Origin of the sequence: Capnocytophaga genosp. AHN8471 (assembly GCF_016806945.1) — a bacterium.
Classification (GTDB): Bacteria; Bacteroidota; Bacteroidia; order Flavobacteriales; family Flavobacteriaceae; genus Capnocytophaga; species Capnocytophaga periodontitidis.
Map to the genome: position 1 here is coordinate 1 of NZ_JAESPJ010000026.1, position 199,076 is coordinate 199,076.

The window sequence follows — 199,076 nt, forward strand, 5'->3', positions numbered from 1 at the left end:
AGCTCCTCCGTCCATTACCTGATAGGGTGGATTTCCTATAATAGCGTCTATAACAAGTTTTTCTTATATTGTAACCACTATAATATAAAATTCAAACAATATGGTTACAACCTTTGAAACTGCTCTCAAAGAGAGCCAAATGGCAGAAAATACCATCACTGCCTACCTATATGCTGTAAACGATTTCTACGGTAAGTACAAATCTCTCAGCAAGAAAAACCTTTTGCTCTACAAAACATACCTTATCGAGCATTTTAAACCTAAAACGGTGAACTTGCGCATTCAGGCTCTTAATAAGTTTTTGGAACATATCGGTAAGCCTAAACTTCGACTTAAATCAGTAAAGGTGCAGCAACGCACCTATTTAGAAAATGTGATCAGTCAGGCTGATTACCTCTTTTTAAAAGAACAACTCCGAAAAGAAGAAAACCCAATGTGGTATTTTGTAGTGCGATTTTTGGCAGCTACCGGCGCAAGGGTAAGCGAACTTATCCAAATAAAAGTAGAACACGTAAAAATCGGCTATTTCGATCTATACACTAAAGGAGGTAAAGTCCGCCGCCTATTCATCCCACTTCAGTTACGCGAGGAAACTATAAAATGGCTCACAAAAGAGCAAAAAACTTCGGGCTACCTATTTCTCAACCGCTTGGGAGAACGTATTACTACACGAGGTATTGCCCAAAAACTCAAACTTTTTGCTGAAAGATATGGTCTCAATTCTAAAGTCGTCTACCCACATTCATTCAGACATAGATACGCTAAAAACTTCTTGGAAGCCTTTAACGACATCTCTCTCCTTGCCGACCTTATGGGGCACGAAAGTATTGAAACTACTCGTATTTACCTCAGACGAACAGCCTCAGAACAGCAGGCTATTGTAGATAAGATTATTACTTGGTAGTGAAATATCCATCGCGCAAATTTGCTAATTTACAAATTTGCTAATTGCCAAATTATTTGTACCTTTGCCCCTTGTAAATATTTTAATTGTTAATTATCAATTGTTCATTCAATGAAAATATCCTATAACTGGTTAAAACAATATTTGAAGTTAGACTTGCCTGCTGAAGATACAGCAGTAATTCTTACTGATTTAGGTTTAGAAGTAGAAGGTATTGAACACTTCGAAAGTGTAAAAGGCGCTCTCAAAGGCGTAGTCGTAGGTCACGTGCTTGAGTGCGAAAAGCACCCTAATGCCGATAAACTCAAAATCACTAAAGTAGATGTAGGCGGCGACACTCCTCTACAAATCGTTTGTGGCGCTCCTAACGTCGCCCAAGGGCAAAAAGTACTCGTAGCAACCATAGGCACTGTATTATACGATAAAGACGACAAACCTTTTGAAATTAAAAAAGGAAAAATCCGCGGTGAAGAAAGCTTTGGAATGATTTGCGCTGAAGACGAACTCGGATTAGGCGAAAGTCACGACGGTATTATGGTGCTCGATGATAAATATGAAGTAGGAACTCCTGCAAGTAAAGTATTTGAGGTAGAAACTGATGAAGTTTTTGAAATCGGTCTTACCCCTAACCGCGCCGATGCAATGAGCCACTACGGTGTAGCGCGCGACTTGCGTGCAGGTTTGATTCAAAGAGGTACTTCCTTAGAGCTTATTACCCCTTCAGTAACCAAATTCCACATCGATAACCGCTCAATAAAAATGGATATAGAGGTACAGAACAAAAAACTCGTGCCTCGCTACACAGGCGTAACTATCAGCAATGTACGCGTTGGTGAATCGCCTATGTGGTTGCAAAATAAACTGAAAGCCATTGGTATTACCCCTAAAAACAACGTAGTCGATGCTACTAATTACGTATTACACGGAATGGGGCAACCTCTCCACGCTTTCGATGCCGACCATATTATCGGACGTAAAATAGTAGTAAAAAATGCCGAAGAAGGCACCAAATTTAAAACCCTCGATGGAGTAGAACGCACCCTCAGCGCCGAAGATTTGATGATTTGTGATGCCGAAAAACCTTTGTGCATAGCAGGGGTATTAGGTGGTGAAAATTCTGGTGTTACGCCATTTACACGCAATATTTTCTTAGAAAGTGCTTATTTCAATCCCGTTTCAGTACGTAAAACCGCTAAACGCCACGCAATTAATACCGATGCCTCTTATCGATTTGAACGTGGTATCAATATCGAAGATTGCAAGTATGCACTGATGTATGCTGCTGTACTAATTGAAAATATTGCTGGTGGTGTCATCTCTTCCGATGTGATAGATTTTTACCCTAAAAAACAAGAAGATTTTCAGGTATTCCTCGCCTTTGAGAATGTCGATAAACTCATCGGTCAGAAAATCTCTCGCGACACCATTAAGTCCATTCTTCACTCCCTTGATATCAAAGTCAATTCACTCACCGAACGCGGTTTAGGACTCTTAGTGCCTTCCTACCGTGTAGATGTACAACGCGAAGCCGATGTGATTGAGGAAATCCTCCGTATCTATGGCTACAACAATATCGATATCAGCGAAAAAGTGAACGCTACAATGGCACATTCTGATAAGTATGCCGACCATAATATACAGAATGTAGTAGCCGAACAATTAGTCGCTCAAGGATTTTTGGAAATTATGACCAATAGCCTTATTTCCGAAAAAGAAATCACTACTTATACCGAGAATCCTCAGCAAGCCGTAAAACTCCTCAATCCGCTCAGCAGTGATTTAGGATATATGCGCAAAAATCTCGTGTTCTCTGGTTTAGAAGTAATAGCCTACAACAACAACCGCAAGCGCTCCGATTTGAAATTGTTTGAGTTTGGTAAAAACTATCACTATATCAATGGTAATTATACTGAAGATAAGCATTTAGCGCTCTATCTTACAGGTAATACCCAACCCGAAAACTGGGGAAGTCCAGCACAAAAAGTCTCGTTCTTCCAACTCAAAGGAGTCGTAGAATCTCTTTTTGAACGTCTCGGATTAAAAGAAATAGTTACCTTGCCATTAGAAGCTAATGAAGTTGTATACAGTGAAGGTTTCCGTTGGCAAATAGGGGAGACCCTTTTAGGAACTATAGGCGTTGTAAAAACCAAAGTACTCAAAGAGTTTGGAATCAAGCAAGAAGTACTCGTCGCCGATTTGAATTGGGAAGTGATTGTAGCACAAGTACAAGGGCATAAAGTAGTCTATAAAGAAATACCTAAATACCCCGAAGTACGCCGTGATTTAGCTCTCTTGCTCGACGATAAAGTAACTTTCGCCGACCTCTATAAAGTAGCATATACAACTGAAAAAGACCTCTTGCAACGCGTGAACCTTTTCGATGTATATCAAGGCGATAAACTCCCCGAAGGCAAAAAGAGTTATGCTCTTAGTTTCGTCCTTCAAGACGACAACAAAACCCTTACCGATAAACAAATCGATAAAACGATGCAACGCCTACAAGATGCTTTTGAAAAGCAATTCGGCGCAGCAATTCGTTAAAAATTAAAAAACCTATATACTTTGCCAAAGTTACCAGCCTATACGGCTCGTATCTTTGGCAAAGTTTTTTATCCTCCCAGCTCCCACCATCGCCCGTGCGGCTCGCACCTCCCACCGCTCCCATAACTCTTACTTTTCCCCACCACTCTCGCCTTCGCAGTTTGCTAATTCACTAATTATTCCTACCTTTGCACTTTGTAGAGAGTATATAGTAGTAAAAGTTATAGTAATCCTTAATCCTAACATCTAATATTATGGCAAGAGAAATACAACCCACCCCCGTGCTCGAAGGGCAAGATGCAATTGATTTTTTAATAAAATTAGAAACCTACCCTCAATATCTAAAAGAAAAAGGCATTGTGCTTAGTCGTAAAAAAATGGAGGAAAGTGCAAAATTTTTAAAATCTATTTTTAAAGAAAAACCAACAAATAATGAATAAAGAAAATACGATAGAAGAATTGTCTTTTTCATTACTCACAGAAGAACATATTATTAAGACCTTTGATTGTGAAGATGAAGATTTGAATGATTTCCTATTCAAGGAAGCAATACCTTACCAAAAGCAGATGCTTGCTACTACTTTTATTGTAGAAAATAGTGAACGAACTTTAGGATTTTACAGTCTACTAAATGATAGTATGCAAATTAAAGAAGAATTATTCTCCTCTAAAAGTCAGTATAAAAAATTTGTAGGAGGATTACTGCCACATCTCAAACGACATTTGAAGAATATTCCATCTCTAAAAATAGGACGTTTAGGAGTGGATAAAACTTATAAAGGAAAGGGATTAGGAAGAATACTTCTCGAGGGGATTATTGCTAATTGCATAGCTCTCAATAAAAAACAAGCCTGCCGATTGATAACAGTTGATGCTTACCGACAGGCATTTCCTTTCTATGAAAGATTTGGCTTTCAATATATCTCCAATAATGATGAAAATGAAGAGGTACGACAAATGTTCCTCGACTTGATGACAATTTCTAACGACTAACCCCCTAAACACTAAAAAAATGTCAGAAGAATTAAAAGAACAACGCTCTAATAATTTTATAGAAAATATCATTGAGGAAGACCTCGCTGCAGGTTTCCCCGCCAACGCTTTGCGCTTTCGCTTCCCTCCAGAACCTAATGGCTACTTGCACCTCGGTCACGCGAGCTCTATCTGCCTCAACTTCGGATTGGGTTTGCGCTACAACGCACCTGTAAATTTGCGCTTCGACGACACCAACCCTTCTAAAGAAGAACAAGAATATGTAGATGCAATTCGTCGTGATGTAGAGTGGCTCGGATTCAAATGGGATAAAGAATGCTATGCTTCCGACTATTTCCAAGAGCTTTACGACTGGGCGGTAATGCTCATCAAACAAGGAAAAGCTTATGTCGATAAACAAACCTCCGAAGAAATTGCTGCTCAAAAAGGTACCCCTACTACAGCAGGAACCGAGAGCCCCTATCGCAATACCTCTCCTGAGGAAAACCTCGCCCTTTTTGAACGTATGAAAAACGGTGAGTTCGAAAATGGTACCTATGTACTCCGCGCCAAAATAGATATGGCATCGCCTAATATGTTAATGCGCGACCCTATCATCTACCGTATTATGAACGCTTCTCACCACCGCACAGGCGACAAATGGCATATCTACCCTATGTACGACTGGGCTCACGGCGAAAGCGACTACCTCGAACAAATATCACACTCCCTTTGTACATTGGAATTCTTACCACACAGAGAGTTGTACGATTGGTTTTTAGATCAAGTATACGACAACACTCGTACCCGACCTAAACAACGTGAGTTTGCCCGCCGCAACCTCAGTCACACCATTGTAAGTAAGCGAAAACTCTTACAATTGGTAACCGAAAATTATGTGGCTGGATGGGATGACCCTCGTATGCCTACTATCTCAGGTTTGCGCCGACGTGGATATACCCCCGAAGCCATTCGCAAATTCGCTGATACCATTGGTATTGCCAAACGCGAAAACCTCATCGATGTATCGCTATTGGAATTCTGCGTGCGCGAAGACCTCAATAAAAAAGCTAACCGCGTAATGGCAGTACTCGACCCCGTGAAGGTAGTGATTACCAATTATCCTGAGGGACAAGAAGAATGGCTTGACGCCGAAAATAACCCCGAGGTTACCCCTATGACTTTCCGTAAAGTGCCTTTTAGTCGTGAAATCTATATCGAGCGCGACGACTTCCGCGAAGAAGCCGATAAAAAGTATTTTCGATTGAAATTAGGAGGTGAAGTACGCCTTAAAAATGCTTATATCATCAAAGCTGAAAGCGTAGTGAAAGACGCTCAAGGAAATATTACCGAAATTCATTGTACTTACGACCCCGAAAGCCGCAGCGGTAGTGGTACTGAAGCCAGTATGCGCAAGGTAAAAGGTACATTGCATTGGGTATCAGTAGCTCACGCGGTAGAAGCCGAAGCGCGCCTCTACGACCGTCTATTTACTGTTCCAGAACCCGATCGCCAAGAAGATAGTTTCTTAAACTACATCAACCCCGATTCTCTAAAGGTAGTAACTGCTTACGTAGAGCCAAGTCTCAAAACTGCTCAAGCAGGCGACACAGTACAGTTCCAACGTTTGGGCTATTTCAGTGTAGACCCCGATACTACCCCCGAAAAATTGGTATTCAACAAAACCGTAGGATTAAAAGATACTTGGGAAAAAATAAAAAATGAATAACCCTAAAACCCCATCCCATTTGTTAGCCTCATCCGACTCGTCTGACTTGTCTGCCTTGTCTGACAACTCTGCTTTGTCCGACTTGTCCCAATAGTTTAACAAAATTAATAAACCACTTTAAAAATGACAACTTTTTTGAAACAAAAAGGAGGATATAAGAAATTACGTGTTTATCAAGTATCTGTGATTATTTATGACATAACCTTTTATTTTGTGCAGCACTTTCTTAAAAAAGGAGACCGCACCATTGACCAAATGTTGCAAGCAGCACGTTCTGGGAAACAGAATATTGCGGAAGGAAGTCAAGCAGCTACCACTTCTGTATCACTCTCATTCAACAAGCAACTTATATGCTTAGACATTTAATAGAAAAACAACAAGAAATGTTTTTACAGCAAGGAGGTATAAGAGAACAAATGTCTTTCGCAAGAAGTAAAAATAAGTATCACAATGAAAAATTTGATTAATCTATAATTAATTCATACCTTTGTCCCTTTTTAAAAAGTATATTAAAAACCGTAATAATGAACAGACAGGAAATAATAGACCTTACTACCCGTATTTTTGTAGATGAATTTGAAGTAGATGGTAGCGTGATTGCTCCCGAGGCTAACTTCCGCGAATCTTTAGGATTAGATAGCCTCGACTACGTAGATTTGGTGGTGATGATTGAACAAGAATTCGGTGTGAAATTGGGTGAAGCCGATTTCAAACCTATCGTAACCTTCAACGACTTTTACACTACCTTAGAAAATAAAGTGAATGCACACTAACGACGAAGGTAAAACCAAATGGCAAGGAAAATCTAAAGGTACCGTACTCGGTTATAGTATCTTTGTATGGCTGATGAAGCACTTGGGTATTTATGCTGCTTATATACTATTAATATTTGTGGCATTCTACTACTTTTTGTTTGAGTGGCGCTCCAATGGCTATATGTATTACTATTTCCGCCATCGCTTGGGATATAATCCCCTCAAAACTGTCGTTTGCCTATACCTCAATTACTTTACTTTTGGACAAACTATTATTGATAAAATCGCTATTTTAGCAGGACTCGAAGATAAATTTACTTATGAGTTCGATGGTGTCGAAAATTTGTATAAACTCCTCGACCAGCAGCAAAGTGGCGTGCTCATTTCCGCACATATCGGTAACTTTGAAATAGCCGAACCTTTTTTTAGGAAAATAGACCTCAATTTGCAAATCAGTACGGTAACCACCGATATGGAACACTCCGTAATCAAAGAGTATTTGGAGTCAATTTCTAAAAATAAACCCTCGAACCAATTTATCTATGTGAAAGAAGATATGTCGCATATCTTCAAAATCAACGATGCTATTGGCGACAACAAGATAGTGTGTTTCACGGGAGACCGATATTTTGAGGGCGTGCGTTCGCTCAAAGGAACGTTGTTGGGCGCAGAAGCTACCTTCCCCGCAGGTCCTTTTTTTATAGCTTCCCGCTTGAAAGTGCCCGTGCTCTTCGTCTATGTGATGAAAGAAAGTAGGTTGCATTACCACCTATATGCCCAAGTAGCTGAGGTGAAAGGGCGCGATGCTCAAGCATTGCTGGATGCCTATACCGAAAATATGGAGCAGATGCTCAAAAAGTACCCACTACAATGGTTTAACTATTTCAACTTTTGGGATGAACAATGAAACGCGTATTAGTAGTATATTATACCCAATCGGGGCAACTCAAAGAGATTATCGATAGTGTACTATCCCCACTCACGGAGGTAACTATTGACTTTTTGCCTATTGATACAGCTACTCCTTTCCCCTTCCCGTGGACGGACGATACATTCTTTGACGCCTTTCCCGAGTCGTATTTGCAAATCCCCCAACCTCTACAACCTTTTAACCTCCCTCATACCGATTACGATTTAGTGATTTTAGGCTACCAAGTGTGGTATCTCTCGCCTTCTATCCCATTTAATTCCTTTTTGCAACACCCCGAAGCTAAAAAGCTCCTCAGTGGCAAACCTGTCATTACCATTTCAGGCACTCGCAATATGTGGGTAATGGCGCACCAGAAAGTAAAAAAACTCTTAACCGACTGTGGGGCGCACTTAGTGGGCAATATCGCCCTTACCGATAGACACCACAATCATATCAGCGTGATTACCATTGTACAGTGGCTCTTTTCGGGCGACAAGAACAAACGCTATCTCGGTGTGTTCCCCAAAGCAGGTGTCGCCGATAAAGACATACAGAGCGCAAGTGTATATGGTACGCTCATTGCCCAACATCTACAAGCAGGTAATTACAACGGACTACAACAAGCTATAGTAGCTAAAGGCGGCGTGCATTACAAGCGTTTTCTCCTTTCGGCAGAGAAGAAAGGCAACCGCCTTTTCGGCATTTGGGCAAAGATGATTTACGGCAGTAAGAAGCGTAAATTCCTGCTGAAATGCTTCCGTATCTATTTGTATATCGCTATTTGGGTGCTAATGCCCATAGTGTGGTTGCTATACTGGCTCACCTACCCATTATTCTTTTGGAAAGTAGAGAGCGACAAGAAAAAATTCACAATTGATAATTGATAATTAAAGGATATAAAAAATATAGAATTTGAACAACAGTCTCTTACCTGTTACTTCTTACCTATTATCTGAATAAGCCTTTTACCTGAATAATATGAACGTTTATATAACAAAAGCAAGTAAATATTTACCTAACAATCCCATTGGCAACGAGCAAATGGAGACTTTCTTAGGTCTCATAAACCAAAATGCCTCTAAAGCACGACGCCTCGTGCTCCGCAACAATGGTATTCTCACCCGTTACTATGCTCTCGATGAGCAAGGTAACCCTACTCATAACAATGCCCAGCTTACGGCTTTGGCAGTACAAAACCTATTGGACGGCGAAGTGCCTTGGGATACTATCGAGGTGCTCTCTTGCGGTACCTCTACCCCCGATGTGCTCTTACCCTCACACACTGCTATGGTACACGGCATTTTGGGCGGACACTCAGTAGAACTGAATGCCTCTTCAGGGGTGTGTAACTCAGGAATGAACGCACTCAAATTTGGGTACTTATCAGTAAAGGCAGGCAATAGTGCCAATGCAGTATGCACGGGCTCTGAACGTGTATCGGCGTGGTTGCGTGCCGATAAATACGAAAACGAAGTACAACTCTTAGCCGAGTTGGAAGCTCACCCAGCCATTGCCTTTAAAAAAGATTTCTTGCGCTTTATGCTCTCCGATGGGGCAGGGGCTTTTCTGTTAGAAAACAAACCGCGTGAAGGCGCTTTGCAAATAGAGTGGATGGACGCCTATTCGTATGCTCATGAGCTCGAAGCGTGTATGTATGCCGGTGGCGACAAGCTCCCTGATGGCAACCTCAAAGGTTGGAGCGAATACCCTGCCGAAGCGTGGCTTAGTGAATCTATTTTTGCTATCAAGCAAGATGTGAAGCTGCTCAATGAGAATATTTTGCTAAAAGGCGCTGAAAGTATGCGTGCTACCTTAGATAAACACCAACTATCAGCAGATGATATTACCTATTTCTTGCCTCATATCTCGTCTTGTTATTTCAAAGAACGCTTGTATGAAGCTCTCAAAACAGTAGGTATCGACCTTCCGTTAGAACGTTGGTTTATCAATCTACCCGAAGTAGGCAATGTAGGCTCTGCTTCCGCTTATTTGATGTTAGAAGCCCTGATGCACTCAGGCAAACTCAAAACGGGCGATACGGTATTGCTATCAGTGCCCGAGAGCGGTAGATTCTCCTATTCTTATGCTTTCTTGAGAGTAGTATAGCCCCCGTTCCCCCGAAGGGGGACAATCCTTAATTGCGTCATACACTTTGCTAAGGTTGAATAGAACAACTTATGAAATTACCAATTACAGATAAAAACAAAATTCTCACCCTTATACCCCAGCGCACTCCCATTGTAATGGTAGATGCTTTTTGGGAGTATACCCCCACCACAGGAGTGGCAGGACTCACCATTGCCCCTAATAACCTCTTTGTACAGCAAGGGATATTCTTAGAAAGCGGACTCATAGAGCATATTGCTCAAAGCATTGCCTTACACAAAGGCTATTACTACTATCTCAACGGAAAACCTGCTCCTATGGGGTATATAGGAGCGATTAAAAATATAGAAATACAATCACTACCCAAAGTAGGCGATACGCTTAAAACACACATCACCATTCTCCAAGAGTTTATGGAGGTGACCCTCGTAACAATGCAAACCTTTATAGGTGATACCCTCATCGCTCAAGGCGAAATGAAAACCGTACTCGCTCCAAATTCCTAACCCTTAATACCTGACACCTGAATATGAACATCTCTATCCATAAATATCTCCCTCACCACCCACCGATGCAAATGGTAGATACCATTACCGACATCAGTAATACGCACGTAGTTACCGAATTTACGGTAACTGATAGCTGTATTTTTGTAGAAAATGGAATGTTTGCCGAAGTAGGGCTCATCGAAAATATGGCACAAACTTGTTCGGCAATTGTGGGACAGTTTCTCTTTGGTATAGAAGATACGTCAAACTATGTGATAGGCTACATCAGTGCGATTAAGAAGTTGGAAATCTTTACTTTGCCTAAGATACAAGAAGTTGTGCGCACCGAAGCCGAATTGCTTTCTCGTTTTGATAGTGATGAGTATTACCTCTGTGCAATGCGCTGTAATGCCTTTGCCGATGGGGTGCATCTGGCAACAGCCGAATTAAACTTAGTGATTAAAAACTTAACGGAATGAAAGAATCTGAACTACCTCAGGAAAAAGGTGCCTTGCGCGACCTTACGGAATTGTGCTATGTAACCGATGATGAAGGGAATTATACCACCCGCCTCAGTTCAGGATGGGAAGTGAAAAATGTAGCTTTAGAAGTCTCTTTAGGCAGGTTGCAAGAGCAGATTGATGAAGCTAAAGAAGATGCCATAGCAGGACGCAAAAGTTCCATAGTCTATTATATGCTTCTCAACCGTATGGATTGGGCTGTCCTCGCCGATGCTATGCACCGCTGGCAATGGGTTATCAAGCGTCACGCCAAACCTTCGGTATTCAAAAAACTATCGGCTAAAACACTACAACAATACGCTGAGGTATTTGGTATCACAGTGGAAGAACTCACACATTTTAGCTGAGCAAATAGTCACCTATGTGTTTCTTTAAAATGCGTTGTATATAGGTTTTAAGTTCACTCTCTACGCTAGGTTTAGAGGCAATAAGTGCAATTTGAGGTTCAAAAAAGGTGTCATCTACTATTTTTTCTCCTTCTTCATCGGGGAAAAGGGCAAACAATCCATTAATTTTCTTGTAACGGTCCCCACTGATACCTGTGCGGGCGATGTATTTCTTCTCTAATGATGGTAAATGCAAGAATTTCACATTTTTCAACACCGAATATTTAGCATCAAAAAGGTAATAGAAGGTTTCTTCCGCCTTTTTGTCTATAATTTCTATAATAAAATCGGGGTGGTAGTACTCTTCAGGGCTTACACAATCGATACGGCGTAGCAAAGTACTGTGGTAATTGCTACTTTCTGGGTAATATTTGTGCTCATAGAAGAGATTTACCGCAAAGAAATCGTTTGTAAACTCCATTTTCTCAACAATAGGCTCGTCTTTTCGCAATGCCACCTTCACATTGAAGAAGGCTATTTTGAGGCTCGAACGCAACGCATCTATCAGCTGGAAGAGGTTGTACAATTCGTAAAGCTTGCTCAACTTACTGATGTTGAACAGCTTGAAATATCCCGTGATATCGAGTTTGTAGTCGTTGAGTTTGCGTATTAGCTCGTAGGCGCGTTTGTAGTGCGGTCGCTGAATGAATATAGAGGTGAGCACAGGGCGCTCGGCTTTGGGGGTTACCTCTGGAAAAATGCGACGGTAACTCTGCTCCAATTTCTTCACTTGTTGTTCTACCTTGCTAATTTCTTCAAACAGACGGATGAAAGGCAAGCGTTTCAGGTCTTTGAAATCTACAAAATGCTCTTCAGGCTCTTCAGTGTCCGACCAATTAGTAACTGTAGATTTCAGTTCGATGTCGCGTTTGAGGGAGCGGAGTTTTTTCAGTATCACAAAAAAGATACCCATCACCACTTGGTTCTCATAAGTATTACAGTCGCGGGTTTCCACTTCGGTATGGATGTTATCGATCATTCCGTAGTGGTTGCCGAGTTGTACCGCTTTGTGATGCCCTTTAAAAGCATCATCGAACTGCACTTCGTCTAAATTGTTGATAATCCACTGTACAGTGTTAGCACTCACTTTGTTAGAATTGAAAGGCAAGACGGTAGTTTTCTTTCTCAGTACGAAATGAGGTTGCTTTTCAAAGTAAGGTAACAGTTTTTCGAATACCGTTACAAAGTGAGTTATCAAAGTGATGAATTTGTTCATCTGCCCCACTTCGTTAGGCTTGTTCTTTACTTCTACACTGTTTTTGGAGTAGAACACATCAAAAAGGCGGTCTTCTTTTTGCCATAAATAGGTGAAGAGTCCTTCTATTTCCGAAAGTCTCAACTTACTGATACGCACATTGAAGGGGTATGTTTTTCCGCCTATTGAGAGTTGAGTACCCCCAAAATAATCCTCAAAATAGCGTTGGGGCATCAGTACGATTTTTGTTCTATCCAAGCGCAAATACTCTGAGGGCAAGGGAGTGCCTTCGATATTAGGATTCAGGTCGTCGTTGTTTTCGGGGAAGAAAACCATTTCGTAAACCCCCAATTCCTGCACGTTGTACACACCGTCCTCCAAGAGTACTTCACGGCGTTCGTCGTTTTGTATTTCGTAAACTCTAAGCATACGACAAGGTGAGGAAATAGCTGTAGTTACCTCCTAAAATTTCGTTGTTTTCGCCTATTTCAATCATTTTATCCAATATCTTTTCCGATATTTTCATCTTGTTCTCGTTCAGCAATTGCGAAAGTCGGTCGATATAAACTTTAAGGTTTTCTCCTTGTACGTTGATCATCGGCAAGAGGCGTTGTGCAATGCAATAGTCTAAGAGTACATACTCGTTGAGTCCAGCGATGTGTTTTGCCATACTGCAATACTTTTTGATACCCATTTCCACGCGATAGCTGATAGGCAAGCGCAGTTTTTTGAATAGTTCTTTAATTTCTCGAAATACTTTGTCGTTCTCGTCGTCGCTAAAGCTAATCACTTCTTTATCATTCTTTTGGAAATCGAGAAGGTGGAAAAACTCAATACATTTTTGGAACGAAATGCGCAAGGTTTCTACTTCTTCTTTGGTGATAAAGTGAACGCTTTGGTTGAGTTCGGGTAGCTGGATAATGTTTGTTCTATCGATTACACGCGGTGAAAGTGGTTCGGTGGTATAATCGTAGTTGATAGTAGCGATGAAGCGGAGGTTGTTCGCGTACTTGAGCGTGTGGTTGTTACCCAACTGGATAGAGAGGTAGTCGCCTTCTTGAGCGATGGTATCGGTAAGGTTATAGAAGTTTGACCAATAGTGCTCTATAGGGCTGAGGTTGGCTTCGTCTAAGATGATGAAAGCCAAAGGAGCGCTGAAGAACGAGTGTTGTTCTACCTCGTAGTTGAGTTGCTCCAAGAGTTCGTATACGCCGGTGGGAGCAGAGTGGAACTTATCGGTAAGCGGGTTTTGAAAGCCGATAAGGTCTTTAGGTGATGACCAGCCACGGCTCACCGATACTTCGGTAACGCGCTCTTGGGGGGCTAATATTTGGGTGAGCAAGCGCGCCAAACTCGTTTTTCCTGTACCAGGTAAGCCCGCTAAAATGGTGAGTGTATTTTGGTGTATAGCGATGAGCAGGTTGTCGATGAAATGCGTTTCGAAAGCACGTCCGTTTTTAGAGAGAATTTCCTTTATTTTATCTCTGAAAGCGGCATAAGTATCGAAAGCATCGGTGATACTGAAGTCGGCAAAGGTTCTTTGTTGTGTTTCCTCGTAGAGAGAGAGGTTGCGACCGCTCAAAAAGTCGAAATACTTTTTGTGTTTGAAGAGGTTGACGAGTTCCTGCTGGGCGTCGCGTTGAGCGTGTTTGTTCTCGAGCAACAATTTATCAACAAAAGCCGTTAAATCGTCTTTTTCTTTGCGCAAAGCTATTAATTGTTGAGAAATTTGCTGGGTTTCGCTTTCAATTTCGGCAGCGAGATTGGCTTTTTTCTCGGTAAGAGCTTTTACTTCCTGTTCTAAGGCGATTTTTTCTTTGGCGAACTTCTCTTCTTTAATTTTAGTGAGGTTTTCGAGCTCGTTTTGAGTGTCGTCTACCTTTTCTTGTAGTTCTTGCAGGCGTTTTTCCTGACTGCTCACTTGGCTTTTCAGTTCTCTTTCGCGCTCGGTGAGGTTTTCGATAATCTCGTTTAAGCGTACTTTTTCGGGGAATATTTCACTGATTTTATAGTCGCTAATAAGTTTTTCATTAGCTTTTTCCAAGATGTCGTACACGCGGCGGTTTTCCTTGAGGTAAGTTTCAATGGCTTTGTTTTGGCGCATTGTTTCGATGAGGTCGAGCATTTCTTGCTGTTTGCGTTTGTTGAGCAAGGCAGGGTTATGCTTGATGCGTTCGGCAAAGTCGTTGAGTATTTCCTTGTCGTCTTTAAAGTCTATTTCCTTGATAAATTCAAACTTACTAAAGCCGATGATATGTACTTTTCGGGTAAACCCAAAATTCTGAAATTCTATATAACTATTGTCGGTAATTTGGTATTCGCCAAAAGGATATTCTTTTTTGAAGTATTTTTGTACAGAAAAGGTATTGTCTTCATCTTGACTTGCAATGATAAAGGGTCCAACGATTTTTTCTTCGGTTTCTATAAAAAGAGGCTGACTGTAGCGCGCATATACATCGGAAATGAGGGAAGTAAAGGGGGTTTTTACCTTTATTTTAGCTTGAGATTCTAATATTTCACCTTCTAAAATTTCTATAATTTCCTCTTTAGAAGTAAAATTGAGGTTGTTAGCGAAAGTTTTGCATTTAGGATATTTATCGTCGTCGTAATTGGTAGCGACGATAGTACCGTACGAAATTTTTAGGATTTGGTACAAGTTATCGAATCTATCAAAACTTTGTTCAGGTTTGAAGTGGTTGATAGGCACCTGAATTTTATCCATATCATATCGGTCGATATTTTCTACTTTTCCCGCTCTTTTATCTACATATAACAATGGGCGCACCGATTTATCGGGGTTGTCCTCATCTTTGATTACCAAGATATAGTTCTCGTTGCTATATCTCAAATTTGGATTTTCTTTATAACTAAAATCACCTTTAATATCTTCTATTTTCATATTACTATTTGTTAATTTGCCGCAAAGATAAAAATAATTTGCCAATTTGCCAATTTAGCCCCGTTCCCCCGAAGGGGGACAAGCCGGTACGAACCGCACGGGTGATTGCTAATTTTCTAATTTACTAATTTGTTAATTGTTAATTGTTAATTGATTTTTTATGCGTTATACTTTCCTTTTTTCCATATTTCAATAGAGTTGATGATATTTTGCCAAAGGATATAACAACCTGGGCCTACGGTAGAAAGCGGATGCAGGTAAGTGGCTGCTATCCAGATAGCAAAGGCGGTGTTCTTCTGTCCTAAGGCTTGTCCTGCCTCTATCGAAGAGTTGAAAAAATTACCTATACGCCACCCTATAGCGTATTGTAATAAGCACAATGCCAAGCCTAAAAAGCCTATGAGCAACAGAAATAATACGCTTGTTTCCGCGTGAAAAATGTTCTTTAGTGTAGTGCCGGTAACGATCATCAGTGAGCAACCCCATAGATAAAAAGATAGGTCGGGGATATGGATGAGCCATTGGTGAAAGCGGTGGAGTAGGGGGAGGGTTTTGGTGAGCAATGCCAATAGCATCGGTACGACTAATACGAGGCATACTTTCTGCATTATCAGCGAAAAAGCACTCCAAAAGGTCATTTGAGAAGCGGGTTCTATCAGCGGGAAACACACAGGTATGAGTAGTGCGCAAAGCAAGTTGGATACAAAAGTATAAGTAGTCATCTGCTCTAAATTACCACCGAGTTTGAGAGTTACTACCGCTGCTGCTGCCGCACAAGGGCTTATAATACACGCCAATACGCTTTCCAAGAGTATCAGTTCTTTACCGTGGATGCCAAAGGAGAGAATTGCCCCCGTGATACTTCCTACCAAAACACACTGCACTGCTATCATCCACCAATGCCAAGGTACAAGTGCTAACCTCTTGAAATCGACCTTGCAAAAGGTTACGTACAAAATGAGGAACATAAAAAGCGGCAAAATAGCATCGAATATGGGAGCAAGCCATTGTGAAGCCCCCTCTAATGCTGATACGTAATAAAATGCCAAATATGCTACTGCTCCTATACCCATTGAAAGGGGGAGCGTCCAGTTTTTTATAAATTGAAGAATGTTAGACATTGTAATTAAAAAGACAGGTTATATTCGTCTGTCACTTTGAAATGCTTATGAGAAAAATAGGCTTTTAGTAAAAGATAGTTGTCAATACTCAATTTGATGTGCAACACTCTGTTTGTTCTTGAGGTGTAAATCTGCATACGAGGGTGTATTCTATCAGAATCTTTCCCTCTTCTCACTTTTTCGAGGAAAAAATGGATATGGTGAATGGAATTTAAATCGATAGTTTGGGTAAGTTCTTCTTTATAAAAAATGGAAAGAGCCTCGTTTTTTATCTCTATGGCATAGAAAGTATTATGAGTGTTTTTTATAAGATCTTCGCCAAAAAGCACTATAATAAATATTAAAACAACAATTCCTATAAGTAAATAGAAATATTTGGCTACCCCTTCTCTATGCTCATTTATAATTTGGTCACTTATTAGCCAGAACATCATTATATAAAAAACTACAATCGACAGAAATTTTATCCATTGAAAGGTTTTGTCTTTCAGTGCTTTTACCTTGATGGTAGGAGGTAATTCACCTCTTGTATATTGGCTGTATCGCATACGCTTATCCATCACCCATCTGTAAAAAAAGCTATATAGCCCTATTAAGACTGCTAAAGGGAGGATAGGGATAATAATCTCGTCTATAAGCTCCTTGCTAAGGGTAAAGTTTCTGGCTAACCATAGAAGTTCTAACAGATAGAAACACAAAAATACAATTAGGATTATACGTCCTATTTTCAAAAACTTTTCGCCGAAAAGCTGTTCCTTTTTCTGTCCTTTTTTAGAGAGTTTTTTTGTTAGCAGATTCATATTTTACTTGTAATAATAATACCAATTTCCGTTCCACTCCTTGTCGCAATCTTCCTGAGAGGCAAAAGTACAATCCTTTATACCTTCCTCAGGATATTGTTGCTCACGCAATAGTTTTTGGTGATACTCGTTTATCTTTTGCAGTAAGCCTGTTTCCTTTGCTTTGCTCAGTTCCTCTTCTGTTTTAAAGATGTAAGACACAAAGTAATCTTGCGGGGCTATATAAGCTCCGAAATCCACAGAAGCGTATAATTCTTGAAAAGTTGCCTTTACCTCTTCTTGTGTTTGGGCAATGATATTTTTCCATATTTTGCTCATAATTTATTCTAATAACCACTGTTCATCGGTAAAACCTTTGCGGTAAGCCTTGCCGTGCACATCAATCACAGCGTGCCATTCTTGGCAGGTTTCTAAGGGAATTTCAGCAACTAAGGGCATACACTCTTCGCGTAGGGCTTTATAGGTTTGTGCGGTAGAAAGGTTCAGGCGGTTCAAAAGTCGTATAGCGTACTGGTCGGCTATGAACACCTTTCGCTCAAAAATGTACAACAACATTGCATCGGCAGTTTCTTCGCCTACACCTTTGATAGAGAGCAGTTCCTTGCGAAGCTCCTCGGTAGGGATAGCTTGAAACTTCTGTAAGGAAGCTCCGTGCGACACGTACCATTCCATCAGGGCTTTGATGTAAGTGCTTTTTTGCTTGTAGAAGCCTGCCGGACGTATATATTCCTGTAAAGTGTTCAGTTCCATAGCGTGTAAAGCCTCTACCGATAAGTTACCCTCTAAGTTAGCAAGGGCTTTTTCGGTATTCTCTTGGGTGGTTTGCTGAATGAGAATCATCGATATCCAGTCGGTAATGCGATTGGGGTCATTCCACCAATGTTGCTTGCCGTAATGGGCTAATAATTTATTGAAAACTTTGATTTTTTGAGACATAAAAGCTAATGCCTAAGGTGTTTTATGAGTTATTGTAATTACACAAAGATATTTCTTTTAAACCTCTGTCAAAAAGAGAGGTCAAACAAAGGTTGCCTGTGATATTTTGGAGTTTGTGTTTTGTCATTCCTTTAGGTAAGAAAATATTACCATATTCGCGTGTAGTGAGCGAAAAGACTTTTTGATTGCCCTTCCATTCATCGGTTTTAAAAATAGGTGTTAGTATCACATATTCTGAGTCCGTAAAACAGCCATTAACACCGTGTTTTTTATGATCGGTATGCAAATTGTCCGATTCAATAACTTTCTCGATGACCTTCCCTTCGGCAGAGATTTGTGCGAGCGCATAATAATCCATTCCCCATTTATTGACCGATGAAGCGCTTTCACCCGGAATGAAGGCGTAGATTTTTTTATCCGATATTTTAAGACTGTCTATTTTTGGGGTGTCGGCGGTTCTGTTGTCACGATGTGTAAATGCTTTTTTATCTATGTAAGAAAAGGATTTCCATTTGGCAGTTTTTGCTACCTCATCAAATTCTAAAAGGGCAAAACATCTTGCATTGCCGTAATAAACTTCATTTTCAAAGCAAACGGGAATTATTTGGCTATCCGATATATTTTGAAAATACCGCTGTTCTGCCTTCTCTGGTACAATGTTATATCTGAGTAATGATTTATTTTTTATCGGAATGAGTGCTGGTGACGAATGTACCTCTGAGTAATACCGCACTTCTTTTGCCGAAATGATGATGGCAAACCCTTCTTTATATCTGAAGAGCACAGGATAATCTCTGTTTGACATTGGGTTGTATTCAATAGGAATCTTTTTGATGCCTTCGGTTGAAAGGACAAGGACGTAATATTTATGCCAATCGGTATGATCGGAAGTTAGGATTATGGCAGTGCCATCGGGTAGTAAAGTTGAAGCATAAACAAATGAGAATTCATTGTCAAATTCCCATTTTCTCAAAAGTGTTAGTTTAAAATCGCTCATATCCTTTTCTTTTTTGCTGACAATTTACTTGGCAAAAGTAGTAAATAATTTTCTAATTAGAAAATTAGAAAATTGACTAAATTATTATTATCTTTGTGGCTTAAAAATCACATAGTATGGAATTGGAAGTAGGTAAAAACTATCGCATAAAAAATGATATTTTCAGCTTTAAAGCGGGTGAAGTTTGGTCGTTAGTAGATGAGGGATACCAAGTGTACTTCGGCGAACACAATTTTGTATTCGTTAATGCCGAGAAAAATTGTCACTTTATGGTATTACGAAATACTTCCGATGAAGATATGGAAATAGGATGCCATTTGGATAGGTATTTTGAGGAAATAGAAGAGGATGATAATAATTTCATACCTTTGTCCTTAGATAAAAAGGACACTATGAAAATCTTAGTAATAGGCATAGGCGTTATAGGCTCTATTTACGGCTATGTGTTTTCTAAAGCAGGACACACAGTAACACATTACCTTAGAAAAGACAGTAAAAAGAATAACATACACACTTTAAACGTTCATATCTTGGACGGACGTGGACACAAGAAAGGACTTTCGTATACCGACAGCTATTCTATTGGGCACGCCACAGAAAAAGAGTATGATTTTATCTTTATTGCGGTACCTTCTGGAAAATTGGCAAGTGTAATAGAAGAACTCAATAGAGAGCATATTACAGGAACACTGCTCATTGCTTGTGGTATTTGGGAAGATAAGAATTATCTGGAAAAACTCTTAGGCAATCGTCCTTATGTATTGGGTTATCCCGTAGCAGGAGGCAACTTAGAAGGTGAGACCCTCAATGCTTGTCTGTTTGACCATTTTATGCTGGAGAGCAAAGCAAAAACTACTATCGATAATTATGATGATTTAGTAAAGCTATTTAGCGATTGCAACATAGTCTTAGAACACCCTTACGATATGCTCGAATGGATATGGTTACATCTGGCTATTAATGCGGGAGTTATTTCGGTAGCAAGTACTACAATGGAAAATTATAGCAATAATGCACAAACTACTGAGGCAGCCGAGAAGCTAATGCAGTCTGCCAAACTACTGAAGCAAGCCGTAAAATCGATACGTGAAACGGTGAAGATAGTAGCCTCACGAGGGGTGGTACTAAAACACTACAACAACGAGTTACTACCTTACAAATTGCCTACTTTTCTTTCAGCACCTTTGATGAAAAGAATGTTTGCCAACAATATCCTCACCCAAAAAATAATGACCCTCCACAACAATCTCCCCGACTTATTATATATATGCAAGTGCGTGTATGAAGAAGGTAAGAAAAAAGGTATAGAAGCACCTTTGTTCTATAAAAATTGCAGCAAGTTACCAATCTAATGGAAAATTAGCAAATAAAATGAAAAGACTACTCCCTTTATTATTAGTCCTTTGGGGTCAAAATATACTATGGGCACAAAGGGGCGTGCTTCTTAGAACGCAAAGCGAAAGCTATGCCATAGACAATGAAACCGATTCACTACTCCCCGACAGAAAGGATAGCCTTGAATACTATACCTTTTTGCGCTTCAACCGTAGAAAGGATACTTTATTTGTCCATCAAAAAGATACCCCAAAGGATATAGCGCAAAAAGATGCCTTTTCCTACTTCCTCACTACGAAAAAAATAGATGCCGATAAGCTACAACTACTTATAGGCGATAGAAATTACACCCATACACTTTTATTTTACGTTGAAAGTCCCAATATCATACGTGTAAATAGAGATAGTTATGTACTCAGTGATGAATACAACCACTTTCTAAAGAAGAAAATATTCAAAAAGAGGGATATTGCGACTATTTTAGATTTTTTAGACGACCAATTCGGGGATTATTTTATAGATACGGAAGTATTTATGATAAGCACTAAGGACAAATACAAAAAGAACTTAAAGATGAATGGAGGCACTGTCCTCAACGAAGCTGATGCCACTGTTTATAGTACTTTATATGCAGCATACGATGATAAAGGTCTTCAGATGTTAGGAAGAGTAGATACTAACGAACCCCAATTACCTTTTTCACTTGACAAGAAAAGAAAATATATAGACGCCGATAAGCTCATTTTTGAAATAGAGGAACAAACTCCCAAAAACAACGCCACTTATACCCAAGAAATCTATTTCTCAGGCGAAAAAATTATTACAAAAGGGAAACATACCCAATACGGACTTAATATTACTACGTTTTATACGAAAACTATAGAGAAAATAAAAAATGAAAAATGCGGTTATATACATACATGGTAAGGGCGGAAATGCAGCAGAAGCTAATCACTATAGAAAGTTTTTTAGTGATGAATATGAAGTAATAGGGTTTGACTATAAATCAGAATTTCCTTGGGAAGCCAAAGAAGAATTTCCAAAATTCTTTGACTTCATAGCCTCACAGTATAGCAGTGTCGTCTTAATAGCCAATAGTATAGGAACTTATTATGCTATGTTGTCGTTGGCAGATAAATCTATTAAAAAAGCTATGTTTGTCTCGCCAATCGTAGATATGGAGCACATCATTTTAAATATGATGATCCTCTCCAAAGTATCAGAGAAAACACTATATGAAGAAAAAGTAATCAAAACCTCTTTTGGAGAAACTTTATCTTGGGAATATCTTTCTTATGTTAGAACTCATCCAATAACTTGGAATGTACCTACAAATATTCTTTATGCTGAGAATGATACGATAACTTCTTTCGAAACAATAACGAATTTTGCAAATAGCATTGGGGCAACTCTAACCATTATGAATGATGGCGAACATTGGTTTCATACAGAAGAGCAAATAATCTTTTTGGACAATTGGTTTAAGAAGTTTGTATAACGCATTTCAAATGCCACTGGTTAGGAAATAAAAATCCCCGCTCATAGTATTCTCTACGAGCGGGGAAATATTATTTTTGTTGGTTAGATAACCTGAGGGCTTCTGTCCAAAAAGCGTCTTCTTCGTCTATGTGTTCAGAGAATAACCAAACCTCTTGTATTTTGTCGTTCTCTACCCGATAGAGATCAATACCTCTCATTCGCATACTTTTGTCAAAAGCAAAGACCTCAAAAGCGACGGCAGCAGCTACCAAAGGGTCGTTTTCGGTGATATAATCAATTTGGTCAATAGCAAAAGTGCCTCCACTGAGCTGTGCCATTCTTCCTAAATGAGAGAATACAGCCTCTTTACCTTTGTAACTACCGGAAAGAGCCCCTTTCCCTGGTTGGTGCCATACTAAGTCATCAGCTAATAAACTGCCTACTTTCTCAAAATCTCCTTTAGCTAAGGAGACATAAAACTGATGTACAATTTCTGTTTTTGTCATTTTTATATGAATTTTTTTTTGTTATTTCACCGCAAAATTATACCTTTGTATCCAAGCACACAAGTACTTACGAGAAAGTAAGCACCTTACAAAAAAGTTAGAATTACTCAGTATCAAATAGAAAAAATATTGCGATGAACGAAAAAAATATTAACAAAGACTGTCCTGTATGGCGAACAATGCAAATAATGGGAAGCAAATGGGCAATGCTTATACTGTTTCATCTCAGTCAGCGCACACATCGTTATGGGGAACTAAAGCGTGCCATTCCACAAGTGAGTGAAAAAGTACTTAATGAAGAACTAAAAACGCTCTGCACTCATCAATTAGTAGCAAAAGTGAGTTATCCAGAAGTACCCCCGCGAGTGGAGTATTCCCTTACCGATTTAGGTAAAGAAGCCTTACCTATCATAGAAGCGATTATCCGTTTTGGAAATGACCACTTGAAGAATAACTAATAAAAAACCTCCCCACTCGTAGCATTTCCTACCAGTAGGGAGGGTGTTTTTTATCCTAATTTGCGTGTTATTTCAGCGAAGAAAGAAATGCTAACAATCGCTGGGCTTGCGCTTTGGCTTTTGCTTCTATATCCTCTTTGGTATAACCTGCATTTACTGATGTTCCGTGAAAATATAGAGGCTCTACATACTTCATCTGCGCATAATAAGCCGTTTGCGCTAAGTTCTTGCAAAACTCGTATACTTTGAAATGGTGTTCTCCCAAAGTGTGATATTCACTTTCGGGTGCCCCAACGGTAAAACTTGGGATAAAATATTTCCCTTTGAGCTTATCTCCTTGTGAACCATAAGCAAACTGATACGTGAAAACCTCATCAAACCAATGCTTGAGTATCGCTGGCATATTATACCAATAAAAAGGATATTGAAAGATAACCTCTTGATGCTTGAGTAAGGCTTCTTGCTCTGCTTTTACATCTATTTGAAAGGTAGGGTATAGCGCTGATAAATTTCTGATTTCAAAATCTATGTCGCTACGAGAAAGCTCCTCTATGATAGCCTTATTGGCTATCGATTGGTCAAAATGGGGGTGTGCTAAAATTACTAATGCCATATTGAAATTATTTTTTAATTTTGTCGCAAAATTATAGTACAACTTTCAATCTGGCAATAACTATCTAAATAGATACTTTATAATTTCAACTATTATGGAAACAAAAATAGAGTGTACTGCCCCCAGCGTTCGCTTAGGAGAAAAAACCTATCCTTGCACCATTGCCGTAGCGATGGATTTGATAGGAGGAAAATGGAAAGCCGTGATTTTGTATCACCTTAAAGAAGGTGAAAAGCGATTTAGCGAACTGAAAAAAGACCTCTATTCGGTAACCGAAACTACGCTGAGTATCCAGCTAAAACAATTGGAAAACGATGAGCTTATTTCTAAAGTTGTCTATGGTAAGAAGCCTCCTTTGGTGGCTATCTATTCACTCACCGACTTAGGGAAATCTTTTTTGCCTATACTCGATGCCCTTACCCAATGGGGAAATAAAATTGTGCTTGAAAAAGGAACTTTCCTAACGGAATAAAACACAATTATTAATTTCCAAATTTTCTAATTTTCTAATTGCTCAATTATTCTCCGCTTTTTCCTTCAAAGCATTCACTCCATTAATACCCAAACAAAAACCTATATAAAGGATAGCAAGGAGCAAAACGATTCTGTTAATTCGTCAAAAGTTTGTGCAGTTGAGCGTTGAACGAGGGCTGTTCGGTTGCCAAAATACTGAAAAATTCATCGTCGAAAGCCTCGACCTTAGCGACGGCTTGCGCGATGAGTTCGGCACCTTTATCGGTGATAGCAACTACTTTGGCGCGGGTGTCGGTCTTGTGTTCTTCCCTTGTGATGAGGTCTTTGCTCTGCAAAGTGCGCACCACTTGCGAGGTAGTCATTGGGTCTATCTTGGTGAAATTTGCCAAAGATACCTGCGTGATTTCCTTTCCTTGTTGGGCGAACCACTGGGCACTCGCCAAGAGTACAAACTGGGGGTGTGTAAGGTCGAAAGGTTGCAACACTTTTTTGATTCCGCGTTGCCATAACATACTTACCTGCCAAAGTAAAAGCCCTGAGCTTTCTTCGGCTTTCAAATTAAAAATTGAGGGCTGAGAGGTCATTGTGTAACATTTTAGAGGCTATGAGTTTAAAATCGTTTTCGGATATTTCCAAAATACCAAAGCGAAAAGGATATCCCCACGCCTTTTTGTTGGGGATAAAGTCCAATAGCTCGATAAGGTCGGCTATAGGCGTTTCTTCGCAGTCTACAAAAGTAATATTTCTCCTAAACGGACAGAAATTTTCACTCATCTGAAAGGCATAGACTTCCTCGTCTTTCACTCTGCCAATAGCCGTGAAGGATTGGCATTTGTCTTCTTTTCCAAAATAGCGTTTGGAAGAGTAATAGAGAATACCGTCTCCCTCTTTCATACGTTTCAAAGGCTGTGCCTTGCCGTGGCAGGCTTGGGCAAATCCTCCCGCAACGCCCATTTGTACGTGGTCGCGACTTGCCACTACAATCCAATATTTGATAGGTCTGTTTTTCATTTATAAATGGAATAAAAACCGTGTGACACACTGCCACACGGCAATTTTTATCAATTGCAAACTTAGTTTAATTCTTTGATTTGCGCAACCAATCGAGTGGCGTGCTCTTTGGCTCTTTGTTGCAAGGTGGTAAGTGCTTCTTTGGGCATTACCTCTGGAATGTACTTCATTCCGTAAGAGATTACAGGCTCTTGGAATAGCAATTTGCAATGATTGGCAGTTTGGCGGTGAATATTGAGGAAATCGGTAAACGGATAGTTCTGTGCGCCACCGTGTTGGTAAGCCTCTTCAGGTGCTCCGGTAGTGAAAGAAAGGATGAGTTTCTTGCCCATCAGCTTGTTGTCGCCATAAGCAAAGCCGTGTGAAAATACGTTGTCTAACCATTTTTTTAGCAAGGCGGGAAGCGAATACCAATTCACGGGGAATTGCCATACTATTATATCTGCTTTTACAAGTTTAGCTTGTTCGGCAGTTACATCAATTTGATAGTTAGGGTAAAGGGCTTGCAAGTTACTTACTTCAGCCTCAGGGAGCAAGCGTTTTACTTCTTCTAAAATAGCCTTATTGGCGTTGGACGTCTCCATAGAAGGATGCCCGTTGATAATTAAAACATTCATATATAATTTAAATTTACTTCTTTATTCGGGCGCAAAGGTAATATGTTTCTATATAATAAGCAAACTTATTATATATTATTTTATAAATATTTTTTTAAGGTGTAGGTATTACTACGAGTTGGGGATATAAAAAATCCCCGCTAGTAGATTTTTCTTTCAGCAGGGATTTTCATTTTTATTCAGGTGCGGAATAGGTTACGATATCTATCCCGATGCCATTGGGGTCTATAATAGCAAAATGGCGGTCGCCCCAAGGCTCTTCGCGAAGCGCTATGGCAATGGGTACGCCCTGCTCTTTTAACTTGTAGTAATAGTCGTCTACATTCTCTACTTCAATGGTGAGGTATACGCCCTGTTGGGTAAAAGGTTTTTGGAAGAGAGGCTGTTGCGAAGGGTGATTAGGCAACAAAAAACTGATTTCTGCCTCGTGATTAGGGGTGTGCAACAGCAAATAAAAGTCGTTTTCGAAAGTAACACCAAATTGCAATACTTGGGTGTAGAAAACTTTGCTCTCGGCTAATTTCTCGGTGATAATACCTGCGTTTAATTTCATTCTGATAATGTATTTGTTATTCGGGGGCAAAAGTACCGCAAGCGCAGGGAATACGATTGTAAAAAACGGACATTTTTCAGCCTAACACCTTACTCGGCGTATCGCCATAGAATGTTTTAAACGATTTGATAAAGTGGGCTTGGTCGTAATAAGTGTCTAAAAAGGAATGGTTGTGATAGGCTTTTGCGCTTAGTATATGCTGAAAACGCACAATATTGCTAAAAGTTTTAGGACTATCGCCTATGTAGTAGTCGAAAAGGCGGCGCAACTGTCGGGGGCTGATACCGGTATCTAACTCACTGATGTGTATGCTGCCTTTGCTCTGTAATATCTGAAAAAGTGCCGAGAAAAAGCGTTTGTCCATCTGCAAAGGGCGTTGTGATAGGTGACGGAGAAAATAGTTGTCTAAGCATTGTGCAATGTCAGGTAATGAAAGAGGAGCTTCCAATTGTTCGGCTATAAAAGTAGCCAAAGCAGGAACTACCTCGCGCAAGGGGATTTCTTGTGCGCTGATTTCAAAAGCATCCTGACCAAAAAGAAGCGGAAAAGCACTGGGCAGAAAGCGAACTCCCACATAGTGAAAGGCACCCGTTATGGGAAACTCTACATACGTATTGCAATAGCCCATAACGGAACTCATCTGCGGGGCGTTACAGTTGAAAAATAGGTCTATACAACCATCGGCAACTACTCGGTAACAAAAAGGTGTGTTACGCGGAGGTGATTTCAGTTCCCAATAGCAATAGATAAACGAGTGCAAAGCCTCACACGGAAGAAACTCGGTATAGGTAACCTCTTTTTCTTCTGCAGGAATAACGGATTGCATAGGGTGATAATAGGAGCGAAGTGATAACACGTTGTTTGCTATTGATGAAGGGCAAAGATAGAAATAATTAGCCAATTGGCAAATGTGTTAATTATTATAAAAATCCCCGCTGGTAGGCAAAGCCTACCAGCGGGGATTTTTATAATTTTACTAGGTTTATAGATATTTTCCTGTAATACTATTGGCATTATTCTTTACTGATTGAGGGGTGCCTTGTGCTACGATTCTTCCGCCTGCGGCACCGCCACCGGGACCCATATCGATAATATAATGAGCATTGCGAATGACGTCTAAATCGTGTTCAATCACTATCACGGTAGCTCCTAAGCTAAGGAGGCTCTGAAAAACACCGAGCAGCACACGTACATCTTGCGGGTGTAGCCCTATGGTGGGTTCATCAAATACGAAAACGGTATCGCTCTGTCCTTTACCCATTTCGCTGGCTAACTTAAGGCGTTGGGCTTCTCCGCCTGAAAGCCCTGGGGTATCTTCGCCAAGCGACAAATAGCCTAATCCTAACTGTTGTAACACTTGTAGTTTTTGATTTACTAACTTCAAATCGGTAGTTACCTCTATTACTTGGTCTATACTCATACTCATCAGCTGGGGTAGACTGTATTTTTCGCCATTCTTGGCGGTGCGAAATACTTTATAGGCTTCGCGCTTGTACCTGCTCCCTTTGCAATCAGGGCACACAATATCAACATCGGGGAGGAACTGCACATCTAAGGATATTTGCCCTGTGCCGTCGCAGGTAGGGCAACGGAGGTCGCCTGTATTGTAGGAGAAGTCGCCTGCCTTATAGCCGCACTGTTTGGCATCGAGGGTTTTGGCGTAAATCTTACGGAGTTCGTCGTGAATACCGGCATAGGTAGCTACCGTAGAGCGAACATTGATACCTATAGGGGTAGCATCGATGAGCTTTACCTGACGAATACCTTCTGCTTTTACCGATTTGATGTGCTGAGGTAATTTCTTCCCCATAGCGTTTGCCTCTAAAGCGGGAATTAGGCTCTCTAACACTAAAGTAGTTTTGCCTGAGCCCGAAACCCCTGTAACTACTGTAAGTCTCCCCTTTGGAAATTCGACTTCTAAAGGGTGTACGGTGTGTATAGCATCGGTAGAGAGGTGTATGTTTCCCATAGAAAAGAGTTCGTTTTTTGGGAGTTCTGCTGGCAGTTTGCTCTCTTGCGATAAGTAAGGTGCTATTACCGATTCCTTATTTTGTGTTATTTCATCTACCGTTCCTTGTGCGATGACGGTTCCGCCATTAGTCCCTGCGCCTTTGCCCATTTCTACAATCTCATCGGCGTGAGTAAGTACTTGGGTATCGTGGTCTACCAATATCACCGAATTGCCGTCGGCTATGAGGTCGTCCATCACCCCTGTTAAGCCTTTGAGGTTGTGAGGGTGTAGCCCGATAGAGGGTTCGTCTAACACATAGAGCACCCCAGTAGTGCGGTTGCGTACAGCGCGTGCAAGCTGTACGCGCTGGCGTTCGCCAGTGGAAAGGGTAGCTGCTGCACGGTCTAAGGAGAGGTATCCCAAGCCTAAATCGATGAGGCGGTGGGCGGTATCGGTAAAGGCTTCGCAGATGTTTTTAGCCATTGGGCGCATAGCTTCTTCTAATGAATCGGGGACGCCTGCTACCCAAACCATTAACTCATCGAGCGTCATAGCCGTAGCTTGGTCTAAGCCAATGCCCCTAAGGCGTGGGGCACGTGCCGCTGGAGAAAGCCTTGTGCCGCGGCAGTCGTGGCAAACGTCTTCTTTTAGGAACTTCTCGAGGCGTTTCATTCCGCTATCGTCTTTTACCTTAGCCAAAGCGTTTTGTACGCTATACACAGCACTGTAGTAAGTAAAATCCATTTCGGCAGTTTGTCCTGTTTTGGGGTTTAGGTAGAATATATGTTTCTTTTCAGCAGGCCCGTGGTAGACTATTTCTTTTTCTTCGGGGGTTAAATCCTTGAAAGGCACATCGGTACGCACGCCCATTTCGCGGCATACATCTTTCATAAGTGACCACATCAGGGTGCCCCATACCACTACTGCTCCTTCGTCGATAGTGAGGTTTTGATCGGGGACTAACTTGCTTTCGTCTACCGTTCTGACGGTTCCTATTCCGCCACAGGTAGGGCAAGCCCCACGACTGTTGAAAGCTAAATCTTCAGCCCCAGGTCCGTAGAAATGTTCGTGGCACTCGGGGCAGGTGATTTCTTGCATAGCTGCTACAGCAAACGAAGGTTTTACATAGTGTCCGTTAGGGCAACAGTGATTGGCAAGCCTTGAGAACATCAGGCGGAGGCTGTTGAGCAATTCGGTCATTGTGCCGAAAGTACTGCGGATACCAGGTACCGTAGGGCGCTGGTGCAGTGCTAAGGAGGCTGGCACGTAGCGCACGTCGTCTACCTCAGCGCGTTCGGCTTGCGTCATTCGTCGTCTTGTGTAGGTAGAAAGCGATTCTAAGTATCTTCGTGAGCCTTCGGCATAGAGAACTCCTAAGGCAAGAGATGATTTGCCAGAGCCCGATACGCCTGCAATCCCTACAATCTTATTGAGGGGTATATCGACGTCTATATTCCTGAGGTTATGTATTTTAGCCCCTCGAACTTCAATATTTTTGGGGCGTTTAGGTTTTTCTTTTTTCATAGTTGTCATTATTTTACTAATTTGTTTTTCTGTGAAGAAGCTACTAAATCATACGATTGTTTTACATAAGCCTTGATTTTATCATCGGGCATATCTTCATTGAAACGGATCCCCACCCAATACTTTTTGCTTAGGTTAAAAGGGTCTTCTACTGCCTGATAATTTGCTTTGAGTTGTTCTATCTCATCGGGGTTGCATTTGAGCGTGCATTTGTCAAACTTATTGATATCAAAGAAGCAAAACATCTTTGTACCCACATAAAAAACTAAGATTGAATCAGCATTTTTAAAGAACCCCGAAAAGGGCATTTTCTCATACGTATCAGGCAGGGATAGGCAAAAGTCTCTAAATTCTTCTATATTCATAGTGTGAGCCCCACGGACAGTTTAGGGTTTATAATTGACATTAGTTTTTTTAAGGTCTCACTTGAAAAGTTCTAAAGCGATATGTGCGCAAGCCTCGGCATCGGCTAAGGCGTGGTGATGTTGCTTGAGATCAAAACCAAAATAAGCGGATACGGTGTTTAGCTTGTGATTCGCAAGCTGAGGGAGGCTCTTGCGTGCTGCCCTTAAAGTACAAAAGAAAGGATTGGTGTGTTGCGGTAGCTCGTAATAAGCTAATACAGCCCGCAAACAGCCTTCATCAAACATACTATTGTGAGCAACGAGAGGTAAATCTTTTATTTTTGGCAATATTTCTGCCCATACTTCGGGGAAGAGTGATGCATTTTCGGTGTCGCGCTGCGAAATACCGTGTATTTGGGTGTTAAAATAACTATAAAAGTTTGGTGCAGGTTTAATCAGTTGATAATAAGTGTCAATAATCTCATTATTTTCTACAAAAACAAGTCCGATACTGCAGACACTGCTGCGGTATTGGTTGGCGGTTTCAAAGTCTAAAGCTGCGAAAGTGTTCATTTTATTCAGGTAACAAGTAAAGACAGTGTTATATTGAACTCACGTTATTTAAGTTGTTTTTTCATCCATTGACTTACCTCAGTGGCGGGGATATCTTCTTGGTTAGAGAAAACGTGATCGGCTTTTGAGATGATTGCTAATTCGGCATTTTTGTAGAAATACAAAAGATATTCACTATACGAGTAGGGTACTGCTCTATCACCTGTTCCGTGAATGATTTTTACCTTTCCTTTGTAACGCTTAGCGGCTTCAAAAGGCTTTATGCGTTGCCCTGAAAGAATATACTCTTTGCCTACGGTAATTTTGCCTGAGAAGAGGCTCACCTTATCGGGTACATTTAGAGGGTCGAAAGTAGTGCCAAAAAAAGCCCCTTGTAGCATATTATCGTGAATGATAACTGCTGGAGCTAGCATTGCTACTGCCTTGATTTTGCTCTTGCCGAGTTCTGAACTGAGCAGTATAGAAATCAGTCCTCCTTGCGAATGACCATAGATGCCTATTTTACTCACAAAAGGCAGTTGTTCAACATACTGAACAATACGGCGCGCATCTTCTAATTCGTTATCGAGGCTCATTTTCTCGAAGTCGCCATCGCTTTTCCCGTGCCCGTTGAAGTCGAAGCGTACAGAAGCAATGCCTTCTTTAGCAAGGGTTTCGGCTATAGTAATGTTTATTTTCTCGTTGATATTTCCAGTAAAACCGTGAAACATAATCACCACGGGGATTTTCTTTTGGTTAAAATTGTCGGGAGTAGTAAGCACCCCTCGGAGTTTGCCTACCGCACCTTGTATTTCTATGGGTTCAGTTTTGGCATTAGCCCAAAAAAACGTCGTTAAGAACAATAAAGTCAATACTTTTTTCATCTTATCTGATATTTAGTGTTTATTATTTTACGGGGACTATATAGTTATCCATTTGAAATGACTCTGTGATAAATAATGAGAGTTCAACGTAAGTAATTGTTTAAAAATCAGCAAAGTATTTTAATCTTCCACAAAACCAGCGAGTTGGCGCTGCTGGGTAATGTGGAAGATAAATTTTTACGAAATTGACAATTTTACGTTTACTAATTTTGAAGACTACTTTTTCAATCGTTTGAAAACAAAGCGGGTGATAAAAAGCCCTGTAGAATCGTCTTTACCTGAATTACTTTCTACACCACTGGTAACAAAGGCGAGCTCCCATCCTTCTTCACTCATTGCATTGAGTTTGGAAGCGATAAGGGCATCGTTGGCAGCGATATTCTGAAAGCGAATCCCTCCGAGGTTAAAGAAGTTTAGCAACTTGGTTTCGTCAAAACCTTTGACACGAATCTCATCACGGTCGCTTTTGTTACGTTCATCCCCGTCTTCGGAGCGGGTGGTGGTAAAATCTTTGTAATTGCGCTCATCGTTAGTTGAGATCAAACGAGAACGACCGATTCCATAAGGTACGACCGATTCTACAGCAGTTACGACTTTAAATTCGTATGTTTGAGCTGTAGCTACAAAGCCCACAAGGGCTAAACAGAATAAAAAAATCTTTTTCATTGGATTTGTATTTGATGATTTAGGGGCAAAGATACGAAAATAATTAGCAAATTAGTTAATGTGATAATTAACTTCTTCTTACTTAAAAAGTTTCAAAGTCTAAGGTTATGAAAGTATTCATTTGTTCAGGTAAAGGAAAATATAGCAGAGTTTTTACAGGTTAATTTTTAGAGGATTGCTTGATTTTATCGAGTTTTATTCCTAACCAAATGGCTACCCCTAAGGTTTGTATACCACAGGAATATAAGAATGCTTCTCGTATTTCATATAAATGATGTCTATCAATCCATTTACCATCTTCTAAAAAACTGAAAACTATGGCGCCTATATTTACAGAAATAAAGGTGAGTACAAAAAATAGAAGAACACCTATTATTGCGTTTTTAGAAGTGAGTTTTATGTACTTTTCTATGATTTTAGCTATTAAGAAAGAGGGAATTACTCCTGCAAGTAGGGGGATAAAGATAATCCCTATAATTGAATCGGCGGCATCTGTTCCTCCATAGATTATTCCTAATATATATACTGAAATAACAACAATTATAGTCTCTATTATAATTGCTTTGCAAAATAATGAAGAGGTATGAGGCATAATTTTAATGACGAATGACGAATGATGAGTGCAAAAGTAGTGAATAATTTGCTAATTTCCAAATTTGTTAATTACTTCATACGCTCTGCCAATAGGGATTTCGGTATCCCCTATATACACAAATTGGTGGGTGTAGGAAGTAATGTGTTGTATATTCACTACATAACTCTTATTAACGCGTACAAATACCGAATCGGGGAGCTGGCTGTGTATGTTTTTGAGATTAATCCACGTGATGTAGCGGTCGGTGAAGGTGTGGATAATCACGTAATCTTTCAATGCTTCTATATATAGGATATCGTTATGAGGGATACGGTAATTGCGTCTGTTGGCGCGGATACTGATGTATTGCGTATCGGTAGCTTCAAAGTCGGTTTTCTGCTGAGTGAGCAATTGGTGGTAACTTTCGGCTTTGGCAACGGCTTTTTTGAAGCGCTCAGGGGTGATGGGTTTCACTAAATAGTCGAGAGCATCTACTTCATAACTGTCTAAGGCATATTGGCTGTAGGCGGTAGTAAATATTACCAAAGTTTGTTCGGGTAAGGTTTTAGCGAACTCCAAGCCGTTTACACCAGGCATCTCTATATCCAAAAAGAGTAGGTGTACTTCGTTCTTTTTCAGAAAGTCGGCAACACCTACTGCATTTTTGAAAGTACCAACTACCTTCAAGTTGCTGTATTGCCTGATGAGGCGCTCCATACCGATACGGGCTAAGGGTTCATCGTCTATTATCAAACAATTCATAGTTGTAGAGCTAAGGTTACTATATATTCTTGTGGTAAACGCTCTTGTGACAAGCTAAAACGATCGCCATAGAGCAGTTCTAACCGCCGGCGGAGGTTAGTTAATCCTATACCGCTGAATTTTTGTTGAGGATTAGGTTGCAAAGGTACGGAATTGCGTACTGAAAAGTGTAGAAGTCCTTCTTTTTCCTCACATTTCATATAAATATAAGTAGGGGAGAGACTGTCAACACTGTGTTTTACGGCATTTTCAGCTAAGATAAGCAGTATATTAGGAGGCAGTTGTATACCTTGTATATTCTTTTCGTTGTAGGTAATCTCATAAGTAAAATCATCACGGCGCATTGCTTCCAAAGAGAGAAAATCGGAGAGAAAACGCAATTCAGAAGAGAGGAAAACTCGTTCTTCGTGTGATTGGTAGAGTAAATGTCGCAAGAAATCGGATAATTTTGTGAGGGTGTACGAAGCTTTTTCGGGGTCGATATACAACAATGTGTTGATACTATTGAGCATATTGAACAAAAAGTGTGGTTGTATCTGGCTACGGAGGGCTTGTAGCTCACTTTTGGCAGCTTGTTGTTCTAATTCTTGCATCTTTTCGGTGCTTTTTATCCACAATTGGAATATTTTTATGAGTGTGGATAGCATTATAAAGGGCAATAAACTCAATAATGAAAAGATAAATAGGGTAGGAATGGGCAGTGCCATTGCTTTTTTTAGGTCTTCACTGATAATATACTCTCTCCATATAACGGCATTTAGGTAGTAGGTAATCACTTGACAGATGAAAAGTATCCCTATAAGGCTAAAGGTGTAAGTAACAAGCTTTCCCCTAAACAAAAAGCGCGGAATAAGCACATAGATATTTAGGTAAAAAGCTACTGTGATAATCATACATCTCTCTATCCAATCCAAGTGGTCAACAAAGCCTTCGTACGCTCCCCATTCTTTAGTGATTAGGAAAAACAATAGTAATGATACACAAGCAGTTATATGCCTATAGATGCGATATCTATCGGCAATAAGAAACTGTAAGAAGAGATTGTTTTTTAGAAATATATAGGGATTTTCGTTCATAGTTTCTATTTGGTAAAGTCATACCTTTTTAGGTTTTTGAAGCCTATTATTAGTTTCCTCCGATTGTAATCCCTGCCGAAAGGTAAAAAGCAGGGTTAAACTGACTGGAGCGAGAAGTGCCATCTTCATTTTTAGCTTCAGAGGCGAACATTGCACTGAGTTTGCGCTCTCTATAACGCCCTGAGCGGATAAAACTTCCCCCTACAGTAAGTGGAATACTCACGTGTTTACCTATCTTGAACTCAGGTTGCAAACCTACAATAAAAGTCTGCTGACTGAATATTTCCTTTTCTCCATTGCGCCTGAGGTAAGCGGAATATCCTCCCATATTAGCTATTAATTTAAAGTCGAGGTTTTCGCGGTAGTTATACCCTAAGGCAACTTTTAGCCCATCGATACTCCCTACTTCAATAGTAAATTTATCGCTAAAAGCACCATTGTATTTAAAATAAAATGCAGGGAACACCATAGGGTAACCGAAACTATTGTTCAGCGCTACCCCACCTCCTATTTCGATATTAGGTCGACAGTGCCATACAAGTATAAAAGCACCATTGGCTACTACATTTTCACCTATGTGAATAGACGAAAGACGATTTTCGGGGGTATAGCTTCCTGCACCGAGTGCCATAAGCATAGACCAACGTGTTTTTAAAGGGCGGAGATGAATAGCGCTCACACCGAGGTTCATTACCTCTGAAGGTAGTTCTTTTCCGATAGGAAAGTTGTGATTGTTCATCTTTACAAAAGTGCCGTTAAGCCCTACACCCCATACGGTAGGTCGTTGGTAAAGGTCTTCATCCTCAGGGGCTTGCATAGAGAGGGGAACCATTGCTCCCACAGAGTAAATCATAGCCGAACCATCGCCTATATTGCTGTCGCTTACTGCATCGTAGAACTTGGAATTGCTTATATACTCTGCTTTTACACTGATTTGCGCTGAAACACTTACTACAAAGAGCAGTGCTATAAAAGTTATTATCTCTTTCACTATAATAAAGATTTAAGTATTACAGTGGCAAAAGTACAGAAAAAAAGATTGTTAGAAGAAAAAGAGTTGTTTTTCTATACCAAAAGCGGGAATTACTATACTAATAATACACATTGTCAAAGCCCTTAGGCTTTGGCAAAGTTAATGAAATATTATTGTTCATATCACCATCACTAAGGTACCAATGGCGATAAGTGCAATGCCTATTAATGATTTGAGAGTAAAGGCTTCGTGTAAGAAGCAAACAGCTAAGATAAACGTAAGGACAATACTAATCTTATCTACAGCTACTACTTTAGAAACGACTCCCATTTGTAAGGCTTTGTAATAACATAACCACGAAAACCCAGTTGCAAGTCCTGAGAGGATTAGAAAGAGCCAACTTTTCTTGCTGATGTGTGCTAAACCACAGCCCTGTTGGGTAAGGAAGACCATTACCCACGCTAAAGCGACTACCACTAAGGTTCTAATGGCTGTAGCGAGATTAGAATTGACACCCTCAATCCCTATTTTGGCAAGAATAGAAGTAAGAGCGGCAAATACAGCTGATAATAGTGCGTAAATGAGCCACATAATATTGATTTATCATTTATTGTTGATCTCTATCAAAAGATTTTATCAAGAGTAAAAGTATGTATACCCTTATTCGCAGTAGCAACTTCTTTACGCATTCTCTGAGCAAGAACAGCTGTTGGCATAGGGCGGTAACGCTTGAAGAGTCCTATTTTGTTGAGGAGAACAATCATTTTGAGACCCAATTGCTCTCCTTTTCTATCCGACCCTTTTCGCACTAATACTGAGGGTTGGAAAATGAGCAAGCGCGAGAAACCAAGTGCTTTCACAGCGTCCTCTAACTGTCCTTTCATACGGTTGTAGAACATTTTAGACTGTGCATTTGCCATTGCTGCCGAGACGAGTACAAAGGTAGGTACCCCATTAGCTTTACACTGCTGGGCAAAGGCGTACTGATAGTCGTAATCCACGCGCCATTGGGCTTCTTTACTACCTGCAACGGCTAAGGTAGTACCCAAACAAGAGAAAGCTACATCGCCATGCAACAAATCTGCCCACGCCTCAGGGGTATCGAAATTGACCTCGTGAGCGTGTAACTTGGGGTGGGAGAGGGCTAAAGGTTTGCGCACGAAGCAATGCACCTCGCTATAAGTGTCGTCGGTTAAAAGTTGTGTTACTAAATCTTTTCCAGTAGCGCCTGTAGCGCCCATACAACTCACGAGCTTTATGTGTTTGCGTTTAGCTGCAAGAATAAGGTTCAGCTTAGGGGTAATACTATCGATACAGTCGATAACATAATCGAAGTTGGGCGTTACGATTTCCCAAGCGCGCTCAGGGGTGAGAAATTCGTGAATGACGGTGAGTTTCAGCTCGGGGTTGATATCCAAAAGACGTGCTCTCATCACTTCGGTTTTGGCTTGCCCTATCGTAGAATGAAGGGCGGGCAACTGGCGGTTGATATTAGAGAGGGAAACGGTATCAGCATCGACAATAGTGAGAGCTCCTACGCCTGCACGAGTTACAAATTCGGCAGCATAAGAGCCTACGCCCCCTAAGCCTGCAATGAGGATATGGGCATTTTGCAGAGTGGTAATACCTTGTTGTTTAATTAAAAGCTCTGTACGTTCTAACCAATGATTATTCATATTAAAAAAAGCCCCATCGCAAAGGAAGGGGCTTATAATTCGCTTTTATAGTGCCGATAACAGTGCTTGTCTGCAAGGACACTTTCTACGTTGCAAAGGTAGAAAATATTTTTAATCTTGCAATGAAATTTTCATTTTTTCTCTTACTATTTTTGTAATAGCTTCATTTTCAATATAATTTGAGACAAGACTTTTTATACTTTTTCTCAAATCTTCTGCTCTATTTTTTGAAATAACACTCAAAAAGTAATGTATTACTTTTATGATAGCATTCAGAGAGTTCCTTTCTTCTTGTGCAATAGGACAAACTTTACTTGATTTAATGGGAAAATAAGTATTAAGATCAAACAGAACTCTAGTATGAGAGCAAATGTTTCGAATATAAACAATCGCTCTAAAGTAATTATCAAATATTTCAATGTTCTTTATACCATAGTAGTCAGCTATTTCTTCTTTAATAACATTGTCTTTCAACGCCTTAAATATTTTATAGATACTTCCTAAAGTCATAAACTCCAAAGTTTTCCAAGCAGGAGCATATTTATCATTAGTGTATTTTTTATGATGCCTTGAAATTACTTTATTTTGTTGCTTAAAGGACTCAGTATAATATTTAGGTAATTTACGAATAAACTCCTTTTTCATAATTTTAGGATCTGCAAACCAAACAGGTTTATCTTTATAAGAAGAAGACACAATATAGATTATCTGAGTTCGTAGATTAATCTCTATTCTACTCAACACCTTAATTAACAGGTGCCTAAAATCCATGTCTAAATAATACAAATCCATAATTGTTGAAAATTGAGTATTTTCAGCAAAAATATGATTTTTGCTATTCTCTTGAAAATAGAACCAATAAAATCCTAAGCGATAATAGCCCACATCTCTGAGAATTTCCTTCGCTTTTTCTTCATTGTCAAAATGCATACCTCTTGTTTTGAGAATAGCAATTTGCTCCTCAATAGTTTTTACTTCTTTTCCCATAATGGTGTTTTTTTTCTGTTTTTTTGTTTGAAAAACTCCTCCTTTTTTTGTAATATAGAGGAGTCCTTTCCTTTTTTTATTAAAACTTGCCTGCATTGCGTCCAAATCCTTTTTAGAATTGAAAAGTTCGATAGATACATTATGCGAATCAAGATAATGCTTGATAAAACTGAGACTAGCAGATAGGTCTAAACTTTTTGTTTTAAATTTCATAAAATGTTTTTTTATTTGGGTGCAAAGTTACAGAATAAAAAGCTTTTTTAACCAGGTTTAAAAATAAGTTATCAACAGAGTTATCAACTATGGGTGTTTATTGATCATTATAATTGAAGTCAAAAAAAACTTATCTGATATAAAAATAGAGCAAACATACAAAATTAATTTAGGGAAAAAGAGCCCCTTAGAAGTAAAAGAAAAACAAAGAATAGCAAAATAATATAACTAAATTATTTAATAATGAAGAGATTAATAACTTTGCCAAAGTTTCAAACTTTGGCAAAGTGTAGCGACGCAAATGCGATTTAAATCTTCTTTACTCTTCTTTCGTGGCGACCGCCTTCAAAAGGGGTGTTGAGAAAGGTATTGGCTATTTCTACGGCTTGCTCAATGGCGGTAAAGCGGGCGGGAATGCTCAGCACATTGGCATTGTTATGGGCACGGGCAAGAGCAAAGAGCTCTTTTGTCCAGCAAACTGCACAGCGGATGTGAGGGTGCTTATTGGCGGTCATTGCAATGCCGTTACCACTACCGCAAATCACAATACCAAGGTCGGCTTTGTTTTCTTCTAAGGCTTTGGCTACGGCGTGACCAAAATCGGGGTAGTCTACACTTTCAGAGGTATCGGTGCCGTAGTTGAGTACTTCTATTCCTTTACTTTCCAAAAAAGCTACAATGGCTTTTTTATAATCGACTCCTGCGTGGTCAATGGCTATTTTCATTTTAGTTTTTTATTTAAGAGATTTATTAAGTTGCAAATATACGAAAAAAATATTTTACAAAGGATGGAGATTTCTATTTACTCCTTAAACATTCTGTAAGCACAGATAAAGGCAAATACTGAAAGTGTGCAGAGCAACATAAAAGTATACCAACTACCTTTTGCTGTACCTTCAGCAAGTGCGAAGTTGGTTTGCGCTGAAGCCACTAAGGAGGCTGCTATAGAAGTGCCTACTGCTCCTGCTAACTGTTGTAAAGTGTTGACCACTGCATTGCCATCGGCAGAGAGGGAGGTAGGAAGCTTGGCTAATCCGTAGGTAAGAGTATTTCCTACCACAAAACCTTGTCCGATGGTAAAACACACATAAAACCCGATGAACATTGCTGTGGTAAGTGTCTTGCCAAAGACAGTAAATAAGGCTAAAGCTATGATAAGCAATATACTACCTATAAGTATAGGCTTTTTTGCCCCAAAAGTATCTAACAATTTACCACTGATAGGAGCTAAAAAAGCTCCTACTAAGCAACCTGGGAAGAGCAAGAATCCAGCAACAGAAGCCGTTGTTCCCAATGTGATTTGAGCGTAATTGGGTATTAAATAACCTAATGCTAACACGTTGAATTGGCAAACTAAAATTACGGCTATACTAAGCACAAACCTGCGGTGGGAGAATACGGATAAGTGTATAAGAGGTTGCGGTGTCTGTGCCGAACGGTATACAAAGGTATATAAGGTTAAAGCTGAAATACCTAAAAGTGATAACACTACAATACTTGTCCACCCGTGAGAGGAGGCTTTTTCGGTGGCTAAGATAAAGGAGGTAAAGCTGAAGACTATGAGTAGGTAATCAAAAGTGTTGAATTTGGTTTTCTCAGTAGGAATATCATTATGTTTTAGAAGGAAGAAACCTAATGCTAACGAGAAAAAGAGTAAGGGTAAAAGTACTAAAAAAATAACTCGCCAGCCATATGCATCAATAATATAGCCACCAAGAACAGGGCCTACAGCTGGAGCCATTGCCGAAATGAGAGAGGCGATACCCATACAGAGCCCTAATTTACTTTTAGGAGCACGGTCTAAAATGATATTGAACATCAGAGGGAGGGCTATGCCTGTACCTACGCCTTGTAACACACGCCCTAAGAGCAATATCCAGAAGGTGGGAGCAAAATAGCATAATAAGGTAGCCAAAATAAACAAGCTTATCGCACTGAGAAAGAGAGTGCGCATTGAAATGTTGTGTTTTAAAAAAGACGATACGGGAATGGTGAGAGCCAACACAAGCAGATAGCCCGTAGTGAGCCATTGCACAGTAGAGGTATTGATATGGAATTCCTTCATCAGGGTAGGGAAAGTAACATTCATAGCTGTTTCGCTTACAATACCTGCGAAAGACATAATGCCTGTTGCTAAGATAATTCCTAAGAGTGCTGGACTAATTTTTTCGGTGTTCATTACAAGCTTATTTAATAGCGTTATAAAAGTATGGTATTTCTACCTTTAAATAAATTCAATTAGTGTCGTCGGTTAAAAGTTGTGTTACTAAATCTTTTCCAGTAGCGCCTGTAGCGCCGATGATAAGGGCTTTCATTTTTAGGTAAGAGATAAGAGTTAAGAAATAATTTGTTGTGCTGTATAGGTTGCAAAGATACAAAAAAATACTCATCGGTTATGAATGAAAAGTATTTTTTACTATTTTTGTCGCCTCATAATTAATGAACTATGGTACAATACTTCTCTTACTTATTGCTTTTGATGGTGGCTATTATGCTGCTTATAATGCTGGCTAACCGACTTAAAGTGGCTTACCCTATTCTGTTGGTTTTAGGAGGTTTAGCGATTAGTCTTATCCCTAATATACCTACCATTACACTCAACCCCGATTTGGTGCTCATCATTTTCTTGCCGCCACTTTTATATGCTGATGTTTTCTCGATATCGCTAAAAGAGATGTGGAAATGGCGACGCATTATCTTTAGTTTTGCTTTTATCGTAGTGTTTATTACAGCGGCTGCGGTGGCGTGGGTGGCTAATATGGTATTTCCAGGATTTTCATTAGCCTTAGGGTTTCTTTTAGGAGGAGTGATAGGCTCTACCGATGCCGTGAGTGCTTCAGCGATTATGAATTTTGTGAAGGTACCTAAACGTATTTCAACGATAATAGAAAGCGAGAGTTTGCTGAACGATGCCTCTTCACTGATTTTATTTAGATTTGCAGCTTTAGTAGTTACTACCGGTCAGCTGGTGTGGACGGATATAGCATTGAATTTCCTTTGGGTAGTTGTTGCTGGGTCACTTATAGGCTTGGCTATCGCTTGGGTGATGAGCAAAATGTATAAATATCTCCCTACTGATGCTAATATGGATGTTATCCTCTCACTTATAGCACCTTATATAATGTATATTGTAGCAAACGAAGTGGGTGCTTCGGGGGTGTTGGCAGTAGTGGCAGGCAGTATATATATGTCACTGCATCTTACTAATATTTTTGCTACCTCCACACGTAACAAAGGGGTTGCGGTATGGGGTGTTTTAGGTTTTATACTCAATGGTCTTGCCTTTATGTTGATAGGTCTTGCCTTGCCTGAAGTGCTTGAGGGTATAGAAGCCGAAGGAATGAGTCTTGCCACTGCTACCAACTACGGACTGCTCATCACAGGGGTAGTGGTAGGGGTGCGACTGCTATCATCTTATGGGGCAGTACTCATTACCCAAATAATGAAACGCTTTATCACCGTTGCCGATGAGCGTAATCCTGGAGCTCGGGTGCCTTTGGTATTAGGTTGGGCAGGAATGCGCGGGGTGCTTTCATTAGCGGTAGCACTTTCTATTCCTCTAACTTTAGAGAATGGCGAGCCTTTTCCGCATCGCAGCCTTATTCTCTACATTACTTTTATAGTGATATTGGCAACCCTACTTGTACAAGGACTTAGTTTGCCGGCGCTTATCCGATGGGCAAAATTTCCTGATTATAAAGACCATATTCCTGAAGCCGAAGCTGAGAGCCTTATTCGGAAATCTTTAGCGCAAGCTGCTTTAGATTATATGCAAAAGCATTACAAAGAAGGAATAACTGATAGTTTTCTATTACAGAATCAGAAAGATATATGGCAATACCAACTCGATATGCCTAAATGCAATACTACCCCTGAAGTGCGAAAGAAATACGTTGCTATTTTGCATCATCAGCGAGAAATATTACAACAACTGAATAAGAACCCACGTATTGATGAGGAGCAAATACGCAATTTCCACCGACAGTTGAATTTAGAAGAAGAAAAATGGGAAGTATGGGAAGGGTGAATTATAGGAATGTTTTTTGAATATCATTATTCGTATTTTTCTATATCAGCATTAGGATTATACAATCCGATAAGGCTTGCAAAGTAAGGATAAACACTATTATACACCTCAAATTTGGTAGTTTCGGGCGATTGAATTTCTACCAAAAAGCCATTTCTCAATATTCCTCCCGCGTTTTGATAATCTTTATCAGTGCTTTCCATATAAAATAAGTTGTTATTTTGTCGCAAAAAAGTGTATTTTTGCGACAAAACTAATACCTAAAACCTGACACCTGAACTCTATACTTTCTTCAAAAAAAGAATCTTCTATATCGCTTACCACTACTACAAAGTTATTGATACATATTAAGTTGGTAATTCATCGGTTGTAACCGATGAATTACAAGAGTATTTTGAGGGTATCAGCTAAGGCAAGTTTATCTTCTTGAGTTCGCCAGCAGGGGTGAGCAATAGTGCCTCTTTATTTTTATATTTATCAGGGCGATTTATACTCATTTTTATTTCATAGACTACTTGTATCATAGGTTCTACGATAATAGGGTTGAGCACCACATCAAAATCTCGGTTAGCAATAGGTCGGTAATACTGAGTAGTAGACTTGTTGGCTTGCACGACATTGCCTGCTCGCTTGCCTTGTAAGGATGCACTACTATAGGCTTCGTAGCTACTATATTGTTCAGTAGGGGAAATGTACAAAAAACCATCAACAACCTTCTTTTCAGCGGAGGCAAAGCTTTCCCCAAGGGTAGTTTCATAGGCCTTTTGTTTTTCAGCAAAGGCAGATTTTACCTTGTCCTTCAGTTCTTTTTTTACCGTCTCTAACTGGCTACTGTAGTAGTCCATACGTACAAGGTCGTAAATCTCGTTATTAGCCAGTAGAGTGATTAACTCATTGAGTCGGGAGGCTTCATTGATTTTGATATGTAGGTTTTGCTTGAGTTCAAAGCCTATAGGTACTTCATTGTAGGTGCGCTTGCTAAAGACTTTCTTCTCGGTCTCGTATTCGTACATAGGCACAAAGGAGATCATATCTACAAAAGCCTCCATATTCTTAGCCTTTAGGGCAGAGAGCACAGGCGAAAGACGCTGACTCATTAGGGAGGTAGCCTCTTCAGCACTCTTGCCTACCTGTACCACACTGAAGATCGCCACAAAAGCATCGGCTTTGATATTAGCCAGTCCCTTGGCTGAGACTACCATTTCGTAATTGGTAGGGAAATCAAGAGAATAGTCGTTGTTATTCAAGCTATTTCGGCCTCTGTTTTGGTAATTGAGGTTTCCTGAGGCCTGCCCAAAACCGAGCATTGTGCTCACAAGGGCTACGGAGAAAAAGAGATGTTTCATATTATTTTTTATTTAATATTTAGCGGTATAATAGCTCCTACTGAAAAGCGGAATTTACCCGTGTCAAAAGGATAGTTGTCACTCATTTTACCCCAAGGGAATGCGTAGCCTGCTTTTACGTAGAAAATAAAAATTTGGATGCCTGCTTCGGGGGCGAAGTAATAAGGGGAGAAATTCAGTTGAGGACGTAACATTAGCACAGGGATATCTATAAAACCACTGTGAGAGTCATCAGCTCTGATCCACGCCGAAATTTGTGCTTCGGGGATAGCGACTAATCCGTTTTCCGAACGGAAGTTGCCCGCAAGTCCCACTGATAGTGCCAACTTATTGCTGTCATAACAGTTGAGATGCACTCCTAACTGTCCGTAACTACTACCTTGTTTGAGGTAACTCATATCTATAATCAGGGTTTTGTCTTTCGAGGTTTGCGCTACAGCAGGGAGTGTTGTCCATACACATACCAGTAAAAAAAGTTTTTTCATTTTAATTATTGTATTTTTCAAGTATGTTGCTCACTATCAAAGCTACCAAATAAGCTATCAACAAACACATATCCCCTACAATTGCCAGAGGAAACAAAAGGATTGTCCTCAGCGTACTCCCAAAGGTTTTTTGGCGTTTCTCTAAAAGGTGTAGGGTAATGAATATGTTCAAATTCATAGTGTATTATGTGTTTTCACTAATCCTTCTTCACATCCATACGGTAGCTGCGGTGGCAGGCTACACAGTTGCCGAGTAGGGCAGTTACTTGTTGTTGTGTAACTTTAGGGTCGAAGTTCTTTTCGGCGCTATTGGCAATGCTATCGAATTTAGCGTGCGTATCGAAACCTATAGTTTTGAATCCCATAGGGATAGAAGCTATGAGTCCTGCAGGAGCGTGATGTGCTACCGAACCTCCTGAACTGCGTGCTGCTTCCACTATCAGTGAGGAATCGTTTTGCTCAATTCCCATATTGATTTGATGTAAGGTTTCTACAAAATTGCGCATTTCGCTCATCACAAAATCACGGTTCGGCTGACTTACCACTATACTTATACGTGAGTCACCTTCAATTACTTGGGTATTTCCTACAAATAATTTGCGTACCAATACTACATTGGCAGCGAGAGATAGCACCAAAAGAGCTATAAAACTCATCTTTTTCATATGTCTATTAATAAAATAATTGATGTTAGTTACTTATATAAGAGTTTTTATTGTTCTATATATTTAGTATGTTATGCCATATATGAACGGATTTTAGAGACAAATTATACGATTATTTTTTTGAAAAAAGAAGGGGCTATTCCATTCAGGCGTTTGAAGAAGCGAATAAAATTGGAAGAATTTTCAAAGCCGAGAGTATAGGCAATTTTACTCACGGAGTCATCAGTGTAGGTAAGTAGACGCTTAGCTTCGAGAGAAAGCCGCTCGTTGATGAGAGCCAAAGGTGTTTGTTGTATGAGCTCGTTGGTACAGTTAGTGAGGTTTTTAGTGGAGATATGTAACAGCTTGGCATACTCTTTTACGGTGTGTAGTGTTTTGAAATGCTGTTCTACTGCTTCACAAAAACGTATAAAAAGCAGATGTTTGGGGTCGTTTATTGAGAGTTGTTTTCGGTCTTCTTTAAGGAAAAAGCGTTGTATTTTGATGAGTAGGAGATGCAATAAGTTTTTTAAATAATCAGTGTGAGCAAAGGCTTCAGAGTTTTCTAATTCTTCCTGCATCTTATCTATAAGCTGATGCCATTTAGGCACTTCCTCAGGAGCTAATGATAGATAAGGCTTTTGCGAAAAAGTATCGAAGATGTTATGTTTTAAGAAGATGTCAAGTGTATCAACTTCATCGGCTAAGAAAATTTTGTTGAAGTGAATAACAAAACCTTCATAAGGCTGGTTGTCGAAGGCGTGTATTTGTCCTTTACCAATAAAAAAGAGTTGATGAGGGCTTACCTCGTATTCTTTGAAATCTACATAGTGTGTGCCCTTACCTTTAGCAAACCATATGATTTGGTAAAAGTTATGTGTATGTGCCTTTTGGGTATAAGTAGTGTTCTTTTCAAGGTACTCATTTAGAGGAACGAGCTCAAGTTGTAAGGCAGTAGGGGTGTCTTTGTGTGGGCTATATTTTTCCATTTGTCTATAATATAGTTTAGCTATTTTTGCAAAGAGTTATCAATTTGTTAAGTCAATTGGCGAATGAGATAACATACTGACAGTACCTGAAGAAAGAGATTCATCCCCGTACCTTCAAGCGTTTCGTCAGTGAAAATATTCATTTGTTATTATATAATAGGCAAAGGTAATAAAAAAATAATATAGTAACAAATAAATTAATTAACAAATAAAAACAATAGTAGCTATAAGTGCTTATTTTTATTAGCAGATTAACAAATTTGTCAGATAATCTTTTTTGACCTCTATATTGCCTGCGAAGGTTGCCCCACTGATATTAAAAGGAGTTGTAATGAGGTGCAGGCCGTTTTTAGAAGGGACTACACTCACCAGCTTTTCTTCTCCATAGGGTTTACTTCTGCTAATTGCTTTCGTATGGTAGCTATCATTGTCTATAGCTTGCTTATTTCATCTATATGTATAATCCAATTCTTACCCATCTTTTTTATAGAGGTCTTCTCCTTCTTTTATCTGATATAACTTTATGATATGAGCGTACTTGTGTAGCTCTGCAATATCCTTCTTGCTGGTTCGTTTTTCACTTGTAAAAGGCGTGTGTTTATGAGCTTGGCAAGTATATCGGAATTATCGGTGTGCATATAACCTACCTGAAATTGAGAGGATAAAGATAGTAATAATTAGCAAATTAGCAAATTTTAATTTGTAGTGAGTCCGCCATCTACAGCAAGCACAGTGCCTGTAATCCACGAAGCATTGTCGCTGGCTAAGAATACACAAGCTTTAGCTATATCTTCAGGCGTGCCAATGTGTTGTAAAGGGTAAATTTCCTTTACCATAGTCTCAAAAGCCGCTTGTTTTTCGGGGGTGAGAGCTTGCAAATTGCGGTTGAATTGCGGGGTAGAAATACTCCCAGGGGCAATGGCATTTACGCGTACGCCCAAATGTCCCACTTCAAAAGCTAAAGCCTTGGTAAAAGAGTTTAACGCTCCTTTAGTAGCCGAATAGACGGTAGTTGCGCGGTTAGGAAGCATTCGGTGCGCAAAATACGACGAGATATTAATGACATTCCCCTTGCTTTTCACCAAAGCAGGTAACAGACCTTGGGTAAGGAAATAAGGCGCTTTTACATTGAGGTTGAAGTGGGCATCGTATAAGGTGCTGTCCACTTGCTCAAAAGGTACGAACTTGCCCAAACCAGCGTTGTTTACTAAAATATCTACCGTAGATAGCAGTTGCTCAATGTCTTTCACTACCTCAGCTACTGTCTCTGTTTTTGATAAATCAGCAGAGAGGGTGTGTACTTGCACGCCAAACTCATTTAGTAGCGCTTGTTGGGCTTTTTGTAGTTTCTCAGGGTCTTTGCCTATGAGCAATAGATTTGCGCCCTCACGGGCAAAGGCTTTGGCTATTCCTAAACCAATACCATCACTTCCGCCGGTAATTACGGCATTCTTGTTGTTTAAGTTTTTCATTTTAATATTTGTTTATTGATTTTACATTTTCTTCTTTTATACCATTTTACTAAGGAAACATAAAGTACTGCCTGAGGAAATGATATTGCGTATTTAGTCCCCAATCATTCCAAAGATTAAACTTATCGCTTGTAATAAAGCTGTTTACCAAGCAAAGCGGTGTTGCTATAAAAAAGACAAATTGTAGAGTTTGTTTAAGTTCTGTATTCATTTGTTAATTATCTTCTTTGATTGTAGATTATTTACAAAACGCAAAGGTAAAGTATTTATTTGTATATTTGCAACTTATTTCGTAATTTATTTACAATTTATGGCAAAAAAAGTACAAAAAGAACTCTTGTTAGACTTTGATTTTCTGCGAAAATTGGTAGTGGGTATAGGGGAAGTATCGCAAATCACTGGAATCCCTACCCGACAAATACGCTATTGGGAAGAGAAAGGGATTATCACCAGTTTGACAGAAGAAGAAGGAAAAAATCGCAGGTATGATTACCTGAATATCAAAAAAATACTCCTCATCAAAGAACTCCTTGATGAGGGGTACACGTTAGATGCTTCGGTAGAGAAAGTAAAGAAGCGTATGGCGATGATAGAGGAAACGCTCTCCAAGATGAGTCAATTAGTTACAATCTAAAAATATCCTCAGTCGATACATTGAGTTCAGGAAATTTAACTGATTGAACCATATCGCCTTCTACAATAGGAGGGAGGGCGCGGTATTTGCCCTCTTCAAGAACAAACTGCGTGATTTCCTTGTCGATAGGGCGGACTACCCAATATTCCATAACTCCCGATTCTTCATACAATTCATACTTATTGCGCATTTCCTTTTTAGTGTTGCCAGGTGATAGTATTTCAATAATTAGGTCAGGGGCTCCTAAGCAACGTTTGTCGTTCTCTAACTTTTTAGGGTCGCACACCACGCAGAGGTCGGGTTGTACTACACTGTCCTCCAAGCCATTTTTGTTTTTGAGTACCACATCAAAAGGAGCTGCAAAAAGCTGACAGGTTTTTCCTTTGAAATAATGATAGAGCTCGCCCGTTAAATTTCTTGCTATTTTTTGATGTGAAATAGCAGGAGCAGGGCTCATTCTGAAAATTTTTCCTTTGAGAATTTCCAACCTTTCTTTTATTTCCCAAAGTACATAATCCGCATACGTATATACCCCATTTGCGAGGTCTAACTGATTGATATTGGTGATTACTGTACTCATAAATAACTAATTTTAAACAATTATCAAGGGCAAAGATATAAAATAATAAGCAAATTGCTAATTCACTAATTTTACTTCTGATAAAACCGCACCCAATCTACGTACATTCTTACGGGTTTGGTGAAAGGTTTTACTTCACCTACCCAACTACCACCTAATTGCATATCGATGCGCAACATATAGGGGCGGTTGAAAGGAAATTGCCCTTCACTCTCTTTCTCGGGTACGCGCGCATAACTGAAAGTTTGCTTGCCGTTTACATAAAAACGCACCTCATCGGTGTCGAGTTCTACGGCATAGATGTTGTAATCATCGGGGTTGATAGGGGCAGTAGTGGTGCTTGGGGGAGTACGCTTAGATTTGTCTTTTTTGCCCGCTTGGGTGTAAGTGGAGTGTACTGTATGGTGTACAAAAGGCTCGTAGTTGAGTCGTTCTACAATATCTATCTCACCCCCCGTAGGCCAAGGGGCATCGGGTACCATCCACAGGGAAGGCCAAGCACCTTGATGAGCTTCGAGCTTGCAACGGATTTCTAAACGTCCATTTTGAAAATATTTCTTTCCTTGGGTAGTTACCCCTCCCGTAATGTAAGGCGTTTTGTGCTTGGTAGGGTCAGTTCTGGGCTTGCCCAAGAGGATAAGGTTGCCATCCTTTATCTCAAACAGACTGGGGTCGTGATTCATCGTTTTGCACCAGTCGGCAGTGGAAGTAGGGCATCCCCATATTTTAGACCATATACCGGTAGCGAAAATATCATCGCGGTTGAAATCGTCTTCCCAAACTAATTTCCATTCCTCTTTTTCTTTGGAAGAGGTGTCATCTTCTTTTTGTTCTTGAGAGCAACCTACAATGGTGCTCCAAATGCATAAAATAATAAAAGTTTTTCTCATAATATTGTATTGTTTTTAAGTTATTCTAAATGCAAAGGTAGTGATAATTCGATAATTAGCAAATTAGTAAATTGGCGAATTTGCATATTAGGCAATTATGTATTACCTTTGCGACATTAAAATTTAATAATATAATTATGAGAAAAGTACTTTTAATGGGAGTGTTAGCTTCCTTTATGTTAGCGGGTTGTGGTACAGCTAAATCACCAGAGATGAAACGCTTGGAAAAACAACAACAAGCCTTGAAACTCAATACTGAGCTCAACGAATTGCAAATGAAACTCACACAAGAGCAAACCAATAATCAGTCGTTGCAAACTGAGGCTGCACAGGCTAATGAAGAAGCTACTGATCGCACGGATGCTTTTAGTGATGCGAGTTCGGCTTCAGCAAGTGCTAAAAAAGCGAACAAAGCTGAAAAGGCTTTGCGCAAAGCTAGTAAAGCTAATAAGCAATTAGCAAAAAGTAATCGTCGTATTGAGAAATTGCAAAAAGACATCACTAAATTGGAAGAAAAGATAACTAAACTAAATGCTGAAGTAGAATTTAGCAAATAGATGCAAGTTAGATGTTTTATTAAAAAATCCTTGTATGGTATTACCACACAAGGATTTTTATTTATTGCTTGTCGTGCTACGATCTAATTACCATATTGTAGTATCATCTCTACAAAAGCAGGGTCTCGGCGAGAAGAGAAGAGCGGTTGCTTGGTATCAAGAGCTTGAATTTTTGCCATATCCTCTTGGGATAGTTGGAAGTCAAATACATTAAGGTTTTGCTCCATACGCTCTTTACGCACCGACTTAGGAATACAAATAATATCGCGTTGTAATAGATAGCGCAAAGCTACTTGGGCAGCAGTTTTGTGATACTTTTCACCAATGGCATTGAGCGTAGGATTGGCAAAGAAATCGTTTCTACCTTCGGCAAAAGGTCCCCACGACATCAGCTTGGTATCGTATTTCTTCATTAGCTCTTGGAGGTCTTGCTGTTGGTAGAATACGTGTGTTTCCATTTGGTTTATAGCAGGTTTTATCTCGCAGTGGTATGCCAAATCAAGGTATCTATCGGCATAGAAGTTGCTCACCCCAATAGCGCGCACTTTGCCCTCTTTGTAGGCTTCTTCCATAGCGCGATAAGAGCCGTAATAATCGCCAAAAGGTTGGTGAACGAGTAGCAAATCAATATAATCGGTTTGGAGTTTATGCAAAGAGGTCTCGATAGAGGCTTTAGCTTTTTCATAGCCTGCATTGCTTATCCACACTTTGGTAACGATAAAGAACTCTTTACGGTCGATACCACTTTTCTTAATAGCATTGCCTACGCCCTCTTCATTTTTGTAGATTTGGGCTGTGTCAATCATTCGGTAGCCTACCGAAATAGCATCGCTTACGCAACGTTCACATTCTTCGGGGTCTACTTGGAATACTCCATAACCCAATAGGGGCATTTGTACCCCATTGTTTAATAGGATGTTTTTCATTTGTAATTCTTATTTTGTTAATTGAGTATATTCTTTTTCACTTACAGGTTCTTTCCATTCGGTTTTAGCTTTTTGCACATCCATTATAGCCAAATGAGCAAACCAACTTTGAGCGGTAGCTCCGTGCCAGTGTTTTACCCCTGCAGGCACTACTACCACATCGCCTTTTTGCAGCAGTTGGGCAGGCTTGCCCCACTCTTGATACCAACCTGTCCCTTCGGTAGCCAAGAGTATTTGTTCGGCACTATGCACGTGCCAATCGTTACGACAAGAGGGCTCAAAAGTAACATTGGCAACCAATATGTTATTTTTCTTATCAGGGGCAACCAATACATTCAAATAGCTTTTACCAGAAAAGTGTTTGCTGTTTTCGGGGGAATTAGGCTCGCCAAGGGCAAAGATATATCCTGCATTGCCATGGCTTGGGTCGGCAGCTATTTCATTAGCATAGACTTCTTTAGCAGCAAGGAAAGCTCCCCACGCCTTAGGCCATCCTGCATAGAAGGCAATATGGGTAATCATCTCGGCTATTTCGTCTTTGCTGATGCCGTTTTTCTTGCCCTCGGTAAGGTGCGACTTAATAGTAAAATCAGGCGCTCCACTCCCTATTAGGGTAGCGATGGTTACCATACTGCGATCACGAGGAGAAAGTTCCCCTTCACGACTCCACACTTGCCCAAAAAGAACATCATCATTGAGTTCAGCGAATTTAGGTGCAAAATCGCCGAGGCGGTCTCGTCCAGCAGTTTGTTTTTTAGCTTCTTTTTTCATTGTATTTTGTTGTTTTACTTGGGCACTCATCGCTACTGTTAAGAGTACCATTGCAAAGGTGATAATTTTTTTCATACAATTCTAATTTGCTAATTTCTTACTTTCTAACCATTTGTAGATATGTTCAAAAACTTTTTGGTTATTGAGGTCTTGAAACATAAAGTGGGTATTGCCAGTGATGCCTGCCTTTGGCAAATCGATAACTTTGCAGTCACCTCCGTTGGCATTGATCACTTCGGCAAATTTGTAAGCCAATTCGCGTACACCACTCCAGAAGTTTTGAGCGGGTAGCTCGGCAGTCTTATCGAAATCAGGAATATTGTCACCAAAATAGATAACGATAGGTCGCTTAGTGAGGGTGAGAAACTGTTCTTTAGGTACACCAAAACCTTCTACAGGGAAAGAAGTATTTTCTTTGGTAATTGTAGGAACTTCACCTTCGGGGAAGGGGAAAGTGCCTGGCTCAATGGCTACAACAGCTGTTACTTTTGGGGTTTGCATCGCAACATTCCAACCGATAATGCCACCTTGTGAGTGCGTGATAAAGATACCGTCACCTCCTTTCTCGAAAGTAGCGACTAAAGCCTCCGTTACTTTTGGAATATCAAACTCACCTATGTTAGGAGTCATTTGTTGGAAAAACTTATGTAGCGTTTCTTCTCCTTGGGGGAATTTAGAATTGCTGAAAAGTTTAGGATAATATCCCATACGGAATTGGGTAAACCACGCTTGGTCTAAAGTAGGGGTGGTTACTGTAGCTTCTACTGAGGGTTGCCCTGCTGCCCCACGGCGAGGTTGGTCGATAAGGTAAGTAGCATAGCCTTTGCGGAGGAACATAGGGGCAAACCCTTCGCGCCCATCGGGGGTGTTCATCCAGCCCACACGCGACTGACCGAAACCGTGCAGGAAGTATACGCGGTGATTGTTGTAGGGCTGAGGTACTTGGTAGAAGATATTGGCATAATCGGCGTGAAGCGTTTGTCCGGCGGGGTTGTACTGACCTTTAATGGGGTCGAAAGTACCATCAGTTCTCAGCACAGTACCTCCTGCGGTGAAGAAACCTTGTTCTTTAATAGCAAGCACAGAACTTTCACTTTCATTTTGAGAAGCTGTCTTGCATTCTTGGTTGCAGTTGCAGCCTACTAAGGCAATCGCTGTGGCGAGGGTTGTAAAAATTCTTTTCATTTTGCTATTATTTAGAATATTGATTAAAAAATGTAATGATTTTAGGAATGATAACTGATAGATAGGCTTCTTTGTCGTACATATCGAAATGCCGAGCCTTAGGAACAACAAAAAATTCCTTACTATTAGTATCAGCATTGTTATACATCAATTCTGCTCCTTGACGAGTGAAAGCGTTTTCGCCTGCTATTACCAAGAAAGGTGTATGTAGTTTTTTTACTTCTTCGGCAGGAAAGAATTTGCGCCAAGAAAGCTCAGACCAAGACGCAAACGGCAACCAATTAGGAGCAGCTCCTCGTTTGCTGTTGTAGTAATACTCAGCTCCTTCAGAACCTTCTTCGATGAGATTTACACGTGTAACAATACCTTTTTCTTCATACAGTTTCTTTTCAGCGAGCAACTGTGCTTCACTCTTGCCATTAGGGGCACCTAAGTGGATCAATTCAAAAGGATTGACTACTGCAATAGCTTTCAATGGAGACGATTTAGCCAAGGTAACAGCGTAAGGTAAATACACTCCTGAACCACAGATGCCTACAGCAAAGATTTTGTTTTTATCTACATTGGGATATTTTGCTATAAAAGCCACTGCGCTATTGATGTCGGTAGCTTTTATAGTAGGGTCTTCATAAGCGCGAGGTTGTCCTTCACTAGAACCAAAATAAGAATAATCATACACCATTGTAACAAACCCTTTTTCAGCTAAAAGTTGTGCGTAAAGACTGGCGGTTTGTTCTTTAGTACCTCCCATAGGTCCTTGTACTACTACCGCAGGTAGATGGTCGCTTTTCTTCATTTTTATGGGAGTATAAATCACTCCTGCTAATTGAAAACCAGAAGTCTGGTTTTTGAATACTACCGGAGTAATATTTACCGTTTCGGTAGGAGGTTGAGCTATAACCTCATTTTCTTGTGCCAATGCCCCTGTGCTTACCAAAGATAAACATATCGGAGTTAAAACACTTTTAAAGGAATTATTCTTTTTCATAATTGTATTTTTTTTGATGACAAATATACAAATACTTTTAATTATTTCAGTTTTTCGGAGAGTTTTTGTGCTTGTGATTGATTGTTAGCCATTCCTTCATAGCTAAAACCATACATTTCACAAAAACGTTTTATAGTGTATTCTCCGTCATTAATCATAAACTCGGAAAGACTTAAACCTTGATATAAAAAAAAGAGTTTACGAGGAGCAAACGAATTTGGGGCAATAGTCCCGTAAAAACGCTCTAACAAGGTGCGTACGATGCTACTTATATTGTGCCAATATACAGGAGACCCAAGCACAATGATATCGGCATTTCTAATTTTCGTCAATACTTCATCGAATTGGTCGCCCGAGAGAGTCTGTCCGTAATGATTGACTCTATACTCCACTAGATTAAGTGTTTCGTATGTTTTTCCTTTGAGTAATGTTTGTGCTAACTGAGCCGTATTGCCGTTAGGGTTTGGGCTTCCGTTGATAAAAAGAATCTTTTGGGTATTCTTCTTGTTGTTCATTTCTTTGTCTTTGTTTTGGCAACTTGCCGTTCCTATTAAAGTAAAAAAAGCAAGTGCAAGTGTTAATAATTTGCTTTTATTCATCTTTTTTCTTTTTTTGTCGTCAGTATTCTTGACGACTGATTAATTATTTATTACAAATTCTTTTTAAAAAACTCTGTGAGTTTCTTTACCGCTTGGGTTACGTAGGGTTCTTTCCAATAGGTTTGGATATGGGTGGCTCCTTCAAGCAGATAGAGTTCTTTAGGTTGTGCATTGACGGCTTTAGCAAAGGCATCTTCGGTCATATCACGAGTGTCGGCTTTACTACCGGCAAGCATTAAGAGCGGTTGGTTGATAAGCTCTATTTGGTCGGTAGCATCAAAGCGCATCAAGTCCAGAAGACTGCTTTGGGTGTAACGGAAGGTGCTGTTTGGGTGGGCGTGGGTTTCAAGATAATATTCATAACCTTCGCGATAGAGTTCAAAAGGCATTTTAGCAACCTCTTCTTTGCTCATTTTAGGCATATTGCCCACATAACGCACTTCACCACCACGAGCTTCTTCTTCGCGGGCTTCAGAAGCCTCTTTAAGTCGTTGTTGGATAGTAGCTACTTGCGAGTTTTTAAAACCATTACGGCGCACCAATCCTGTGTTGAACATACTCAATGTTGCTACAGCTTTAAATCGCTTATCGGTTTTTGCTGCATTGAGTGTATAGCCTCCTCCGCCACAGATACCGAGTATCCCGATACGATTGGCATCTACCCCAGCGTAGGTACTGATAAAATCGGCAGCAGCGTGAAGGTCGGCAGTACGGCTGGAGGGAGTATCTACATTACGAGGGGTACCTCCACTGGCTCCTTGATAAGCAGCATCGGGAACTATCACAATATAACCTTGCTTTGCCAAAAACTCGGCATACAAACCTGCGACTTGTTCTTTTACGCCACCGTTAGGGTGGGCTACCACTATAGCAGGATATTTTTTAGTTTTGTCATATCCCGCAGGTGTATAGACATTAGCTGCAATGCTAATACCATCATTGCGGGTATATTGTACGGGGTGCATTTGTTGTGCTGATAGGTTCATAATAGTCGTAAGAGTTAAAAGGTTTATTGTCTTTTTCATTTCTATATGTTTTTATTATTTGTTCATTAACTAATTACAAGGCAAAGATACAGCGGATTTGCCAAAAGATTGTTACACAAAAGTCGGTAGTTTTTACAAATTTTTCTAAGTTCTTATTTTATGTATTGTTGCCAGAACGCTACAGCCAAATCTAACCAACCTTCAGCATCGGTGCCATTGCCTAAACCAAATCCGTGCGAAGCAGTTTGGTAGCGATGAAAGGCTACGGGTACACCTACACGTTTGAGGTTCTCGGCGCGACGTTGCATACCATCAGCAGAGGCAATGCCATCATTAGAAGCTACTGCGAGAAAAGTAGGTGGAAAATCTTTGCTGTAAAGACTTTGCCCTGTATAGATAATCACAGCAGTAGCAGGTTGGGGCAAGTGGGCGTTAGTAAATTTCTTAACTCCATAGTAGGCAATATTGCCCACCATACGTGCGCCTGCCGAGCCTCCCCAAAGAGAATAATCTTCTGTTGAGACGCCTAACGTTTTAGAATTTTGCAGTACATAAGCGATAGCTTGGGCTAAATCTTCGGTGGCGTACTGCTCACTGCCAATGCGGTAGCGTATCACAAAGGCATTGTAACCCAGTTCGCTAATGCGTTTAGCCAGAGGAAAGCCTTCGTGCAAAGAACCTATGTATGAGAAACCACCTCCAGGGCATATTATAGCAAACGGAGCCCCTTGTTTGCCACGAAAAAAGAAGAGTCCTGTGTTTTGCTTGCGAGGATCTTGTTTTTTCTCATTGTCAGTATAAATGTTATAGAAGATAGTTTGCCCTTTATCCACTTCATCAATAAGATGGTTTACAGCGTTGAGTACTACATTGGGGTGCACATTGCTGTGGTAGGGCATAGTACGGGCTATTTGTGAAAGCGGTAGGGTGTAGTAGTTGCTATTCTCATCAAAGGGCAAAAGCAGTTCGCCATAGCCTGTAAAGGCTTTATGATAGATGAGGTCTTGTACGGTATGTGCAACTGTAAGGTGTTCGCTTGTAGTTGTCGAAGCTTGAGGATTGTTAGGCATAAGGTCTTTATTTTGAGCACAGCTTGTAAAGCTAAGAGTTAAGAGAATTAGTGGTGATATGAGATTTTTCATAAGGCTTATTTTTTATAGTTTCTCCAAATTTTTTAAGTATTTTAGGGGTGCAAGCACTCCAAAATTCCCAATCGTGTCCACCTTCACGTAAGATATAATCGTGAGGGTAATTTGCAGCAGTGAGTTGCTGATGGAGGCGTTGGTTTTCACGCGTAAAGAAGTCACGTGTGCCCAATTCAAGGGTGACAGGAGGCAATTCGTTTTGTGGATATTGCTGTATCACCTCATAAATATTGCGTACACCATAGCCTTCGATAACAGAACTCATTGCATAGATATAGCTAAACATATCACGATGAGTAATGCCATAATATAGGGCTCCATAGCCTCCCATCGAGAAGCCTCCTATCATTCGGCTTTGGCGTTCCCCTTTGATATGAAAACGTTTTTCTACTTGTGGAAGAAACTCTTGAAAAAAGTAGCTTTCGTAGCGAATAGAGCGTCCTGCTACATTGTCTAAATACATCCACGTATTGCCATCGGGGGTGATGATAACTGCTTCGGGCATAATGCCATCGGCAATAGCCTTATCGGCTTGTTCTTGGAGTTTATCGTACACAAACCAATCGTTTTGGTTGCCACCATAGCCGTGCAATAGGTATAGTACAGGGTATGTTTTCTCATTGCTGTAACCAGCTGGTAGATAAACCGTGTAATACATATCTCTGCCTACTATTTCGCTTTTTATTACTTGGTCGTGTAGCACAGTGCTTCCATTACTGTTAGTTTGTATAGGTTCGGGGGTATTGGTAACAGTGGGGGTACCTTCTGTTTTAGAGCAAGAAAAAAGTGTAATACTCATCAAGATAAGGATAGGTAAATTCATATTCTTTTAATTTTTATTGTTTGACGAGGCAAAGGTACTGCGGTATTTTGAACAGATTGTTACACAAAAGTCGGTAGTTTTTACAAATTTTTCTATCTTTGTCGCATTATGAGTATGAGTAACGAAAATATCATTATTGAAGACAGCCTTCACCGCTTAGGTAGTGAGGAGTTGCGACATTGTATAGCCCACGTGCTATGCGAGGCGGGTAGTTATGTTTTTAAGTACAACGGAGAAAATTTTGTGCTCGAAGCCGGACAAACGATGATTATTCCTTATCAGCAGTTTATAGAGGCCGTTGTGCCCTCACCCTACTTGCAAGCTACTTGTATCTACCTCACCCCTAAATATGTTGAATACTGTACCCCGCGTAGCAATTATGGCATACGAGGGGCGTTGGCACTATTTGCTAACCCTATTATGCCCCTCACCGAAAAGCAGTTTGCCCAACTGCAATACGATTTTCAGCAAATAAAACGCCGACTGACCGATACCACTCACGCTTTTCAAGAGGAAGTGCTACACAGTGCGGTACAAATGCTTATTTTAGATTATTTTGATATTCATACCTCGCTGTTTGGGAAGCAGAAAATAACCTTTCAGGACAACGATCTTATGGTGCGTTTTATGGCATTGTTAGAACAAGAAGAGTATGTGCAACATCGCGAAGTGGGCTATTATGCCGATAAGCTCTTTGTCTCGCCCAAGCACCTATCGGAAGTGAGCAAGCAGGTAAGCGGGCGCAATGCCCTCTTTTGGATTAACCGCTTTACTACCATACATATACGCAAGATATTACAACAAAAAACACACTCTATCACCGAGCTTACCGACCTTTTTGGTTTTTCTTCCACCGCCTATTTCTCTCGCTTTGTACAACAACATTTAGGGGTAAGTCCGAGTGAATTTTATCAGTAATAATAAACTCCCCGTGATGCGAGCCACATAGGCTGTAACCACAGGGATTTTTATTTATTGCTTGTCGTGCTACGACCTAATTACCATATTGTAGTATCATCTCTACAAAAGCAGGGTCTCGGTGAGAAGCGAAGAGTGTTTGCTGGGTGTCGAGAGCGGCTATTTGGCTCATATCCTCTGCTGAGAGTTGAAAGTCAAATACATTAAGGTTTTGTTCCATACGCTCTTTGCGCACCGACTTAGGAATGCAGATAATATCGCGTTGCAAGAGATAGCGCAAAGCTACTTGGGCAGCACTTTTGTGATACTTTTCACCAATAGCATTGAGAGTAGGATTGGCAAAGAAATCGTTTTTACCTTCGGCAAAAGGTCCCCACGACATTAGCTTGGTATCGTATTTCTTCATTAGTTCTTGGAGGTCTTGCTGTTGGTAGAATACGTGTGTTTCCATTTGGTTTACAGCAGGTTTTATCTCGCAGTGGTATGCCAAATCGAGGTATCTATCGGCATAGAAGTTGCTGACGCCAATAGCGCGCACTTTGCCCTCTTTGTAGGCTTCTTCCATAGCGCGATAAGAGCCGTAATAATCGCCAAAAGGTTGGTGAACGAGTAGCAAATCGATATAATCAGTTTGTAGTTTGCGCAAAGAGGTTTCGATAGAGGCTTTTGCCTTTTCGTAGCCTGCATTGCTTATCCACACTTTGGTAACGATAAAGAACTCTTTGCGGGGGATACCACTTTTCTTAATAGCGTTGCCTACGCCTTCTTCATTTTTGTAGATTTGGGCAGTGTCAATCATTCGGTAGCCTACTGCAATAGCATCGCTTACGCAACGCTCACATTCTTCGGGGTTTACTTGGTATACACCGTAACCCAATAGGGGCATTTGTACCCCGTTGTTTAATTGGATGTTTTTCATTTGTAATTCTTATTTTTAGTTTTTTGACCTTGCAAAGATAAACAAATTTGTCAAATAATTATTACAGAGGAGTTGGTAGTTTTTGCTAATTTTTTTCCTCAATAAAGTTAGGTAGAACTCAACAAAACTGCATTATCCAAATGAAAACTTTAATATCACACTAAATAAAGCTAATTCGTTAGAAAATAAAAATCCCCTTGCAAATAGAGAATGCAAGGGGAGAAAAATAAAAACTATTTGTTACCTAATCCTTTAACAATAAGTCCGCCTACAAAAGCTAAGGCAGCAGCTATTGCACTTGTAACAACTTTTTTAACTTTTTCATCTTTAATGAGGTTTTCAGCAGTTTTTTTTCCATCTTGAAAACCACGTCCGTATTGTCCTCTACTCATAATGTAAAAGATTTTAAGTTAATACCTACTGTCTGTTGCAGGCTTTTCGGTTTCCGCCTTTGCATTGTGTAAAGACAATAAAAAAACGTGAGCCATTCCTCCTTACTTTCTTGCAGAAGCCCGACCAAAGGCTATGTAGCAAAGTAAAAGGAATGCCCACGTTTGAACGTAGGCATTTCCACTTTAACTTTCCTGCTACTAAAATATTGGTCGTTTTCTGCAAGAGGAAAATTGTAAGCGAAACGCTATATGTCGTTTTTTATGTTATATCTTTTAAATGCTGTTTAAATGAGTTCTTAAATTCATTGCAAAGGTAATGAATTCTTTGTAATATGCAAGGGGTGAGAAATAAAATCGTTAAAAAAATACTATTCAACCTTTATGATTTGTCTATGATCATTAATCCACATAACTATATTAAGATAATCAGTAGAAGTTTGATATCTATCCAAACTTACTGTACCATAAACAATTGCGTGGCAACCATTGGGATAATCTTTAATAAGAGAATATTCCTTACTTACTAACTTTATTGCAATTGTTTTCTCTTTACCTTCATCTACTATTTCTTCACCATACAAGAAAAGAGAAGGTTTATTCTTATCTCCTATGTGGTAAATATCCCCTTCAATACAGATAGGATAGCCTTTGTGGATGATTTTTAAGATACCCCCATATTGTTTAAAAGCAAAATAAAAATCTTTCCATTTGACTTGCTCTTTTCCAAAATATAATACAAATTGAGATAAATCGGCATTACTTTCCAAATCATCTCTTAAACGTAATACATCTCTTATCGTTTTTAGATAATTGTTATAGTATTTGTTGTCAGCATATATGCCCTTGCTATATCTGTCATAAGATAGTGTGTTGTTATTGGTTTTCGTACTTTTTTTGTTATAAGGATTTTTTAAACTCAAAATATATTTACCTTTTTCAATGGGTAAACACTGTGATTCAGCTACAATTTCCTTTATTCTATTTGAAATATTGTATGGGCAATCTTCTTTATGAACTGAGGTTTTACTGTCTCTGAAGAAAGCTGAGACGATAGAAGAATTGTCTTTACCAGAGCTTCTTGTATGTGTTTCAACAAAAGAGAGTTTCGCTCCACAAGAACATCTAACTTCTTTTCTGTCGTTACATTTTTTAAACATTTCTTCATACTCACGAGGAGTAACAAGTTCATTTTTTTCAACAAGTAATGCTTTTCTAATCTTCATAATATTTTTACATTTAAAATTATTGGCAAAAGTATGGGCTTTTTGCTTATTGGCAAAATAAAAGTTCTGACATTTTTTAGGGTTGCCCTAAGTGATTTTTCTTTATTGCGTGTCGTGCTACGACTCGTACTACGACCTTATTGCTTCAATTATATTATCTACTTGTAGTTTTTCGAGGATATTTTGGCGGTGGCGGTTTACGGTATGTATGCTGATGTTCAGTTTTTCGGAGATTTCTTTGCTGAACATTCCTTCTTTGGCAAGGGCGAGTATCTCTCTCTCGCGCGGGGTGAGTAGTGCATCGGTAGCACTTTCGATAACAAAAGGTACAATCTCATCGGTAAGACAGTTTTTTATCTGAAAACGGACAGAAGTATTGGCTGATTGCTCGGGAGCAAGGTCTATCATACCCATAGCCAAAAAATTATCGTCTTTGAATGCCAATAGGCGCGTTTGGTAAATCATTCGTATATACTTCCCTTTTTCTAATACTCTCAACTCATAGATGTATTTGTAAGTGAGCTTTTCTTCTTCGGGGAGTGTATCCAAAAACTCCCATACTTTTTTATCAATTCGTCTTACCACTTCTAAATCATCGGGGTGTACTAACTTCTCGATGTCGAGCTCTTGAGGCGTATCAATATTCTCTACATATTCGGTTACATAATAGTAACGACCGAATCTATCTAACAGAAAAACAGCAAAACTACCTGCTTCTTCTAAGATTTTTAAGTGTGGAATGTATTCCTGTGCTATTTCCTCTATGCTTTTATCGGTTGTCATCTTCAAAATGGTTATTTTTCAGTATTGTGCAGTTATGCGCACCAGCGTAATTTTGCGCCAAAGATAATTAAATATTTTTAAAAGATGAAACATCAATCACGAACCATTAGGAATTTATGTATTTTTATTCTCGTAGCCCTCAGTTGTGGCTGGGTGGGCGTATGGGTGGATGCTCTTACGGGTGAAACGACAGGCGATTTTAGCGATACTAGCAATGGTACTAGCGGAATGGGTATTTTTATAGTGGCTCCGCTGCTTACCTGGCTTGTGTTGCGCGCTTTTATGGGCGATGGTTGGCGCGATGCAGGATTGCGTCCGCTTATTGAGAAAAACCTGCGTTGGTATGGGGTGGCAACCCTTATTTACCCTGCGGTGATTGCCGTTACCCTGCTTATAGGGGAGCTTTTGGGCTGGCTGGATGTACAAATCCGGTGGACGGACTATCTTGCGGGCTTTGGTATTTTTGTAGTAGCCGAATTTGTAAAGAATTTCTTTGAAGAATCGGCGTGGCGGGGGTATCTTACGGCTCGTTTGCTCAGTTTGCATATTAAAGACGTGTGGCTCTATCTCATTGTGGGGGTAGTGTGGTGCTCGTGGCATTGGCCTTACTTTTTCTACTTCATAAAACCCGAACAGCTATTTGCTGTATTCCCTTACGATAAGGTTACTTTTTGTATAATGGCATTGGTGTGCTGCACCTCGTGGACGGTGATGTATACCGAACTTTTCCGCCTTACAAAGTCGATATGGCCTGGGGTGTGGATGCACGCTATTGAGGATACTGTCATTAACAGTTTGATATACGATAAGCATATTCTCATTGAAGCAGGTAGAGAGATACTCATTTCGCCCGTTTCGGGGATTATTCCTTGTCTGCTGTACCTTGGCGTAGGTTTATGGCTGAGGAAGTTACGAATGATGAGAGACGAATGACGAGAGACGAATGACGAGAGACGAATGACGAGAGACGAATGACGAGAGACGAATGACGAGAGACGAATGACGAGAGACGAAAACTCCCCGTGATGCGAGCTACATAGGCAGTTTGCATTACGGGGAGTTGTTTTATTGAGTGTTGTGCTATGACTCCTCAATTTTAAGGTAGTCTTTAGCTTTTGTAGGCGATATAACACTGCGCCCCAATTGAGCTTCCAATTGCTTGCGCGCTACTTTGGCTACACTACTACCTTCTTTAGCTACCTTTTTCTGTTCTTCTACTCCTTGTGGATCGCGTTGTTTGGAAAGTTCGGTAGTTGAGGCTTCGGCTAATATGTTAAAAGCCATTTCCAAGTTAGTCATATTATCGCGTAAGTTCTCTTTTTTGAGTCCTTTATACTGCTTGTATTCTTTGGTAGTAAAGCCACTCCATTGTTGGGTGATAATATCAGTGAGCGTAGCGTACTCTACACCTTCTTTTACTCCCGTACGTTTCCACTCATCGGTAAGTTCTTTTTGCACTTCAATAGATTTGATACGCTGGTTTATCCACGCTTCCGAATATCCCAAGCGGCGGTAATCAGCTACAGCTTGTTCTATAGAGCGTTCAGGGTCTTGCAATTGGTCAATACGAGTGCTAGCAACTTCTGCCATCCATAGTTTGAAAGGTTCTGCCTTAGGAGAAGGTATAGACTGTATCAAGCGTAAAAGTTGTTCAGTATCAGCAACATCAGTAAGTCGCATTTTACCATCAGCAGCTTTTAACTTCAAAGCGTTACAGTTTGTAACGGTTTCATTTCCCTCTTCTTTTAGTCGTTTTTTTAATACACGCCAATAGGTCTGAGGGTTAGGGCTATCAGTTAATATAGCCACTACATCTACAATAGAGAAATACCATTTCTCGTGAGTGTCGTCCCAAATGGTACGCACCTTGCGTTCTTCAAATAATTTGATAGCTTCTTTTTTCATTTCAGATGATGAAAGATTTTTAAGTTACAAAGATAGTAATAATTGATTAATTAACCATTGATAGTTTACAAAAACTTCCTGTAGTGCGTTCTGTATAAGTAGTTTGCATACGAGAATTTTATGTGTGATTTGTTCTCGTTAAATGATTACATCTTCAGGAGAAGCATAAGAAAAAGGCACCCATCGGTAGTCCTTCTCTTTGCCTATATATCCCAAACCAGGGAAAGGTAAATGCCCTGCAAGAATAAGCGTATGCTCTTTGTAGCAGTTCTCTAGTATGCGTAGGCGTGTGTGAATACCTTGCTGATAATCAGTATCCCACAACACACCCCAATCGGGTTTAGCAATGAGCAAAGGCGAGTGAACCGTATCGGCTAAGTGCTTTAACGAACGTCCCTCTGAGATGATAGTTACAAGCGTATGCCCCGGCGTATGTCCTTCGGCTAACTCGGTTTTTAATATCCCAAAAAGAGTATCACCTGCGCTGAAGAAGTGCAGATGATTGCCTAGAGCTTTGAGAATATTGCGCGAATAGTTTAAGTATTGTTCTAACTGCTGGGGCGTTCTCTTATATTTAGTTTTAGAAAAATCGGGATTAGGTGATAGCCAAAAGTCGTACTCCTTTTTGTTGATATAACATTGCGCATTAGGAAAAGTGAGTTTGCCATCGGGAGTGGTAAGTCCCCCAATATGGTCGCCGTGAGCGTGAGTGATAAATACATCAGTAATATCAGAAGGAGAAACACCTATCTTTATGAGATTTTCGGGGAGTCTTCCTATATTGGTTTTCCCAGAATGCTTTCCATTACCAGCATCGATTAAGATATACTTATTAGCTGATTTTATAAGCAATATATTCACCGACATCTGCATCAGTTCGGGGTTGAGATACAGTTTTTGCATCTGGTTTACAAAGTCCTTTTTAGGTATTTGAGGGGCAAAGATAGATTGAGGAGGAGAGACGTTCATATATCCATCAGATAGGAGAAAGAGCTCCAAATCTCCCAATGTGATTTTAAGGCTACATCCTGTTGCAACAACATTGCTGTCAGTAGTTTTTTTAGGTAAGAAACTCATTAGTGAGGGAACTGCTAAAAGCCCTCCACTGAGGGCAGTGGTTTGAAAGAATTTACGTCTATTCATAATATCGATTAGCTTTACTTTATTTATTGATGACACAAAGATACAAAATAATTGACAATTAACCATTGATAATTGACAAAAAAACTCCCCGTGATGCAAGCTACATAGGCAGTTTGCATACGGGGAGTTTATTTTCTAATTCTTTCATTTCCTCATTTGCTAATTGACGATTTTATCAACTGTAGCATTGCTGTATCTATCTTTTCTGCTGTAGCGAAGTTTTGCTTTATATGGTATTTTTCGGCGATAGCAGCAATTTTCTCGTAGCGTATATTTACCGTTTTTCCCTCCTCGTAGATGAGGATTTTCAAAGGGAGTTCAATAGCAAAGCGAGGGTTTTCCTGCATTAGGGCGGTTCCTACTTTGGGATTGCCTACTATAAGTACAGTTGCGGGCTGCATACTTTCGCCTACTGCCTCAGCCGCTTTGTGATGTTCAATAGTGGCAAAAATGGTAATCCCTTTGCTGTTCAGTGTTTTCTGAAGTGCTGCTACGGTCTCTTCAAAAGCTAATGGACTTTGGAAGTCTCCATAAGGTTTTATTACATCTTTACAACTAATAATAGGTTGTGCTGCTGCTAAGAACGGGAATAATAAGAAAATAATAAGGTGTTTCATATAGTTTATTATAAGTGTTTTTCAAAGAAAGTAAGGGTAAGTTCATTTAGCTTGTGGTGAGTTTCCTCAATAGGGGTTTTGCTACTAAATCCCAAAAGATGAGGAAAAGGCACCCATAAAGGCGCATCGGTAAAATCTACGTGGAAGATATCGGGGATTTGTATAAATTCACTTTCAGCTGTGTTTTTGCATAGGTTTCCCATTGTGCTGAGGTGCTCTTGAATATCGCTTTCTGTCCACCCACCTGAGCGTTCTCTTTCTGTACGCATAGCTTCTGCAGGACGTGTGATCACCATTGTAGGAACACACAAACCCGTTCGTGCTATTTTTTGAGGAATCCGCGATTCCATAATCAAATTAGCCTTGATACGAGGGTCTTTCCAAGAGGCTTCCGATACGATAATTCCTCCGAGAGAGACCCCAAAAGCTCCTAATCTATCCAAGTTGAGTTTGTTGTAAAGAAGATTGTTAGGGTCGTTTGTGTTGAGCATAGTAAGGAAATCTATTACTCGCGATACATCTTTGGCGAAGTAGGCTATCAATCCCCCCTCAAAAGTTTTTCCGTTATAGTTCAAAAGTGGATTTTCTTCTGTAAGACTTTCATTGAGCATAGGGTCGATGAGCGTTCGCGGCAGGCTTTTGAGCGTACTGCCGTCGGGGAACGTTGCCAAGGCTACAGCCATAGGGCAATCAATACCTACCACTATATAGCCTTGAGAGACTAATTCTTGTATCTGAAAAGTATTTATACATCGGTGTCCATAAAGTCCTGTAAGGTATAAAAGTACAGGATATTGCACTTTTTCCTTGTTTATAGGAGCTTTTACTAAGGCATTCGAACGCTTGAATTGCAACGGATAAAGCAACGCCTTTGGAATATGCAAAAGCTCTGAAATAGCCTCGCTCACCTTTATAGCTTCAGGGATATAAGGGGCGTAATCAGGTTGAGAGGTGTTTTCGGCAGGGTACCACACTTGTATAGGGATTTGTCTGGCTTGATGTTTATCAGTGATGAAAATCTCCTCCCTATCAGGGTCGGTTACACAATAACTCACTGTACCAATGGCATACTTGCCCGTAGGTTTTGCAAAAAGCGCAGGACGAAATATATAGTAAGCCCCTCCCACGAGCAACAGCAATAGTATGGTGATAAGGATATACATCTTTTTCTTTTTCATTTGCTAATTATATTGAGGTAGTGGCAAAGATACGCAATGAACCATCTGTTTCCTTACGTTGTATATAGCCTTTGAGGGTCATTTGGTGTAATTGTTTCTTTACTGCTGCGGTAGCTATCCCAGCTTTTTTTGCATTTAAAGGTAGCCTGTGGCTACCTTTAAACGGTATAATATGCAAAAGTACATATTATTTTTTACTTAACCTACTAAATTTGTAGCTTTTGTATCAGCCACCCATTCCACCATCAACGGCATCTAATTTTAACTGGTGATAATTTGACACCGTTTCATTTTCCCTCTTTTTTGAGTAATTCCCAAAGGTGTGCATTTTGAGTTCTTTAAATCTTACTCCACTAATTGTTCTATCTGTTTTTGCAGTGTCGCGCGTTCGTTGGGGGATTTAGAGAGAGTAATTGCTTTTTGGTAATGAGCAATTGCTTTTTGGTTATCAATATCAGTATATAAATATCCCAACAACTCGTGGTAGTAACGATTGTCTTGTAATCCTAATTTTTCAGCCTCGACAATAGCTTTTTCTTTGCCGTATACCTTGCCATAAGCAAAAGTCCTGTTTAAGGCTATTACAGAAGAATATTCAATGATAATCAGTTGGTTATATAGACGGAGAATATACTCCCACTTGTTTTCGTCAGTAGGGGTAGTATGCCAATAGGCAATGCCAGCTTCTAAGTGATATTTAGAGATTTGTGAGCCTTCGCAGGCTTTTACTAAATAATAGTTACCTCTATGTATAAGTTCTTTATCCCATTTGCTTTTATCTTGTTGTTCATAAAGAGTGTTTTCACCAGTGGTATTGATACGGGCTTCAAGTCTGGAACTTTGGAAACACATCAGCGATAAAAGAGCATTCACTTGTGGTGTATCAGTTTGAGGGTGTTCGGCAAGTAAGAGCGTAAGGCGCAAAGCTTCTTTGCAAAACTCCTTTCGTATAAACTGATTGTTGGTTTCGGAAAAATAGCCTTCATTGAAAAATAAGTACAAACAGCGCAATACAGTTTCTAATCGCGCTTGTATATCGGCTGGACTTACGATTTTGATTTGAAAATGATGCTCTCTGAGCTTGCTTTTAGCTCTAAGAAGTCGTTTTTTTATAGTTTCGGTATGGGTAAGCAGGGCATTAGCAATCTCTTCCACCGTAAAACCACAGAGTATTTGCAAAGCCAAACTTATTTGAGACTCTACAGAAATAGAAGGATCGCAGATATTGAAGAGCATTTCTAACTGACTATCGTTTATTTCAGAAGTTTCAAAGGTAAGTTCTTCGCTTTTCTCAGTAGGTGTAAGTGCCTTTTTTACTTTATCTTCGAATATAGCTACGTGTTTTTCATAGTCTTTAGCTTTGTTTTTGGCGACGGTGTAAAGCCACGCAGTAGGGTTGGGAGGTAAGGGCTCTCTTTCCCACAATTCATAGGCTTTTAAGAAAGTATCACTTACAATATCTTCAGCAATCTCCAAATGAGAAAAGCCAAAATGGCGACATAAGACTGCCACCATTTTAGCGTATTCTTTTCGAAATAAATCGGATAAAAGTTGTGAGTGAGGCATTTTAATCTCTTTTTAGCACTTCACGCACTTCAATACTACCACCTACTTGTTCAAAAATAGGGTTGGCTTTAGCCATTTCCACTGCTTCATCAATGTTTTCAGCTTTTACTACCACATAGCCACTGATAAACTCCTTAATTTCGGTAAAAGGTCCATCGGTTACAACCTTATCGGCTTTGATAGTTTTGGCACTGCCAGCGATAGGCAAAAGGGTATTGCCTTTGTCGGCTAATTTGTTTTGTGAAGCGATACCTGCAAGCCAGTTCATACGTTCTTGCATTTGCTCCGGAGTAGGTTTGAAATCAGCGATGTTGTTCAAACGAAAAATTAATACAAAATCTTTCATACATTTTTAAATTTAATATTATACCCCTATAACGATTGAATTTCCTCTATGGGGACAAAGATAGTAAAAATTAACAATTAACAAAAACTCCTCGTGATGCGAGCCACATAGGCTTCACCACGGGGAGTTTTTTTATTGCTTGTCGTGCTACGACTCGTACTACGACTTAATTAGCCAAATTCATCTTATAGAACTCTTCAAACTTGTCAAAAGGTATTTTGCCTGCTTTGTCATCGTATAAATCTACGTGAGTAGCATTGGGTACGATATAGAGTTCTTTGTCTTTACTACCTATTTGTTTGTAAGCATCTTCACTGAAATAGCGCGAATGTGCTTTTTCGCCGTGAACGAGCAAGGCAGGGGTTTGCATTTCGGCTGCGTAGTGCAAGATAGGCATATTAATAAGGGCTAACATACCGGTATCAGCCCAAGAGTGTTCGGGGTTAGAGTTTACAGCACGAGGGTGAAAACCGCGCTTGGTGCGGTAAAAATCGGCATACTCGGCAATGAACTTAGGTGTTTCGGGGGTGATAGTTTTAGGGTCGAGGTTATTAGCAGGCAGGTAGGAAGCATAGCCTTTTTTAGCACTTTCCCAGCGTGCATTATTCATTTGTTCTTTCATCTTACGGCGTGCTTCGGGAGTATTGCCTGGTACGCGGTCGTAAGTGCCTTGAGCATTGGGGGTCATTTTTATTTCATAGCCATTAGCCGATACGCGGGTCATATCGTACATAGTGCTGGTGCCTACGGCTTTGATACGAGTATCCGAAAGGGCAGCGTTGAGAGCAAAACCACCCCAACCGCAGATACCGAGAATACCAATGCGCTCGCGGTCTACATTCTCCAAAGAGCCTAAGAAATCAACAGCAGCTGAAAAGTCTTCAGTATTGATTTCGGGACTGGGCATATTGCGGGGTTCGCCAGAACTTTCCCCAGTAAAAGAGGGATCAAAAGCAAGGGTTACAAAGCCGCGCTCAGCAAGGGTTTGGGCATAAAGCCCAGATGATTGTTCTTTCACTGCTCCAAAAGGACCTGAAACAGCAATAGCAACGAGTTTACCCTGAGTGTTTTTAGGGGTATAGAGGTCGGCAGCAAGGGTAATGCCATAGCGGTTTTTAAAGGTTACTTTGCGGTGGTCTACTTTTTCTGATTTGGGGAATATCTTATCCCATTCTTGTGTAAGTGTCATAGCGTTTTCGGTATTAGAGGATTGAGCTTCTGTTTGTGTATTTTCGGTGTTGTTCACTTGTTTGTTTTGGCAAGAAACCATAGCCAAAACTGTTGTAAATGTTAAAAAGATTTTCTTCATACGGTATTATTTTCTAGTTCTTTAATTATTTTCGCTGGTACGCCTGCCACTACTACATTAGCAGGTACATCTTTGGTAACAACGGCACCAGCCGCTACTACCGAGTTTTCACCTATGGTAACCCCAGCGGTAATTACAGCCCCAGCGCCTATCCATACGTTCTTACAAATATGCACGTGGTCAACACTCAAACTCTGGCGGTTGGCAATAGTCACGGGGTGTCCTTCGCTAGAAATAGTAACCTTAGGGGCTATCATCACCTCTTCATCAATGGTAATACCGCCTAAATCGAGGAACGAACAATCGTGGTTGATAAAGGTATGCGCCCCTATGCGGAGATTCCTACCGTAATTTAGATGAATAGGGGTAGTAATCACAGCGGTTTCGTGCATTCGGTTCCCGAAGAGTTCTTGTAATAGTTGCTTTGTTTCAGTAGTGTCGGCAGTGTTATTGAGGCGTACAAGAAGTTTTTTGCTTTCGGCACAAGCCTCGTGAATGAAGTGGTAATCGGAGTCAAAGAAAGAAACAGTTTCTCCTGCAAGGAGACGAGAAAAGATATTGTTCATAAGCGTTAGTCTTTAGTTCTTAGACTCTTTGTTGTTTAGGCTACAAAGATAGTAATAATTTGCTGATTAGCTAATATATTGACAAAACTCCTCGTGATGCGATCCACACAGGCTGTTTGCATACGGGGATTTCATTTTCTCATCTACCAAATCGACCAATTTGCTAATTTACAAATTTGCTAATTTCCTAATTCCCTAATCTGCTAATTTACAAATCACTTTCTTATCGCCAAACTTCTCAGCGAGCCATTGTTGTAACTTTTGGCGATCCACTTCTTTGGCGATCTCTTTACCTTTTACAGTCTCTTTTTTAGGCGTGTAGAGCATCACCGTAGTGAGAGAAGAGTTGCCTTTAGCCGAAAAATCTGTCAGTTTTCCAAAATAAAAACTCTCAATATTAGGGAATAATACTTTTATTTCTTTAGCAAAAGTAGGGTCGTTATATTTGTATTGCGCCAACTCTTCTTTTAGCTGATTTATCATCACATCTTTACTAGAGAGCGACGACTTGTTTTTGTTGATTTCTGATAGTATTTCTTTATCAATTTCCGATTCTTTTTGTCGTACAATAAGCTCAGTATTGAGTAGTTTGAAGTTTTTAAGGTCGCTTTGCAGCGTTTTTAACTCTTCATCGCTAAATTTCTTATCCAAAAACGCTAATTCAATGCTTTTAGGGTTCGTATTGTAGCGTATTTTCTTATAAATGATAGTATAACCACTGTTTTCAAACTCGGCAGTGATATAATGAGCTACATTCTCGTGGAATTCCTTCTCTTTTAAAAGGCTATATGCCAAATACAAACTGGGAGTAACAATGAGGATTACCAATGTGGTGATAACAACGCGCAAACGCTTGTTAAGCGCCTCATTACCCGTATTCTTAGGGGTGTATTTCAGGTATTTGATAATGAGGAAAGTAGCAATCCCAATGAAGAAACAATTGATGCTATAGAGGTAGAAAGCTCCTAAAAAATAACTAAAATTACTCGTTGCTAAACCAAACCCTGCTGTACAAAGTGGAGGCATCAAGGCAGTAGCAATAGCTACCCCTGGTATAGGGTTACCTTTATCCTCGCGCGTTAGCGAGATAGCCCCTACCAACCCACCCACAAAAGCGATGAACACATCGTAAATGGTAGGTGAAGTACGCGCTAAAAGCTCTGACTGCACATCCTTGAACGGACTGATATAGAAGTAGATAAACGATACTATAAGACTCACCACAGTAGCGATGAGCAAACTCTTGCCGGTTTTCTTCAACAGGTCGAAATCGTAAGTAGCCAATGCAAATCCTGCCCCTACGATAGGTCCCATCAAAGGAGAAATAAGCATCGCCCCAATGATAACAGCAGTAGAATTGACATTCAGCCCAATAGAAGCAATGAGAATAGCACAAGCTAAAATCCATAGATTAGCGCCACGAAAAGAGATATTGCTAAGGATATCTTCAATTACTTTTTCCTTTTTCTCTTCGCCTTGATGTAAATTGAAAAGCTTTTTCAAAAAACTCATAATGTTAAGTATTTAGATGTTAGTTTTAAATAATTGGGTACAAAGATAGTAATAATTAGCTCATTAGCCAATGATAATTCACTGTTTTTTCCTACTTTTGCTTTCTGATTATGAAGAAAATATATACTATAGGGCACTCTACCCATACCTTGGAGGAGTTTATAAAAATGTTACAATCGTTTGAGATACAACATTTAGTGGATGTTAGGGGACTACCAGGGTCTAACAAATATCCGCAATTCAACAAAGAGAATTTAGAAGTGGCATTACCCCAAGTTGGTATCGCTTATACTCATTTGGCGCTATTGGGGGGCAGACGAAAAGTGCACAAAGACTCCAAGAATACCCGCTGGCGTAATGAGTCTTTCCGCGCTTATGCCGATTATATGGAAACTCTTGATTTTGAAGAAGGTATTGCGCAGCTTATCGCCATTGCCAAAAGAGAAACAACGGCTTATATGTGTGCTGAAGCCCTCTGGTGGCGCTGTCATAGATCGATGATATCCGATTATCTGAAAGCCAAAGGATGGCAAGTAGACCATATTATGGCAATAGACAAAGAAGAACTTCATAAATACACTGCCCCAGCTCGTGTTATAGGAGACAAGGTAGTGTACTATGATGATGGAATTCTTTGGGGGTAATTTGCAAATTTGCTAATTATCATAGGGTATCACCTTTATTTGCGCACTTTCGTATTCTGCTAAAAATACTTCCGACGGACTATCATAGCCTAATTCTTGTAGCTTCGCAAGCAACCATTCTTCGGTTTTATCTACATCTTCCAATACGCTTTTTTGGATAATACCATCGGTGATAATAGGGTATTTAGGATTTTCTTCACCCGATAATACAATAATGAGCTCACCATTCTGTTCAAGTACGGCTCTTTTTACATCCCTGATGTAGTAAATCCCTTCTTTGCGGAGCTTGAAAGCGAGTTCGTGTGCTGTGATTTTAGCTTTTTTACAAGCCGCGATGTCTATCTTGCCACGATTAATAACAATCACGGGGTTGCCATCTATAAATCTCCTAAAAGCGTGGTTTTTAGTTTTCAGCTGGCGTAATCCTATGATGAGTAATGCCCAAATAATCAATACAATGGCAAACTGAAAGAGCGTAACCGACGGACTGTAAATCACACCCCCGATAATACCCCCAAGTACGTAGTTTTGCACTTGGTCCATAGCCGAAGTAGGTGCCAAATTACCCTTGCCCGATTTGTTGATAATTAGGGCAATAGCCAACAATCCTAAGAGCAGTTTTAGGAAAACATCTAAGTAGAAAAACTCCTCGGATTCAATATAAGGAATTGTAAACATAAAATTGATTTATTGATGAGACAATTTACTAATTTGCTAATTGACAAATCGACAATTAAAATGAAACATTAAGCCCTACTTCAAGCGAATGATACTCTTTTTTTATAGGTACAATAGGGGCAGTGTCATAGATAATTCGGTAAGTACCCATAATGCCTATGGTAGGGGTAATGTTGTAAGTGAGGTCGAGAGCCCCACCAAAACGCGCTTCTTTGAAGTAAGTGCTATCGGGTTTCCCCTGATGTATAGCAGTGGTGATAAACGTCCATTTCTCAGCTAATTGAAGTTTGTAGCTGAGCGATAAATGAGTTTTGATACTACGACTATAAGCGTGGTTAGGAGTATTGGCATCAGGGGCAGGGTGTTGCCATTTTTCGTATTCAAAGAATAAGCCTACAGCAGCAAACATCAGTGAGGAATTAGTGTTTATTAATCGATAACGCGACTGCAAACCGGTAGAAATCTTGTGGTTCATTCCCCTGCTCTCTGCCCATTGTGATTCGGCATAAGGATACACCTCAAAAGCGTGGTCTAACAAGTAGCGATATTCCAAATGTATATACCCACCACTTAAGATTACTTGACTACCATAAGTAGAAAGCTCAAATTTGTTGATTACATTGATGACCCTATTGTGATTGATGAGCAAGTTGAGATTAGCTGTATTTTTAAGAGTAAAAACGTCCTCTTTTTCAGTTTTGAAGTCCAAGATAGGCATCAAGCTCCCTTGTAAGGTTTTGGTGCTGTCTATTGTCATAGTGAGATTTTCCGAAAAAAGCATTTGTGAGTAGGCAGAAGCTGAAGGTAATAGTATTAATAATGCATAAAGTAATTTTTTCATTGTACTTAAATTTTCTTTTTCAAGCGACAAAAGTAAGAATAATTAGATAATTAGCAAGTTAGCTAATGAAAAAATCCCCGTGTAGTCATACCACACGGAGATTTATTAGTTATTTGTCACTTCTGTAATTACCTCTATATTCCCACGAGTAGAGTTAGAATACGGACAAACTTGATGTGCTTTTGCGGCAAGTTCTTCAGCTTGTTCAAGTGATACATCGGGTATATTTACTTGTAAGGTTACTGCAAAAATAAAGCCGCCATTATCGAGCTTTCCTATAGATACGTGTGCTGTAACAGAGGTCTCGCCAGTGGTTACTTTAGCTTGCCTAATAACCAAATTCAGGGCAGTGTCAAAACAAGCTGCATAGCCAGCTGCAAAAATCTGCTCAGGATTGGTATAATCATCATTAGCCCCACCTAAGGCTTTAGGAGAGCGTAGTTCAAGGCTTAACACGCCATTATCGGAAGTTACTTTCCTTTTTTGACCACCGGTAGCGGTCGCCACTGCTGTGTACAATGCTTTCATAATAATTCTTACTTATTTTGTTATTTATTCTTACTTTGTGAGTTTTATAGGTCAGGCTTTTAAGAACCTTAAACTATATTTCGAGAGACAAAGATACAACAAATATTTTTAACAATGTTTTTTACAAACAATTTCCTAAAATAACGTCAGTTCGATATAAAAGAATATTGATTTACAGCTTTATATCATAATATATTCACAAAATAATTCACCGTCAGGTGAAAATTCGTGAGATAATAAAAAATAAAGACTTTTATACATTCCCAAATTCGTGAAAATTCGTGAAATTCGTGGGGGATTAAAAATATTTTACTGATTGTTAAGTAATTACTTACGTCGAACTCACGTTAAAATAGAATTTATGATGATTAGTGGGACAATTGATGATTAACAAAAATCCCTATGAGGTAAGTACCTCACAGGGATTTTTTAGTTGTTTTATTCTTTTTCTTAGAACTCTTTGCTTTGCTGTTGAATTCTAAACAGAGTTGTAACCAAAACTGAAAGTCTTCTTTTTGGTTGTACCCCGTAGGGTCTACATAGCAATAGCCAGAGAGCTCTTTGCCTCTCATTACCACTGGCGAGAAGCCCTGCCTTTCTGCGAGTTCTTCTGTCTGCTCAGGGTCAAACCTACACATTAAGGTATCCTCTCCTATATTGATGCACATCTTGTCATTTACCAAGAAAGCCAAACCGCCAAACATCGCTTTTTCTTCCACCGTAATATGGGGTATTTCAGCTAAATATTCGCGAACTCTATTCGCAAGTGTTATACTATAAGCCATTTTTATTAGATTTTTAAATGCTCTTTGAGATCGGGGGCAAAAGTACTGCCTTCATATTTGCCCTCGTGAAAGTACTCATAAGCACTTGTTTCCAATTCGCCGCAATGGGAAATAAGATTGCCTTCTTCATCGTATATTTTGTAAGTCTGCTGGGTGTTGCCTATGGAATTTTCACCATCTAATCCTAATAAAACGCTGTAAAAGACATCTGTTAGGAGAGTATCTATTACTTCTTTTAGCTGCTCTTGCTGAGTGTTACTGAGCACCATTTCTTTTATTTTGGCATTTACAGCACTGGGGTATTGGGGCTGCTCTTCAAAGCAGGATTTTAGAAAATTTAGTTTTTCAAGGTAAAAATTCTTTGCAAATTCGTCTGAAGTCATAGAGTTATTGAATAAATTTATCAAAATCTGATTGAAAAAGTCTATATTGTAGGATGAGAAATTTTTAAATTGAGATAATTAATTTTGGTTAATACTAAAAGAAAATTATTACTCCTCTGGATACTTTATTTCATAGGACAAAACATATACGTTATTTTTCTTTCTTAATCTAATTGAAACAATTCCTAAGGGCACTTCTTTTTCTATGATAATATTGTTCTTCTGTATTGTGTAATTTATATAGTGTTTATTGTCATAGAAACTTTTTAGAGGTATTTTATTCAATAAGTTTTCTGAACCATAAGGAAAATCGGTTAAAAAGCAATTGTATGCCTCTTGGAGGTTGCTAAAATTATATTCTTTTTCTACTTTCCAATAATTTCTATCATCACCAGGGATTCCTTCTATATGAAAGTTTTTACTTGCAGAATCATCTTTGTATTTCTTTTTAAAATAGAAGAAATAGCCTCTGTCACGGAAAATAATAGTACTATCATTGAGACACAATGTATTAAAGATATTATCACACTGCAAATCATCTTCAAATCCTTTGATAAAACTAATACTATCTTGTTTAGGTTTTAAAAATATTATGTAACTATCCTCCTCATTATCCTTTTTTAATTTTGTGGGGTATTTATACTGAAAAACGTATTTAGCACATTGGTTAGAAAGTATTAAAGAGTCTTTTTTGAGTGAAAATTGGGCAAAATGGGAAAATTGCTTAGCATAGTTCTCACTAAATTTTTTATTGTCATTTCCAGCATCTTTAATATATTTAAAACATTCCCATTTTCCCTCATATCTTTTATCTACTAAATTTTTCTTTACCTTAATATGGTTACTACTTTCAGATCCCGATATGATTTTATTTTCATTACTCTCCTTACATATTTTTCCAATGTTATCTGCAGTAAGTAAATTTTCATCGAAAGTTAGAATAATAGGATTTTCTATATCATAAGTTATATTGTATAGTTTTTTTTCCTTCACACAAAATAATAACCAAGCAATGGTATTTTCAACCACTTGTTGGGTATTAGGTTCATTCTCATCAGTGATATCCATATCAAAAAATACTTTGATAAATATACTATCTCCCGAAATGCGATCTATTCTTGTGAAAGCTTTGGGGTAATGTTCCCAATCTAAAGAACTTGATTGTACAATTTTTGAAATAATCCCTTCACAATCTAATCCTTCCTCTTGTTTATTTTGATTGTTATTACTTTGATTATTAATAAAATCACAAGAGATAAGTACTCCTATAAGGAAGAAAAGATAAAATATTTTTCTAATCATTTTGATTGTTTTTTAATTATCATTTAAACGATCCCTTTTTCAATGTATCACAAAGTTTGCCTTGTACTGCCTTGCGTATTTAGGCAAATCTATAAGAGTAGAACCTTCAAACATTAGTTCTATATAATAAGGCAGGTCATACGCTTGTATTTCCTCGTCTATAAGGTGATCAGTAAGGGCATCGAGTTCGTCAAAATTATATATAGTTATTAGTTTTTTAAATCAATGAGTAAATTAGTAAATTTGGAAATCAGCAAATGGACGTACTGTTCTTTCATTGTAGCAGAAAGAAAACTACGCTCAATCCACTGTTGCCAAGTAGGTAATGCTTACTACTTGTTTCATTTCTCTACAAGAGTTACGACCCCTACTTCGGCACCGAAGAGAGCCAATACTTGATTTATTTTATCTAAACGCAAGGTTTTTTTGCCCTGTTCCAATTCACGTACAAAGCGCAGTCCAACGCCCGATCGCATTGTCAGTTCAGCTTGTGAGGCTGTCCAAAAAGTCTCAAAATCACTTTTGCGTCGCTACACTTTGCCAAAGTTTTAGTTGCTCGTCGTGCTACGACCTTTGGCAAAGTTGACTACTCTGATTATCAATAGCTTTTGTAGTATGTTATGTAGGAAAGCCAGCGATAGCTGGGTATGTGCTGCAAACGCCCACATAAATAAAACTTTTCGGACACCTTCTTCCTTTACAAAAGAAGCGATATTCATAATTAGTAAATTGACTAATTAACAAATTAGCTAATTAGATTATACCTTTTCGGGTGTATTTTTTTATTAAAATTTCTCAACTCGTCAAACCACTGCGTTATTTTCTCTTCCTCAATAGTAAAAGGTAATGTTGAGTAAAAACATATATTTCCCATATTTACTTGTTTATTAATATCAGAAAGGTCATCAATACCGAAAAAAACGCTACCAATAATGTAGTAGGTAAATGAACTTTTACAGCTAATAGCACTGTGAATCCCACCAAAAGTACATTTATAATAATACAATAACGAAAACTAAGAGGCAGTTGCAGTTGGTAATGCATCAAGTTAGCAATCCCAGCAAAGATAAGGGCTAATCCAGCACTGAAAAACCAAAAACCTTCAGCTGAAAAATGCTCATACTTCTTAAAACTCAGTGCCGAGTGTACCACCCCCAGCATTATAATTACTATAATAGTAATGAAATAAAGACTCCTCATTGTAAAAAAATGTTTATCAAAGGCAAAGGTAATACTTTCTAATAACAAATACAAATAGATTTGTAATTTACCGTCAGGTGAAAATTAGTGAAAATTCGTGGAGTTGTGATAATCAATCACTTTTATAGTATGTTATGTAGGGGCGTTTTGCAAACGCCCTCCACAAACGCCTCCACAAACGCCCACATAAATAAAACTTTTCGGACACTCTCCCCACAAACGCCCCCACAAACAAAACATTTTAAACACCTTACATTTTCTTACCTCTTATCTCTTACCTAAAAAACAACTTTTTTGTGATATTTGTAACAAAATTAAAAGTACATAACTCCTTATAATATAATAACTTCTATAAAAAGTAGCTATATAATATATTGATAATCAGCATATAATAAGTAATTGCTGCATCTAACCCCTAACCCCTAACCCCTAACCCCTCTTACCTCTTATCTTTCAGATAGTTTTGTGGTTTTAAAAAATAATTGTACTTTTGCACCCGCTTTGAATAATTAAAGCCTAAAACTCAAGTAAACAAATAAATAAATATATAGTATTGTAAATTATGCCAACAATTTCACAATTAGTACGAAAAGGAAGAACCAGAATTACCAAGAAGAGTAAATCGGTTGCTTTGGATTCGTGCCCACAACGCCGCGGTGTATGTACACGTGTGTACACCACTACGCCTAAAAAACCGAACTCTGCTATGCGTAAAGTAGCTCGTGTTCGTTTAACTAATGGCAATGAGGTGAACGCTTACATACCAGGTGAAGGTCACAACCTCCAAGAGCACTCGATAGTATTGGTACGAGGCGGAAGGGTAAAAGATTTACCAGGTGTTAGATATCACATCGTGCGTGGCGCACTTGATACTGCCGGTGTTGCCGGTAGAACGCAACGTCGCTCTAAATACGGTGCTAAACGCCCTAAACCAGGACAAGCCGCTGCCGCACCAGCTAAAGGTAAGAAAAAGTAATTTAACACACAAAATCTTTTAACTGAAAAGAAATGAGAAAAAGACAGGCTAAAAAACGCCCACTTTTACCGGATCCTAAGTTTAACGACCAATTGGTTACCCGCTTCGTGAATAACCTTATGTGGGACGGTAAAAAATCAGTGGCTTTTAAAGTATTCTACGACGCTATCGATATCGTAGAACAAAAGAAAAATAACGACGAAAAGTCGGCATTAGAAGTTTGGAAAGATGCTCTTAGCAACGTAATGCCTCACGTCGAAGTACGCTCTCGCCGTGTAGGGGGTGCTACCTTCCAAATTCCTATGCAAATTCGCCCAGACCGTAAAGTCTCTATGGCTATGAAATGGCTCATCGGGTACGCTCGTAAACGCAACGAGAAATCTATGGCTCAGAAATTGGCTGCCGAAATTATCGCTGCCTCTAAAGAAGAAGGTGCTGCCGTGAAGAAAAAAATGGATACGCACCGTATGGCTGAAGCTAACAAAGCATTCTCACACTTTAGATTCTAATTAACACGATGAGTAGAGATTTAAAATATACAAGAAACATAGGTATTGCCGCTCACATTGACGCGGGCAAAACCACCACTACTGAACGTATACTTTTCTATACCGGTAAAACTCACAAAATCGGTGAAGTTCACGATGGTGCATCTACTATGGACTGGATGGAACAAGAAGCTGAACGCGGTATCACTATCCAATCTGCTGCAACCACTTGTAAATGGAACTTCCCTACCGAAAATGGTAAACCTACAGCCGACGCTAAAGAGTATCACTTCAATATTATCGATACTCCCGGTCACGTCGATTTTACCGTTGAGGTAAACCGTTCTTTGCGCGTACTTGATGGATTAGTATTCCTCTTCTCTGCCGTAGACGGTGTAGAACCTCAATCTGAAACTAACTGGCGCTTGGCTGATAACTACAAAGTTCCTCGTATTGGGTTCGTAAACAAAATGGACCGTCAAGGAGCTAACTTCCTCAATGTTTGCAACCAGGTAAAAGATATGCTCAAATCTAACGCCGTTCCTATCGTATTGCCTATCGGTGACGAAGCTGACTTTAAAGGCGTTGTAGATTTGATTAAAAACCGCGCTATTGTATGGCACGAAGAAAACTCAGGTTCTACTTTTGATATAGTAGAAATTCCTGCCGATATGAAAGAGGATGTAGCCAAATACCGCGCTCAATTGATTGAAGAGGTAGCGGGTTATGACGAAGGTCTTCTTGAGAAATTTATGGAAGATGAAAATTCTATTACTGAAGACGAAATCCACAAAGCATTGCGCGCTGCAGTAATGGATATGGCTATCATTCCTATGGTATGCGGCTCATCATTCAAAAACAAAGGAGTACAGTTTATGCTTGATGCTGTTTGCCGTTACTTGCCTTCACCTCTTGACAAAGAAGCTATCGAGGGTACTAATCCTGAAACTGGCGAACCTGCCCTACGCAAACCAGCCGTTGATGCTCCTTTCTCAGCCTTGGCATTCAAAATCGCAACCGACCCTTATGTAGGACGTTTAGCATTCTTCCGTGCTTACTCTGGTCACCTCGATGCAGGTTCTTACGTATTGAACACTCGTTCAAACAACAAAGAGCGTATCTCTCGTATCTACCAGATGCACGCTAATAAACAAAATCCTATCGAATACATCGAAGCTGGTGATATAGGCGCTGCAGTAGGTTTTAAAGATATCAAAACTGGTGATACCCTTTGCGACGAAAAATATCCTATCGTACTCGAAAGTATGGTATTCCCTGATCCAGTAATCGGTATTGCTGTAGAACCTAAAACAAAAGCTGACGTTGATAAATTAGGTATGGCTTTAGCTAAACTCGCTGAAGAAGATCCTACCTTCCAAGTAAAAACTGACCAAGCCTCTGGACAAACTATCATCTCTGGTATGGGTGAGTTGCACTTGGATATCATCGTAGACCGCCTCAAACGCGAGTTCAAAGTAGAAGTAAACCAAGGACAACCTCAAGTAGAGTACAAAGAAGCCATTACTGGTAAGGCTGATCACCGCGAAGTCTACAAAAAACAAACTGGAGGTCGTGGTAAATTCGCCGACATCGTATTCCGTATGGAACCAGCCGAAGAAGGTAAAGTAGGTCTTGAGTTTGTCAACGAAATCAAAGGTGGTAACATCCCTAAAGAGTATATCCCATCAGTTGAAAAAGGTTTCAAAGAAGCTATGAAAAACGGACCTTTGGCAGGCTTCGAAATGGACGCAATGAAAATCGTTCTTATCGATGGCTCTTTCCACCCTGTCGATTCCGATTCATTGTCATTCGAGTTGGCAGCCAAATTGGGTTACAAAGAAGCTGCTCGCGCTGCAAAAGCCGTATTGATGGAACCTATTATGAAATTGGAAGTTATTACTCCAGAAGAAAATATGGGAGATATCGTAGGCGACTTGAACCGCCGTCGTGGTCAAGTAAATAATATGGACGACCGTAATGGTGCTAAAGTAATCAAAGCTTTTGTTCCATTATCAGAAATGTTCGGCTATGTAACAGCACTTCGAACTCTCTCATCAGGTCGTGCTACTTCTACAATGGAGTTCTCTCACTATGCCGAAACTCCTTCTAACATTGCAGACGAAGTAATTAAAAACGCCAGAGGCAACTAAATTATTAAGCAAATGAGTAATCAACAAAAAATAAGAATAAAGTTAAAATCTTACGACCACAACTTGGTAGATAAATCTGCTGAGAAAATCGTAAAAACAGTAAAAGCAGCCGGTGCTGTAGTAGTAGGACCTATTCCGCTACCTACCCACAAAAAAATATTTACTGTATTGCGCTCTCCTCACGTAAACAAAAAAGCTCGTGAGCAATTCCAATTGAGCTCTCACAAACGTCTCCTCGACATCTACAGCTCTTCATCTAAAACTATCGACGCTTTGATGAAATTGGAATTACCAAGCGGTGTTGACGTAGATATCAAAGTTTAATAACTTTACTAAAATGTCCCGAAACTGCGGGTTAGGGAAAAACGGATAAAAATGATTCAGGGTTAAAAAGCCTCGGGCATTTTTTGACCCTGAAACATTTATAGGTATCATTCCCTGATACCTAACTCCTAAATAAAAAACTAATAACTAATTTAATATTTAATTTTATGTCTGGGTTAATCGGAAAAAAAGTAGGAATGACCAGCATTTTTGATGAGAACGGTAAAAATGTACCTTGTACCATCATCGAAGCAGGTCCTTGCGTAGTTACCCAAGTCAGAACCAAAGAGGTTGATGGCTATGAGGCTCTTCAACTTGGTTTCGATGACAAAGCAGAAAAACGTGCTACCAAAGCTGAGCTTGGTCACTTCAAAAAAGCAGGTACTTCTGTAAAGAAAAAAGTTGTTGAATTCCAAGGTTTTGAAAACAATTACAAATTAGGTGATACTATCACCGTCGATTTCTTCACCGAAGGCGAGTTCGTCGATATCACAGGAACTTCCAAAGGTAAAGGCTTCCAAGGGGTGGTACGTCGCCACGGTTTTGGCGGAGTAGGTCAAACTACTCACGGTCAGCACAACCGCCTCAGAGCACCAGGTTCAGTAGGTGCTTCGTCTTACCCTTCTCGCGTATTCAAAGGTATGCGTATGGCTGGACGTATGGGAGCTGAAAAGGTAACAGTACAAAACTTGAAAGTATTAAAAGTGGTTGCTGAGAAAAATCTTTTACTAGTAAAAGGTTGTATCCCAGGTCACAAAAATGCTTACGTAACTATTCACAAATAATGGAAGTAGCAGTATTAAACATACAAGGAAAAGAAACAGGTAGAAAGGTAACCCTTTCTGATGCTGTATTCGGTATCGAGCCTAACAATCACGTAGTATACTTAGATGTAAAACGCTATTTAGCTAACAAACGTCAAGGTACTCACAAGGCTAAAGAAAGAAACGAAGTAGCTGGTAGTACTCGCAAAATCAAAAAACAAAAAGGTACTGGTACAGCTCGTGCAGGTAGCGTAAAATCTCCTGTATTTGTGGGTGGCGGTCGCATATTCGGTCCTCGTCCTAAAGATTATACACAAAAACTTACTAAAAACGTAAAACGATTGGCTCGCCGCTCTGCCCTCAGCGCTAAAGTGCAAAACCAAGCCCTCGTTGTAGTTGAAGATTTAAATTTCAACGCCCCTAAAACTAAAGATTTTACAGCTGTTGTGAAATCCCTCGGCTTAGAAAATAAAAAATCACTTTTTGTGTTGCCAAATACAAATAATAACGTATATTTGTCCTCTCGTAACGTACCTACTTCAAGCGTAGTAACAGCTTCAGAATTAAATACTTACCAAGTAGTCAACGCTGCAAAGGTAGTACTTACTGAGAGCTCAGTAGCAGTTTTAGAGTCAATTTTAACAAAATAAGAAGAAAATGAGCGTATTAATTAAACCTGTAAATACAGAAAAAGCAACTGAAAATAGCGAGTTAAAAAACTGCTATACTTTCGTAGTAGCTAACGACGCTAACAAGATTCAAATCAAAAATGAAGTTGAAGCTACTTATGGCGTTAAAGTAAAATCCGTACGTACCCTTAACTACGGCCCTAAACGTTCTACTCGTTATACAAAAACAGGCTTGCAAATCGCTAAAACAAACGCAGTGAAAAAAGCAGTTGTGCAAGTAGAAGATGGAACTATAGATTTTTATAGTAATATATAAGTATTTAACAAATAGACAAAAATGTCAGTTAGAAAATTAAAACCAATTACCCCCGGTCAGCGTTTTAGAGTAGTAAACGAATTCGACACCATTACTACTGATAAGCCGGAAAAGAGCTTGCTCGTTCCGTTGAAAAAGACTGGTGGTAGAAACAATCAAGGAAAAATGACCATGCGTTACATTGGTGGTGGTCATAAGAAAAAGTACCGTATCATCGACTTCAAACGAAACAAATTCGGCATCGACGCCAAAGTAGTTTCTATCGAGTACGACCCTAACAGAACAGCATTCATTGCTCTTGTTCAATACACCGACGGCGAAAAACGTTACATCATCGCTCCAGCAGGTTTGAAAGTTGATCAAGTAATCGTTGCAGGTCAAGAAAATATCGCCCCTGAAATCGGTAACGCAATGCCGCTCTCTCAAATCCCACTCGGTACCGTGATTTCTTGCATTGAATTGCGCCCTGGACAAGGAGCTAATATCGCTCGTTCCGCAGGTACTTTCGCCCAACTAATGGCTAAAGATGGTAAGTATGCTACCGTAAAATTACCTTCTGGTGAAACCCGTATGATCCTCCTCACTTGCCTCGCAACCATAGGAGCTGTATCAAACTCCGACCACCAATTGGTACTTTCTGGTAAAGCTGGTCGCTCTCGCTGGTTAGGACGCCGTCCTCGTACACGTGCCGTAGTAATGAACCCTGTCGATCACCCAATGGGTGGTGGTGAAGGTCGTGCTACCGGTGGTCACCCACGCTCACGTAAAGGAATACCAGCTAAAGGTTATAGAACCCGTTCTAAAACCAAAGCAAGTAATAAGTATATTGTAGAACGCAGAAAAAAATAAGAGACTAACAAATGGCACGTTCATTAAAAAAAGGACCTTACGTTCACTATAGCTTGGAAAAGAAAATCCAACAAAATATACAATCAGGTAAGAAAAACGTTATCAAAACTTGGTCACGAGCTTCTATGATTACACCTGATTTCGTTGGCCAAACTATCGCTGTACACAACGGTCGTCAGTTCGTCCCTGTATATATTACTGAAAATATGGTGGGACATAAATTAGGAGAATTTTCACCTACTCGTTCCTTCCGCGGACACGCAGGTGCAAAAAATAAAGGTAAAAAATAATTAAGGCTATGGGAGTTAGAAAAAAATTAAGAGCAGACGAAATTAAAGAAGCTAAAAAAAGCTTGGCTTTCGCAAAGTTAAATAACTGCCCTACTTCCCCACGAAAAATGCGCTTAGTAGCAGATTTAGTTCGCGGTCAGCAAGTAGATAAAGCCTTGGCTATTTTGAAATTCAACCAAAAAGAAGCAGCAGCTCGTTTAGAAAAATTGTTGCTTTCAGCTATCGCTAACTGGCAAGCTAAAAACGAGAACGCTAACTTGGAAGAAGCAGGAGTATTCATCAAAGAAATCCGCGTGGATGGTGGCGCTATCCTTAAACGCTTACGCCCAGCTCCACAAGGAAGAGCACACAGAATTAGAAAACGCTCTAACCACGTAACTTTAGTGCTTGGAGCTAAAAATTTTAACACAGAAAGCTAAGATAAACTATGGGACAAAAAACAAATCCAATCGGAAATCGCCTAGGAATTATCAGAGGATGGGAGTCTAACTGGTATGGAGGCAATGATTACGGAGATAAACTCGCTGAAGACGACAAAATCAGAAAATATGTTCTCGCTCGTTTATCTAAAGCTAGTGTTGCTCACGTGATTATCGAACGTACTTTTAAACTTGTAACCGTTACTATCACCACCGCCCGCCCCGGTATCATCATCGGTAAAGGAGGTCAGGAGGTAGACAAGCTGAAAGAAGAACTTAAGAAAATCACCGGTAAAGATATCCAAATCAATATTTTTGAAATCAAACGCCCTGAGCTCGACGCCGCTCTCGTTGCAGCAAGCATCGCCCGCCAAATCGAAGGTCGTGTCTCTTACAAACGCGCTATCAAAATGGCTATCGCTTCAGCTATGCGTATGAACGCCGAAGGTATCAAGGTAATGATTTCTGGCCGTTTGAATGGAGCCGAAATGGCACGTTCCGAAAGCTTTAAAGAAGGTCGTATCCCTCTTTCAACCTTTAGAGCTGATATCGATTACGCTATTGACGAAGCTCACACTACTTATGGCCGTATGGGCATCAAAGTGTGGATTATGAAAGGCGAAATCTATGGTAAAAGAGAACTCTCCCCACTCGTAGGTATGACTAAAAAAGCTACCGGTGGAAACTTCTCCGGTAAATCAACTGACAAGCCTGCTGGTGCACCCAAAAGAGCGCGTCGCAAAAAGTAATTTTTTAAAGAACAAGAAAGATGTTACAGCCAAAAAGAACGAAATATCGTAAACAACAAAAAGGCAGAATGAAAGGCGTAGCTCACCGCGGTGCGCTCCTTTCTAATGGTACTTTCGGAATTAAATCGTTAGATTCAGCATTCATCACTTCTCGTCAAATCGAGTCAGCTCGTGTCGCTGCTACCCGTTATATGAAACGCGAAGGTCAACTTTGGATCAAAATCTTCCCAGATAAACCTATTACCAAAAAACCACTCGAAGTACGTATGGGTAAAGGTAAAGGTGCCGTTGAATACTGGGCAGCCGTAGTAAAACCAGGTAGAATAATGTTCGAGGTTGGTGGAGTGCCGCTCGACGTAGCCAAAGAAGCGCTACGCCTCGCCGCTCAAAAGCTACCCGTGAAAACAAAATTCGTTGTAGCAAGAGATTATCAAAATTAATTAAAGAACAATGAAACAGTCTGAAATTAACAAATTGACAATAACTGAGCTACAAGAAAAGCTTGGTGAGTTTAAGAAATCGTATGCAGATTTGAAAATGGCACACGCAATTTCGTCATTGGAAAAACCAATTCAATTACGTAACGTAAGAAGAACTATCGCGAGATTGGCTTGTGAGCTAACTAAACGTGAATTACAATAATTCGAACCTGCCTTATGGAAAAAAGAAATTTAAGAAAAGAAAGAATAGGGGTTGTTACAAGCAACAAAATGGATAAATCTATCGTCGTTTCAGAAGTGAAACGTGTAAAACACCCTATGTACGGTAAGTTCGTGTTGCGCACCAAAAAATACGTTGCGCACGACGAAAAAAACGATTGCAACATTGGTGATACTGTACGCATAATGGAAACACGCCCATTGAGCAAAACCAAATGTTGGAGATTAGTAGAAATCATTGAAAGAGCTAAGTAATTATGGTACAACAAGAATCAAGACTAAAAGTAGCCGATAATACTGGCGCTAAAGAAGTGCTAACTATCCGTGTACTCGGTGGTACTAAGCGCCGATACGCCTCTGTTGGCGATAAGATTGTAGTTACCGTCAAAGAAGCTACCCCTAACGGAAACGTAAAAAAAGGACAAGTTTCTACCGCGGTGGTTGTAAGAACTAAAAAAGAAGTACGCCGTGCCGATGGTTCTTATATCCGATTTGATGAAAACGCTTGCGTTCTCTTGAACGCAGCTGGTGAAATGAGAGGTACCCGTGTATTCGGTCCCGTAGCACGCGAACTTCGTGATAAACAATTTATGAAGATCGTTTCATTAGCACCAGAAGTGCTTTAATTTTTAACTAAAGTAAATGATGAAACTAAAAATTAAAACTGGAGATACCGTAAAAGTAATTGCCGGAGAAGAAAAAGGTAAAGAAGGCAAAGTATTACGTGTAGACCGTGAGAAGAACAGAGCGATTGTTGAGGGGCTTAACTTGGTGAAAAAACACACCAAACCTAACGCACAAAACCCTCAAGGTGGAATCGTAGAAAAAGAAGCATCTATTCACATTTCTAACCTCTCCCTCATCGACCCTAAAACAAAAAAAGCTACTCGTGTAGGTTTCGAAGTGAAAGACGGTAAAAAAGTGCGAATCTCTAAAAAATCTAATGTAGTAATATAATATGGCTTACGTACCTAGATTAAAACAAGAATACAATGAGCGCATCATTGCGGCTCTTAAACAAGAATTTGGCTATAAAAACGTAATGCAGGTTCCTAAACTTGAAAAAATAGTTGTGAGCCGTGGTGTTGGTACTGCCGTAGCCGATAAAAAACAAATCGACTACGCCGTAGACGAACTTACCAAAATTACTGGTCAGAAAGCTGTTCCCACTTATTCTAAAAAGGACGTCGCTTCTTTCAAACTCCGTAAAGGTATGGCTATAGGTGCCAAAGTTACCCTTAGAGGAGAAAGAATGTACGAGTTCTTAGACCGCCTTATCACTACAGCTCTTCCCCGTGTAAGAGACTTCCAAGGCGTCAAAGCAAATGGATTCGACGGTAGAGGTAACTATAACTTAGGCGTTACCGAACAAATCATCTTCCCTGAAATCGACATCGATAAAATCAATAAGATTGCAGGTATGGATATTACCTTCGTTACTTCAGCTCACACTGATAAAGAAGCTAAATCATTATTAAGCGAATTAGGATTACCTTTTAAAAAGAACTAAGTATATGGCTAAAGAATCAATGAAAGCCCGCGAGGTGAAACGTCAAAAGTTAGTAGCTAAATACGCTGCTAAACGCAAAGCTCTAAAAGAAGCTGGTGATTATGAAGCACTTCAGCTCATCCCTAAAAATGCTTCCCCTGTCCGTTTGCACAACCGTTGCAAACTCACCGGACGCCCTAAAGGGTATATGCGCACCTTTGGAATTTCACGTGTGTTATTCCGCGAAATGGCAAACAAAGGATTAATTCCTGGTGTAAAAAAAGCAAGTTGGTAATAATTTAAAAGGACAAAATTTATGTATACAGATCCTATCGCAGATTATTTAACAAGAATTAGAAATGCTAATAGCGCTGGTCACAGAGTCGTTGAAATCCCAGCATCTAAACTCAAAAAGGAAATTACTAAAATCCTTTTCGACCAAGGGTTCATCCTTAGCTATAAATTCGATGACTCTACCGTTCAAGGTACCATCAAAATAGCTCTGAAATACGACAAAGTAACCAAAGAACCCGTTATTAGGCATATTGAAAGAGCCAGCCGCCCAGGTCTGAGAAAGTACGCGGGCGCTGATAACCTACCTCGCGTATTAAACGGTTTGGGTATCGCTATCATCTCTACATCACAAGGCGTGATGACTGGTAAAAAAGCGAGAGAACTCAATATCGGTGGTGAGGTAATTTGTTACGTTTACTAATCAATAAAAAGACAATAAACAATGTCAAGAATAGGTAAAGCACCCATCAATATTCCCGCAGGAGTTACAGTTACTATCAAAGATAACACCGTAACCGTAAAGGGGAAATTAGGCGAATTAACCCAAGAGGTTAAAGACATTGCTGTAAAGCAAGAAGATGGACATTTAGTGTTTGAAACTACAGATACTACCAAAGACCAAAACGCTAAACACGGATTATACCGTGCATTAGTACACAATATGGTCGTAGGTGTCTCTGAAGGTTTCACTAAAGAATTAGAGTTAGTAGGGGTTGGATACCGTGCAGCTAACCAAGGTCAAAAACTCGACTTAGCCCTCGGTTTCTCCCACAATATCATTCTCGAATTGCCTAAAGAAATTAAACTCGAAACAATCAACGAGAAAGGTAAAAACCCCATCATTAAATTAACTTCTCACGACAAACAACTACTCGGTCAAGTAGCGGCTAAAATCCGTAGCTTCCGTAAACCTGAACCTTACAAAGGTAAAGGCGTCAAATTCGTAGGCGAAGTGTTAAGAAGAAAAGCAGGTAAATCAGCTTAATAGTTAGAACAATGGCATTATCAAGAATAGAAAGAAGACAACGTATTAAAAGCAGAATCAGAAAAGTAGTAAAAGGTACTGCTGAACAACCTCGTTTGGCTGTTTTCAGAAGTAATAACGAAATCTATGTCCAAATCATAGACGATACTAAAGGTACTACCCTGTTGGCTGCATCTTCACGCGATAAAGAAATTAGTGCCGCCAAAGGTACTAAAACTGAAAAAGCAGCATTGGTCGGTAAAGCTATTGCTGAAAAAGCTTTAAAACAAGGTATCGAAAAAGTATCCTTCGACCGCGGAGGTTACCTTTACCACGGACGTGTAAAATCATTAGCCGACGGGGCTCGAGAAGGCGGACTTAAATTCTAATAACTATGTATCAGAAATATAAAAATGTAGAATATGTAAAACCAAGTGGTTTGGAATTGAAAGACCGTTTGGTAGGTGTACAACGTGTTACTAAAGTAACTAAAGGTGGTCGCGCTTTCGGTTTCTCCGCTATCGTTGTAGTTGGCGACGAAAACGGAGTCGTAGGTCACGGGTTAGGTAAATCTAAAGAGGTTTCCGAAGCTATAGCTAAAGCTGTTGAAGACGCTAAGAAAAACTTAGTGCGTATCCCCCTCAACGGTACTACCTTGCCTCACGAACAAAAAGGAAAATACGGCGGTGCCCGTGTATTCCTACAACCCGCTACCGATGGTACTGGAGTTATTGCTGGTGGTGCAGTACGTGCCGTATTGGAATCCGTAGGTATCCATAACGTACTCTCTAAATCTCAAGGCTCTTCTAACCCTCACAACGTGGTCAAAGCTACTTTCGACGCTTTATTACAATTGCGTAGCGCTAAAACTGTCGCTGCTCAACGTGGCATCTCTTTAGAAAAATTGTTTAAAGGTTAATTTATATAGCTATGGCAAAAATTAAAGTAACTCAAATTAAAAGTAGCATCAAACGCCCTAAAGACCAAAAACTTACTCTCGAAGCTTTAGGTCTTACTCGTATCGGTAGAACCGTCGAACACGACGCTACACCAAGCATCCTTGGTATGATCAATAAGGTAAAACACTTAATTTCTGTAGAAGAAGTTAAATAATATTTTTATACAAAGTTATGAACTTGAGTAATTTACAACCCGCACAGGGTTCAATTCACAGAGAAGGGAAGCGCGTAGGTCGCGGTCAAGGTTCTGGTAAAGGAGGAACTTCTACCCGCGGTCACAAAGGAGCTAAATCTCGTTCTGGCTTTTCTAATAAGATTGGCTTCGAAGGTGGTCAAATGCCCCTACAACGACGCGTACCAAAATTCGGTTTCAAAAACTTTAACCGTAAAGAATACGTCGGTATCAACTTAGGTCGTATCCAAGAACTCGTTGATAACGGTAAAATTACCGATAAAGTTGACCTCGAAACCTTAGTTCAACTAAACCTCGCTAAAAAAACCGACTTGGTCAAAATTTTAGGAGGTGGAGAACTAAAATCTAAATTAAAAATATCTGTTCATAAGTTTACTGCAAGTGCTAAAGCCGCTATCGAAGCTGCTGGTGGCGAAGCAGTAACCTTGTAATATTCAATTTATGAAGAAGTTTATCGAGAACCTGACCAATATTTGGAAAATTGAAGAGTTAAAAAATAGAATCATTTTAACTCTCGGAATTTTGTTAGTTTATCGCTTCGGAGCTCACATCGTCCTCCCTGGTATCGACTCCGCTCAATTACACGAGTTGTCTACCAAAACCTCTGGCGGTGGTCTCCTCGACATCCTCAACGCTTTTACTGGTGGCGCTTTCTCCAATGCCTCAGTATTCGCACTCGGGATTATGCCCTACATCTCAGCTTCTATCGTCGTTCAGTTGATGGGAATCGCTATTCCTTATCTCCAAAAACTACAAAAAGAAGGTGAAAGCGGACGCCGAAAGATAAACCAAATCACTCGATGGCTTACTATTGCAATATGTATTGTACAAGCACCCGTATACCTATACGGTATCAATAGATTAGGAGTCCCTGATTCTGCCTTCCTTTTAGGCAAGGGACTCTCTTTTATCGTACCCGCGGTGCTTATCTTAGTAACAGGAACTATTTTCGCAATGTGGTTAGGTGAAAAAATCACCGATAAAGGAATTGGTAACGGTATCTCCCTACTCATTATGGTAGGTATCATCGCTCGCCTCCCTCGCGCATTCCTCTCCGAAACCGCTTCTCGACTTACCGGTACTGGTGGACCTCTGTTAATTCTCATCGAGATAATCCTTTGGTTCGTGATCATCCTGCTCTGTATCTATCTGATCAAAGCAGTACGACAAATCCCAGTACAGTACGCCCGTAGAACAGCCGACGGAGGAACTGCTAACGAGAGAAATATCTTCGGCGCTCGCCAATACATTCCTTTAAAACTTAACGCTGCAGGGGTAATGCCTATCATCTTCGCTCAAGCCTTGATGTTTATCCCAGCCACTGTAGCCGGATTATCACAATCCGAATTTGCCAAAAGTGTTCAAGCAGCCTTCTCCAACGTCTTCGGATTTTGGTACAACCTGCTCTTTGCAGCTATGATTATACTATTCACGTATTTCTACACTGCAATCACAGTGCCTACTAACAAAATGGCCGACGACCTAAAACGTAGCGGAGGTTTCATCCCAGGTATACGCCCAGGTAAAGAAACGGGCGACTATTTAGACAAAATTATGTCGCTCATCACATTCCCTGGCTCTATATGTATAGCCTTGGTAGCTATCTTCCCTTCACTGCTCAAAATTATCGGTATGCAAGACCAATGGGCATTGTTCTACGGAGGTACTTCACTACTCATCTTAGTAGGGGTTGCTATTGATACTATGCAACAAGTAAATTCATATCTGCTCAATCGCCATTATGATGGTTTGATGAAAACAGGTAAAAATAGAAAAGTATCTTAATTAAAATTTATGGCTAAACAAGCAGCAATTGAACAAGACGGAACTATTGTAGAAGCACTGTCTAATGCAATGTTCAGAGTGGAGTTAGACAATGGGCACGTAGTCATCGCACACATCTCAGGAAAAATGCGTATGCATTACATCAAACTACTCCCAGGTGATAAAGTAAAACTCGAAATGAGCCCTTACGACCTAAGTAAAGCTCGCATCACCTACCGTTATTAGTTTTAATTAAGAGAATTCTTCCAATATTTTGGTTGATAATTTCTCACAGATACAACCCTTTTAGTTATATCTGTGAGAAATTACAATCATAAAATAAGAATTTTTTATTTGTGGTATTTTTAGCGTAAAACATTTGTATTCAAAATGTTGAATACAAAAATTACGCTCAAAAAAACGAGTGAACTAAATGCAAAATGAAATTTTTGTACACTAAAAATGTGGCTATTACAAAAAAAAATTGTAGTTTTGCGCACTCTATTGATATAAACAAAACAAAATGAAAGTTAGAGCATCAATTAAAAAAAGAAGTTCCGAGTGCATCATTGTGCGCAGGAAAGGACGATTGTACGTAATTAACAAGAAAAATCCTAAATTTAAACAACGACAAGGATAATTATGGCACGAATTGCAGGTATTGACTTACCAAAAAACAAAAGAGGGGTTATTGGTTTAACCTACATTTTTGGTATTGGAAAAAGTAGAGCTAAAGAAATATTAAGTAGAGCTCAAGTAAACGAAGACACTAAAGTAAACGAATGGAATGACGACGAAATCAGTCGCATTCGCGAAATCGTTGCGTCTTACAAAATCGAAGGAGAATTGCGCTCCGAAATCCAATTAAACATCAAACGTTTGATGGACATCGGTTGTTACCGCGGTATCCGCCACCGTAACGGATTACCTTTGCGCGGTCAAAAAACTAAAAACAATTCTCGTACAAGAAAAGGTAAAAGAAAAACTGTTGCGAACAAGAAAAAAGCAACTAAATAATAAGTAGTAGAGTATGGCAAAACAAAATGCAAAAAATGCAAAAGTCTCTAAAAAGAGAAAAGTAGTCGTTGAGTCTGTTGGCGAAGCTCACGTTTCAGCTACTTTCAACAACGTTATCATTTCTCTTACCAATAAAAAAGGAGATGTAATTGCTTGGTCGTCAGCAGGTAAAATGGGCTTCAGAGGCTCTAAGAAAAATACCCCTTACGCCGCACAAGTAGCCGCCGAAGATGCTGCTAAAGTAGCTTTCGACGCCGGTCTTAAAAAAGTAAAAGTATACGTAAAAGGTCCAGGTAACGGTAGAGAATCCGCTATCCGCACTATCCACAACGCTGGTATCGAAGTAACCGAAATTATCGACGTTACTCCCCTTCCTCACAACGGATGCCGCCCTCCTAAAAAACGTAGAGTATAATTTAATATAACAAGTAAGAAAGGTGAGTTGTTATCGAAGGAATGCCTTAATTCATAACTGCCTTTCATTTTAAACAATTCAAAATGGCAAGATATACAGGACCAAAAACTAAAATAGCTCGTAAATTTGGTGAAGCTATCTTCGGAGATGATAAATCTTTTGAAAGAAAAAACTATCCTCCCGGACAACACGGCTTGGCTCGCCGTAGAGCAAAACGCTCTGAATACGCCACCCAGCTACAAGAAAAACAAAAAGCTAAATATACTTATGGAATCCTCGAAAAACAATTCCATAACCTATATGAAAAAGCTAAAAGAAGTAAACACATCACCGGTGAGGTGCTTCTTCAACTTTGCGAATCTCGCTTAGACAACGTCGTATACCGTATGGGTATCGCTCCTACTCGTAGCGCCGCACGCCAATTGGTGTCTCACCGCCACATCACCGTAAACGGAGAAATCGTAAATATCCCATCTTACTCACTTAAACCTGGCGATGTAGTAGGCGTTCGCGAAAAATCAAAATCTTTAAGCGTGATCGAAAATTCATTGGCTGCTCACAGCACCGTATACGAATGGATCACTTGGAACCCTGAAAAATTAGAAGGTACTTTCGTAGCTGTACCTCAACGTATTCAGATTCCTGAAAATATTAAAGAACAGTTAATCGTAGAGTTGTACTCTAAATAATAAATAAAAAAGACAGCAGTCAAAATATGGCATTATTTAACTTTCAAAAACCAGATAAAGTTATAATGATTGAATCATCTGATTTCGAAGGGCGATTTGAATTTCGCCCTTTGGAACCAGGATATGGTTTAACTATAGGTAACGCATTGCGCAGAGTTATGCTCTCCTCCCTCGAAGGTTTCGCTATTACCTCTGTGAAATTTGATAAAGTAGACCACGAATTTTCTACTATACCAGGCGTGAGAGAAGACGTAACCGAAATCATTCTCAACTTGAAACAAGTTCGCTTCAAACGCCAAGTCGAAGATGTAGAAAATGAAACAGCTACCATTACTGTTTCTGGTAAAAAACAATTGACTGCCGGTGATTTTCAAAAAACTCTTTCAGGTTTTCAAGTGCTAAACCCCGATTTGGTGATTTGCAATATGGAAACTTCCGCCGCCTTTACTATGGAAATTACCATTGAAAAAGGTCGTGGATACGTGTCCGCCGAAGAAAACGCAAAACCAAACGCCGCTATAGGAGTCATCGCTACCGATTCAATCTTTACTCCTATCAAAAACGTGAAATACACCGTTGAAAATTATCGTGTTGAACAAAAAACTGACTACGAAAAATTAGTCTTCGAAATTAAAACCGACGGTTCCATCCACCCTAAACAAGCCCTTACTGAAGCCGCTAAAACCCTCATCCATCACTTTATGCTCTTCTCCGACGAGAGAATTACTCTCGAAGCCGATGAAGTAGCCCAAACCGATACTTACGACGAAGAATCATTACACATGCGTCAGTTGCTCAAAACTAAATTGGTAGATATGGACCTTTCAGTGCGCGCTCTCAACTGCTTGAAAGCCGCCGAAGTAGAAACATTAGGCGACTTAGTATCATTCAACAAAGCCGATTTGATGAAATTTAGAAATTTTGGTAAAAAATCCCTCATCGAACTCGACGAATTAGTGGCTAACAAAGGTTTGGTGTTCGGTATGGATACCTCAAAGTATAAATTGGATAAAGATTAACTCGCTCTTGCGATATTTTAACTAAGGAAAAATGAGACACGGAAATAAAATTAATCATTTAGGAAGAAAATCTGCTCATAGAAATTCAATGCTCGCCAATATGGCTTGCTCTCTTATCGAGCATAAACGCATCAATACCACCTTGGCAAAAGCAAAAGCTCTAAAACTTTTTGTAGAGCCATTGGTAACTAAATCTAAAGAAGATACTACTCATAATCGTCGTATCGCTTTTAGTAAATTGCGCAACAAATACGCTGTAACCGAACTCTTCAAAGAAGTAGTAGTAAAAGTAGGCGACCGCCCAGGTGGATACACTCGTATCATCAAATTAGGAAATCGTTTAGGCGATAACGCCGAAATGGCTATGATTGAGTTCGTAGACTACAACACTACTTACAACGTAGCTAATAAAGCAGCTAAAAAGAAAACTACTCGTCGTGGTAGAAAAAAAGCAACTGAAGAAACTGCAACTGAAGCAAAAGCTGAAGTTAAATCTGAAGTAAAGTCTCAGGTTAAATCTGAAGCAAAATCTGAGGTTAAAGCTGAAACAGCTGAATAATTGCAATTATTTAAGTTAATAAAAATAAGGAGGTTTGCCACGGCAAGCCTCTTTCGTTTTCTAAATAAATTTGGCAGAATAGATTATATTTCATACCTTTGCCCAATTAATGACTTAAAAATGAAATCACTAATGAAAAAAATCGTCTTGAGCTTAGCTGTTATAGCAAGCATTGCACTCGTGAGTTGTGACAATACAAACACTCAACAAAGTACTGAAACAACTACCCCTACTACCGAGCAAACTACTGCACCTGAAGCTACTCAAGCATCTACTTTTGCTTACTCAGTTGATCCTACTTCAGTAGTAGAATGGGTAGGTAGCAAACCTGCAGGCAAACACAATGGTACCGTAAATGTTACCAAAGGCGGTGTAAATGTAGAGAATGGTGCTATTACCAAAGCTGAGTTCGTGTTGGATATGAATACTATCACAGTACTCGACCTCCAAGCAGGCAAAGGTAAAGAAGACCTCGAAGCTCACCTTAAAGGTACTGATCCTGAAAAAGTAGACCACTTTTTCAATGTGAAAGATTTCCCAACAGCTTCTTTTGTATTCAAGAAATTCGATGGTAAAAACCTTACTGGTGACCTTACTATCAAAGGTAAAACTAAAGAAGTGTCTTTCCCTGCTACTGTTACTGTTACCGATAACGAAGTGAGCATCGTTTCTCAACCCTTCAAAATCAATCGTGTAGATTTTGGAGTGAACTATGGTTCTAAATCAGTGTTTGATGATTTAAAAGATAAATTCATCAACGATGATGTAGAGTTAGTAGTAAAAGCTAAGGCTACCAAGTAAAAATTCTTTTCATAAATAAAAGGCAGTTGGTAGCAACTGCCTTTTTCTATTATTCTTATGGTTGAACCTATTTCTATAATTATTATCCTTACTACGCTGGCACTTTCAGCCTTCTTTTCGGGCTTTGAAATAGCATACGTATCATCTAACAAAGTACACTTAGAAATCCTCAAAAAGCAAGAGGGTGTGATTGCCAACGTGCTTACTAAACTCACCCGAAAGCCCTCTAAACTATTGGCTACTATGCTCGTGGGTAACAATGTGGCTTTGGTAGTCTACGGTTTTGAAATGGGCAAGGTGATGACTGCCCTCTTGCCCGAATTCTTCCAAAATGTGCTTTGGCATACTATAATCTCTACCCTTATCATCCTCATTACAGCAGAGTTTATGCCTAAAGTATTCTGCCAAATTTATGCTAATCAGTTGTTGAAAATATTTGCTATTCCTGCTTATTTTTTCTACCTACTGTTTTATCCGCTTTCCAGCTTTGTAATGTGGATTTCCGATTTTGTACTGCGTGTATTCTTCAAAACAAAAGGTGATTACGTGCCTCTTTCATTCACTAAAGTAGAATTAGTAGACTACATCTCTGAACAACTGGAAAATGTGCCTAAAAAAGAAGAAATGGATAGTGAAGTGCAGATGTTCCAAAATGCTTTAGAGTTTTCGGGAGTAAAAGCGCGTGAGATAATGATACCCCGCACCGAAATAGTAGCTGTAGAACTCAACGAATCTATTGAAAATCTGATTGCTACTTTTGTCTCTTCGGGATTTTCTAAAATATTGATATACAACGAAAATATCGATGATATTTTGGGCTATGTACACTCATTTGATATGTTCAAGAAACCTAAAAATATCAAAGAGGTACTCATTCCTATCGTGAATATCCCTGAAACTATTCAAATAAACGAAGTGTTGAATCTCCTTACCCGTAAGCGCAAAAGTATGGCGGTAGTTCTCGATGAGTATGGAGGTACCTCGGGGATTGTAACCTTAGAGGATATTGTAGAAGAACTCTTTGGCGAAATTGAAGACGAACACGACAAAGATAAATTTATAGAGGAACAACTATCGGAAACAGAATACCTATTTTCAGCACGTTTAGAGGTGGAATACCTCAATGAGATATATCATTTAGAAATTCCTGAAAGTGAAGAATACGAGACCTTAGGAGGCTTTATTGTGCTTCACAATGAAGGAATCCCTACCCAAGGTGAAAAGATAGAAATTTCTCCATTTACTTTTGTAATTGAAGCTTGTTCCCAAACCAAAATAGAAACTGTAAGATTGATAGTAAACAACGAATAATTATCAATTGTTATCAATTAAAAAAAGACTCTCCCTTTCGGAAGAGCCTTTTTTCACAATGCATATAAATACTACTACTAACTCCAAAATTAATACTCTTAAGCTAATAAAAATTTTATGAACTTAAAAGTATTTGTTTTTTCCATAAAATTTTGTCCTATAAATAGCTTAATAAATGATCTTTTTCAGTAATTTAATTTTTTTCAATTTCTGCTTTAATGATAATGTTTCTTATAGTAAGCAATTTTGATTAACAATTAGCAATCTCTGTTTCTCAAAATCTTGTTTTCAATGAAATAATCTTTATCTAACAATGTTTCTTATAGCAATTTTTCAGTAATTTTGTTTAATTCAGTTTTTTCAAGCAATTTTCAGTATAATCATTTATTATGATTTAAATGCACTTGTAAGCTTTACTAACATCCCGTCTGTCAAACTTACGCTTACTATATAGAAAATAGCGTGCCAAAAATGAAATACCTATCTATTTTGCCTCTAAGTTGTTTATTATCAGTGTTAAATAAAAAATCAATACTTCGTGCCAAAAAATAAAATTACAGTTTTTTGTATATACGCTATACGGAATCTTTGTATAACTTTCTCATTTTACACGTTTTTAACCGATACTTCTTCTCTTAAAAATCTACAGTTACCCCTAATTTTTCAGCAATAATGCCATTGATATAGGCTGAAAGAGTAGGGATTTTTACGCTTTCTAATACAGTATTAGCAAAAGCATAAGTGAGTAGGGCAGCCGCTTCTTTTTTGCCTATCCCACGTGTTTGCAGATAGAATAAAGAGTCTGCGCTGAGAGAGCCTACAGTACAACCGTGCGAACACTTCACATCATCGGCGAAGATTTCGAGTTGGGGCTTGGTGTATACCGTTGCCTTATCGGAGAGAAGGATATTGTCGTTCTGCTGATAAGCATTCGTTTTCTGGGCGATTTGCTCCACCATTATCTTACCGTTGAACACATTGGTGGCTTCATCACTTACGATACTCTTATAATCCTGATGACTCTCGCAATTAGGACAAGCGTGGTTCACTAGCGTATAATGGTCGGTGTGTTGTGTGCCTTTGAGAATGCTCAACCCTTTGAGGGTAGATTCTAAATGCTCGCCTTGGTGATAGAAATTGAGGTTGTTGCGAGTGAGTGTCCCCCCAAACGAGAAAGTATGTACGCTGGCGTGGCTATTTGCTTCTTGCGAAATATAGGTGTTATCAATAAGGGAAGCTGTCAGACTATCGTTTTGCAATTTGTAATAATCAAGCAAAGCCTCTTTGGCTACAAAAGCCTCGGTTACTGCATTGGTAAGGATTGCCGTAGCAGTATCCGATAGGTTTTGGTGTACTTCAATGACTTTGAGCTGTGCATTCTCGTCCACAGCAATAATATTGCGCGGCTGGTAGCAAGTGGTTTCTCTTCTATCGTTGAAATACAACAATTGTATAGGTTTATCTACCACTTTTCCTTTAGGCACTTCTATATATACACCTTCTGAGGTAAAAGCCGTGTTGAGGGCTGTGAATATATCGCCTTTTTCGGTATTGGTGTTGAAGTATTTTTTGATAAAGGCTTCTCCACCCTTGTGCAACGCCTCTAATAGAGGGCTAATAGTAGCGCCTGCAATCTCTTTGCTTGACATTTCGGGGCAGTAATAGCCGTTTACAAACACAATCTGATAGCAATCTGCAATAGCGTACTTGTGTAACACTTCGGGAGAGAGGGTTGTTTTATTGTGAATAGGTTGCCACAAGCTGTAATCAGTAGCTTGGAGGTTAGAGAGTGAGGTGTATTTCCACGCTTCTACTTTCTTATGAGGGAAACCTTTTTCGGCAAAGAAACTAAGGGCTTCTTTGCGAATGTCTTTTAATATATCGTCTTTATGTGGGAATGCCTCGAAGGCAGCAACCCATTTTTCTTTTAAATTCATCTTCTTAATTTTTTAATTCACTTGGTAAGGGTATTGCGTATAACTTCTTGCAATTTGCGGCATAGCTTACTGTAGGGTCAAGTCCGAAAATTGTAAGGATTTCATCTTTGATAGCTTTGTTGAAAGGAGCGCGCAAATCTCTATCACACCAGCATAAGTCCTCGCCACTGAGCATTTGCGCTAAACGATGTTTTCTATACATCTGTGGTGAAATACCATTTCCTCTATTGTTATAATCCAAATTATCGGTGAGTGTTTTGAGTTTTTTGGCTCTTTCGTCAAAGGCGGCTTCACTCATTCCTAATTGTATCAATCCCCATTGCAAAAAATATTTAGGACCACCGTATAACATAAATCCATCGTCTTCAAAGTTGATAGGGAAGTCGTATTCTTCATCGGGGATAGGAACGTTGCCTATAATTTCGTATTCGCCATAGAACAAATTGTTGTCCATCATCACGTTAGAGGGCATTGTTTTCTGCTGTTGCAATACTTCTATAGCTACATTTTTAGTATCGGAAGCATATACAAAGAACTGTATCATCACAGGTCGACCGAAAAGAAATCTCCAAAAGTGGTTTTCGGGGATAATATTTTCTTTTTGAACCTTATAGATATCTAAAACCACTCTGCCAAATCCGTATTGGGTGCGATTGAGTTTAAAACAGAAAATATCGTCTTTTTTGAATTTTACGTGCTTGCGTTTCTGTTGTTTAAATTCGGCTATTTCCTCTAAATGATTTGCTGGTGATTGAGCGATAAAATCAGCTATTTGCTGAGGGATGGAGGTTTGCTTTCTATCGGAAGGCTTTTCCCAAAAAGTATCGTAAAAAGTGATTTCGGAGGTGTAGCTCGTTATTGCCAACCGGTCATTTTTGATTTCTACCCACACGCCAATAGGGGTGCGTTTTTCAAAATGATTGGCTTGCAAAGGCACTTCTTTACCTTTTGAGGTTTTAGGTAACAATATTTTGCGGTTGCGTGTTGCTTCCTCGTACTGTTTTTCAATATATTTTTCCTTTGTGGAGATGATTTGCCTTTTGATGATATCGCCGTCAAAATACAATATGCTCTCTGGGCGGTGTTTGTCGCCTGCCAATAAAACCCTATCCCAATGAGGTAATATAGGGTCTAAGCCTACGTATTTGCGTTGTTCGTTGTTGAGTTCAAACATTTAATTAATTTGCCGATTTGTCAATTTGCTAATTAGCAAATTGGCTAATTTTCTAATTTACTAATGAGCCAATGGTATATAGGATTACTTTGTTTATCTACTTCGGTATATCCTCCTATCAGCTGACCGTTGTGATAGTGGAGTTCGTCGATATCGCTTACTAAAAACTCTTCTACCTCATCTTGATAAGGTTCAAAACCTTTGAAAATGATTTCGTCTTCCACTGTGAGGGTACTGATATCAAAAATGTAATGCCGATTGCAATACATATCGGTAATCAGTATTTTGTCACCTTTGAAAGGTTGTGCTATGGCTCCCCAATCCTTGGAGAATTGGTGTTTTTTGAGTGTTTTTAGCGATGGATAACTCATTACATAAAGCTCTGCCTCGTAGAAATTGGTGAATACAGCTTCTTTTTCACTGAGCATACAGCAGAAATCTACATCATTAGGCAATTGTTTGGCTACTTTTAGTTTTTCGTTTTCAAAAGATAGCAGATAGCTCATACAACCATCTTGTCCGCCATAGAAAGTGATAACCACTTTGTTATTAGGCAATGTTTTCAGCTCTATATTAGCATCGTAGATTTCGTCGTCCATAGGTATAGACGCCAATGCCTTCCCTTGCAGGTCATACACCCATACGGTGATATGCTGGGCATCGTGGCGCTGGGCTAGCCAAATTTGCTGACGTTCTATCGCTAATAAAGCCCCCACAATAGGTTTATTTATTTCCCAAAGCAGTTCTTTTTCAAAAGTGTAGAGCGAAAATCCTTCTGACTTATTGCATACACCTATTTGCTGATGTTCATAGTTGATAGCAAAGATGTCTTTTCTTTTTAAGAACTGAAATGCCTCAGGCAACAAAGGGTTTGTTAAGGTTTCTGTGTATTTTTCAATAAGCATAACCGTAATTCATCATTATCCTTTCAACCAATCATAACCTTTGGCTTCCAATTCTAAGGCGAGGTTTTTGTTGCCTGTTTTTACGATTTTACCATCGGAAAGCACGTGTACATAATCGGGGACGATATAGTCTAAGAGGCGTTGGTAGTGGGTGATAACGAGTACTGCGTTGTTTTCGTTTTTGAGTTTGTTCACCCCATTAGCGACAATGCGAAGAGCATCGATGTCGAGACCAGAATCGGTTTCGTCGAGGATAGCAATTTTGGGTTCGAGCATTGCCATTTGGAAGATTTCGTTGCGTTTTTTCTCACCGCCAGAGAATCCTTGGTTGAGGGAGCGAGAGAGGAAGTCGGGGTTTATTTCTAAAAGGGCTGCTTTTTCGCGTATTTTTTTGAGGAGTTCGGCAGCTGGCATATCGGGGAGTCCTTTTGCTTTGCGGCTCTCGTTGATAGCTGTTTTGATGAAGTTCGTTACTGATATACCAGGGATTTCCACTGGGTATTGGAAAGACATAAAGATACCTTTGTGAGCGCGCTCTTCGGGGGCATCTTCTAACAGACTTTCGCCTTCTAAGAGGATATCACCCTCAGTTACCTCGAAGTTTTCGTTGCCTGCAATTACCGAAGAGAGGGTAGATTTTCCGGCTCCGTTAGGTCCCATAATGGCGTGAACTTCACCTGCTTTTATTTCTAAGTCAATCCCCTTGAGGATTTCTTTGCCATCCACGCCTGCGTGGAGATTTTTTATTATTAACATTTTAATTGAGTTTAGCGTTAAGGGTGCAAAGTTCCGATATTATTTTGAATTATGCAAAATTAAGTGGAAGGTTGTTGGTTATCAATTGTTAGAGAGAGAAAAAATTATTGAGATATCAAATGAAATCTATCTTGCAATTCTTGTAATTTTATTATTAATTCTTCAAAACTAAGAGCTATTCCGTATATAAAACTTTTTCTCATTTCATTGTAATCTGCTTTATAAAGAGGGAGCAATTCTTTTTTAGGAACAATGGTAATTGCATGTGGTGAGGAGTTTTTGGGAGAAGTCGCTGAAATCTTTTTCTTGTTTAGTCATTGTTTTTAATTTTCACTTTGCATAGAATGTTACAAAAGCTGTTAGAAAAGTCGTGCAAACACATAGATTTGCACTAAAATTAGAAAGAGCCTACTTTTCTGTCTTTGTAAATACCATTTATTATCTGCCAACAAACGTCATATTCTGCAGCTCCAGCCCCGCCTGTTGTTACTATGTATAAAGCATCATTATCTTTATCGTAATAAACTTTTATGGCAGACAAAGGATCAAGCAAATCACTATAAGCCTTTTTAGGAAAATCAACTTTTTTGCCGTTAATGGTTACTTCAATACTTTTATATTCGTCTTTAGGAAGGTCGTAATCAACGCCATAAGGGTCAAATCCGTCTATTTTAGTAACACCAAACTTTTTAGTATAAATAATTTTATGTTTGTTTTTGTTGAACTTTTGAGTTGCCACCTTTACTTCAATGCCATCTTGTGAAAAAATATCTAAGTATTCATTTCCTCCAACTGATGGAATTGCTTTAAAATGATGTATCCATTGTACTCTATCTTTATAGATATATCCGTTATCTTCGTTCTTAAGCCAATTGCCAATAGGATCTTCACCAATATAAACCATTGTATTATTGCTAAGTGTGCCAATAATCTTACTTTTGATATTAGCTTTCTCACGAATATTTACATAACCATCGTTATCTTTGATAATGCCAAAAAAGTCTTTTACTTGTGCAAAACTGCAATGACTTATGAATAATAGTACTAAAAGGATTCGTTTCATTACTATGATATTAATTTTGTTCTTTTTTAACGCAAAATATGACTCACTGCCATCGGTAGTGGTGAGGAGTTTTTGAGAGAGGTCGCTGAAATCTTTTTCTTGTTTAGTCATTGTTTGCTTGTTCAAAAGTTACGGTTACATTTGTGCCTCGTTGTTTATATAAGGCAGGTGACTTTGTAGCAGACGAGAGATATTTTCGTAGAAATTGCCTTCACTTCGCACGAGTTACAAGTTTTTTTGTATTAGTACTCATATTTCTCGGTAGTACCATCATTTCCGTCCATCACTTTGGTAATTTTAGTAGCGTAACCTTGCGGATTATTAGCTTCATTTTTATATTCTGTACTTAAGTATGGGTTACCTGTAGTAAGTCCTAAGTTGGGATTGTCAGAGTCTTTTAGTTGTTGGGTTCGTTCGAATACTTTCACTACAAGGTTTTTGCTATTAGTGGCTTCATAAAGCTCATAAAAGGTGTAATTTTCTAAAGGAGTGTTTGCTAACGTGATAAGTTGTATTTGCAAGTTTCTCTTGGGGTTTTTCTTCTGCAGGTCATACTCATATAGATAGGTCTTTCTAAAAGAAACTACTCCGTTTGTGAGATTATCGTATACTTTCTTTATCAAGTTGCCTTCTGGACTAAAAGTATAAGTATATGTGTCGTATCCAGAATCACCTGTTGCCACCACAGTATGGGCGTCTGGGTAGGTAAGATTGTAGACTACTGAAGGGATAGGGGCAAATTTACTTAGCTTCCCATCTTTGTATTCAAAAGTAATAGACATAGAAAACTTTCCTAATTCACTTTTTTTAATTTCAGTAACTTGGTCTTGGTCGTTGAAGCTGAATTCTACAACTTCTTGGGCTATACCATCTTTATCAATATCTATTCTGGCAGGAAGCTTTTTACCTTTTAGGGGGGTAATCATCAAATGTTTGACTTCCTTTCGTTCTGATCCAGAAATTTCATACTCTTTTGCATCTTTGATAAAACCATCCTCTACGGTGTAAACCATTTCAGTGGAACTATCTGCTGAATATTCTATGATGTACTTAGTAGGCAATATAACCTTTTCTTCCCACGGGTCAGGGGCGTTGTTATTGTTATTATTGTTGTTATTGTCATCATCACTTTTGTGGCAAGCAACTCCAATGAGAGCAAGACTTGCTAAGATTAACAGTTTCTTCATAACGATTTTTTTATTAAATTAGGGAGCAAAGATAATGTTTTTTGTTGTAACATAATCCAGAAAATAATTAATTATCAGAGCAATCAACTTTGCTAAATTAACTAATTTGCTAATTTGTGTACGTGAATAGCATCAGCTTGGTGGAGGGGGGTGACGGTAATATCGGTGATTTGAATTTTGTCAGGCAGATTGACGATATAGGCGATAGTGTCGGCAATATCTTCGGCATATAGGGGCGTGATGCCTTTGTATACATTATCCGCTTTCTGCTGGTCGCCTTTGAAACGCACCTTGCTGAAATTGGTTTCTACCAACCCTGGTTTTACGTTGGTTACCTTTATATTTTTGTCCATTAGCTCTATGCGCATTGCATCGCTGAGGGCTCTTACTGCAAACTTGGTCGCGCAATAAATACTGCCATTAGGGTAGGCTATTTCTCCCGCTACCGACCCTACATTTACAATCGTTCCCACCTTGTTAGTGGCAATCATTAGCGGAATCACACTGTTGGCGATATAGGTAAACCCTTTGATGTTAGTGTCAATCATTTGGTCTATATCTTCAATGGCGTAGGTGTGAAGGGGTTGCAATCCTATTGCCAAGCCCGCATTGTTGATGAGGATATCTATTTGTTGCCATTTTTCGGGTAAGGATTGGATATTTTTCGCCACCTCTTGGTAGTTTCTCACATCGAAAGCTAAGGTAATGACCTCTATAGTGTGTTCTTTTTCGAGTTGGGTTTTCAATTCTGCTAATACCTCAGCCCGACGGGCGCAGAGAATAAGGTTTACGCTCATTTGCGCCAGTTTTTCGGCTACGGCTTTACCTATCCCACTGCTGGCACCAGAGATAAAAGCAATTTTTCCTTTGATACGATTTAGTTCCATTTGTTTAGATTTTTAACGTGAGTTCGACGTAAGTAATTATTAAATAATCAGCAAAATGTTTTAAATCTCCCACGAATTTCACGAATTTTCACGAAATAAGGATTGTAAAAAAAAACTTTTACTTTATATTATCTCACGAATTTTCACCTGATGGTGAATTATTTTGTGAATATATTATGTTACAAATCTGTAAATCAATGTTCTGTTATATTGAACTGACGTTATTTAAGATTAATTGTCAATTCTATTCCCTATATCCTATCCCCTAACACCTGACACCTGACACCTACCTCCATATTTTTTTCATCACCCCCTCCACAGTAGGATCATGATACTTACCCTCTTTATCCTTGGTGGTATTGAATGCAGAAGGGTCAAAATGCGGACAGTTGAGTTCTAAAAACTGAAAGAAGTAGCCATCGCTGTAAAACATATAAGGCATAAACTCCTCCTGAAAGTCGTTTTCGCACTCAAATTCATTGTTTATGATGATACGTACAAAAGCAGCGATATCTTCACGAGTGAGGTTGTTGTGCTTTATAGGGTCGGGCATTGCCAAATCAAAGGCAAAAGCCTCAATACCATTGCCTTCCCACCATTCCCATAGCCAAGTATCGGAAAGGTCTTTACCCGTGAGTTTACTCAGGTATTGCTCCATTGCCTTGTATTCTTTGTCAAATACTTCTTCGGGAGTGTCTTCACTTTGGGCATCCCAAAAGGCTTCATAGTCTTCTAAGCGTTTTAGTACAAGAGGGTAGAGTTTTTCAGCAGTAGCAAAATCGGGACGTAGTTCTTTTCTAAGTGTTTGCATTTGTTTAGGGTTTAGAATGGGACAAAGGTAGTGAAAAATTAGTAGATTAGCAAAATTTCCAATAGGCACATTAGCTGTATTTCTTTTCTATTCTGTTGATGATGATTTTGCCTGTGCTTTTGTAATAGGCTTCTGTAAAAGGGAGTGCTTTGAGGTAGGGGATATCACTCTTGTCACCAAACGCCTGAAAGCATACAGCAGCACTACACATTAGCACTTCGTCTTTTTTAGACTGCGCAAAGCTGATGATCTGCTTTAAGATAGGTACAAAAGCCTCGTGAAGGTTTTTATTCACTTTTTCACTTTTGAGTTGGTGTGATATATCACAAAGTCCATAGGTGTATTCTTTTACAAAATCCTGCTGATCATCGGTGATTTTAGAAGAAAAATTTTGGGCAATTTCCAAAAAAGCAGGGAGTGATTCCTCTATGGGTAGCTCTTTTAATACTCCAAAAACAATGCTAAAGAAATCTTTTGTTTTGTGTATTGATTTTACCAAGCCTTGTACCCCTTCTTCTAAATAAATGCAAAGGGCATCTACCCACGAGGCGAAAGGCACAATAAGCTCATCGTTCAGTGGTTGCCAATCGTATTGCGCTACCATTTCTCGCAAGGGAGTAATGTATTCCTTATTAGGTGTTTTGAGGATTTTTAAGAGGTCTTCTACCTCCAAATTGCCTTTTTTCTCCAACTGATGGAGCTTTTTGATGTGTTTTGCTACTGCTTCGGTCATATTGTTAATTTAGTTAATTTAGTAGCTATATAATTTTAACTTTACCAAAATATCTAATTGCCTGTCGTGCTACGACTCATCATCATAGGAAGTGTAATCCCATTCTAAGCCAAAGTTTTCCATAGCGTCTAAAAGAGTATCAAATAACTTTTGTTGAGTGCTACCTGTAAAAATAGCAGTGGCTCGGTTTGAGTCTTGATGTATGGCAAGGGTAATGACTATTTGAAAATCGGTATCGGTAAAGGTGCGTTGTCCTTCCCAACTGAGAGAGGTGAGTTCGGTATATTGTTTTTCTATATGGGCAACTGCTTCTGTGGGTACTTCAAAGTCTTCCATTTTCCAACCGCCCATTGCATTAGCATTGTAACGCAAGCCTCCCATCACACCGTTGTAAATAGCTATGTACAGCCAAAAGTCGGAGAGTGTTTGAGTTTCTAATACCCAATCTGGGTCGGTTTCTGAGCCGTAATTTCCCCAAACGGGCGGATTGGGGTTGTTTAAATCTTCTTTGCGGATTGCCCACATTACCACTCCTTGGTTTTCTTCACAAAAGCAAAGGTAATCCCCTGCAAAGTACAACTGCTGGGGCGTTGCTAAACTGTTAAACGACTGGTTTACCATTTTCGTTGCCCCTAACTGTAAGTAATACGCTCGGAACTCCTCAGGCAAGGTGATGTGTAAGCGTTTTTCAGCTTTTAACAACTGTGCTTCCGAGAAGCCTTTGCAGTTCTTTGGTGTGAGATTGTATAGTTTTTTGATGTTTTCCATATTAATATTTCAATAAATAAAAGCCCCATATCATATTGCTAAACTCTCCTGCTACAAAGCTGTGTGTTTCGCCGTTTATCACTACTTTTCCCGTTTCTTGCCATTTGTAGTCAAAGATATTTACGCCAAATAGTTTTACCTCGCCTTCTACTCCCGAGGTTTCAAACTGCCACGTTTTTTGCTTGAATAATTTCATTCTTTAATTATTTTTCTACCAATAAAATTCATTTGAAAGTTATCTTTTTCTTTAGTGAGTATAAGCTGTTGTTGCTCAAAGAACATTAAGAGTCTTTCGCTTTCTGGCAATGTGAATTTACTTGCTATCTCATTATTTTCTAATGAAAACTTACAAAAAGTATTTGTTTTTTCGTAACAATCCATTAAAAAGAGATATTTTTCGTCTTTAGAAAGTTTGAAATTGTCAAATTTTATATTGAAAGGACTTAAATCATAATCTTCATAAGTACCATCGGGCGCCATTTTACGGATAATAAATAGAAGTTTTCTGTTGTTATCACATAAATTCATATAAATATTGCCTTTACTATCTTTCACTACAGACCTATAAGGGGCAGTATTGAAAAGTATCTCTATTTTATCTTTTACCAAATCGTAACGTTGTATTGCTGTAGGAGCATAGATAAGGAGGTGCTCCTCATCTTCAAAATCAAGAGATAAACACCCCTCTACCTTTGTTACTTTCCTTTTTTTAGTGCCTTCAATACAATTGAAAGCAAAGAGATTTTTATCAGCAGAATTCATCAAGAAAAAAATAGGCTGATGATTAAAAGCTATACAGCTGGCTGTTTTAGGGAAATTCTTATCATACATATCGGTGATAAGCAAGTTTTCACGTTGTATTCTTAACAAATAGTCGTCAGATAGAACTAATATGAATTGTGCATCGGGAGTAAAGTATATTTCCTTTATATTGTTTTTTAAAGATATAGAGGCTTCTTCCTCACCTGTAGCAAACGACAACCGACGTAGGCGTGTATATTTTCCATAATCATCTTCAGCTCCGCCCCCTACATAAAAGCAATTGGGGTTAAAAGGGTCGGCTATAGGGGTAATATTAAAAGCAGACGATTGTTTAAACTGTTTCTTCCAAATGATTTCTGTTTGCATAGTGTTTTAATTACTAACGATTAGGTCTAAAAACTTTGGTGGTACTTCATCTGTAAGCCAAACCCCATTAGCAGAGAGATAAAAAACATACCCTGCCTCATACATTGCCATTGTATTTACTTTAAAAATGACGGGCTTGCCGTGTCGCGCACCTACTTTGGTTGCGGTTGCTATATCAATGCTGAGGTGTACATACTGGCGGGTTTGCTTTTGGAGTCCGCTTTTGAGAATGCTCTCTACAAACCTGCTGGCAGTGCCGTGATACAAACATTCAGGAGGTGTTTGGGGCAATAATTCTAACTCCACGGCAAGTGAATGTCCTTGATTAGCACGTATTTTTGTGTTATCCTCGCTAAAAGCATACCGCTGTTTGCTATCGGTAGCGACAATTTCTTCCAATATTTTAAGACTGAACACTGGGAATTTACGCTTCATATTCTTAATGAGCATATTTACCTCAGCCCAACCGTGAGTGTCGAGAGTAATACCAATCGCCTCAGGGTGGTGTCGCAGTACCAAACTGAGAAACTTGCTCTCTTTTTTATATTTTTCTTCTTTAGACATTGTTCAATATTTTGCGCGCTTTGCGGGCTTTTTGCGAGCTTTTTGCGCGCTTTGCGGGCTTTTTGCGCGCTTTTTGCGCGCTTTGCAGGCTTTTTGCACGCTTTTTTAACTGTATTTTAACATATAAGATGTGTTTACACTAGCACCTAATATCCTTAAAAGTTTATATTTTTCAACTAACTCTTTTAGCTCGTAAACAGCAGTTCTGACTGAAATATTATTAAGTTCTTGATATTCTTTTTTAGTAATTTCACCTTTTTCTTTTACATATAGAACTGCTTTTATTTGTCTTTCATTAAGCCCTCTTTCTATCAATCCTTGTTCATTAAAAAGATCTCTAAACTCAATCCAGAAATCAGAGCCATCTATATTGTAAAAAGGCTGAGGAAGCCCCTGTGCTTGACAAAGTTTTGCCATTATATGAATTCCACGTCCCCACGATTCTACATATCCACATCTAAAGAAAGCATTTGCTATATCAGGATTGTAAGGACGTGATGAATGAGATTGCAAGAGTTTCTCAAGTGTCCAATTTTCAGGTAAAGTACCCTCATTCCATATCATTAATTTATCCCGATATACTCTTATTTGTATAGGGGTTAGTCCTGAATAATCCTTATGTGCTATAGCATTCAAAAGGGCTTCTCTCACAGCTTCTTTAGGATATTCATAGGTTTCAACTCTGTGGATTCCCTCATAACTGATAATTGCTTTTATATATTTGGTAAAAAGCAATTCGATGGTCTTTTCTACTTGTTCAATTAGGTTGCCGTGTACTTCATCTTGGAAGACAAGATCTGCTTCTCGCTGAAAGTATCCTATTTTTACATAAGCTCCAGTAATGAATTTTTCAGGATTAGGGTGAAAAAGCAATAGGGCAGCCCGTTTTAAATTTCCTTCTTCTATAAGGTTTAGATTCTCCAAAAGTTGCGCTACATCATCTTGCGGAATACTATCCGGCAGACGCTTGCTCTTGATACCTCTTTCTCTGAAAAAAGCTAAGGTTTCTTGCTTCAAATCGGCTATGGCTACCTTAGGAATAGTTACACTATCCCAGCGTTTCCCTTGTTTTTGCAACAGAAACTTGTCCAAGGCAACACCCTTAAGTTCTTGTTTGGTAGCACCACTACGGTAATGATATTGCCCTTTGTAATTCACAGGGTTAGGATAAGGATCTACCACTATCTCAAGATAATCTCCTTCTGCAGTCTCTTGTAGATTTACATCTACTAAGATGCCTAAAACATCTCTTACTTTGTTAGGAATATCCTCTAATAGTTTCTTAGCTTCAGCTACCCCTACAGTATTTCCTTTGTCATCTTTTCCTATAAATATAGTTCCTCCATTGGCATTGGCAAATCCGCAAATCCACTTGAGGTATTCATCACGCCAAGAACGTTTATATTCTATGTTTTGTGTTTCTTGCATTTTTTATTATTTTTTTAAACAAACACCAATTCCATTTGCTGTAAGTAATAGTTCCTCCCTACTTGCTCCTTTGCCTTGTCGGAAATCCAAAAATCGGGTTTGAGCAATTGCTCTCCTTTCATCATCTTTGCTTTATGACTGATTTTCTTAATCTGCTTGATGATATCCTTGAAAATGGCATACATAGGATACTTTTCAGTGCTGATATAGTCTATATCTACTAGCATATTGCTAGTTACAAACTCATAATCATCTCTACTGAATACCGCTTCAAACTCCTCAGGAGTGATTACAAAATTAAAACTTTTGTGCCAAGTGTTTGCAAAATACATAATGATAGTTATTTAGGGGTTAGAAATTAGGGTTTAGCTTTTACTCGCTATTTAACAGCTATTTCCGAAACAAGTTCCTCGCTGCTTTCTCACTGCATTTTTGGTGTTTAGCATAAGCCTTAGCTGCACGCAGGCGTATCTGTTCATCGCTTTCACCATTCACATAGCCCGTAAGTGCATCGTGAAGAGTGTAGGCTTCGGCAGCCATCAATCCTGAAGTCCAAACTAGCGGATTTACCTTTGCGTGTTGTAGGTGAGGCTCAAAAAAACGCTTGCTATAGCACGCTAAGATAATCACATCGCGTGTCTTGCCGTCAGTGTTTTTATAAGCAGTGTTGAGTTGGAAATCCATCAGTCCGTCGTGTCCTACATACGCAATCAAATCGGCATTGCCAGCAGCGGCATTTTTCAAGAAGTTTTCTGTACAAGTTTTGATATATTTACCATCGTAAGCATCGGCGATGAGCGTATAGTTTTTAGTAGCGTGCTTAAAGGTTACTCGCTCCAAAATAATATCACTATAAGGCTTTTCCGATTTTACAAACTTCCATTCCTTACTGCGTTTAAAATAAGTGCGCACGCCATAACCACAACCCCAATAAAGGTTACTATCGGCATCTTGCCCATTGCCAATTCCTTTGGGTACCGGCACAATGCCCTGATACTTATTATCGCAGAGGGCTACCAAAACGTGTATAGTTTTCGTCTGTTGCGCCCATATAGGGGCTGTAACCAAGCAAAAGAATAATAGGAGGTGTTTCATTGTGTTTTCAGTCAAATATTTGTTTGTCTATTGCTAAGAAAGAATCTTTTATAGTTTTAATTATTTCAATCGAAATGTCTCGTTATATTCTTCTTAAAAGTCAAAAGTTTAGTAAAAAATCAAAGGTTGAAAAATGGTTTTGCTTTCCTTTACACCACCTTCAACCTTTGATTATTATTTAAATTCTATTGTTTAAACACGTTGTTTTCTCTATTGATATCCACACTTCTGTTGTTAGGGTCTAACACTATGCTTTGGATATCACTCAGTGGCATATCAAGCTCAAAAGTGTAAGTGAGGTTACCCCAACCCCAAGCAGGGAGCACAAGGCGAGAGTAATCAGGATAAGTGTTTGGTTTTTCGCCGTAAGTCATTCGCGAAGGCACATATACATATTGAGTTTTCCCAGTTTTATCAGTTACAAAAAGGTCAATAGAGAGGGGTAATCTGCCTAAACGCTTGAGGGTAACGGTAGTTTTATTACCTTTAGCAGTCACCTTGTCGATAGCGTAATCAGCTACGTGGTCGGTTTGCATAAACTCGTTGAGGAACCATTGCAATTGTAAACCCGATACTTTTTCGGCAATGCGAATAAAATCGTTAGGAGTAGGGTTCTTGAAAGCAAATTCGTGGTAGTAACGTTTGAGAGTTTTTAGTAGCGCCTCATTACCCATTAGGTAGTCTAACTGGGTGAGAAACAACTGACCTTTGTAATAAGCGGCAATGCTATAAGCGTAGTTAGTTGCATAACGATCGGAATGAGTGATAGTAGGCTCTTGTAAACCCGATTGTACCAAATTGAGGTAGCCTTCATAAGCATCTTCAAAAGGATATGCGTTTTGAGGGACAAGCCCTAAAACTTTCTGTTCGGCAAGGGTTTGTATATATGAAGTAAAGCCCTCGTCCATCCACGGATAAGCTGCTTCATCAGTAGCTAAAAGATGCTGAAACCAAGCGTGGGCAAGTTCGTGAGTGGCAGTACCTACTAATTTTTCGTATTTTTCACCACCTACCATAAGGGTACACATAGCATACTCCATACCGCCGTCACCACCTTGGATAAAAGAGTATTGAGGCCAAGGATAAGCACCGATGAGCTTGTTGAAATAATCAAACACTTTCAGCATATCAGGCTGAATGCGTTTCCAAGTTTCAGGATATTTTTTGTAGAAGAAGTGTATAGTTTTACCATCAGCAAGTTGGTGTTTGTCGTGTACATACTGAGGGTCGGCAGCCCAAGTGAAATCGTGTACGCGTTCTGCAACAAAGTGCCAAGTTCTGGTTTTAGCTTTTTTAGGTAGCGCAGGAACTTTCACCCCTACATCTTCATAGCCAAAGCCTATTTCATTGGCGTTTTGGAGTATACCTGAACCTGCTACCATATAGGTTTTGTCGAGAGTGATTTTCACATCAAAATTGCCCCAAACGCCATAGAACTCACGTCCTAAGTACTCGGTGGTATGCCAACCTTGGTGATCGTAAGCTACCATTTTGGGGTACCATTGTGCCATTGAAAGAGCTACACCATCGGGGTTGTTGCGCCCTGCACGGCGTATCATCACAGGTAACTGACCTTCAAAAGTCATATCGAGTACTGTTTTGCTATGAGGGAGGATAGGGGAGGGGAGGGTAACTTTCAAGATAGTACTCTCGTGAGTGAAAGTCGCTTTTTGTTCATCTTGAGTCATAGCTGTAATGCGCAAAGAGCCTATTTCCGAAGGTGATAGTTTGGCAATTCTACTCTCGTAGATAGGTTTTTGTTTAGTGCCTACGTTGTTAGCCATACGTCTATCGGGGTCGGGGAGGGCTTGCAAGTTGCTATCCATTTCGCTATTAGGTTGGAAAGCATTGTAGTAGAGGTGGTAGAATACCACGCGAAGAGTGTCGGGGGAGTTGTTTGTATACGTGAGTTTTTGAGTGCCCTTGTACTGAAAGGTTTTCACATCCATTGTCACGTCCATTTGGTAATCAGCTTGTTGTTGCCAAGGATTGTCTTGTGCGCCTGCTTTCAGCGCAAAAGCGAAGCCACAAAGGGCTAATAGCATTTTTTTCATCAGATGAATTGTTTTAGTTTTTTAGAAAGCGCAAAGATAAAGGTTAATTTGCTCATTTCCAAATTTGCTCATTAGCAAATTCTTTACTACCTTTGTCGCCTCAATTATTGTTAATTATTCATTGTCAATTGTTAATTGAAATATTATGGATTTTTTATTTTCTGTTGATGCTCTTGTGGCACTCCTTACCCTTACTTTCCTCGAAATCGTTTTGGGGATTGATAATGTGATATTTATCTCTATCGTTACAGGTAAATTACCCGAAAACCAACGCAAACGTGCTACTCGCTTGGGACTCTTCTTGGCAATGTTTATGCGTATAGGTTTGCTATTAGGGATTTCCTTCCTCATTCGTCTTAAAGACCCGCTTATCAGTTTTGATTGGGGTTGGTTCTCAGCACATTTCAACGGACAAGCACTGATACTTCTCGCGGGAGGTATTTTCTTACTCTACAAATCAACTAAAGAAATTCACGCCAAAGTAAATCATATAGAGCACGTTACCGAATCGGAACAGCCTCAAGCGCGACAACACGCTTCATTTAGCGGAGTTATCGTACAAATCTTACTGATAGACATCATTTTTTCAATAGATAGTATCCTCACAGCTGTGGGGATGACCAATGGATTGGAAGGTGCACTTTACCTAATGATTATCGCTGTAATTCTTTCGGTGGGAATAATGATGCTCTTTGCCAACCCAGTAGGTAATTTTGTAAACCGCAATCCGTCAATTCAAATATTAGCCCTTTCCTTCTTGATACTCATTGGCTTTATGCTCATTACCGAGAGTATGCATCTTTCGGAAGCGGTACTCGCTGGACAAACAGTAGGGGCAGTGCCTAAGGGTTATTTGTACTTTGCGATAGCTTTCTCATTGGGCGTTGAGTTTTTGAATATGAAAATGCGGAAGAAGACTAATAACTAAAAAAATAAAAAGATATGAATGCAATTTTAACCACTCCTCCACAAGGTATTTCTTTGGAAAATGCTATGAATATCCTTAAAAGTCTTAACTTTAATATTGTTGATGTTAAAAAATTAAAGAAGGAAGAGAAAGAGATTCCTAATCAAGAAACCAAAGAAGCTATGGCTGAAGCAGAAAGGTTGATAAAGGACAAAGATACACCTTTCTTTGATGATGTTGATGCGTTTTTGTCGTTCTTAAAAAACTAAGATTATGGAGTCTACAGAAACTAAAAAAGAAGATGAGTATAAGTATCAGTTATTCTCTTCTACAAGTTTTAAGAAGGATTATAAGAAGTTTTTGAATGATAAGGTAAAAATAGCTAAGATAGATGATACTATCAAACAATTAAGAATTGGAGGTGTAGAACAGTTACCTCTAAAAATGAAAGCTCATTTTTTAACAGGAAAATACAAAGGTCATTTAGAATGTCATATAGAGCCAGATTTACTCATTATTTGGCTACAATATGATGAAGAACAAAAGAGAATTGTTCTTACCCGTTTAGGCTCACATTCAGAACTTTTTAAAAAGTAAGAAATGAAAGTATACACCAAATGCAAACATTGCGCTGAAGAACTATCTTGCACTACAGAAGCTACTGACCGTGTGGAGTTTGCGATGCAAGAGGGGGAAGAAAAATCACTCGTCTGCCCTAACTGCAATCGCCGTTTTACTTATGAACCCAACGATTTTCGCGCCAAACCCTCAAAAATAGGGCAAATAGTAGCCTTAGCCATTCTCATTTTGGGAGTGCCTGCTCTTATCTATGCTTTTGCAGGAAAGAACTACATAGTATTAGGAGGCTATTTGCTGATTCCGTGGGCTGTCTATGCGATTATCACCCAACAAGACCGCAGCAGAGTAAGCAGTTTTAACCAAGTGCTTTTTAGAAGAAAGTCGCAACGAGAATAAAATATTATTATGTACTCTGTTATTATCTTTTTAGGATTTTATAATTTGCTTTTTGCTGTTTTCCATTTGTTGTTTTGGAGACTTTTTAAATGGAAGGAAGAGGTGCACAAACTCAGTTTTGCCAATCGCGGAATTATCCAAATTCTCAATATACAAATAATCTATTATTTTGTAGCAGTAGCAATAGTTTGTTTTTGTTTTACTAACGAACTTCTCACTACTAATTTAGGAAAATTTTTCTTACTTGGTAACTCGTTGTTCTGGGCAATACGTTTGGTACAACAATATATATTTTTGAGAAAAAATAGTTTTGTAATTCACATTCTGGCAGTGCTATTTTTGTTAGGAGCAGTATTATTTTTCTTGCCCTTGCTTTACTACTAACCCCCTGAAACCTAATCCCTAATCCCTGACCCCTAACATTCCCTAAACAATGAACAATATTTTAGGATATGACACTATAAAGAACTATTTAAAAGCTAGTGTGGAAGCAGGTCGCATTCCACACGCTCAGTTATTTGTCGCTGGCGAAGGACAAGGAGGACTGCTAATGGCAATCGCCTACGCGACTCTCATTCTTTCGCACGATAACCCTAAAGCAAAAAACCAATGCGCTCAACTCGCTCACCCCGACCTCCATTTTGCTTTCCCCACAGCGATTAACGACAAGGTGAAAAAAGACCCTATTAGCTCGCTCTTTATGGATGAATGGCGCACTTTTGTAAAGGAACAGCCTTATGGCTCTCTTTTCGATTGGTTCGTATTCCTTGGAATTGAGAAAAAACAAGCCAACATAGGGGTAAATGAGGCTAAAGAGATTACTAATAAGTTAGCACTGAAATCATTTGAAGGGGGCTATAAGGTGATGATTATCTGGATGGCAGAGAAGATGAATCCCGAAGCCTCTAATAAGCTCCTCAAACTCCTTGAAGAACCCGCCGATAAAACGGTCTTTCTCTTGGTGGTAGAAGATGAAAATGCCTTGTTAGACACTATCAAATCGCGTTGCCAAATTCTGCGCTTTCCGCCACTCAGTGAGAAAGCTATCAAGGAAGCGCTCATCGCACGTGGTTTAGCTGAAGCCGAAGCGACCAAAATAGCCCTACGCGCTCAAGGAAACTTCAACAAAGCCCTCCAACTGATGGACAACAAAGAAAGCGAAGAAGCAACCTTTGAACGTTGGTTTATTGCGTGGGTGCGTACTGCCTACCGTGCGCGTGGCAACAAAGCCTCTATACGAGGACTCTTGCAATGGAGCGACGAGATTAATACGCTGAATAGAGAGATGCAAAAACAGTTTTTACTCTATTGTGCAGAGGTGTTTCGTCAGGCATTTCTGCTGAACTACACAGCCTCCAATTTGGTGTATATGCAATTTAACGACCCTACTTTCCAACTTGCCAAATTTGCGCCTTTTATTCACGGCAACAATATCGAGGCAATACACAACCTCCTCGAAGAAGCCCAGTTACACGTGGAGCGCAATGGTAATGGCAAAGTTATTTTTACCGATTTGGCTATCAAACTCACCCGACTATTACACACTAAGCAATGAGACAATTTACTAATTTTCTAATCTGCTAATTTGCTAATTTGAAATTATGTTAACCGCAATTTCCCCCATCGATGGTCGTTATGCCGATAAAACGACCTCCCTTGTGCCTTTCTTTTCCGAAATGGCACTTATTCGTTATCGCGTACAAGTGGAAGTAGAGTACTTCATCGCGCTCTGTGAACTCCCCTTGCCTCAACTCGCTGCCTTTCCTAAGGAAAAATACACCGATTTGAGAAAACTCTACCAAAATTTTACCGAAGAGGAAGCTCTAAAAGTAAAAGAAATAGAGCAAACTACCAATCACGATGTGAAAGCGGTAGAATACTTTATAAAAGAAGCTTTTGATTACTTACAACTGCAACCCTATAAGGAGTTTATCCACTTCGGGCTCACCTCTCAGGATATCAACAATACCGCTATTCCGCTTAGCATCAAGGAAGCCGTACAACAAGTATATTTGCCTGCTTTAGAGCAATTACTCGGCAAACTGAGAAGTTTAGTAGTCCAATGGAAAGATGTGCCATTGTTAGCACGCACTCACGGTCAGCCAGCATCTCCTACGCGTTTAGGCAAGGAATTCGAGGTGTTTGTCGTTCGTATGGAACAACAGTTACAAACCCTTATTGCAGTGCCTTATGCTGCCAAATTTGGGGGAGCTACCGGTAACTACAACGCTCATAAAGTAGCCTACCCTAATATCGATTGGAAGGCTTTCGGCACCCGCTTTGTTGAGGAAATATTGGTATTACACCACTCATTCCCTACTACCCAAATTGAGCATTATGACCATTTAGCTGCTCTTTTCGATGCGCTCAAACGCATCAATACGATTCTCATCGATTTGAATCGCGATATTTGGACGTATATCTCAATGGATTACTTCAAACAACAGATAAAAGCAGGCGAGGTAGGCTCTTCGGCTATGCCTCATAAGGTAAATCCTATTGATTTTGAAAATTCTGAAGGTAATTTAGGTATTGCCAACGCTCTTTTAGAGCATCTATCTGCGAAATTGCCTATTTCCCGTCTACAGCGCGACCTCACCGATAGTACAGTATTGCGCAATGTAGGGGTGCCTTTTGGTCATATACTCATCGCCCTGCAATCTACCCTCAAAGGGCTCAATAAACTCCTTTTAAACGAAGATAAAATCCGCGAAGATTTACAAGACCATTGGGCAGTAGTAGCCGAGGCTATCCAAACGATTTTACGTCGAGAAGGCTATCCTAATCCGTATGAAGCTCTCAAAGCCCTTACGCGTACCAATACTGCTATCACAGCTGAGACTATCAGCAACTTCATTGATACCTTGGAAGTAAGTGAAGATGTGAAGGCAGAACTAAAAGTCATCACCCCCGAGAACTATACAGGAGTTTAGTTTAGGTAAGAGATAAGAAGTAAGAAAAATGCTCAGGTAAATCCCTGAGCATTTTTTTATTGGAATAGTTGTATCAAATTTTCTATGACTCCGAAGTTGGTTTGCTTAGCAAGGGTGCGCAAGCGCTCTTTTAAGGTCAAACGCTTGCTCAACTCTCCTTTTTTACAGCGCTTCAAATCGATGAGAAGTTGCTGAATTTCTTCATATACCCTCGTTTTCCAATGTGGCTGACGTTTAGAAACAAGCTCAGGAATTGAAGGGTCAAACAAACGCAACATATCCACCGTTTGGGCAGCAAATTGAGTGTCGCGCTCATACACAAAACGCTGCGACATATTTTCTACAGGATCTTTCGTTAGAAAAAGTTCTTCGCTAAAAGTACTATAAATCTCTATTGCAAAATCCACTTTCCCCATCCATATAAGGGCATTACACAGTTTAGAAATGAGAATATCAGGAGTGTTAAATTCCTCATCAAACACGTGTAAGGGTTTGGCGCGTAGGTTGCGATGTAAAGCAGCTTCAGCCACGCGAATCGCTTCTTGTTCGTTGTTGTTCAAGTAAGCCAATACTACTTTGGCTATGGTATAGCGCGTTTCAGGGTAATGAAAGAAACTATCAGGATAATCTCGCCATACCGATTCAATGTACTTATCAGCTTCTGCAGTATATTTTTCTACAAAACCTGCTCCCCCCCCCATTTTGTACTACAAAATACGCCATAAGCAAGAAAAGAATTTTGGCATACTCTCAAGTGTTCTAAAGGTTGAGTGGCGAGATAGGTTTCGATGAGGTGAACATAACTCGCTTGAGCCATATAATCGTAGTACGGGAACCAAGGGTAAAGCGACTGAGTGATTTTTGGAGTGTTTTTATAGCGTTCCAAAAACGAATAGGCATAAGGCAAATCATTCAAAATGATAGGAGCGTAAGCCTCGTGAGTGTCACGCAGTTTAACGTCGAAAAAACTCGCGCCCGAGAAAGCAATAGTGTCGTAGAAAGAGTTGATAACCTCGCGCAGTTGTGTAGGGGTAGCAGGGGTTGTGTTGTTGCAAAAGCTCTGCCAGTCAGCAAAACCAATGTAGTTACACAGCAAGTTTAAGCTTGCAGTGCTAAGTTGTTTCTCCTTGTCAATTTTTCCAAAGAAGCGGCGCAAGGTTTGGGTAGATAGACGCGTTTTTTCCGATAATTCTTCAAAGTCAGCTATAGAAGTAACTGTTTTTCCAAAGGAGCGGTTTACTTCGTTTTGTAAGCGGTTAATGTGTTGTTTATAAGCGTTATCAGTAGCTAAATCATTTGTCATTTTCCACGTCAAGTATTTATAATAAGGGCGCAAATATACACAAAAAACACTAAACTGTACAAAATTGTACAGAAAATTTATACACAATTGTACAAAATTGGACTTTCGTATTTTTTGGAGCGATTATACTTTTGCCGCTGAAAAAAGATAACAACAGAAACCGAAAAATAATAAATAATGTCAGTAGAATATTACAGAAAACAAATCATCGACCTCAGAGCGCGATTAGCCAAAGAGAAAGAAAACAAGAAGAAGGACAATGCTTATTATGGCGATATGGCAAAAAAAGCTTCTTCTCCTAGTAGTAAAGCTTCTTATAAAAAGACTAAAGTAGATAAAGCCGCTTCTCACGACCGTGCTATCGAAAGTCTCAAAAAACAAATAGAGCGTTCTAAAGAAAGTCTTGCTCGCGAAAAAGCAAGAAAAAAATAAACAAGTAAACAATTTAAAATTTTTATAATATGATTAAGCAATACAAAGAATTGGTAGCTACTGATTTGTATATCGTGGCTATCTACGACAACAAGTCTATCGACGTGTACGACCGCTACGAAAATGCTAAAGGTGCTTTGCGCCAAATCGCTGATGAAAACAACTTCAAGTATGACGAATCTTGGAATACTCGTCAGTTTGGCAAAAAATTAATTGATGCTCTTGGTGGTGGAGCTCCTGCTATTGCCGATGAAACTTACTGTGTGTATACCGATGCCAAAGGTACCGTTATCTGTGGAAGCAAGTTTGAAGGTAGTACTAAAGAAGGTTTGCGTACCGTAGCTGCTAAGTACAAAATTAAGTACGACGAGGCTTGGAACACTCAACAGTTCGGTAAAAAAGTAATTGAAGCTTTACGATAAGAACTGATTTCTAAGAGAGTGTCTATTTTTTAGGCACTCTCTAAAAAAACACTAAAACATACTAACACTAAATAAAGAAATAAAAATGGCAAAAAAAGCTCTTGTAACAGGAAGAACACAGAACAGAACAGCCCTTGGTATTATTGCTGCTTATTTAGAAATGTACCCTAGTACAACTCTAAGTGAGTTAAAACAAATATTCGCAAAAAGTAGTGTATGTCCCGATGCAGGTATTGGTGAACTATTCTACACTACTAAAGACCTTGAGGCTGAGAAAAAAGCAGGAAATGAATGGTTTGAAAAAGACCAAGCTTGCTTTACTCAAGATGGTGAATGGTTAAAAGTAAAAGGCAATAAAATCGCTTTCTGCAAAATGTGGACAGCTCCCAGCCTTGCTAAACTACAACAAAAAGCCGAACAATATGGTATCACAGCTCAAGTAGGCGACCTTTCTAAAACCGACCCTAACTACAAAGTAGGGTATGCAATCACTTATGAAGGTGGTAAAAAAGGAATTCCTTTTTGGGTGTGGATTGTATTGTTAGTACTCTTAGCAGGAATCGCCTATTTTTTATTAACCAATAAATAAGAAAAACCTGCTGCTACTCAAACCATTTCTCTTACTGAAGAAGTACAAAAAGTAGAGTCGCCTCAGCTATGAAGGTTTTGGAAGTAGCAAACAAAAAACACTAATACCCCCAACTCCGATGAAAATAGACGTGTGGAGTTTATCGTACTTAAATAAAACATTTTTTTAACACTTAAAAATTCTAATATTATGGGAATTAAAACAAAAACTATAGCCCCTTTTATCGCTGCTGCTGCAACTGCACAAGGAGCCTACGATGAAATCGCACAAGAATGTGTAGCCGATTTGGCTGAAGAACTCGAACTCAACGACCTACAAAAAGAAGTAGAGGCAGCTTTCAAAAAAATAGAAAAACTCAGCGATGACGATTTCGATGCTTATCTCGAGGAAGCTGCTAAAGCTGTGAAAGCTGGTGAAAAAGAAGCTACATTGCTTATTAGCCTGCAAGTATTAGCATCCGATGGTGTGATTACTGCCGACGAGATGGAAAACTATTTTGCTTTTGCTGAACTACTTGGCATAGACGATGAAAAAGCAAGCGAATTGTTTGACGATTTTGTAGAAGAAGCTGATGATTTAGAAATCGAAGCCTAATGTATAACCTTAAATTTTTAAACTATGGCACTAAAAAAAACAGCAACTGGAAAAGTAGATAAAAGAACTACTGAATACAAAGAAATGGTAGAAAGAGCAAAAAAAGCTCGTGAAGCTGCTAAAAAAGAAAAAGAAAAGGCAGCTAAAAAATCCGACAAGAAAACTACAGCTTCAAGCGGAGTAAAAAGAAAAGCTGACGGTAAAGTAGACCTTCGTACCAAAGAAGGAAAAGCTATAGCCGAAAGAATGGAAAAAGCCCGTAAAGCCAAAGAAAAAAATAAAAAGAAAGGCGGCGTATTGTCACGACTCATTAAAAAATTAGTATAATAGCAATACACACTTTTTTTCAACTTTGCCTGAGTTCCAAACTTAGGCAAAGTTAATATTAAATAATCAACTTATGGGACTATTTAGCAGTATTTTAAAAGGAACAGGATTCTCTTTTTCGTGGAAACGTGCTGTAGGACTTACAGCACTCCGCAGTAAAGCCTCTCGCAGAATAGGAGTGCCTACTTCTCGCCAAGGGGTAGAACGCAAAATAGGTGCAACTTTATTGGGAGCCCTATTTGGCACAAGCAAAAAGAAAGGAAGAAAGAAAAAATAAATATTTGTACAATGAAAAAATATAAAGAAATAGCAGTTAAAGGGAAATATATAGTGGTTTTGTATGACAATAATGCTGTAGAAGTATATGTAAAACAAAAAGTGACTATTGCAATTTTGCATAAAATAGCTGGCGAAAACGGGCTTAAATTTCATCAAGATACAGCCGTTGAAAATGGCATAGAATGGTTTGCTAAAAAGATACTTGACACATTGGGAGACCCCAATGCTATCGTGGGAGGAGAAGATTGTTTGTATATAAACAAAAATAATACTCTTATTTGTGGAAATCGCTACGCGGGAACAGTCAAGGAAGCTTTAAGAAAAATCGCTGAGGAATTTGAAATAGACTATCAAGATACTTGGAATACTCAGCAATTTGGTCGTAAAATTATAAATGAGTTAAAATAATAGATACTATTAGTTTATGAAAAAAATAGTACTAATCTCTTGTGTTTCAAAAAAAGCTTCTCAGCCTATGCAAGCAGAGGAGCTATACCAAAGCCCTTTATTTGTAAAAAGTTTAGCTTATGCTAAAAAGCTAAGACCCGATGCTATTTACATATTATCGGCACTACATCATCTGCTCCCTCTTGATAAAGTAACCGCCCCATATAACCTTACTCTCAACACTATGTGTAAAAAGGAAAGAACAGAATGGGGTAAAAAAGTAGTGGAGCAACTTAAACAAGTGACAAATTTAGAAAAAGATACTTTTGTGATTTTGGCAGGAGAAAACTACCTCACACCTATCCAATCTCACCTAAAACATCTCGAACTCCCCTTAAAAGGAATGAAAATAGGTGAACGGCTACAGTTTCTAACGAATAAAACAGCTTAAAATGAACTCATTAGCACTACAATTACATCAGTTATTTAACGCACAAAAGCGTTTTACTTTTCCTTTTGAAGCAAATAAGAATGAAATTCCTACTAATGGTATTTATATTATCTTTGAGAAAGGTGAAAAATTTAATGATTGTGATAGAATCATCAGAGTAGGTACCCATACAGGAGATAACCAACTCTATTCTCGCTTAAAACAACATTTTGTAAAAGAGAATAAGAATAGAAGTATTTTTAGAAAAAATATAGGGCGTAGTCTGTTGCGTAAAGATGATCCTCATCACCCTTATGCTGAAAAATGGGAGTATGATACTACCTCAAAGGAAGGTAAACAAAAATATACTCACTTGCTGGATGTAAATTTTGAAAAGGCTTTAGAAAAGCGAATTAGTGAATATATACAGCAAAACCTCTCTTTTGCAGTATTTGAAGTAAAAACTAAAGACGACCGACTTTTCTGGGAGAGCAGAATCATTTCTACCCTTTCTAATGCTGCAAAAGCAGGTGAAATAAAACCTTCTGAAAATTGGTTAGGCAGTTATTCTCCTAATGAAAAGATTAAAAAAAGCGGACTTTGGTTAGTGAATGAATTGTATAAACAAAGTCTCAACGACGAAGAATTTGAAAAGCTAAAAAACTTAGTAGAAGGTAAATAATTTGATCACTTTCAAGCACTCCCCTGTTATGTGAGTCTTATAAAGGCTAAACCTTAATCAGGTGTCAGGTGTTTAGTAATAATCAAACAAAAACCACCGCTATGCATTTACGCGCTCAGCGGTGGTTTTTTTATTGTCCTAACTTTCCTAATTGTCAAATTATTATTACCTTTGCGTCTCAATCTTTTAGAAAAAATGTGAGCCTACAAACTTTATAAAAATGAAACACCACCTTACCACCTATAGCCATATTGTATTAAGAAAGAGGTATAAAGATGTTACTTTTAGTGTAATGTACGAGACTATCAATGGCGGACTTGTAGAGAAATTTAATGAAGGTACTCAAAGTAAAACCGAAAAGTACAAGAATATTGAGGCTTTGAAAATCTTAGCTGATAATGGGAGGAAGTATCGCCTATTACCTGTAATTCAAGATAGACAGAAAAATCCTGATGCATTTAATTTAATAAACCTAAGGTATGTAGATATAAAAGTAGCAGAAAGTACCAATGGGAAGAATGCTATTCAGAGCGCTTTGAAGGAGGCTAATAGCCAAAATGTCAGTGAAGTGATTATTTATTTTACTAAAAAGCTGGACTCTAATAGAGAAGCTTTTAATATGCTTAAAGCTACATTTAGACAAAAGCGTGCAAAAAACATAGAAATTATCATATTTATAATGCCTGACAAAAGAGTTTTGCAAGTAGATACAAAACGATTTAAATAACAAGGAGGCAAACTGACTCTTCATCAATTTGCCTCCCGGAGGGGTGAAGGCGTATAGAGACCCAAAGTCTCGTCCCGCACCATTCAAAACGATTTTAATCTGTTTTGCGTTGCAAAGGTACTACTTTTTTAATACATACGCAAATTTTTTAACTGTTCTTTATTTGTAATATTTCTATCAACTATACTTAATGGTTGATAATTAAATCCTTACACCTTATCCTCTAACATCTTCATTGTTATCTGTCCATTGTTAATTATTAATTGTTAATTGTAAAGAATACTGTCTCCTAATCTTCTCCTCTGGTCGTAAGCAAAAGGTGTATAGACAAAGTAGGAATCCCCATTCTAAGGGCTTCATCAGTATATAAGTGAGGTTTGAAGCCCAGCGACTTTTGATTTTTTTAGAGAGGTCGTAACCATAGCGGTCATAGTTCTTGCGTATAAAGCGGTGTAGGGTAGGGGAGAGGTCGGCGATGAGTTCTTCAAAGGCGTTGGCAATTTGCAACTGTCGGTTTACGATAATGCGCTGCTTGCCTCGTATCCCCCAGCGCAAAGGTTTTACTAATTGCGGACTTCCGCAGGCAGCTACAGTGCAAAGGTAATGCCCTTGGTGGGGTAGATGCGGCGGGTGGTCGTGTTGTGAGAACCCCCAAGTAGTAGTCTCAGTCAGTGCTTTGCTCACAGCATCGTAATCATCTCCAAAGAGCATCAGTATTAAGGTGATGAGTACAAATACAGGCAATATAGCGATTACCGAGGAGCAAAATAGAGCGCTTTTTGTAGAGAGTTTTTCATTTATTTTATTGAGGCATTGGTATTTAGAAGGACTAAAAGACAAGTTTTTAGGCAAATCGTAGAGCGTGCGAATGATGATGCCTAAACCTACTAACAGACTGAAAGCAGGAAAGCAAGCTAAGATTCCAGCACCTTCTTGTGAGCCTAAAAGTTGCAAGATGAGTACCCCGTTAAAAAACAACCCTATATAGAGTACGCACAATCCCAATGCTAAAATTAGAGGGGGTAAAGCTGATTTGCGAATCCAAAGTAGTAGCAGAGAAATATGATACAACACAAAAAATATCATATATATTAGCTGGTGTTTGGAAGCAACAAATTCATAACTTTCAAGTCCAGCAGGGTCAATCGCTTCGTAATAAGGGTGTTCCTCCCCTGAAAATAAAAGGAATAGTAAAAATGTAACAAAATAGAATTCCGCTATAATAATCTGCCATATAGGTACAAATTTGCGCAATAGTAGTATAAAGCATATCGCAAACACAACTAAAAATAGTAATTCTATCATATTTCTTACCTGTTAATTGTTAATTGTTACCTCTTACCTTACTTAAAACAATCGCTCCTGCCATTGCCACATTTAGGCTTTCTGTTTGTTGGTGTTTGCTAAAACGCGGAATAGTGATTGCCTTATTTGCTAAGGCACGCACTTCGGGGCTTATCCCATTGGCTTCATTGCCTAAGATAAGTATGCAATTTTTGGGAAATTCGGTAGTGTAGAGGGGGTCACCTTCTAAATCCATTACATATACGGGCAGACTACAAGTAGCTAAAAATCCCGCTAAATCTACATAATGCACCGCTACACGGGTAAGTGAGCCCATAGTGGCTTGCACTACTTTTGGGTTATAGCAATCTACGGTTTGGGTGTTGCAGAGCAAAGTTTCAATGCCAAACCAGTCGCAGAGGCGTATCAGTGTACCCAAATTACCAGGGTCTTGTACGTTGTCCAAAGCGAGAATTACCCCCTCTTGCAGTATGCCCTTTTGCTTGCGTTGGTGAAAAATAGCCAAACCCTCATCAGGGTTTTTGAGGGCACTTACCTTCCTCAATTCCTCTTTGCTCACCAGCGTGATAGGGTGATTGCTAAGAGCTTCGGCAAACACTTCGGTGGCGATGAGCAGTTCCAATCGGTAGCCTGCTTGCAGAAATTCCACGATGCTCTTTTTTCCTTCTACTATAAAGAGATTCAGCTCATTGCGGTATTTTTTCTGTTGTAGTTTCTGAATTAATTTGAGTTGATTTTTGCTAAGCATAAAATAATTGTGTATTTTTGAGCCCTAAAAACAAAAACTTGTGAGAAATACGCGTTCCCCACTAAGCCTTATCGGTATGCTACTCGTCTTAACCATTGCACTCAGCGCGTGTGATGCTACCAAGCGTGTGCCTAAAGACCGCCATTTGCTCAGAGAAAATCTCGTGTACGTGAATGGCTCTAAAACCGACGATGCAAAGATAAACAATTTTGTGTTACAAAAGCCTAATTCGTATATTTTAGGAATGCCCATCAGTTTGTATATCTACAATTTGGGAAACCCTAATGCCGAAAAAGACTTCGCTCAATGGATTGATACACACCCGCGTTGGCATCGTTTTCTCAAAGGATTCTTGTCCGAAAAGCAGGTGGGCAGACTTCAGAAATCGTTTTTAGTATCGGGTATCGACCACCAATTGCAGCGTATAGGCGAAGCTCCTGCCGTGCTTGATACAGCCCGCGTACATAAATCTACCAAACAATTGGGAGCGTACTTCCGCAGTATAGGCTATTTCAACAACAAAGTAACCGATAGCATTTTCCCTCTTCCTAAAGAAGAAAAACAACAAGCCAAAGTAGGCTACTACATCACCACGGGTGAGCGTTACTATTTGGATAGCCTCAAAACGAAAATCACTTCACCCGAAATTGATTCGGTTTACCAATTGCACAAATCAAAAACTTTCCTCAAATCGGGGGCGCCCTATCAGCTTAGCGATTTTAGCAACGAGCGTTCACGCCTATACGAACTTTTCCGCAATAATGGTTTTTACACTTTTCAGCAGAGTTCCATTAACTTCCAAATTGTGCGTGATACAGTTACCGCCCAAAAAGACACTAAATTGCAGGTAACCACCGATATAGGCGACCTTGTAGAACGCGATGGCGATGTGATTACCACCAAAAAATACAAAGTACACCACATCAATAAAATACGCCTCTACACCGATTATGACAGCAAGGTAGATAAGAGTACTTTGGACTCATTGCAGTATCGCGATATGCTTATTTATTACAAAGGCAAACTTCGCTATCGTCCGCGTGTGCTGTACCACGCTACGGGGCTGCGGAAAGGGGCCGTCTACTCCGATGTGGAACGCGGTAATACCTATCGTCAGTTCAATAACTTGCGCGTGTTTCGCTACCCCAATATGGAGTTTAAATACGCTGCCAATGATACCTTGCAAAACAAACTCGATGCGAATATTTACCTATCGTCTATGGATAAATTTTCACTGCGCCTTACCAATGAGATTAAGCGTTCGGAAATTGAAGCTATTGGTTTTGGGATAGGTACTTCGTTTGCAGCGCGTAATATATTTAGAGGGGCTGAAACTTTAGAACTGAACTTCCAAGGGGCTTTTGCCTCTCAGCCTACACTTAAGGATACGCGCTTTTTCAATACCTCAGAAGTGAGTGGTGATATCCGCTTAATATTCCCTTCTATCGTTTTTCCACTGAATACTCGTAAACTCATTCCATACTATATGACCCCTCAAACTATTTTGCAAGGAGGTATGAGCTATCAAACGAATATAGGGCTCGACAAACGCACTACTTCGGGCTTGTTGCGCTATGTGTGGAATCCGCGTAACCAAAAGAATAAGGTCATTTTCGATTTGATAAACGTACAATATGTGAACAATATCAACCCTGGTAACTTTTTCAATATTTACCAAAGTACGTATGAAAAGCTGAACGATATTGCTCGCAAATATAGCCTAGGCAGCCGATATGTAGACGGCAGAGGAAATCTTACCCCCAGCGAAGGTACATTCAATTTCTTAGAAGATATTTTTAATCGAACAATAACTGTTCAATCTGATGATGTGTTGCCTTTATTCGGTATTTTGGAGCGATATAACCGTATTACTAACAACGACTTTATCGTGGCGAGTAGTTTTACTTATATCATCAATAGCAAATCACAGTTTTTTGAACGCAATTTCTCTCAACTCCGCTTTAAAATAGAAGGAGCAGGCAGTTTGCTCAATGCTATTACAGCTACTTATAAGGTGGTGAATACCGATGGGAGTACCAAAAATAAACTCTTTGGGGTGGAATATGCCCAATATGCCAAAGCTGAGGTCGATTTTATCAAACACTTTCCTGTTGGCAAACAGAGTTCTTTGGCATTCCGTTCGTTCTTAGGAGTAGCAATTCCGTATGGCAATTCCGATAATATACCGTTTTCACAGAGTTATTTTGCGGGAGGTACTACCGATAATCGCGGCTGGAAAGCCTATCGTTTAGGTCCAGGGTCAAGTCAGTCGATTTTGGACTACAACGAGGCAAATATGAAGATTACCCTCAATCTTGAATATCGTTTTCCTATTTTAGGGGCACTCAAAGGTGCACTTTTCACCGATGTGGGAAATATATGGAATGTTGCCGATAACACACCTTTTGAAGAAAATAAATTTAAGGATCTTTCATCACTGAAAGATATAGGTTTGAGTACAGGTTTAGGTTTGCGTTATGATTTCAATTTCTTTGTCATTCGCCTCGATATGGGTATTCCTACCTATGATCCTGCTGAACCTATAGGTGATCGCTGGATAAAGAAATTCAGAATAAAAGAAACGGTGTTTAACTTTGGTATCAACTATCCTTTCTAAACGAATATGCAACCGCTTACGTGTATTATAGTAGATGATGAGCCTATGGCGCTCTGCCTCCTTGAGAGTTATGTAAAGAAAACTCCTTCCTTGCAACTTGTAGGGAAGTTTAGTAATGCCATAGAAGTATTGCAATTTCTGCACAACCACCCAGCTCCCGAGCTTATCTATATGGATATACAGATGCCAGAACTCAATGGTTTGCAACTCTCTAAAAAGCTCCCCACGGCTTCTAAAATCGTCTTTACCACAGCTTTCGATCAGTATACCTTAGAAGGGTATAAAGTAAATGCGATAGGCTATTTGCTGAAACCTTTTGATTACTCCGAGTTTTTGGAAACGGTAGAAAAAGCCTTGCTTCTCACCGAAACTACTACCCCTCAACTTACCGAAGTACCTGATTATATGTTCGTAAAAACCGATTACAAACAAGTGAAGGTGCTCTACAGTGATATTCTTTATATAGAAAGTCTAAAAGACTATGTGAGAATATACCTCATCGGCGATACACCCCCTATCACTACCCTGATGAGTTTAAAGAAATTAGAAGAAGAGTTACCTCCTGAACAATTTATGCGCGTACATCGCTCGTTTATTGTAGCCTTAGATAAAGTGGAAGTGGTAGAGCGCAACCAAATAGTATTTGGCAAACAGCGCATCACCATTGCCGAACACTGCAAGGAGGCATTTTTTGAGAAGATTAAGTTATAAAAAAGCAAATGCTCAGGGATAACCTGAGCATTATTAATATTATTTTTGAGTGCAGGGCACTGTGCTATGACAGGCAGGGCACTATGTTTTTCAGTGCAAAATTACAATTTTTTTATTCTTACCAAAAAATTAAATGAATATTTTCATTTTATTTTGTATAACATTATTAATAACTTGGTTTTCTTTATATTTGTAAAGAGTATCTTCTATAGCTTTAATCATATCGTTTTTTCTATTATCAGAAATTTGCTCTAACATATATGAAATGACTTTTATACAAGAAGCTAATGAATGTCTATCTCTATTTTCAAAAGTGATAGCTGGTATAGCAGCTATACCCTTAGGAGTTTTGAAGTCAAATAGGACTCCCGAATGAGCACAAGTATTTCTAATTAAAACGATAGTCTCCATAAAGTTAATGAATTTATTAATGTCATTAACATTGTAAAGTTTAGAAATTCTTTCTCGTATATCATTATCTATTAAGTTCTTGTATATTTTTAAGATAGTGCCAAAAGAAAAGAATTCTAAGGTTTTCCAAGCAGGAGCGTATTTGCCTTCTTCATATTTATTACAAAAACAATTTTCAAACAATTCTTCTTTGTTTTTAGTGTTAATCTTGTAATATTTTTCATGATGTGCTTTTATAGGTTTATTTCTGTCAATAAAATCACAATTATAATATTTGTCTAACTCCTGAATAAAGATACTACTAACCACATTGCTGTCGGCAAACCAAAAAGGAGAGGTTTTGTATTTATTGGAAACATAATAGATAAGTTTAGTTCTGAAATTTATTTCAATTCGGCTAATATTACCTCATTAAAATATTTCGCAAATCTACATCCAAATAATAAAGAGCTACTACATCAGAAAATTTTGTGTCAGGAACTAAATTATGTTCTTTATCAATAGAAAAAGGATGCCAATAAAATCCTAATCTATAATATCCTATATCTAAGAGTACATCTTTTACTTTCTTCTCATCCCAATCAAAGCACATACCTCTTTCTTGTAGTCTCTGTATTTGCTCCTTATAATTAGTAGCTATACTTCCCATAAATTTTAAAGTTTAATTATATCGTGGCTTAATTAAAATGAATAACAGAACAAAAAAATATTTTTTTGTTCTGTTACTTAATTATTTAAAATTATTTAAGAGTCTTTTTAACGGCAACCTCTTGGAAGGCTTCTATAACATCGCCTTCGTGGATATCGTTGTAGTTCTTGATTTGCAAACCACAATCGTAACCTTTGCTCACTTCTTTTACGTCGTCTTTGAAACGCTTGAGTGAAGAAAGTTCGCCGGTATAAATCACCACATTCTCGCGCAATAGGCGTATCTTAGAATTGCGGTAGATTTTACCATCGGTTACCATACAGCCCGCAATGGTTCCTACTTTAGAAATCTTGAAGAGTTCGCGTATCTCTACTGTACCGGTAACCTCTTCCTTGAACACAGGTGAAAGCATACCTTCCATCGCGTCTTTCAAATCGTTGATAGCATCGTAGATGATAGAGTAGGTACGGATATCGATAGATTCTTTTTCTGCCAAAGCACGTGCATTGGTCATTGGGCGAACGTTGAAACCGATGATAATCGCATCAGAGGCTGAAGCCAACAATACATCCGATTCGGTGATAGCACCCACACCTTTGTGAATGATAGATACTTGAATCTCTTCGGTAGAGAGTTTTTGGAATGAATCGGTGAGCGCTTCTACCGAGCCGTCTACGTCTCCTTTGAGGATAATGTTCAACTGTTTGAAATCGCCGAGGGCAATGCGTCGTCCAATCTCGTCGAGGGTGATGTGGCGCTGTGTACGCACCGATTGTTCGCGTTGTAATTGAGCGCGTTTAGCTACTATTTGTTTAGCTTCTTTCTCATCTTCAAATACGTAGAACTTATCACCAGCTTGAGGAGCGCCATCGAGACCTAAGATAGTAATAGGAGTTGAAGGGCCTGCTTCTTTCACCTTTCTACCACGCTCATCCTGCATAGCGCGTATTTTACCTGAGTTAGTACCTGCAAGCACATAATCACCTACGCGCAAAGTTCCTGATTCTACGAGTACAGTAGATACATAACCACGACCTTTGTCAAGAGCAGCTTCTACTACAGTACCTACAGCAGGCTTGTTAGGGTTTGCTTTTAGTTCGAGAATTTCGGCTTCTAAGAGTACTTTTTCCAATAGTTCAGGAACGCCAATACCTTTTTTGGCTGAGATGTCCTGTGATTGTATTTTACCACCCCATTCTTCCACAAGTAGGTTCATACCTGCCAAGCGTTCTTTAATTTTATCGGGGTTGGCATTAGGTTTATCAATCTTGTTGATAGCAAAGATGATAGGCACTCCTGCCGCTTGAGCGTGGCTAATAGCCTCTTTGGTTTGTGGCATCACATCGTCGTCGGCAGCTACTACAATAATAGCGATGTCGGTTACTTTGGTACCACGAGCACGCATAGCGGTAAAGGCTTCGTGACCAGGGGTATCGAGGAAAGTGATGCGCTCACCGCTTTCGAGTTTCACTCCATAAGCCCCTATGTGCTGAGTAATACCACCACTTTCACCTGCGATTACATTTTCTTTACGAATGTAGTCGAGGAGAGACGTTTTACCGTGGTCTACGTGCCCCATTACGGTTACGATAGGCGCACGAGGTACTAAATCTTCAGGTTTATCTTCCTCGGTGTGGATAGCCTCTTCGATGTTAGCGGTTGCGAACTCTACTTCATAGCCAAATTCATCGGCTACGATAGAAAGTGTTTCGGCATCAAGGCGCTGGTTCATAGTAACCATAATACCGAGTGACATACAAGCGCCAATCACTTTATTGATAGGCACATCCATCATTGTTGCCAATTCGTTTACGGTAACGAACTCGGTTACTTTGAGTACTTTTTCTTGTTGTTCTTGTTCTGCGAGTTCTTGTTCTGCTTTTTGGCGGTGAGTTTCGCGTTTTTCTTTGCGGTATTTAGCTCCTTTGGATTTGGCACCTTTTCCTTGCAAGCGTTCGAGGGTTTCGCGTACTTGTTTTTGTACCTCTTCTTCAGTAGGTTCTATTTTAGCAATAATCTTGTTTTTCTTTTCTTTTTTAGGAGTGTCGCCGCCTTTAGCCACATTCACTTCATCTTTGCGGATGCGTTTGCGTTTGCGTTTTTCGCTATCGTTAATAGCGCCAGTAGCACCAATAGCGGTTGTTTGTGCCTCTTTATCTTTGTCCTTGTCCTTATGGCGATTGCGTTTGCGTTTTTTCTTCTTTTTCTCAAACTGACTGAGGTCAATTTTTTCACCTACCACTTTAGGGCCTGTAAGTTTTTGGTATTGAGTTTCAATCACGCCAATAGGAGTCTCAGGGGTAGCTTCTTCTTTGTGTTTGGCGTGTTGTTCCTTTTTCTTAGGCGGGGTAAGGGCTTGCATCAAAGGGTTTTGATAAACAGATTTATTTTTTTGAGCGTCGGGTTTTGGGGATTCTTTCTTTTTGATATCTTTCTGGTCTTTGTGGTTATGATCTTTATTTTCGTTGTTTTTAGCAGACTCAGCAGGAGGGGTTACAGCTGCTTTAGATGCTACTATGGGCTCCACAGGAGTAGGAGGGGTGTTCACTACTTCGGTTTTAGGAGTTTCGGCAGGAAGAGTTTTTTCCTCTTTTTTACCCCCATCGAGGTCAATTTTGCCCACAGGTTTGAGTCCTGCCAATTGAGCTTTGGCACGAATCACTTCCTGTTCTTGTTGCTTGCGTTTTTCTTTATTTTCCTTCTCTTGTTCCATACGGATGGCTTCACGCTCTTTGCGCTTATCTTCTACAATTTCTTTAGAAACCGCACGCTTGTTTTTGTCGGCTTTAAATTTGTTAGAAAGAAACTGAAAATCTTCTTCAGTGATTTTAGTGTTCAAACTCGCTTCAATTTCAACATTTTTATGTTTTTTGAGTTCGTCCACGGCTGTCGCCAAAGAGATGTTCAAATCCTTTAAAACTTTGTTAATTCTTATTGTTTTTCCCTCGCTCATATATATGTTTTTAATTATCAATTAGCAATTGGCAATTCACAATTGTCAATTCCCTTTTTTTGTTACCTCTTTTCACTTACTTTTTACCTGCTACTCAAATTCAGCAGCAAGTACTTGTAGCACCTCTTTTACGGTTTCTTCCTCAAGGTCGGTGCGTTGCATTAGCTCTTCAGCTGAAAGTTCGAGTACGCTTTTAGCGGTATCAAGACCTGCTTTTTGGAGCTCTTCAATTACCCATTGTTCAATTTCGTCGTTGAACTCGGTAAGTTCAATGTCTTCTTCGGTTACTCCTTCGCGATATACATCAATTTCATAACCTGAAAGCTGACTTGCTAAGCGGATGTTGTAACCTGATTTTCCAATAGCTTTAGATACTTCTTCGTTAGCTAAATACACATCGGCGCGCTTTTCTTCTTCATTGATGATTACTGAAGATACACGTGCAGGTGCTAAGGCGCGAGTGATGAGCAATTGTGGATTGGTGGTGAAAGGCAATACATCGATGTTTTCGTTGCCTAACTCGCGCACAATACCGTGAATACGAGCGCCACGTACGCCTACACAGGCTCCTACTGCATCAATGCGCTCATCAAATGAATCTACAGCTACTTTGGCTTTTTCACCAGGGATACGCACTACTTTGCTAATGGTGATAAGTCCATCGGCAATCTCTGGAATTTCTTGCTCAAACAAGCGTTCTAAGAATACTGGAGAGGTACGCGACATAATAATGGTAGGTTTAGTGCTTTTAAGCTCTACCGATTCTATAATTCCGCGCACGTGTTCCCCTTTTTTGAAGAAGTCGGACGGGATTTGTTTTTCTTTAGGGAGAATGATTTCGTTGCCTTCATCGTCAAGCAAGATAATAGCTTTGTGACGAATGTGGTGGATTTCGGCAACGTATAGCTGACCTATCAAGTCTTTGAAACGCTGATAGATAGTCATACTATCGTATTCGTGGATTTTGGAGATAAGATTTTGGCGTAATGCTAAAATAGCACGACGACCTAAGTCATTAATTTTAATTTCTTCAGAAACGTCTTCCCCTACTTCAAAGTCGGGTTCGATCTTGCGAGCTGCCGAAAGGGCGATTTGCTGGTTGTCGTTAGTAACCGCATCGTCTTCTACTACCACGCGGTTGCGGAAGATTTGTAGGTCGCCTTTATCGGGGTTGATGATGATATCGAAATTATCGTCAGAGCCGTATTTCTTCTTAAGGGTGTTGCGGAAAACCTCTTCCAAAATAGCCATCAAGGTTTCACGGTTGATGAGTTTATCATCTTTAAACTCTGAAAACGATTCGATTAATTCAAGACTATTCATATACGTTTAATTAAAATTTAATGATTACTTTAGTTTCTTTTATGTCGGTGAGCGCAAAAAATTGCTCTTTTTTTACAGTGATTTTTCCTTTGCCTACGGGTTTAGGTTCGCGAGTTTCGGTTTCAAGAACGGCTTTACCTTCTTGCAATCCTTTGAGTACCCCTTCGTGAGTTTTACCGTCAAGGGTTGTGATTTGTACGGTTCTTCCAGCGTTTTTGGTGTATTGGCGCTCCATTACAAAGGGTTCGGTAGCTCCAAAAGAGGTTACTTCTAAAGCGAAATCTACAGTTTCACGATCTAAGGCACCTTCTACGGCGCGACTGAGTTCAATACAATCGTCTATACAAACGCCTTTATCGCCGTCGATAGTGATGCGGATGGTATTGTCAGCACTCACGGTTAAATCAGTGAGGAAGAGTTCAGGATGATTGCTTAAAGCCTTATCTACTAACTCTTTAACTTGGTCTTTAAAATTCATTTGTTATAAAAAGAGGGGACTAAAATGTCCCCTCTAATGTTGTTTTTCGGGGCAAAGATACAACGTTTTTTTGAAATAACAAGAAAAAAAGTAAAAAAAGTTTTGGAAATTAGATAAATAGGTGGTAGTTTTGGGGCTCTATAAAGCAATATAAATAATGAAGAAACTTCTAATTTCTAAAAAGTTTGAACACGATAGTATCCTTTCATAGAGAATTTATGTAGGGGCTAATGGCAATTAGCCCTCATAAAAAATAATTGAAAAAACAATGAAAACATTTCTATTAACAATATTGTGCTGTGTGAGTACTCTCACTTGGGCGCAAGAAAATAGCTTTTATCAGCAAGATTCTATTATGTTGCTCAGTCAGCTTAAAGATAAAAGTTTTAAGATAGATAAAAAAGTAACAATTGATTACATTCCTTCCATAGATATGCACCACTCTACTATCTATAGCAGGGCAAAAGTAAAGAAGGCGTTTAACACTATTTTTGATGAGTTTTTCGAGAAAAAACTCAAAGAAAAAGATTTTAAGTTGTGCTATTATCCAGCTATAGATTATAATACTACACCAGAAACAGAGCGTAAACTTTATGGTCTTGTTTTAAAGGAATATGATGGTAAGGTTGATGACCTTTTGAGGATTTATTGGTTTGAAAAAAAGGATAATAACTTTTATTTTATATGGATAGAATGTGCTACTAAAAATGAATAATAGAAATGAGAAAAGTAACTTTATTGTTGGGTATTTGGTGTTTGATTTGTGTGATAATCAACCCTTTTGTATTTTGGGAGATGTTGTTTAATAATCTTTTGTATACGAGTGATGATTTTAGGTATAATAATGCGGTTGAAATAATAGGGGGGACCATATTTTTTACTGCTTTTATAGTGTCGCCTATATTTCTCATATATCAAACGGTGTTGAGATTAATGCAAAAGTCTCATTATAAAGTTTTTAAAATTGTAAAGATTATTTATTTCTTTTTCTTGTTGAATATAGTGTTTTATAGCTTTATATATTATATTTTGAGTAACGCAACAAAATAAACTTTAGGAAATTAACATAATAAAAGGCTGATATCACAATGATTTATTACTAAAATGAAAAGAAAAGAAACTTTTTTCTTGCAAATAAAAAATAAAAGTCGTACATTTGCCTCATCAAACAAATAAAGCGCATAAAAATGAAATACTTTCTCAGTCTCCTATTAACATTCTTGCTTTGCCCTCTACACGCCCAAAAGGAAGCGTGGCGTAAGGAATATAGACAAGTGATGAATTTTTATGAAGGCTTAGCTGCCGTATGGCATAACAACGGAAAATGGGGCTTTGTAAACGAAAAAGGAAAGATCGTAATCCCTATTGAGTTTGATGGGGTAGATTCTTTTGATGACGGAGTATGTCGGGTAGTGAATAATAACTTATATGGACTTATTGATAAAAAAGGAAAGTTTATTGTGCCCTGCAAATACAAGCTTATAGGTTTTTGTTTAGAAGGATGCTTAAGCGTACGCGATGCCACAACAGGCAAAGAAGGCTTTATCGACAAAACAGGCAAAATAGTAGTGCCTCTCAAGTATGACGCAGTAGATAGGTTTTTCGACGGCTTAGCTTGGGTTTATAAAAAGAATATAGGTTGTGGCTATGTAAACGCCACAGGCAAAGAAGTCATTCCATTACAGTACGACTATGGTTGGGCATTTGAACGAGGAGTAACCTCAGTAAAAAAGAATAATAAATGGGCATTTATCAATAAAAAAAATGAACCTCTTACCCCATTTAAATACGATAATGCAGGTCCTTTTGTTAATGGTTTCTCAATCGTCACCCAAAAAGATCATTATGGTTTTGTAAATACTCAAGGCAAAGAAATAATCCCCTTAATATATGAAAATGTCAAAGATTTTAGTGAAGGATTAGCCGCCGTCAAAAAAGATGGTAAATGGGGATATATAGATACTACCGGCAAGGTGGTGATTCCTTTTACCTACTCATCTGTCGATCCTTTTGATGATGAAGGAACCGCCGTGGTCTCACGCTATGATGCGATATTTGTGATTGATAAAACAGGAAAATGTGTCCAATATTGTGAGGAATTAGAAAGAATCTCCGCTCAAAAACCTAAAAAAGGATGGCAAACTCAATATGAATTTGTAGGCGAACCTAAAAATGGAGTTATAGTAGTAGGCAATAATGCCCAACAAGGGCTCGTAAACAAACAAGGAAAAGTGCTCATCCCTATCCAATACAGCAGAGTAACACTCGTAAACAAAATAGCTCTTGTAAGAAAAGATCAAAAAGAAGGTGCTTTCAGCCTAAAAGGAGAGCCTCTCGTTCCTCCCATTTACGATATGCTCACAATAGAGTATTTTGATAAAGATGATGAAAATAGCGATTTCGTATTTTTCACTCGTCGCGAAATATACTTTGGAGTGCTCAGCAAAAAAGGAAAAGTTATTGTCCCCGAAGAGTTTTATAATAATGTAGATACCAAATATTTGAAAAGAGGTACTATACGCGTCTTTCGCAACGACAAAGTAGGACTCTATAACCTCGAAGGGAAACAACTCCTTCCTATGATATTCGATAGTATAGAGCCTTTTGTATACGAGAATGATAATGAAACTGAAGTTGTATTTGAAGGCAAAAGCTTTCATATAGATAAAACTGGCAAATGTATAAGAGATTGCCAAAACGCCCCAAAATACTAACTCCTAAACGAATAAAATAACTAAAAAAAATAGAGTCTTATGAAAAACATCTTAGTAACCACCGATTTCTCTGAGAAGTCTATCGCTTCTCTCCACGTAGCAATAGAATTGGCTAAAAAACACAAAGCTAAAATCTATTTGCTTCACGCTATAGAATTGCCACTGCGCTTAATGACCGAGAGTCAAGTGTCTGTGCCTGAGGCTATGTACTTTCTCAACCTCACCAAGCAACGTTTCACCGATCTCCGCCAAACTCTCAATACCGATGTAGAAATCCTTGATTTGGTAGAAACATCTCCTCTGCCCGATGCCGTAGAAGATGTCGTGAAAAAACACCATATCGACCTCGTGTTAATGGGTTCTAACGGTGCTTCAGGATCTAAAGAACTCTTTATAGGTTCCAATGCCGAGAAAGTAATTCGCTCTGCTTCTGTACCCGTGTTGGTAATTAAAAACCCACACGAAAAACTCAAAATTAAACACATTATGTTCGGTTGCGACTTCTCTAAACGATTTTTAAAACCTTTTGAAAAAGCGTTGAAATTAGCAAAACTCTTTGGTGCTAAAGTAGATTTAGTGTATGTGAATACCCCTTATCAATTCCTTACCACTCACGAAATTAACCACCGTATGCAAGAATTTCTCAAAGAAGCTGAACACGTACGTCAGCATTACGAAACTCACGTATACAACGATATTCGTGTAGAAACAGGTATTCTCAACTACGTGAAGGATAATAAAATAGACCTTATTTGTATGTTCCCTAACGGACGCAAAGGTATCGCTCATTTCTTCAACGGCAGTATTAGTAGCGACCTTGTAAACCACTCTAATACTCCAGTGCTTACCATTAAGTTAGAAAAAGAAAAATAGTCGCTTTTGTGTTGCGAACTTTGCCAAAGCTTCCTGCCCGTACGGCTCGCGCCTTTGGCAAAGTTTGTTATAACAAATTTGCTAATTTGCAAATTATTCGTATCTTTGCACCCAAATTACATAAATGAACACTTGGGGTCGACCGGTTTTGACAGTAAGTGGCATTGAACAGTAAGCATACCGAGCTGTGAAATGAATGCTCGTTAATCTCTATTTCAAAATTTTAAATGGCGAGAATAACTACGCTCTTGCTGCCTAATCTGAAGTTTAGTAAGATTTCTGGCTAAGTCCCTACAAGGTAGGGAAGCGAGATGTCTCTGAAAAGCCCTTGTTGACGGCGTTTCGTATAGAGGCACCATAAAAGTCAACATCGAACCTGCAGTAAGCTTCTGCTAATGGTTCTTAATTTCAGGAAGCTAAGCGTAAAATGGGCGGTGCTCGGTCAGTTTTACGACGAAAATTAAATGAGTACTAAGTATGTAGAAAGCTCTTTGATGACTTATTTGGACGAGAGTTCGATTCTCTCCGACTCCACTAAATAGGCAATAGGTAACACGTAACAATTAGAAGTTGATAGGTTATTGGTTGCCTTTTTCTATTTTTAACCATTTACTAATTTGCTAATTATACCGTGTGGATCGTAATTCGTGAAAATATCAAAATAGCACTCGATAGCATCCGTGGGCAACTCTTGCGCACCATCCTTACCGTGCTCATTATTGCCATCGGTATTACTGCATTGGTGGGTATCCTCAGTGTGATTACCGCTTTGCGCAATACCCTCGAAGGTAATTTCTCTTCTATGGGAGCAAACACGTTTTCTATAACTCGCTATCAGTATAGTCAGCGCGCTGAAGGCAGCGGAACTACCCAAAAACCTCATCCTTATATCACTTATCAAGAAGCAACTACTTTCAAAGAACAGTTCAATAATCCGTTTGCCAAAACAAGCATTTCTATAAATGTTGCCTCAGCAGCCGAAGTGAAGTACGAAAACAAAAAAACTGACCCGCTCGCAGTAGTGGTAGGAGTTGATGAGTACTATATCGGCAATTCAGGTTTAGAAGTAGACGAAGGACGCAATTTTAGTGATTTTGAGATTCAAAACAATAGCAAAGTATGTGTTATAGGTTCCGATTTTAAGAAAACCCTCCTCAAAGATGTAAATCCTATCGGAAAAACTATTTCTATACGAGGTTATAAATTCAAAATAATAGGGGTACTCAAAGAACAGAGTTCTTCTTTTGGCAACTACGAAAATTTTCAAGTGTTCATTCCCTTAAATATTGCACGTGCCGCTTTTCCTGTAGATAATCCTAATTTCCAATTAAAAATAAGCGCCCAAAGTAAAGATCAGCTTGACGGATTGGTAGACGATGCTACCATCGTGATGCGCAATCTTCGTCAGTTAGCACCTTTGCAAGAGAATAATTTTGGTATAGAGCGTAGTGACGACCTTTTGCAGCGCATAGGTAATATCACAGGTACACTCACCATTGCAGGTTTTGTAATTGGCCTTATCACTATATTAGGTTCTTCCATAGCCTTGCTGAATATTATGCTCGTTTCAGTAACCGAACGCACCAAGGAAATAGGCATTCGCAAAGCATTAGGAGCAAAACGCAAATCAATAACTTTACAATTTTTTACTGAAACGTTACTCATCGCACAAATGGGAGCAGTAACGGGTATTGTGTTGGGTATCAGTTTAGGATTTGTAATAGCCAAAGCTGTAAAATTCCAATTTACTATTCCTTGGGGCGTGATAGCAATAGCCATTATTATTGCAGTAGTAGTATCTGTAATTTCAGGCTTGTACCCTGCGATGAAAGCCTCAAAATTAGACCCTGTCGAAGCATTGAGATATGAATAACTAACCTCTTACACCTATGTTTAACAACCTCCATATAGAAAACGAACCCGTAAATATCCCGTTGCCCTACGGCATTACCCTCACTATCAAGCGTGAGGACAAGAACCACCCTTTTGTATCAGGTAACAAGCTCCGCAAACTCAAGTATAACATTGCCAAAGCTCAAGAGGAAGGCAAAGATACCCTCCTCACCTTTGGAGGGGCTTATTCTAATCATATCGCTGCTACAGCTGCTGCGGGGCAAATTGTAGGTTTGAAAACTATAGGTGTGATTCGTGGTGATGAATTAGCTTCTAAAATAGATGTTAACCCAACGTTAAAGTTTGCTAAATCTTGCGGAATGAATTTTTGCTTTGTCAGCCGTGAGAATTATCGCCAAAAGCATACGCTCGAATTCTTACAAAATCTCCAAAAACGCTATGGTAACAATATTTATATAGCCCCCGAAGGGGGTACTAATACGCTGGCTGTGAGGGGTTGTGAAGAAATCCTTACCCCTGAAGATAGCGTTTTTGATGTGATATGCTGTGCAGTAGGTACCGGAGGTACTATATCAGGACTTGTTAATTCAAGCGCTAATCACCAGAAAGTCATAGGTTTTCCTGCACTTAAAGGCGAGTTTCTCACTGATGTAATCAAGCAATATACTACCAAAACAAACTGGGAATTGATACACGATTATAACTTCGGTGGTTATGCCAAAGTGAACGACGAATTAGTAGATTTTTTAAATGATTTTAACAGTCAAACAAAAATTTTATTAGACCCTATATATGTAGGTAAAATGATTTTTGCTATCTTTGCCCTCTCAAAGCAAGGGTATTTTCCGCCCAATACCCGCATATTAGCCATCCACACAGGTGGTTTACAAGGAATTAAGGGCTTTAACAACGAACGAATTAAAAAACATAAAAGTATATTGAATTATGATGAAAAGATTTAGTTTACTATTACTATTTCTCTTTATAATATCATCTTGCTCTGAACAGCATTATAGGAATGGGAAAAATTCTCACTCCTTAATCTATCGTGGGCAACGACCTACACCACGTATGGACGTCAAAAAACCTACCCATTCAGAGCTCGCTCAAAGGAATAAAGCCTTGATGGATTCAAAACTCAATCGCAAGGATTTTATGGAAGACGATTTCCACGAAGTACCTCCTGCTCTCCAAGTGACAGAAGCGGTAACTCAAAAGTATATTGGAGATTACAAAGATATTGCTATGGTCGAAATGCAGCGCTATAACATTCCTGCAAGTATCACATTGGCACAAGGTATCTTAGAAAGTGGCTCTGGACAAGGTCGCTTGGCACGCTATGGCAATAACCATTTCGGTATTAAATGCCACGCTACTTGGAACGGCAAAACAATTACCCACGACGACGATGAGAAAAGCGAGTGCTTCCGCCGTTATAAATATGCTTACGAATCTTTTGAAGACCACTCTCAATTCTTAGTAAAACGCGGTAGATATAGCTCCTTGTTCGAGTTAGACCCTACCGATTACGAATCGTGGGCGCACGGACTCAAAAAAGCAGGCTACGCTACCGATCCTGCCTATGCTAAAAAACTGATTGCCCTTATCAAGAAATTTAACCTGCATCTGTACGACAATCAAGTGATTGCAATGAAAGGAACAGAACTCAAAATGCCTAATACCGATGTCATTGCTACACCTACACCTAAAATTGCAGCAAAAGAAACCACTCAACCAGCTGTTAAAGAAATAGCTAAACCAACAGTCAAAGAAACACCTAAGCCGGTAGTTAAAGAAACGCCTAAAGTCATAGCTAAAGCTGAAACAACTAAAGTGCCTGCTGCTAAATCTGCTTCAGCAACAGCTAAAGAAAGTCCTATCAAAAAAGATGCAATTGCACAAGTGTTTTATAAAGTGCAAACAGGCGATACTTTATATAAAATAGCACGCGAACAACAAGTGCCAGTACAACAACTGATGAAACTCAACAATTTTGATGATGTAGCTAGTAGCAATCTGAAAGTAGGACAACAAATCCGTGTAAACTAATGACTTTTGCCGAATTGAAAGCGCATATTCACAATAGTTTACAATCTTTGTATCCTAAGAGTGAAATCAATTCTTTTTATTTTATCTTGTTAGAACATTATGGTAATTATACTACAGCCGAGGTATTAGCCAATGTTAGTACTCAGCTCACTGATAATATAACAAAAGCGATACAACAAGCGATTACAGAATTACAAACAGCTAAACCCATACAATACATTTTGGGCGAAACTGAGTTCTTCTCTAATCGTTTTTTTGTAGATGAGAATGTCCTCATACCCCGACCCGAAACCGAAGAATTAGTCGATTGGGTATTGCAAACCTATCCTGATAAAACCTATCCATTACACATTTTAGATGTAGGTACGGGCAGTGGTTGTATTGCCATTTCATTGGCAAAAGCCTTGCCTGAGGCACAGGTAACTGCTATAGATGTTTCGCCTAAAGCCATAGCAGTGGCACAGCGCAATGCCGAGCGCAACGGAATAAAAGTTCAGTTTTTACAACGAGATATTTTGCAAACCGAAACCTTGCCCGAGAAGTACAATATAATCATTTCTAACCCCCCCTATGTGCGTGAGTTAGAAAAAAATGAAATGCATAGCAATGTGCTCAACTATGAACCTCATTTAGCTCTTTTTGTCCCCGATGATCGCCCACTGTTGTTCTATGAGCAAATAGCTACTCTCGCTCAGCAATATCTGAAGCCTAAAGGCAGACTGTTTTTTGAGATTAATCAGTATTTAGCAGCCGAAATGCAAGTGATATTAGCACAGAAAAACTTTACTGAAATTACCCTTCGTCAAGACCTTTCGGGTAACAACCGTATGCTTTGCGCTCGCACCTTTACCAAAGTTAAATAATATCAGTTCAATATAACAGAAAATTGATTTACAGCAATATAACACAATATATTCACAAAAAATCACCGTCAGGTGAAAATTCGTGAAATTACTTACCTCGAACTCACATTAAATAAACTCCGATAACTCTGAGAATACTGAGACCTCCAAGATCTTTGATACTCAGAGAACTCCCATCCCATAGAACTCAATACCCTTACTGTTCAAAATTTGGTATTTCAAAAAAAAGTATTACCTTTGCCGAAAATTACTAAGTGGGTCTTGTAGTTCAACGGATAGAATAGAAGTTTCCTAAACTTTTGATCCAAGTTCGATTCTTGGCAGGACCACTTGTTTTAATCAGTAAAGATTATGAAAGATTTAAACGTATACATCGAAGAGTTGCTCTACAAACACCAATGCGTGATTATCCCTAAGTTTGGAGCATTCATCTCTAATAGAAAATCAGCCAAAATGGCTGATGATAAGACTTTTGACCCCCCTAAACGCGAGCTGAGTTTCAATGCAAGCCTCAATTCTAACGACGGATTGCTGATGAAATATGTCTCTGAACAATCAGGTATCGACTATAAACTCGTTGAAGACTATGTAAATCTCGCTGTTGAAGGTTGGAAACGCATCTTACAGCAAGAACAACCTTTGGTGTTAGACAGAATCGGTACTTTGCGCCAAACTCGTGAAGGCCGTGTGTCTTTTGAACCAGCTAACGAAGTAAACTACCTTACCGATTCTTTCGGTATGGGACCTTTTGTGCCTCACGAAGTCCCTACTGCCGACCTCCAAATTGCTGAAAATCAAATTAAACCTACAATCGATCCTGAGTCAATTCTCCCTCCTGAAGAGAAATCTCTCGCCGCTATTGAAAGCCCTATTTCACAACCAGCACCTCCTGTAGAGCCTATTTCTCAACCCGAAGTAGAAAATATAGTTCCTCCTAAGCCTACTGTAAATAAAAAGAAATTCAAACTGCGTCCTTATATCAAATATACAGCAGTAGCAATGTTAGGATTGGCAATATTGGCCTATGGTGCCTATGCTTTGTTTAGTGAAAAACTCGCTAATGGCAGCTCCGATGAACAACAATATGTGGTAACCGATAGTTTGGTGCAAGAACGTTTAAACCAGCAACTTAGTGAAGCAGCGGTATTTACTCCACCTATCACTATGCCCGTAATCAACCTTACCCCAGAAAAAGGTAAGGCAAAACCTGAATCTAAACCTAAAACGGTTACTGAATCACCTAAACCTACAAGAACAGAACCTACACCAACCTCAAAACCTACACAAACTACAGCAGGTACTAAACCTACACAAACCACCACAGGTACTAAACCTACGCAAACTACAGCAGGTACCAAACCTGCTAACACGAACACTCCAAGTGCATCTAACCGACCTTCACCTTTGGCTAACAAAAAATATCAAGTGATTGCAGGAGCTTTTAGTTCCGAGAAAAACGCTCAGGCTCGTGTACAGCAACTTAGAAAAATAGGTTACCCTAATGCTTTCGTCTTAGGTGTAAACGCCAAAGGTCTATACCAAGTGAGCTATGGTGGTTTCGACTCTGTCGATGAAGCAAGACTACAACAACGCGAAGTACAAGCTTCTAAACAAGAGAAAAAACTCGACGGCGGATGGATACTCACTCAACCCTAAAAAAATGATACCATATAAGAAAACCCCTTCTGATTCACGTACTATACTCACCGACCTCGTACTACCTGGCGAAACCAATCACCTGAACGCTATGTTCGGGGGTGAGCTTCTCGCTCGTATGGATAGAGCCGCAAGTATAGCCTCTCAGCGCCACTCAGGTCGTGCTACGGTTACCGTATCAGTAAACCACGTCGCTTTCACCCATAGCATACGTGTCGGGAGTATCGTAACTGTTGAAGCGGCTATCTCACGCGCATTCTCCTCTTCTATGGAAGTGTATATAGATGTATGGATGGAAAATACCTATGGCGAACGCACTAAAGCTACCGAGGCGATCTACTCGTTTGTCGCGGTCGACGAAAATGGTCACCCCGTAAAAGTACCCGAATTAGAACCCGAAACCGAGCTTGAAAAAGAACGTTTCAAAGGCGCTTTGCAACGTCGCCAACTCAGCCTCGTAATCGCTGGCAAATTGAGCCCTCACGATGCTACCGAGCTCAAAGCCCTATTCACCGAGTTAGAAAATAGTTGATGTAATAGCAAGAACCGCCACTGTAAAAAGGCGGTTTTTTCTCTTAAAAACAAATAAAAATGACCTTATCAGAAGAAAACCACTTGAAAGCTATCTTTCACCTCTATGCCGAAACTAAACAGGCTGTGAGTACCAATGCTATTGCCGAAGTGATGAACACCAAAGCTTCATCAGTAACTGATATGCTCAAAAAATTAGCCGAAAAACAACTTATCAACTATGTCAAATATCAAGGTGTTACACTCTCCAAAAAAGGCTATCAAAGAGCTGTTAGCATCATTCGCAAACACCGTTTGTGGGAAGTGTTTTTAGTAGAAAAACTTAATTTCTCGTGGGACGAAGTTCACGAAATAGCCGAAGAACTCGAACATATACAATCCGATAAACTCATCGAACGCCTCGACGCTTTCTTAGGATTCCCTAAAAAAGACCCTCACGGCGACCCTATCCCTAATAAAGAAGGTGTCTTCTCTACCACCGTCCAAACCCTTCTCAGCGAACTCAAACAAGGTGATAAAGGGGTCTGTGCCGCCGTAAAAAATACCTCTAAAGAGTTTTTGGTGTATCTCAACAAAATGAACATCGCTTTGGGTGATGAAATAGAAGTACTCAGCAAAGAACCTTTTGACGACTCTATGTTCCTGCTGGTAAATGATAAACATATCAATCTCTCTGCAATGGTTTGCAGAAATATATATGTCAATGGAAATACTAAGAAAAATGAATAAGAAAAAACTAACCCTCATTATAGCCCTTATTGCTGTAATAATAGCTGGCGCTTACTGCACCTATAATTATTTTAGCAAACTCCGCTTTGAAGAAATAACCGTAGAACGTAGCGAAGAAAATTGCGACGACGATTGCTTCTCTGTGAGCTTGAATTATTTGCATTGTAAAGGCAATAGCGAGTTTGCCCAAAATTTCAATAAAGAAATTGAAATGCAAATTTCTAATTTCCTCCTTTCCAACGAAGATACGCTCCAAGTAGAAGGCATCAGTGTCGAAAAAGCCTTGGATAGTTTGAGCAACGATTACTACAAACTCCACGGCCATTTCCCCGAGCTCCCAGCTTTCGAGTTCATCGTTACCGATAGCATTATGTGGAAAAATACCAAAATGCTCTCTTTGGTATCTAATCGCTATGCCTCTACAGGTGAAGCTCAACCTACACAAACAAAAGTATTTACTAACTTTACCCTCGATGATGGCGAGGTAATTACAAACGAAAATCTCTTTACCGATGAACAAAAAGTAACTCAAATTGCCGAACGTTACTTCAAAAAAGCAAAAGAAACCGCTACAATTACTCCTTTAAACGATAAAAAATTCGATTTTGAAGATGGAGTATTTTCCCTCCCTAACAAAATGGGAATCGCTACCGATGCCCTCATTTTGTACTACGACCCTTTTGAAATCGCTCCTTATGTAGATGTGCCTTTTGAAGTAAAAGTACCCATCAAAGAGATTATGCCTTATCTTACTTTTGCCGATGATAAATAATATGAAAGAACAATTAACAACACTCCATAATGCTCTCCTCCAAAAAAATGAAGTAGAAGGTCTCGCTTTCTTAGCTCAACAATTCCCCAATGAAATTGTCTTTTCTACCAGTTTTGGATTAGAAGATCAAGCAGTTAGTCACCTTATTTTGGCAAACCAAATCCCTATCAGTATCTTTACTTTGGATACAGGGCGCTTGTTCAACGAAACTTACTCCGTTTGGGAAAGTACCAATGAACGTTATCACACTTACATTCAACCTTATTACCCTAAAGCAAACGATATAGAAGAATACGTACATAAAAACGGACCGCTCTCTTTCTACCGCTCTGTCGAACTCCGCAAAGAGTGCTGCCATATCCGTAAGGTAGAACCTCTCAGTCGCGCGCTCAAAGGTAAAAAAGTGTGGGTTACAGGCTTGCGTGCCGACCAAAGTACAGCCCGCAAAGACCTCCCAATACTTGAGTGGGACGATACCTATCACCTATTTAAGTATAATCCTATTCTCCATTGGACTTTTGAGGATACAAAAGCTTTCATCAAAGCGCATAATATCCCCTACAACGTGTTGCACGACAAAGGTTTTGTAAGTATCGGATGTGCCCCTTGTACCCGCGCTATCAAAGAAGGTGAAGATTTCCGCGCTGGCCGCTGGTGGTGGGAAAGTAACAGCAAAAAAGAATGCGGACTCCACGAACACAAATAAATCAACAAATAAGCAAATCACCAAATCGACAAATCGACAAATTGATAATATGACTTTTTTCAAAACCCTCTTAGCTACAATCCTCGGATTCTTTATCTCTATGGGAATATGCCTCCTCCTATTCCTCATCTTCATCTCTATGATGATAGGTTCAGTAGTAGGAAGTTCCTCTGGCGATGAAATAACCGTAAAGGATAATTCAGTATTGGAACTTGCTTTCAACGAGCCACTTACCGACTATAGTGAGCGCATTAGCTTCAAAGATTTCGATTATACCTCTCAGTCTTACAACGGATTGAACACTACTCTAAAAGCTATTCAAAAAGCCAAAAACGATAAACGTATCAAAGGTATTTACCTCAAAAGTACGGGTAACATCGGGGGGTTAGCGTTTGCTCAAGAACTCCGTAAAGCCTTAATCGATTTCAAATCTTCTGGTAAATTCGTCTTAGCCTATAACGACGAAGTTTCTCAACTTGATTACTATCTTCAAAGTGTCGCCGATAAAATTTATATAAGTCAGCTCGGAAGCGTTGCTCTCCGCGGTCTCTCTTCCGAAGTGCTCTTCTTCAAAGGTTTGCAAGAAAAAACAGGAATCCAAATGGAAGTAATTCGCCACGGTAAATACAAAAGCGCTGTCGAACCTTTCTTAGATAATAAAATGAGCGACAACAACCGCTTGCAAATCACACAACTGCTCAATGCAATGTGGAGTATTATCGCTGCCGATATCGCCCAAAGCCGCAATATCTCTGTTGATAAACTCAACGAAATCGCTACAAATGTAGGCGGACGTACTGCCCAGCTCGCTAAAAACAACGGACTCGTAGACGATATCCTCTTCCGAGATGAGTTCGAGAAAATTATATGCTATAAAACAGGTAGCAAAAGTATTGACAAAGTAGATTTTATCAATATAGAAGACTATGCCGAAGCTGTGATAGGTAAAAACTCAAGCCATAAAACTAAAGATAAAATCGCTGTGATTTACGCCGATGGTGAAATTATGCAAGGCGAGGGGCGTGCCGAAGTAGTGGGCAACGAAACCATTATCCGTGCTTTGCGCAAAGCCGCCGATAAAAAAGAAGTAAAAGCAATCGTTCTCCGTATCAATTCCCCCGGTGGTGATGCCTTAGCTTCAGAGCTGATGCATCGCGAAATAGAAATCACTAAAAAGAAGAAGAAGGTATATGTATCTATGGGAAATTACGCCGCTTCAGGTGGATATTATATAGCTTGCAATGCCAATCGCATCTTTGCTGAAGCAGGTACCATTACAGGTTCTATCGGGGTATTTGGAGTGATTCCTAACGTAAATGCTTTAGCGACTAATTGGGGTATAACTGCCGAAACGGTGAGCACTCACCCTAATGCTCAATGGTATAGCCCTTATCAAAAGCCTACTGAACAATTCAGAAAAGAAATGACTGAATCTATCGAACAGGTATATACTGTATTTTTAGACCGTGTAGCCAAAGGACGTGGGAAAACAGTAGCTCAAATAGACTCTATCGCACAAGGCAGAGTGTGGAGCGGTAAAGAAGCTCTTGCCAATGGTTTGGTAGACGAACTCGGCTCTCTTAACGATGCCATCGCCTATGCCGCTAAAGATAACGGACTCAAAGAATATCGCACTATTTCTTATCCTGTATTCGAAATGGATTTCAAAGCAATGTTCCGCCGTTTTGGAGCTCAGTTGAGAGGCGAAAATTTGCGTAACGAAATGGGAGTAGAAGCTTATGAAGTATATCAACAAGTGAAACGTATCGCTCAACAACGCGGCATACAAGCCCGTTTAGAATACGATGTGAAACTGAAATAGTTACGAAATTTAACACAAAATTAACATTTTTAAACTTGCCTATCTCATTTTTATTACCTACATTTGTACAGAAAAACATTAAAACCTATCTATTATGAAACGTGCAATGTTTGAATACACAAAAATGATTTTATCAAAGGTAAGTTTTGATCCAAACTTATTCTACAAAGAACTTAACAAAGCAATAGATAGACTATTGCCCTACGAAGTAGAAGAACTAAAAGTTTGGCTTGATGCCTATACTAAAAATAAGCCCGAACTTTCACACTGCAAGGTGCTTATGGATAAATAATAAAGCTGCCTACGTAAGTAGGTAGCTTTTTCTTACTTCTTACCTCTTATCTAAAAATGAACATCACCAGTACTCAAAACCCCCTAATAAAAAAAATCGCTCTTTTGAGTGAAAAATCACGCGAACGTAAAAAACAAAGTTTATGTGTAGTAGAAGGCGCACGCGAAATACGTTTAGCTTTACAAGGTAACTATACCCTTGAAACGCTCTTGTATCAACCTGATATCTTCAGTGAAAGGCAACTCACCGAATTGCTCGGTTATACTACCCAAAAACTCACGCCTATTGCTATCAGCAAAGAAGTGTATGAGAAGATTAGCTATCGCAGTTCTACTGAGGGGGTGATAGCTTTGGTAGAAGTAAAAAAACACGGTTTAGACACTTTGGCATTCAGCACTAAAAAACCTTTGCTATTAGTAGCCGAAGCTCCCGAAAAACCAGGAAATATAGGGGCGCTCCTCCGTACTGCCGATGCTGCCCATATAGATGCTGTGATTATCGCCAACCCTAAAACCGACCTCTACAACCCGAATGTCATCCGCTCGAGTGTGGGCTGTGTGTTTACGGTGCCTATCGCCACAGGTACTACTGTTGAGGTCATTGATTTTTTGAAAGCTAAAAACATCAATAGTTATTGTGCGGCTCTCACGGCATCTAAGCCTTACTACGAAGTGTCGTTTAGCGAAGGCTCAGCCATAGTAGTAGGCACAGAAGACCAAGGTCTCACCGATGAATGGCTCAAACACAGTACCCAGAATATCATCATCCCAATGGAAGGGGTAATCGACTCTATGAATGTATCGGTAGCGGCTGCTGTACTCATCTTTGAGGCAAAACGCCAAAGAGTAATGACGAACTACGAATAACGAATTACGAATATGAAACACCTCATAACAATCCTTTTTCTATTCTTTTGTAGTTTATCAGTGGAAGCGCAATATACCTTGCCTTCTTCTCAGATAGATGTTATAGCCTATGATTCTAAGGGGCACATCTATTTCTATCAGCAAAAAGGAGAAGATATGCTTTTGAGAATGCAGCTAAATGAAGATAGAGAAAAAATTCAAGAAGAGAGTTGGTTGTCAAAACTCAGTTGGCACTCCACTGATAATCCCATTCTCTTTGATGAGCTCCAAAAGAAAGGATTACAGTTGATTCATATAAAAGATATTCGCCCTACTCAATTCAAGGATTTTATTAAAAAAGATTTTACTTTTTTTGGGCAACTACGTCAATATACCACTACTCCTATAGTGAAATTTTTTAGTGAAAACTTAGGGGCTATACAACTTTTTTCTCATAAAACTATTGAAGGAAAAGAATACTTTTTCCCCGATAGGCATTATTTTTCTATCCCTTTAGTGCTAAATTTTAGTGACGAAAAAAAAGCTTATATGCTATATAATCACGCTATTATCATTCCCTTAAAAAATGAAAATAGATTTATTACCGATTGGTTTAAAGGGGCTAATGTTCCATTAGAACCTACCTCACCTATTAAAGTTTCGTATTACGCAAATTTTAGTAACTTCTATTCTAAAGGGATGTTTATTCCTTACAAACGCAACAACGGTTATGAACTCATCAATAAGTTGGGGACTAAGTTGCTATCTCAAACTTATGATACACTCTATTTCAATGATTATGCTATTGTAGGAAAGAAAGCCAATGAGTTCAGTGTGTATAATCTGTTATTGGAAAAACAACCTATAAAAGGAATAAAAGCACTCTATTTGTACAATAGCTATGATTATGTAGAAATTCTCACCTCAAAAGGTGCTTATTATTATAGTTTTAGTGAAAAGAAGCCACTGAGAAGAGTAGATATGAAATTAGAAAATTGGTGTCCTGTAGGGAAACACGATGTTTCGGTTAGTATTGAAAAAGATACTACAGCGCCTCATCCTTATACATTGTTATTAGCATATCATATAGAAGGATTCCAAGATAAAAAATTCCCTCTTATAGACCGTACTGCCGACGAAGAACTTTCTCTGCTCAGCTTAGGAGCTGAACTTCCTTTTATAAGAAAAGTAAAAACACCCTCAGGCTACTGTGTTGTAGTGAAGAAAAATGGAAAATACGGACTGATGAACTATCCATATCACGAAGATTCTCAACCTTTAGAGGCAAATGTACTACTTCCTATTACTTTTGACAAGATAGAAAAACGCGAAGATCAATTAGTATACATTTATAAAAATGGCAAAGTAGGTATCTATCCTGAGCAAGAAAAACCTTTATACGATACGATTCAACCTCTTACTAATTCTTTCTACCGCATTACTAAAAACGGTAAACAAGGCTATCTTGATATCCGCACCTTTAAAGAATACTTTTTTAACTATAAAAAATGAAATACAAAAAGCTGTCTAACAAGGAAGATATGTTAGACAGCTTTTTTTACCTGTTACTTATTATCTGTTACTTGTTACCTAAACAGAAACTCCATATTCTCTTAGAGCATCGTTTAGTGAAGTTTTCTTATCGGTTGAGGCTTTACGCTGCCCGATGATAAGGGCACAAGGTACTTGGTAATCACCTGCTGGGAAGTGCTTGGTGTAACTACCAGGAATCACTACTGAGCGTTCAGGTACATAGCCTTTCAGTTCTTTAGGTTCGCTACCCGTTACATCAATGATTTTAGTAGAGGCTGTAAGCACTACATTAGCACCAAGTACCGCTTCTTTGCCTATGTGCACTCCTTCTACCAAGATACAACGCGACCCGATGAAAGCCCCATCTTCTACTATCACGGGAGCTGCTTGCAAGGGTTCTAATACACCTCCTACACCTACGCCACCACTCAGGTGCACGTGTTTGCCTATCTGAGCGCAACTACCCACAGTAGCCCACGTATCTACCATTGTACCTTCATCTACATAAGCCCCTATATTCACATAGCTGGGCATCAGTATAGCGCCTTTGGCAATAAAAGCACCACGACGTGCTACAGCAGGTGGTACTACGCGCACTCCTTTCTCATCGTAGTTGTGTTTGAGCGGAATCTTATCGTGGAACTCAAAGATACCCACCTCTACGGGTTTCATATTTTGGATAGGGAAGTAAAGCACAACCGCTTTTTTTACCCATTCGTTTACTTTCCAGCCATCGGCAGTAGGCTCTGCCACTCGCAACTGACCTAAATCTAAGAGGTGAATCACCTCACGGATAGTCTGTTGTACAATTTCCTCACGAAGCAGAGAGCGATTTTCCCACGCTTCGTCTATCATTTGTTTTAAGTGTTCCATTTTATTATAATTGTTAACTGTTAATTGCTCTTATCGCTTTTTCAAGTGTTTCAATTTTCGCTAATGCATCAGCTTCTTTTTTGCGCTCGTTATCTACTACTTGAGCAGGCGCTGAATTTACAAACTTCTCATTAGAAAGTTTCTTGCGTACTGAGGCTAAAAAGCCTTGTGTATAGGTAAGTTCCTCTTGTAGTTTTTTAAGTTCCTCTTCTACATTCACTGCCCCTTCCATTGGGATAAAGTATTCATTAGCTTTTACGCGGAAAGACATTGCACCTTCTATGGCTGTACTCACTTCGGTAATAGCCTTAAGTCCGCCCATTTTGCTAAGTACCACATCAAAACGATTGCTCATTTGCTCTTTGTTTAATACCGAAAGGCTAAGCGGTGTTTTGAAAGGTATATTCTTCTCTTTGCGCACCGTGCGGATACCTGCTATCACTTCGGCAGCAAAATCAAATTCTGCCAATAGTTTTTCGTCGTACGGCTGTACAGTGGGGTAGGTAGCCACGATAAGGGCTTGTTTAGGGGTACGAGGCGCTAAACTTTGCCATATTTCCTCGGTAAGGAATGGCATAAAGGGGTGGAGGAGTTTTAGTAAATTCTCAAAAGCGGCTACCACGCCCTCATAAGTGTCTTTGTCCATCGGTTTGCCGTATTCGGGTTTTACCATTTCCAAAAGCCACGCACAGAAGTCGTCCCAAGCAAGTTTATAGATTGCCATTAGGGCATCGGAGATGCGATATTTCTTAAAATGGTCTTCTACTTCGGTGAGTACTGCGTTGAACTTCGCTTCAAACCATTGCAAAGCGAGCTGAGCAGCTGCAGGTTGTGCTACTGAGCTATCCACTTGCCATCCTTTTACCAATTGGAAAGCATTCCACAATTTGTTGCCAAATCCTTTTCCTTGCTGACAAAGGGCTTCGTCAAACAGCAAGTCATTACCTGCTGCCGATGAGAGCAAGAGCCCCACGCGCACGCCATCAGCACCGTAATCGGCGATGAGTTTGAGCGCATCGGGCGAGTTGCCTAAAGATTTTGACATCTTGCGGCGTTGCTTATCGCGCACTAATCCGGTAAGATACACATTGCTAAACGGACGCTCGCCTTTGTACTCAAAACCTGCTACGATCATTCGGGTTACCCAAAAGAAAAGGATATCAGGTCCTGTTACCAAATCGTTAGTAGGGTAATAATACTCAATTTCAGGGTTGTTAGGCTCTAAAATACCGTTGAACACACTCATAGGCCATAACCAAGACGAGAACCAAGTATCGAGGGCATCTTCATCTTGTCGCAAATCGGCTTCAGTAAGATGTGCATTACCGCTCTTTTCTTTAGCCAAAGCGAGGGCTTCTGCCTTAGTTTTGGCTACTACAAATTGGTCTTTACCTTCGCCGTAGTAGTAAGCAGGAATCTGTTGTCCCCACCACAATTGGCGTGAGATATTCCAATCGCGTACGTTCTCTACCCAATGGCGATAAGTATTTTCAAACTTTTTAGGATATAGTTTGATGCTTTCGTCTTCCAATACCGCCTTGATAGCAGGTTGGATAAGGGTGTCCATTTTGAGGAACCACTGGTCGGAAAGGCGGGGTTCTATCACGGCTTTGGTACGCTCTGACGTCCCCACTTTGTTAGTATAAGTCTCTTTTTTAGCGAGTAAGTTTTTTTCTTCTAATTCGGCTACTATCTCTTTGCGCACTACAAAGCGGTCTTTGCCAGCATAGTGTAAACCGTAGTGATTAAGGGTTGCATCATCATTGAAAATATCAATCACTTCTAACTGGTGCTTGTCGCCCAAAACCTTGTCATTAGGGTCGTGGGCTGGGGTTACTTTCAGGCAACCTGTACCAAATTCTACATCTACATACTCATCTTCGATAATCGGAATTACGCGGTTGCAGATAGGCACAATCGCTTTTTTGCCTTTCAGGTGTTGCCAACGCTCATCATTAGGGTTGATACAGATAGCCGTATCGCCAAAAATCGTTTCAGGGCGCGTTGTAGCAATGATAAGGTACTCATTTGTCCCTTCGATTTGATATTTCAAATGATATAAAAATCCTTGACGTTCTTCGTAAATCACCTCCTCGTCAGAAAGGGTGGTCTTAGCCTCTGGATCCCAGTTCACCATACGATGTCCGCGGTATATTTGTCCTTTGTTGTACAAATCTACAAACACTTTGATAACCGAAGCCGAAAGCTCCTCGTCCATTGTGAATTTAGTGCGCTCCCAGTCGCAAGAGCAACCCAATTTTTTGAGTTGTTCGAGGATTACTCCCCCGTATTGGTGTGTCCATTCCCAAGCGTGTACGAGAAACTCCTCACGAGTAAGGTCAGATTTTTTAATGCCTTGTTCTTTGATTTTTGCCACCACTTTAGCCTCTGTTGCAATAGAAGCGTGGTCAGTACCTGGCACCCAGCAAGCGTTGAAGCCTTTGAGGCGAGCACGGCGGATAAGTACATCTTGAATGGTATTGTTGAGCATGTGTCCCATATGGAGCACCCCTGTAACGTTAGGGGGCGGAATCACAATGGTATAGGGGGTACGCTCATCGGGGGTTGAGTGAAAATAGTTGTGGGCAAGCCAATAGGCATACCATTTTTCTTCTAATTCTGTAGGATTGTATTTTTTAGGTTCTGTCATACGTATCGATTTGTCGATTTGCTATTAATTATCAAGGTTTGTTAAATCAAAGAACATCTGGCGAATGTCATCATTGTTGTCTTTTTCAGTTAAGAATTCAAAACCTAACTTTTGGTAGAAGGTTAAAGCTCCTTTATAGGCATCTACTGTGATAAGTCTGCAAGCTATCTTTTTGTTTAAATCAACGCAATCACGTATAACATTGCGAATAAAAATCATTCCTAATCCCTTGCCCTTGTAAGTTTTATCAACGGCTAAACGTCCTATTTTTACAGCAGGCACACTTTTCAAATGTCGTTTAGGGTGAGGAATTAGATGACTTAAAAACTTTTTGTATTTACTCTTTGATGGAAAATCTTCTTCCTTGAGTTGCAAACTATCGTTGAGTACACTATAGTAGCCTAAAGTACGTTCTTTATCTTCAATGATAAAGGTGGTAGCAAGCAGTTCTTTTTGATATAGTAATGCTTTATTGAACAGGAAATCATTCAAATCATCATCTTCACAGTCAAAAGGTTTGATAGGGTAATTTTCTTTTAGTTGAAAGAAAGATAAACCCTCTAAGCTATTTCTTTTCAACATCTGGGTTTTCTTTAAAAATTGATTTTAAACGTTTTGCATCTTCTTGGATTACTTCCCAAGTAATGCCTTTTTTCTTTAAATTCTCTTTAAAGTTTGCTAACTTGTTGTAGAATGCTATGACTTCTTCTCCCTCCAATACGGGAGTAGGTAAAATATCTCTTGCCATAATATTATTTTTCTAATGTGTTGATTTTGGGTGCAAAGGTAGTGATTAATTGACAATTAACAATTATCAATTGTCAATTATTTCAGTTCACCAATTTTTGTAGGGATTTTTGCTAAGCATAGCATTGTAATAACGCGCCTCATTGGTTACTTCCTCGCCTAACCATTCGGGACGCTCAAAAGGGGTGTTTTCAGAGGGTAATTCTATCTCAGCAATCACTAATCCTTCATTGTCTCCATAGAACTCATCTACTTCAAAACACAACTCGCCACAAGGCACGAGATAACGGGTTTTGTCTATCACTCCCTTTTCACAAAGAGTGAGCAGTTGCTCAGCATCGGCTACTGCAATGGCTTTCTCCCACTCAAAACGCGTGGTGCCGCTCTCGTTGCTACCGCCCTTTATAGTGAGGAATGCTTCATCGCCTTTTAGGCGTACTCTCACTGTGCGCTCTGGCACCGAACTCAAATAGCCTTGTGTGATGCGTATCGCCTTAGTAGCAAGCGCTTTATAAGTGTTGCTTTTCACCTTGAATTTGCGTTCTATTTCTTGTAACATAGATTATACTTCTGTGTGACTTTTGTGAGAGAAAGGTACATACCAAGCGAGTGTTATGGAAGGAATTATTAATACGATGGCTAAGAGGAAGAAACCTAAATACCCTAAAGATTCGCTCAATGCTCCACTTGCCATTCCTGATAAAGCTAAAGATAACATCGCTAAACTATTACCAAAAGCATTATGCGTCATCTGATTTTTACCAGGAGCTACTTGTTGCATAATGAAGAGAGTAAGTCCTACTGCCCCAAAACCATAACCAAAGTTTTCACCTATCACACCAAGTGCAATAGTAGTGAGATGGGTAGGCTGGAAATATGCCAATAACAAATATACTATAAATTGAATATTATAAGCACAAACGAGAATAAAAAGGGATTTTTTGAGCCCTACTTTTGATACGTAATGCCCTGCTAAAATAGAGCCCGTAATAAAAGCTATAACTCCCGCTGTACCATAGATAAAACCTACTTGTTCATTGCTGAGCTCTAAACCTCCTTCAGCAACTTTCCCTTTGAGGAATAAAGGAAATATTTTCATTACAAAACCTTCAGCAAAGCGATATAAAAAGATAAAAATAAGGTAATACCAAATATGTTTTTTCCGAAAGAAATCAACGATGATACTTCCAAGTTCATTCATTTTTTCTGAAAAATCACCAGTAGTTTTTGGTTTCACATCGCGAGGTAACATATAAAAATGATAAACCCCTACAATGCCAAAAATAGCCGCACAAATACTCATAACTACCTGCCATGATGCTACTTGTGAAAAACCTTGTTCTGTTACTAACCAGCCTGCTAAAAAAATAAGCCCTCCGTTAGCCAATACTTTGGCAATATTATAAAAAGCTCCTTGCCAGCCTGAATAAGCACTTTGGGTAGCTACATCAAGCTGTTCCATATACATTCCATCAAGAGCAATATCGTGAGTAGAACCACTTAGGGCAATGATTCCCATAAATACTAATACCATAGTGAAGAAATTAGGCAGGGGCAGCGAGAAGACAATAGCTCCAAAAGCAACTGCTGATATAAGTTCGGTGATAAAAATATACTGCCGTTTCGTACCGAAAAGTTCCATTATAATACTAATGATAGGTTTTAGTGACCACGGTAAAATAATCCAACCTGTCCAAAAAGTGTGTTGTGACTTAGGAATTCCTAAATCTTCAAAAAATACTGAAGCTACCAGAGTGAGCATAATCATAGGTAACCCCATAGCAAAATAGGCAGTAGGCACCCAAGTAATAGGATTTTTCTTTTTCATAACAGTTGTTGTTTAATATGTTTTTATGTGTTTGTTAAAAAAATCCGACAAATGTACGACTATTTTAACAATTAACAAAAATAATTGTTAATTATTAATTGCTAATTGTCAATTATTTATTACCTTTGCAAAGTTTTTCATATAACTCAAAAAAATCATAATTAACAAAGAATGAAAAAATCATTTATTTTAGCAACTTCAGCAGCCTTATTATTAGCGAGTTGCGGCACTACTAAGGGCGCGTTAGACAAAGCTCCTACTTCTGCTTTTGCTGAAAAAAAATACAGCGACGACACTCTCAAAAACTGGCCTCACCAAGGTTTTAAACAAAAATTCCCAGGTATTAACTTAGATGAGGCTTATGCCCTCCTAAAAAATCTTACTCCTAAAAAAATTATCGTAGGGGTGGTAGATTCTGGTGTAGATATCAATCACGAAGACCTTAAAAACGTGATTTGGACAAACACTGCCGAAATTCCTAACAATGGTAAAGACGACGATAAAAACGGCTATGTAGACGATATTCACGGTTGGAACTTCCTCGGTAATATCATTCAAGAAAATACCGAAATGACCCGTATCTACAAAACTAAAAATACTAAAAACCCTGATTATGCCCGCGCTAAAGAAGAGTACGAAACAGAAGCCTCTGAAGCAAAACGCACTAAGGCTTTCTATCAACAGCTTATCGAAACTGCTGATTTCGCCGATAAAGCCGTACGCAAAATCGTAGGTAAAGATACTTATACCCTCGAAGATATCGAAAAAGCTACCAAAGGAAAGTCTTATGACGCAATGACTACCGATATGATAGGCTTTATGAAAGAACTTTTGGCTCGCGCTAACGATAATGAAGAAATTAAAAAAGAATTGAAAGAGGGCGTAGACTATTTCGATACTAAACTTAAATATCACTTGGGTTTAGACTTCAGTCCGCGTAAAACAATCTTGAAAGACGACGAAAACGACTTTTCTAAAAAATATTACGGCAACAATAACGTAATAGGCCCTGATAGCAAAGAAGCTCTTCACGGTACTCACGTAGCAGGAATCATTGCTGCTGAACGCAACAACGGCATCGGTATGGATGGAGTTGCTAATAGCGTATGGATTATGCCAGTACGTGCCGTTCCCGATGGTGATGAATACGACAAAGATGTCGCTCTTGCTTTGCGTTATGCAGTAGACAACGGTGCTAAAGTAATCAACACCAGCTTTGGTAAAGGTTTTTCTCCTCACAAAGAGTGGGTGTATGATGCTATCAAATACGCAGCTTCTAAAGATGTACTGATCGTAAACGCTGCTGGTAACGACTCTCAAGATATCGACGTGAAAGATACTTACCCTAACGACGAGGTAAACAAAAAAGAAATCTCTGATAATTTCCTTACTGTAGGAGCTCTCAACTATCAGTTCAACAAGAATTTAGTAGCCGAATTTTCAAACTATGGCAAACGCAACGTCGATGTATTTGCCCCAGGGGTAAAAATCTACGCGACTGTTCCTAACAACAAATACCAATTCTTACAAGGTACTTCAATGGCATCGCCTGAAGTAGCAGGAATAGCAGCCTTGTTGCGTTCTTACTTCCCAAGCCTTACAGCTGCCCAAGTGAAGAAAATCATTATGGATTCAGGCGTGAAAGTGAATATGAATGTATATGTAGGTGAAGATAAAGGCGATGGCAAAAAACGTCCAGAAAAGAACTTTAGTGAACTTTCTACAACTGGAACTATTGTAAATGCTAAAAACGCTGTGATAATGGCGGCGAAAATGGCAAACGTTAAATTGAAATAATCAGATAATAGTTCAAAAAAAGCTGCCTTAAGGCAGCTTTTTTTATTCGTCATCGTCATCATCGTCATCGTCTTCGTCCTCATAACGCTCAATGAACTCATCGCTTACCGCATTGAAATCTTCGGCAGTTTTTACTATAAAAGCGTTGTTTTTATTGAGTTGAGCTTGCTCTTCTGGAGTACCTTTCAAGCCTTTTAAACGCATTTGGATAAGGGTTTTGTAACCATCTTTCATCAAAGCATCGTAATTATCAAAGAATTTGATAGCAGCTTCAAGCAATGAAGTATCACCTTTGTAAGCACCGAGTTTGCGTACTTCTTCTTTGAAAGTTACAAGGTCTTCAATCCATTGCAAACGCACTTCTTCAGCGCGGTTGAAATCGTTGTCGTCCATAGCGTCGTTCATTTCAGCCATTTCATCTGTACAACCATTGGTGATACACACAATTTCGTTGTTGTACTCTATGGCATCATCGTACTCACCTTTAGCGTAGTACACACCTTCATCAGGTTGCCAACCTCTTTTTTCGTTGCCACCCCCCATAGCAGCATTCATTTGTTGTTGCATTTGCTGTTGCATTTGCTCCATTTGTTTTTGCATATCTTCAGCCGATCCTCCCATCATATTCTGAAGATTCTTTAGAAAATCCATCATAATCTAATTATTTTATAATAATTTTTAATAGATTGCAAATGTAATATAAATGTTATAAACGACCACAATATCGTTTAAATATTAACAATAATTTAACGCCTAACTCTTATTTTCTTTCTTCTACCACTTCTTTAATCTATACTACTTAAATCCTATTTACTTAATAAACAGCTATTTACAAAAAAGAGTAAAAAATATTTTCACTTTCCTGCACGCAAATAAAAATAAAAATATTACCTTTGTAGCTCAAAAAAACTTTTTGATAAAAACCGATGACAGTAGAAGTAAAAAAAGAAGGTAAATTTACATACATCGAAAAAGGTGAGGGCACTCCTATCATTATCTTACACGGCTTGATGGGTGGGCTTAGTAACTTTGAAGAAGTAGTTTCTTTTTTTTCCCATAAATATAAAGTGGTAGTCCCCGAACTGCCTCTCTTCTCTATGCCTTTGCTCACAACTTCAGTGAAAACATTGGCTAAATATATACAGAAATTCATCAAACACAAGAAGTTTGAAAAAGTAATCCTGCTTGGCAATTCGCTTGGCGGACACGTAGGCTTGCTCTATGCTAAAATGCACCCTAAAAACGTACTCGGATTAGTGCTTACAGGTAGTTCTGGATTGTACGAGAAAGCAATGAGCGATGGTTATCCACGCCGTGGTGATTACGATTTCATCAAAAAGAAATGCGAAGAAGTGTTCTACGACCCTGCTGTAGCTACTAAAGAAATTGTAGATGAGGTATTTGCTAATATCTCCGATCGTTCTAAACTCATCAAAACTTTGGCGCTTGCCAAAAGTGCTATCCGCAATAATATGGCAAAAGATTTGCCTAAAATGGAAACCCCTACTTGCCTCATCTGGGGTAAGAACGACAATGTAACTCCTCCTAAAGTAGCTGAAGAATTCCACGAATTATTACCTAATTCCGAACTGCACTGGATAGACAAATGTGGTCACGCTCCAATGATGGAACATCCTCAACAGTTCAATGATATTTTAAATAAGTGGCTTGAAAATAAGGAGGTAAGATGATAAAAAAAGCTGAATTTGTGATGAGTAACTCTCAGGTGAGTAAATGCCCCAAGGAAAACTTACCTGAATATGCTTTTATAGGGCGTTCCAATGTAGGGAAATCGTCGCTTATCAATATGCTTACCAATCACAAGAATTTGGCTAAAACTTCAGGTCGCCCTGGGAAAACCCAACTCATCAATCACTTCAAAATAGATAATAGTTGGTTTTTAGTAGACCTCCCTGGTTATGGTTATGCAAGGGTATCCAAAGAAACTAAAAAGGTATTTCAGCAATTTATTACTAAATATTTTGAAGAACGGCAACAATTGGTATGTGCATTTGTATTAGTAGATGTGCGCCACGAACCTCAGAAGATAGATGTAGAGTTTATGCAATGGTTAGGCGAACACGACATTCCGTTTGCTATTGTTTTTACCAAAGCTGATAAACTCAAACCTTTAGCTATTGAACGCAATATAGCTGCTTATCAACAAGTACTCCTCGAAACTTGGGAAGAATTTCCGCCTTACTTCGTCACTTCAGCCGAAAACAAAACCGGCAAAGAAGAACTAACCCATTACATCGAACAAATCAATAAATCAATTGACAATTGATAATTAACAATTGTCAATTGTTAGAATACTTCTGATATTACCTTCACTATATTATCCGATTTTCCCATTGAATAGTAGTGCAAAACAGGTACCCCAGCGGCTTTCAGCTCTTTACTCTGCTGAATTGCCCACTCTATACCCACTTGTTTTACCTCGTTGTTGTTCTTGCAGGATTCTACTGCTTTGATGAGCTCTTCGGGGAAATCTATTTTAAAGGCTTGTGACAGTAGGTTGAGGTGCTTTTTAATAGCAATAGGTTTAATCCCTGGTATGATAGGTACATTGATGCCTGCTTCTTTGGCTTTCTCTACAAACTCAAAATACTTCTGATTGTCAAAAAACATCTGTGTTACCACATAGTCGGCACCAGCATCTACCTTTTCTTTTAGGCGCGCCAAGTCCGAGGTGAGTGAGGGGGCTTCAATGTGTTTTTCAGGGTAACCTGCTACCCCTATACAGAAATTAGCCTTATGGTCGGCAGCAATACCATTGAGGTAAATCCCCTTGTTCAAATTGCTGATTTGAGTAACGAGTTCGGTAGCGTAGGTATGTCCGCCCTCAGTAGGCTGAAAGTAGCGTTGTTCTTTCATCGCATCACCACGCAATGCCATTACGTTATCAATACCCAAGTAGAGGCAATCTACCAATAGATACTCAGTTTCTTCTTTTGAAAAACCACCACAAAGCACGTGTGGTACAGTATCTACCTTATATTTATGCTGAATAGCCGCACAAATACCCACTGTACCAGGGCGCATACGGGTTACTTTCTTTTCCAATAGCCCATTAGGGTGTTCAATGTAATAATACTCCTCGCGTGAAGTAGTTACATCTATAAACGGAGGATTGAACTCCATTAGGGGGTCTATGTTTCGGTATAGTTCTTCAATATTATTTCCCTTTTTAGGAGGTACTACTTCAAAGGAGAAGAGCGTTTTTCCTTTGGCATTCTTAATATGGTCTGTTATTTTCATATTTTCCTTTAAATTCTTCTTTTGCTATCAGTGTATATTGTTTCACAAAGTCTGTTTTGTGAGCGGTATAAGCATCTCGGTCGTGCTCAAAAGGTTTCCAAAGTGATAATTTAAGCCTTTCATAATCTTTGGCTACCGATGGGTGTGCTTGCAGTTCATCGCGAAAATAGAGTTCGTCATTATTGCCTTCATAACGCAAATGCAGATGAAACACACGTTCTGCAAACCCATTAATAGTATAGCCTTTATTAAAAGAAATCCTATCGTTTGTTTCATTCATACATAGATAACCTGATTGTAAAATGACTTCTTTTAGCTTCTGAAATGAACTGTCCTTTTTCACTTCTAATAACATATCTACAATAGGTTTGGCTTGTATTCCTTCCACAGCGGTACTGCCTATATGGCTTAGCCGTACCACTTCGTTAGAGGGCAATTGTTTTAAAAGGAAATTGCGTTCTTCCTCATACCATTCTTTCCACAAAGGGTTGTGCTGTGTAAGATTGATAGGGAACAGTTGCCACAATTCCTGCAACGACATCTTTAACAAAGGATTTTCTTCTTGATTCATAGTGCTAACCCCTAAAACCTACTTTTCTCTGCTAATCTTAAAATATCGCCAAATACCCCACGTGCGGTTACCGAAGCGCCTGCGCCTGCTCCTTGTATCACGATAGGGTTATCGCCGTAAGATTCGGTGTAAATCTCAAAAATAGAGTCAGCACCTTTTACCTGACCGAGGGCACTGTTGCGCGGAACCGATACGAGCGATACGTCTAACTGAACCGTTTCGGTAGAAGCTAAGTCGCCGTGAAGGTCGCCTACATAACGCAGTACGTGGTCGGGTGCTTGCGCTTCTTTGATTTGCTGATAAGGCGCATTGAACTCTTCTAAACGTTGCAAAAAGTCTTCCACTGAGCCTTCTCTCAAATGCTCGGGGATAAGGTTTTGTATCTTCACATCGGTGAACTCATTGCCTAAATCAAGCTCGCGGGCTAAGATGAGCAGTTTGCGCCCTACATCGTTACCACAGAGGTCTTCACGAGGGTCGGGTTCGGTATAACCGCTGTTGATAGCGTGCTGGAGCACCTCGCTAAACGGCTTGTTTTCCGCTGAAAAGGTGTTGAACAAATAGCTGAGTGTTCCTGAGAAAATTCCCTTAATACGGGTGATATTCTCACCCGAATGATGCAAGAGGCGAATGGTGTCTATCAATGGTAAGCCTGCCCCTACATTGGTTTCGTAGAGATAAGTTTTTTGGTGTTGTTTGAGAGTTTTGCGCAGTTCTTGGTAAAAGTCAAATGAAATAGTATTTGCTATTTTATTAGCTGAAACCAAGTCGTAACCGCTCTTGATAAGTGGGATATAGTTGTCTACAAAGGTTTTGCTGGCGGTTACATCTACGGCGATAAGGTTCTCCAAGTGATGTTTATCTACAAAGGCTTGCAAAGTGTCAAAACTATAAGGCACAGCTTCTTTATCGAAGGCAGAACGCCAATGACTGCCAATTCCTTTTGCATTGGTGAGCAGTTGTTGTGAATTGGCGATAGCAACGATACGCAAACTGATGTTCTTGCGGTGGAGTATATTGTCGTGTGCGGCAATCACTTGGTCGATGAGGGTAGCCCCTACGGTACCTTTACCAAAGATTACCAAGTTGATACGGCGTGAAACCCCAAAGATTTCACCGTGAATTACGTTCAATGCCTTGTGGAGTTTTTCGGTTTTGAGTACCAAACTCACGTTTTTGCCCGTTACGGCATTATTGATGAGCAAAGGAACGATTTGGTTGCGTATCAAAGCGTTATAAGGGTGGTGGAAAGTAGCAAGCGGTTGTCCTACGATAGAAATTACAGCTACATCTTCTACGATACTCACACTGCTCACATCATTGGTGTAGAAGTCGTGTGAGAATTCCTCGTCTATAGCAGCTTTGGCAAGTTTAGCATCTTTAGAAGCTACGACTAAGCCTACCCCGCGCTCCGATGACCCTTGCGAGATGATACTCACACTGATACCTTTTTGTGCGAGCGCTTTAAAAATACGAGCATCTACGCCCACTTTGCCCAAGAGTCCGCGACCTTCCATCACGATAAGGGCATTGTCTTTAATTACAGAAATCGATTTGATACCTTCTTGCACGCTTTCTTGGTGAATGAGTGTGCCGGCATCCTCACTGTTGAAAGTGTTTTTGATACGCAGCGGAATGCCTTTTTCAATGAGTGGGATAATGGTTTTAGCGTGAAGTATAGAAGCTCCAAAGTTAGCTAATTCATTGGCTTCTTCGTAAGAAAGATGACGTATAATTTTGGCTTCGGGTACTAACTCAGGATTGGCAGTGAAGATACCGTCGACGTGGGTGTAGTTTTGCAGTTCGGAAGCGTTGAGGTAGTTAGCCAAAAGTGCTGCCGAATAGTTACTGCCATTGCGCCCTAAGGTAGTAGTGTCGCCTTTTTCGGTGGAAGCGATAAAGCCCGTAACCACTGCCACAAAATTAGGTGGAATGGTTGCAAAGCGGTCACGAGTGAGTTTTTCGGATACTGAATTGATGATTTGTGCATTGCCTACTACAGCATCAGTTTTGAAGATTTCACGGCTATCCACAAAAGTACTTTCCAAGCCTTTTTGCTGAAGTAGTGTTGCCACAAGCTTAGCAGACATCAGTTCACCTTGTGCTAATACCAAATCTTTGGTCTTAGGGCTGTAGTCTTTCAGTAGCGAAACGCCTTCAAGGAGTTTTTCGAGCAACTGAAATTCAGGCTCAAACGATACACTATCGTTATACTGTTGTTCGTCTTTCAGTTGTTGAAAGTCGGCTGTATAGTCCTCGCCTTTACTCGCCTTTTCGAGCAAAGCTTCTAATTCATCGGTAGTGTTGCCTCGCGCTGAGACTACTACCGATAGAGGTTCTTTATGTGAAGTAATGATAATATCAATCACCTTTTCAATGCCGTCATTGGCAAGTGATTTTCCACCAAATTTTAATATCTTCATCTTATAACAATTAACAATTGAAAATTAACAATTAACAAATTCTTACCTCTTATCTCTTACCTAACGAACACTTTTTTTAAATACTGTTCTAACTGTTTGTGTTCTATTAGGAAAGCATCGTGACCGTGTACGGAGTGGATTTCGTAATAATCTACGGGTTTGCCCATTTCACGGAGTTCAGTTACGGTATCGCGGTTCTCTTGAGGAACGAAATACAAGTCGGAATCGGTGCTTACGATGGTAATGTGTGCGGTGATAGGCGCTACAGCCTCGGCAAAACTACCGCGTTCTTTTGAAATATCTATCGTTTTTACCAATTGGTTCATCAGTTTGTAGGCGGAGAGTGAGAAGCGTTTGTGTAGCTTCTCTCCGTGGTGTAAAAGCCACGTTTCTACATTGTACAACTGCAACGGAATGTTGGTGGTTCGCTCAAACTTCAGTTTCAACGATTGAGGAGTGCGGTAACACAACATCGCGTGGAGGCGTGCATCGTGCAAGGGGTGTGTAGAGTTTTTGAGTATCTGCTCTTGCAAGAGGCAGTTGCCTATAATCCAGTCGGTTGCTTTCCAATCGGCAGCTACGATTACCAATTCTTTGAAAAGGGTAGGGGCGAGGGCTGCCATTTCCCAAGCAATACCACCACCTAACGAGCACCCTACAAGGGCAAATACTTCTTTAAGTCCTAAATGCTCGGTGAGCCCTTGGTTGAAAATACGCGCTATATCTATACCCGCCCAATGCTCATAGTTAGGAATCATATCTTCTTCGCGTGCTCCAAAACCATTGCCAGGGATATTAAAAGCTACTACTGTGTATTTGAGGGTATCAATCAACTTCCCTTCACCGATGGCTTCTTTCCACCAGCCGTTTTCACCCGTTACTTGTGAATTGCCTGTAAAAGCGTGGTTTACTACCACCACGGGTGCTTCTCCCAGCGGTAAGCCAAAACATTGGTAATACAACCTAAGCGAAGGAATACGCACCCCGTAGGAGGTGACAAAATCAGTAAGAGTATAATGCAAAATATCTGACATAGATTATGGGGAATATTTCTGTAACTATTATTTCAAATAGCGATTTTTTCTATTTGAAACGTAATGTACTCTGTATATGTAATTAAAGCGGCGCAAAAGTAAGAATGTTTTTCTTATAAAACAAGTTTTTGACAATGAATTGTTTAAATTTACTAATTTGCCAATAATCTTATACCTTTACCGAATCATTTAGAATTATCGAGATAATGAAAATTGTTAAACAAAATAAACATTCGTAACTATACACTTATTTTCTTTGGTAAAAAGGGAGGGTATGAAAGAAAAATAACAGTTTTGAAGGCTAAATTTTCAGCTGAAGAGTTAAAAAAAATGAAAGAATGTGTAGATTATTACTATAAATATAATGCACCTACTGAAAAAATACTATTCTCTTGTAGCATTGTCTAAATAATTTTTTGTACATTTGTAGCGAATTTTAAACTTTGTACCAATGAAAAAAATATTATTGATGTTGCTCTCTGTAATAGCTTTTGCAGCGTGCTCAAAAAAAGATGATAATCAGGATTTCAAACATCCTAAGGAATTACAAGGTACTTGGGTGTATGAAAAGTCGATTTTACCTGATGGTAAATTGTTTTCAGAGATAACTTCTATTGAAGAAATGGAATGTTCCAAAAAGACTAAATATACCTTTTATGGTGAGTTTTTAACTTCAGAAGAACATATTTTTAAAGGAGGTAATTGCCAGCAAAATACAGCTAGCGTAAAGTATTTTGTAGAAAATAATAAACTATGTTTAGATAATGGCAATGGTGTAGTACTTAAAGCTTATGATATTGTTAGCCTCACCTCCACACAGTTTGTTTTTAAATACAATAGTGAACTTAAAACATTTTTGTACTCTCAAATACCTTATGACCCAGCTCTTAAAGAAAAAGGTTATACTATTGATGATATTTTGAATGTAACAATTACTTATCGAAAACTATAAATAAAAAAGCTGCTTCACGGGCAGCTTTTTTATTGTCGTTTATCACTAATTCCTATCGCTTTTCCTATAAGGGTTGTTGAGGTGCAATTTGTTACTTCTACAAGTACAAAATCACCTACTTTATAATTTTCTTTGGGGAATACAACTACCGTGTTTTGGGTGTTGCGTCCCATCCATTCATTAGCTGATTTTTTAGAAGTCCCCTCAATGAGTACTTCAACAACCTTACCTACTTGGGCTTGAGTGCGGTACAAGCTGTGTTTTTGTTGTAAGTCAATAATTTCAGCAAGACGGCGTTTTTTTACCTCTTCAGGTACATCGTCTTCTATTTTGCGAGCGGCTAACGTACCAGGGCGCTCAGAATAAGCAAACATAAACCCAAAATCGTACTTCACATATTCCATTAGCGAAAGTGTATCGCGGTGATCTTCTTCAGTTTCGGTAGGGAAACCAGCAATCATATCTTGCGAAATAGCACATTCAGGGATGCGTTCGCGTATGCTATCGATGAGTGTGAAGTACTCTTCGCGAGTGTGGAGGCGGTTCATTGCTTTGAGAATGCGATTGCTACCGCTCTGTACTGGCAGGTGGATATACTTACAAATATTAGGATGTTTCGCCATTGTGTCAATCACATCAAGGGTCATATCCTGCGGATTAGAAGTAGAAAAGCGGATGCGCATTTCAGGCTGAGCTGTAGCCACCATATCGAGGAGTTTTGCGAAGTTGATAGCAGTAGCTTGTTGCATCTCACTTGCTTTGCTAAAATCCTTTTTGAGTCCGCCGCCATACCATAAGTAACTATCTACATTTTGCCCCAAGAGAGTCACCTCTTTAAAGCCGCGCGCTTGGAGGTCGGCTATTTCGTTAAGGATAGAGTAGGGATCACGGCTGCGCTCACGTCCGCGAGTGAAAGGCACGATGCAGAAAGTGCACATATTGTCGCAACCACGTGTAATCGATACAAATGCTGTTACTCCATTGCTATTGAGACGGATAGGTGCAATATCAGCATAAGTTTCATCTTTAGAGAGAATCACATTCACTGCCTCGCGACCTTCTTCTACTTCTTCAAGAAGATTGGGTAAATCTTTATAAGCATCAGGACCTACTACCATATCCACAATTTTTTCCTCTTCAAGGAAAGCGTGTTTTACCCTTTCAGCCATACAACCCAATACGCCCACTTTCATCGTTGGTTTCTTGCGTTTGTACACATTGAACTGTTCCAAGCGCTTGCGAATAGTTTGTTCTGCCTTTTCGCGCACCGAACAGGTGTTGATGAGCACCAAATCGGCTTCATCAACCGTGTCGGTAGTGTTATAGCCCGCTTTGGAAAGGATAGAAGCCACAATTTCACTGTCGGAGAAATTCATTTGGCAACCATAACTCTCGATGTATAGTTTTTTGGAATTGTTGTTATCAGCTTGTAGTACAAGGCTTTGCCCTTGTTTACTTTCGTCTATTTCTTTAGCCATAGAGGTTTTGAGTTTCTGAATTGAGGGCGCAAAGATACAAAACAATTGATAATTAACAATTGATAAGTAGCAAAAGAGGACTAATAGCTATTTTGCTATTTCTAAAATATTTATTACCTTTGCGCTTTGAACTAATAATTAACAACTAACGACTGATTATATGGCTCGTGTTTTAACAGGTATTCAAAGTACCGGTACTCCTCATTTGGGGAATATTCTGGGGGCAATTCTCCCCGCTGTGCAAATGGCGTCAGATCCTGCTAATGAATCGTTTCTGTTCATTGCCGATATGCACTCTCTCACTCAAATAAAAGACGGCGCTCTCCTTCGCGCCAATACTTATAGCGTCGCTGCCACTTGGTTAGCTTTTGGTTTAGATACAAACAAAGTTACTTTCTACCGCCAGAGCGACGTACCTCAAACTGCTGAACTCTCGTGGTATTTAGCGTGTTTTTTTCCTTACCAACGCCTCACCCTCGCCCATTCGTTTAAAGACAAAATGGACTACTTGCAAGATGTAAATGCAGGGCTCTTTACTTACCCTATGTTGATGGCTGCCGATATCCTCCTCTATGATGCTGAGGTGGTACCTGTAGGTAAAGACCAATTGCAACACCTCGAAATTACCCGCGATGTGGCTTCTCGTTTCAATCATCAAATGGGTGAAACTTTTGTGTTGCCACAAGCTAAAATAGAGGAGAAAATAATGATTATCCCTGGTACCGATGGTGAGAAAATGAGCAAATCACGCAACAACTTCATCAATATTTTCTTACCCGAAAAACAACTCCGCAAGCAAATAATGGCAATCCAAACTGATAGTACGCCTTTAGAAGCTCCTAAAGACCCCGATACTTGCAACGTGATGCGCCTCTACCGTCTATTAGCTTCTCCTGAGCGAATACAAACGATGGAAGCTGCTTACCGCGCTGGTGGTTACGGTTTTGGCAATGCCAAACAAGCCCTCTACGAACTGATATTAGAAAAATTTGCTACCCCACGTGAACGCTACAATTACTATATGGAGCATTTAGATGAACTCGATGCTATCCTCAAAGAAGGTGCTGCCAAAGCACACCGTGTAGCCGATGAAACTTTGCGTAGGGTACGTGCTAAAATAGGATATTAAAATGACAAAACTAAAAGCAGGCGTCCTCGGTGCAGGACATTTAGGAAAGATACATTTGCGATTGCTCAACCAATCGGATAGATATGAACTCGTAGGTTTTTACGACCCCGATGAAGCTAATGCTCAAAAAGTGAGCGAAGAATTTGGCTACAAGCGTTTTGATAGTATAGAAGCCCTTATTGCCGAATGTGATATGGTGGATGTGGTAACTCCAACTCTCAATCACTTTGTGTGTGCTGAAAAGATTATCAAAGCGGGCAAACACCTCTTTATCGAAAAACCTATCGCTACTACAGTAGAAGAAGCTGAAGCGATTATCGCCCTTGCCAAAGCACATCACGTGAAAGGACAAGTAGGTCACGTAGAGCGTTTTAACCCTGCCTTTACAGCTGTACGCAACCAAATTCACAACCCTATGTTCATCGAGGCACACCGCTTGGCTGAGTTCAACCCTCGTGGTACCGATGTACCCGTAGTGCTCGACTTGATGATTCACGATATCGACGTGATTTTGAGCGTTGTAAAATCAAAAGTGAAACACATTTCGGCAAGTAGTGCAATGGTCATCAGTCATTCACCCGATATTACCAATGCCCGTTTGGAGTTTGAAAATGGTTGTGTAGCCAATATCACCGCCAGCCGTATCTCTATGAAAAATATGCGCAAAAGTCGTTTTTTCCAGAAAGACGCTTATATATCTGTAGACTTTTTGGAGAAAAAAGTAGAAGTGGTGAAAATGAAAGACGCCCCCGAAGTGCCGGGTGATTTCGATATGATATTACAAAATGCGGAAGGAGAGCGCCGTCAAATTTATTTTGAATACCCTGAAATACATAATAACAACGCTATCTTAGACGAACTTGAGAGCTTTGCCGATGCTATAGAAAACGATACAACTCCTATGGTTACCCTCGAACAAGGCACTGAAGCCCTTAGAATAGCCAAACAAATTGTAAGTCTATGAAACAACTCATTACGCTCTTAATTTGTGTAGTAGTGAGCCCACTATCAATGGCACAATCTGCTACCGATTTTAAAATCCGCTACGAAACTTTTATCAAAGGGGATATTAAAATTATAGGGAATAACATCCTCAACCGCAAGGAAAAACGCGATACACCTAACGACCCTTACAACGATCGAAGTCCTAAAGCAAAACTCAACGATGAGTTTGATATGCAATACATTGATATTGATAGCGACCCTAGCACGTTTTCATCTAGTAGTGCCAACTTCGCGTATGAAAGTGCAGGGGGAGGCAAGGTGGCTTATGCAGGTTTGTACTGGTCGGCTACTTATCCGTATGCTAAAGGACAGCTAAAAGGTAGTAAAAACACTATTATTGATGCTAATAGAGAAGATGCGAGTAGTGTATTACTCAAAATACCTGAGAACAATACTTATGTGCCTATAAACGGCGAATTGATATTTGATGGTCGTACCGATTCCGATTTGAAAAACTCAGCACCTTATGTGTATTACGCCAATGTAACTAATTTGTTAGCAGCTGCAAATACTGTAGAAGGAGAGTACACCGTTGCTAATGTAAAGGCTGCCTTAGGGCAAGTAGAAGGAGGTTCGGCTGCAGGTTGGGCACTCGTGATAGTTTACGAGAATGCCAATAGCAATATCAAAAAAATAATTACTTACGACGGTTTTTCGGCAATTACTAACGACGCTGCTAAAACTTTCACCTTTAGTGGTTTTAAAACTCCTGAAGCAGGTGATTTCAAAACTCGCATTATGGGGGTCACCCTTGAGGGTGATTTTAATATGATGGGCGACAATGTTTCTATAGGTGTACCTGCCAGTGGTAAAACTACTTCTTTAGAAACCAAATTACGCCCTAATCAAAACTTTTTTAGTAGTGCCATTACTTATAACGATGAGATGGTGAAAACGCGCAAACCTAACAGTGAGAATACTTTAGGCTTCGATATTTTCCGTATGGATATAAAGAACGACAACCAATATCTCATTCCTAACAACGCTACCTCATTAGATTTGAGCTATACCCGTAGTCGTGACCGTTATTACTTGTTCCTCACAGCTTTGGAAATAGAGAACAACCCTAAAGAGATTACCCAATTGCACCGTAGTACCCGTGTAACCAAACTTACCGCTAAAGATACTGAAAAAGGATATTACGTGATTGTAGGGGTTTTCCTCAATATCAACAATGTGAATAATAGAGTAGAAGAGATGAAAAAATGGGGCTATGATGCTCAAGTGTATTACAACCGCGACCAAGTGCTGAACTTCATTTATGTGGCTCGTTACGACAAGTATGAAGATGCAGTGAAAAAGGTAGACGAAATACGCGAAAATACCGAAATCCCTGACCCTTGGATTTTGGATGTTGCCAATTACGATTAATTTTAGATGTTAAACAAGAATACACAAGTAGCCTTGCAGAAGGGGGAGCTTCTCCCCCTGATGGAGGCTTTTTACAGCTTACAAGGTGAAGGTTTTTACAAAGGAACTGCTGCTTACTTCATTCGCTTAGGCGGTTGTGATGTAGGTTGCCATTGGTGTGATGTAAAGGAAAGTTGGGCTGCCGAAGCACACCCTTTAGTGCCTGTAGATACTATTGTAACCGATGCCTTAGCACACTCCAAAACTATGATCATCACGGGAGGAGAACCCTTGATGTGGAATTTAGATCTCCTTACTGAAAAACTGAGAGCCGCAGGGGCGCGCACTCATATCGAAACTTCAGGGGCTCATCCGCTGTCAGGTACTTTTGATTGGATATGCCTCTCTCCTAAAAAAATAAAACGCCCCGTGGGGGACGTTCTTCAAAAAGCTAATGAGCTGAAAATGGTGATTTACAACAACAACGACTTCCTTTTCGCTGAAGAAATGGCTGCACAAGTATCACCAGATTGCCTGCTCTATCTACAACCCGAGTGGAGCAAACGCGATAAGGTAATCCCCAAGATTGTAGATTATGTAATGGCTCACCCTCAGTGGAAAGCCTCCTTACAAATGCATAAATACCTTGACATTAGGTAATTAGATAATGTGATAATTAGAAAATGTGAAGCTACCCAATCATTTGCTAATTTCCTAATCTGCTAATTTGCTAATTTTGCAAGGTAATCAAAGTGTTCACCTTCGGCGATAAGTTCACATTCTAAACCTACTGAGATAGCTACATTCTGCAAAGTATTGTAATCTACATACATCCACGGGAAAGGTTTTTCTTTCTGTCCTTTGTACTTCACCACGTAATCCACTTCTCCGTAATAATCGAAATAGAGCGGTACATCATAACTGCCATCAGGGTTTTCATCGAACATATAGATAATATCAGATGAGTCGGTGAGGATTTGTCCGTGTGGAGCTAAAAGTGTTTTCAGGTGAGCATAGAAAGCGCCCATTTTTTTGAGTCGTCCGCACATACCTGCGCCATTCATCAGCAAAAGAATCGTGTCGTACTGCCCTGTTGTTTCCAATACATTCTGTACTTGGGCGTTGCGTAAGCCTCTCAACAGGCACGCCTCAATAGCCTTAGGCGATAGGTCAATAGAATGTACTTCAAGTTTGCGTTCATTCTGCAAATAGAGACCGTGAGAGCCTGCCCCACAGCCTACTTCTAATACTTTTCCTTTTGCCATTTGTAGAGCTTTTTGCTCTAATGCAGGCATCTGTTCAAAGGAACGAAACAAATAAGGCAAGGGCAATACATCTTCCTCGGAAATAGTAGTTTCCGTTTTAATATCTTCAGTATATTGCCCTTGCTGATAATCTAAAATAGCTTGCCCGAATAAGTCTTTCATTAGTTATCCCATTCTAATAAGCGGCGTTCACCTTCAATTGTTTTTATATCGGTGATGTCTTGCGACATTTCAATCACGCCTTTGTAGTTCTTTTCTTTATCGCGTACAGCAAAGTAACGTACATAGATAAGGCGACCGCGATAATTGAACCAGAAATTAGCTTCGTTTTGAGTACCTGCCTTGAAGTTCTCTACGATTTTAAGCACCGTGCCCACGCTCTTAGGAGGGTGACAGAACTTCACTTCGCGCCCTATAATACCAGCACTGCGAGGGAATACACGTTCCTCACCTCGGTTGTAGAAAATCACGCGGTCGTGTTCATCTACAAAAGTGATATCAATAGGGAGAGTTTTGAGCAAGAGGTTCACCTGTTCAACAGTCATATAGCCCTCATCATAATGGGCAGCAGCATCATCAAATTTAACATCGGTGCGGCGTTCGGTATCCATTGAAGGGTGTACATATACAGGTTCATTGGGGTTGTTGTTAGGGTAGGGGGCAGGTTCATCTTTCAGCATCCAGCCTATTTCTTCCTCGCCTTTGCGCATTTCAATCCAATCTTCTTCGGTGAGCAACTGCAAAGCATTAGGGAAGAGAATATTAGCTTCTACATTTAGCAAACGACCTAAGTTTTCTTCGATATAGCGCACATTAGTTTGTGCCGCATCAAGGTCTTTTTCTTCTAAGTTTTTGCGTACCAAACGGAAGATATCGCGAATGGTATCGTGAAAAGACCACATATTCTGTGAAGGATTCATCCAGCCGCGTTTTTCCAAGAAAGGGAAGAGCTGGTTTTCCTTGCGAGCAAAGTGTTTTTCTACGGTTGCCAAATGGTTGAACACGTTGTAGAATTTCTGATAATCGGTATGAGGGTCTATGCCAAGTAGCTCGTCCATTAGTGAGTAAATAAGGTCAGCTTCAAGCATATAGGTATGCACGGGGTGTCCTGCAGGTAAAGTTTGTTCCATAAAAAGTTATTTTAGGAGGCAAAGGTATGAAATAATTTGCTAATTTACCAATTTGTTGATTAGCAAATCAAAAAAAGATGTATATTTGTACCTTAAAAAAAATAACATTGTGAAAGAGTTCATTCATATAGGGCAGCGTTTGGTTTTATTAGTTGTAGTATGGATATTGTCATTTATTCCTATCTCTATATTCACTACTAAAAGTTCTTGTGCGACAGGTGATATATTTGTATTTGCCTTTTGGATAGGATTATTTTGTGGACTTTATGGTGTATTTTTGGTGATAGAGGCTTATTTTTTGTCGCAGAAGCGAGAGCGAGGTTGTGCTATAGCAAATATAGTAATGGCTATTCCTCTATTGTTGTTACTGTTAGGAGCGTTAGCTTTGCTATAGCTAATAAATTGGGGGATAGGGTTTAAATGTAAAACCTTCTGAATCCAATGAAACTATATGGAATTATTTTTATAAAAATTACAACAAATGATGAACGTACTTTATTATTATATTTATCTTTTTAATGTGAAGTTTTTGCCTTATACTTTCCCAGATTTAAACACTGTTTGGATATTAGGATCTTTATTTGCTTTAATAGTCAATTCTTCACTTAATATGGGATTGGCATATTTTTTCGGTTATACTTTAGGTCGTTTTCAAATACTAAGTATAACAATACTTCTGGTGATTTTCTTTCACTTTAAATACGATAGAAGTGGTAGAGGAAAACGAATTGTTAAAAAAGAAAAACCTAAGTTTTTGGGTAGCAATATAGCTTCTATAATACTAACAATTTTATTTTTTTTGATAAGTATATCATTCTTTTTATTTAGTGAAGATGTAGTAAGAGAGATATTAGAAAAGAAAAAAGCTACTACCTTACCTATGTAATCAAAAAAAATGTATATTTGTTCTTTAAAATCATTATAACTATGGAAGAAGTACTATCTCATATTGCTAAACGCGTTTTATTGCTCATATTATTGTGGATACTTCCATTTTTTATAGCCATATTCGTCTTTAGAATATAAAAAATAAAGCCTCCTAATCTCTCAGGAAGCTCTTTTTGTATTGTGTTTGTCGTGCTACTACTTATGTGCGCTGTAGAGTTCAGCAACTTTTGCCCAATTGATTACGTTAAAAAACGCTTCGATATAATCAGGACGACGGTTTTGATAATGCAAGTAGTAAGCGTGTTCCCATACATCTAATCCTAAGATAGGAAAACCGCCACAACCTGTGTTAGGCATCAACGGATTATCTTGATTTGCAGTAGAGCAAATCTCTACTTTGCCGCCTTTGTGAACGCAAAGCCAAGCCCAGCCTGAGCCAAAACGAGTAGCTGCAGCTTTGCTAAAAGCCTCTTTAAAACCTTCAAAACTGCCAAAAGCCTCATCAATTGCTTTAGCGAGTTCTCCAGTAGGTTTGCCACCGCCATTGGGGCTCATTATTTCCCAAAAAAGATTGTGATTGTAGAATCCACCAGCGTTGTTGCGAAGTGCAGCGTTGTTCATATCGAGGTTTGTAAGAATCTCCTCAATACTTTTGCCTTCTATCCCAGCAGAAGCCAAAGCGGCATTCAAGTTGGTTGTATAGGCATTATGGTGTTTTGTATGGTGAATTTCCATTGTACGCGCATCGATATAAGGCTCAAGTGCGTTGTAAGCATAAGGTAATGCAGGTAGTGTAAACATAATATATTCTTTTTAAATTTGTTGCAAAATTACTATAAAAACAAATGAGTGAGAGTATTTTAGCTATAGATTTTTTTTATAAAGCTATAGTTTTATTTGTAAAAGAGAGCAGTTTTACTTATTTTTGTCCTCTGAATAACGTAATTTGTTAATTATGAAACGTTGTATTCTATTTTTCTTTGGTAGTTTTTTGTGGGCTACCTATGCACAAGAATTGCCCTTGTTAGACCGTCTTTCAGCAATCAAGAACGGCGATAGAGAGTTTTATGCGATTGATGGCTATACCATTACTAATGAAGATTTGAAACTTCCTTTTGATGAAAAGGGTTTTAAGAAGGCTTACCGAAAGCTGAAAATCAATGCGCAAGACGCGCAGCCTAACCCTCGCATACACACTGATAACTATTTGGTTAATAGAGATAAAGAGGAGTATGTAGAGTCTCTTTATTTTGTGAAAAGTCCAGCAAATACTATTACTCTTGTTTGGTTTTCAAAACTGAGAGACAGAGAGGTTGAGGTAGAAGAAGCCTTAGTAAACCTCATTGTAGAAAATAAAATTCCTCAGGAATTATTTGCTCCCACCGATGCCAGAAGTATTGATTTTGCAGGACGAAAAATCCCGATGTTAAACGACTGTTATTTCACGGGTATCAACATAGTGCAATGCCCTTACAACGGCGAAATGAATTGGGGAATATACCGCACCTTAGAAGACGCTCAACAAGCTGTAGCCGAACAGTTTGCAGCCAACAAACAGCGCAAGATGTTCAAACCTATAGAAGAGGAAGAAGTTGAGGTACTTTTTGAAGAGGTACCCACCAAAGCCAAGAGAGTAGTGTTTGATATCAAGGGGGTTGTTTCAGCTTTAGCAGGAATGTCGGGCGGAAAAACGCTTACCGTATACTATGTAGCCCAAGTGGTGCGCAATTGCCCTATTGCTTGTGTGATGAGCTTTTGGAATAATGATAATATCAATGCTACAACAGGCTTGCCTCCGCTCTTGAGTCGTGTAATGCAACTAAAGAATTAAGTTCTTATATAAAATCGGATTATATATTATTTTTCACATTATCAACAAAATAATCACTTTTGTATCTTATTCTATGAAACAAATTGTATCACTCATTGCTCTATGCCTCGCCCCTCATCTTTGGGCACAAACCCCTTTTGAAAACATTATCCAGAAATCAAAAAATACATTTGACTCCTTAAAACTTGCTGAAGATAACCAGAGGTATTATAAATTGGAGTTGCTTAGATACTTGTTTGATAAAGAGAAAATTACCTCAGAACAGTATGACAAAATGGCAAAGGAAATCCGCGAGGCTAACGAGCAACACATTTTGCTACATTACTACAAACAAGCCTTGCAATTGAACTCTGAACTCCAGCAAAAAAACTCTCAAATCGCTATAGATACCGTCCCTAAAACAACCACTCTTGATAGCCTCATTACCGATGAACTGAAAGCTGCTTACGAAGAAGAAAAAAGACAGTTCTATATGAATAGAAGGCGATATAATGACGATAAATATAGTAAAATATACCCCCGACCTTATATGGCAATGGGCTTACAAACAGCGACAGGCGACAGCAATCACCTTAAACCTCATCTCCATACCGATTTAGGTTTGGGACTTATAGCACGCATCAGCAAAAAACAACGACTCTTCTTTAGCACAGGCTTGGTGTGGCAAAACAACCGATTTGAAATCAAAGGCGATAACTATTTTGTAACAGAAAATGAAACCTCGCGCTTAGTGCCTTATGGAAAACCCTTGAAAAGCTCAAAATTGCGTCTGCATTACCTTATCATTCCTATCGAATTGCAAAAGAAAATTAGAGAAAGCCATATAGGAATAGGTTGTTATTTTGGTGCTCTCATAGATGCTACTCAAAAAATTAAATATGAAGAAAATGATGAGGATTACAAACTCGTTCTTCGCAACAATCTAAAGCCTAATAGAGCCACTTATGGGGTTTCTGCTCAAATAGGCTATGGAGGTTTTGCTATCTATGCCAAATACAGCTTAGCTCCTCTCTTCCAAAATAGTCCTACCGAGATACATCCTCTTTCTATAGGATTGAGTTTTTATCTCAATTGACAAATTGACAAATTGAAAAATCAAAAAACGATGAAACAATTTTTATCATTTATCTTCCTGCTTTTGGCAGCAAATCTCTTAGCTCAGAATCCTTTTGAAAGAGAGATTTTACAATCGAAATATACCATCGATTCATTGGTAGCTACCGAAAAGAAACTGATGTTACAGAAGGAGGAAGCTATTCAACAGCTGCTTAGCGAAGGAAAAATTACCAAAAAGCAAAGCGTGAAAATGCTCAAAGAAATTAAAGAGGTATGGCAACACAATGTACAAGTGCACAGTTATAAAGAGGGCTTGCGCCTCTCAACGCTTATCCAGAAAAAAGCTACTGAAATAAAATTAGATACCTTGCTTCGCTCTTCAAATCTCGATAGCGTAATGACTGTTGAAGAGAGAAAACAGTATCGCCAAAAAATACAAACTATAGATTCTCTCCCTGAAAATTCTTTAAAAGAAGAAGCTAAAACAAACATCAACATAAGCTTTGGGGTAGGGATGCGCGCTGCTATAAACAGCAATTTTAAACCTGCTACCTCTGTTGAATTGGCTTTTATAGCTAGTACACGTATTCATTCCGCTAAACGCTTGTACCTTCAATACGGTTTTTCGGTAGTAGGTGAAAGTTTAAATATCAAAAACAATAAATATTTTGTTCTTGACAACGAAGTCACTAAATTGGTGCCTTATGAGCGTTCTTTAGATGTATCTCGCTTGCGCACAAGCTATTTCACATTGATGGCAGGTGTAGAAAAGAAGTTCCCTTCAAAAATACGCATAGGGGCGGGAGGTTACTTTGGTACTATTACATCAGCTAGACAAAGAATAAAATACAAAGAGGGCGACAATGAATATGATATATGGCTAAAACACGATATAAAGGCAAACCCACTCACTTATGGGGTTTCAGCACATATAGGCTATGGCATTATAGCCTTGTATGCCAAATATAGTTTAGCTCCCCTTTTCAAAAATAGTCCTGATAACACATACCCCTTTGTAATAGGTCTCAAATTCTGGTAATATATGCTAAAATTTTACTTCTTTCTGTTGTCAATATTCTTTTCACTGCCTTGTTTACCACAAAATAGGGTGGTGAATACCCATCACGATCCTATAGAATACGTGAATGTAGGGATAGTAGGCACTAATAAAGGAATTATTAGTGATGAAAATGGCTATTTTTCACTTGAAAAACTCGGGGCAAAACCTACAGATAGCATCTATTTTTCTCATTTAAGCTATCAACATAAAGTATTAGCCTATCGCGATATTTCCAAAGAAATACAACTTACCGAAGCTGTGATCGACTTGCCTACTACTACCCTAAAAATGAAAAAACCTAAAGTGCGTGACGTAAAAAGTAAAGGAATCACAACCTTTTTTACGCTCTACGGCGAGATGAAACACTATTTCCAAGAAGAAAATGGAGTGTTATCGGAATTAGGTGATTTTGTAACCCTCCCTAATGATACCCAGCTCACCGAGTTCAGTATTGAGGTGAAAGAAAGCACTTTCTATTTAGCAGTATTACGCGTAGTAGTGTATCAAACCGATAAAGAGCACAAAACCTTTACCCCCCTGATTAAAGAGCCTATCTACATCAATCTATTCCCTACCGATAAACCACAAACGTTTACCCATAAACTATCAATATTAGCACCCAAAGGCGAATTGTGGGTAGGGGTACAATTTGTAGAAATGAGAGGCAAGGACGATGCGACCCTCTCCTTCCACGGCACTACCAATACCTGCTGGTTACGCTTCCCTAACAATACCATTAGAAAAGTAAACCGAGGATTAGGCATTCCCTTTACTGTAAAAGGCTACGACCTCATTAAACAATAAAATCCAACTTTGCTAAAGTTAAAAAATTTGCTAATTGACAAATTTTCTAATTATTTTCCAACCTTTTTAATTTTTCTTCGTTTATAAGGGCAAATTGGAGGACTTATGAAAAAGAAAATATTTACATCTGCTAAACTATTGTTGATGGGAGTTATCCTATTGTGCTACCTTGTTTTTAGCGCTTGTTCAGCACTCACGCTTGAGTTTGAAGAGAGGGACTTGACCATTACAAATCTTGACGGCAAGACCATTCCCATAAGAGTTGAGCTTGCTCGCTCCATACGAGAGATGTCAAAAGGTTATATGGGGCGTGAGAATATTCCCGAAGGAACGGGTATGCTTTTTATCTTTAAAAGAGACGAAAAGTTAAGCTTTTGGATGAAAGATACGCCTACCCCCCTTTCGATTGCGTTCATTAACTCGAATGGCGAAATTCGCGAAATTCGCGATATGACACCGTTCAGCCATCAAAGTGTGGACTCATCGGAACCTGTGCGTTATGCTCTTGAAGTGCCTCAAGGATGGTTTGAAAAAAACAACATAGGAAAGGGCTGTATAATCAAACTGCCGTAACCGATGAAGTTGAACAATCTCCTGTTTTCTACATCGTACTTAATTTGAACCTTAAAAAGAATAAATCATTCATCATTTAAAGAAAAATGCAAATCGACCATCGTCTCATCGAGAAAGCCCAGCGCAACGACCGCTTAGCGCAAAAGCAGTTGTACGACCAGTACGCTCCTGCTTTGCTGAGTGTGTGCAGGCTGTACATCAACGATTTGCAATTCGCCGAAGATGCCCTGCTAAAAGCCTTCTTCAAAATTTTTACGAATCTCTCTAAGTATGAAGAACAAGAGCACTTCTATGCTTGGATGCGGCGAATCGCTGTAAATGAGTGTATAGATTTCCTCAAAAGCAAAGCCCAAAAGCTATCTTTCGCCGACTGGAGTGACACTTACGACACAATAGATGATGTCTACTTAGAGAACGAAACTTTTAGCGAATCCGAAATACAATCCTTTGTAGACCAATTGCCTACCGCGTGCCGTACCGTTTTCAACCTCTATGTGTTTGAGGACTATTCACACAAGCAAATCGCCGAAGAACTTTCTATCAGCGAAGGTACTTCTAAATCACAATTGGCGTATGCCAAAAAACTTTTGCAACAACACGTAACAACTTATAAAAAAAGAGCTTAAAAATGTGGAAAGACAATATACAACGCCTGTTTAGGTACAGAAAAATCAACCCTTCACCTGCTTTGTGGGAGCAATTAGAAGCCCAATTAGCCGAGAGTGAAACCTTGCCAACTGAGCAAAAGAGGCGGAAACTGTGGTATTACACTGCGGCAGCTGCGGTGCTGTTATGCCTTGCAATAGGATATTTGTGGCAACAATACACTGAAACCAATAATGACCTTCAAGTCTCAAAAAAACTCATTGTTGTAAAGTCATCAGTTCCCACAACCAGCCCGCACCCTACAGTGCCTACAACTCTTAAAGACAGCCAGTGCAGTTCATACCCTTCAATTCTCAAAAATAGCCAGTATGACTCATATCTCACTTCCTCAGAAGAGGTGATTACCCTTATTGATATCAATGCAGTAGATACTCTTTTTACCCAGTATACTGCCAATGCTATACAAAACCGAATCACCAAGCAGATGGAAACCCAAATGGCTGCCGATTTGCAGCACCTATCCCCCGAATATTTAGCTCTTGTAGCTACTACTCAAGCAGAACTCAACCAGTATGTTACTGAAAAATATCAGCAAGATAAAACCTTCAACACCATTGAGAAAGAACAACTGAAGGACAAAGTAAAACTCTTAGCTGAAAAGCTACTCAAAGAAATAGGAACACGTGTCGTATTAAATAATAAAAGTTAAAAACAAGTATCAAAAAATGAAAACATTACATCTATTATGGATGACTTGCTTGTTGGCGACAAGCGTCATCACCGCACAAAATAATTCCGAAGAGGCTATCAAAAAATCAAAAGCCACAATTGATTCTATAGTTTCTTCAGAAAAAGAAACGCTCAAGAAAAAACTTTCAGCCGTTAATGAACTGCTTAAAGATAAGAAAATCACCGAAGAACTGGGCTTACAGATAAAAGAAGACCTCACAGCCACTACCGAGAAGAATATCAAAGAAAAAACAGCTGCCGAGGCTGAGCTTTTGGCAAAACTTATACGCGAGCAAGTAGATTCAAAGGCTACTGTAAATACTCTTGACACCCTTAATGTGAATAAAGCCAAGGACTATTTGCGTGCAATGCAAGAATTAGAAAAAATTCTCCGAAGAAAAGAAGACGAAAAACCAAATACCGATCGCGCTTCTCACGATATAAATCTTTATACAGCCATAGGTTTTCACAACTTAAATAGTAGTGATGGTTTTGGCGATAATCGTTTTAAAACTGCAGGATCTAAATCCTTTGAACTGGGCTTTACCTCAAGCTTTCGTTTGCTAAAAACCAACAATCTATTTCATATCAACTACGGGGTTGCGTGGATGCACAACGGACTCAAATTCAAAGAAAGCGAGTATTTTGTAAGAGAAAACGATGTGACAAAATCAGTACCTTATACCGCTAATAAACTCAACAAATCAAAATTGCGCACCAATTACGCCATTGTACCTATAGATTTTGAGTTTGATTTTACTCCCCCCACTAAAACTAAAAAAGGAGTTACAATCTACCCCACTCACGAAAGTTTTAGAGTAGGATTTGGTGGCTATGTAGGGGTATTGATAGACAGCAGTCAGAAAATAAGATATGACGATGGGGGTACTCATAAAAATGTGATAAGAGAAGACCTAAATATCAGCCCTTGGATATACGGACTTTCAGCGCATTTAGGATATAAAAGTTGTGTGCTTTACGCGCGTTACAGCCTTGTACCACTCTTCCGCAACAACCCAGTAAACGAATATCCTTTCTCTATAGGAATACGCTTTGCAGATTAAGAAAATAGGGGCTGTCCGAAAAGTCTAAAAATCGCTTTTGCATCATAAACTTTGTCAAAGTCCCAAAACTTTGACAAAGTCTATAAACCTGATAATCAATCACTTTTATAGTATGTTATGTAGGAAAGCCAGCGATAGCTGGGTGTGTGCTGCAAACGTCCCCTCAAGAAAAACTTTTAGGACAGCCTCATTTTTAATATTTTGCTTTAGCTTCTTCAAACACTTGTTCACTACTTTTTATTCTTCCGTGCTTTATATCTTCACGAGCCAAAGCTACCGAACGAATGTCTTCCTCTGTTACCTCATAAGGATTATGAGGCTCCAATACTTCAACTCCTATATTTTCTAAAGCCTTTACAGCCAATTGGTAGTGTTGGAAATCTAAGTTATGTTTTAATATGATGGTATTCATAATAACCCTTTATTTTTTTGCAAAGGTACAAAATAATTACAAAACAGCAAATTGGCAAATTGCCAAATTTTTATTACCTTTGTCGGCAATAAAAAACATTGTAATGACAACAGAAAATACTCAATTAGTAATCCTTGATATTCAAGGTAAATTATCGCAAATAGTTTATCAAAGTGAAGAAGTTTTGCACAATAGCACTATCCTTATCGAAGGTATCAAACACTTGAATCTTCCTATAGTTTGGGTAGAACAAATGCCCGATAAGTTAGGAGCAACACACCCCGCGATTGCCGAACTATTAAGTTGTAAAACTCCAGTGAAAAAAAGTAGTTTTTCGGCTTGGGATAATACTGAGTTTCAGCAGCAACTTAATGACAATCAATGTAAAAATGTACTGCTTATAGGTATTGAAACTCACATTTGTATCTATCAAACAGCGGTTGATTTACTCGCCAATGGCTATAAAGTATCAGTAATTGCCGATGCGGTTTCTTCGCGTACCGAGAGCAACAAGCAAATAGGACTCACGATGCTCCGCGATGCAGGCGCAACTCTTTTGAGTACCGAAGCAGCACTTTTTGCTCTTTTGCGTACCGCCCAGCACCCTAAGTTCAAAGAAATAGCACGCTTAGTAAAATAAAACATCTATACCTAATGAGGGTATATGGCAGTGTAATGTTAATTATTTACTATCTTTCCTCTCATTATCAATAATCATTTGTTATATTGAATATGAATTTTATTACCGAAAACCAAACCGAGTATCAAGCACTCTTTACCTTTTGGCAAAAGCAAGAAGCTGAAATTGTAGTCCGTTTTGATGCCAAACGCCACTTTACAGAAGAAGAAAAGCAAGAAGTATTTCAGCAAGTAGCAACCAAAGTACAATGGTTGGAGGGCAACAAGGAAACTGTTCTGCAGTTTCTCCTCAAAAATGAAGAGGTAAGAGAACTCTTTGAAGTAGCCCAAGAAGACCTTGAAGAAGAAGGCGAGCAAGCAGTTTCTGATGAGCAATTTTGCGAGGCAGTGTATTTGCATAACCTGTATTGTGGAGTAAGCAAAGAAATAGCCTGTACTTTTGATGTGGATACTGACCCAGATTACTTTTTGGGGCATCTGGTGAATATCAGGCTTGATGATAACTATCGCCTTAGTTTAGAGACTATTAGTGGATAATAATGCTGAATTGTAACTTAATGTAATATAAAAATTATGAATATACGTCCTGCCATTACAACTGATATAGCCTTATTGCAGGCTATTGGCAAACAAACTTTCTATGAAACCTTTGCTGATACTAACACTCCAGAGGATATGGAGCAGTACCTCACTACAAGCTTTGCGACAAGCAAAGTACAGCAAGAACTATCGAATCCAGATTCTCTTTTCTTCTTTGCTGAAGAAGAAAACAAGGTAATAGGCTATTTGAAGCTCAATTTTGCCTCTGCTCAAACAGAACGACAAGACCCTAATGCAATGGAAATAGAACGTATCTATGTGTTAAAGGAATTTCACGGCAGTGGGGTAGGTCAAGCGCTTTATCAAAAAGCTATTGAAGTAGCTAAAGAGCGAAGGGTACCCTATGTATGGCTGGGGGTATGGGAGAAGAACGAAAGAGCCTTACGTTTTTACAAAAAAAAATGGATTCGTAGCTTTTGATACCCACACCTTCGTCTTAGGTTCTGATGCTCAAACCGATATTTTAATGAAACTGTCGATGTTTTAAAATATCCCCCCTTACTTTAAAAAATACCAATGATTGATTACACTCCCAAAGAACACGGCTGGGCAATGGTAACTATTAGCAATGGCACTGTCGAAATAGCCTTTGTAGCCTCTCACTTGCACGATAGTAGGCAGGATTTGATACGTTCGGTAACAACCTTAGAAAAGTTCAAAGAAGCAACTGTTGTTTTTCAAGATGAACCCGATGGTTATGTGCTTCACTTAGAGCGCGAGGACAAACATTGCCATTATACCCTTCATTCCTTTAAAGGCTATGACCCAACAGCCCTTTGCGAGTTGGTTTTAGAAGGAAACATCAGTTTTGCGAGTTATAAAAACGATATAGCAAAGATTAAATAACACTATATGGAAATTACACAAGCCCTTAAAACAGAAATTTACCACACCCTTACCGACTTTTTAGAAGCCTATAAAGCTGAAGATGCCCAAGTATTAGCTGAAAAGTTTGATATTTCGGGAGAATTTTTAGAAGAAGTCTATGAAATGCTTGACTTTGTAGAAGATAAAAGCGTATTGCACCTTTTCCCGATAGAAGAAATGGACAAAGAAGAAGGTGGAGGGGTGAATTTAGAGGTGTATAACTTCAACAATGATGATACTGCTGTAGGAGTAGAAGCCCACTTGTGGGATGATCAAGAATATTTTGCCATCATCAAAGGATATTACAACCTTAGAGACCAATTTCCTAAGTTTGTATTTCACTACTTTAGTTGTTAATACACCCGTTGAGGCTATCTGAAAAGTCTCAAAATTGCTTTTGCGTCGCTATACTTTTGCGAGTTATAAAAACGACATAGTAAAGATAAAATAACACTATATGGAAATTACACAAACCCTTAAAACAGAAATTTACTACGCCCTTACCGATTTTTTAAATGCTTATAAATCGCAAGATACCCAAGTATTAGCTGAAAAGTTTGGTATTTCGGGAGCGTTTTTAGAAGAAATCAATGAGACACTTGATTTTGTAGAGGATAAAAACGTGTTGCACCTCTTTCCTATAGAAGATATAGATAAGGAAGTGAATAAACTACGCGAACTGACCTTGTATAAAGATAAAAAGATGAATAAACTTGTGGTAGAGGCTTGTGTATATAATGATAAAAATGAATGTATAGGGCTTATAGTAGGCGATTATCCTTTATTTGAATATTCTCCTAAGTTTGTGTTTACTTATTTTGATGTATAAATAAAAGAACAATTTACTCAGCTTGCTCAAGCTCTCTCTAAACAAGGCAAGAAATGAAATCAATAAAAATATTTAAAATGACACATAACAAAACACTTATTTACTTTTTCTTTCTACTTATACTATCTGCTTGTAGCAAACAATCGGGAGAAGAGGAACAGCAGAAGCATCGTAGGTAAACTGTAAAAGGATAACAAACATTTAAATAACATCCGACTATGAAAAAGTTCATAACATTAGTAGCAGCATTTGCCCTTGTGGCTTGCGGAAAGGACAGCAACGGAGGCGGCGGAGAGGATCCGATCGACCCCAGCGTAGTGTACAAAACTTCGGGCGACCTTTTCGGAAAGAACTATGTGGCAAAGGGGACCGTTTTTACGCGAAGGGTAGACAAAGAGATGCCTCTCGCGCCCAATTCAGCAGCGATTGCAGCCAAAATGAAATCGCTGGCAACCAATCCTTACGGGGTGATCACTACCATTACACGTCAGCACTATAATTACACCATAATTATAGTAGATAGTAATGATAAGAACCAGCATTATGCTAATTTTATCCCCGAAGGACACCGTGAGCGAGACGATGCTGACCTCTATAAATACACGGGAGGGCGTCAGCCTATCGTGCACGATGCCAAGCCTGCCGCTGGAAACGATGCGCATATGGCGGTGTACGACGTGGCAACGGGAGTGATGCGTCAGTACTTCGGAGTAACGTATGTGAACAGCGGTGAGTACAAATTTAAAGGCTCGGGCTACTTCATTGCAAAGCCAGGCCTGCGAGGGCTCGCTAAGGACAACTATTGGATGCGCCTTACCAAAGGCGGTAGCTCGGTAGTGGGAATGCTCAATCCGCTGTCGCAGATCGGTATCGAGGAAGTGAGGGCAGGGGAGATCAATCACGCCCTATCGTTCACCATAGCGCACGCCCGTAAAGGCTTTTCGTGGCCTGCGAAGGCTGGCGATGGCGATCTGGACGATGCCGACGCCCCAATGGAAGGGCAATGGTGCCGTATCGACCCGAAAGTGGACTTAGATAAACTCGGATTGAGTCCTATGACCCTGATGATTGCCAAGGCGGTGCAGAAATATGGGGCTTATGCCGCTGATAAGAACGCATTTTGCCACACTTTCACCACCGAGCACGGCATTTATGAGCTTGCGATCCACGGGTTAGACCCTTGGGAACACGATGGGGAGTTTGAGAAGAAGTACGGCAAGTTCGATAACATCAACGACTTCCCTTGGGAGCTCACACAATGGGCACCCGTTGATTGGGGAAAATAGAATATCAAAAAGAGTGGATAAACTATGTTAATGAGGCTAAAAAGGAAGAAACACGCCTCAAAAGAGTACTGAAAAAGCAATTATTGTTCTGTGAGAAGTATACATTGGAGGGAGAACCCCAAGTTATTAATCTGTTAGAGTAAATTATTAATATCAATTCGCAAGAAGGGAATGCCCCCGTTGGCGCGAGCTTGTAGCTCGTGCCTATTATAATAGACTTAGTTGGATACGGAGCAAGATGATACACCTTACCAGAAGCATTTGGCAGTAGTCTAGCAAACTTTTGTCAGTATAGAGATTGTCGCCTCGACAACTGATTAATGATTATTATGAAAACAGATACACAAATTAAATTCGATACAGTTGTAAAAGAAGGTTTTACGCCTTTGTTAAAGCCGCTTTCTTTTAAAAAGAAAGCCTTGAACTATTATCGAAGGCTTGCTGAGGTAGGGCATATCATCAATATACAGAAAAGCAGTTATGGGGATAGAGATCACATTAGGTTTCGCATCAATATAGGGATTTTTGAACCTAAATTTTGGTTGGGCTATTATGACTTTAAACATACAGGGCAAGTGCCTGATTACCCTACAGAACCTGTTTGTATTATCCGTAAAACTATTAAAGATTTACGAGGGAGAAAAGAGCTATGGTATGAAGTGGATGAAAATACCAATGAACAAGAGTTGATTAAGAGAGTACAGGAAGATATACAACAATATATTCTGCCTTTTTTTAAACAATATAATAGTGTAGAGAAGATTTTCTATTCAGCTGATTCAATATTTCCTCCTTTTGGAGCATTGGTGTTTTATGGAGAACATGGGTATATAGAGAAAGCTCAAAAGGAATATAATGAACTTTTAAAAGATGTGAATCCTTTGGCTGAAAGAACTTTAAAGGGGTATGCTAAAAAATATGACTTAAATATTTAATTATCAAAGTAAATCAAAAATAAAAAAAATCACTCTTGCGGGTTGCCCCTCTCCTTGGGAGAAGTCCACGAGAGAGGAATTCCCTTTTGCCGATAATACTTTTGATATTGTGTTTCACAACGGAGGTATCAATTTCTTTAACGATAAAGCACTTGCTATAAGCGAAATGCTTCGGGTTGCCAAAGCAGGGAACAAACTCCTTATCGCCGATGAGACTGCCGACTTTATGGAATCACTTTTAGAAAAAGCAACTAAATGAATGTCTTACAGAAACGATTAGCACAAATAGAAACCGTTCCTCACGAAAATAGCTTGTGTGATGGAAAAGAACACGATACTTGGTACAATGAAACCAAAGTGAAATATCACCTAAATGAAGAATACAAAATACTTAGTTTTAAAGGAGGAAAAAAGCAATCACACTTAGGATAAGTGCTATTATAAAAGCATAAATTATTTTCATATATTCTCACCTAATATTTCTTTACTTGTCCTAAACTAACAGTAAAGATTCCAAAATCATCAATCAGCATACTTTTTTTCTTGACTCCTTGGAGGGAGAAAAGTCCGTCCAATTCACGCTGGCTACGGCGGCGCATCACCCAGTCTTTTTCCTGATGGCTCTTCAGGACAAAGGCAATGGTTTTGAGCTGGGGGTGCCATGGCTGTCCTGTATAGATGATATACCCATTGTCCGAGATAGAAACCACCCCCTTGATTGCCTCAGAGGCCAAGATATTATCACCAAAAAGCTCAAAAATACCTGAGATGATGGTGATATTGGGCGAATAATTTAGTTTGCGGTAAGTATCAGCCTCAAAACAATTGTAATTGGTAAAGCGAATATTCTGGTAGCCACGCTCTTTGATAATTTGCTCTCCCTTCTGTATGTTGGCTGGTAGGAACTCATTGATAACGATCTCCACTTCAGGGTGGCGCTCTTTGATATCAAAAAGGTAGTTGCCCACTCCACCTGCGATGTCCAATATTTTTACCTCCTGTTCTTGGGCTTGTAGGGCTTGTATAGCCTTTTCTACCTGTTGTAGGAGGTGTCTCTTGCGGATACGTACCCCGCGCCAGCCTATGGCATTGAGATAGCTTTTGTCCATCCAACGACCTATACCCCACTTGCCTTGTGGCGTGTTTTTATATACATAATCCATGGAGGCGCCAGAATCGAAGCCATAGGTAAGCCCTACAGTCATACCACCACTGAGGTGACCAAGCTTGCTCAACGCCCATTTCTGAAGATGGTAACCCCAACGCTCTCTGGTGGGAATCAGTTCATATTGCATGGTCTCAAATTCTTTCTGAGTAAAGAGATCAGAATCAAGAGTAGGAGTAGGCAAGGGTGCAGAGAAAGCCTTTTGGATAAAGTGTTGTAGGAGCTTATATACTTCCTCACGGCCTTGCTCGAAGAGAATTCCATGATGGAAGCCCTCCAAGGTAACAAACTCTTTTATAGGGGAGGATAGGTTTACATAAAACTGCTTTTGCTGTTGGTTAATCACCACAAAGTCTTTTTTAGCGGAGAGCAGTAGGGTAGGGGTGGTGATTGCAGCGGCATCTTCCACCAATCGCTTACCAGCATTGGCAAGGTCAATGAGGAGTTTGCCATTGATAGAGCGGGTGATGAGAGGGTCATTATCGTAAGCCTGTTGCTGCTTAGTGTCGCGAGTGAGCATCTTGGATTTTACATAGCTCTTAACAATCAGTTTAGGATTGATTTTTAGAGCCAACTCGATGGCTTGCTTGGCCATAGGAATGATCAGGTTGATCTCAAAGGCAGGAGCCAAGAGCGCCATGCCAGCGATGCGGGGTGCAAAATCATGCACCCAAGCCGATGTGATTACCCCGCCAATACTATTGGCCACTACAAAGATATCTTCCTCGCGTACCTCATAGTGCTGCCCAAGGAACTTGGCAAAGGTATCCAAGTCCCGTACCGAATCCATGAAAACAGGAGATACAGCGGCTTTGGTGTGCCCATGTCCACGCATGTCAAAAGCAAAGATGTTGTAGGCAGCAAAGAGCGGATGGGTAGCAAATTCCTGTAGACGCTCCCCATACTCATGCCCTCTATGGATTACGATAAGGGTCTTTTGTCCGGGCTTGTAATTCCATTCGTAGAAGAATAGTTCTTCCCCTTCATGACTTTTGAAAAAACCTGTGTTCATGGTATAATGATTTTGATACGACAAAAATAGAAAATTATTTTTTAATTACCTAATTTTTTGTTAGAATTAGTTGTGATTTTGCATCCATTTGGCCTTTCTGTACATTAGTAAGGACAGCAAAGGCTTAGGCAGTAGCGAGAGTAATTGCATGAGCCACTTCATACGAGTAGGGAAGAGGTGTAGGCTTTTCTTTTGAGTGATAGCCCTGCTGATTTCGGCTACTGCTCTATCTTCACTCACCAGAAAAGGTTTCTTAGAGAGATTGTTTTGGTTGAGCTTGTAGAGCTTTTGGGTGGCTACATACCCAGGCGCAATAGAGGTGATATAGATGCCAAAGGGGCGTAAGGCACGCCTATAGGCATCGGCTATCTGTAAAACACTGCGCTTGGTCTTGGTATATAGGCTGGAGGAGGGATAGTCCAAAATCCCTGAGATAGATGCTAGCAGGACGATTTGGCCTCCATGATGAGCCATAAGTTCTCGGCCAACCTCCAAGGTATTGACGGCTCCTATGATATTGGTTTGTAGCATACTGACCGCCTCCTCGTAAGAAATTTCTCCTACCACATCCTCGGCATAGCTACCCGCACAGTTGATAAGTAAGGAGAGGGTGTCTGAGCCTACAAACTGTCGTATCACCTGGGTTAATAGTGCTTTGTCTATAACATCGGCCTTATAACTCTCAAAAGGAACTGCCTTGGGGAGCTTGCTAAGATCTCTGCCGCATACCCCAACCCGATGGCCGCTTTGCTGGTAGAAGTGAGCCAAGGCAAACCCTATGCCAGTGGTGCCTCCTATGATAAATACATTCATAAGCTAAAGGTGTTAAGAATAGTTTGGTAACCATAGTCCCATTGCCGCTCTATCTGCTCTCGGTAAGAGGGATAGTCCTTGGGAAAGTGAATTCCTATCTCCAGATGCTTCCAATTGATATATTTCTCAGAGTAAAAGCCCTTTAGAACGGTAGTTGCTCTTCGAGTATCTATCCATTGGGCAGGATAGGAAGCCACCGACGCCAACCGCTCGTTGCCACTAAAGCCCAAGACGGCACGTACCAAAGACTCTTCGGTAGGAGAGTAGGCCTGCTTGTGCTCAGCAATTACAGTAGTTGAAAGCGCATAAGCCAGCTCCATAGGAACAAGGTCAATAGCCCCGCCTGCATAGTATGTCCCCTGATAGCTTACAGGAGCTACATAGAACATATCCGAGACAGAAATACGGGCAGCCCAGAGCAAGGGAATAGCCGTTTCCACACTTATATCGGTTGCTACGGCCGAAAGCGTATAGTTGGATTCGGTATGTTGCAGTGTCTCAAGAGGGATCCTCTGGGCAGTCTCAGGGTCGGTTATGAGCACCTCTTGGTAGAGTTTTCTCTTACCCCTACGCTTGCCACACTCATGGGGGGCAAAGCACATCTTTGCTCCTATGATGATAGTGGGCAAGGCAGCAGAAAAAGCTAACTTGGTCAAGGAGGGGAGTAGCCCCGATAGGTCTTGGGACATCTCTACCAAATAGCGTGTATATACATCCTCTACCAAGGGAGCACGACGCCGGTCATAGCGCTTCTGTAGGACTAAAAGCCCCAAGCGATATAGCTTGCTATAAGGGGTAAGGGAGAGGCTTTGGATAAAGTGGTAAAACTCCTGTGATTGCAGATAGGCTTTTCTCTCTGTATTATTAGCAAAAGCATTGATTACCAAGGCAGCAAAAGCCCCACCACAGCTGGCAATAAGTAGCTCAGGAGCTTTGCCTATATCACACAACGCTGCATATATACCATTGTATAAGGCAAAGCGGGTGCCTCCTCCGGAGAGAAGCAAACTACGGGAAAAGGGCTTTATCGTATCCATAGGTAAAACCAAATACAGTTGAACAAGAGACTATCTATGCGATCCAAGAGACCACCATGACCAGGAATCAGTTGGCTGGTGTCCTTTACCCCCGCCCGCCGCTTGAGGTAAGAGAAAGTCACATCGCCCCAGAAACCAAAAAAGCTAATGAATAAGCCTACAAAAACTAATGTATGTAGTGCAATAGGAAGCCTCAGCAAGTAGCCTAAGCCCACACTCAAAAAAGGGGTGAGCAGTAAGCCGCCTACAAACCCTTCCACGGTCTTATTGGGGCTTATCTTGGGTAAGATCTTGTGCTTGCCAAAGCACTTTCCAGTGAGGTATTGGAAGATGTCGTTGAGTTCAGTCGTTACCACCAAGAAGATGAACCACTCCACCCCTTGTGGCTTCATACGTAAGAAAGTCAGGTGAGGGTAGGCTGCCAAAACAATCAGTAGAGAAAGGGGCAATCCTAAGGGGATTTGCCTAAGACATAGATATAGGATAAGGACTATCCCCACAACCATACAAGCTTCTATCATATAAGTGGAGTAGTTGGGACAGCTCCATAGTAAAACCCCTTGTAACAAGGGAATAGCCATACGCCAATAGCTCGGATTAAAACCAAAGAGCCCGCCCAATTCCGTAAGGGCTTGAAAGCTTACCCATAGGGAAAAAAGACACATGGTGTAGGGGTGGGAGACAGCCGCAGCAAAAACACAGATAATCACTCCCCAGCTCCTGATACGAAGCGGTACATCGGCATATTTGTTGTCAAGCGGCATAAAGTCCTTTTTTTAAGCGGGTGAAAGTACTTAAAAGTAGCAAGGCAATAACTATGGCAAAAACCACTTGAGAGTAGGCTTCTATTCCCACACCAAAGTAGGCAAGCAGCCCATAGATACCCATCAGCAGTGCTCGGTCGCTCTTGCCCATAGGCCCCTCATAGCGCCTTTGCCCTCCTAAGACCTTGCCCATGACGCCAGCAAACTCATTGAGTACGCTCAGTACAATAAAAGCTACCACCCAGTAAAGGCTTTCGGGGTGGTACTTTAGCAAGGGGAAGAAGATAAACACATCCGAGACCACATCGCCCACCTCATTGAGTACCTCTCCTAAGCGGGAGGTTTGTCCGAACTCTCGTGCCATCATACCGTCAAGAGCATTGAGGATCATACGCACCAACAGCCCTATGGGCAGTGCCAAAAAGAAAAGTGGTACCGCCGAAGCCTCCCAAAAGAGCACGCCAATCCCAAAGGAGAACACAATGGCCACTACAGTAATCTCATTGGCAGTAACACCTCTCCTATGTAGCCATACCAGTAGCGGGTGCAATAGCTGCTGGAATTTAGGTTTTAGTTTGTATACAGAAATCATAATAGGTTAATGAGTATATTAGTTAAAAAACTTATCAAAATCCGAGTAGCCACTTGCGGAACGACACCAACCTTTCCGAGTTAACCTTATACCTACCACTATAATTGCAGATAGATTATAGTGCTTGGTGTTATAGGTTTTTCCATCATCAGTAAGGTACTCCGCTACCAAAGCACGGACGATGTCTTTCAGAGTGTGTTTTTTCATAATAGGTTCATTTGTTAATTATCAGAGAGTTTCCCTCTCATATTTGTCTTCGTGAAAGTACTCATAAGCACTGGCTTCCAATTCTCCACAATCGGAAATAAGATTATTGTCTTGGTCATATATCTTATAATTCTGTTGGATCTCACCTATGGGGCATTCACCATCTAGGCCTAATAGGATAGTGTAAAATACATCTTCTAACAGAATATCAATAACTTCCTTAAGTTTCTCAGTTTGACTCTCTGTCAGAGCCATTTCTTTTATTTTTACATTTACAGCCGAAGCTTGTTCGGGTTGTGTTTGAAAGCATGACTTTAAAAACGCTAGTTTTTCAAGGTAAAAGTTCTTTGCAAATTCGTCTGAGGTCATAATGTTGATATATTATTTATAGAAGCTGTTTAAACTTTTTCCTATAATAAAGTAAAAGTTCCCGAAAATTAGTAATTTTGCGTTTGAAAAAAAAGAACACCAAAATTCAGGAACTTTGGGCAAAGATACAATAAATAATTGGATTATTCCCTTTTTAAGTGTAGGAAAAGGAGGATTTAAAAGTAATTTTGATTTAGCTTCAATAATTTTATTGATTTTTAAGAGATTAAGAACAGGGGTACAATGGAGAGAACTCCCAATTGAGAGTTATTTTGAAAAAGGAGAAATCTCTTGGCAAAATGTCTATTACTACTTCAATAAATGGAGTAAAGATGGTAGTTTTCAGCGAGTATGGTTGAATCTATTAAGCAAGAAGAAAAGAAAATTAGATATGTCTTGCGTTCAATTGGATGATAGTCATACACGTTGTCGCCAAAAAGGAGAGTCTGCAGGTTATCAAGCAAGAAAAAAGCCGTAACCACAAATAGTATTTTTTTGTGTGATAATAAAGGGCAAATGATAGCAATGGGAAGCCCTAAAGCTGGAAATCACAATGACTTATATGAAATAGAAGAAGTACTAAAAGAAATCTTAGCTTTTTTAGAAGAAGCAGGAAGTTTATTTTGATGAAGAATTGTACAAAAATAGGTTTAAGATTGAACAAGCAAATGGTTGGCTTGACGGATATAAAGGTTTGATAATGAGATATGAGTATCTTGATGTAACTTGGATTGGAATGCTCCTATTAGGGTTTATCTCCAAGTTCCTCAAAAAAGTTTAAACACGTTTGTTGTGTATTTCTAAAAAATGTTGATTTTATAAGATAAAATTCTAAAATAGAGGGGTGGGATTTTTACTGCATAATCTGGGATTAATAATCTTTTAGAAACGCTTTTATATCTTTCTCTTTTATTAATGGTATAAATACTTTAAGACGTCCTTCTAATTTTTTCTTGTTGTCCTTAGTCGTAAAAATAGGTTCTTTTTCATCTATATCACTATAATTAAAATATTTGACATCTATTAGACCTTCCTTTTTATCAGAGTCATTTTTTGATAGCAATATATATTCTTTTCCAACATATATGTAGAGTTTTTGATATTTACCTTTATAGTAGTATTTCACTAAGTTAATTTTATTTTTCACTACAAGGTTACCCTCTTCAAAGAAAGC

At 39.4% G+C, this 199,076-nt stretch carries 238 protein-coding genes, 1 tRNA gene, 1 other RNA gene and 5 pseudogenes; 127 read left to right on the plus strand and 118 right to left on the minus strand.

Annotated features, from left to right (window positions below):
- Nucleotides 1–100: 100 nt before the first annotated feature.
- The 15 genes from JMN12_RS10595 to JMN12_RS10660 all read left to right on the plus strand — a co-directional run bounded on the left by JMN12_RS10595 (nucleotide 101) and on the right by JMN12_RS10660 (nucleotide 11,273).
- Nucleotides 101–904 (plus strand): tyrosine-type recombinase/integrase, encoded by an 804-nt coding sequence (locus tag JMN12_RS10595; protein WP_009414408.1) that lies wholly within the window; start codon nucleotides 101–103, stop codon nucleotides 902–904.
- Nucleotides 905–1,015: 111 nt separating this feature from the next.
- On the plus strand, nucleotides 1,016–3,445 hold the full coding sequence (pheT, locus tag JMN12_RS10600) for a phenylalanine--tRNA ligase subunit beta (RefSeq protein WP_203139097.1): 2,430 nt from the start codon (nucleotides 1,016–1,018) through the stop codon (nucleotides 3,443–3,445).
- Between the two features lie 55 nt (nucleotides 3,446–3,500).
- Complete coding sequence (locus tag JMN12_RS10605) at nucleotides 3,501–3,695, plus strand: hypothetical protein (RefSeq protein ID WP_203093287.1); 195 nt, start codon at nucleotides 3,501–3,503, stop codon at nucleotides 3,693–3,695.
- A 4-nt stretch (nucleotides 3,696–3,699) separates the two neighbouring features.
- Entirely contained in the window at nucleotides 3,700–3,885 is a 186-nt protein-coding gene (locus JMN12_RS10610; protein WP_088595213.1) for a hypothetical protein, read from the plus strand.
- Complete coding sequence (locus JMN12_RS10615; protein ID WP_203093286.1) at nucleotides 3,878–4,438, plus strand: GNAT family N-acetyltransferase; 561 nt, start codon at nucleotides 3,878–3,880, stop codon at nucleotides 4,436–4,438. Before JMN12_RS10610 ends, JMN12_RS10615 begins: the two co-directional genes overlap by 8 nt.
- Nucleotides 4,439–4,457: 19 nt before the next feature.
- A complete protein-coding gene (locus JMN12_RS10620; RefSeq protein WP_203139099.1) occupies nucleotides 4,458–6,146 on the plus strand; it encodes a glutamine--tRNA ligase/YqeY domain fusion protein in 1,689 nt (562 codons plus the stop codon).
- A gap of 135 nt (nucleotides 6,147–6,281) precedes the next feature.
- Complete coding sequence (locus JMN12_RS10625) at nucleotides 6,282–6,512, plus strand: four helix bundle protein (protein WP_238423891.1); 231 nt, start codon at nucleotides 6,282–6,284, stop codon at nucleotides 6,510–6,512.
- Complete coding sequence (locus JMN12_RS15325; RefSeq protein ID WP_238423892.1) at nucleotides 6,497–6,613, plus strand: four helix bundle suffix domain-containing protein; 117 nt, start codon at nucleotides 6,497–6,499, stop codon at nucleotides 6,611–6,613. The genes JMN12_RS10625 and JMN12_RS15325 overlap by 16 nt, the downstream gene beginning before the upstream one ends.
- Nucleotides 6,614–6,670: 57 nt before the next feature.
- On the plus strand, nucleotides 6,671–6,919 hold the full coding sequence (locus tag JMN12_RS10630) for a phosphopantetheine-binding protein (RefSeq protein WP_198465565.1): 249 nt from the start codon (nucleotides 6,671–6,673) through the stop codon (nucleotides 6,917–6,919).
- Nucleotides 6,909–7,808 carry a lipid A biosynthesis acyltransferase gene (locus JMN12_RS10635; RefSeq protein WP_203139101.1) on the plus strand — a complete coding sequence of 300 codons (900 nt, stop codon included), beginning with the start codon at nucleotides 6,909–6,911 and terminating at the stop codon, nucleotides 7,806–7,808. The genes JMN12_RS10630 and JMN12_RS10635 overlap by 11 nt, the downstream gene beginning before the upstream one ends.
- Complete coding sequence (locus tag JMN12_RS10640; RefSeq protein ID WP_203139102.1) at nucleotides 7,805–8,695, plus strand: dialkylrecorsinol condensing enzyme DarA; 891 nt, start codon at nucleotides 7,805–7,807, stop codon at nucleotides 8,693–8,695. The genes JMN12_RS10635 and JMN12_RS10640 overlap by 4 nt, the downstream gene beginning before the upstream one ends.
- Nucleotides 8,696–8,789: 94 nt before the next feature.
- Nucleotides 8,790–9,917 (plus strand): beta-ketoacyl-ACP synthase III, encoded by a 1,128-nt coding sequence (locus JMN12_RS10645; protein ID WP_203139103.1) that lies wholly within the window; start codon nucleotides 8,790–8,792, stop codon nucleotides 9,915–9,917.
- A gap of 71 nt (nucleotides 9,918–9,988) precedes the next feature.
- Nucleotides 9,989–10,423 carry a hypothetical protein gene (locus tag JMN12_RS10650; RefSeq protein ID WP_203139104.1) on the plus strand — a complete coding sequence of 145 codons (435 nt, stop codon included), beginning with the start codon at nucleotides 9,989–9,991 and terminating at the stop codon, nucleotides 10,421–10,423.
- 23 nt (nucleotides 10,424–10,446) lie between these two features.
- The gene (locus JMN12_RS10655) at nucleotides 10,447–10,884 is read left to right on the plus strand and encodes an acyl carrier protein (RefSeq protein WP_034556030.1); all 438 of its coding nucleotides are present in this window, start codon (nucleotides 10,447–10,449) and stop codon (nucleotides 10,882–10,884) included.
- The gene (locus JMN12_RS10660) at nucleotides 10,881–11,273 is read left to right on the plus strand and encodes a hypothetical protein (RefSeq protein WP_203139105.1); all 393 of its coding nucleotides are present in this window, start codon (nucleotides 10,881–10,883) and stop codon (nucleotides 11,271–11,273) included. Before JMN12_RS10655 ends, JMN12_RS10660 begins: the two co-directional genes overlap by 4 nt.
- On the opposite strand, the gene JMN12_RS10665 is transcribed toward JMN12_RS10660, so the two are convergent.
- From JMN12_RS10665 to JMN12_RS10695, 7 genes are all read right to left on the minus strand, one after another.
- Nucleotides 11,266–12,936 (minus strand): nuclease domain-containing protein, encoded by a 1,671-nt coding sequence (locus JMN12_RS10665; protein ID WP_203139106.1) that lies wholly within the window; start codon nucleotides 12,934–12,936, stop codon nucleotides 11,266–11,268. The genes JMN12_RS10660 and JMN12_RS10665 overlap by 8 nt on opposite strands.
- A complete protein-coding gene (locus JMN12_RS10670) occupies nucleotides 12,929–15,406 on the minus strand; it encodes a hypothetical protein (RefSeq protein ID WP_203139113.1) in 2,478 nt (825 codons plus the stop codon). The genes JMN12_RS10665 and JMN12_RS10670 overlap by 8 nt, the downstream gene beginning before the upstream one ends.
- Before the next feature lie 158 nt (nucleotides 15,407–15,564).
- Nucleotides 15,565–16,527: a transporter gene (locus JMN12_RS10675; RefSeq protein ID WP_203139115.1), complete on the minus strand. Its 963-nt coding sequence runs from the start codon at nucleotides 16,525–16,527 to the stop codon at nucleotides 15,565–15,567.
- A gap of 5 nt (nucleotides 16,528–16,532) precedes the next feature.
- On the minus strand, nucleotides 16,533–17,327 hold the full coding sequence (locus tag JMN12_RS10680) for a hypothetical protein (RefSeq protein ID WP_203139116.1): 795 nt from the start codon (nucleotides 17,325–17,327) through the stop codon (nucleotides 16,533–16,535).
- A gap of 3 nt (nucleotides 17,328–17,330) precedes the next feature.
- The gene (locus JMN12_RS10685; RefSeq protein WP_128090844.1) at nucleotides 17,331–17,645 is read right to left on the minus strand and encodes a hypothetical protein; all 315 of its coding nucleotides are present in this window, start codon (nucleotides 17,643–17,645) and stop codon (nucleotides 17,331–17,333) included.
- Nucleotides 17,646–17,648: 3 nt separating this feature from the next.
- Nucleotides 17,649–18,263, minus strand: coding sequence for an endonuclease III domain-containing protein (locus tag JMN12_RS10690; RefSeq protein ID WP_203139118.1), 615 nt, complete (start codon nucleotides 18,261–18,263; stop codon nucleotides 17,649–17,651).
- Between the two features lie 22 nt (nucleotides 18,264–18,285).
- Nucleotides 18,286–19,260, minus strand: a complete 975-nt coding sequence (locus tag JMN12_RS10695; RefSeq protein WP_203139121.1) for a hypothetical protein — start codon at nucleotides 19,258–19,260, stop codon at nucleotides 18,286–18,288.
- Between the two features lie 116 nt (nucleotides 19,261–19,376).
- Between JMN12_RS10695 and JMN12_RS10700 the strand changes: the two genes are divergently transcribed.
- Genes JMN12_RS10700 through JMN12_RS10710 form a run of 3 tightly spaced genes read left to right on the plus strand, consistent with a single transcriptional unit; the run spans nucleotide 19,377 to nucleotide 22,093 of the window.
- Entirely contained in the window at nucleotides 19,377–20,612 is a 1,236-nt protein-coding gene (locus JMN12_RS10700) for a ketopantoate reductase family protein (protein ID WP_203139122.1), read from the plus strand.
- Nucleotides 20,613–20,631: 19 nt separating this feature from the next.
- On the plus strand, nucleotides 20,632–21,522 hold the full coding sequence (locus JMN12_RS10705; protein WP_203139123.1) for a hypothetical protein: 891 nt from the start codon (nucleotides 20,632–20,634) through the stop codon (nucleotides 21,520–21,522).
- Nucleotides 21,491–22,093: an alpha/beta hydrolase gene (locus tag JMN12_RS10710; RefSeq protein ID WP_095910643.1), complete on the plus strand. Its 603-nt coding sequence runs from the start codon at nucleotides 21,491–21,493 to the stop codon at nucleotides 22,091–22,093. The genes JMN12_RS10705 and JMN12_RS10710 overlap by 32 nt, the downstream gene beginning before the upstream one ends.
- 70 nt (nucleotides 22,094–22,163) lie before the next feature.
- Here the strand turns inward: JMN12_RS10710 and JMN12_RS10715 are convergent, their stop codons facing one another.
- Complete coding sequence (locus JMN12_RS10715; protein ID WP_095910642.1) at nucleotides 22,164–22,580, minus strand: nuclear transport factor 2 family protein; 417 nt, start codon at nucleotides 22,578–22,580, stop codon at nucleotides 22,164–22,166.
- Nucleotides 22,581–22,714: 134 nt separating this feature from the next.
- Between JMN12_RS10715 and JMN12_RS10720 the strand changes: the two genes are divergently transcribed.
- The gene (locus JMN12_RS10720; RefSeq protein WP_016478853.1) at nucleotides 22,715–23,038 is read left to right on the plus strand and encodes a winged helix-turn-helix transcriptional regulator; all 324 of its coding nucleotides are present in this window, start codon (nucleotides 22,715–22,717) and stop codon (nucleotides 23,036–23,038) included.
- 67 nt (nucleotides 23,039–23,105) lie between these two features.
- On the opposite strand, the gene JMN12_RS10725 is transcribed toward JMN12_RS10720, so the two are convergent.
- The gene (locus JMN12_RS10725; protein ID WP_009419375.1) at nucleotides 23,106–23,651 is read right to left on the minus strand and encodes an NAD(P)H-dependent oxidoreductase; all 546 of its coding nucleotides are present in this window, start codon (nucleotides 23,649–23,651) and stop codon (nucleotides 23,106–23,108) included.
- Nucleotides 23,652–23,745: 94 nt separating this feature from the next.
- Between JMN12_RS10725 and JMN12_RS10730 the strand changes: the two genes are divergently transcribed.
- Nucleotides 23,746–24,123, plus strand: a complete 378-nt coding sequence (locus JMN12_RS10730) for a winged helix-turn-helix transcriptional regulator (RefSeq protein WP_016420173.1) — start codon at nucleotides 23,746–23,748, stop codon at nucleotides 24,121–24,123.
- 136 nt (nucleotides 24,124–24,259) lie between these two features.
- On the opposite strand, the gene JMN12_RS10735 is transcribed toward JMN12_RS10730, so the two are convergent.
- The 20 genes and pseudogenes from JMN12_RS10735 to JMN12_RS15600 all read right to left on the minus strand — a co-directional run.
- Nucleotides 24,260–24,709 carry a MarR family winged helix-turn-helix transcriptional regulator gene (locus tag JMN12_RS10735; protein WP_198465548.1) on the minus strand — a complete coding sequence of 150 codons (450 nt, stop codon included), beginning with the start codon at nucleotides 24,707–24,709 and terminating at the stop codon, nucleotides 24,260–24,262.
- A complete protein-coding gene (locus JMN12_RS10740; protein WP_198465547.1) occupies nucleotides 24,684–25,136 on the minus strand; it encodes an EVE domain-containing protein in 453 nt (150 codons plus the stop codon). Before JMN12_RS10740 ends, JMN12_RS10735 begins: the two co-directional genes overlap by 26 nt.
- 62 nt (nucleotides 25,137–25,198) lie before the next feature.
- Nucleotides 25,199–25,753 (minus strand): NAD(P)H-dependent oxidoreductase, encoded by a 555-nt coding sequence (locus JMN12_RS10745; protein ID WP_198465546.1) that lies wholly within the window; start codon nucleotides 25,751–25,753, stop codon nucleotides 25,199–25,201.
- 175 nt (nucleotides 25,754–25,928) lie between these two features.
- Nucleotides 25,929–26,306, minus strand: a complete 378-nt coding sequence (locus JMN12_RS10750) for a VOC family protein (protein ID WP_198465545.1) — start codon at nucleotides 26,304–26,306, stop codon at nucleotides 25,929–25,931.
- Nucleotides 26,307–26,382: 76 nt separating this feature from the next.
- Nucleotides 26,383–27,132 carry a helix-turn-helix domain-containing protein gene (locus JMN12_RS10755; RefSeq protein ID WP_203139384.1) on the minus strand — a complete coding sequence of 250 codons (750 nt, stop codon included), beginning with the start codon at nucleotides 27,130–27,132 and terminating at the stop codon, nucleotides 26,383–26,385.
- Nucleotides 27,133–27,288: 156 nt separating this feature from the next.
- Nucleotides 27,289–29,781 carry an excinuclease ABC subunit UvrA gene (locus JMN12_RS10760; protein ID WP_198473420.1) on the minus strand — a complete coding sequence of 831 codons (2,493 nt, stop codon included), beginning with the start codon at nucleotides 29,779–29,781 and terminating at the stop codon, nucleotides 27,289–27,291.
- A gap of 8 nt (nucleotides 29,782–29,789) precedes the next feature.
- Nucleotides 29,790–30,146 (minus strand): MmcQ/YjbR family DNA-binding protein, encoded by a 357-nt coding sequence (locus tag JMN12_RS10765; RefSeq protein ID WP_088595183.1) that lies wholly within the window; start codon nucleotides 30,144–30,146, stop codon nucleotides 29,790–29,792.
- A gap of 57 nt (nucleotides 30,147–30,203) precedes the next feature.
- Nucleotides 30,204–30,698, minus strand: a complete 495-nt coding sequence (locus JMN12_RS10770) for a 3'-5' exonuclease (RefSeq protein ID WP_203139124.1) — start codon at nucleotides 30,696–30,698, stop codon at nucleotides 30,204–30,206.
- A 44-nt stretch (nucleotides 30,699–30,742) separates the two neighbouring features.
- Entirely contained in the window at nucleotides 30,743–31,561 is an 819-nt protein-coding gene (locus JMN12_RS10775) for an alpha/beta hydrolase (protein ID WP_203139125.1), read from the minus strand.
- Between the two features lie 216 nt (nucleotides 31,562–31,777).
- Entirely contained in the window at nucleotides 31,778–32,227 is a 450-nt protein-coding gene (locus JMN12_RS10780; protein WP_203139126.1) for a hypothetical protein, read from the minus strand.
- Between the two features lie 160 nt (nucleotides 32,228–32,387).
- Nucleotides 32,388–32,819 (minus strand): hypothetical protein, encoded by a 432-nt coding sequence (locus JMN12_RS10785; RefSeq protein WP_203139127.1) that lies wholly within the window; start codon nucleotides 32,817–32,819, stop codon nucleotides 32,388–32,390.
- A 51-nt stretch (nucleotides 32,820–32,870) separates the two neighbouring features.
- Nucleotides 32,871–33,563 carry a LytR/AlgR family response regulator transcription factor gene (locus JMN12_RS10790; protein ID WP_203139129.1) on the minus strand — a complete coding sequence of 231 codons (693 nt, stop codon included), beginning with the start codon at nucleotides 33,561–33,563 and terminating at the stop codon, nucleotides 32,871–32,873.
- Nucleotides 33,560–34,639 (minus strand): sensor histidine kinase, encoded by a 1,080-nt coding sequence (locus JMN12_RS10795; protein WP_203139131.1) that lies wholly within the window; start codon nucleotides 34,637–34,639, stop codon nucleotides 33,560–33,562. The genes JMN12_RS10790 and JMN12_RS10795 overlap by 4 nt, the downstream gene beginning before the upstream one ends.
- A gap of 49 nt (nucleotides 34,640–34,688) precedes the next feature.
- A complete protein-coding gene (locus JMN12_RS10800; protein WP_203139133.1) occupies nucleotides 34,689–35,630 on the minus strand; it encodes a DUF6268 family outer membrane beta-barrel protein in 942 nt (313 codons plus the stop codon).
- A gap of 159 nt (nucleotides 35,631–35,789) precedes the next feature.
- Complete coding sequence (locus tag JMN12_RS10805) at nucleotides 35,790–36,203, minus strand: EamA family transporter (RefSeq protein ID WP_203139135.1); 414 nt, start codon at nucleotides 36,201–36,203, stop codon at nucleotides 35,790–35,792.
- A gap of 32 nt (nucleotides 36,204–36,235) precedes the next feature.
- Complete coding sequence (locus tag JMN12_RS10810) at nucleotides 36,236–37,288, minus strand: ThiF family adenylyltransferase (protein WP_203139136.1); 1,053 nt, start codon at nucleotides 37,286–37,288, stop codon at nucleotides 36,236–36,238.
- A 111-nt stretch (nucleotides 37,289–37,399) separates the two neighbouring features.
- Nucleotides 37,400–38,488: an Abi family protein gene (locus tag JMN12_RS10815; protein ID WP_238423893.1), complete on the minus strand. Its 1,089-nt coding sequence runs from the start codon at nucleotides 38,486–38,488 to the stop codon at nucleotides 37,400–37,402.
- 308 nt (nucleotides 38,489–38,796) lie between these two features.
- The gene (rpiB, locus tag JMN12_RS10820) at nucleotides 38,797–39,213 is read right to left on the minus strand and encodes a ribose 5-phosphate isomerase B (RefSeq protein WP_203139138.1); all 417 of its coding nucleotides are present in this window, start codon (nucleotides 39,211–39,213) and stop codon (nucleotides 38,797–38,799) included.
- A gap of 77 nt (nucleotides 39,214–39,290) precedes the next feature.
- Nucleotides 39,291–40,667, minus strand: coding sequence for a DHA2 family efflux MFS transporter permease subunit (locus tag JMN12_RS10825; RefSeq protein ID WP_203139139.1), 1,377 nt, complete (start codon nucleotides 40,665–40,667; stop codon nucleotides 39,291–39,293).
- Nucleotides 40,668–40,728: 61 nt separating this feature from the next.
- Nucleotides 40,729–40,878 (minus strand): annotated as a pseudogene (locus JMN12_RS15600) (semialdehyde dehydrogenase); the annotation flags it as partial.
- A 56-nt stretch (nucleotides 40,879–40,934) separates the two neighbouring features.
- On the opposite strand from JMN12_RS15600, the gene JMN12_RS10835 reads away from it, so the two are divergent.
- Entirely contained in the window at nucleotides 40,935–42,515 is a 1,581-nt protein-coding gene (locus tag JMN12_RS10835) for a Na+/H+ antiporter (protein WP_203139140.1), read from the plus strand.
- A 26-nt stretch (nucleotides 42,516–42,541) separates the two neighbouring features.
- Here the strand turns inward: JMN12_RS10835 and JMN12_RS10840 are convergent, their stop codons facing one another.
- The 8 genes from JMN12_RS10840 to JMN12_RS10875 all read right to left on the minus strand — a co-directional run bounded on the left by JMN12_RS10840 (nucleotide 42,542) and on the right by JMN12_RS10875 (nucleotide 47,662).
- The gene (locus JMN12_RS10840) at nucleotides 42,542–42,718 is read right to left on the minus strand and encodes a hypothetical protein (protein WP_203139141.1); all 177 of its coding nucleotides are present in this window, start codon (nucleotides 42,716–42,718) and stop codon (nucleotides 42,542–42,544) included.
- Between the two features lie 204 nt (nucleotides 42,719–42,922).
- Entirely contained in the window at nucleotides 42,923–43,861 is a 939-nt protein-coding gene (locus tag JMN12_RS10845) for an SIMPL domain-containing protein (RefSeq protein WP_203139142.1), read from the minus strand.
- Nucleotides 43,862–43,869: 8 nt separating this feature from the next.
- Nucleotides 43,870–44,346, minus strand: a complete 477-nt coding sequence (locus JMN12_RS10850) for a hypothetical protein (RefSeq protein ID WP_203139143.1) — start codon at nucleotides 44,344–44,346, stop codon at nucleotides 43,870–43,872.
- Between the two features lies 1 nt (nucleotide 44,347).
- Nucleotides 44,348–44,524 (minus strand): hypothetical protein, encoded by a 177-nt coding sequence (locus tag JMN12_RS10855; RefSeq protein WP_009413461.1) that lies wholly within the window; start codon nucleotides 44,522–44,524, stop codon nucleotides 44,348–44,350.
- A gap of 19 nt (nucleotides 44,525–44,543) precedes the next feature.
- Nucleotides 44,544–45,011 (minus strand): hypothetical protein, encoded by a 468-nt coding sequence (locus JMN12_RS10860; protein ID WP_002679273.1) that lies wholly within the window; start codon nucleotides 45,009–45,011, stop codon nucleotides 44,544–44,546.
- Nucleotides 45,012–45,115: 104 nt separating this feature from the next.
- The gene (locus JMN12_RS10865) at nucleotides 45,116–45,979 is read right to left on the minus strand and encodes an AraC family transcriptional regulator (RefSeq protein ID WP_203139144.1); all 864 of its coding nucleotides are present in this window, start codon (nucleotides 45,977–45,979) and stop codon (nucleotides 45,116–45,118) included.
- 695 nt (nucleotides 45,980–46,674) lie between these two features.
- The gene (locus JMN12_RS10870; RefSeq protein ID WP_203139145.1) at nucleotides 46,675–47,451 is read right to left on the minus strand and encodes an SDR family NAD(P)-dependent oxidoreductase; all 777 of its coding nucleotides are present in this window, start codon (nucleotides 47,449–47,451) and stop codon (nucleotides 46,675–46,677) included.
- A gap of 49 nt (nucleotides 47,452–47,500) precedes the next feature.
- A complete protein-coding gene (locus JMN12_RS10875) occupies nucleotides 47,501–47,662 on the minus strand; it encodes a hypothetical protein (protein WP_238423894.1) in 162 nt (53 codons plus the stop codon).
- Nucleotides 47,663–47,761: 99 nt separating this feature from the next.
- On the opposite strand from JMN12_RS10875, the gene JMN12_RS10880 reads away from it, so the two are divergent.
- Nucleotides 47,762–48,085 (plus strand): MerR family transcriptional regulator, encoded by a 324-nt coding sequence (locus tag JMN12_RS10880; protein WP_203139146.1) that lies wholly within the window; start codon nucleotides 47,762–47,764, stop codon nucleotides 48,083–48,085.
- Here JMN12_RS10880 and JMN12_RS10885 read toward each other — a convergent pair.
- Both JMN12_RS10885 and JMN12_RS10890 read right to left on the minus strand, forming a co-directional pair.
- Nucleotides 48,075–48,665: a Uma2 family endonuclease gene (locus JMN12_RS10885; protein WP_203139147.1), complete on the minus strand. Its 591-nt coding sequence runs from the start codon at nucleotides 48,663–48,665 to the stop codon at nucleotides 48,075–48,077. The genes JMN12_RS10880 and JMN12_RS10885 overlap by 11 nt on opposite strands.
- 71 nt (nucleotides 48,666–48,736) lie before the next feature.
- The gene (locus JMN12_RS10890; RefSeq protein ID WP_203139148.1) at nucleotides 48,737–49,555 is read right to left on the minus strand and encodes a glycoside hydrolase family 16 protein; all 819 of its coding nucleotides are present in this window, start codon (nucleotides 49,553–49,555) and stop codon (nucleotides 48,737–48,739) included.
- A gap of 137 nt (nucleotides 49,556–49,692) precedes the next feature.
- Here JMN12_RS10890 and JMN12_RS10895 point away from each other — a divergent pair, with 137 nt between their 5' ends.
- Nucleotides 49,693–50,112 carry a SlyB protein gene (locus JMN12_RS10895; protein ID WP_203139150.1) on the plus strand — a complete coding sequence of 140 codons (420 nt, stop codon included), beginning with the start codon at nucleotides 49,693–49,695 and terminating at the stop codon, nucleotides 50,110–50,112.
- An 83-nt stretch (nucleotides 50,113–50,195) separates the two neighbouring features.
- Here JMN12_RS10895 and JMN12_RS10900 read toward each other — a convergent pair whose 3' ends face one another.
- From JMN12_RS10900 to JMN12_RS10935, 8 genes are all read right to left on the minus strand, one after another.
- Entirely contained in the window at nucleotides 50,196–51,038 is an 843-nt protein-coding gene (locus JMN12_RS10900; RefSeq protein WP_203139152.1) for an aldo/keto reductase, read from the minus strand.
- Between the two features lie 9 nt (nucleotides 51,039–51,047).
- Nucleotides 51,048–51,884: a carboxymuconolactone decarboxylase family protein gene (locus tag JMN12_RS10905; RefSeq protein WP_203139154.1), complete on the minus strand. Its 837-nt coding sequence runs from the start codon at nucleotides 51,882–51,884 to the stop codon at nucleotides 51,048–51,050.
- A gap of 6 nt (nucleotides 51,885–51,890) precedes the next feature.
- Entirely contained in the window at nucleotides 51,891–52,994 is a 1,104-nt protein-coding gene (locus tag JMN12_RS10910; protein WP_203139156.1) for an alpha/beta hydrolase, read from the minus strand.
- 7 nt (nucleotides 52,995–53,001) lie between these two features.
- A complete protein-coding gene (locus JMN12_RS10915; RefSeq protein ID WP_203139158.1) occupies nucleotides 53,002–53,982 on the minus strand; it encodes an alpha/beta hydrolase in 981 nt (326 codons plus the stop codon).
- A 41-nt stretch (nucleotides 53,983–54,023) separates the two neighbouring features.
- Nucleotides 54,024–54,581: a flavodoxin family protein gene (locus JMN12_RS10920; RefSeq protein ID WP_203139159.1), complete on the minus strand. Its 558-nt coding sequence runs from the start codon at nucleotides 54,579–54,581 to the stop codon at nucleotides 54,024–54,026.
- Between the two features lie 50 nt (nucleotides 54,582–54,631).
- A complete protein-coding gene (locus JMN12_RS10925; protein ID WP_203139160.1) occupies nucleotides 54,632–55,606 on the minus strand; it encodes an alpha/beta hydrolase in 975 nt (324 codons plus the stop codon).
- Nucleotides 55,607–55,719: 113 nt separating this feature from the next.
- The gene (locus JMN12_RS10930; protein ID WP_203139161.1) at nucleotides 55,720–56,709 is read right to left on the minus strand and encodes an alpha/beta hydrolase; all 990 of its coding nucleotides are present in this window, start codon (nucleotides 56,707–56,709) and stop codon (nucleotides 55,720–55,722) included.
- Nucleotides 56,669–57,535 (minus strand): alpha/beta hydrolase, encoded by an 867-nt coding sequence (locus tag JMN12_RS10935; RefSeq protein ID WP_203139162.1) that lies wholly within the window; start codon nucleotides 57,533–57,535, stop codon nucleotides 56,669–56,671. The genes JMN12_RS10930 and JMN12_RS10935 overlap by 41 nt, the downstream gene beginning before the upstream one ends.
- Before the next feature lie 108 nt (nucleotides 57,536–57,643).
- Between JMN12_RS10935 and JMN12_RS10940 the strand changes: the two genes are divergently transcribed.
- Nucleotides 57,644–58,453 (plus strand): AraC family transcriptional regulator, encoded by an 810-nt coding sequence (locus tag JMN12_RS10940; RefSeq protein WP_203139163.1) that lies wholly within the window; start codon nucleotides 57,644–57,646, stop codon nucleotides 58,451–58,453.
- A 76-nt stretch (nucleotides 58,454–58,529) separates the two neighbouring features.
- Here JMN12_RS10940 and JMN12_RS10945 read toward each other — a convergent pair whose 3' ends face one another.
- The 4 genes from JMN12_RS10945 to JMN12_RS10960 form a co-directional block, all read right to left on the minus strand.
- Nucleotides 58,530–59,372, minus strand: a complete 843-nt coding sequence (locus JMN12_RS10945; RefSeq protein ID WP_203139164.1) for an aldo/keto reductase — start codon at nucleotides 59,370–59,372, stop codon at nucleotides 58,530–58,532.
- 233 nt (nucleotides 59,373–59,605) lie between these two features.
- Nucleotides 59,606–59,764 (minus strand): hypothetical protein, encoded by a 159-nt coding sequence (locus tag JMN12_RS10950; protein WP_181463708.1) that lies wholly within the window; start codon nucleotides 59,762–59,764, stop codon nucleotides 59,606–59,608.
- Between the two features lie 368 nt (nucleotides 59,765–60,132).
- Nucleotides 60,133–60,987 carry a hypothetical protein gene (locus JMN12_RS10955; protein WP_203139165.1) on the minus strand — a complete coding sequence of 285 codons (855 nt, stop codon included), beginning with the start codon at nucleotides 60,985–60,987 and terminating at the stop codon, nucleotides 60,133–60,135.
- A gap of 129 nt (nucleotides 60,988–61,116) precedes the next feature.
- Nucleotides 61,117–61,770, minus strand: coding sequence for a response regulator transcription factor (locus tag JMN12_RS10960; protein WP_203139166.1), 654 nt, complete (start codon nucleotides 61,768–61,770; stop codon nucleotides 61,117–61,119).
- 84 nt (nucleotides 61,771–61,854) lie between these two features.
- On the opposite strand from JMN12_RS10960, the gene JMN12_RS10965 reads away from it, so the two are divergent.
- Complete coding sequence (locus JMN12_RS10965) at nucleotides 61,855–62,703, plus strand: CPBP family intramembrane glutamic endopeptidase (protein WP_203139167.1); 849 nt, start codon at nucleotides 61,855–61,857, stop codon at nucleotides 62,701–62,703.
- Between the two features lie 147 nt (nucleotides 62,704–62,850).
- Here JMN12_RS10965 and JMN12_RS10970 read toward each other — a convergent pair whose 3' ends face one another.
- From JMN12_RS10970 to JMN12_RS11015, 10 genes are all read right to left on the minus strand, one after another.
- Complete coding sequence (locus JMN12_RS10970; protein ID WP_203139169.1) at nucleotides 62,851–63,675, minus strand: Bro-N domain-containing protein; 825 nt, start codon at nucleotides 63,673–63,675, stop codon at nucleotides 62,851–62,853.
- A gap of 138 nt (nucleotides 63,676–63,813) precedes the next feature.
- Nucleotides 63,814–64,818: an MBL fold metallo-hydrolase gene (locus tag JMN12_RS10975; RefSeq protein ID WP_203139171.1), complete on the minus strand. Its 1,005-nt coding sequence runs from the start codon at nucleotides 64,816–64,818 to the stop codon at nucleotides 63,814–63,816.
- Nucleotides 64,819–64,970: 152 nt separating this feature from the next.
- The gene (locus JMN12_RS10980; protein WP_203139173.1) at nucleotides 64,971–65,435 is read right to left on the minus strand and encodes a DUF302 domain-containing protein; all 465 of its coding nucleotides are present in this window, start codon (nucleotides 65,433–65,435) and stop codon (nucleotides 64,971–64,973) included.
- 8 nt (nucleotides 65,436–65,443) lie between these two features.
- On the minus strand, nucleotides 65,444–66,613 hold the full coding sequence (locus tag JMN12_RS10985) for an alpha/beta hydrolase (RefSeq protein WP_203139175.1): 1,170 nt from the start codon (nucleotides 66,611–66,613) through the stop codon (nucleotides 65,444–65,446).
- A 7-nt stretch (nucleotides 66,614–66,620) separates the two neighbouring features.
- Nucleotides 66,621–66,791 (minus strand): hypothetical protein, encoded by a 171-nt coding sequence (locus tag JMN12_RS10990; protein WP_203139180.1) that lies wholly within the window; start codon nucleotides 66,789–66,791, stop codon nucleotides 66,621–66,623.
- A 167-nt stretch (nucleotides 66,792–66,958) separates the two neighbouring features.
- Complete coding sequence (locus JMN12_RS10995; RefSeq protein ID WP_203139184.1) at nucleotides 66,959–68,179, minus strand: RNA polymerase sigma factor; 1,221 nt, start codon at nucleotides 68,177–68,179, stop codon at nucleotides 66,959–66,961.
- A 1-nt stretch (nucleotide 68,180) separates the two neighbouring features.
- Nucleotides 68,181–68,525, minus strand: coding sequence for a YciI family protein (locus tag JMN12_RS11000; protein ID WP_002666814.1), 345 nt, complete (start codon nucleotides 68,523–68,525; stop codon nucleotides 68,181–68,183).
- A 166-nt stretch (nucleotides 68,526–68,691) separates the two neighbouring features.
- Nucleotides 68,692–69,834 (minus strand): alpha/beta hydrolase, encoded by a 1,143-nt coding sequence (locus JMN12_RS11005; RefSeq protein ID WP_203139187.1) that lies wholly within the window; start codon nucleotides 69,832–69,834, stop codon nucleotides 68,692–68,694.
- Nucleotides 69,831–70,400, minus strand: a complete 570-nt coding sequence (locus JMN12_RS11010) for a sugar O-acetyltransferase (RefSeq protein WP_203139190.1) — start codon at nucleotides 70,398–70,400, stop codon at nucleotides 69,831–69,833. The genes JMN12_RS11005 and JMN12_RS11010 overlap by 4 nt, the downstream gene beginning before the upstream one ends.
- A 195-nt stretch (nucleotides 70,401–70,595) precedes the next feature.
- Entirely contained in the window at nucleotides 70,596–71,912 is a 1,317-nt protein-coding gene (locus JMN12_RS11015) for a DUF389 domain-containing protein (RefSeq protein WP_203139193.1), read from the minus strand.
- 110 nt (nucleotides 71,913–72,022) lie between these two features.
- Here JMN12_RS11015 and JMN12_RS11020 point away from each other — a divergent pair, with 110 nt between their 5' ends.
- On the plus strand, nucleotides 72,023–72,556 hold the full coding sequence (locus JMN12_RS11020; protein WP_203084405.1) for a DUF488 family protein: 534 nt from the start codon (nucleotides 72,023–72,025) through the stop codon (nucleotides 72,554–72,556).
- A 12-nt stretch (nucleotides 72,557–72,568) separates the two neighbouring features.
- Here the strand turns inward: JMN12_RS11020 and JMN12_RS11025 are convergent, their stop codons facing one another.
- The 8 genes and pseudogenes from JMN12_RS11025 to JMN12_RS11055 all read right to left on the minus strand — a co-directional run bounded on the left by JMN12_RS11025 (nucleotide 72,569) and on the right by JMN12_RS11055 (nucleotide 78,273).
- Nucleotides 72,569–73,234 (minus strand): DUF421 domain-containing protein, encoded by a 666-nt coding sequence (locus JMN12_RS11025; protein ID WP_198466414.1) that lies wholly within the window; start codon nucleotides 73,232–73,234, stop codon nucleotides 72,569–72,571.
- Nucleotides 73,235–73,289: 55 nt separating this feature from the next.
- The gene (locus tag JMN12_RS11030) at nucleotides 73,290–74,075 is read right to left on the minus strand and encodes a DUF481 domain-containing protein (RefSeq protein ID WP_203139195.1); all 786 of its coding nucleotides are present in this window, start codon (nucleotides 74,073–74,075) and stop codon (nucleotides 73,290–73,292) included.
- A 105-nt stretch (nucleotides 74,076–74,180) separates the two neighbouring features.
- Nucleotides 74,181–74,603, minus strand: coding sequence for an organic hydroperoxide resistance protein (locus JMN12_RS11035; protein WP_198466412.1), 423 nt, complete (start codon nucleotides 74,601–74,603; stop codon nucleotides 74,181–74,183).
- A gap of 416 nt (nucleotides 74,604–75,019) precedes the next feature.
- The gene (locus tag JMN12_RS11040; RefSeq protein ID WP_203139198.1) at nucleotides 75,020–75,388 is read right to left on the minus strand and encodes a TfoX/Sxy family protein; all 369 of its coding nucleotides are present in this window, start codon (nucleotides 75,386–75,388) and stop codon (nucleotides 75,020–75,022) included.
- A gap of 5 nt (nucleotides 75,389–75,393) precedes the next feature.
- Nucleotides 75,394–75,771: a hypothetical protein gene (locus tag JMN12_RS11045; RefSeq protein ID WP_203139200.1), complete on the minus strand. Its 378-nt coding sequence runs from the start codon at nucleotides 75,769–75,771 to the stop codon at nucleotides 75,394–75,396.
- Between the two features lie 108 nt (nucleotides 75,772–75,879).
- Nucleotides 75,880–77,073: a hypothetical protein gene (locus JMN12_RS11050; RefSeq protein WP_203139203.1), complete on the minus strand. Its 1,194-nt coding sequence runs from the start codon at nucleotides 77,071–77,073 to the stop codon at nucleotides 75,880–75,882.
- Between the two features lie 341 nt (nucleotides 77,074–77,414).
- Nucleotides 77,415–77,567, minus strand: a pseudogene (locus JMN12_RS15330) (transcriptional regulator); the annotation flags it as partial.
- Between the two features lie 382 nt (nucleotides 77,568–77,949).
- Entirely contained in the window at nucleotides 77,950–78,273 is a 324-nt protein-coding gene (locus JMN12_RS11055; RefSeq protein WP_009750937.1) for a hypothetical protein, read from the minus strand.
- 562 nt (nucleotides 78,274–78,835) lie between these two features.
- Here JMN12_RS11055 and rpsL point away from each other — a divergent pair.
- From rpsL to JMN12_RS11225, 34 genes are all read left to right on the plus strand, one after another.
- A complete protein-coding gene (gene rpsL, locus JMN12_RS11060) occupies nucleotides 78,836–79,249 on the plus strand; it encodes a 30S ribosomal protein S12 (protein ID WP_002679283.1) in 414 nt (137 codons plus the stop codon).
- Nucleotides 79,250–79,281: 32 nt separating this feature from the next.
- On the plus strand, nucleotides 79,282–79,758 hold the full coding sequence (gene rpsG, locus JMN12_RS11065; protein WP_002679527.1) for a 30S ribosomal protein S7: 477 nt from the start codon (nucleotides 79,282–79,284) through the stop codon (nucleotides 79,756–79,758).
- Nucleotides 79,759–79,766: 8 nt separating this feature from the next.
- Nucleotides 79,767–81,887, plus strand: a complete 2,121-nt coding sequence (fusA, locus tag JMN12_RS11070; RefSeq protein ID WP_088595132.1) for an elongation factor G — start codon at nucleotides 79,767–79,769, stop codon at nucleotides 81,885–81,887.
- Nucleotides 81,888–81,899: 12 nt separating this feature from the next.
- Nucleotides 81,900–82,211, plus strand: a complete 312-nt coding sequence (rpsJ, locus tag JMN12_RS11075; RefSeq protein WP_002679460.1) for a 30S ribosomal protein S10 — start codon at nucleotides 81,900–81,902, stop codon at nucleotides 82,209–82,211.
- A 167-nt stretch (nucleotides 82,212–82,378) separates the two neighbouring features.
- A complete protein-coding gene (gene rplC, locus JMN12_RS11080) occupies nucleotides 82,379–82,996 on the plus strand; it encodes a 50S ribosomal protein L3 (RefSeq protein WP_009750934.1) in 618 nt (205 codons plus the stop codon).
- Nucleotides 82,996–83,625 (plus strand): 50S ribosomal protein L4, encoded by a 630-nt coding sequence (gene rplD, locus JMN12_RS11085; protein WP_009750933.1) that lies wholly within the window; start codon nucleotides 82,996–82,998, stop codon nucleotides 83,623–83,625. The genes rplC and rplD overlap by 1 nt, the downstream gene beginning before the upstream one ends.
- Nucleotides 83,626–83,632: 7 nt before the next feature.
- On the plus strand, nucleotides 83,633–83,920 hold the full coding sequence (gene rplW, locus JMN12_RS11090; RefSeq protein WP_009750932.1) for a 50S ribosomal protein L23: 288 nt from the start codon (nucleotides 83,633–83,635) through the stop codon (nucleotides 83,918–83,920).
- A 21-nt stretch (nucleotides 83,921–83,941) separates the two neighbouring features.
- A complete protein-coding gene (gene rplB, locus JMN12_RS11095; RefSeq protein WP_088595131.1) occupies nucleotides 83,942–84,769 on the plus strand; it encodes a 50S ribosomal protein L2 in 828 nt (275 codons plus the stop codon).
- Between the two features lie 11 nt (nucleotides 84,770–84,780).
- Complete coding sequence (gene rpsS, locus JMN12_RS11100; RefSeq protein ID WP_002675018.1) at nucleotides 84,781–85,059, plus strand: 30S ribosomal protein S19; 279 nt, start codon at nucleotides 84,781–84,783, stop codon at nucleotides 85,057–85,059.
- Nucleotides 85,060–85,067: 8 nt separating this feature from the next.
- The gene (rplV, locus tag JMN12_RS11105; protein ID WP_009750929.1) at nucleotides 85,068–85,478 is read left to right on the plus strand and encodes a 50S ribosomal protein L22; all 411 of its coding nucleotides are present in this window, start codon (nucleotides 85,068–85,070) and stop codon (nucleotides 85,476–85,478) included.
- Between the two features lie 8 nt (nucleotides 85,479–85,486).
- The gene (rpsC, locus tag JMN12_RS11110; RefSeq protein ID WP_002679516.1) at nucleotides 85,487–86,227 is read left to right on the plus strand and encodes a 30S ribosomal protein S3; all 741 of its coding nucleotides are present in this window, start codon (nucleotides 85,487–85,489) and stop codon (nucleotides 86,225–86,227) included.
- A 20-nt stretch (nucleotides 86,228–86,247) separates the two neighbouring features.
- The gene (rplP, locus tag JMN12_RS11115) at nucleotides 86,248–86,667 is read left to right on the plus strand and encodes a 50S ribosomal protein L16 (RefSeq protein WP_002679503.1); all 420 of its coding nucleotides are present in this window, start codon (nucleotides 86,248–86,250) and stop codon (nucleotides 86,665–86,667) included.
- Between the two features lie 10 nt (nucleotides 86,668–86,677).
- Nucleotides 86,678–86,869 carry a 50S ribosomal protein L29 gene (gene rpmC / locus JMN12_RS11120; RefSeq protein ID WP_002675028.1) on the plus strand — a complete coding sequence of 64 codons (192 nt, stop codon included), beginning with the start codon at nucleotides 86,678–86,680 and terminating at the stop codon, nucleotides 86,867–86,869.
- 14 nt (nucleotides 86,870–86,883) lie between these two features.
- Nucleotides 86,884–87,141, plus strand: a complete 258-nt coding sequence (rpsQ, locus tag JMN12_RS11125) for a 30S ribosomal protein S17 (protein WP_002675041.1) — start codon at nucleotides 86,884–86,886, stop codon at nucleotides 87,139–87,141.
- A gap of 2 nt (nucleotides 87,142–87,143) precedes the next feature.
- Nucleotides 87,144–87,512, plus strand: a complete 369-nt coding sequence (gene rplN / locus JMN12_RS11130) for a 50S ribosomal protein L14 (protein ID WP_002675043.1) — start codon at nucleotides 87,144–87,146, stop codon at nucleotides 87,510–87,512.
- A gap of 16 nt (nucleotides 87,513–87,528) precedes the next feature.
- Nucleotides 87,529–87,843, plus strand: a complete 315-nt coding sequence (rplX, locus tag JMN12_RS11135; RefSeq protein ID WP_009750928.1) for a 50S ribosomal protein L24 — start codon at nucleotides 87,529–87,531, stop codon at nucleotides 87,841–87,843.
- A 1-nt stretch (nucleotide 87,844) separates the two neighbouring features.
- The gene (gene rplE, locus JMN12_RS11140) at nucleotides 87,845–88,396 is read left to right on the plus strand and encodes a 50S ribosomal protein L5 (protein ID WP_009750927.1); all 552 of its coding nucleotides are present in this window, start codon (nucleotides 87,845–87,847) and stop codon (nucleotides 88,394–88,396) included.
- Nucleotides 88,397–88,400: 4 nt separating this feature from the next.
- Complete coding sequence (gene rpsN / locus JMN12_RS11145; RefSeq protein WP_002675050.1) at nucleotides 88,401–88,670, plus strand: 30S ribosomal protein S14; 270 nt, start codon at nucleotides 88,401–88,403, stop codon at nucleotides 88,668–88,670.
- A 21-nt stretch (nucleotides 88,671–88,691) separates the two neighbouring features.
- Nucleotides 88,692–89,090, plus strand: a complete 399-nt coding sequence (gene rpsH / locus JMN12_RS11150) for a 30S ribosomal protein S8 (protein WP_002675052.1) — start codon at nucleotides 88,692–88,694, stop codon at nucleotides 89,088–89,090.
- Between the two features lie 21 nt (nucleotides 89,091–89,111).
- A complete protein-coding gene (gene rplF / locus JMN12_RS11155) occupies nucleotides 89,112–89,654 on the plus strand; it encodes a 50S ribosomal protein L6 (protein WP_009750926.1) in 543 nt (180 codons plus the stop codon).
- Between the two features lie 11 nt (nucleotides 89,655–89,665).
- Nucleotides 89,666–90,022 carry a 50S ribosomal protein L18 gene (gene rplR / locus JMN12_RS11160; RefSeq protein ID WP_002679484.1) on the plus strand — a complete coding sequence of 119 codons (357 nt, stop codon included), beginning with the start codon at nucleotides 89,666–89,668 and terminating at the stop codon, nucleotides 90,020–90,022.
- Nucleotides 90,023–90,027: 5 nt separating this feature from the next.
- The gene (rpsE, locus tag JMN12_RS11165; protein WP_002679388.1) at nucleotides 90,028–90,552 is read left to right on the plus strand and encodes a 30S ribosomal protein S5; all 525 of its coding nucleotides are present in this window, start codon (nucleotides 90,028–90,030) and stop codon (nucleotides 90,550–90,552) included.
- An 11-nt stretch (nucleotides 90,553–90,563) separates the two neighbouring features.
- Complete coding sequence (rpmD, locus tag JMN12_RS11170; protein ID WP_002679387.1) at nucleotides 90,564–90,746, plus strand: 50S ribosomal protein L30; 183 nt, start codon at nucleotides 90,564–90,566, stop codon at nucleotides 90,744–90,746.
- Between the two features lie 17 nt (nucleotides 90,747–90,763).
- Nucleotides 90,764–91,216 carry a 50S ribosomal protein L15 gene (gene rplO / locus JMN12_RS11175; protein WP_009750924.1) on the plus strand — a complete coding sequence of 151 codons (453 nt, stop codon included), beginning with the start codon at nucleotides 90,764–90,766 and terminating at the stop codon, nucleotides 91,214–91,216.
- Between the two features lie 10 nt (nucleotides 91,217–91,226).
- Complete coding sequence (gene secY, locus JMN12_RS11180) at nucleotides 91,227–92,570, plus strand: preprotein translocase subunit SecY (RefSeq protein ID WP_009750923.1); 1,344 nt, start codon at nucleotides 91,227–91,229, stop codon at nucleotides 92,568–92,570.
- A gap of 9 nt (nucleotides 92,571–92,579) precedes the next feature.
- Complete coding sequence (gene infA / locus JMN12_RS11185; protein ID WP_002675066.1) at nucleotides 92,580–92,795, plus strand: translation initiation factor IF-1; 216 nt, start codon at nucleotides 92,580–92,582, stop codon at nucleotides 92,793–92,795.
- A gap of 277 nt (nucleotides 92,796–93,072) precedes the next feature.
- Nucleotides 93,073–93,189, plus strand: coding sequence for a type B 50S ribosomal protein L36 (gene ykgO, locus JMN12_RS11190; protein ID WP_002676536.1), 117 nt, complete (start codon nucleotides 93,073–93,075; stop codon nucleotides 93,187–93,189).
- Between the two features lie 2 nt (nucleotides 93,190–93,191).
- Nucleotides 93,192–93,566 (plus strand): 30S ribosomal protein S13, encoded by a 375-nt coding sequence (gene rpsM, locus JMN12_RS11195; RefSeq protein ID WP_009750922.1) that lies wholly within the window; start codon nucleotides 93,192–93,194, stop codon nucleotides 93,564–93,566.
- A 13-nt stretch (nucleotides 93,567–93,579) separates the two neighbouring features.
- On the plus strand, nucleotides 93,580–93,981 hold the full coding sequence (gene rpsK / locus JMN12_RS11200) for a 30S ribosomal protein S11 (protein ID WP_002679512.1): 402 nt from the start codon (nucleotides 93,580–93,582) through the stop codon (nucleotides 93,979–93,981).
- A gap of 83 nt (nucleotides 93,982–94,064) precedes the next feature.
- Nucleotides 94,065–94,670 (plus strand): 30S ribosomal protein S4, encoded by a 606-nt coding sequence (rpsD, locus tag JMN12_RS11205; protein WP_009750921.1) that lies wholly within the window; start codon nucleotides 94,065–94,067, stop codon nucleotides 94,668–94,670.
- A 26-nt stretch (nucleotides 94,671–94,696) separates the two neighbouring features.
- Nucleotides 94,697–95,689, plus strand: coding sequence for a DNA-directed RNA polymerase subunit alpha (locus tag JMN12_RS11210; protein WP_203081637.1), 993 nt, complete (start codon nucleotides 94,697–94,699; stop codon nucleotides 95,687–95,689).
- 31 nt (nucleotides 95,690–95,720) lie between these two features.
- Nucleotides 95,721–96,248 (plus strand): 50S ribosomal protein L17, encoded by a 528-nt coding sequence (gene rplQ, locus JMN12_RS11215; protein WP_203081638.1) that lies wholly within the window; start codon nucleotides 95,721–95,723, stop codon nucleotides 96,246–96,248.
- Between the two features lie 132 nt (nucleotides 96,249–96,380).
- Entirely contained in the window at nucleotides 96,381–97,049 is a 669-nt protein-coding gene (locus tag JMN12_RS11220) for a YceI family protein (RefSeq protein WP_203139205.1), read from the plus strand.
- A gap of 57 nt (nucleotides 97,050–97,106) precedes the next feature.
- The gene (locus tag JMN12_RS11225) at nucleotides 97,107–98,360 is read left to right on the plus strand and encodes a hemolysin family protein (protein ID WP_203139208.1); all 1,254 of its coding nucleotides are present in this window, start codon (nucleotides 97,107–97,109) and stop codon (nucleotides 98,358–98,360) included.
- 635 nt (nucleotides 98,361–98,995) lie between these two features.
- Here JMN12_RS11225 and sufD read toward each other — a convergent pair.
- From sufD to JMN12_RS11310, 17 genes are all read right to left on the minus strand, one after another.
- The gene (sufD, locus tag JMN12_RS11230) at nucleotides 98,996–100,297 is read right to left on the minus strand and encodes a Fe-S cluster assembly protein SufD (protein WP_203139211.1); all 1,302 of its coding nucleotides are present in this window, start codon (nucleotides 100,295–100,297) and stop codon (nucleotides 98,996–98,998) included.
- A 4-nt stretch (nucleotides 100,298–100,301) separates the two neighbouring features.
- Nucleotides 100,302–101,471 (minus strand): immunity 26/phosphotriesterase HocA family protein, encoded by a 1,170-nt coding sequence (locus JMN12_RS11235; protein WP_198466400.1) that lies wholly within the window; start codon nucleotides 101,469–101,471, stop codon nucleotides 100,302–100,304.
- A gap of 44 nt (nucleotides 101,472–101,515) precedes the next feature.
- The gene (locus JMN12_RS11240) at nucleotides 101,516–102,376 is read right to left on the minus strand and encodes a hypothetical protein (RefSeq protein WP_203139215.1); all 861 of its coding nucleotides are present in this window, start codon (nucleotides 102,374–102,376) and stop codon (nucleotides 101,516–101,518) included.
- A gap of 15 nt (nucleotides 102,377–102,391) precedes the next feature.
- Complete coding sequence (gene sufC, locus JMN12_RS11245) at nucleotides 102,392–103,132, minus strand: Fe-S cluster assembly ATPase SufC (protein WP_203139218.1); 741 nt, start codon at nucleotides 103,130–103,132, stop codon at nucleotides 102,392–102,394.
- A 397-nt stretch (nucleotides 103,133–103,529) separates the two neighbouring features.
- A complete protein-coding gene (locus JMN12_RS11250) occupies nucleotides 103,530–104,306 on the minus strand; it encodes an SH3 domain-containing protein (protein WP_203139399.1) in 777 nt (258 codons plus the stop codon).
- Between the two features lie 131 nt (nucleotides 104,307–104,437).
- Entirely contained in the window at nucleotides 104,438–105,382 is a 945-nt protein-coding gene (locus tag JMN12_RS11255) for a hypothetical protein (RefSeq protein WP_203139220.1), read from the minus strand.
- A 101-nt stretch (nucleotides 105,383–105,483) separates the two neighbouring features.
- The gene (locus JMN12_RS11260) at nucleotides 105,484–106,269 is read right to left on the minus strand and encodes an SDR family NAD(P)-dependent oxidoreductase (protein WP_203139222.1); all 786 of its coding nucleotides are present in this window, start codon (nucleotides 106,267–106,269) and stop codon (nucleotides 105,484–105,486) included.
- 286 nt (nucleotides 106,270–106,555) lie between these two features.
- On the minus strand, nucleotides 106,556–107,080 hold the full coding sequence (locus JMN12_RS11265; protein WP_203139224.1) for a hypothetical protein: 525 nt from the start codon (nucleotides 107,078–107,080) through the stop codon (nucleotides 106,556–106,558).
- 70 nt (nucleotides 107,081–107,150) lie between these two features.
- A complete protein-coding gene (locus JMN12_RS11270) occupies nucleotides 107,151–107,813 on the minus strand; it encodes a hypothetical protein (RefSeq protein WP_203139226.1) in 663 nt (220 codons plus the stop codon).
- 69 nt (nucleotides 107,814–107,882) lie between these two features.
- Nucleotides 107,883–108,581 carry an SMI1/KNR4 family protein gene (locus tag JMN12_RS11275; protein ID WP_203139228.1) on the minus strand — a complete coding sequence of 233 codons (699 nt, stop codon included), beginning with the start codon at nucleotides 108,579–108,581 and terminating at the stop codon, nucleotides 107,883–107,885.
- 1 nt (nucleotide 108,582) lies between these two features.
- Nucleotides 108,583–108,777, minus strand: a complete 195-nt coding sequence (locus JMN12_RS11280; protein ID WP_009750900.1) for a hypothetical protein — start codon at nucleotides 108,775–108,777, stop codon at nucleotides 108,583–108,585.
- Nucleotides 108,774–109,709 (minus strand): hypothetical protein, encoded by a 936-nt coding sequence (locus JMN12_RS11285; RefSeq protein WP_203139230.1) that lies wholly within the window; start codon nucleotides 109,707–109,709, stop codon nucleotides 108,774–108,776. Before JMN12_RS11285 ends, JMN12_RS11280 begins: the two co-directional genes overlap by 4 nt.
- A 6-nt stretch (nucleotides 109,710–109,715) precedes the next feature.
- Nucleotides 109,716–110,273, minus strand: a complete 558-nt coding sequence (locus tag JMN12_RS11290) for an RNA 2'-phosphotransferase (protein WP_203139231.1) — start codon at nucleotides 110,271–110,273, stop codon at nucleotides 109,716–109,718.
- Between the two features lie 105 nt (nucleotides 110,274–110,378).
- Complete coding sequence (locus JMN12_RS11295; RefSeq protein WP_203139234.1) at nucleotides 110,379–111,701, minus strand: ATP-binding protein; 1,323 nt, start codon at nucleotides 111,699–111,701, stop codon at nucleotides 110,379–110,381.
- Nucleotides 111,702–111,715: 14 nt separating this feature from the next.
- A complete protein-coding gene (locus JMN12_RS11300) occupies nucleotides 111,716–112,033 on the minus strand; it encodes a hypothetical protein (protein ID WP_203084430.1) in 318 nt (105 codons plus the stop codon).
- Nucleotides 112,034–112,091: 58 nt separating this feature from the next.
- Nucleotides 112,092–112,796 carry a hypothetical protein gene (locus tag JMN12_RS11305; protein WP_203139237.1) on the minus strand — a complete coding sequence of 235 codons (705 nt, stop codon included), beginning with the start codon at nucleotides 112,794–112,796 and terminating at the stop codon, nucleotides 112,092–112,094.
- 185 nt (nucleotides 112,797–112,981) lie between these two features.
- On the minus strand, nucleotides 112,982–114,850 hold the full coding sequence (locus JMN12_RS11310) for a M1 family metallopeptidase (protein ID WP_203139239.1): 1,869 nt from the start codon (nucleotides 114,848–114,850) through the stop codon (nucleotides 112,982–112,984).
- A 145-nt stretch (nucleotides 114,851–114,995) separates the two neighbouring features.
- Between JMN12_RS11310 and JMN12_RS11315 the strand changes: the two genes are divergently transcribed.
- The 6 genes from JMN12_RS11315 to purB all read left to right on the plus strand — a co-directional run bounded on the left by JMN12_RS11315 (nucleotide 114,996) and on the right by purB (nucleotide 119,665).
- Nucleotides 114,996–115,778 carry a TerC family protein gene (locus JMN12_RS11315; RefSeq protein WP_203139242.1) on the plus strand — a complete coding sequence of 261 codons (783 nt, stop codon included), beginning with the start codon at nucleotides 114,996–114,998 and terminating at the stop codon, nucleotides 115,776–115,778.
- Between the two features lie 14 nt (nucleotides 115,779–115,792).
- A complete protein-coding gene (locus JMN12_RS11320) occupies nucleotides 115,793–116,026 on the plus strand; it encodes a hypothetical protein (protein WP_009750893.1) in 234 nt (77 codons plus the stop codon).
- A gap of 4 nt (nucleotides 116,027–116,030) precedes the next feature.
- Nucleotides 116,031–116,354 (plus strand): type II toxin-antitoxin system YafQ family toxin, encoded by a 324-nt coding sequence (locus tag JMN12_RS11325; RefSeq protein WP_095901885.1) that lies wholly within the window; start codon nucleotides 116,031–116,033, stop codon nucleotides 116,352–116,354.
- A gap of 3 nt (nucleotides 116,355–116,357) precedes the next feature.
- Nucleotides 116,358–116,732: a hypothetical protein gene (locus JMN12_RS11330; protein ID WP_088595112.1), complete on the plus strand. Its 375-nt coding sequence runs from the start codon at nucleotides 116,358–116,360 to the stop codon at nucleotides 116,730–116,732.
- Between the two features lie 433 nt (nucleotides 116,733–117,165).
- Complete coding sequence (locus tag JMN12_RS11335; protein WP_203139245.1) at nucleotides 117,166–118,287, plus strand: ATP-binding protein; 1,122 nt, start codon at nucleotides 117,166–117,168, stop codon at nucleotides 118,285–118,287.
- 46 nt (nucleotides 118,288–118,333) lie between these two features.
- Nucleotides 118,334–119,665, plus strand: coding sequence for an adenylosuccinate lyase (purB, locus tag JMN12_RS11340; protein ID WP_009413372.1), 1,332 nt, complete (start codon nucleotides 118,334–118,336; stop codon nucleotides 119,663–119,665).
- Nucleotides 119,666–119,721: 56 nt separating this feature from the next.
- On the opposite strand, the gene JMN12_RS15335 is transcribed toward purB, so the two are convergent.
- Together JMN12_RS15335 and JMN12_RS15340 are read right to left on the minus strand one after the other, a co-directional pair.
- The gene (locus tag JMN12_RS15335; protein WP_238423895.1) at nucleotides 119,722–120,366 is read right to left on the minus strand and encodes a hypothetical protein; all 645 of its coding nucleotides are present in this window, start codon (nucleotides 120,364–120,366) and stop codon (nucleotides 119,722–119,724) included.
- Nucleotides 120,342–120,968 carry a hypothetical protein gene (locus JMN12_RS15340; RefSeq protein WP_238423896.1) on the minus strand — a complete coding sequence of 209 codons (627 nt, stop codon included), beginning with the start codon at nucleotides 120,966–120,968 and terminating at the stop codon, nucleotides 120,342–120,344. Before JMN12_RS15340 ends, JMN12_RS15335 begins: the two co-directional genes overlap by 25 nt.
- A 177-nt stretch (nucleotides 120,969–121,145) precedes the next feature.
- Between JMN12_RS15340 and JMN12_RS11350 the strand changes: the two genes are divergently transcribed.
- The 10 genes from JMN12_RS11350 to JMN12_RS11395 all read left to right on the plus strand — a co-directional run bounded on the left by JMN12_RS11350 (nucleotide 121,146) and on the right by JMN12_RS11395 (nucleotide 125,837).
- Nucleotides 121,146–121,400 carry a hypothetical protein gene (locus JMN12_RS11350; RefSeq protein WP_009413796.1) on the plus strand — a complete coding sequence of 85 codons (255 nt, stop codon included), beginning with the start codon at nucleotides 121,146–121,148 and terminating at the stop codon, nucleotides 121,398–121,400.
- Between the two features lie 29 nt (nucleotides 121,401–121,429).
- Nucleotides 121,430–121,822, plus strand: a complete 393-nt coding sequence (locus JMN12_RS11355) for a hypothetical protein (protein ID WP_203081981.1) — start codon at nucleotides 121,430–121,432, stop codon at nucleotides 121,820–121,822.
- 85 nt (nucleotides 121,823–121,907) lie between these two features.
- Nucleotides 121,908–122,411: a hypothetical protein gene (locus tag JMN12_RS11360; protein WP_009413794.1), complete on the plus strand. Its 504-nt coding sequence runs from the start codon at nucleotides 121,908–121,910 to the stop codon at nucleotides 122,409–122,411.
- Nucleotides 122,412–122,600: 189 nt separating this feature from the next.
- Nucleotides 122,601–123,005: a hypothetical protein gene (locus JMN12_RS11365; protein ID WP_009413793.1), complete on the plus strand. Its 405-nt coding sequence runs from the start codon at nucleotides 122,601–122,603 to the stop codon at nucleotides 123,003–123,005.
- Between the two features lie 24 nt (nucleotides 123,006–123,029).
- Nucleotides 123,030–123,332, plus strand: a complete 303-nt coding sequence (locus tag JMN12_RS11370; RefSeq protein ID WP_095901894.1) for a hypothetical protein — start codon at nucleotides 123,030–123,032, stop codon at nucleotides 123,330–123,332.
- A gap of 73 nt (nucleotides 123,333–123,405) precedes the next feature.
- Nucleotides 123,406–123,609 (plus strand): hypothetical protein, encoded by a 204-nt coding sequence (locus JMN12_RS11375; RefSeq protein WP_203081982.1) that lies wholly within the window; start codon nucleotides 123,406–123,408, stop codon nucleotides 123,607–123,609.
- 11 nt (nucleotides 123,610–123,620) lie between these two features.
- Nucleotides 123,621–124,019, plus strand: coding sequence for a hypothetical protein (locus tag JMN12_RS11380; protein ID WP_088595103.1), 399 nt, complete (start codon nucleotides 123,621–123,623; stop codon nucleotides 124,017–124,019).
- Nucleotides 124,020–124,035: 16 nt separating this feature from the next.
- Nucleotides 124,036–124,449, plus strand: coding sequence for a DUF6884 domain-containing protein (locus tag JMN12_RS11385; RefSeq protein ID WP_203139248.1), 414 nt, complete (start codon nucleotides 124,036–124,038; stop codon nucleotides 124,447–124,449).
- A gap of 1 nt (nucleotide 124,450) precedes the next feature.
- Nucleotides 124,451–125,110 carry a hypothetical protein gene (locus JMN12_RS11390; RefSeq protein ID WP_203139251.1) on the plus strand — a complete coding sequence of 220 codons (660 nt, stop codon included), beginning with the start codon at nucleotides 124,451–124,453 and terminating at the stop codon, nucleotides 125,108–125,110.
- Between the two features lie 220 nt (nucleotides 125,111–125,330).
- Nucleotides 125,331–125,837 carry a hypothetical protein gene (locus JMN12_RS11395; protein ID WP_088595100.1) on the plus strand — a complete coding sequence of 169 codons (507 nt, stop codon included), beginning with the start codon at nucleotides 125,331–125,333 and terminating at the stop codon, nucleotides 125,835–125,837.
- 252 nt (nucleotides 125,838–126,089) lie between these two features.
- Here the strand turns inward: JMN12_RS11395 and JMN12_RS11400 are convergent, their stop codons facing one another.
- Together JMN12_RS11400 and JMN12_RS11405 are read right to left on the minus strand one after the other, a co-directional pair.
- Nucleotides 126,090–127,142, minus strand: coding sequence for a DUF6688 family protein (locus tag JMN12_RS11400; protein ID WP_203139254.1), 1,053 nt, complete (start codon nucleotides 127,140–127,142; stop codon nucleotides 126,090–126,092).
- 19 nt (nucleotides 127,143–127,161) lie between these two features.
- A complete protein-coding gene (locus JMN12_RS11405) occupies nucleotides 127,162–127,890 on the minus strand; it encodes a TrmH family RNA methyltransferase (RefSeq protein ID WP_203139257.1) in 729 nt (242 codons plus the stop codon).
- Nucleotides 127,891–127,966: 76 nt separating this feature from the next.
- Between JMN12_RS11405 and JMN12_RS11410 the strand changes: the two genes are divergently transcribed.
- Nucleotides 127,967–130,507: a BamA/TamA family outer membrane protein gene (locus tag JMN12_RS11410; protein ID WP_238423900.1), complete on the plus strand. Its 2,541-nt coding sequence runs from the start codon at nucleotides 127,967–127,969 to the stop codon at nucleotides 130,505–130,507.
- 6 nt (nucleotides 130,508–130,513) lie between these two features.
- Entirely contained in the window at nucleotides 130,514–131,218 is a 705-nt protein-coding gene (locus JMN12_RS11415; RefSeq protein ID WP_203139263.1) for a LytR/AlgR family response regulator transcription factor, read from the plus strand.
- A 129-nt stretch (nucleotides 131,219–131,347) separates the two neighbouring features.
- On the opposite strand, the gene JMN12_RS11420 is transcribed toward JMN12_RS11415, so the two are convergent.
- The 5 genes from JMN12_RS11420 to rimP all read right to left on the minus strand — a co-directional run bounded on the left by JMN12_RS11420 (nucleotide 131,348) and on the right by rimP (nucleotide 137,032).
- Nucleotides 131,348–132,031 (minus strand): Abi family protein, encoded by a 684-nt coding sequence (locus JMN12_RS11420; protein WP_203139390.1) that lies wholly within the window; start codon nucleotides 132,029–132,031, stop codon nucleotides 131,348–131,350.
- A 1-nt stretch (nucleotide 132,032) separates the two neighbouring features.
- Nucleotides 132,033–132,278, minus strand: a complete 246-nt coding sequence (locus tag JMN12_RS15500; RefSeq protein WP_203139265.1) for an Abi family protein — start codon at nucleotides 132,276–132,278, stop codon at nucleotides 132,033–132,035.
- Nucleotides 132,279–132,369: 91 nt separating this feature from the next.
- Nucleotides 132,370–135,231 carry a translation initiation factor IF-2 gene (gene infB / locus JMN12_RS11430; RefSeq protein ID WP_203139269.1) on the minus strand — a complete coding sequence of 954 codons (2,862 nt, stop codon included), beginning with the start codon at nucleotides 135,229–135,231 and terminating at the stop codon, nucleotides 132,370–132,372.
- 90 nt (nucleotides 135,232–135,321) lie between these two features.
- Complete coding sequence (nusA, locus tag JMN12_RS11435; RefSeq protein ID WP_009413779.1) at nucleotides 135,322–136,554, minus strand: transcription termination factor NusA; 1,233 nt, start codon at nucleotides 136,552–136,554, stop codon at nucleotides 135,322–135,324.
- A 10-nt stretch (nucleotides 136,555–136,564) separates the two neighbouring features.
- A complete protein-coding gene (gene rimP, locus JMN12_RS11440; RefSeq protein ID WP_203084445.1) occupies nucleotides 136,565–137,032 on the minus strand; it encodes a ribosome assembly cofactor RimP in 468 nt (155 codons plus the stop codon).
- A 268-nt stretch (nucleotides 137,033–137,300) separates the two neighbouring features.
- Between rimP and JMN12_RS11445 the strand changes: the two genes are divergently transcribed.
- From JMN12_RS11445 to JMN12_RS11530, 18 genes are all read left to right on the plus strand, one after another.
- Nucleotides 137,301–137,747: a hypothetical protein gene (locus tag JMN12_RS11445; protein WP_203139272.1), complete on the plus strand. Its 447-nt coding sequence runs from the start codon at nucleotides 137,301–137,303 to the stop codon at nucleotides 137,745–137,747.
- A 472-nt stretch (nucleotides 137,748–138,219) separates the two neighbouring features.
- Nucleotides 138,220–139,746 carry a WG repeat-containing protein gene (locus tag JMN12_RS11450; RefSeq protein WP_203139275.1) on the plus strand — a complete coding sequence of 509 codons (1,527 nt, stop codon included), beginning with the start codon at nucleotides 138,220–138,222 and terminating at the stop codon, nucleotides 139,744–139,746.
- A gap of 39 nt (nucleotides 139,747–139,785) precedes the next feature.
- On the plus strand, nucleotides 139,786–140,619 hold the full coding sequence (locus JMN12_RS11455) for a universal stress protein (RefSeq protein ID WP_203139278.1): 834 nt from the start codon (nucleotides 139,786–139,788) through the stop codon (nucleotides 140,617–140,619).
- Between the two features lie 134 nt (nucleotides 140,620–140,753).
- Nucleotides 140,754–141,156: a transfer-messenger RNA gene (ssrA, locus tag JMN12_RS11460) on the plus strand.
- Between the two features lie 94 nt (nucleotides 141,157–141,250).
- On the plus strand, nucleotides 141,251–142,492 hold the full coding sequence (locus JMN12_RS11465; RefSeq protein ID WP_203081991.1) for an ABC transporter permease: 1,242 nt from the start codon (nucleotides 141,251–141,253) through the stop codon (nucleotides 142,490–142,492).
- 16 nt (nucleotides 142,493–142,508) lie between these two features.
- Nucleotides 142,509–143,435, plus strand: coding sequence for a 1-aminocyclopropane-1-carboxylate deaminase/D-cysteine desulfhydrase (locus JMN12_RS11470; protein WP_203081992.1), 927 nt, complete (start codon nucleotides 142,509–142,511; stop codon nucleotides 143,433–143,435).
- Nucleotides 143,419–144,522 (plus strand): glucosaminidase domain-containing protein, encoded by a 1,104-nt coding sequence (locus JMN12_RS11475; RefSeq protein ID WP_203081993.1) that lies wholly within the window; start codon nucleotides 143,419–143,421, stop codon nucleotides 144,520–144,522. The genes JMN12_RS11470 and JMN12_RS11475 overlap by 17 nt, the downstream gene beginning before the upstream one ends.
- Nucleotides 144,522–145,385, plus strand: coding sequence for a peptide chain release factor N(5)-glutamine methyltransferase (prmC, locus tag JMN12_RS11480; RefSeq protein ID WP_203139281.1), 864 nt, complete (start codon nucleotides 144,522–144,524; stop codon nucleotides 145,383–145,385). The genes JMN12_RS11475 and prmC overlap by 1 nt, the downstream gene beginning before the upstream one ends.
- Nucleotides 145,386–145,642: 257 nt before the next feature.
- Nucleotides 145,643–145,714, plus strand: a tRNA-Arg gene (locus JMN12_RS11485).
- A gap of 22 nt (nucleotides 145,715–145,736) precedes the next feature.
- Entirely contained in the window at nucleotides 145,737–147,041 is a 1,305-nt protein-coding gene (locus tag JMN12_RS11490) for an SPOR domain-containing protein (RefSeq protein ID WP_203139284.1), read from the plus strand.
- 4 nt (nucleotides 147,042–147,045) lie between these two features.
- Entirely contained in the window at nucleotides 147,046–147,573 is a 528-nt protein-coding gene (locus JMN12_RS11495; protein ID WP_203139287.1) for an acyl-CoA thioesterase, read from the plus strand.
- Between the two features lie 59 nt (nucleotides 147,574–147,632).
- Nucleotides 147,633–148,301, plus strand: coding sequence for a metal-dependent transcriptional regulator (locus tag JMN12_RS11500; protein ID WP_203139289.1), 669 nt, complete (start codon nucleotides 147,633–147,635; stop codon nucleotides 148,299–148,301).
- Nucleotides 148,294–149,073, plus strand: a complete 780-nt coding sequence (locus JMN12_RS11505; protein ID WP_203139292.1) for a DUF3298 and DUF4163 domain-containing protein — start codon at nucleotides 148,294–148,296, stop codon at nucleotides 149,071–149,073. The genes JMN12_RS11500 and JMN12_RS11505 overlap by 8 nt, the downstream gene beginning before the upstream one ends.
- A gap of 1 nt (nucleotide 149,074) precedes the next feature.
- Nucleotides 149,075–149,779: a phosphoadenylyl-sulfate reductase gene (locus tag JMN12_RS11510; protein WP_198466364.1), complete on the plus strand. Its 705-nt coding sequence runs from the start codon at nucleotides 149,075–149,077 to the stop codon at nucleotides 149,777–149,779.
- A gap of 49 nt (nucleotides 149,780–149,828) precedes the next feature.
- Entirely contained in the window at nucleotides 149,829–151,601 is a 1,773-nt protein-coding gene (gene sppA / locus JMN12_RS11515; protein WP_203139295.1) for a signal peptide peptidase SppA, read from the plus strand.
- A gap of 94 nt (nucleotides 151,602–151,695) precedes the next feature.
- Entirely contained in the window at nucleotides 151,696–151,893 is a 198-nt protein-coding gene (locus tag JMN12_RS11520; RefSeq protein ID WP_009413761.1) for a hypothetical protein, read from the plus strand.
- Nucleotides 151,894–151,949: 56 nt separating this feature from the next.
- The gene (locus JMN12_RS11525) at nucleotides 151,950–152,759 is read left to right on the plus strand and encodes a TrmH family RNA methyltransferase (RefSeq protein WP_203139297.1); all 810 of its coding nucleotides are present in this window, start codon (nucleotides 151,950–151,952) and stop codon (nucleotides 152,757–152,759) included.
- Nucleotides 152,760–152,771: 12 nt separating this feature from the next.
- On the plus strand, nucleotides 152,772–154,250 hold the full coding sequence (locus JMN12_RS11530) for a hypothetical protein (RefSeq protein ID WP_203139300.1): 1,479 nt from the start codon (nucleotides 152,772–152,774) through the stop codon (nucleotides 154,248–154,250).
- A gap of 78 nt (nucleotides 154,251–154,328) precedes the next feature.
- Here JMN12_RS11530 and JMN12_RS11535 read toward each other — a convergent pair whose 3' ends face one another.
- The 6 genes from JMN12_RS11535 to JMN12_RS11560 form a co-directional block, all read right to left on the minus strand.
- Nucleotides 154,329–155,144 carry a 2,3,4,5-tetrahydropyridine-2,6-dicarboxylate N-succinyltransferase gene (locus JMN12_RS11535; RefSeq protein WP_203139303.1) on the minus strand — a complete coding sequence of 272 codons (816 nt, stop codon included), beginning with the start codon at nucleotides 155,142–155,144 and terminating at the stop codon, nucleotides 154,329–154,331.
- Between the two features lie 13 nt (nucleotides 155,145–155,157).
- On the minus strand, nucleotides 155,158–157,794 hold the full coding sequence (locus JMN12_RS11540) for a valine--tRNA ligase (RefSeq protein ID WP_203139322.1): 2,637 nt from the start codon (nucleotides 157,792–157,794) through the stop codon (nucleotides 155,158–155,160).
- 24 nt (nucleotides 157,795–157,818) lie between these two features.
- The gene (locus JMN12_RS11545) at nucleotides 157,819–158,376 is read right to left on the minus strand and encodes a GNAT family N-acetyltransferase (RefSeq protein ID WP_203139325.1); all 558 of its coding nucleotides are present in this window, start codon (nucleotides 158,374–158,376) and stop codon (nucleotides 157,819–157,821) included.
- The gene (locus JMN12_RS11550) at nucleotides 158,360–158,542 is read right to left on the minus strand and encodes a hypothetical protein (RefSeq protein ID WP_203081999.1); all 183 of its coding nucleotides are present in this window, start codon (nucleotides 158,540–158,542) and stop codon (nucleotides 158,360–158,362) included. Before JMN12_RS11550 ends, JMN12_RS11545 begins: the two co-directional genes overlap by 17 nt.
- Nucleotides 158,543–158,629: 87 nt before the next feature.
- Complete coding sequence (locus JMN12_RS11555; RefSeq protein ID WP_203139328.1) at nucleotides 158,630–159,100, minus strand: CYTH domain-containing protein; 471 nt, start codon at nucleotides 159,098–159,100, stop codon at nucleotides 158,630–158,632.
- Between the two features lie 3 nt (nucleotides 159,101–159,103).
- The gene (locus tag JMN12_RS11560; protein ID WP_088595026.1) at nucleotides 159,104–160,369 is read right to left on the minus strand and encodes an MFS transporter; all 1,266 of its coding nucleotides are present in this window, start codon (nucleotides 160,367–160,369) and stop codon (nucleotides 159,104–159,106) included.
- 171 nt (nucleotides 160,370–160,540) lie between these two features.
- Here JMN12_RS11560 and JMN12_RS11565 point away from each other — a divergent pair, with 171 nt between their 5' ends.
- On the plus strand, nucleotides 160,541–162,166 hold the full coding sequence (locus tag JMN12_RS11565) for a S8 family peptidase (protein ID WP_203139331.1): 1,626 nt from the start codon (nucleotides 160,541–160,543) through the stop codon (nucleotides 162,164–162,166).
- A gap of 42 nt (nucleotides 162,167–162,208) precedes the next feature.
- Here JMN12_RS11565 and JMN12_RS11570 read toward each other — a convergent pair whose 3' ends face one another.
- Nucleotides 162,209–162,820: a hypothetical protein gene (locus JMN12_RS11570; protein ID WP_238423897.1), complete on the minus strand. Its 612-nt coding sequence runs from the start codon at nucleotides 162,818–162,820 to the stop codon at nucleotides 162,209–162,211.
- 272 nt (nucleotides 162,821–163,092) lie between these two features.
- Between JMN12_RS11570 and JMN12_RS11575 the strand changes: the two genes are divergently transcribed.
- The gene (locus JMN12_RS11575; RefSeq protein ID WP_203139334.1) at nucleotides 163,093–163,857 is read left to right on the plus strand and encodes an alpha/beta fold hydrolase; all 765 of its coding nucleotides are present in this window, start codon (nucleotides 163,093–163,095) and stop codon (nucleotides 163,855–163,857) included.
- Nucleotides 163,854–164,453 (plus strand): ribosome biogenesis GTP-binding protein YihA/YsxC, encoded by a 600-nt coding sequence (gene yihA / locus JMN12_RS11580; RefSeq protein ID WP_203139337.1) that lies wholly within the window; start codon nucleotides 163,854–163,856, stop codon nucleotides 164,451–164,453. Before JMN12_RS11575 ends, yihA begins: the two co-directional genes overlap by 4 nt.
- A gap of 20 nt (nucleotides 164,454–164,473) precedes the next feature.
- Here the strand turns inward: yihA and metF are convergent, their stop codons facing one another.
- Genes metF through JMN12_RS11600 form a run of 4 tightly spaced genes read right to left on the minus strand, consistent with a single transcriptional unit; the run spans nucleotide 164,474 to nucleotide 169,455 of the window.
- Nucleotides 164,474–165,427 (minus strand): methylenetetrahydrofolate reductase [NAD(P)H], encoded by a 954-nt coding sequence (metF, locus tag JMN12_RS11585; RefSeq protein ID WP_009410407.1) that lies wholly within the window; start codon nucleotides 165,425–165,427, stop codon nucleotides 164,474–164,476.
- On the minus strand, nucleotides 165,405–165,998 hold the full coding sequence (locus tag JMN12_RS11590; protein WP_203139340.1) for a GrpB family protein: 594 nt from the start codon (nucleotides 165,996–165,998) through the stop codon (nucleotides 165,405–165,407). The genes metF and JMN12_RS11590 overlap by 23 nt, the downstream gene beginning before the upstream one ends.
- Before the next feature lie 11 nt (nucleotides 165,999–166,009).
- A complete protein-coding gene (thrA, locus tag JMN12_RS11595; RefSeq protein ID WP_203139344.1) occupies nucleotides 166,010–168,421 on the minus strand; it encodes a bifunctional aspartate kinase/homoserine dehydrogenase I in 2,412 nt (803 codons plus the stop codon).
- A gap of 56 nt (nucleotides 168,422–168,477) precedes the next feature.
- Entirely contained in the window at nucleotides 168,478–169,455 is a 978-nt protein-coding gene (locus JMN12_RS11600; RefSeq protein WP_203139347.1) for an alpha/beta fold hydrolase, read from the minus strand.
- Nucleotides 169,456–169,668: 213 nt separating this feature from the next.
- On the opposite strand from JMN12_RS11600, the gene JMN12_RS11605 reads away from it, so the two are divergent.
- Complete coding sequence (locus JMN12_RS11605) at nucleotides 169,669–169,863, plus strand: hypothetical protein (protein ID WP_203139350.1); 195 nt, start codon at nucleotides 169,669–169,671, stop codon at nucleotides 169,861–169,863.
- Nucleotides 169,864–169,906: 43 nt separating this feature from the next.
- Complete coding sequence (locus tag JMN12_RS11610; protein ID WP_203093205.1) at nucleotides 169,907–170,407, plus strand: lipocalin family protein; 501 nt, start codon at nucleotides 169,907–169,909, stop codon at nucleotides 170,405–170,407.
- Between the two features lie 29 nt (nucleotides 170,408–170,436).
- On the opposite strand, the gene miaB is transcribed toward JMN12_RS11610, so the two are convergent.
- Nucleotides 170,437–171,885: a tRNA (N6-isopentenyl adenosine(37)-C2)-methylthiotransferase MiaB gene (miaB, locus tag JMN12_RS11615; protein ID WP_203139353.1), complete on the minus strand. Its 1,449-nt coding sequence runs from the start codon at nucleotides 171,883–171,885 to the stop codon at nucleotides 170,437–170,439.
- 160 nt (nucleotides 171,886–172,045) lie between these two features.
- Here miaB and trpS point away from each other — a divergent pair, with 160 nt between their 5' ends.
- The 4 genes from trpS to JMN12_RS11635 are packed head-to-tail and all read left to right on the plus strand — an operon-like array spanning nucleotide 172,046 to nucleotide 176,029.
- Nucleotides 172,046–173,014, plus strand: coding sequence for a tryptophan--tRNA ligase (trpS, locus tag JMN12_RS11620; protein ID WP_198473575.1), 969 nt, complete (start codon nucleotides 172,046–172,048; stop codon nucleotides 173,012–173,014).
- A 1-nt stretch (nucleotide 173,015) separates the two neighbouring features.
- A complete protein-coding gene (locus tag JMN12_RS11625) occupies nucleotides 173,016–173,978 on the plus strand; it encodes a Gfo/Idh/MocA family protein (RefSeq protein ID WP_009413740.1) in 963 nt (320 codons plus the stop codon).
- Complete coding sequence (locus tag JMN12_RS11630; RefSeq protein WP_088595014.1) at nucleotides 173,975–175,390, plus strand: SPOR domain-containing protein; 1,416 nt, start codon at nucleotides 173,975–173,977, stop codon at nucleotides 175,388–175,390. The genes JMN12_RS11625 and JMN12_RS11630 overlap by 4 nt, the downstream gene beginning before the upstream one ends.
- A gap of 6 nt (nucleotides 175,391–175,396) precedes the next feature.
- Entirely contained in the window at nucleotides 175,397–176,029 is a 633-nt protein-coding gene (locus JMN12_RS11635) for a 7-carboxy-7-deazaguanine synthase QueE (protein ID WP_203139355.1), read from the plus strand.
- Nucleotides 176,030–176,091: 62 nt separating this feature from the next.
- On the opposite strand, the gene JMN12_RS11640 is transcribed toward JMN12_RS11635, so the two are convergent.
- Nucleotides 176,092–176,796 carry a class I SAM-dependent methyltransferase gene (locus tag JMN12_RS11640; protein WP_203139357.1) on the minus strand — a complete coding sequence of 235 codons (705 nt, stop codon included), beginning with the start codon at nucleotides 176,794–176,796 and terminating at the stop codon, nucleotides 176,092–176,094.
- The gene (locus JMN12_RS11645) at nucleotides 176,796–177,764 is read right to left on the minus strand and encodes a DUF438 domain-containing protein (RefSeq protein ID WP_203139358.1); all 969 of its coding nucleotides are present in this window, start codon (nucleotides 177,762–177,764) and stop codon (nucleotides 176,796–176,798) included. Before JMN12_RS11645 ends, JMN12_RS11640 begins: the two co-directional genes overlap by 1 nt.
- 109 nt (nucleotides 177,765–177,873) lie before the next feature.
- On the opposite strand from JMN12_RS11645, the gene JMN12_RS11650 reads away from it, so the two are divergent.
- Together JMN12_RS11650 and JMN12_RS11655 are read left to right on the plus strand one after the other, a co-directional pair.
- On the plus strand, nucleotides 177,874–178,158 hold the full coding sequence (locus JMN12_RS11650; RefSeq protein WP_203082017.1) for a hypothetical protein: 285 nt from the start codon (nucleotides 177,874–177,876) through the stop codon (nucleotides 178,156–178,158).
- Between the two features lie 87 nt (nucleotides 178,159–178,245).
- Nucleotides 178,246–178,650 carry a hypothetical protein gene (locus tag JMN12_RS11655; RefSeq protein WP_203082018.1) on the plus strand — a complete coding sequence of 135 codons (405 nt, stop codon included), beginning with the start codon at nucleotides 178,246–178,248 and terminating at the stop codon, nucleotides 178,648–178,650.
- Nucleotides 178,651–178,847: 197 nt separating this feature from the next.
- On the opposite strand, the gene JMN12_RS11660 is transcribed toward JMN12_RS11655, so the two are convergent.
- On the minus strand, nucleotides 178,848–179,453 hold the full coding sequence (locus JMN12_RS11660; RefSeq protein WP_203139359.1) for a superoxide dismutase: 606 nt from the start codon (nucleotides 179,451–179,453) through the stop codon (nucleotides 178,848–178,850).
- Between the two features lie 154 nt (nucleotides 179,454–179,607).
- Here JMN12_RS11660 and JMN12_RS11665 point away from each other — a divergent pair, with 154 nt between their 5' ends.
- From JMN12_RS11665 to JMN12_RS11700, 8 genes are all read left to right on the plus strand, one after another.
- Entirely contained in the window at nucleotides 179,608–180,483 is an 876-nt protein-coding gene (locus JMN12_RS11665; protein ID WP_203139362.1) for a hypothetical protein, read from the plus strand.
- Nucleotides 180,484–180,556: 73 nt separating this feature from the next.
- The gene (locus JMN12_RS11670) at nucleotides 180,557–181,558 is read left to right on the plus strand and encodes an outer membrane beta-barrel protein (protein WP_203139365.1); all 1,002 of its coding nucleotides are present in this window, start codon (nucleotides 180,557–180,559) and stop codon (nucleotides 181,556–181,558) included.
- A 30-nt stretch (nucleotides 181,559–181,588) separates the two neighbouring features.
- A complete protein-coding gene (locus JMN12_RS11675) occupies nucleotides 181,589–182,578 on the plus strand; it encodes a hypothetical protein (protein WP_203139368.1) in 990 nt (329 codons plus the stop codon).
- A 3-nt stretch (nucleotides 182,579–182,581) separates the two neighbouring features.
- Nucleotides 182,582–183,403: a carboxypeptidase-like regulatory domain-containing protein gene (locus JMN12_RS11680; RefSeq protein WP_203139369.1), complete on the plus strand. Its 822-nt coding sequence runs from the start codon at nucleotides 182,582–182,584 to the stop codon at nucleotides 183,401–183,403.
- Nucleotides 183,404–183,508: 105 nt separating this feature from the next.
- Nucleotides 183,509–183,976, plus strand: coding sequence for a DUF192 domain-containing protein (locus JMN12_RS11685; RefSeq protein ID WP_198473595.1), 468 nt, complete (start codon nucleotides 183,509–183,511; stop codon nucleotides 183,974–183,976).
- 86 nt (nucleotides 183,977–184,062) lie between these two features.
- Complete coding sequence (locus JMN12_RS11690; RefSeq protein ID WP_088595003.1) at nucleotides 184,063–184,602, plus strand: RNA polymerase sigma factor; 540 nt, start codon at nucleotides 184,063–184,065, stop codon at nucleotides 184,600–184,602.
- A 2-nt stretch (nucleotides 184,603–184,604) separates the two neighbouring features.
- A complete protein-coding gene (locus JMN12_RS11695; protein ID WP_203139371.1) occupies nucleotides 184,605–185,291 on the plus strand; it encodes an anti-sigma factor in 687 nt (228 codons plus the stop codon).
- Nucleotides 185,292–185,307: 16 nt separating this feature from the next.
- Complete coding sequence (locus JMN12_RS11700; RefSeq protein ID WP_203093197.1) at nucleotides 185,308–186,375, plus strand: TonB-dependent receptor; 1,068 nt, start codon at nucleotides 185,308–185,310, stop codon at nucleotides 186,373–186,375.
- 193 nt (nucleotides 186,376–186,568) lie between these two features.
- Here the strand turns inward: JMN12_RS11700 and JMN12_RS11705 are convergent, their stop codons facing one another.
- Entirely contained in the window at nucleotides 186,569–186,787 is a 219-nt protein-coding gene (locus JMN12_RS11705; RefSeq protein ID WP_009413722.1) for a hypothetical protein, read from the minus strand.
- Nucleotides 186,788–186,890: 103 nt separating this feature from the next.
- Between JMN12_RS11705 and JMN12_RS11710 the strand changes: the two genes are divergently transcribed.
- The 11 genes and pseudogenes from JMN12_RS11710 (at nucleotide 186,891) to JMN12_RS11760 (ending at nucleotide 192,375) form a co-directional block, all read left to right on the plus strand.
- On the plus strand, nucleotides 186,891–187,427 hold the full coding sequence (locus JMN12_RS11710) for an isochorismatase family protein (RefSeq protein WP_203139372.1): 537 nt from the start codon (nucleotides 186,891–186,893) through the stop codon (nucleotides 187,425–187,427).
- A gap of 92 nt (nucleotides 187,428–187,519) precedes the next feature.
- Nucleotides 187,520–187,963 (plus strand): DUF2262 domain-containing protein, encoded by a 444-nt coding sequence (locus JMN12_RS11715; protein WP_198473603.1) that lies wholly within the window; start codon nucleotides 187,520–187,522, stop codon nucleotides 187,961–187,963.
- 36 nt (nucleotides 187,964–187,999) lie between these two features.
- Nucleotides 188,000–188,513, plus strand: a pseudogene (locus JMN12_RS11720) (GNAT family N-acetyltransferase).
- Nucleotides 188,514–188,542: 29 nt separating this feature from the next.
- A complete protein-coding gene (locus JMN12_RS11725; protein WP_198473605.1) occupies nucleotides 188,543–188,872 on the plus strand; it encodes a hypothetical protein in 330 nt (109 codons plus the stop codon).
- A gap of 6 nt (nucleotides 188,873–188,878) precedes the next feature.
- Nucleotides 188,879–189,250, plus strand: coding sequence for a hypothetical protein (locus JMN12_RS11730; RefSeq protein ID WP_009413716.1), 372 nt, complete (start codon nucleotides 188,879–188,881; stop codon nucleotides 189,248–189,250).
- Between the two features lie 100 nt (nucleotides 189,251–189,350).
- Nucleotides 189,351–189,722 (plus strand): hypothetical protein, encoded by a 372-nt coding sequence (locus JMN12_RS11735; RefSeq protein WP_198473607.1) that lies wholly within the window; start codon nucleotides 189,351–189,353, stop codon nucleotides 189,720–189,722.
- Nucleotides 189,723–189,940: 218 nt separating this feature from the next.
- Nucleotides 189,941–191,008, plus strand: a complete 1,068-nt coding sequence (locus JMN12_RS11740; protein WP_009413712.1) for a hypothetical protein — start codon at nucleotides 189,941–189,943, stop codon at nucleotides 191,006–191,008.
- Nucleotides 190,996–191,151, plus strand: a complete 156-nt coding sequence (locus tag JMN12_RS11745; RefSeq protein WP_009413711.1) for a YdeI/OmpD-associated family protein — start codon at nucleotides 190,996–190,998, stop codon at nucleotides 191,149–191,151. The genes JMN12_RS11740 and JMN12_RS11745 overlap by 13 nt, the downstream gene beginning before the upstream one ends.
- A 186-nt stretch (nucleotides 191,152–191,337) precedes the next feature.
- A complete protein-coding gene (locus tag JMN12_RS11750) occupies nucleotides 191,338–191,943 on the plus strand; it encodes a DUF4304 domain-containing protein (RefSeq protein WP_034555813.1) in 606 nt (201 codons plus the stop codon).
- Nucleotides 191,944–191,977: 34 nt separating this feature from the next.
- Nucleotides 191,978–192,193: pseudogene (locus JMN12_RS11755) on the plus strand (class I SAM-dependent methyltransferase); the annotation flags it as partial.
- 5 nt (nucleotides 192,194–192,198) lie between these two features.
- Nucleotides 192,199–192,375 carry a hypothetical protein gene (locus JMN12_RS11760; RefSeq protein ID WP_198466321.1) on the plus strand — a complete coding sequence of 59 codons (177 nt, stop codon included), beginning with the start codon at nucleotides 192,199–192,201 and terminating at the stop codon, nucleotides 192,373–192,375.
- A 41-nt stretch (nucleotides 192,376–192,416) separates the two neighbouring features.
- Here JMN12_RS11760 and JMN12_RS11765 read toward each other — a convergent pair whose 3' ends face one another.
- The 6 genes from JMN12_RS11765 to JMN12_RS11790 all read right to left on the minus strand — a co-directional run bounded on the left by JMN12_RS11765 (nucleotide 192,417) and on the right by JMN12_RS11790 (nucleotide 197,902).
- Nucleotides 192,417–194,120 (minus strand): bifunctional alpha/beta hydrolase/class I SAM-dependent methyltransferase, encoded by a 1,704-nt coding sequence (locus JMN12_RS11765; RefSeq protein WP_203139374.1) that lies wholly within the window; start codon nucleotides 194,118–194,120, stop codon nucleotides 192,417–192,419.
- 66 nt (nucleotides 194,121–194,186) lie between these two features.
- Nucleotides 194,187–194,933, minus strand: coding sequence for an SDR family NAD(P)-dependent oxidoreductase (locus JMN12_RS11770; protein WP_009413708.1), 747 nt, complete (start codon nucleotides 194,931–194,933; stop codon nucleotides 194,187–194,189).
- Nucleotides 194,930–195,970, minus strand: a complete 1,041-nt coding sequence (locus JMN12_RS11775; RefSeq protein WP_203139376.1) for a patatin-like phospholipase family protein — start codon at nucleotides 195,968–195,970, stop codon at nucleotides 194,930–194,932. Before JMN12_RS11775 ends, JMN12_RS11770 begins: the two co-directional genes overlap by 4 nt.
- Nucleotides 195,958–196,734 (minus strand): phosphatidate cytidylyltransferase, encoded by a 777-nt coding sequence (locus JMN12_RS11780; protein WP_203139378.1) that lies wholly within the window; start codon nucleotides 196,732–196,734, stop codon nucleotides 195,958–195,960. Before JMN12_RS11780 ends, JMN12_RS11775 begins: the two co-directional genes overlap by 13 nt.
- A complete protein-coding gene (locus JMN12_RS11785; RefSeq protein WP_203082031.1) occupies nucleotides 196,724–197,326 on the minus strand; it encodes a CDP-alcohol phosphatidyltransferase family protein in 603 nt (200 codons plus the stop codon). The genes JMN12_RS11780 and JMN12_RS11785 overlap by 11 nt, the downstream gene beginning before the upstream one ends.
- 228 nt (nucleotides 197,327–197,554) lie before the next feature.
- Entirely contained in the window at nucleotides 197,555–197,902 is a 348-nt protein-coding gene (locus JMN12_RS11790) for a hypothetical protein (protein WP_203082032.1), read from the minus strand.
- Nucleotides 197,903–198,017: 115 nt separating this feature from the next.
- Between JMN12_RS11790 and JMN12_RS15345 the strand changes: the two genes are divergently transcribed.
- Complete coding sequence (locus JMN12_RS15345) at nucleotides 198,018–198,380, plus strand: transposase (protein WP_238423898.1); 363 nt, start codon at nucleotides 198,018–198,020, stop codon at nucleotides 198,378–198,380.
- A 393-nt stretch (nucleotides 198,381–198,773) separates the two neighbouring features.
- Here the strand turns inward: JMN12_RS15345 and JMN12_RS11800 are convergent.
- Nucleotides 198,774–199,076, minus strand: a pseudogene (locus JMN12_RS11800) (hypothetical protein); the annotation flags it as partial.

Bases quoted from the DNA above. Each gene is read 5' to 3' on its own strand.
- JMN12_RS10970 (WP_203139169.1), bottom strand. From the start codon at position 63,675: ATGAAAAAAGAAGCTATCAAATTATTTGAAGAACGCAAGGTGCGTACC.
- rplC (WP_009750934.1), top strand. From the start codon at position 82,379: ATGTCTGGGTTAATCGGAAAAAAAGTAGGAATGACCAGCATTTTTGAT.
- JMN12_RS10870 (WP_203139145.1), bottom strand. From the start codon at position 47,451: ATGAAAAACTTAAACAACAAGAATGCCGTAATTACCGGCGGAAGTGAT.
- JMN12_RS15335 (WP_238423895.1), bottom strand. From the start codon at position 120,366: ATGGGGGGGGGAGCAGGTTTTGTAGAAAAATATACTGCAGAAGCTGAT.
- JMN12_RS11780 (WP_203139378.1), bottom strand. From the start codon at position 196,734: ATGCCGCTTGACAACAAATATGCCGATGTACCGCTTCGTATCAGGAGC.
- JMN12_RS11670 (WP_203139365.1), top strand. From the start codon at position 180,557: ATGAAACAAATTGTATCACTCATTGCTCTATGCCTCGCCCCTCATCTT.
- JMN12_RS10755 (WP_203139384.1), bottom strand. From the start codon at position 27,132: ATGCAATCCGTTATTCCTGCAGAAGAAAAAGAGGTTACCTATACCGAG.
- JMN12_RS11250 (WP_203139399.1), bottom strand. From the start codon at position 104,306: ATGACTAAACAAGAAAAAGATTTCAGCGACCTCTCTCAAAAACTCCTC.
- JMN12_RS11290 (WP_203139231.1), bottom strand. From the start codon at position 110,273: ATGTCTAAAGAAGAAAAATATAAAAAAGAGAGCAAGTTTCTCAGTTTG.
- JMN12_RS10975 (WP_203139171.1), bottom strand. From the start codon at position 64,818: ATGAATAGACGTAAATTCTTTCAAACCACTGCCCTCAGTGGAGGGCTT.
- rplR (WP_002679484.1), top strand. From the start codon at position 89,666: ATGGCATTATCAAGAATAGAAAGAAGACAACGTATTAAAAGCAGAATC.
- JMN12_RS11490 (WP_203139284.1), top strand. From the start codon at position 145,737: ATGAAAGATTTAAACGTATACATCGAAGAGTTGCTCTACAAACACCAA.
- JMN12_RS10715 (WP_095910642.1), bottom strand. From the start codon at position 22,580: ATGACAAAAACAGAAATTGTACATCAGTTTTATGTCTCCTTAGCTAAA.
- JMN12_RS10935 (WP_203139162.1), bottom strand. From the start codon at position 57,535: ATGAATTTACCTATCCTTATCTTGATGAGTATTACACTTTTTTCTTGC.
- JMN12_RS11560 (WP_088595026.1), bottom strand. From the start codon at position 160,369: ATGAAAAAGAAAAATCCTATTACTTGGGTGCCTACTGCCTATTTTGCT.
- JMN12_RS11665 (WP_203139362.1), top strand. From the start codon at position 179,608: ATGAAACGTTGTATTCTATTTTTCTTTGGTAGTTTTTTGTGGGCTACC.
- JMN12_RS11310 (WP_203139239.1), bottom strand. From the start codon at position 114,850: ATGAAAAAAATGCTATTAGCCCTTTGTGGCTTCGCTTTTGCGCTGAAA.
- JMN12_RS10795 (WP_203139131.1), bottom strand. From the start codon at position 34,639: ATGAACGAAAATCCCTATATATTTCTAAAAAACAATCTCTTCTTACAG.
- JMN12_RS10745 (WP_198465546.1), bottom strand. From the start codon at position 25,753: ATGAATGTTTTAATTATCAACGGGCATCCTTCTATGGAGACGTCCAAC.
- JMN12_RS15340 (WP_238423896.1), bottom strand. From the start codon at position 120,968: ATGACAAATGATTTAGCTACTGATAACGCTTATAAACAACACATTAAC.
- JMN12_RS11445 (WP_203139272.1), top strand. From the start codon at position 137,301: ATGAAAACATTTCTATTAACAATATTGTGCTGTGTGAGTACTCTCACT.
- JMN12_RS11380 (WP_088595103.1), top strand. From the start codon at position 123,621: ATGAAAAAATATAAAGAAATAGCAGTTAAAGGGAAATATATAGTGGTT.
- JMN12_RS11225 (WP_203139208.1), top strand. From the start codon at position 97,107: ATGGTTGAACCTATTTCTATAATTATTATCCTTACTACGCTGGCACTT.
- JMN12_RS11255 (WP_203139220.1), bottom strand. From the start codon at position 105,382: ATGAAGAAACTGTTAATCTTAGCAAGTCTTGCTCTCATTGGAGTTGCT.
- JMN12_RS10630 (WP_198465565.1), top strand. From the start codon at position 6,671: ATGAACAGACAGGAAATAATAGACCTTACTACCCGTATTTTTGTAGAT.
- rpsJ (WP_002679460.1), top strand. From the start codon at position 81,900: ATGAGTAATCAACAAAAAATAAGAATAAAGTTAAAATCTTACGACCAC.
- JMN12_RS10875 (WP_238423894.1), bottom strand. From the start codon at position 47,662: ATGAATACAGAACTTAAACAAACTCTACAATTTGTCTTTTTTATAGCA.
- rplD (WP_009750933.1), top strand. From the start codon at position 82,996: ATGGAAGTAGCAGTATTAAACATACAAGGAAAAGAAACAGGTAGAAAG.
- JMN12_RS11555 (WP_203139328.1), bottom strand. From the start codon at position 159,100: ATGTTACAAGAAATAGAACGCAAATTCAAGGTGAAAAGCAACACTTAT.
- JMN12_RS11045 (WP_203139200.1), bottom strand. From the start codon at position 75,771: ATGACTTCAGACGAATTTGCAAAGAATTTTTACCTTGAAAAACTAAAT.
- JMN12_RS11285 (WP_203139230.1), bottom strand. From the start codon at position 109,709: ATGCAAACAGAAATCATTTGGAAGAAACAGTTTAAACAATCGTCTGCT.
- JMN12_RS11300 (WP_203084430.1), bottom strand. From the start codon at position 112,033: ATGTATTTTGCAAACACTTGGCACAAAAGTTTTAATTTTGTAATCACT.
- JMN12_RS10685 (WP_128090844.1), bottom strand. From the start codon at position 17,645: ATGAGCAAAATATGGAAAAATATCATTGCCCAAACACAAGAAGAGGTA.
- thrA (WP_203139344.1), bottom strand. From the start codon at position 168,421: ATGAAGATATTAAAATTTGGTGGAAAATCACTTGCCAATGACGGCATT.
- JMN12_RS10810 (WP_203139136.1), bottom strand. From the start codon at position 37,288: ATGAATAATCATTGGTTAGAACGTACAGAGCTTTTAATTAAACAACAA.
- JMN12_RS11450 (WP_203139275.1), top strand. From the start codon at position 138,220: ATGAAATACTTTCTCAGTCTCCTATTAACATTCTTGCTTTGCCCTCTA.
- JMN12_RS11545 (WP_203139325.1), bottom strand. From the start codon at position 158,376: ATGTTGAAAAGAAATAGCTTAGAGGGTTTATCTTTCTTTCAACTAAAA.
- JMN12_RS10840 (WP_203139141.1), bottom strand. From the start codon at position 42,718: ATGGAAAGCACTGATAAAGATTATCAAAACGCGGGAGGAATATTGAGA.
- sufD (WP_203139211.1), bottom strand. From the start codon at position 100,297: ATGAATTTAAAAGAAAAATGGGTTGCTGCCTTCGAGGCATTCCCACAT.
- JMN12_RS10710 (WP_095910643.1), top strand. From the start codon at position 21,491: ATGAAAAATGCGGTTATATACATACATGGTAAGGGCGGAAATGCAGCA.
- rpsE (WP_002679388.1), top strand. From the start codon at position 90,028: ATGTATCAGAAATATAAAAATGTAGAATATGTAAAACCAAGTGGTTTG.
- rpmD (WP_002679387.1), top strand. From the start codon at position 90,564: ATGGCAAAAATTAAAGTAACTCAAATTAAAAGTAGCATCAAACGCCCT.
- JMN12_RS11210 (WP_203081637.1), top strand. From the start codon at position 94,697: ATGGCATTATTTAACTTTCAAAAACCAGATAAAGTTATAATGATTGAA.
- rpiB (WP_203139138.1), bottom strand. From the start codon at position 39,213: ATGAAAATAGCCATTGACCACGCAGGAGTCGATTATAAAAAAGCCATT.
- JMN12_RS15325 (WP_238423892.1), top strand. From the start codon at position 6,497: ATGCTTAGACATTTAATAGAAAAACAACAAGAAATGTTTTTACAGCAA.
- JMN12_RS10880 (WP_203139146.1), top strand. From the start codon at position 47,762: ATGGCAAAAAAAGTACAAAAAGAACTCTTGTTAGACTTTGATTTTCTG.
- JMN12_RS10865 (WP_203139144.1), bottom strand. From the start codon at position 45,979: ATGGAAAAATATAGCCCACACAAAGACACCCCTACTGCCTTACAACTT.
- JMN12_RS10655 (WP_034556030.1), top strand. From the start codon at position 10,447: ATGAACATCTCTATCCATAAATATCTCCCTCACCACCCACCGATGCAA.
- JMN12_RS10895 (WP_203139150.1), top strand. From the start codon at position 49,693: ATGAGAAAAGTACTTTTAATGGGAGTGTTAGCTTCCTTTATGTTAGCG.
- rplX (WP_009750928.1), top strand. From the start codon at position 87,529: ATGATGAAACTAAAAATTAAAACTGGAGATACCGTAAAAGTAATTGCC.
- JMN12_RS10735 (WP_198465548.1), bottom strand. From the start codon at position 24,709: ATGACCTCTCAGCCCTCAATTTTTAATTTGAAAGCCGAAGAAAGCTCA.
- rplQ (WP_203081638.1), top strand. From the start codon at position 95,721: ATGAGACACGGAAATAAAATTAATCATTTAGGAAGAAAATCTGCTCAT.
- JMN12_RS11455 (WP_203139278.1), top strand. From the start codon at position 139,786: ATGAAAAACATCTTAGTAACCACCGATTTCTCTGAGAAGTCTATCGCT.
- JMN12_RS11540 (WP_203139322.1), bottom strand. From the start codon at position 157,794: ATGACAGAACCTAAAAAATACAATCCTACAGAATTAGAAGAAAAATGG.
- JMN12_RS11040 (WP_203139198.1), bottom strand. From the start codon at position 75,388: ATGGCTTATAGTATAACACTTGCGAATAGAGTTCGCGAATATTTAGCT.
- JMN12_RS10780 (WP_203139126.1), bottom strand. From the start codon at position 32,227: ATGAAAAAGATTTTTTTATTCTGTTTAGCCCTTGTGGGCTTTGTAGCT.
- JMN12_RS11005 (WP_203139187.1), bottom strand. From the start codon at position 69,834: ATGAAGAAAATCTTTTTAACATTTACAACAGTTTTGGCTATGGTTTCT.
- JMN12_RS10940 (WP_203139163.1), top strand. From the start codon at position 57,644: ATGAGTATGAGTAACGAAAATATCATTATTGAAGACAGCCTTCACCGC.
- rpsQ (WP_002675041.1), top strand. From the start codon at position 86,884: ATGGAAAAAAGAAATTTAAGAAAAGAAAGAATAGGGGTTGTTACAAGC.
- JMN12_RS11510 (WP_198466364.1), top strand. From the start codon at position 149,075: ATGAAAGAACAATTAACAACACTCCATAATGCTCTCCTCCAAAAAAAT.
- JMN12_RS10985 (WP_203139175.1), bottom strand. From the start codon at position 66,613: ATGAAAAAGAAAAAGATGTATATCCTTATCACCATACTATTGCTGTTG.
- JMN12_RS10790 (WP_203139129.1), bottom strand. From the start codon at position 33,563: ATGAATTGTTTGATAATAGACGATGAACCCTTAGCCCGTATCGGTATG.
- JMN12_RS11770 (WP_009413708.1), bottom strand. From the start codon at position 194,933: ATGAATGTATTTATCATAGGAGGCACCACTGGCATAGGGTTTGCCTTG.
- JMN12_RS11405 (WP_203139257.1), bottom strand. From the start codon at position 127,890: ATGCTTAGCAAAAATCAACTCAAATTAATTCAGAAACTACAACAGAAA.
- JMN12_RS11320 (WP_009750893.1), top strand. From the start codon at position 115,793: ATGAATGCAATTTTAACCACTCCTCCACAAGGTATTTCTTTGGAAAAT.
- secY (WP_009750923.1), top strand. From the start codon at position 91,227: ATGAAGAAGTTTATCGAGAACCTGACCAATATTTGGAAAATTGAAGAG.
- rpsN (WP_002675050.1), top strand. From the start codon at position 88,401: ATGGCTAAAGAATCAATGAAAGCCCGCGAGGTGAAACGTCAAAAGTTA.
- JMN12_RS10725 (WP_009419375.1), bottom strand. From the start codon at position 23,651: ATGGCATTAGTAATTTTAGCACACCCCCATTTTGACCAATCGATAGCC.
- JMN12_RS11575 (WP_203139334.1), top strand. From the start codon at position 163,093: ATGACAGTAGAAGTAAAAAAAGAAGGTAAATTTACATACATCGAAAAA.
- JMN12_RS10700 (WP_203139122.1), top strand. From the start codon at position 19,377: ATGGAATTGGAAGTAGGTAAAAACTATCGCATAAAAAATGATATTTTC.
- JMN12_RS10995 (WP_203139184.1), bottom strand. From the start codon at position 68,179: ATGCCTCACTCACAACTTTTATCCGATTTATTTCGAAAAGAATACGCT.
- rplV (WP_009750929.1), top strand. From the start codon at position 85,068: ATGGGAGTTAGAAAAAAATTAAGAGCAGACGAAATTAAAGAAGCTAAA.
- JMN12_RS10900 (WP_203139152.1), bottom strand. From the start codon at position 51,038: ATGAAAAACATCCTATTAAACAATGGGGTACAAATGCCCCTATTGGGT.
- JMN12_RS10925 (WP_203139160.1), bottom strand. From the start codon at position 55,606: ATGAAAAAGACAATAAACCTTTTAACTCTTACGACTATTATGAACCTA.
- JMN12_RS10770 (WP_203139124.1), bottom strand. From the start codon at position 30,698: ATGAACACTTTCGCAGCTTTAGACTTTGAAACCGCCAACCAATACCGC.
- JMN12_RS10845 (WP_203139142.1), bottom strand. From the start codon at position 43,861: ATGAAACATCTCTTTTTCTCCGTAGCCCTTGTGAGCACAATGCTCGGT.
- JMN12_RS11785 (WP_203082031.1), bottom strand. From the start codon at position 197,326: ATGATTTCTGTATACAAACTAAAACCTAAATTCCAGCAGCTATTGCAC.
- JMN12_RS11015 (WP_203139193.1), bottom strand. From the start codon at position 71,912: ATGAGTTTTTTGAAAAAGCTTTTCAATTTACATCAAGGCGAAGAGAAA.
- JMN12_RS11640 (WP_203139357.1), bottom strand. From the start codon at position 176,796: ATGAAAGACTTATTCGGGCAAGCTATTTTAGATTATCAGCAAGGGCAA.
- JMN12_RS11730 (WP_009413716.1), top strand. From the start codon at position 188,879: ATGGAAATTACACAAGCCCTTAAAACAGAAATTTACCACACCCTTACC.
- JMN12_RS11775 (WP_203139376.1), bottom strand. From the start codon at position 195,970: ATGGATACGATAAAGCCCTTTTCCCGTAGTTTGCTTCTCTCCGGAGGA.
- rpsM (WP_009750922.1), top strand. From the start codon at position 93,192: ATGGCACGAATTGCAGGTATTGACTTACCAAAAAACAAAAGAGGGGTT.
- rpmC (WP_002675028.1), top strand. From the start codon at position 86,678: ATGAAACAGTCTGAAATTAACAAATTGACAATAACTGAGCTACAAGAA.
- JMN12_RS11260 (WP_203139222.1), bottom strand. From the start codon at position 106,269: ATGGAACTAAATCGTATCAAAGGAAAAATTGCTTTTATCTCTGGTGCC.
- JMN12_RS11500 (WP_203139289.1), top strand. From the start codon at position 147,633: ATGACCTTATCAGAAGAAAACCACTTGAAAGCTATCTTTCACCTCTAT.
- JMN12_RS11025 (WP_198466414.1), bottom strand. From the start codon at position 73,234: ATGTTTACAATTCCTTATATTGAATCCGAGGAGTTTTTCTACTTAGAT.
- JMN12_RS11590 (WP_203139340.1), bottom strand. From the start codon at position 165,998: ATGAATCAAGAAGAAAATCCTTTGTTAAAGATGTCGTTGCAGGAATTG.
- JMN12_RS10815 (WP_238423893.1), bottom strand. From the start codon at position 38,488: ATGAAATTTAAAACAAAAAGTTTAGACCTATCTGCTAGTCTCAGTTTT.
- JMN12_RS11325 (WP_095901885.1), top strand. From the start codon at position 116,031: ATGGAGTCTACAGAAACTAAAAAAGAAGATGAGTATAAGTATCAGTTA.
- JMN12_RS11475 (WP_203081993.1), top strand. From the start codon at position 143,419: ATGATGAAAAGATTTAGTTTACTATTACTATTTCTCTTTATAATATCA.
- JMN12_RS10835 (WP_203139140.1), top strand. From the start codon at position 40,935: ATGGTACAATACTTCTCTTACTTATTGCTTTTGATGGTGGCTATTATG.
- JMN12_RS11010 (WP_203139190.1), bottom strand. From the start codon at position 70,400: ATGAACAATATCTTTTCTCGTCTCCTTGCAGGAGAAACTGTTTCTTTC.
- JMN12_RS11270 (WP_203139226.1), bottom strand. From the start codon at position 107,813: ATGACCGAAGCAGTAGCAAAACACATCAAAAAGCTCCATCAGTTGGAG.
- rpsD (WP_009750921.1), top strand. From the start codon at position 94,065: ATGGCAAGATATACAGGACCAAAAACTAAAATAGCTCGTAAATTTGGT.
- fusA (WP_088595132.1), top strand. From the start codon at position 79,767: ATGAGTAGAGATTTAAAATATACAAGAAACATAGGTATTGCCGCTCAC.
- pheT (WP_203139097.1), top strand. From the start codon at position 1,016: ATGAAAATATCCTATAACTGGTTAAAACAATATTTGAAGTTAGACTTG.
- JMN12_RS11370 (WP_095901894.1), top strand. From the start codon at position 123,030: ATGGCACTAAAAAAAACAGCAACTGGAAAAGTAGATAAAAGAACTACT.
- JMN12_RS11390 (WP_203139251.1), top strand. From the start codon at position 124,451: ATGAACTCATTAGCACTACAATTACATCAGTTATTTAACGCACAAAAG.
- rplO (WP_009750924.1), top strand. From the start codon at position 90,764: ATGAACTTGAGTAATTTACAACCCGCACAGGGTTCAATTCACAGAGAA.
- JMN12_RS10615 (WP_203093286.1), top strand. From the start codon at position 3,878: ATGAATAAAGAAAATACGATAGAAGAATTGTCTTTTTCATTACTCACA.
- prmC (WP_203139281.1), top strand. From the start codon at position 144,522: ATGACTTTTGCCGAATTGAAAGCGCATATTCACAATAGTTTACAATCT.
- ykgO (WP_002676536.1), top strand. From the start codon at position 93,073: ATGAAAGTTAGAGCATCAATTAAAAAAAGAAGTTCCGAGTGCATCATT.
- JMN12_RS11335 (WP_203139245.1), top strand. From the start codon at position 117,166: ATGAACAATATTTTAGGATATGACACTATAAAGAACTATTTAAAAGCT.
- JMN12_RS11220 (WP_203139205.1), top strand. From the start codon at position 96,381: ATGAAAAAAATCGTCTTGAGCTTAGCTGTTATAGCAAGCATTGCACTC.
- JMN12_RS10680 (WP_203139116.1), bottom strand. From the start codon at position 17,327: ATGAATCTGCTAACAAAAAAACTCTCTAAAAAAGGACAGAAAAAGGAA.
- JMN12_RS11690 (WP_088595003.1), top strand. From the start codon at position 184,063: ATGCAAATCGACCATCGTCTCATCGAGAAAGCCCAGCGCAACGACCGC.
- JMN12_RS11600 (WP_203139347.1), bottom strand. From the start codon at position 169,455: ATGTCAGATATTTTGCATTATACTCTTACTGATTTTGTCACCTCCTAC.
- rpsG (WP_002679527.1), top strand. From the start codon at position 79,282: ATGAGAAAAAGACAGGCTAAAAAACGCCCACTTTTACCGGATCCTAAG.
- infB (WP_203139269.1), bottom strand. From the start codon at position 135,231: ATGAGCGAGGGAAAAACAATAAGAATTAACAAAGTTTTAAAGGATTTG.
- rplN (WP_002675043.1), top strand. From the start codon at position 87,144: ATGGTACAACAAGAATCAAGACTAAAAGTAGCCGATAATACTGGCGCT.
- JMN12_RS11360 (WP_009413794.1), top strand. From the start codon at position 121,908: ATGGCAAAAAAAGCTCTTGTAACAGGAAGAACACAGAACAGAACAGCC.
- JMN12_RS11625 (WP_009413740.1), top strand. From the start codon at position 173,016: ATGACAAAACTAAAAGCAGGCGTCCTCGGTGCAGGACATTTAGGAAAG.
- JMN12_RS10825 (WP_203139139.1), bottom strand. From the start codon at position 40,667: ATGAACACCGAAAAAATTAGTCCAGCACTCTTAGGAATTATCTTAGCA.
- JMN12_RS10635 (WP_203139101.1), top strand. From the start codon at position 6,909: ATGCACACTAACGACGAAGGTAAAACCAAATGGCAAGGAAAATCTAAA.
- JMN12_RS11030 (WP_203139195.1), bottom strand. From the start codon at position 74,075: ATGAAAAAATTACTTTATGCATTATTAATACTATTACCTTCAGCTTCT.
- JMN12_RS11705 (WP_009413722.1), bottom strand. From the start codon at position 186,787: ATGAATACCATCATATTAAAACATAACTTAGATTTCCAACACTACCAA.
- yihA (WP_203139337.1), top strand. From the start codon at position 163,854: ATGATAAAAAAAGCTGAATTTGTGATGAGTAACTCTCAGGTGAGTAAA.
- JMN12_RS10910 (WP_203139156.1), bottom strand. From the start codon at position 52,994: ATGAAAAGAATTTTTACAACCCTCGCCACAGCGATTGCCTTAGTAGGC.
- JMN12_RS11495 (WP_203139287.1), top strand. From the start codon at position 147,046: ATGATACCATATAAGAAAACCCCTTCTGATTCACGTACTATACTCACC.
- JMN12_RS10665 (WP_203139106.1), bottom strand. From the start codon at position 12,936: ATGCTTAGAGTTTACGAAATACAAAACGACGAACGCCGTGAAGTACTC.
- JMN12_RS10730 (WP_016420173.1), top strand. From the start codon at position 23,746: ATGGAAACAAAAATAGAGTGTACTGCCCCCAGCGTTCGCTTAGGAGAA.
- JMN12_RS10930 (WP_203139161.1), bottom strand. From the start codon at position 56,709: ATGAAAAATCTCATATCACCACTAATTCTCTTAACTCTTAGCTTTACA.
- JMN12_RS11535 (WP_203139303.1), bottom strand. From the start codon at position 155,144: ATGGAACACTTAAAACAAATGATAGACGAAGCGTGGGAAAATCGCTCT.
- JMN12_RS11550 (WP_203081999.1), bottom strand. From the start codon at position 158,542: ATGGCAAGAGATATTTTACCTACTCCCGTATTGGAGGGAGAAGAAGTC.
- trpS (WP_198473575.1), top strand. From the start codon at position 172,046: ATGGCTCGTGTTTTAACAGGTATTCAAAGTACCGGTACTCCTCATTTG.
- JMN12_RS11610 (WP_203093205.1), top strand. From the start codon at position 169,907: ATGAAAAAAATATTATTGATGTTGCTCTCTGTAATAGCTTTTGCAGCG.
- JMN12_RS10675 (WP_203139115.1), bottom strand. From the start codon at position 16,527: ATGTCTAACATTCTTCAATTTATAAAAAACTGGACGCTCCCCCTTTCA.
- JMN12_RS11520 (WP_009413761.1), top strand. From the start codon at position 151,696: ATGAAACGTGCAATGTTTGAATACACAAAAATGATTTTATCAAAGGTA.
- JMN12_RS10650 (WP_203139104.1), top strand. From the start codon at position 9,989: ATGAAATTACCAATTACAGATAAAAACAAAATTCTCACCCTTATACCC.
- JMN12_RS10855 (WP_009413461.1), bottom strand. From the start codon at position 44,524: ATGAATTTGAACATATTCATTACCCTACACCTTTTAGAGAAACGCCAA.
- JMN12_RS11680 (WP_203139369.1), top strand. From the start codon at position 182,582: ATGCTAAAATTTTACTTCTTTCTGTTGTCAATATTCTTTTCACTGCCT.
- JMN12_RS11685 (WP_198473595.1), top strand. From the start codon at position 183,509: ATGAAAAAGAAAATATTTACATCTGCTAAACTATTGTTGATGGGAGTT.
- JMN12_RS10915 (WP_203139158.1), bottom strand. From the start codon at position 53,982: ATGAAAAAGAATAATTCCTTTAAAAGTGTTTTAACTCCGATATGTTTA.
- JMN12_RS10945 (WP_203139164.1), bottom strand. From the start codon at position 59,372: ATGAAAAACATCCAATTAAACAACGGGGTACAAATGCCCCTATTGGGT.
- nusA (WP_009413779.1), bottom strand. From the start codon at position 136,554: ATGAATAGTCTTGAATTAATCGAATCGTTTTCAGAGTTTAAAGATGAT.
- JMN12_RS11315 (WP_203139242.1), top strand. From the start codon at position 114,996: ATGGATTTTTTATTTTCTGTTGATGCTCTTGTGGCACTCCTTACCCTT.
- JMN12_RS11330 (WP_088595112.1), top strand. From the start codon at position 116,358: ATGAAAGTATACACCAAATGCAAACATTGCGCTGAAGAACTATCTTGC.
- sufC (WP_203139218.1), bottom strand. From the start codon at position 103,132: ATGTTAATAATAAAAAATCTCCACGCAGGCGTGGATGGCAAAGAAATC.
- JMN12_RS11355 (WP_203081981.1), top strand. From the start codon at position 121,430: ATGATTAAGCAATACAAAGAATTGGTAGCTACTGATTTGTATATCGTG.
- rpsS (WP_002675018.1), top strand. From the start codon at position 84,781: ATGGCACGTTCATTAAAAAAAGGACCTTACGTTCACTATAGCTTGGAA.
- rplP (WP_002679503.1), top strand. From the start codon at position 86,248: ATGTTACAGCCAAAAAGAACGAAATATCGTAAACAACAAAAAGGCAGA.
- JMN12_RS11790 (WP_203082032.1), bottom strand. From the start codon at position 197,902: ATGACCTCAGACGAATTTGCAAAGAACTTTTACCTTGAAAAACTAGCG.
- JMN12_RS10705 (WP_203139123.1), top strand. From the start codon at position 20,632: ATGAAAAGACTACTCCCTTTATTATTAGTCCTTTGGGGTCAAAATATA.
- JMN12_RS11020 (WP_203084405.1), top strand. From the start codon at position 72,023: ATGAAGAAAATATATACTATAGGGCACTCTACCCATACCTTGGAGGAG.
- JMN12_RS10785 (WP_203139127.1), bottom strand. From the start codon at position 32,819: ATGCCTCATACCTCTTCATTATTTTGCAAAGCAATTATAATAGAGACT.
- JMN12_RS10620 (WP_203139099.1), top strand. From the start codon at position 4,458: ATGTCAGAAGAATTAAAAGAACAACGCTCTAATAATTTTATAGAAAAT.
- JMN12_RS11645 (WP_203139358.1), bottom strand. From the start codon at position 177,764: ATGGAACAAACTTTACCTGCAGGACACCCCGTGCATACCTATATGCTT.
- JMN12_RS10980 (WP_203139173.1), bottom strand. From the start codon at position 65,435: ATGAAACACCTTATTATTTTCTTATTATTCCCGTTCTTAGCAGCAGCA.
- JMN12_RS10670 (WP_203139113.1), bottom strand. From the start codon at position 15,406: ATGAAAATAGAAGATATTAAAGGTGATTTTAGTTATAAAGAAAATCCA.
- JMN12_RS10905 (WP_203139154.1), bottom strand. From the start codon at position 51,884: ATGAAAAAAATTATCACCTTTGCAATGGTACTCTTAACAGTAGCGATG.
- JMN12_RS11565 (WP_203139331.1), top strand. From the start codon at position 160,541: ATGAAAAAATCATTTATTTTAGCAACTTCAGCAGCCTTATTATTAGCG.
- JMN12_RS11635 (WP_203139355.1), top strand. From the start codon at position 175,397: ATGTTAAACAAGAATACACAAGTAGCCTTGCAGAAGGGGGAGCTTCTC.
- JMN12_RS15500 (WP_203139265.1), bottom strand. From the start codon at position 132,278: ATGGGAAGTATAGCTACTAATTATAAGGAGCAAATACAGAGACTACAA.
- rpsC (WP_002679516.1), top strand. From the start codon at position 85,487: ATGGGACAAAAAACAAATCCAATCGGAAATCGCCTAGGAATTATCAGA.
- JMN12_RS11700 (WP_203093197.1), top strand. From the start codon at position 185,308: ATGAAAACATTACATCTATTATGGATGACTTGCTTGTTGGCGACAAGC.
- JMN12_RS11275 (WP_203139228.1), bottom strand. From the start codon at position 108,581: ATGGAAAACATCAAAAAACTATACAATCTCACACCAAAGAACTGCAAA.
- JMN12_RS11265 (WP_203139224.1), bottom strand. From the start codon at position 107,080: ATGCAAACACTTAGAAAAGAACTACGTCCCGATTTTGCTACTGCTGAA.
- JMN12_RS10955 (WP_203139165.1), bottom strand. From the start codon at position 60,987: ATGAAGATTAGAAAAGCATTACTTGTTGAAAAAAATGAACTTGTTACT.
- JMN12_RS11525 (WP_203139297.1), top strand. From the start codon at position 151,950: ATGAACATCACCAGTACTCAAAACCCCCTAATAAAAAAAATCGCTCTT.
- rpsH (WP_002675052.1), top strand. From the start codon at position 88,692: ATGTATACAGATCCTATCGCAGATTATTTAACAAGAATTAGAAATGCT.
- JMN12_RS11675 (WP_203139368.1), top strand. From the start codon at position 181,589: ATGAAACAATTTTTATCATTTATCTTCCTGCTTTTGGCAGCAAATCTC.
- rplF (WP_009750926.1), top strand. From the start codon at position 89,112: ATGTCAAGAATAGGTAAAGCACCCATCAATATTCCCGCAGGAGTTACA.
- JMN12_RS11735 (WP_198473607.1), top strand. From the start codon at position 189,351: ATGGAAATTACACAAACCCTTAAAACAGAAATTTACTACGCCCTTACC.
- purB (WP_009413372.1), top strand. From the start codon at position 118,334: ATGTTAACCGCAATTTCCCCCATCGATGGTCGTTATGCCGATAAAACG.
- rplE (WP_009750927.1), top strand. From the start codon at position 87,845: ATGGCTTACGTACCTAGATTAAAACAAGAATACAATGAGCGCATCATT.
- JMN12_RS10860 (WP_002679273.1), bottom strand. From the start codon at position 45,011: ATGAAAAAGATGAGTTTTATAGCTCTTTTGGTGCTATCTCTCGCTGCC.
- JMN12_RS11740 (WP_009413712.1), top strand. From the start codon at position 189,941: ATGAAAAAGTTCATAACATTAGTAGCAGCATTTGCCCTTGTGGCTTGC.
- JMN12_RS10850 (WP_203139143.1), bottom strand. From the start codon at position 44,346: ATGAAAAAACTTTTTTTACTGGTATGTGTATGGACAACACTCCCTGCT.
- JMN12_RS11240 (WP_203139215.1), bottom strand. From the start codon at position 102,376: ATGCTTATTGAAAAATACACAGAAACCTTAACAAACCCTTTGTTGCCT.
- JMN12_RS10750 (WP_198465545.1), bottom strand. From the start codon at position 26,306: ATGAAATTAAACGCAGGTATTATCACCGAGAAATTAGCCGAGAGCAAA.
- JMN12_RS11765 (WP_203139374.1), bottom strand. From the start codon at position 194,120: ATGAACACAGGTTTTTTCAAAAGTCATGAAGGGGAAGAACTATTCTTC.
- JMN12_RS11410 (WP_238423900.1), top strand. From the start codon at position 127,967: ATGCTACTCGTCTTAACCATTGCACTCAGCGCGTGTGATGCTACCAAG.
- infA (WP_002675066.1), top strand. From the start codon at position 92,580: ATGGCTAAACAAGCAGCAATTGAACAAGACGGAACTATTGTAGAAGCA.
- JMN12_RS10885 (WP_203139147.1), bottom strand. From the start codon at position 48,665: ATGAGTACAGTAATCACCAATATCAATCAGTTAGACCTCGCAAATGGG.
- JMN12_RS10610 (WP_088595213.1), top strand. From the start codon at position 3,700: ATGGCAAGAGAAATACAACCCACCCCCGTGCTCGAAGGGCAAGATGCA.
- JMN12_RS10760 (WP_198473420.1), bottom strand. From the start codon at position 29,781: ATGAAAAAAGAAAAACCTAAACGCCCCAAAAATATTGAAGTTCGAGGG.
- JMN12_RS10765 (WP_088595183.1), bottom strand. From the start codon at position 30,146: ATGAATATAGAAGAATTTAGAGACTTTTGCCTATCCCTGCCTGATACG.
- JMN12_RS11570 (WP_238423897.1), bottom strand. From the start codon at position 162,820: ATGATGGATTTTCTAAAGAATCTTCAGAATATGATGGGAGGATCGGCT.
- JMN12_RS11235 (WP_198466400.1), bottom strand. From the start codon at position 101,471: ATGTTTGAACTCAACAACGAACAACGCAAATACGTAGGCTTAGACCCT.
- JMN12_RS11655 (WP_203082018.1), top strand. From the start codon at position 178,246: ATGATGAACGTACTTTATTATTATATTTATCTTTTTAATGTGAAGTTT.
- sppA (WP_203139295.1), top strand. From the start codon at position 149,829: ATGACTTTTTTCAAAACCCTCTTAGCTACAATCCTCGGATTCTTTATC.
- JMN12_RS11660 (WP_203139359.1), bottom strand. From the start codon at position 179,453: ATGTTTACACTACCTGCATTACCTTATGCTTACAACGCACTTGAGCCT.
- JMN12_RS11695 (WP_203139371.1), top strand. From the start codon at position 184,605: ATGTGGAAAGACAATATACAACGCCTGTTTAGGTACAGAAAAATCAAC.
- JMN12_RS11760 (WP_198466321.1), top strand. From the start codon at position 192,199: ATGAATGTCTTACAGAAACGATTAGCACAAATAGAAACCGTTCCTCAC.
- rplB (WP_088595131.1), top strand. From the start codon at position 83,942: ATGTCAGTTAGAAAATTAAAACCAATTACCCCCGGTCAGCGTTTTAGA.
- JMN12_RS10640 (WP_203139102.1), top strand. From the start codon at position 7,805: ATGAAACGCGTATTAGTAGTATATTATACCCAATCGGGGCAACTCAAA.
- JMN12_RS11530 (WP_203139300.1), top strand. From the start codon at position 152,772: ATGAAACACCTCATAACAATCCTTTTTCTATTCTTTTGTAGTTTATCA.
- JMN12_RS11750 (WP_034555813.1), top strand. From the start codon at position 191,338: ATGAAAACAGATACACAAATTAAATTCGATACAGTTGTAAAAGAAGGT.
- JMN12_RS11350 (WP_009413796.1), top strand. From the start codon at position 121,146: ATGTCAGTAGAATATTACAGAAAACAAATCATCGACCTCAGAGCGCGA.
- JMN12_RS11505 (WP_203139292.1), top strand. From the start codon at position 148,294: ATGAATAAGAAAAAACTAACCCTCATTATAGCCCTTATTGCTGTAATA.
- miaB (WP_203139353.1), bottom strand. From the start codon at position 171,885: ATGGCTAAAGAAATAGACGAAAGTAAACAAGGGCAAAGCCTTGTACTA.
- JMN12_RS10740 (WP_198465547.1), bottom strand. From the start codon at position 25,136: ATGAAAAACAGACCTATCAAATATTGGATTGTAGTGGCAAGTCGCGAC.
- JMN12_RS11725 (WP_198473605.1), top strand. From the start codon at position 188,543: ATGATTGATTACACTCCCAAAGAACACGGCTGGGCAATGGTAACTATT.
- JMN12_RS11305 (WP_203139237.1), bottom strand. From the start codon at position 112,796: ATGAAACACCTCCTATTATTCTTTTGCTTGGTTACAGCCCCTATATGG.
- JMN12_RS10950 (WP_181463708.1), bottom strand. From the start codon at position 59,764: ATGAGTAGAGGACAATACGGACGTGGTTTTCAAGATGGAAAAAAAACT.
- JMN12_RS10720 (WP_016478853.1), top strand. From the start codon at position 22,715: ATGAACGAAAAAAATATTAACAAAGACTGTCCTGTATGGCGAACAATG.
- JMN12_RS11415 (WP_203139263.1), top strand. From the start codon at position 130,514: ATGCAACCGCTTACGTGTATTATAGTAGATGATGAGCCTATGGCGCTC.
- JMN12_RS11055 (WP_009750937.1), bottom strand. From the start codon at position 78,273: ATGAGGAGTCTTTATTTCATTACTATTATAGTAATTATAATGCTGGGG.
- JMN12_RS11280 (WP_009750900.1), bottom strand. From the start codon at position 108,777: ATGAAATTATTCAAGCAAAAAACGTGGCAGTTTGAAACCTCGGGAGTA.
- rpsL (WP_002679283.1), top strand. From the start codon at position 78,836: ATGCCAACAATTTCACAATTAGTACGAAAAGGAAGAACCAGAATTACC.
- JMN12_RS11295 (WP_203139234.1), bottom strand. From the start codon at position 111,701: ATGCAAGAAACACAAAACATAGAATATAAACGTTCTTGGCGTGATGAA.
- JMN12_RS11630 (WP_088595014.1), top strand. From the start codon at position 173,975: ATGAAACAACTCATTACGCTCTTAATTTGTGTAGTAGTGAGCCCACTA.
- JMN12_RS10805 (WP_203139135.1), bottom strand. From the start codon at position 36,203: ATGTGGCTCATTTACGCACTATTATCAGCTGTATTTGCCGCTCTTACT.
- JMN12_RS11375 (WP_203081982.1), top strand. From the start codon at position 123,406: ATGGGACTATTTAGCAGTATTTTAAAAGGAACAGGATTCTCTTTTTCG.
- JMN12_RS11395 (WP_088595100.1), top strand. From the start codon at position 125,331: ATGAAACACCACCTTACCACCTATAGCCATATTGTATTAAGAAAGAGG.
- JMN12_RS11710 (WP_203139372.1), top strand. From the start codon at position 186,891: ATGACAACAGAAAATACTCAATTAGTAATCCTTGATATTCAAGGTAAA.
- rpsK (WP_002679512.1), top strand. From the start codon at position 93,580: ATGGCAAAACAAAATGCAAAAAATGCAAAAGTCTCTAAAAAGAGAAAA.
- JMN12_RS11470 (WP_203081992.1), top strand. From the start codon at position 142,509: ATGTTTAACAACCTCCATATAGAAAACGAACCCGTAAATATCCCGTTG.
- JMN12_RS11365 (WP_009413793.1), top strand. From the start codon at position 122,601: ATGGGAATTAAAACAAAAACTATAGCCCCTTTTATCGCTGCTGCTGCA.
- JMN12_RS10595 (WP_009414408.1), top strand. From the start codon at position 101: ATGGTTACAACCTTTGAAACTGCTCTCAAAGAGAGCCAAATGGCAGAA.
- JMN12_RS10645 (WP_203139103.1), top strand. From the start codon at position 8,790: ATGAACGTTTATATAACAAAAGCAAGTAAATATTTACCTAACAATCCC.
- JMN12_RS10775 (WP_203139125.1), bottom strand. From the start codon at position 31,561: ATGAAAAAAGTATTGACTTTATTGTTCTTAACGACGTTTTTTTGGGCT.
- JMN12_RS10690 (WP_203139118.1), bottom strand. From the start codon at position 18,263: ATGTCTCAAAAAATCAAAGTTTTCAATAAATTATTAGCCCATTACGGC.
- JMN12_RS10695 (WP_203139121.1), bottom strand. From the start codon at position 19,260: ATGAGCGATTTTAAACTAACACTTTTGAGAAAATGGGAATTTGACAAT.
- JMN12_RS11000 (WP_002666814.1), bottom strand. From the start codon at position 68,525: ATGAAAGATTTTGTATTAATTTTTCGTTTGAACAACATCGCTGATTTC.
- JMN12_RS10960 (WP_203139166.1), bottom strand. From the start codon at position 61,770: ATGACAACCGATAAAAGCATAGAGGAAATAGCACAGGAATACATTCCA.
- JMN12_RS10660 (WP_203139105.1), top strand. From the start codon at position 10,881: ATGAAAGAATCTGAACTACCTCAGGAAAAAGGTGCCTTGCGCGACCTT.
- JMN12_RS10890 (WP_203139148.1), bottom strand. From the start codon at position 49,555: ATGAGAAAAACTTTTATTATTTTATGCATTTGGAGCACCATTGTAGGT.
- JMN12_RS10920 (WP_203139159.1), bottom strand. From the start codon at position 54,581: ATGAATAAAAGCAAATTATTAACACTTGCACTTGCTTTTTTTACTTTA.
- JMN12_RS11400 (WP_203139254.1), bottom strand. From the start codon at position 127,142: ATGATAGAATTACTATTTTTAGTTGTGTTTGCGATATGCTTTATACTA.
- JMN12_RS11035 (WP_198466412.1), bottom strand. From the start codon at position 74,603: ATGAAAGCATTGTACACAGCAGTGGCGACCGCTACCGGTGGTCAAAAA.
- JMN12_RS11385 (WP_203139248.1), top strand. From the start codon at position 124,036: ATGAAAAAAATAGTACTAATCTCTTGTGTTTCAAAAAAAGCTTCTCAG.
- JMN12_RS10965 (WP_203139167.1), top strand. From the start codon at position 61,855: ATGAAACATCAATCACGAACCATTAGGAATTTATGTATTTTTATTCTC.
- JMN12_RS11050 (WP_203139203.1), bottom strand. From the start codon at position 77,073: ATGATTAGAAAAATATTTTATCTTTTCTTCCTTATAGGAGTACTTATC.
- metF (WP_009410407.1), bottom strand. From the start codon at position 165,427: ATGAAAATAACAGACCATATTAAGAATGCCAAAGGAAAAACGCTCTTC.
- rplW (WP_009750932.1), top strand. From the start codon at position 83,633: ATGAGCGTATTAATTAAACCTGTAAATACAGAAAAAGCAACTGAAAAT.
- JMN12_RS11715 (WP_198473603.1), top strand. From the start codon at position 187,520: ATGAATTTTATTACCGAAAACCAAACCGAGTATCAAGCACTCTTTACC.
- rimP (WP_203084445.1), bottom strand. From the start codon at position 137,032: ATGAATTTTAAAGACCAAGTTAAAGAGTTAGTAGATAAGGCTTTAAGC.